The organism is Hyphomicrobium denitrificans ATCC 51888, assembly GCF_000143145.1.
Classification (GTDB): Bacteria; Pseudomonadota; Alphaproteobacteria; order Rhizobiales; family Hyphomicrobiaceae; genus Hyphomicrobium_B; species Hyphomicrobium_B denitrificans.
In genome coordinates this window covers 224,840-454,669 of record NC_014313.1, presented here as the reverse complement: position 1 = coordinate 454,669, position 229,830 = coordinate 224,840, and the positions used below count along the sequence as shown (strand labels likewise).

Annotated in this window: 208 protein-coding genes, 3 tRNA genes, 2 other RNA genes, 2 pseudogenes and 1 riboswitch (1 of these 216 running past the window's edge); of the genes and pseudogenes, 115 read left to right on the top strand and 100 right to left on the bottom strand. The window is 60.7% G+C overall.

Translation table 11 applies throughout. From position 1 onward, the window contains the following. Nucleotides 1–453 precede the first annotated feature (453 nt). The 11 genes from HDEN_RS02135 (at nt 454) to HDEN_RS02085 (ending at nt 14,875) form a co-directional block, all read left to right on the top strand. Nucleotides 454–1,755, top strand: a complete 1,302-nt coding sequence (locus tag HDEN_RS02135; RefSeq protein WP_013214476.1) for an efflux RND transporter periplasmic adaptor subunit — start codon at nt 454–456, stop codon at nt 1,753–1,755. 10 nt (nt 1,756–1,765) lie between these two features. After that, complete coding sequence (locus tag HDEN_RS02130; RefSeq protein WP_013214475.1) at nt 1,766–5,014, top strand: efflux RND transporter permease subunit; 3,249 nt, start codon at nt 1,766–1,768, stop codon at nt 5,012–5,014. Beyond that, nucleotides 5,011–5,481 carry a hypothetical protein gene (locus HDEN_RS02125; RefSeq protein ID WP_013214474.1) on the top strand — a complete coding sequence of 157 codons (471 nt, stop codon included), beginning with the start codon at nt 5,011–5,013 and terminating at the stop codon, nt 5,479–5,481. The genes HDEN_RS02130 and HDEN_RS02125 overlap by 4 nt, the downstream gene beginning before the upstream one ends. A 136-nt stretch (nt 5,482–5,617) precedes the next feature. After that, the gene (locus HDEN_RS02120; protein WP_013214473.1) at nt 5,618–5,800 is read left to right on the top strand and encodes a hypothetical protein; all 183 of its coding nucleotides are present in this window, start codon (nt 5,618–5,620) and stop codon (nt 5,798–5,800) included. A 78-nt stretch (nt 5,801–5,878) separates the two neighbouring features. Next, nucleotides 5,879–7,144, top strand: coding sequence for an IS256-like element IS1354 family transposase (locus HDEN_RS02115; protein ID WP_013214472.1), 1,266 nt, complete (start codon nt 5,879–5,881; stop codon nt 7,142–7,144). Nucleotides 7,145–7,470: 326 nt separating this feature from the next. Then, nucleotides 7,471–7,818: an XRE family transcriptional regulator gene (locus HDEN_RS02110; RefSeq protein ID WP_013214471.1), complete on the top strand. Its 348-nt coding sequence runs from the start codon at nt 7,471–7,473 to the stop codon at nt 7,816–7,818. Nucleotides 7,819–8,230: 412 nt separating this feature from the next. Continuing rightward, nucleotides 8,231–9,418, top strand: coding sequence for a succinylglutamate desuccinylase/aspartoacylase family protein (locus HDEN_RS02105; RefSeq protein WP_013214470.1), 1,188 nt, complete (start codon nt 8,231–8,233; stop codon nt 9,416–9,418). 397 nt (nt 9,419–9,815) lie between these two features. Then, a complete protein-coding gene (locus tag HDEN_RS02100) occupies nt 9,816–10,349 on the top strand; it encodes a hypothetical protein (protein WP_013214469.1) in 534 nt (177 codons plus the stop codon). Between the two features lie 52 nt (nt 10,350–10,401). After that, complete coding sequence (locus HDEN_RS02095; protein WP_013214468.1) at nt 10,402–11,139, top strand: fimbrial biogenesis chaperone; 738 nt, start codon at nt 10,402–10,404, stop codon at nt 11,137–11,139. 197 nt (nt 11,140–11,336) lie between these two features. Continuing rightward, on the top strand, nt 11,337–13,874 hold the full coding sequence (locus tag HDEN_RS02090) for a fimbria/pilus outer membrane usher protein (RefSeq protein WP_210160336.1): 2,538 nt from the start codon (nt 11,337–11,339) through the stop codon (nt 13,872–13,874). Continuing rightward, the gene (locus HDEN_RS02085; protein WP_013214466.1) at nt 13,871–14,875 is read left to right on the top strand and encodes a hypothetical protein; all 1,005 of its coding nucleotides are present in this window, start codon (nt 13,871–13,873) and stop codon (nt 14,873–14,875) included. The genes HDEN_RS02090 and HDEN_RS02085 overlap by 4 nt, the downstream gene beginning before the upstream one ends. 179 nt (nt 14,876–15,054) lie before the next feature. On the opposite strand, the gene HDEN_RS02080 is transcribed toward HDEN_RS02085, so the two are convergent. Then, nucleotides 15,055–15,144: transfer RNA gene (locus HDEN_RS02080), tRNA-Ser, on the bottom strand. A gap of 151 nt (nt 15,145–15,295) precedes the next feature. Between HDEN_RS02080 and HDEN_RS02075 the strand changes: the two genes are divergently transcribed. Beyond that, nucleotides 15,296–15,793 carry a hypothetical protein gene (locus tag HDEN_RS02075; RefSeq protein WP_013214465.1) on the top strand — a complete coding sequence of 166 codons (498 nt, stop codon included), beginning with the start codon at nt 15,296–15,298 and terminating at the stop codon, nt 15,791–15,793. A gap of 115 nt (nt 15,794–15,908) precedes the next feature. Then, nucleotides 15,909–16,556, top strand: coding sequence for a peptide-methionine (S)-S-oxide reductase MsrA (msrA, locus tag HDEN_RS02070; protein ID WP_013214464.1), 648 nt, complete (start codon nt 15,909–15,911; stop codon nt 16,554–16,556). 41 nt (nt 16,557–16,597) lie between these two features. Here the strand turns inward: msrA and mepA are convergent, their stop codons facing one another. Beyond that, the gene (gene mepA, locus HDEN_RS02065) at nt 16,598–18,073 is read right to left on the bottom strand and encodes a penicillin-insensitive murein endopeptidase (RefSeq protein WP_013214463.1); all 1,476 of its coding nucleotides are present in this window, start codon (nt 18,071–18,073) and stop codon (nt 16,598–16,600) included. A gap of 225 nt (nt 18,074–18,298) precedes the next feature. Between mepA and HDEN_RS02060 the strand changes: the two genes are divergently transcribed. After that, a complete protein-coding gene (locus HDEN_RS02060) occupies nt 18,299–18,949 on the top strand; it encodes an alpha/beta family hydrolase (RefSeq protein ID WP_013214462.1) in 651 nt (216 codons plus the stop codon). Nucleotides 18,950–19,074: 125 nt separating this feature from the next. Beyond that, nucleotides 19,075–20,727 (top strand): lysine--tRNA ligase, encoded by a 1,653-nt coding sequence (locus HDEN_RS02055; protein WP_013214461.1) that lies wholly within the window; start codon nt 19,075–19,077, stop codon nt 20,725–20,727. A 15-nt stretch (nt 20,728–20,742) separates the two neighbouring features. Here the strand turns inward: HDEN_RS02055 and HDEN_RS02050 are convergent, their stop codons facing one another. Further along, the gene (locus HDEN_RS02050; RefSeq protein WP_013214460.1) at nt 20,743–22,548 is read right to left on the bottom strand and encodes a DUF262 domain-containing protein; all 1,806 of its coding nucleotides are present in this window, start codon (nt 22,546–22,548) and stop codon (nt 20,743–20,745) included. Nucleotides 22,549–22,709: 161 nt separating this feature from the next. Here HDEN_RS02050 and HDEN_RS02045 point away from each other — a divergent pair, with 161 nt between their 5' ends. The 4 genes from HDEN_RS02045 to pdeM are packed head-to-tail and all read left to right on the top strand — an operon-like array spanning nt 22,710 to nt 27,447. After that, nucleotides 22,710–23,063 (top strand): DUF952 domain-containing protein, encoded by a 354-nt coding sequence (locus HDEN_RS02045; protein WP_013214459.1) that lies wholly within the window; start codon nt 22,710–22,712, stop codon nt 23,061–23,063. Further along, complete coding sequence (locus HDEN_RS02040; RefSeq protein ID WP_013214458.1) at nt 23,057–24,145, top strand: quinone-dependent dihydroorotate dehydrogenase; 1,089 nt, start codon at nt 23,057–23,059, stop codon at nt 24,143–24,145. The genes HDEN_RS02045 and HDEN_RS02040 overlap by 7 nt, the downstream gene beginning before the upstream one ends. A gap of 31 nt (nt 24,146–24,176) precedes the next feature. Continuing rightward, nucleotides 24,177–26,759, top strand: a complete 2,583-nt coding sequence (locus tag HDEN_RS02035; RefSeq protein WP_013214457.1) for a ligase-associated DNA damage response DEXH box helicase — start codon at nt 24,177–24,179, stop codon at nt 26,757–26,759. Continuing rightward, complete coding sequence (pdeM, locus tag HDEN_RS02030; protein WP_013214456.1) at nt 26,725–27,447, top strand: ligase-associated DNA damage response endonuclease PdeM; 723 nt, start codon at nt 26,725–26,727, stop codon at nt 27,445–27,447. The genes HDEN_RS02035 and pdeM overlap by 35 nt, the downstream gene beginning before the upstream one ends. Before the next feature lie 4 nt (nt 27,448–27,451). Here the strand turns inward: pdeM and HDEN_RS02025 are convergent, their stop codons facing one another. From HDEN_RS02025 to HDEN_RS02015, 3 genes are all read right to left on the bottom strand, one after another. Further along, nucleotides 27,452–28,246 (bottom strand): TIGR02186 family protein, encoded by a 795-nt coding sequence (locus tag HDEN_RS02025; RefSeq protein ID WP_013214455.1) that lies wholly within the window; start codon nt 28,244–28,246, stop codon nt 27,452–27,454. Further along, nucleotides 28,246–29,169: a sulfite exporter TauE/SafE family protein gene (locus HDEN_RS02020; RefSeq protein ID WP_013214454.1), complete on the bottom strand. Its 924-nt coding sequence runs from the start codon at nt 29,167–29,169 to the stop codon at nt 28,246–28,248. The genes HDEN_RS02025 and HDEN_RS02020 overlap by 1 nt, the downstream gene beginning before the upstream one ends. Nucleotides 29,170–29,351: 182 nt before the next feature. Next, the gene (locus tag HDEN_RS02015; RefSeq protein WP_013214453.1) at nt 29,352–31,970 is read right to left on the bottom strand and encodes a tetratricopeptide repeat protein; all 2,619 of its coding nucleotides are present in this window, start codon (nt 31,968–31,970) and stop codon (nt 29,352–29,354) included. A gap of 352 nt (nt 31,971–32,322) precedes the next feature. On the opposite strand from HDEN_RS02015, the gene HDEN_RS02010 reads away from it, so the two are divergent. After that, the gene (locus HDEN_RS02010) at nt 32,323–32,841 is read left to right on the top strand and encodes a hypothetical protein (RefSeq protein ID WP_013214452.1); all 519 of its coding nucleotides are present in this window, start codon (nt 32,323–32,325) and stop codon (nt 32,839–32,841) included. Between the two features lie 11 nt (nt 32,842–32,852). Here HDEN_RS02010 and pip read toward each other — a convergent pair whose 3' ends face one another. The 3 genes from pip to HDEN_RS01995 form a co-directional block, all read right to left on the bottom strand. Beyond that, nucleotides 32,853–33,818: a prolyl aminopeptidase gene (gene pip, locus HDEN_RS02005; RefSeq protein ID WP_013214451.1), complete on the bottom strand. Its 966-nt coding sequence runs from the start codon at nt 33,816–33,818 to the stop codon at nt 32,853–32,855. A gap of 161 nt (nt 33,819–33,979) precedes the next feature. Further along, nucleotides 33,980–35,815: a solute symporter family protein gene (locus tag HDEN_RS02000; RefSeq protein ID WP_013214450.1), complete on the bottom strand. Its 1,836-nt coding sequence runs from the start codon at nt 35,813–35,815 to the stop codon at nt 33,980–33,982. A 9-nt stretch (nt 35,816–35,824) separates the two neighbouring features. Continuing rightward, a complete protein-coding gene (locus tag HDEN_RS01995) occupies nt 35,825–36,085 on the bottom strand; it encodes a DUF4212 domain-containing protein (protein ID WP_041921501.1) in 261 nt (86 codons plus the stop codon). A 281-nt stretch (nt 36,086–36,366) separates the two neighbouring features. Between HDEN_RS01995 and mscL the strand changes: the two genes are divergently transcribed. After that, a complete protein-coding gene (gene mscL, locus HDEN_RS01990; RefSeq protein ID WP_342446782.1) occupies nt 36,367–36,747 on the top strand; it encodes a large-conductance mechanosensitive channel protein MscL in 381 nt (126 codons plus the stop codon). A 67-nt stretch (nt 36,748–36,814) separates the two neighbouring features. Here mscL and HDEN_RS01985 read toward each other — a convergent pair whose 3' ends face one another. Then, nucleotides 36,815–37,096, bottom strand: a complete 282-nt coding sequence (locus tag HDEN_RS01985; RefSeq protein ID WP_013214447.1) for a hypothetical protein — start codon at nt 37,094–37,096, stop codon at nt 36,815–36,817. 197 nt (nt 37,097–37,293) lie between these two features. Here HDEN_RS01985 and HDEN_RS01980 point away from each other — a divergent pair. The 4 genes from HDEN_RS01980 (at nt 37,294) to HDEN_RS01965 (ending at nt 42,506) form a co-directional block, all read left to right on the top strand. After that, nucleotides 37,294–37,367: transfer RNA gene (locus HDEN_RS01980), tRNA-Gly, on the top strand. Nucleotides 37,368–37,771: 404 nt separating this feature from the next. After that, nucleotides 37,772–40,693 carry an autotransporter family protein gene (locus HDEN_RS01975; protein WP_013214446.1) on the top strand — a complete coding sequence of 974 codons (2,922 nt, stop codon included), beginning with the start codon at nt 37,772–37,774 and terminating at the stop codon, nt 40,691–40,693. A gap of 341 nt (nt 40,694–41,034) precedes the next feature. Beyond that, nucleotides 41,035–41,958, top strand: a complete 924-nt coding sequence (locus HDEN_RS01970; RefSeq protein WP_041921499.1) for a glutaminase — start codon at nt 41,035–41,037, stop codon at nt 41,956–41,958. Between the two features lie 140 nt (nt 41,959–42,098). Beyond that, on the top strand, nt 42,099–42,506 hold the full coding sequence (locus HDEN_RS01965) for a DoxX family protein (RefSeq protein WP_013214444.1): 408 nt from the start codon (nt 42,099–42,101) through the stop codon (nt 42,504–42,506). 94 nt (nt 42,507–42,600) lie between these two features. On the opposite strand, the gene HDEN_RS18100 is transcribed toward HDEN_RS01965, so the two are convergent. Beyond that, a complete protein-coding gene (locus HDEN_RS18100) occupies nt 42,601–42,948 on the bottom strand; it encodes a hypothetical protein (protein ID WP_013214443.1) in 348 nt (115 codons plus the stop codon). A 427-nt stretch (nt 42,949–43,375) separates the two neighbouring features. Between HDEN_RS18100 and HDEN_RS01955 the strand changes: the two genes are divergently transcribed. From HDEN_RS01955 to HDEN_RS01925, 7 genes are all read left to right on the top strand, one after another. Then, nucleotides 43,376–44,743, top strand: a complete 1,368-nt coding sequence (locus tag HDEN_RS01955) for a hypothetical protein (RefSeq protein ID WP_013214442.1) — start codon at nt 43,376–43,378, stop codon at nt 44,741–44,743. A 139-nt stretch (nt 44,744–44,882) separates the two neighbouring features. Next, the gene (locus HDEN_RS01950; RefSeq protein ID WP_013214441.1) at nt 44,883–45,500 is read left to right on the top strand and encodes a ribonuclease H-like domain-containing protein; all 618 of its coding nucleotides are present in this window, start codon (nt 44,883–44,885) and stop codon (nt 45,498–45,500) included. A 139-nt stretch (nt 45,501–45,639) separates the two neighbouring features. After that, nucleotides 45,640–47,562, top strand: a complete 1,923-nt coding sequence (lptC, locus tag HDEN_RS01945; protein ID WP_013214440.1) for an LPS export ABC transporter periplasmic protein LptC — start codon at nt 45,640–45,642, stop codon at nt 47,560–47,562. A gap of 58 nt (nt 47,563–47,620) precedes the next feature. Beyond that, complete coding sequence (lptB, locus tag HDEN_RS01940) at nt 47,621–48,487, top strand: LPS export ABC transporter ATP-binding protein (protein WP_013214439.1); 867 nt, start codon at nt 47,621–47,623, stop codon at nt 48,485–48,487. 46 nt (nt 48,488–48,533) lie between these two features. Beyond that, nucleotides 48,534–50,066, top strand: a complete 1,533-nt coding sequence (rpoN, locus tag HDEN_RS01935; RefSeq protein ID WP_013214438.1) for an RNA polymerase factor sigma-54 — start codon at nt 48,534–48,536, stop codon at nt 50,064–50,066. A 219-nt stretch (nt 50,067–50,285) separates the two neighbouring features. Further along, complete coding sequence (gene hpf, locus HDEN_RS01930) at nt 50,286–50,882, top strand: ribosome hibernation-promoting factor, HPF/YfiA family (RefSeq protein WP_013214437.1); 597 nt, start codon at nt 50,286–50,288, stop codon at nt 50,880–50,882. Between the two features lie 95 nt (nt 50,883–50,977). Further along, nucleotides 50,978–51,442 carry a PTS sugar transporter subunit IIA gene (locus HDEN_RS01925; RefSeq protein WP_013214436.1) on the top strand — a complete coding sequence of 155 codons (465 nt, stop codon included), beginning with the start codon at nt 50,978–50,980 and terminating at the stop codon, nt 51,440–51,442. Nucleotides 51,443–51,505: 63 nt separating this feature from the next. Here the strand turns inward: HDEN_RS01925 and HDEN_RS01920 are convergent, their stop codons facing one another. Next, entirely contained in the window at nt 51,506–52,312 is an 807-nt protein-coding gene (locus HDEN_RS01920; protein WP_210160344.1) for an undecaprenyl-diphosphate phosphatase, read from the bottom strand. 131 nt (nt 52,313–52,443) lie between these two features. Here HDEN_RS01920 and HDEN_RS01915 point away from each other — a divergent pair, with 131 nt between their 5' ends. The 4 genes from HDEN_RS01915 (at nt 52,444) to HDEN_RS01900 (ending at nt 56,269) form a co-directional block, all read left to right on the top strand. Then, nucleotides 52,444–53,148 carry a glutathione S-transferase family protein gene (locus HDEN_RS01915; RefSeq protein WP_013214434.1) on the top strand — a complete coding sequence of 235 codons (705 nt, stop codon included), beginning with the start codon at nt 52,444–52,446 and terminating at the stop codon, nt 53,146–53,148. A gap of 66 nt (nt 53,149–53,214) precedes the next feature. Then, nucleotides 53,215–54,327: a tRNA epoxyqueuosine(34) reductase QueG gene (gene queG, locus HDEN_RS01910; protein WP_049775366.1), complete on the top strand. Its 1,113-nt coding sequence runs from the start codon at nt 53,215–53,217 to the stop codon at nt 54,325–54,327. Continuing rightward, the gene (locus tag HDEN_RS01905; RefSeq protein ID WP_013214432.1) at nt 54,324–55,187 is read left to right on the top strand and encodes an SDR family oxidoreductase; all 864 of its coding nucleotides are present in this window, start codon (nt 54,324–54,326) and stop codon (nt 55,185–55,187) included. Before queG ends, HDEN_RS01905 begins: the two co-directional genes overlap by 4 nt. Before the next feature lie 119 nt (nt 55,188–55,306). Continuing rightward, complete coding sequence (locus HDEN_RS01900) at nt 55,307–56,269, top strand: hypothetical protein (protein WP_210160335.1); 963 nt, start codon at nt 55,307–55,309, stop codon at nt 56,267–56,269. 11 nt (nt 56,270–56,280) lie between these two features. Here the strand turns inward: HDEN_RS01900 and HDEN_RS01895 are convergent, their stop codons facing one another. After that, on the bottom strand, nt 56,281–57,084 hold the full coding sequence (locus tag HDEN_RS01895) for an alpha/beta hydrolase (RefSeq protein WP_041921497.1): 804 nt from the start codon (nt 57,082–57,084) through the stop codon (nt 56,281–56,283). Between the two features lie 17 nt (nt 57,085–57,101). Here HDEN_RS01895 and HDEN_RS01890 point away from each other — a divergent pair, with 17 nt between their 5' ends. After that, nucleotides 57,102–58,313 (top strand): glycosyltransferase family 4 protein, encoded by a 1,212-nt coding sequence (locus tag HDEN_RS01890; protein WP_013214429.1) that lies wholly within the window; start codon nt 57,102–57,104, stop codon nt 58,311–58,313. A gap of 196 nt (nt 58,314–58,509) precedes the next feature. Beyond that, on the top strand, nt 58,510–59,322 hold the full coding sequence (locus HDEN_RS01885) for a hypothetical protein (RefSeq protein ID WP_013214428.1): 813 nt from the start codon (nt 58,510–58,512) through the stop codon (nt 59,320–59,322). A gap of 41 nt (nt 59,323–59,363) precedes the next feature. On the opposite strand, the gene HDEN_RS01880 is transcribed toward HDEN_RS01885, so the two are convergent. Further along, nucleotides 59,364–60,443, bottom strand: coding sequence for an ELM1/GtrOC1 family putative glycosyltransferase (locus HDEN_RS01880; protein WP_013214427.1), 1,080 nt, complete (start codon nt 60,441–60,443; stop codon nt 59,364–59,366). A 222-nt stretch (nt 60,444–60,665) separates the two neighbouring features. Between HDEN_RS01880 and infC the strand changes: the two genes are divergently transcribed. Both infC and HDEN_RS01870 read left to right on the top strand, forming a co-directional pair. Continuing rightward, nucleotides 60,666–61,196, top strand: a complete 531-nt coding sequence (gene infC / locus HDEN_RS01875) for a translation initiation factor IF-3 (protein WP_013214426.1) — start codon at nt 60,666–60,668, stop codon at nt 61,194–61,196. Between the two features lie 131 nt (nt 61,197–61,327). Further along, nucleotides 61,328–61,702 carry a cyclic nucleotide-binding domain-containing protein gene (locus tag HDEN_RS01870; RefSeq protein ID WP_013214425.1) on the top strand — a complete coding sequence of 125 codons (375 nt, stop codon included), beginning with the start codon at nt 61,328–61,330 and terminating at the stop codon, nt 61,700–61,702. A gap of 160 nt (nt 61,703–61,862) precedes the next feature. Here the strand turns inward: HDEN_RS01870 and HDEN_RS01865 are convergent, their stop codons facing one another. Both HDEN_RS01865 and HDEN_RS01860 read right to left on the bottom strand, forming a co-directional pair. Continuing rightward, nucleotides 61,863–62,120 (bottom strand): hypothetical protein, encoded by a 258-nt coding sequence (locus tag HDEN_RS01865; protein ID WP_013214424.1) that lies wholly within the window; start codon nt 62,118–62,120, stop codon nt 61,863–61,865. Nucleotides 62,121–62,228: 108 nt separating this feature from the next. Further along, nucleotides 62,229–62,429: a hypothetical protein gene (locus HDEN_RS01860; RefSeq protein ID WP_013214423.1), complete on the bottom strand. Its 201-nt coding sequence runs from the start codon at nt 62,427–62,429 to the stop codon at nt 62,229–62,231. A gap of 256 nt (nt 62,430–62,685) precedes the next feature. Here HDEN_RS01860 and HDEN_RS01855 point away from each other — a divergent pair, with 256 nt between their 5' ends. Further along, the gene (locus tag HDEN_RS01855; protein ID WP_013214422.1) at nt 62,686–63,096 is read left to right on the top strand and encodes a GtrA family protein; all 411 of its coding nucleotides are present in this window, start codon (nt 62,686–62,688) and stop codon (nt 63,094–63,096) included. Between the two features lie 28 nt (nt 63,097–63,124). Here the strand turns inward: HDEN_RS01855 and HDEN_RS01850 are convergent, their stop codons facing one another. After that, on the bottom strand, nt 63,125–63,472 hold the full coding sequence (locus HDEN_RS01850; RefSeq protein ID WP_013214421.1) for a hypothetical protein: 348 nt from the start codon (nt 63,470–63,472) through the stop codon (nt 63,125–63,127). Nucleotides 63,473–63,962: 490 nt separating this feature from the next. Between HDEN_RS01850 and rpmI the strand changes: the two genes are divergently transcribed. From rpmI to HDEN_RS01820, 5 genes are all read left to right on the top strand, one after another. Beyond that, nucleotides 63,963–64,163 carry a 50S ribosomal protein L35 gene (gene rpmI, locus HDEN_RS01840; RefSeq protein ID WP_013214420.1) on the top strand — a complete coding sequence of 67 codons (201 nt, stop codon included), beginning with the start codon at nt 63,963–63,965 and terminating at the stop codon, nt 64,161–64,163. A gap of 101 nt (nt 64,164–64,264) precedes the next feature. Then, nucleotides 64,265–64,666 carry a 50S ribosomal protein L20 gene (rplT, locus tag HDEN_RS01835; RefSeq protein WP_013214419.1) on the top strand — a complete coding sequence of 134 codons (402 nt, stop codon included), beginning with the start codon at nt 64,265–64,267 and terminating at the stop codon, nt 64,664–64,666. A 159-nt stretch (nt 64,667–64,825) separates the two neighbouring features. Further along, nucleotides 64,826–65,893 (top strand): phenylalanine--tRNA ligase subunit alpha, encoded by a 1,068-nt coding sequence (pheS, locus tag HDEN_RS01830; RefSeq protein WP_013214418.1) that lies wholly within the window; start codon nt 64,826–64,828, stop codon nt 65,891–65,893. Between the two features lie 172 nt (nt 65,894–66,065). Further along, nucleotides 66,066–68,498, top strand: a complete 2,433-nt coding sequence (gene pheT / locus HDEN_RS01825) for a phenylalanine--tRNA ligase subunit beta (RefSeq protein WP_013214417.1) — start codon at nt 66,066–66,068, stop codon at nt 68,496–68,498. Nucleotides 68,499–68,531: 33 nt separating this feature from the next. Next, entirely contained in the window at nt 68,532–69,878 is a 1,347-nt protein-coding gene (locus HDEN_RS01820) for an NAD(P)/FAD-dependent oxidoreductase (protein ID WP_013214416.1), read from the top strand. A gap of 66 nt (nt 69,879–69,944) precedes the next feature. Here the strand turns inward: HDEN_RS01820 and HDEN_RS01815 are convergent, their stop codons facing one another. The 3 genes from HDEN_RS01815 to HDEN_RS01805 all read right to left on the bottom strand — a co-directional run bounded on the left by HDEN_RS01815 (nt 69,945) and on the right by HDEN_RS01805 (nt 73,012). Next, on the bottom strand, nt 69,945–71,183 hold the full coding sequence (locus tag HDEN_RS01815; protein WP_013214415.1) for a lytic murein transglycosylase: 1,239 nt from the start codon (nt 71,181–71,183) through the stop codon (nt 69,945–69,947). A gap of 124 nt (nt 71,184–71,307) precedes the next feature. Then, complete coding sequence (gene mbfA, locus HDEN_RS01810) at nt 71,308–72,264, bottom strand: iron exporter MbfA (protein WP_013214414.1); 957 nt, start codon at nt 72,262–72,264, stop codon at nt 71,308–71,310. Between the two features lie 196 nt (nt 72,265–72,460). Continuing rightward, nucleotides 72,461–73,012 carry a hypothetical protein gene (locus HDEN_RS01805; RefSeq protein WP_013214413.1) on the bottom strand — a complete coding sequence of 184 codons (552 nt, stop codon included), beginning with the start codon at nt 73,010–73,012 and terminating at the stop codon, nt 72,461–72,463. A 176-nt stretch (nt 73,013–73,188) separates the two neighbouring features. Here HDEN_RS01805 and lepA point away from each other — a divergent pair, with 176 nt between their 5' ends. Both lepA and HDEN_RS01795 read left to right on the top strand, forming a co-directional pair. Further along, entirely contained in the window at nt 73,189–74,991 is a 1,803-nt protein-coding gene (lepA, locus tag HDEN_RS01800; protein ID WP_013214412.1) for a translation elongation factor 4, read from the top strand. A 525-nt stretch (nt 74,992–75,516) separates the two neighbouring features. Further along, nucleotides 75,517–75,861, top strand: a complete 345-nt coding sequence (locus HDEN_RS01795; protein ID WP_013214410.1) for a hypothetical protein — start codon at nt 75,517–75,519, stop codon at nt 75,859–75,861. A 60-nt stretch (nt 75,862–75,921) separates the two neighbouring features. Here the strand turns inward: HDEN_RS01795 and HDEN_RS01790 are convergent, their stop codons facing one another. From HDEN_RS01790 to HDEN_RS01780, 3 genes are all read right to left on the bottom strand, one after another. After that, nucleotides 75,922–76,194 carry a PepSY domain-containing protein gene (locus HDEN_RS01790; protein WP_013214409.1) on the bottom strand — a complete coding sequence of 91 codons (273 nt, stop codon included), beginning with the start codon at nt 76,192–76,194 and terminating at the stop codon, nt 75,922–75,924. Nucleotides 76,195–76,286: 92 nt separating this feature from the next. Continuing rightward, nucleotides 76,287–76,544, bottom strand: a complete 258-nt coding sequence (locus HDEN_RS01785) for a hypothetical protein (RefSeq protein ID WP_013214408.1) — start codon at nt 76,542–76,544, stop codon at nt 76,287–76,289. Nucleotides 76,545–76,676: 132 nt separating this feature from the next. After that, nucleotides 76,677–77,132: a hypothetical protein gene (locus HDEN_RS01780; protein WP_013214407.1), complete on the bottom strand. Its 456-nt coding sequence runs from the start codon at nt 77,130–77,132 to the stop codon at nt 76,677–76,679. 402 nt (nt 77,133–77,534) lie between these two features. Between HDEN_RS01780 and HDEN_RS01775 the strand changes: the two genes are divergently transcribed. The 3 genes from HDEN_RS01775 (at nt 77,535) to infA (ending at nt 78,889) form a co-directional block, all read left to right on the top strand. Further along, nucleotides 77,535–77,978 (top strand): YcbK family protein, encoded by a 444-nt coding sequence (locus tag HDEN_RS01775; RefSeq protein ID WP_013214406.1) that lies wholly within the window; start codon nt 77,535–77,537, stop codon nt 77,976–77,978. Between the two features lie 294 nt (nt 77,979–78,272). After that, nucleotides 78,273–78,479, top strand: a complete 207-nt coding sequence (locus HDEN_RS01770; protein WP_013214405.1) for a cold-shock protein — start codon at nt 78,273–78,275, stop codon at nt 78,477–78,479. A 113-nt stretch (nt 78,480–78,592) separates the two neighbouring features. After that, nucleotides 78,593–78,889, top strand: a complete 297-nt coding sequence (infA, locus tag HDEN_RS01765) for a translation initiation factor IF-1 (protein WP_013214404.1) — start codon at nt 78,593–78,595, stop codon at nt 78,887–78,889. Nucleotides 78,890–78,915: 26 nt separating this feature from the next. On the opposite strand, the gene HDEN_RS01760 is transcribed toward infA, so the two are convergent. After that, nucleotides 78,916–80,208, bottom strand: coding sequence for an NTP/NDP exchange transporter (locus HDEN_RS01760; RefSeq protein ID WP_013214403.1), 1,293 nt, complete (start codon nt 80,206–80,208; stop codon nt 78,916–78,918). 313 nt (nt 80,209–80,521) lie between these two features. On the opposite strand from HDEN_RS01760, the gene HDEN_RS01755 reads away from it, so the two are divergent. Continuing rightward, complete coding sequence (locus HDEN_RS01755) at nt 80,522–81,904, top strand: polyhydroxyalkanoate depolymerase (RefSeq protein ID WP_013214402.1); 1,383 nt, start codon at nt 80,522–80,524, stop codon at nt 81,902–81,904. Between the two features lie 70 nt (nt 81,905–81,974). On the opposite strand, the gene polA is transcribed toward HDEN_RS01755, so the two are convergent. Then, the gene (gene polA / locus HDEN_RS01750; RefSeq protein ID WP_013214401.1) at nt 81,975–84,962 is read right to left on the bottom strand and encodes a DNA polymerase I; all 2,988 of its coding nucleotides are present in this window, start codon (nt 84,960–84,962) and stop codon (nt 81,975–81,977) included. Nucleotides 84,963–85,211: 249 nt separating this feature from the next. On the opposite strand from polA, the gene HDEN_RS01745 reads away from it, so the two are divergent. The 3 genes and pseudogenes from HDEN_RS01745 to HDEN_RS18435 form a co-directional block, all read left to right on the top strand. Continuing rightward, complete coding sequence (locus tag HDEN_RS01745) at nt 85,212–85,517, top strand: hypothetical protein (protein ID WP_244466107.1); 306 nt, start codon at nt 85,212–85,214, stop codon at nt 85,515–85,517. 125 nt (nt 85,518–85,642) lie between these two features. Further along, nucleotides 85,643–85,719, top strand: a tRNA-Arg gene (locus HDEN_RS01740). A gap of 210 nt (nt 85,720–85,929) precedes the next feature. Then, nucleotides 85,930–86,052, top strand: a pseudogene (locus tag HDEN_RS18435) (electron transfer flavoprotein subunit alpha/FixB family protein); the annotation flags it as partial. 70 nt (nt 86,053–86,122) lie between these two features. Here HDEN_RS18435 and HDEN_RS01735 read toward each other — a convergent pair. After that, nucleotides 86,123–86,551, bottom strand: a pseudogene (locus tag HDEN_RS01735) (recombinase family protein); the annotation flags it as partial. A gap of 280 nt (nt 86,552–86,831) precedes the next feature. Between HDEN_RS01735 and HDEN_RS01730 the strand changes: the two are divergent. The 4 genes from HDEN_RS01730 to HDEN_RS17655 all read left to right on the top strand — a co-directional run bounded on the left by HDEN_RS01730 (nt 86,832) and on the right by HDEN_RS17655 (nt 91,203). Beyond that, the gene (locus tag HDEN_RS01730; RefSeq protein ID WP_013214399.1) at nt 86,832–87,023 is read left to right on the top strand and encodes a hypothetical protein; all 192 of its coding nucleotides are present in this window, start codon (nt 86,832–86,834) and stop codon (nt 87,021–87,023) included. A 63-nt stretch (nt 87,024–87,086) separates the two neighbouring features. Continuing rightward, nucleotides 87,087–89,960: an HsdM family class I SAM-dependent methyltransferase gene (locus HDEN_RS01725; protein ID WP_013214398.1), complete on the top strand. Its 2,874-nt coding sequence runs from the start codon at nt 87,087–87,089 to the stop codon at nt 89,958–89,960. Nucleotides 89,961–89,963: 3 nt separating this feature from the next. Further along, on the top strand, nt 89,964–90,731 hold the full coding sequence (locus tag HDEN_RS01720) for a hypothetical protein (protein WP_013214397.1): 768 nt from the start codon (nt 89,964–89,966) through the stop codon (nt 90,729–90,731). A 73-nt stretch (nt 90,732–90,804) separates the two neighbouring features. Continuing rightward, complete coding sequence (locus HDEN_RS17655; RefSeq protein WP_049775127.1) at nt 90,805–91,203, top strand: hypothetical protein; 399 nt, start codon at nt 90,805–90,807, stop codon at nt 91,201–91,203. A gap of 80 nt (nt 91,204–91,283) precedes the next feature. On the opposite strand, the gene HDEN_RS17650 is transcribed toward HDEN_RS17655, so the two are convergent. Next, complete coding sequence (locus HDEN_RS17650; protein WP_150103170.1) at nt 91,284–91,655, bottom strand: hypothetical protein; 372 nt, start codon at nt 91,653–91,655, stop codon at nt 91,284–91,286. Nucleotides 91,656–92,533: 878 nt separating this feature from the next. On the opposite strand from HDEN_RS17650, the gene HDEN_RS01710 reads away from it, so the two are divergent. After that, the gene (locus HDEN_RS01710) at nt 92,534–94,492 is read left to right on the top strand and encodes a DEAD/DEAH box helicase (RefSeq protein ID WP_013214396.1); all 1,959 of its coding nucleotides are present in this window, start codon (nt 92,534–92,536) and stop codon (nt 94,490–94,492) included. A 150-nt stretch (nt 94,493–94,642) separates the two neighbouring features. On the opposite strand, the gene HDEN_RS01705 is transcribed toward HDEN_RS01710, so the two are convergent. The 3 genes from HDEN_RS01705 to HDEN_RS01695 form a co-directional block, all read right to left on the bottom strand. Then, nucleotides 94,643–95,635, bottom strand: coding sequence for an Lnb N-terminal periplasmic domain-containing protein (locus HDEN_RS01705; RefSeq protein ID WP_245256698.1), 993 nt, complete (start codon nt 95,633–95,635; stop codon nt 94,643–94,645). A gap of 258 nt (nt 95,636–95,893) precedes the next feature. Continuing rightward, a complete protein-coding gene (locus tag HDEN_RS01700; protein WP_245256697.1) occupies nt 95,894–97,306 on the bottom strand; it encodes a sensor histidine kinase in 1,413 nt (470 codons plus the stop codon). Beyond that, the gene (locus HDEN_RS01695) at nt 97,278–97,955 is read right to left on the bottom strand and encodes a response regulator transcription factor (RefSeq protein WP_013214393.1); all 678 of its coding nucleotides are present in this window, start codon (nt 97,953–97,955) and stop codon (nt 97,278–97,280) included. Before HDEN_RS01695 ends, HDEN_RS01700 begins: the two co-directional genes overlap by 29 nt. 359 nt (nt 97,956–98,314) lie before the next feature. Between HDEN_RS01695 and HDEN_RS01690 the strand changes: the two genes are divergently transcribed. Together HDEN_RS01690 and HDEN_RS01685 are read left to right on the top strand one after the other, a co-directional pair. Next, on the top strand, nt 98,315–98,722 hold the full coding sequence (locus HDEN_RS01690; RefSeq protein ID WP_245256696.1) for a hypothetical protein: 408 nt from the start codon (nt 98,315–98,317) through the stop codon (nt 98,720–98,722). Between the two features lie 52 nt (nt 98,723–98,774). Further along, the gene (locus tag HDEN_RS01685; protein WP_169305471.1) at nt 98,775–99,110 is read left to right on the top strand and encodes a tetratricopeptide repeat protein; all 336 of its coding nucleotides are present in this window, start codon (nt 98,775–98,777) and stop codon (nt 99,108–99,110) included. Between the two features lie 26 nt (nt 99,111–99,136). Here the strand turns inward: HDEN_RS01685 and HDEN_RS01680 are convergent, their stop codons facing one another. After that, nucleotides 99,137–99,568 (bottom strand): EamA family transporter, encoded by a 432-nt coding sequence (locus HDEN_RS01680; protein WP_013214391.1) that lies wholly within the window; start codon nt 99,566–99,568, stop codon nt 99,137–99,139. A gap of 93 nt (nt 99,569–99,661) precedes the next feature. Between HDEN_RS01680 and HDEN_RS01675 the strand changes: the two genes are divergently transcribed. From HDEN_RS01675 to HDEN_RS01665, 3 genes are all read left to right on the top strand, one after another. Then, entirely contained in the window at nt 99,662–100,429 is a 768-nt protein-coding gene (locus HDEN_RS01675; RefSeq protein WP_013214390.1) for a COG4705 family protein, read from the top strand. A gap of 161 nt (nt 100,430–100,590) precedes the next feature. Beyond that, nucleotides 100,591–101,799, top strand: a complete 1,209-nt coding sequence (locus HDEN_RS01670) for a putative DNA modification/repair radical SAM protein (protein ID WP_041921493.1) — start codon at nt 100,591–100,593, stop codon at nt 101,797–101,799. 1 nt (nt 101,800) lies between these two features. Continuing rightward, nucleotides 101,801–103,210, top strand: a complete 1,410-nt coding sequence (locus HDEN_RS01665) for a UdgX family uracil-DNA binding protein (protein ID WP_013214388.1) — start codon at nt 101,801–101,803, stop codon at nt 103,208–103,210. 1 nt (nt 103,211) lies between these two features. Here the strand turns inward: HDEN_RS01665 and HDEN_RS01660 are convergent, their stop codons facing one another. The 8 genes from HDEN_RS01660 to pedF all read right to left on the bottom strand — a co-directional run bounded on the left by HDEN_RS01660 (nt 103,212) and on the right by pedF (nt 110,098). Then, a complete protein-coding gene (locus HDEN_RS01660) occupies nt 103,212–103,403 on the bottom strand; it encodes a hypothetical protein (protein WP_013214387.1) in 192 nt (63 codons plus the stop codon). Continuing rightward, entirely contained in the window at nt 103,400–103,900 is a 501-nt protein-coding gene (locus HDEN_RS01655) for a pyridoxamine 5'-phosphate oxidase family protein (RefSeq protein WP_013214386.1), read from the bottom strand. The genes HDEN_RS01660 and HDEN_RS01655 overlap by 4 nt, the downstream gene beginning before the upstream one ends. A gap of 116 nt (nt 103,901–104,016) precedes the next feature. Further along, nucleotides 104,017–104,880 carry a DUF1194 domain-containing protein gene (locus HDEN_RS01650; RefSeq protein ID WP_150103169.1) on the bottom strand — a complete coding sequence of 288 codons (864 nt, stop codon included), beginning with the start codon at nt 104,878–104,880 and terminating at the stop codon, nt 104,017–104,019. Nucleotides 104,881–105,020: 140 nt separating this feature from the next. Next, entirely contained in the window at nt 105,021–106,784 is a 1,764-nt protein-coding gene (locus HDEN_RS01645) for a PQQ-dependent methanol/ethanol family dehydrogenase (RefSeq protein WP_013214384.1), read from the bottom strand. A 170-nt stretch (nt 106,785–106,954) separates the two neighbouring features. Beyond that, nucleotides 106,955–107,923 carry a quinoprotein relay system zinc metallohydrolase 1 gene (locus HDEN_RS01640; RefSeq protein ID WP_013214383.1) on the bottom strand — a complete coding sequence of 323 codons (969 nt, stop codon included), beginning with the start codon at nt 107,921–107,923 and terminating at the stop codon, nt 106,955–106,957. After that, nucleotides 107,920–108,750 (bottom strand): quinoprotein dehydrogenase-associated SoxYZ-like carrier, encoded by an 831-nt coding sequence (locus HDEN_RS01635; RefSeq protein ID WP_041921492.1) that lies wholly within the window; start codon nt 108,748–108,750, stop codon nt 107,920–107,922. Before HDEN_RS01635 ends, HDEN_RS01640 begins: the two co-directional genes overlap by 4 nt. Before the next feature lie 16 nt (nt 108,751–108,766). Next, nucleotides 108,767–109,591 (bottom strand): substrate-binding periplasmic protein, encoded by an 825-nt coding sequence (locus HDEN_RS01630; RefSeq protein ID WP_245256694.1) that lies wholly within the window; start codon nt 109,589–109,591, stop codon nt 108,767–108,769. Nucleotides 109,592–109,666: 75 nt separating this feature from the next. Then, nucleotides 109,667–110,098 (bottom strand): cytochrome c-550 PedF, encoded by a 432-nt coding sequence (gene pedF / locus HDEN_RS01625; RefSeq protein ID WP_013214380.1) that lies wholly within the window; start codon nt 110,096–110,098, stop codon nt 109,667–109,669. 265 nt (nt 110,099–110,363) lie between these two features. Between pedF and HDEN_RS01620 the strand changes: the two genes are divergently transcribed. Then, a complete protein-coding gene (locus HDEN_RS01620; protein ID WP_013214379.1) occupies nt 110,364–111,389 on the top strand; it encodes a PQQ-dependent catabolism-associated beta-propeller protein in 1,026 nt (341 codons plus the stop codon). 4 nt (nt 111,390–111,393) lie between these two features. Further along, nucleotides 111,394–111,984, top strand: a complete 591-nt coding sequence (locus tag HDEN_RS01615) for a rhodanese-like domain-containing protein (RefSeq protein ID WP_041921489.1) — start codon at nt 111,394–111,396, stop codon at nt 111,982–111,984. Nucleotides 111,985–112,034: 50 nt separating this feature from the next. On the opposite strand, the gene HDEN_RS01610 is transcribed toward HDEN_RS01615, so the two are convergent. Both HDEN_RS01610 and HDEN_RS01605 read right to left on the bottom strand, forming a co-directional pair. Continuing rightward, nucleotides 112,035–112,454 carry a DUF6691 family protein gene (locus tag HDEN_RS01610; RefSeq protein ID WP_013214377.1) on the bottom strand — a complete coding sequence of 140 codons (420 nt, stop codon included), beginning with the start codon at nt 112,452–112,454 and terminating at the stop codon, nt 112,035–112,037. Beyond that, on the bottom strand, nt 112,451–112,894 hold the full coding sequence (locus HDEN_RS01605; protein WP_013214376.1) for a YeeE/YedE family protein: 444 nt from the start codon (nt 112,892–112,894) through the stop codon (nt 112,451–112,453). Before HDEN_RS01605 ends, HDEN_RS01610 begins: the two co-directional genes overlap by 4 nt. A gap of 475 nt (nt 112,895–113,369) precedes the next feature. Here HDEN_RS01605 and ada point away from each other — a divergent pair, with 475 nt between their 5' ends. After that, on the top strand, nt 113,370–114,455 hold the full coding sequence (ada, locus tag HDEN_RS01600) for a bifunctional DNA-binding transcriptional regulator/O6-methylguanine-DNA methyltransferase Ada (protein WP_049775364.1): 1,086 nt from the start codon (nt 113,370–113,372) through the stop codon (nt 114,453–114,455). Nucleotides 114,456–114,484: 29 nt separating this feature from the next. On the opposite strand, the gene yghU is transcribed toward ada, so the two are convergent. Further along, entirely contained in the window at nt 114,485–115,354 is an 870-nt protein-coding gene (yghU, locus tag HDEN_RS01595) for a glutathione-dependent disulfide-bond oxidoreductase (protein WP_013214374.1), read from the bottom strand. 120 nt (nt 115,355–115,474) lie between these two features. After that, nucleotides 115,475–116,581 carry an alpha/beta fold hydrolase gene (locus tag HDEN_RS17645; RefSeq protein ID WP_081446209.1) on the bottom strand — a complete coding sequence of 369 codons (1,107 nt, stop codon included), beginning with the start codon at nt 116,579–116,581 and terminating at the stop codon, nt 115,475–115,477. A gap of 127 nt (nt 116,582–116,708) precedes the next feature. Between HDEN_RS17645 and HDEN_RS01585 the strand changes: the two genes are divergently transcribed. After that, nucleotides 116,709–117,173 (top strand): hypothetical protein, encoded by a 465-nt coding sequence (locus HDEN_RS01585; RefSeq protein ID WP_013214372.1) that lies wholly within the window; start codon nt 116,709–116,711, stop codon nt 117,171–117,173. Here the strand turns inward: HDEN_RS01585 and HDEN_RS01580 are convergent. Both HDEN_RS01580 and HDEN_RS01575 read right to left on the bottom strand, forming a co-directional pair. Next, nucleotides 117,170–118,063, bottom strand: coding sequence for a C40 family peptidase (locus HDEN_RS01580; protein WP_013214371.1), 894 nt, complete (start codon nt 118,061–118,063; stop codon nt 117,170–117,172). The two genes, HDEN_RS01585 and HDEN_RS01580, sit on opposite strands and share 4 nt — an antisense overlap. Next, nucleotides 118,060–119,481 (bottom strand): leucyl aminopeptidase family protein, encoded by a 1,422-nt coding sequence (locus tag HDEN_RS01575; RefSeq protein WP_013214370.1) that lies wholly within the window; start codon nt 119,479–119,481, stop codon nt 118,060–118,062. Before HDEN_RS01575 ends, HDEN_RS01580 begins: the two co-directional genes overlap by 4 nt. A 199-nt stretch (nt 119,482–119,680) precedes the next feature. Here HDEN_RS01575 and HDEN_RS01570 point away from each other — a divergent pair, with 199 nt between their 5' ends. Next, nucleotides 119,681–120,664, top strand: coding sequence for a tetratricopeptide repeat protein (locus HDEN_RS01570; RefSeq protein ID WP_013214369.1), 984 nt, complete (start codon nt 119,681–119,683; stop codon nt 120,662–120,664). Nucleotides 120,665–120,793: 129 nt separating this feature from the next. Here HDEN_RS01570 and HDEN_RS01565 read toward each other — a convergent pair whose 3' ends face one another. The 10 genes from HDEN_RS01565 to HDEN_RS01520 all read right to left on the bottom strand — a co-directional run bounded on the left by HDEN_RS01565 (nt 120,794) and on the right by HDEN_RS01520 (nt 130,071). Further along, complete coding sequence (locus HDEN_RS01565) at nt 120,794–121,774, bottom strand: type II secretion system F family protein (protein ID WP_013214368.1); 981 nt, start codon at nt 121,772–121,774, stop codon at nt 120,794–120,796. 39 nt (nt 121,775–121,813) lie between these two features. Beyond that, on the bottom strand, nt 121,814–122,803 hold the full coding sequence (locus HDEN_RS01560; RefSeq protein ID WP_041921487.1) for a type II secretion system F family protein: 990 nt from the start codon (nt 122,801–122,803) through the stop codon (nt 121,814–121,816). Then, nucleotides 122,796–124,280, bottom strand: coding sequence for a TadA family conjugal transfer-associated ATPase (locus HDEN_RS01555; protein ID WP_013214366.1), 1,485 nt, complete (start codon nt 124,278–124,280; stop codon nt 122,796–122,798). The genes HDEN_RS01560 and HDEN_RS01555 overlap by 8 nt, the downstream gene beginning before the upstream one ends. A gap of 9 nt (nt 124,281–124,289) precedes the next feature. Next, nucleotides 124,290–125,594, bottom strand: coding sequence for a CpaE/TadZ family protein (locus tag HDEN_RS01550; RefSeq protein ID WP_013214365.1), 1,305 nt, complete (start codon nt 125,592–125,594; stop codon nt 124,290–124,292). A 12-nt stretch (nt 125,595–125,606) separates the two neighbouring features. Continuing rightward, nucleotides 125,607–126,344 (bottom strand): CpaD family pilus assembly protein, encoded by a 738-nt coding sequence (locus tag HDEN_RS01545; protein ID WP_013214364.1) that lies wholly within the window; start codon nt 126,342–126,344, stop codon nt 125,607–125,609. Nucleotides 126,345–126,363: 19 nt separating this feature from the next. After that, a complete protein-coding gene (locus HDEN_RS01540; protein WP_013214363.1) occupies nt 126,364–128,016 on the bottom strand; it encodes a type II and III secretion system protein family protein in 1,653 nt (550 codons plus the stop codon). A 38-nt stretch (nt 128,017–128,054) separates the two neighbouring features. Further along, complete coding sequence (cpaB, locus tag HDEN_RS01535) at nt 128,055–128,858, bottom strand: Flp pilus assembly protein CpaB (protein WP_013214362.1); 804 nt, start codon at nt 128,856–128,858, stop codon at nt 128,055–128,057. Between the two features lie 160 nt (nt 128,859–129,018). Further along, a complete protein-coding gene (locus tag HDEN_RS01530) occupies nt 129,019–129,528 on the bottom strand; it encodes an A24 family peptidase (protein ID WP_013214361.1) in 510 nt (169 codons plus the stop codon). A 94-nt stretch (nt 129,529–129,622) separates the two neighbouring features. Then, nucleotides 129,623–129,799: a Flp family type IVb pilin gene (locus HDEN_RS01525; RefSeq protein ID WP_013214360.1), complete on the bottom strand. Its 177-nt coding sequence runs from the start codon at nt 129,797–129,799 to the stop codon at nt 129,623–129,625. Nucleotides 129,800–129,891: 92 nt separating this feature from the next. Continuing rightward, nucleotides 129,892–130,071: a Flp family type IVb pilin gene (locus HDEN_RS01520; protein ID WP_013214359.1), complete on the bottom strand. Its 180-nt coding sequence runs from the start codon at nt 130,069–130,071 to the stop codon at nt 129,892–129,894. 552 nt (nt 130,072–130,623) lie between these two features. Between HDEN_RS01520 and HDEN_RS01515 the strand changes: the two genes are divergently transcribed. From HDEN_RS01515 to HDEN_RS01500, 4 genes are all read left to right on the top strand, one after another. Continuing rightward, nucleotides 130,624–131,136 carry a pilus assembly protein N-terminal domain-containing protein gene (locus HDEN_RS01515; protein ID WP_013214358.1) on the top strand — a complete coding sequence of 171 codons (513 nt, stop codon included), beginning with the start codon at nt 130,624–130,626 and terminating at the stop codon, nt 131,134–131,136. A 137-nt stretch (nt 131,137–131,273) separates the two neighbouring features. Then, complete coding sequence (locus HDEN_RS01510) at nt 131,274–131,927, top strand: TadE/TadG family type IV pilus assembly protein (protein WP_150103167.1); 654 nt, start codon at nt 131,274–131,276, stop codon at nt 131,925–131,927. Between the two features lie 4 nt (nt 131,928–131,931). Beyond that, a complete protein-coding gene (locus HDEN_RS01505) occupies nt 131,932–132,564 on the top strand; it encodes a TadE/TadG family type IV pilus assembly protein (protein ID WP_013214356.1) in 633 nt (210 codons plus the stop codon). 241 nt (nt 132,565–132,805) lie between these two features. After that, on the top strand, nt 132,806–133,414 hold the full coding sequence (locus HDEN_RS01500; RefSeq protein ID WP_013214355.1) for a TetR/AcrR family transcriptional regulator: 609 nt from the start codon (nt 132,806–132,808) through the stop codon (nt 133,412–133,414). Here HDEN_RS01500 and HDEN_RS01495 read toward each other — a convergent pair. Then, entirely contained in the window at nt 133,383–134,333 is a 951-nt protein-coding gene (locus HDEN_RS01495) for a metal-dependent hydrolase (RefSeq protein ID WP_013214354.1), read from the bottom strand. The two genes, HDEN_RS01500 and HDEN_RS01495, sit on opposite strands and share 32 nt — an antisense overlap. Nucleotides 134,334–134,489: 156 nt before the next feature. Between HDEN_RS01495 and HDEN_RS01490 the strand changes: the two genes are divergently transcribed. Then, the gene (locus tag HDEN_RS01490) at nt 134,490–135,464 is read left to right on the top strand and encodes a cation diffusion facilitator family transporter (protein ID WP_342446779.1); all 975 of its coding nucleotides are present in this window, start codon (nt 134,490–134,492) and stop codon (nt 135,462–135,464) included. Here HDEN_RS01490 and rimO read toward each other — a convergent pair. From rimO to HDEN_RS01460, 6 genes are all read right to left on the bottom strand, one after another. Beyond that, nucleotides 135,461–136,846 (bottom strand): 30S ribosomal protein S12 methylthiotransferase RimO, encoded by a 1,386-nt coding sequence (rimO, locus tag HDEN_RS01485; RefSeq protein ID WP_013214352.1) that lies wholly within the window; start codon nt 136,844–136,846, stop codon nt 135,461–135,463. The two genes, HDEN_RS01490 and rimO, sit on opposite strands and share 4 nt — an antisense overlap. A gap of 93 nt (nt 136,847–136,939) precedes the next feature. After that, the gene (locus tag HDEN_RS01480) at nt 136,940–138,052 is read right to left on the bottom strand and encodes a DUF1513 domain-containing protein (RefSeq protein WP_013214351.1); all 1,113 of its coding nucleotides are present in this window, start codon (nt 138,050–138,052) and stop codon (nt 136,940–136,942) included. Beyond that, nucleotides 138,033–139,100 carry an imelysin family protein gene (locus HDEN_RS01475; protein ID WP_013214350.1) on the bottom strand — a complete coding sequence of 356 codons (1,068 nt, stop codon included), beginning with the start codon at nt 139,098–139,100 and terminating at the stop codon, nt 138,033–138,035. The genes HDEN_RS01480 and HDEN_RS01475 overlap by 20 nt, the downstream gene beginning before the upstream one ends. After that, nucleotides 139,097–140,278, bottom strand: coding sequence for a di-heme oxidoredictase family protein (locus HDEN_RS01470; protein ID WP_013214349.1), 1,182 nt, complete (start codon nt 140,276–140,278; stop codon nt 139,097–139,099). The genes HDEN_RS01475 and HDEN_RS01470 overlap by 4 nt, the downstream gene beginning before the upstream one ends. Beyond that, nucleotides 140,275–141,702 carry a multicopper oxidase family protein gene (locus tag HDEN_RS01465; RefSeq protein WP_013214348.1) on the bottom strand — a complete coding sequence of 476 codons (1,428 nt, stop codon included), beginning with the start codon at nt 141,700–141,702 and terminating at the stop codon, nt 140,275–140,277. The genes HDEN_RS01470 and HDEN_RS01465 overlap by 4 nt, the downstream gene beginning before the upstream one ends. Nucleotides 141,703–141,784: 82 nt before the next feature. Continuing rightward, entirely contained in the window at nt 141,785–143,068 is a 1,284-nt protein-coding gene (locus HDEN_RS01460; protein ID WP_013214347.1) for an imelysin family protein, read from the bottom strand. A 241-nt stretch (nt 143,069–143,309) separates the two neighbouring features. Here HDEN_RS01460 and HDEN_RS01455 point away from each other — a divergent pair, with 241 nt between their 5' ends. The 8 genes from HDEN_RS01455 (at nt 143,310) to phoB (ending at nt 150,695) form a co-directional block, all read left to right on the top strand. Continuing rightward, entirely contained in the window at nt 143,310–143,807 is a 498-nt protein-coding gene (locus HDEN_RS01455; RefSeq protein WP_013214346.1) for an RrF2 family transcriptional regulator, read from the top strand. Between the two features lie 17 nt (nt 143,808–143,824). Further along, nucleotides 143,825–145,111 (top strand): ATP-binding protein, encoded by a 1,287-nt coding sequence (locus HDEN_RS01450; RefSeq protein ID WP_013214345.1) that lies wholly within the window; start codon nt 143,825–143,827, stop codon nt 145,109–145,111. Nucleotides 145,112–145,457: 346 nt separating this feature from the next. Next, the gene (pstS, locus tag HDEN_RS01445) at nt 145,458–146,501 is read left to right on the top strand and encodes a phosphate ABC transporter substrate-binding protein PstS (protein ID WP_013214344.1); all 1,044 of its coding nucleotides are present in this window, start codon (nt 145,458–145,460) and stop codon (nt 146,499–146,501) included. Between the two features lie 79 nt (nt 146,502–146,580). Beyond that, nucleotides 146,581–147,573 carry a phosphate ABC transporter permease subunit PstC gene (gene pstC, locus HDEN_RS01440; protein WP_013214343.1) on the top strand — a complete coding sequence of 331 codons (993 nt, stop codon included), beginning with the start codon at nt 146,581–146,583 and terminating at the stop codon, nt 147,571–147,573. 1 nt (nt 147,574) lies between these two features. Then, a complete protein-coding gene (gene pstA, locus HDEN_RS01435; RefSeq protein WP_013214342.1) occupies nt 147,575–148,426 on the top strand; it encodes a phosphate ABC transporter permease PstA in 852 nt (283 codons plus the stop codon). Continuing rightward, complete coding sequence (pstB, locus tag HDEN_RS01430) at nt 148,423–149,211, top strand: phosphate ABC transporter ATP-binding protein PstB (RefSeq protein WP_013214341.1); 789 nt, start codon at nt 148,423–148,425, stop codon at nt 149,209–149,211. The genes pstA and pstB overlap by 4 nt, the downstream gene beginning before the upstream one ends. Before the next feature lie 41 nt (nt 149,212–149,252). Then, nucleotides 149,253–149,966, top strand: a complete 714-nt coding sequence (gene phoU, locus HDEN_RS01425; protein WP_013214340.1) for a phosphate signaling complex protein PhoU — start codon at nt 149,253–149,255, stop codon at nt 149,964–149,966. 24 nt (nt 149,967–149,990) lie between these two features. Then, nucleotides 149,991–150,695: a phosphate regulon transcriptional regulator PhoB gene (phoB, locus tag HDEN_RS01420; protein WP_013214339.1), complete on the top strand. Its 705-nt coding sequence runs from the start codon at nt 149,991–149,993 to the stop codon at nt 150,693–150,695. A 65-nt stretch (nt 150,696–150,760) separates the two neighbouring features. Here the strand turns inward: phoB and HDEN_RS01415 are convergent, their stop codons facing one another. After that, the gene (locus tag HDEN_RS01415) at nt 150,761–151,741 is read right to left on the bottom strand and encodes a zinc ABC transporter substrate-binding protein (protein ID WP_049775361.1); all 981 of its coding nucleotides are present in this window, start codon (nt 151,739–151,741) and stop codon (nt 150,761–150,763) included. A gap of 190 nt (nt 151,742–151,931) precedes the next feature. Between HDEN_RS01415 and HDEN_RS01410 the strand changes: the two genes are divergently transcribed. From HDEN_RS01410 to HDEN_RS01400, 3 genes are all read left to right on the top strand, one after another. Beyond that, on the top strand, nt 151,932–152,591 hold the full coding sequence (locus HDEN_RS01410; protein WP_013214337.1) for a DUF1007 family protein: 660 nt from the start codon (nt 151,932–151,934) through the stop codon (nt 152,589–152,591). A 172-nt stretch (nt 152,592–152,763) separates the two neighbouring features. Next, on the top strand, nt 152,764–153,153 hold the full coding sequence (locus HDEN_RS01405) for a thioredoxin fold domain-containing protein (protein ID WP_013214336.1): 390 nt from the start codon (nt 152,764–152,766) through the stop codon (nt 153,151–153,153). A 116-nt stretch (nt 153,154–153,269) separates the two neighbouring features. Next, complete coding sequence (locus tag HDEN_RS01400) at nt 153,270–153,596, top strand: DUF2853 family protein (protein ID WP_013214335.1); 327 nt, start codon at nt 153,270–153,272, stop codon at nt 153,594–153,596. 40 nt (nt 153,597–153,636) lie between these two features. Here the strand turns inward: HDEN_RS01400 and HDEN_RS01395 are convergent, their stop codons facing one another. Next, nucleotides 153,637–154,839: a pyridoxal-phosphate-dependent aminotransferase family protein gene (locus tag HDEN_RS01395; protein ID WP_013214334.1), complete on the bottom strand. Its 1,203-nt coding sequence runs from the start codon at nt 154,837–154,839 to the stop codon at nt 153,637–153,639. Between the two features lie 245 nt (nt 154,840–155,084). Between HDEN_RS01395 and HDEN_RS01390 the strand changes: the two genes are divergently transcribed. Both HDEN_RS01390 and HDEN_RS01385 read left to right on the top strand, forming a co-directional pair. Continuing rightward, nucleotides 155,085–156,425 carry an amidase gene (locus HDEN_RS01390; protein ID WP_013214333.1) on the top strand — a complete coding sequence of 447 codons (1,341 nt, stop codon included), beginning with the start codon at nt 155,085–155,087 and terminating at the stop codon, nt 156,423–156,425. A gap of 44 nt (nt 156,426–156,469) precedes the next feature. Then, nucleotides 156,470–156,760, top strand: a complete 291-nt coding sequence (locus tag HDEN_RS01385) for a GIY-YIG nuclease family protein (protein WP_013214332.1) — start codon at nt 156,470–156,472, stop codon at nt 156,758–156,760. A gap of 366 nt (nt 156,761–157,126) precedes the next feature. On the opposite strand, the gene HDEN_RS01380 is transcribed toward HDEN_RS01385, so the two are convergent. After that, nucleotides 157,127–158,095 carry a 2-hydroxyacid dehydrogenase gene (locus HDEN_RS01380; protein WP_013214330.1) on the bottom strand — a complete coding sequence of 323 codons (969 nt, stop codon included), beginning with the start codon at nt 158,093–158,095 and terminating at the stop codon, nt 157,127–157,129. 195 nt (nt 158,096–158,290) lie between these two features. Between HDEN_RS01380 and HDEN_RS01375 the strand changes: the two genes are divergently transcribed. The 9 genes from HDEN_RS01375 (at nt 158,291) to HDEN_RS01335 (ending at nt 167,828) form a co-directional block, all read left to right on the top strand. Next, nucleotides 158,291–158,665, top strand: coding sequence for a hypothetical protein (locus HDEN_RS01375; protein ID WP_013214329.1), 375 nt, complete (start codon nt 158,291–158,293; stop codon nt 158,663–158,665). Nucleotides 158,666–158,790: 125 nt separating this feature from the next. Next, nucleotides 158,791–160,482 (top strand): tyrosine-protein kinase domain-containing protein, encoded by a 1,692-nt coding sequence (locus HDEN_RS01370; RefSeq protein ID WP_013214328.1) that lies wholly within the window; start codon nt 158,791–158,793, stop codon nt 160,480–160,482. 313 nt (nt 160,483–160,795) lie between these two features. Further along, nucleotides 160,796–161,251: a hypothetical protein gene (locus tag HDEN_RS01365; protein ID WP_041921757.1), complete on the top strand. Its 456-nt coding sequence runs from the start codon at nt 160,796–160,798 to the stop codon at nt 161,249–161,251. A gap of 3 nt (nt 161,252–161,254) precedes the next feature. Next, nucleotides 161,255–161,938: a MotA/TolQ/ExbB proton channel family protein gene (locus tag HDEN_RS01360; RefSeq protein ID WP_013214326.1), complete on the top strand. Its 684-nt coding sequence runs from the start codon at nt 161,255–161,257 to the stop codon at nt 161,936–161,938. After that, entirely contained in the window at nt 161,938–162,390 is a 453-nt protein-coding gene (locus tag HDEN_RS01355; protein ID WP_013214325.1) for an ExbD/TolR family protein, read from the top strand. Before HDEN_RS01360 ends, HDEN_RS01355 begins: the two co-directional genes overlap by 1 nt. Nucleotides 162,391–162,409: 19 nt before the next feature. Further along, entirely contained in the window at nt 162,410–163,132 is a 723-nt protein-coding gene (locus tag HDEN_RS01350; RefSeq protein ID WP_013214324.1) for an energy transducer TonB family protein, read from the top strand. A gap of 238 nt (nt 163,133–163,370) precedes the next feature. Next, nucleotides 163,371–164,213, top strand: coding sequence for a sensor histidine kinase (locus HDEN_RS01345; RefSeq protein WP_245256692.1), 843 nt, complete (start codon nt 163,371–163,373; stop codon nt 164,211–164,213). Between the two features lie 22 nt (nt 164,214–164,235). Next, nucleotides 164,236–166,245, top strand: a complete 2,010-nt coding sequence (locus HDEN_RS01340; protein ID WP_013214322.1) for an ATP-binding protein — start codon at nt 164,236–164,238, stop codon at nt 166,243–166,245. Nucleotides 166,246–166,382: 137 nt separating this feature from the next. After that, a complete protein-coding gene (locus HDEN_RS01335; protein WP_013214321.1) occupies nt 166,383–167,828 on the top strand; it encodes a mannose-1-phosphate guanylyltransferase/mannose-6-phosphate isomerase in 1,446 nt (481 codons plus the stop codon). Nucleotides 167,829–167,834: 6 nt separating this feature from the next. Here the strand turns inward: HDEN_RS01335 and pssA are convergent, their stop codons facing one another. The 7 genes from pssA to HDEN_RS01300 all read right to left on the bottom strand — a co-directional run bounded on the left by pssA (nt 167,835) and on the right by HDEN_RS01300 (nt 174,267). Continuing rightward, nucleotides 167,835–168,782, bottom strand: a complete 948-nt coding sequence (pssA, locus tag HDEN_RS01330) for a CDP-diacylglycerol--serine O-phosphatidyltransferase (protein ID WP_013214320.1) — start codon at nt 168,780–168,782, stop codon at nt 167,835–167,837. A gap of 96 nt (nt 168,783–168,878) precedes the next feature. Then, nucleotides 168,879–169,592, bottom strand: a complete 714-nt coding sequence (locus HDEN_RS01325; protein WP_013214319.1) for a phosphatidylserine decarboxylase — start codon at nt 169,590–169,592, stop codon at nt 168,879–168,881. 43 nt (nt 169,593–169,635) lie between these two features. After that, nucleotides 169,636–171,099: a Do family serine endopeptidase gene (locus HDEN_RS01320; RefSeq protein WP_013214318.1), complete on the bottom strand. Its 1,464-nt coding sequence runs from the start codon at nt 171,097–171,099 to the stop codon at nt 169,636–169,638. A gap of 131 nt (nt 171,100–171,230) precedes the next feature. Continuing rightward, nucleotides 171,231–171,416, bottom strand: coding sequence for a DUF2065 domain-containing protein (locus HDEN_RS01315; protein ID WP_013214317.1), 186 nt, complete (start codon nt 171,414–171,416; stop codon nt 171,231–171,233). Continuing rightward, entirely contained in the window at nt 171,413–172,324 is a 912-nt protein-coding gene (gene hflC / locus HDEN_RS01310) for a protease modulator HflC (RefSeq protein ID WP_013214316.1), read from the bottom strand. Before hflC ends, HDEN_RS01315 begins: the two co-directional genes overlap by 4 nt. A gap of 1 nt (nt 172,325) precedes the next feature. Next, the gene (hflK, locus tag HDEN_RS01305; protein WP_013214315.1) at nt 172,326–173,498 is read right to left on the bottom strand and encodes an FtsH protease activity modulator HflK; all 1,173 of its coding nucleotides are present in this window, start codon (nt 173,496–173,498) and stop codon (nt 172,326–172,328) included. 256 nt (nt 173,499–173,754) lie between these two features. Beyond that, nucleotides 173,755–174,267, bottom strand: coding sequence for a dihydrofolate reductase (locus HDEN_RS01300; RefSeq protein WP_013214314.1), 513 nt, complete (start codon nt 174,265–174,267; stop codon nt 173,755–173,757). 225 nt (nt 174,268–174,492) lie between these two features. Between HDEN_RS01300 and HDEN_RS17890 the strand changes: the two genes are divergently transcribed. Beyond that, nucleotides 174,493–174,876 (top strand): hypothetical protein, encoded by a 384-nt coding sequence (locus HDEN_RS17890; RefSeq protein WP_245256691.1) that lies wholly within the window; start codon nt 174,493–174,495, stop codon nt 174,874–174,876. 49 nt (nt 174,877–174,925) lie between these two features. Here HDEN_RS17890 and HDEN_RS01295 read toward each other — a convergent pair whose 3' ends face one another. Both HDEN_RS01295 and HDEN_RS01290 read right to left on the bottom strand, forming a co-directional pair. After that, the gene (locus tag HDEN_RS01295) at nt 174,926–175,720 is read right to left on the bottom strand and encodes a thymidylate synthase (RefSeq protein ID WP_013214312.1); all 795 of its coding nucleotides are present in this window, start codon (nt 175,718–175,720) and stop codon (nt 174,926–174,928) included. Nucleotides 175,721–175,770: 50 nt separating this feature from the next. Next, nucleotides 175,771–176,556, bottom strand: coding sequence for a CPBP family intramembrane glutamic endopeptidase (locus HDEN_RS01290; protein ID WP_013214311.1), 786 nt, complete (start codon nt 176,554–176,556; stop codon nt 175,771–175,773). 88 nt (nt 176,557–176,644) lie between these two features. Between HDEN_RS01290 and ssrA the strand changes: the two genes are divergently transcribed. Continuing rightward, nucleotides 176,645–177,045: a transfer-messenger RNA gene (ssrA, locus tag HDEN_RS17885) on the top strand. A gap of 89 nt (nt 177,046–177,134) precedes the next feature. Next, nucleotides 177,135–177,794, top strand: coding sequence for an SspB family protein (locus HDEN_RS01285; protein WP_013214310.1), 660 nt, complete (start codon nt 177,135–177,137; stop codon nt 177,792–177,794). Between the two features lie 62 nt (nt 177,795–177,856). On the opposite strand, the gene HDEN_RS01280 is transcribed toward HDEN_RS01285, so the two are convergent. Together HDEN_RS01280 and HDEN_RS01275 are read right to left on the bottom strand one after the other, a co-directional pair. Continuing rightward, on the bottom strand, nt 177,857–178,558 hold the full coding sequence (locus HDEN_RS01280; protein WP_013214309.1) for a class I SAM-dependent methyltransferase: 702 nt from the start codon (nt 178,556–178,558) through the stop codon (nt 177,857–177,859). A 199-nt stretch (nt 178,559–178,757) separates the two neighbouring features. Further along, the gene (locus HDEN_RS01275; RefSeq protein ID WP_013214308.1) at nt 178,758–180,224 is read right to left on the bottom strand and encodes a DUF1254 domain-containing protein; all 1,467 of its coding nucleotides are present in this window, start codon (nt 180,222–180,224) and stop codon (nt 178,758–178,760) included. Nucleotides 180,225–181,158: 934 nt separating this feature from the next. On the opposite strand from HDEN_RS01275, the gene fumC reads away from it, so the two are divergent. The 3 genes from fumC to HDEN_RS01255 all read left to right on the top strand — a co-directional run bounded on the left by fumC (nt 181,159) and on the right by HDEN_RS01255 (nt 183,107). Continuing rightward, nucleotides 181,159–182,550 (top strand): class II fumarate hydratase, encoded by a 1,392-nt coding sequence (gene fumC, locus HDEN_RS01265; protein ID WP_013214306.1) that lies wholly within the window; start codon nt 181,159–181,161, stop codon nt 182,548–182,550. A gap of 111 nt (nt 182,551–182,661) precedes the next feature. Beyond that, nucleotides 182,662–182,877, top strand: a complete 216-nt coding sequence (locus HDEN_RS01260; RefSeq protein ID WP_013214305.1) for a DUF4169 family protein — start codon at nt 182,662–182,664, stop codon at nt 182,875–182,877. Next, nucleotides 182,877–183,107, top strand: a complete 231-nt coding sequence (locus HDEN_RS01255) for a ribbon-helix-helix domain-containing protein (RefSeq protein WP_013214304.1) — start codon at nt 182,877–182,879, stop codon at nt 183,105–183,107. The genes HDEN_RS01260 and HDEN_RS01255 overlap by 1 nt, the downstream gene beginning before the upstream one ends. Nucleotides 183,108–183,121: 14 nt before the next feature. Here HDEN_RS01255 and HDEN_RS01250 read toward each other — a convergent pair whose 3' ends face one another. Then, complete coding sequence (locus HDEN_RS01250; protein WP_013214303.1) at nt 183,122–187,129, bottom strand: AsmA family protein; 4,008 nt, start codon at nt 187,127–187,129, stop codon at nt 183,122–183,124. 237 nt (nt 187,130–187,366) lie between these two features. Between HDEN_RS01250 and HDEN_RS01245 the strand changes: the two genes are divergently transcribed. Further along, nucleotides 187,367–189,823 carry an ATP-dependent helicase gene (locus HDEN_RS01245; protein WP_013214302.1) on the top strand — a complete coding sequence of 819 codons (2,457 nt, stop codon included), beginning with the start codon at nt 187,367–187,369 and terminating at the stop codon, nt 189,821–189,823. A gap of 265 nt (nt 189,824–190,088) precedes the next feature. Further along, nucleotides 190,089–190,286 carry a hypothetical protein gene (locus HDEN_RS01240; RefSeq protein WP_013214301.1) on the top strand — a complete coding sequence of 66 codons (198 nt, stop codon included), beginning with the start codon at nt 190,089–190,091 and terminating at the stop codon, nt 190,284–190,286. A 131-nt stretch (nt 190,287–190,417) separates the two neighbouring features. Here HDEN_RS01240 and HDEN_RS01235 read toward each other — a convergent pair whose 3' ends face one another. Further along, the gene (locus tag HDEN_RS01235; protein ID WP_013214300.1) at nt 190,418–191,686 is read right to left on the bottom strand and encodes a J domain-containing protein; all 1,269 of its coding nucleotides are present in this window, start codon (nt 191,684–191,686) and stop codon (nt 190,418–190,420) included. 310 nt (nt 191,687–191,996) lie between these two features. On the opposite strand from HDEN_RS01235, the gene HDEN_RS01230 reads away from it, so the two are divergent. Genes HDEN_RS01230 through HDEN_RS01220 form a run of 3 tightly spaced genes read left to right on the top strand, consistent with a single transcriptional unit; the run spans nt 191,997 to nt 196,196 of the window. Beyond that, nucleotides 191,997–193,460, top strand: a complete 1,464-nt coding sequence (locus tag HDEN_RS01230; protein ID WP_013214299.1) for a TMEM143 family protein — start codon at nt 191,997–191,999, stop codon at nt 193,458–193,460. Nucleotides 193,461–193,465: 5 nt separating this feature from the next. Next, the gene (locus HDEN_RS01225; protein WP_013214298.1) at nt 193,466–194,341 is read left to right on the top strand and encodes a 50S ribosomal protein L11 methyltransferase; all 876 of its coding nucleotides are present in this window, start codon (nt 193,466–193,468) and stop codon (nt 194,339–194,341) included. Between the two features lie 43 nt (nt 194,342–194,384). Next, complete coding sequence (locus HDEN_RS01220) at nt 194,385–196,196, top strand: aminopeptidase P family protein (RefSeq protein WP_013214297.1); 1,812 nt, start codon at nt 194,385–194,387, stop codon at nt 196,194–196,196. Between the two features lie 26 nt (nt 196,197–196,222). On the opposite strand, the gene ligA is transcribed toward HDEN_RS01220, so the two are convergent. The 19 genes from ligA to mraZ form a co-directional block, all read right to left on the bottom strand. Continuing rightward, nucleotides 196,223–198,361, bottom strand: coding sequence for an NAD-dependent DNA ligase LigA (ligA, locus tag HDEN_RS01215; RefSeq protein ID WP_013214296.1), 2,139 nt, complete (start codon nt 198,359–198,361; stop codon nt 196,223–196,225). Between the two features lie 91 nt (nt 198,362–198,452). Beyond that, nucleotides 198,453–199,304 carry an outer membrane protein assembly factor BamD gene (locus HDEN_RS01210; RefSeq protein WP_041921483.1) on the bottom strand — a complete coding sequence of 284 codons (852 nt, stop codon included), beginning with the start codon at nt 199,302–199,304 and terminating at the stop codon, nt 198,453–198,455. 210 nt (nt 199,305–199,514) lie between these two features. Then, the gene (gene lpxC, locus HDEN_RS01205) at nt 199,515–200,459 is read right to left on the bottom strand and encodes a UDP-3-O-acyl-N-acetylglucosamine deacetylase (RefSeq protein WP_013214294.1); all 945 of its coding nucleotides are present in this window, start codon (nt 200,457–200,459) and stop codon (nt 199,515–199,517) included. A gap of 268 nt (nt 200,460–200,727) precedes the next feature. Then, complete coding sequence (ftsZ, locus tag HDEN_RS01200; RefSeq protein WP_013214293.1) at nt 200,728–202,347, bottom strand: cell division protein FtsZ; 1,620 nt, start codon at nt 202,345–202,347, stop codon at nt 200,728–200,730. Between the two features lie 69 nt (nt 202,348–202,416). Next, nucleotides 202,417–203,673: a cell division protein FtsA gene (gene ftsA, locus HDEN_RS01195; protein WP_013214292.1), complete on the bottom strand. Its 1,257-nt coding sequence runs from the start codon at nt 203,671–203,673 to the stop codon at nt 202,417–202,419. A 10-nt stretch (nt 203,674–203,683) separates the two neighbouring features. Then, entirely contained in the window at nt 203,684–204,688 is a 1,005-nt protein-coding gene (locus HDEN_RS01190) for a cell division protein FtsQ/DivIB (RefSeq protein WP_013214291.1), read from the bottom strand. Then, nucleotides 204,676–205,629: a D-alanine--D-alanine ligase gene (locus tag HDEN_RS01185; RefSeq protein ID WP_013214290.1), complete on the bottom strand. Its 954-nt coding sequence runs from the start codon at nt 205,627–205,629 to the stop codon at nt 204,676–204,678. The genes HDEN_RS01190 and HDEN_RS01185 overlap by 13 nt, the downstream gene beginning before the upstream one ends. A gap of 27 nt (nt 205,630–205,656) precedes the next feature. Further along, nucleotides 205,657–206,637 carry a UDP-N-acetylmuramate dehydrogenase gene (murB, locus tag HDEN_RS01180; protein WP_013214289.1) on the bottom strand — a complete coding sequence of 327 codons (981 nt, stop codon included), beginning with the start codon at nt 206,635–206,637 and terminating at the stop codon, nt 205,657–205,659. Further along, nucleotides 206,637–208,073, bottom strand: coding sequence for a UDP-N-acetylmuramate--L-alanine ligase (gene murC / locus HDEN_RS01175; RefSeq protein ID WP_013214288.1), 1,437 nt, complete (start codon nt 208,071–208,073; stop codon nt 206,637–206,639). The genes murB and murC overlap by 1 nt, the downstream gene beginning before the upstream one ends. 59 nt (nt 208,074–208,132) lie before the next feature. Then, nucleotides 208,133–209,260, bottom strand: coding sequence for an undecaprenyldiphospho-muramoylpentapeptide beta-N-acetylglucosaminyltransferase (gene murG / locus HDEN_RS01170; protein ID WP_013214287.1), 1,128 nt, complete (start codon nt 209,258–209,260; stop codon nt 208,133–208,135). Between the two features lie 10 nt (nt 209,261–209,270). Beyond that, nucleotides 209,271–210,452: an FtsW/RodA/SpoVE family cell cycle protein gene (locus tag HDEN_RS01165; protein WP_013214286.1), complete on the bottom strand. Its 1,182-nt coding sequence runs from the start codon at nt 210,450–210,452 to the stop codon at nt 209,271–209,273. Continuing rightward, the gene (gene murD, locus HDEN_RS01160) at nt 210,449–211,864 is read right to left on the bottom strand and encodes a UDP-N-acetylmuramoyl-L-alanine--D-glutamate ligase (RefSeq protein WP_013214285.1); all 1,416 of its coding nucleotides are present in this window, start codon (nt 211,862–211,864) and stop codon (nt 210,449–210,451) included. The genes HDEN_RS01165 and murD overlap by 4 nt, the downstream gene beginning before the upstream one ends. Nucleotides 211,865–212,005: 141 nt before the next feature. Further along, the gene (gene mraY, locus HDEN_RS01155; RefSeq protein WP_013214284.1) at nt 212,006–213,088 is read right to left on the bottom strand and encodes a phospho-N-acetylmuramoyl-pentapeptide-transferase; all 1,083 of its coding nucleotides are present in this window, start codon (nt 213,086–213,088) and stop codon (nt 212,006–212,008) included. Nucleotides 213,089–213,132: 44 nt separating this feature from the next. Beyond that, entirely contained in the window at nt 213,133–214,536 is a 1,404-nt protein-coding gene (locus tag HDEN_RS01150; RefSeq protein ID WP_013214283.1) for a UDP-N-acetylmuramoylalanyl-D-glutamyl-2,6-diaminopimelate--D-alanyl-D-alanine ligase, read from the bottom strand. 4 nt (nt 214,537–214,540) lie between these two features. Beyond that, the gene (locus HDEN_RS01145) at nt 214,541–215,986 is read right to left on the bottom strand and encodes a UDP-N-acetylmuramoyl-L-alanyl-D-glutamate--2,6-diaminopimelate ligase (protein WP_013214282.1); all 1,446 of its coding nucleotides are present in this window, start codon (nt 215,984–215,986) and stop codon (nt 214,541–214,543) included. Nucleotides 215,987–216,103: 117 nt separating this feature from the next. Continuing rightward, nucleotides 216,104–217,780: a peptidoglycan D,D-transpeptidase FtsI family protein gene (locus tag HDEN_RS01140; protein WP_013214281.1), complete on the bottom strand. Its 1,677-nt coding sequence runs from the start codon at nt 217,778–217,780 to the stop codon at nt 216,104–216,106. Further along, a complete protein-coding gene (gene ftsL, locus HDEN_RS01135; protein ID WP_013214280.1) occupies nt 217,770–218,066 on the bottom strand; it encodes a cell division protein FtsL in 297 nt (98 codons plus the stop codon). The genes HDEN_RS01140 and ftsL overlap by 11 nt, the downstream gene beginning before the upstream one ends. A 40-nt stretch (nt 218,067–218,106) precedes the next feature. Further along, nucleotides 218,107–219,144 carry a 16S rRNA (cytosine(1402)-N(4))-methyltransferase RsmH gene (rsmH, locus tag HDEN_RS01130; protein WP_013214279.1) on the bottom strand — a complete coding sequence of 346 codons (1,038 nt, stop codon included), beginning with the start codon at nt 219,142–219,144 and terminating at the stop codon, nt 218,107–218,109. Continuing rightward, nucleotides 219,141–219,632 (bottom strand): division/cell wall cluster transcriptional repressor MraZ, encoded by a 492-nt coding sequence (gene mraZ, locus HDEN_RS01125; RefSeq protein WP_013214278.1) that lies wholly within the window; start codon nt 219,630–219,632, stop codon nt 219,141–219,143. The genes rsmH and mraZ overlap by 4 nt, the downstream gene beginning before the upstream one ends. 528 nt (nt 219,633–220,160) lie before the next feature. On the opposite strand from mraZ, the gene HDEN_RS01120 reads away from it, so the two are divergent. Then, nucleotides 220,161–221,036, top strand: coding sequence for a DUF2189 domain-containing protein (locus HDEN_RS01120; protein ID WP_013214277.1), 876 nt, complete (start codon nt 220,161–220,163; stop codon nt 221,034–221,036). On the opposite strand, the gene HDEN_RS01115 is transcribed toward HDEN_RS01120, so the two are convergent. Next, nucleotides 221,014–221,961, bottom strand: coding sequence for an alpha/beta hydrolase (locus HDEN_RS01115; RefSeq protein ID WP_013214276.1), 948 nt, complete (start codon nt 221,959–221,961; stop codon nt 221,014–221,016). The two genes, HDEN_RS01120 and HDEN_RS01115, sit on opposite strands and share 23 nt — an antisense overlap. 39 nt (nt 221,962–222,000) lie before the next feature. After that, nucleotides 222,001–222,476: RNase P RNA component class A (rnpB, locus tag HDEN_RS17850), an RNA gene on the bottom strand. A 160-nt stretch (nt 222,477–222,636) separates the two neighbouring features. Here rnpB and HDEN_RS01110 point away from each other — a divergent pair. The 3 genes from HDEN_RS01110 (at nt 222,637) to egtD (ending at nt 225,602) form a co-directional block, all read left to right on the top strand. Continuing rightward, entirely contained in the window at nt 222,637–222,999 is a 363-nt protein-coding gene (locus HDEN_RS01110; RefSeq protein ID WP_013214275.1) for a DUF427 domain-containing protein, read from the top strand. Nucleotides 223,000–223,308: 309 nt separating this feature from the next. Continuing rightward, complete coding sequence (gene egtB / locus HDEN_RS01105) at nt 223,309–224,610, top strand: ergothioneine biosynthesis protein EgtB (protein ID WP_013214274.1); 1,302 nt, start codon at nt 223,309–223,311, stop codon at nt 224,608–224,610. Then, the gene (egtD, locus tag HDEN_RS01100) at nt 224,610–225,602 is read left to right on the top strand and encodes an L-histidine N(alpha)-methyltransferase (RefSeq protein ID WP_013214273.1); all 993 of its coding nucleotides are present in this window, start codon (nt 224,610–224,612) and stop codon (nt 225,600–225,602) included. Before egtB ends, egtD begins: the two co-directional genes overlap by 1 nt. A 2-nt stretch (nt 225,603–225,604) precedes the next feature. On the opposite strand, the gene crcB is transcribed toward egtD, so the two are convergent. Continuing rightward, complete coding sequence (crcB, locus tag HDEN_RS01095; RefSeq protein ID WP_013214272.1) at nt 225,605–226,036, bottom strand: fluoride efflux transporter CrcB; 432 nt, start codon at nt 226,034–226,036, stop codon at nt 225,605–225,607. Nucleotides 226,037–226,069: 33 nt separating this feature from the next. Continuing rightward, nucleotides 226,070–226,131: riboswitch (Fluoride riboswitch) on the bottom strand. Between the two features lie 408 nt (nt 226,132–226,539). On the opposite strand from crcB, the gene HDEN_RS01090 reads away from it, so the two are divergent. The 3 genes in view from HDEN_RS01090 to HDEN_RS01080 are tightly spaced (at most 52 nt apart) and all read left to right on the top strand, a layout consistent with a single transcriptional unit that may run on beyond the window. Continuing rightward, nucleotides 226,540–228,798: a TonB-dependent receptor gene (locus tag HDEN_RS01090; protein WP_013214271.1), complete on the top strand. Its 2,259-nt coding sequence runs from the start codon at nt 226,540–226,542 to the stop codon at nt 228,796–228,798. A gap of 52 nt (nt 228,799–228,850) precedes the next feature. Beyond that, nucleotides 228,851–229,363: a hypothetical protein gene (locus HDEN_RS01085; protein ID WP_245256690.1), complete on the top strand. Its 513-nt coding sequence runs from the start codon at nt 228,851–228,853 to the stop codon at nt 229,361–229,363. Next, on the top strand, nt 229,360–229,830 hold the 5' portion of the coding sequence (locus HDEN_RS01080) for a cytochrome-c peroxidase (protein WP_013214269.1). It continues 723 nt past the right edge of the window; 471 of the gene's 1,194 nt are visible here — the first part of the coding sequence; the start codon lies at nt 229,360–229,362; its stop codon lies beyond the right edge, outside the window. Before HDEN_RS01085 ends, HDEN_RS01080 begins: the two co-directional genes overlap by 4 nt.

The window sequence follows — 229,830 nt, the reverse complement described above, 5'->3', positions numbered from 1 at the left end:
TTGCTGGTCTGCGTTCTCACCCTGGCCCCCTTGCCAGCTGCATCGATGCACGCGACGTCGCATTTTGCCCTAGATCGTCACTCGAACATTGGGACGTCCGCCAACCTGTCTGGCGACGAGACCAATTCCGACGCGGGGGCAGGACTGCTTGGCGGTTTGGAGCATCATGCTTGCAGCTCGCCGTGCCTTTCGACCCCGCACTCACGGTCTTACTACGTTGTCGCGTCGTTCGAGGGAGCGCGCATTCGCTACCCCGTTTATGCGGACGCCGATCGAGCATCATTTAAGCCAGATCCTCTGCAGAAGCCGCCTCGCTTGACCCATAGCGCCTAAGCGCTCGGCTTCGCGCATTGCGCTTTTGCGCGCGCCTTTCTCATCGCCAATTCGTTGATGAACTGAAACTTGAACGTGCGCTTTTCTAAGCGCGGCGTTCCGTACGGATTGTTCCACCTAATGAAGAAACTCGGTCTTGTCGTCGGCTGCCTCCTATTGGGCACGGTCGCAGGCGCGTACTTTTATCATGCAGAGAGTTTTGCTCCAGCGGTCCAGCAGACCATGGTGCCGAAACCTGACGCGCAGTCCTCTCCCGTGTCTGAACATTCCGAGCACACCGGCCCGGAACATGCCGATCCGGACCATCAGCATAAGCCGTCCGAGACGTCTGCTCCGCACGAGGCGGAGCACGACCATGAGAAGGAAGCCGACAAGCTTGCGATGGCCACAGAGCAAATCGCCAAGTCGAATATCGCTGTGCAACGCGTAGAGCCGGGCGTCTTGCACTCGCGGCTGAGTGTGCCGGGGACAGTCATCCCGGACCGCAACCGCGTCGGCCGCGTGCCGTCCAAGGTCGTCGGAACCGTTGCCGAATTGAGAAAACGACTAGGGGATCAGGTCAAATCGGGTGAAGTCATAGCGATGCTCGACAGCCGCGAGGTCGCTGACGCCAAAAGCGAATACATCGCGGCCACCGTCAACCTCGGACTGCAGGAAACTCTTTTTCAACGCGAAAAAACGCTTTGGGACAAGCGCGTCTCATCCGAACAGCGCTTGCTCCGCGCCGAAGCGATATTTCAAGAGGCACAGGTCCGCAGAGACCTCGCGAAACAAAAACTTTCCGCTCTCGGCGTCAGCGACGAGTCCATCGCCAGTCTCAAAAGTGGCGCAGGAGAACTGAAGGGCCTCGAGCGCTACGAGATCAAAGCACCCATCAGCGGACGCATTGTCGAACAGCTCGTGGACATCGGCACGCCCATGGGCGGCGAAGGCCAAGCGCATGAACTCTACGCGATCGCGGATCTTTCCAAGGTGTGGATTGAACTCATCGTCTCGCCCCAGGATCTGCATCTGATCAAGGAAGGTCAGCAGATCTCCCTTGGCGACACGGGGAGCGGCACCATCATTTTTACCAGCCCGGTTCTGAACCAGGACACGCGGTCAGCGCGTGTCATCGCATCAGTAGACAATGAAGACGGTGCCTGGCGTCCCGGGTCATTCGTCACGGCCGATATCGCGGTATCGGAGGAGAAGGCTGATCTCGTCATCCCGAAAACAGCGCTTCAGACGATCGAAGGGCAATCCCGCGTGTTTGTCCGCACCCCGGAAGGTTTTGAAACGCGACAGGTCACCATCGGCAAAGACGATGGAAGCACCGTCGAGGTGCTGTCGGGTCTTGAAGCCGGTGAGCCGATCGCGGTTGCGAACACCTTCTTGCTCAAAGCCGAGCTAGGCAAATCTGAAGCACAGCACGACCATTGAAGGTGCCGATATGATCGCGCGATTGCTTTCCTTTTCCGTTCATCAGCGTTGGCTCGTGATATTGCTCACGCTCGCCGCCGCCTCCTACGGCATTTACGCGCTCGATCGACTGCCGATCGACGCCGTACCCGACATCACGAACAACCAGGTGCAGATCAACACGGTCGCTCCGTCGCTTGCGCCGGTCGACATCGAGAAGCAGGTCACCTTTCCCATAGAAACCGCGCTCGCCGGCATCTCGGGACTGGAATACACGAGATCGTTGTCGCGCAACGGCTTCTCGCAGGTGACTGCAGTCTTCTCCGAGAAGACCGATGTTTATTTTGCCCGGCAGCAGGTCGGCGAACGTCTGCGAGACGCCGAGAAAACCCTGCCAGATGACATAACGCCGAAGCTCGGCCCGATCTCGACAGGCCTGGGCGAGATCTACATGTGGACGGTTCAGTTCGCACCTGCCGGCACCGTTCAAATCGAAGACACAAAACCCGGCCCCCAGAGCGACGGAAGTTACCTGACGCCGGAAGGCCAGCGCCTCACCACCGACGTCGAACGCGCAGCCTACCTCAGGACCGTGCAAGACTGGATTATCCGCCCGCAGATGATCACCGTTCGCGGTGTCGCTGGCATCGACGTCATCGGCGGCTATGAAAAACAGTATGTCGTCCAACCCGACCCGATCCGTCTGGCAGCGCTTCGATTGTCTTTTTCGGACATCGCCCAGGCGCTCGAACAGAACAACGTCAATCGCGGTGCAGGCTACGTCGAAAAGAACGGCGAGAGCTTTGCGGTGCTCAGCACAGGCCGTCTTGCCAATATAGAGCAGATCGCAAACGTCGTGATTGCTGCGCGCGACGGCCTGCCGATCCGCATCAAGGATGTCGCGACAGTTGAAATCGGCCGCGAAATCAGATCGGGCAGCGCCAGCGAAAACGGCCACGAAGTGGTCGTTGGAACGGCGCTCATGCTGATCGGCGGCAACAGCCGCACGGTCGCCGCTGCGGTCGATGCCCGGATGGCGGAAGTTCGTCGAAGCCTGCCGCCGGGTATCGAGGCTCAAACGGTTCTGAACCGCACGCTGCTGGTGGACGCGACGGTAGCAACCGTCAGCAAGAATCTCGCCGAAGGCGCGTTGCTCGTCATCGTCGTCCTCTTTCTCATGCTCGGCAATTTCCGGGCGGCGTTGATCACCGCAATGGTCATTCCGCTGGCGATGTTGCTGACGATGACGGGAATGGTGCAGTCGAAAATCAGCGCCAATCTGATGAGCCTCGGCGCGTTGGACTTCGGTCTGATCGTCGACGGCGCCGTCATCATCGTCGAAAACACGCTTCGTAGGATCGCACAAAGTCAGCATGAACTAGGCCGAAAGCTGGCCCTCGAAGAGCGTCTCGCTACGGTCATCAGTTCCGCCGAGGAAATGATCAAACCATCGGTCTACGGACAGGCAATCATCATCCTCGTCTACGTTCCGCTGCTCACCTTCACGGGCGTCGAGGGGAAAATGTTTCTGCCGATGGCCGAAACGGTCATCATCGCACTGCTCGCTGCATTCGTGCTCTCGTTGACGTTCGTTCCGGCGGCAATCGCCATCGCCTTGTCAAAGCCGGTTGAAGAGAAAGAAAACGTTCTCGTTCGCATCCTCAGAGGGTTTTACGAACCCTTGCTGCGCAAGGCGTTGACAAGACCTTTGATGTGTTTGCTCGGCGCCGCGCTTTTGCTTGTGCTCGCCGGATCGCTGTTCTCGAAGCTCGGCCAGGAATTTATTCCGACGCTCGACGAGAAAAACCTCGCCATGCAGGCGATCCGCATTCCGAGCACCTCGCTTTCGCAATCTCAAAGCATGCAAAGCGAGCTCGAGAAAGTCATCAGCACATTTCCCGAGGTCGCATTCATTTACTCGAAGACGGGCACGGCAGAAGTTGCATCGGATCCCATGCCGCCGAACGCGTCCGACACGTTCATCATGCTGAAACCGACACACGAGTGGCCCAATCCGAAACTCGGAAAAGACGAGCTTGTAGCCAAATTTCAAGCTGCGATCGAAAAACAGCCGGGCAATAACCTCGTTTTCTCGCAACCGATCCAGATGCGATTCAACGAGCTTCTGGCCGGCGTGCGCGGCGATCTCGCAGTCAAGGTCTTCGGCGAACAGTTCGAGCCGATGCTGCAAACCGCCAACCAGATTGCATCCATTCTGCGTGCCACGGAAGGCGCCACTGACATCAGCGTCGAACAGGCGTCCGGCCTTCCTTTTCTCTCGATCACCATCAATCAGGATGAGATTGCACGTCTTGGGCTGAGCGTGATGGCCGTCCAGGACGTCATCGGAAGCGCCATAGGAGGCCGCGATGCGGGCGTCATTTTCGAGGGCGACCGCCGCTATCCGGTCATCGTCCGATTGTCGGACGCCGTGCGCGACGATCTTGAAAAACTCAAGCACCTCCCGGTTCCCTTGCCTCCGGCCGCCAACGGCAAAGCCGCTTCTGTCCTCCTCGAGCAGGTGGCCAGTTTCGCCTTCACCGAAGGTCCAAATCAGATCAGCCGTGAGAATGGAAAGCGGCGCGTCGTCGTCACAGCCAACGTGCGAGGCCGCGATATCGCCTCTGTAGTGAGCGAGGCACAAGCAAAGGTCGCGAGCCAAGTCCCGCTGCCTGCCGGCTACTACGTCGCCTGGGGCGGCCAGTTCGAAAATCTTGCTGCTGCGCAGAGCCGGATGATGGTCGTCGTACCGGCGTGCTTCTTCTTGATCTTCCTGCTTCTGTACTCGGCACTTGGATCGCCGCGCGACGCACTGCTGGTGTTCTCCGCGGTTCCATTGGCGCTCACAGGCGGAATTGTCGCTCTATGGCTGAGAGACATGCCTTTTTCCGTATCGGCGGCCGTCGGCTTTATCGCCCTCTCCGGCGTTGCCGTCTTGAACGGCCTCGTGATGATGACGAGCATCAATCAATTGATCGAGCAAGGCGTCGAACGCCGCGCGGCTGTGTTCGCGGGCGCTGTAACCCGGCTGCGACCGGTCGTGATGACCGCATTGGTCGCGTCGCTCGGATTCGTGCCCATGGCTCTGTCGACCGGCACGGGCGCCGAAGTGCAAAAGCCGCTCGCAACGGTCGTCATCGGCGGCCTGATCAGTGCGACCATACTTACGCTCCTCGTCCTCCCGGCGCTTTGCGCCAAGTTCGGTAGCAAGTCGCCATCAAACGCGAAACCAGAGCCAAAAGTGCCCGCATTCACGACATCGGCGGAGGCATCACAATGATGCTCGAACGCCGGCAGGAATTTTCGCAGAGAAAGGCACGGCTGGCTCGCTTCATCGCCGCCTTGATGCTCATAGTGTTCCTGCCTGCCGGCGTGTTCGCGGGGCCGCTTCGCTATTGTTTGGGAGATAACGGTCACCAAGGGATCGAACTCGCCCACTCCGCGAATTCGCGGCACGGCGCTTTCACCGAAAAGCACCAACTGGCGGATGCTCGCCTCACGCTTCCCGACGCCCAAATCCAGCATTCGAACTGTCGTGATACGCTTCTCATTCCAGTTATTACGAAGTCCGAAAAACGGTTCGGGAAAACGCTCAGCCGAAATCCATCTTCTGCAACGCACGAGAGATTGTCTCTCGCGGCACGCGCAAACACGCATGAACTCGCGAGTGCCCGCATCCCGGCAGCGCCTCTTCGCGCCGTCGATCCTCGGCTGGTGACACTCCGAACGATAGTGCTGCTGAACTAGGCTTCGAAACGCGGCTTCAAGCACTCACTGCGTTAGCCGCTTGCTGTTTTCCAAATTTCGCGAGGCTACCGGAACGAGCGCACACAATGCACCCGGTGCCCAGATTCTATCCATTTTTGTCACGAGGACACCATCAATGGCACCTTCGAAAACCCGCCTGATTTCGAGACTTGGCGTCGGCATGATCGCGTCAATATTGAGCTTGAGCTTTAGCATTCCAGCCGTCGCAGCCGATGACGCAGCATCGGCCATCGGCAACGCGCCGACATACGGTCCGTTGGTTGTCGCCGACGCGCAGGTGCCGTCGCGGAGTTGGTAGGAATTGAGGTTGGCGTAGTCTCCGGGGTGATCAACCTCGAATCATCCGGCGTTGAAGCGTCGGACTGGAGACTACGCCATGAACAAGCCTACCACGAAGCCTGATTCCTCGCAGCCTGCGACCGAGCTGGCTGTTGATCTTTTCGACAACTGGTTTGACCCGATCGAGGCCGAGGTGCGGGCTCGGTCGCGCCAGTTCATCGAAGAACTGATCCGCGGCGAGCTCGACGATGCACTGGCACGGCCGCGCTACGGACGGAGCCAGATGGCCAGCAATGAAGCAAGAGCCGGCGTTACGGGCCATCGTCACGGCAGCCGGACGCGGTCGCTGACCGGCACGTTCGGGCCGATCGAGATAGCAGTGCCGCGTGCCCGGCTGACCACGTCCGAGGGCATGACGACGGAATGGAAGAGCCAGGCACTGCGGGCCTATCAGCGGCGCACGCTTGCCGCCGATGCGCTGATCGCGAGCAGCTATCTGGCCGGCACCAATACGCGACGGGTACGTCGCGCGCTGGCGGCTCTGTTCGGCGGGACGGTCGGTAAAGACACGGTGAGCCGGACCTGGCGCAAGGTCAAAAGCGACTGGGATGCCTGGAACAGCCGCTCGCTGGCCGACGAGCCGATCGTGCGCCTGATCCTCGACGGCACCGTCGTTCGGGTACGGCTCGACCGCAAGGCGACCTCGATCTCGTTGCTTGTTGTGCTTGGCGTGCGCGCAGACGGCCAGAAAGTGCTGCTCGCGATCAAGAGCATGGGCGGCGAGAGCGCCGAGGCCTGGCGCACGGTGCTGGACGATCTCATCAAGCGCGGGCTCAGGCGTCCCGAGTTCCTCATCGTCGACGGCGCGCCGGGGCTCGACAAAGCCATTGCCGTCGTCTGGGACGGCGTGCCGGTGCAGCGCTGCACGGTCCACAAGCACAGAAACCTGATCGCGCATGCTCCGGAGCGCCTGCACGAGGAGATCACCGCGGACTACAATGACATGATCTATGCGACGACGCCTGAGGAGATCGCGGCTCGCCGCAAGGCCTTCATTCGAAAATGGAGGCTCAAGCACCGCGCCGTTGCTGACAGCCTGGAGGAAGCAGGCGACCGCTTGTTCACCTTCGCGCGCATGCCGCCGAGCCAATGGCGTAGCCTACGCACGACAAATGCGATCGAGCGGTTGCACGAGGAGTTCAAGCGGCGGATCAAAACCCAAACCGTGTTGCCGTCGGCCGACACCGCCGCGATGATGTTCTGGGCGCTACTCGCCTCGGGACAGATCAGCATGCGCAAGGTCGATGGTTGGCAAACCCTCGCCACAAAACCCATCGATCAGCCAATTGACCTTGCCGCCTGAAACGATAACTTCATGTTCCCGGAGAATTCGCCAAGCCGAATTCCAACCGCATTCCGGACGGCACCGACGCGCATTCCTATCGCCACTGTCACAACCAGCTCAAGCGGACCTACTGCCACAAAGCGGATCGCTTACCGCACAATTCGCCCCCGAACTCCGACACCCCTCACCGGGCATCATCTGAAACCGGCGCGCAGAGGGATTGCCAGCTCGATCCAGAGCGCTGCGGCAACAATCTCCTCGCCAGGAAACGATGAGCAGGCGATGCCGTTGAGGCGTTTCGTGCGCCTCAGCGGCAATCCGCCAAAGTCACAGGGGTGACTTGAATGAGCAAAGCGCAATTCAGTTCAAACAGGCTTCGGGGCTATGTACGCCGCTCCGCGCCCAACAAGGCATCCGCCGATGAGGTCGAAGTCTTCGAGCAGTGGGCTTCTCGCGTTGATGACGCGAGAAGCGCCGTCGCCGAGCAGATCGTTGCTTCTGTCAAAGAAAAATGGGGTACGGCTGTTGCCCTTGAGGCTGCGACCGGAATCTGCCGGACGGAGATATCGCGCATTCGTCGCGGAAAATTCGACAGGTTTTCCCTAGACCGGCTCGTCTGGCTGCTGGGAGTTGTCGATCCTGACGCCGAAGTTCACCTCAAGGTGGAGGTCGTCACAAAAAACGAGAAATGACCAGCGAAGGCGAAGTTTGAACATCGCGCTTCTCTCAGACATGTCGTGGAACAGGCTGTGCAGAGGTCTGCACATGCCTGCATGTCGGCTGTCAGTTTCATGGCCTCCGGCCGGTTCAAGGCGTACCATAAGCTTTCGGCCGAGCTGTAACGGCGCCGCCACATCAGCTGGCTGCGGGAGTTCAGGCCTCCCCTTGAACATCGTGCGACGCCGATAACGAGCGCGCGAAGGACAAGATTGACGAGACCTCCAAATTGCGTGCCCCCATTTTGATACCCGAATTGTCGCTTTGTGAACCGTCATTCGGATAACGCCCCACGATCTTGGCTTGCATCCTTGCTGCATGCGGACTTCTATGTGCCGGACCATATCGCTGTGCGAACATTGCCGCTGACCGCGGAAGGACCCCGCCATGTGGAACAAAGCCAAAAAAGACGTCGATCGTCGCGACTTCATGATCGCATCCGCTGCCGTCGGTGCGTTCACGATTCTGGCCGATGCGCGCGCTGAAGCCGAAGGCGCGGAAAGCAGCTCCGTCGGCGCGGCGACCGATAAGCCGACAATCTTCACCGGCGACGTCATTCAAGGAAAGAAAGTCGTCAGCGCACTCGACGTCAACGATCTGGAACCGGGAAAAAAGCACTTCCTATACTTTCAGGGCGTGCAGTTGCCGACCGGCCAACACTGCTATGTGTCGGTGACGGTCGCCAAAGGCGCAAAGGCTGGCAAACGCGCCGTCCTTGTCAGTGGCGTCCACGGCGACGAGATGAGTTCGGTGCACACGATCCATGCAATCATGGACAAGCTTGATCCTGCCGAGATGTCGGGAACGGTGACGGCGGTGACCGACATATCTGGACCCGCGTTGAGCGGAATGCAGCGCCGATGGCCGGACTACGGAAGAGGCTCCGGTCTCATCGATATGAATCGGGAATGGCCGGGCAACGAGAACGGCGCCACCGCGGCCAGCCGGCACGCAGCACAAGTGTTCAACCGGCTGCTACGGCCCAATGCCGATTTCGCGATCGACTTCCATACGGGGACGACCGGGTTTGAAGTCACCGCGTTCAACATCGCTGGCATGGACGTGCCGGAAATCAAGGCGATGGTTGACCTATATCCGGTTGGCCAAGTGTTCGACAATCATGTCTATCCTGGCGTCCTGCATAACGCGTTTATTGACGCCGGCATTCCGTCCTTTACGCCGGAGATCGGCGCCGCACGCGTCCTCGATCTTGAAATGATCGCGCTGTTCGTGGAAGGCACGATCAACGTGCTGAAGCATCACGGCATCGTTGCAGGAGCCATGGGGCGGACGGCTAAGGATGTGACGGTTTTTACGGGAAACAGCGCATTTCCGATCCTGGCGACCCAAAGCGGGCTCGTTGAGCATCTGGTCAAGCTCAACGACAAGGTGACGCCCGGACAGAAGGTTGCCATTCAGCGCAACAGCTTCGGCGAGGTCGTTGCCGAATACGCAAGCGCCGTCGATGGTGAGATCACGGGCCAGCGCAGCGATGCCATGGCCGAGCCCGGCAATCCTCTGACGTTCATCCTTTTCAACAAGTCAGCAGCCGGGAATGAAGTCTATCCGGAATAAACCTTACGGTATCAGCCTGTTCAAATTGAACGTGTTTGAAATAACCGCTGCCATCCGACAGGCTTCTCAAAACGCCGATGGCGAGCGCGATCGCACGGCAAAATTGACGTGACCCGCAATGCTCATTTGCGCCTCGTTTAAAAAATTCTCCGGCGCGACCTACGGGATACAAGATTCATTTAGGCCGCCAAAAATCCCGCCATCTATTCGCTGACGCGCATCAGAGGGAAATGATTTATATCGAGGGGAAACCAACACGTAAAATTACTCGCTACGCATTGCGTCAGACTCGTACCATTGCGGGATATTCTTAATGTTTTTTTTAGGCGAAGGAGGAAACTTGAATCGCGTGGATTCCGTGTGCGAGCGTTGTCTCAGCGAATGCGGATTTTAAGCCATGACAAAAACAACGACTGCGATCTTGGGATTGCTGGGCAGCTTTGCCTGCAGCAGCAGCGCGTTCGCGCAAGCGGCGCAACAGGAAATTCAGATATCTGCGACGGTGCCAAAGTCATGCACAATCAACGGCACCTCGAGCGGCGTCGACACGGCGACAATCGGAATTGACGCGGCCGGCGATGTTATCGTCGCTCCCGTCACGCCCACGAACGCCCCTTATCTCAATGTTGTTTGCAATACGCCATCTACGCTGCAACTCCGATCCGACCAGGGTGCCGTAAAAACCGGAGCGACGGCGAGCGGCTTCGCCAGCATCATTGACTATCAGGCTTCGGCAACCTGGAACGGCCAAACCGCAACACTAGATACGGCCACGATCGCCACGGCTACCGGTCAGGAAACCGGCACGGCCGAACCTGTGGCGGCCGGCTCGGGCCAGCTCGATGTTACAATCACGCCGGAAGCCAATGTTCAACCGCTGCTCGGCGGCAACTATTCGGATTCGCTTTTCGTCCTGCTGACACCGCAGTAATCGCGTCCAAGACACATTTTTATTTAATGCATTTTATTCGGTGAGGCACATCATGCCGCTTCTTCGGACGATTTTGCTTGCTCTGCTTTGCGGGATTTTTCTTACACCGCGCGCCGCCTTTGCAATGACGGTGACGCCGACGCAAATCGAGATGACGTCGGCGGGACGGGCCAGTCGCGGAGCAATCACCGTTGTCAATAATAGCATCGCGCCGCTCGCCGTCGAACTCATTACCAAGCTCGCGACGCTCGACGAGAGCGGAGTTCCAAAAGCCGAGGCTGCCGATGACGAATTTCTGATCATGCCGCCGCAGGCGATGATCCCACCTGGAGCCACGCAGAATTTTCGCATTCAGTGGCTCGGTGATCCACTGATCGAGACTAGCAGGACGTTTCTTATTTACGTCAACCAGATCCCCGTGAAGATGACGAAAAAGACCAGCGCGGTGCAGGTCGTCTTTGGCATGGGGGTGATGGTCAACGTCGCCCCGCCTCACGGTCAAGCCGCGCTCGAAGTTGCCAAGACCGATATCACGACGGACGCGCGCGGTCGTCGACACCCCGTTTTGACCGTCTTCAATCCGAGCAACGTTCATGCGCTGTTTCCCCGCGCAACAGTAAGAGTCTCGGACGGCAGCTGGTCGGAGACCATCACAAGCGGCGAACTCGCACAGAGCATCGGCATCGGGCTTGTTCAGCCAGGCCATCGGCGGCGTTTCGTTCTGCCTGTCGTCGTGCCTCCGGACGTCAAGTCCGTGAAAACAAGCATTCAGTTTAATACCAAGCCTTAAGGCGACGTGCTTTGTCTACGATGGCACGGCGCAGAAACGACCATTATCCGTTTCAGTCTCGCGCCGACTTGTTGTCTCCGGACACAGCGAGGCGAACGCCTCAAACGCGTGACACGCTATTTGCACTTCAAGTGCTGCTTGCAGCGTTCGCCGGCCTGCCAAATTGCACTGCTGTCGCCGCTGGCGTCGAGTACCAGGTGCCTGTCTCCTCTAAGCTGAATACCACGGGCAAACCGATCGGCATGGATGTCCCAGTAAAAGATGGAGACCGCGATCTCGGCGACGTTGCAATCCGCATCAATGCCGACGATTCAATTCTGGTCAGCCGTACGGGGATCAGCCGGGTGATAGAAGCGAGCTTGGGCGCTTCAGCTCGCAAGAGCTTGGCGACGATCGATGGCGACGCGACGTTCCTTCCGCTCGCGGATTTTGCGTCTGCCGAAATCGGTCTTCGATTTGACCGGGCATCGCAGGAGCTCATTCTGAACGTTGCGCCCGAGCAGCGGGCGACATCGGACCTTTCGCTTTCCGGCAACCGCCAGGCTCCGCCAAGCTCTGTCTTGGCATCTCCTGCAAAACTGTCCGGATACGTCAATCTTTTTGCCAGCGTCGATCATCAATGGGGAATGCACTCAGCTGGAGAAAGTTTTGCCGAAGAGACGAGCGGACGCCTCGAATTCGACTCCGCGGTCCGAGCTGGAAATTTTGTCTTCGAGAACGCGGGCGTTCTCGCCGGAGACATCGACATCAACGTTTGCCCGACGGCTGCAGTCTGCGCGTACACGCATACTCCGGGCATCAAGCGGTACATGTCTCGCCTCGTCTACGATATGCCGGAGGACCGCATTCGCATCGAAGCTGGCGATGTCGAACCTCTGGGAACGAGCTTTCAGAATACGCCCAGCTTGCTCGGCGTATCGCTTGAAAAATCAGGCCGCAAGCTCAGTCCCGGCGATACGTTCGCGCCGACCGGCGGCGGAACGTTTATCGTCAACAGGCCATCCGACGTCGAAATCCGCATCAATGGCATCACGCAACGACGCGTCCAGCTGCGCCCCGGAACTTACAACATTCGAGACTTGCCGCTGGTCACCGGAGCCAATGACGTGGACATCGTCATCATCGACGATGTTGGGCGCGAGCAGCACGTTTCCTTCTCCTCATTCTTTGATACGAATCTTCTTGCCGCCGGCGCGAGTGAATGGGGCATCACCGCGGGCGTGCCGTCGTATCTGCGCGACGAGTCGCGCGAGTACCTCTCCGATTCCTATATGGCGAGCGCCTTCTATCGTTATGGGTTGCGAGACACCCTGGCAGGCGAGGTCGACATTCAGGCCGACCCGCACGTCGCTATGGCAGGAGCGGGGGTTTTGACAGACTTTGCCTCAGGACTTGTCGGCGTTAGAGGCGCCGCGTCGGTCGGAGAAGCGGGCTCCGGCTTTGCGGCCGGTGTAGATTGGACGGTATTGAATTTTCGCGGCCTGACGCAGGAGAATGCCGAGAGTTTTCATCTTTCAGCCGAATACAGAAGCCGCTGCTTTCACTCCGCGGGCGATATTGATGCGGCACTCACCGGCATCATCTATCCGCAGTGGAACTATTGGCTGAACTTAGGCGCAACGTACTCGGCCCCCATCGGATATCAAACGACGGCATCGGTCTCCGGACGCTATCAGGTCGCCAACGACGAGGACTTCGAAAGCGCATTGTTCGCCTCGGATAATCGCTACGGCCTCGATCTGACGCTTTCGCGCCCACTGAACGCAGAATGGTCCGGAAGCCTGACGCTCGGCGTCTCGAATGAATCCTATCTCTCCGGCATTTCTCCGCGCGCGCCGAGCGGCACCGAATTTCGCGCGGCGGTCCGCTTGTTCGGACGACCCGATGCGGCGACGAACGTCAGCGTCGGCTATGACACATTGAACGAGCAATCGGACGTGTCCGCCTATCGTTCTGCGGGCAACGGGATCGGACGCTGGGACACGAGCGTCAACGTTCAGCAGAACGCCTTCGATGAGCGTGCATCTGTGAATGGCGTGGTCGGCTATTACGGCAATCGCGCGCAGGTTCGCCTTATTCACAACTCCGGCTTCGACGGCGTTTCCATATCGGATTTCCGTGTGCAGCCCGGCCAGCAGCGAACATCGCTGCAAGTGGGAACATCGCTCGCATTTGCCGACGGCCACTTTGCGATCGGTGCTCCGATAACGGGTGATGCCTTTGCACTCGTCTACCCACATGAAAGCATTGCAGACAAAACAGTCGTTGTCGGCACCCCCGACGACGTTCGCGCGATCGCCGATGGATGGGGCCCGGCCATCGTTACGAACTTGCCTGCCTATGCGCCATCGAACATTCCCGTCGATGTCGCCGATATCCCGGTCGGCTACAGCTTAGGCGCGGCAACATTCGATACGTTCGCGCCGATGAAAGGCGGCTACGCGTTGGAAGTCGGATCGTCGTACTCCGTCTCCGCATACGGCACGCTGCAATCTCGCGACGGCGCTCCGATCAGTCTGCTGACAGGCACCGCCTATCAGGTCGATCACCCCGACAAAACCGCCACCGTCTTTACGAATGCGGCCGGACGGTTCGGCGTCGAAGGATTGGCGCCCGGGCGATGGATAATCGAAATGGAGACGGACGGAACTCCGACGCGCTTCGTGCTGAACATTCCGGAGAACGTCGACGGTCTGTTCAAAACCGGCATCCTGCACCCGGTGGACGCGTCATGATGATCAGGCAATACCAGACGGTGCTGTTTCTGATCTTGCTGTTTGGGTGCTCACACGCCCAACCGGCCAATGCCCTTTGCGCAATTCTGACGGCATCCGCTACGCCGCTGACAGCAAATACCGGGACGTTTGCACCTGGATCCACGCCGTCCGCGCAGCCGGTCGTCATCAACGTCAAGGGAACATTCATCGCCGCATTGGGCGATCTCGCCGGCGGATGCGCCGCCGCGATTTCCTTCAACCGCTCGTCGTTGCCCGCATCAATGCTGATCTCCGGAGGCGGTACGGCGACGCTACCTTATCAGCTGAGAGATTCGAGCAGCGGCGGCAAATCTCTGCTTTACACTGGCAGTGGCATTCCAAGTTCGGCAAATGCACTGACGTTCACATTTCCCGCAGCGCTTCTTTCAATCGATAATTTCAACGTCACGGTATGGGCGCAAGCTCAGCCGAACGTCACACAGCAAGCCGGAAGCTACCTCGACAATATTACAATCGACGTTTTCACAAGCACGCTCGCCGGCATCCTGCAGGGGCGAGTTTCAGCTCAGGGTTTCACCGTAACGGGAACGGTTCTGAAGTCCTGTACCGTCGGGGGCGTCCATACGCCGGCAGCGGATACTGCGGTCATCCCCATCACGGCGAGCGGCAACGTCAATACTGCGCCGATCAATCGTTCCTACTCGAACGCGTTCTGCAATTCGCCAGCCAACGTGCAACTGACGTCGGACAATGGCGCGGTGACGACGGGCGGCTCGGGCGGGGGCCTGCAAAGGCTCATCAATTATTCCGCATCGGCGTCGTTCTCCGGCGCGGCCGCGTCTCTCAATACGGCCACCTCGCCGGGAGCGACCGGCGCCGAGTCCGGCCCGGTATCGCCGACGTCAGGCACCTCACCAACGGGAAGTCTCGGAGTAACGATCACGCCGCAGATCAACGCTCAGCCACTTGCCGCCGGAAATTACTCGGACACCCTGCGGATCACGATTACACCGCAATAGAGCGTCTCTGTATCGAGTTCCGACGAATGTGCTCGACGTTGAGCAAGCTCACCCGCAGTGGCTGTTGGTACATGATGATACGACGGGCAAATCGTTGCCTACATGCGGCGCGAATTATGGACCGGCTTGTAGCCCAATTCCGGGATGATTTCAGAAAAACTACTGAAATCATAAACCTATGGCGGAGAGAGTGGGATTCGAACCCACGAGACCCTTACGAGCCTACACGCGTTCCAGGCGTGCGCCTTCAACCACTCGGCCATCTCTCCGCGGCGCACTAGCTAGGCGGCGCGCACTATACGCATCGAGGCTCCCAGCGCAACGTGTGACTGACAGGTTCCTGACATCCCGTGCCTGTGTCTCTTGACCGCGCTCCCGCCGAGCCACAAAAAAGCACGGGTAATTAAGCAAACGGGCTCCATGACCAGTTCGCAGCTCCTCAAAACGCTCGCCGTTTTATCGATTTCATGTGTTGCAGCTGCCGTCTGGCTCTGGCACGCGACCGGCGAACCGCCGAATCACTGGCTGTTCCGGATCGCCGGGCTGGCGTTCTTCGCAGCCTTGATCATCGCGATCGTAAGCCCTGACACGCGACCTAGAATATTGATGCGATTTCTCGCGGCTCTCTTCGCATTGTTCGCCCTGATCTCGTTCGCCTCCGATATTTCACGCCCGGCCGTCGACGGCCAGGGTCCGGGCACGATGTCCCTGTTGCAGCATTTGCAGTCGCTCGCGCCGACGTTCGTCGCCGCGCTCCAGCGCACGATCGAGAATGCGACCGGGGCATTCGTTTGGGACCCGCTGCTCACGTCGTTTCTGTCGCTCCCGGCTTGGCTGCTGTTTCTGCTGTTCGCCGTTGGAGCCGGGTTTCTGGGGCGGCCAAGGCGGCGCGTCCGCATATTCGTCAACGACTACTGATAGGATCGACCTGCCGCACCCCGGCTGACGGCAGAATTGTCCCGCCCCTGCAACGTTCTTGCTCTGAGCGCCGTATACAGGTCGCAACGTTTCAAGAAGAAAAAGGAGCAAATCCATGTTCGCCAAAAGCCGCGCCGCCATGCCGACGCCTGAGACCGCTCTGCGCGGCAGGTCAGCGCCGATCTTGCCCGCCTCCGCTGAGCATTATCTGTTCTCGCGCCCTCTTCATGGGCCCTATCCCGAGGGGCTCGAAGTTGCGATCTTTGGACTCGGATGCTTCTGGGGCGCCGAGAGGCTGTTCTGGCAGCTCGGAGACGGAATCTGGATCACCGCGGTAGGTTATGCCGGAGGCTTCACCGAAAATCCGACCTACGAGGAGGTCTGCTCCGGCCATAGCGGCCACACGGAAGTTGTCGTCGTTGTATACGACCCGAAAGTGCTCCCCTACGAGCGCCTGCTGAAGACGTTCTGGGAAGCGCACGACCCGACGCAGGGTTTTCGCCAGGGCAACGACGTCGGCACCCAATACCGCTCGGCGATCTACACGACGACACCCGGCCAGCTCGAAGCCGCCCGCGCCTCCGAGCAGGCCTATGCAAAAGCCATTGCCGCCAAGGGCTACGGTCCGATCACGACGGAGATCAAAAGCGCTGGTCCCGTGTATCTGGCCGAGGACTATCACCAGCAATATCTGGCGAAGGTCCCGCACGGGTACTGCGGCCTGGCCGGCACCGGCGTCACTTGCCCGTCGCCGAACGCCTGATATTTACCGGAAGGCATCTCGATAACCCGCCGCCGGGACGGTCACTTCGTCTCGGCGGTAGTTGTCTTTTTGACATGCGGCCGGAGCGCCGGATGCGCCGCGGCCGCTGACGCTGGAACAATCGCGAGACCGGCCGACCGTGCGAACGCCGCACGCGCCGCTGCCGCTTTTGCCAGAACCTGATGCACGGCGACCCTCGACATCAGCGCTTCTTTCGGAACTGGCACCGGGTCCGGATCGGCGGCAAGAAGTGCGCGGCACTCCGGCGGCAGATCCGCGAGCATGATCGGAGGCGCCGGCGGACGCACGCTGACACTCTGCGGCGGCTTCGGGATGGGGGGCGACATCGACGGCTTCGCCGGGATCACCTTCGACAGCCACTGATCGACTTCTTTCCCGCAGCCATCGTCGCCTGTCGGAGGCGGCTGCGGCTTGCATCCGGCAAAGTCCGCCGGGCATTTGATGCGCATATGGAAATGATAGTAATGCCCGTAGAACGGCCGCACTTTTCCGAGCCACTGCCGGTCCGTTCCGGCCGCCGTGCACAGCGCCTTCTTGATCGCCGGATGCACGAAGATGCGCTCGACTTCCGGATATGACGCGGCGCGCTTGATCAGCGACACTTGCTTGTCCGTAAACACCTTCGGATCGACGGCGACGCCCGTGTCATCGAGCATCGAGGTCGCATTGAGCGTCTCACGCTCTTTACGCGTCAACCGCCGCTTCGGCATCGGCGTCAGCCAGATGTCGGCATCGAGACCGACCTGATGGCTCGCATGACCCGTGATCATCGGACCGCCGCGCGGCTGAGCGATGTCGCCGACCAGAAGACCCGGCCAGCCGTCCTGCTTCTGCGCGTCGTCGGCAAATGTCTTGATCAGGGAAATGAGCTGCGGATGGCCCCAGTTGCGATTGCGCGACAAGCGCATCTCCTGCCAGGCCGGCCCATCGATCGGCAGAGCTTCCGCGCCGGACAGACAACCGCGTGAATAATAGCCGATCGCGCGCGCAGCCAGCGGCGCCGGTTTTTTCACAACGCCGAACAGCTTTTTCGCGCCGACGAATTCCGGCCATTTTGGCGCCGCGCCACCGGCCTTGAGGCTCGCCGTGATCGACGTGCTGGTTCCCGCGATCGGCTCCGTCGTGAGCGTAATCGTTCGTGCGGTGGAACTTTCGGGCGGAGGCGACCCAGTGGTCACATCCTTCGCAGCCGCGTCGCTGTCGGGCTCCGTTGCGCCGCCGCCCTCTGCATCCGAGGAGCCATCCGCCGCTTGCGTCAGAAAACCGTTGCCGGGTGCGAACGCAGGCAGTTTGTGTTCGCCGCTCGCTGGAGCCGCTTTCGGATCAGGGCTCGGCTTCGCCAGGGCTGGCTGCCCGTCTTTCGCGTTCGATTGCGGATCGGGCTGCGTGGGTTCGGCATAAGCAGGAGCGACCGGCGACAGGCGAGCTGCCCCGGCAAGGAATAATCCAGCCAGACTTAGCGCGAAAAACAGCGCGAATAGCCTCACGGCCCTCATGCCCAATCCCGCTTTTGCGTAAGACCAGTCCCCTTATACTCCATAGTCGGGCAAAAATCCGACCTGCAATCCAGAAACGCCTCAATGCGGCGCGGGCGTGCCCCAAAAACCGGCGTTGGCAAACCAGATCAGCGCATTAAACAGCGCTGACGAGTGAACAACCAGTGTTCAATTTCAGAAGTTCCCTCGCTATGAAGCAGGCCCGATTGAGCGAAAGGATCAACTCTGACATTTTCCATTGAAACCGGCCCCGCCGCAGCCCGCAATCGCCTTATCCTCGCGCACGGCGCGGGAGCTGGCGTCGAGTCGCCATTCTTTGCCAGCATCATGGAGCTTCTGGCGGCGCGCGGCATCGCGACGACCGGCTTCGAATTCGGCTACATGTCGGCACGCCGCACCGGCGGCTCGAAGCGCCCGCCGCCGAAAGCCGAAGCATTGACGGCGCAGTATCGCGACACCGTCCACGTCCTGACGAAAAACTGGAAAAAATCGAAACCCCTCATCGGCGGAAAGTCGTTAGGCGGCAGAGTCGCAAGCCTGATCGCCGACGAGCTTTATGCCGAGGGAAAAATCTCCGGCCTGGTCTGCCTCGGCTATCCGTTTCATCCGCCGCACATGCCCGAAAAGCTGCGCACGGCCCATCTCGAAACGCTGAAATGTCCGGCGCTCATCGTCCAGGGCGAACGCGATCCGTTCGGCAACCGCGCCGAGGTCGAAGCCTTGCCGCTATCGAAAAGCATCAAGCTGGTCTGGATGAACGACGGCGACCACGATTTCGGCCCGCGCGGGCGTTCCGGCTTCACGCGCAAAGGCAATCTCGCGGAAGCGGCGGACGCCGTTGCGGCATTTATCTCGAGCCTGCCGCAGCCGCGTTGACGCAATCACGCGTGCAACCTACGGTGCGCGCCTAGCCAGCCAGCCAGCCCGCCGGAGGCGGCTCCATGTCCTCCGCCCGCTTATATTTCTCAAGCCGTTCAGAAAAATAAAGATAGCCGCCGCAAATGACCTCCCTTGCCTTCACCGCCGAACAAGCCGCCGCCAGCGAAGCCTCGAAGGCATGGCCGTTCGAAGAAGCCCGGCGGCTGATCAAGCGGCTCGAACGGCTTCCGGGCGGCGCCGACAAGACGGTCCTGTTCGAAACCGGCTACGGACCCTCCGGCCTGCCGCACATCGGCACCTTCGGCGAGGTCGCGCGCACGACGATGGTCCGCCGCGCCTTCGAGCTTCTGACCGAAGGCAAGCGCAAGACGCGTCTGCTTTGCTTTTCCGATGACATGGACGGCATGCGCAAGATTCCGGAGACCGTACCGGACAAGAAGGCGCTGGAACCCTACATCCAGATGCCGCTGACCAAGGTGCCCAATCCCTTCGGCGGCGAGTATCCGAGCTTCGGCGACCACAACAACGCGATGCTCCGCCGGTTCCTCGACACCTTCGGCTTCGATTACGAATTCGCGAGCGCGACCGAATACTACAAGGCCGGCCGCTTCGACGAAGTGCTCCTCCGCGCCGTCGAACGCTACGACGACATCATGGCCGTGATGCTGCCGACGCTCGGCGCCGAACGCCAGGCGAGCTACAGCCCGTTTCTTCCGATCTCGCCGACGAGCGGCCACGTGCTTTACGTGCCGATGAAGGAAGTCGACGCCAAGGCCGGCACGATCACCTTCACCGACGAGGACGGCCGCGACGTGACGCTCCCCGTCACCGGCGGCCACGTGAAGCTGCAATGGAAGCCCGACTTCGGTATGCGGTGGGCCGCGCTCGGCGTTGACTTCGAGATGTTCGGCAAGGACCACCAGACGAACGCCCCGATCTACGACCGGATTTGCGAAATCCTCGGCGGCGTCGCGCCTCAGCATTACGTCTACGAACTCTTCCTCGACGAGAACGGCGAGAAGATTTCGAAGTCCAAGGGCAACGGCATCACCATCGACCAGTGGCTGACGTATGCTTCTCCGGAAAGCCTCGCGCTCTTCATGTTCCAGAAGCCGAGAAGCGCCAAGAAGCTCTACTTCGACGTCATCCCGCGCGCCGTCGACGAATACCTGCAGTTCCTTTCCGCCTATCCGAAGCAGGATGGAAAACAGCAGCTCGACAATCCGGTCTGGCACATCCATGCGGCTCAGCCGCCGAAGCCGGAGCTACCGATCACTTTCGGCCTGCTCTTGAATCTGGTGTCGGTCTCGCACGCCCACAGCAAGGACGTGCTCTGGGGCTTCCTTGCGCGCTATGCGCCGGGCGCGACGCCCGAGAATAATCCGATCCTCGATCGCCTCGCAGGCTATGCGATCCGCTACTACGAGGACTTCGTCAAACCGACGAAGAAGTTCCGCGCGCCTGACGAGGTCGAAATCGCGGCGCTGCAAAGCCTCGATTCAACGCTCGCAGCGCTACCGGCGGGCTCGGACGGCGACACCATCCAGAACGCGCTGCTCGATGTTGGCCGCGCTATCCCGCGATACCAGGACCCGACCAAGGTCAGCCCCAGCGGCGGCCCGGGCGTGAAGCTCGACTGGTTCCAGGCCATCTACGAAATTCTGCTCGGACAGGAGCGCGGGCCGCGCCTCGGGACGTTCGTCGCGCTTTATGGAATTCCCGAAACGCGCGCCCTGATCGCCAAAGCACTCAGCGGTTCCCTCGCAACTGCTTGATCGCGTTACGTCGGATCAAGCGGCGGGCGGCATCGGCTTCTTCTGATCTTCGACCGGCGCGAGGTTTCGCGAAGACGGACGTTGCGATTTGAGATCGACCCGCCAGATTTTTTCGATCAGCGCGATCAGCCGCTGCTCGCGCGCCTCGATCTCAGGCCGCCGCCAGTCGCGTTCGCCAAGAACATCGCGTGTGACTGCAAGTAACGGTGCATTGCCCACGGAAATCGTGCCGTAGATTTCCTTCTTCTCCGCCCACGACGCGTTGCGCGCCCGGTCGTTCTCCTGCTGCGTGATGAGAACGAGGTTGCCGAGACAGTCGACGAGCTCGGCGCGCGCTTCGGCGCTCGGAACGCTCTGCCGCCACGCGCTCGACGCCGACGGCCGCTGCGGCAGGACATGCTCGATCGTATAAAGATCGGGATCGGTCATGGTCGCGGCATCGCCCATCTCATCGCTGAGACGCATCAGCAGCAGGCGGCAGATCTTCGGATTGCGCTTATGAAGATCCCTGAGATGGAATGCGATGCTGCGGACTTCATCCCGTGACATTTGCAGAGCGGGATGCGTCTCGTCGATCGGCTCTTCCGAGCGAATGACCTTGATCAGCTCCGCAAAACGGCGCGTTCGTTTGCCTGAGCCCGCGCAAAGCATTCGCGTGAGCATCGCCAAGCGCTCGATTTCGGCGAGCAGGAACGCCGCCCGATCCGGATTGCTCGTCCACTGCTTGAGCGCAAGGATCGCGGCGGGCGCCCAGTCCGCATCCGGCAGACGGTTCAAATACCGGAGCAGCCTCGGCATGTCGCCGGGAAGCACGTTGTCTCCCTCGTTGCGGACCAGAGCGTAGGCCTTGGCGTAGGGAACGAAAACGTCCCTGAAAAATGCTTCCGAACCTCCCGCATCGCGGATCACCCGCCGCACACCGGTAACGATCGGCAGTCGCGCGTACCCAAAAATCGTTCGAAGGTGTCCGAAAAACGCCTCGAAATCCTCGCCCATCGCGAGGCTCAGTTCGTCCCACGTCCGCGCAGCCCACCCGACATCTCCGGTCGTCATCCGGCTCAAGATGTCCGATTTCAGAATGTCGTCGCGTTGCAGTTTTTTGCCGCGCTCATTGAGGACGACGAACATCTGGTGCGAGCGATCGATGTCGGTCCCGACGATGACGACGACATAGCAGCGATCCGCGATGAAATCGGCAAGCGCCTTGCGCGCGGCCCTCGGCATATCCGCCAGCACCGCGCGAAACCGATCGCGGACCTCGATCAGCGTCGCTTCCGCATGCGAGATCGGCAGCACGTCCGGCGGCAGAACCGACTTGCCCAAGCGTAAAATATTGTTCTCGAAGCTCGCGCGCTCGCGTCCCGCCAAGTGCAGCCGGAACCGCTCGGTACGGCGAAATCTCGAGCCTTGCTGCGCCAGAAGCATGCCTTGAACGCGTTTGATCAAGGCCGTCCGCGGTCCGACCTCGAGATCGCGCAGCACCGCCAGCAGCGTCATCAGCGTGACCACACGCTGCTGACCGTCGATGACACCGAATTCGCGCGGCGACATCCGGGGCGACAGCTTGGTCGTCAGAACGCCCGGCTCGTCCATCAACACGACGGCGCCCAAAAAATAGTCGCGATCGGGCACACCTTCGAACCCGATGCCCGCGGCTTCCATCAAATCGTCGAGCAGTTGTTCTGCTTGTTCACGGCCCCAGGAATATGGGCGTTGAAATATCGGAATATTGAGAAGGTAAGGACCGGACAGAAGCTCGGAAATACTGAGAGATGCCGTTGGATACACGGATACTTCGACCTTTTCGTCTGGCGCGCGCACGAGCCGGACCTCGATCCTGCGTGTTCATGTGTCGCGCCATTCGCTAAACCCGGTTGTGCAGATATCCGATCGTGATACCAACGATCGCGAACAACCGCTACTCCCGTTCACGTCACAAAATATGGTTCACGTGACACGCAGCGTCAAAGTCGTTCTTTTGAATGAAACAGATCGTCTACAAAATCGCCACAGTCGTTGACTGGCGACAAGCGGTGACCGACGGATTTTACGCCGGCTCGGCCGACGATGTCCGCGACGGCTTCATCCACCTCTCGTCGAAGTCCCAGCTCTCTGGAACTTTAGAGAAGCATTTCAGCGGAAAAACGGATCTCGTTCTGGTAGCGTTCGAGGAACAAAAACTAGACCCGCACCTTAAATGGGAAGCATCCCGCGGCGGTGCGCTCTTCCCGCATTATTACGGTCGCCTTGCCGTCGCGAGCGCGTCGTGGGAACGCAAACTGGAAATGGGCCCCTCCGGCTCGCACATTATTCAGGACGAATGGTTCGTATGCTGAACACGCTTTATCGGTTCGCTCGGCCCGCCCTGTTCGCGCTCGATCCGGAAGACGCGCACGAAGCAACCATCAAGGCGCTCGAACGCGGCCTGCATCCGCGTTCGCTTGGCGCGGATGACGACGTGCTCCGTCAAAAGGTGTTCGGCTTGGAATTCCCGAACCCGATCGGCGTTGCCGCAGGCTACGACAAGGATGCGCGCGCCGCCGACGCCGTGCTCGCGATGGGCTGCGGGTTCGCCGAGATCGGCACCGTGACGCCGCGACCGCAACCGGGAAATCCGAAGCCACGCGTCTTCCGCCTCGTCGGCGACCGCGCCCTGATCAACAGCCTCGGCTTCAACAATGGCGGACATGCCGCTGCGCTGGCGCGACTTGAAGCGCGCAAGGGCAAGGGCGGCATCGTCGCCGTCAACATCGGAGCCAACAAAGACAGCACCGACCGTCCGGGCGACTATGCGAAAGGCATCGAGACATTCTCGAATGTCGCGAGCTACTTCACGGTAAATATTTCCTCGCCCAACACGCCGGGGCTGCGCGATCTGCAAGCGCCCGCCGCGCTCGACGAACTGCTTTCGCGCGTCATGAACGCCAGAGACCGCGCCGTCTCGCAGGGCGTCCCGCGACGGCCGATCGTCGTGAAAATCGCACCCGATGTCGCGCAAGACGACATCGCCCCGATTTGCGATCGCCTCGTCGCGCACGCCGTCGACGGCATCGCGGTCTCGAACACGACCCTGTCGCGCGACGGACTGACCGACGCTCAATCCACGAAATCCGGAGGTCTCTCCGGACGCCCGCTGTTCCGCCGCTCGACCGTCATGCTCGCCCGCGTCTTCGAACAAACCGGCGGCAGAATTCCACTGATCGGTATCGGCGGCATCGACAGCGGCGAGACGGCGCTCGAAAAAATCGAGGCCGGCGCGACGCTGCTGCAGGTCTATACCGGATTGGTCTATGCCGGACCCGGCCTCATCGGCGAAATCAAATCGCATCTTGCGCGTGACGCGCGCCGCCGCGGCTATTCGGACATCGGCGCATTGCGCGGTACCAAAGCCAAACAATGGGCCGCCTTGTCATTGTAAACTGAGGCGCGCGTTTCCACCTCGGAGCATGATGCTCACGACGCCAAAGAAAGCCGGACGCAAGCGACAGCCACCCGCGCCGAAAAAGCCGGTGCTGCGGCCCGAAATTGCCGCGTGGTTTTCACGCCGTGGCTGGCAGCCGCGCGCACACCAGCTGGCGCTCCTCGATTCCGCGCGGCAGCGGCAATCGACACTCCTGATCGCCCCGACTGGCGCGGGCAAGACGCTTGCCGGATTTCTGCCGAGCCTCGTCGCACTCGGCGGCGAGAAGCGGCCGCGCTCCGGAGCCGGACTGTTCACACTCTACATTTCTCCGCTCAAAGCCCTCGCCACCGACGTCGAACGCAACCTGATCGAGCCCATCGCTGAAATGGGCCTGAATATCCGCACCGAGACGCGCACCGGCGACACCTCGGCTGCGCGCCGCCAGCGCCAGCGCGTCAAACCTCCACAGATCATGCTGACGACTCCGGAGCAGGTCGCGCTCCTTCTCAGCCACCCCGACGCGCCGCATCTGTTTGCTGATCTCGACACGGTCATCCTCGACGAATTGCACGCCCTCGCGCCGTCGAAGCGTGGCGATCTTCTGGCCCTCGATCTCGCGCGGCTTCGAACGCTCGCACCGAACATGCGCACCGTTGGATTGTCCGCCACCGTGGCACGTCCAAGCGAACTTCGCGGCTACCTCGTTCCCCAGACCGCTCCCGACAGCATGACGCTGCTCTCCGAACTGGTCACCGTCGAAGGCGGCGCCAAGCCCGAGATCAGCATCCTCGAGGTCGAGGATGAAATTCCCTGGTCCGGACATACGGCGCGCTACGCGATGCAGGAAGTGTACGATGCGATCCGTGCTCACAAGCTGACGCTCGTCTTCGTTAACGCACGCCTGCAGGCCGAGGTCGCGTTTCAGGAGCTGTGGCGCATCAACGACGACAATCTACCGATCGGACTGCATCACGGATCACTCGAAGCGCCCCAGCGTCGAAAAGTCGAAGCCGCGATGGCGGCAGGAAAACTGCGCGCTGTCGTCGCGACCTCGACGCTCGATCTCGGCATCGACTGGGGCGACGTCGATCTCGTCATTCACCTCGGCGCACCGAAAGGCGCGAGCCGTTTCCTGCAACGCATCGGCCGCTCCAACCACCGCATGGACGAGCCATCGCGCGGCCTTCTGGTTCCCGGCAACCGCTTCGAGGTTCTCGAATGCCGCGCGGCGCAGCAGGCCGCCGAGGAAGGCGCACAGGACGCCATTCTCTCGCGCTCCGGAACTCTCGACGTTCTCGCGCAGCATGTTTTGGGCATGGCCTGCGAAGCGCCGTTCGATCCCGACGTGCTTTTCAACGAGGTCCGATCCGCCCTTCCCTACGCGGACCTCACCCGGCAGCAGTTCGATCGCGCCGTCGAATTCGTCTCGACCGGCGGCTATGCACTGAAATCCTACGAACGCTTCGCGAAGCTACGGCGCGAACCGGACGGCAAGCTCCGCGTCTCCAATCCGCGCGTCGCGCAGCAATATCGCCTGAACGTCGGAACGATTGTCGACTCCCCGATGCTCAAGGTCCGCCTCGTCTCCGCGCGCCGAGCAAAAAGCCGGACGGCGATCGGCGGCCGCGTGCTCGGCGAGGTCGACGAGTATTTCGCCGAGCAGTTGCCGCCGGGCGCAACCTTCGTCTTCGCGGGCGAAGTCCTTCGCTTCGAAGGCATGCGCGACACCGAAGTGTTCGTATCGCGCGCCTCGTCCGAAGACCCGATGGTGCCGAGCTACGGCGGCAACAAGTTCCCGCTCTCGACGCATCTCGCCGCGCGCGTGCGAGCGATGCTCGCCAACCCGAAGGATTGGCCCAGTCTGCCGCCCGCCGTCGGACAATGGCTGACGCTGCAAAGCGAACGCTCCGTGCTCCCCGCAACGGACGAAGTGCTCATCGAAACATTTCCGCGATCCGGCCGCCATTTTCTGGTGGCCTATCCGTTCGAAGGCCGCCTCGCGCATCAAACGCTCGGCATGCTTCTGACGCGGCGGCTCGATCGCGCCGGACTTCATCCGCTCGGCTTCGTCGCCAACGACTACGCGTTGGGTCTCTGGACGCAAGGCGATCTCTCCGCACACATTGCCGACGGCCGTCTGTCGCTCGCCGACCTCTTCGATGAAGACATGCTCGGCGACGACCTCGACGCCTGGCTCGCCGAAAGCAATCTGATGAAGCGAACGTTCCGCCTCGCCGCCGTCATCGCCGGACTGATCGAGCGGCGGCATCCCGGCAAGGTCAAATCCGGGCGTCAGGTCACGATGTCGACCGACCTGATCTATGATGTCCTGCGCCGTCACGATCCCGGCCACCTGCTGCTCGAAGCGGCCTGGGCGGACGCGGCCACGGGGTTGCTGGACATCCGGCGGCTCGGCGACTTTCTTGCCCGCATCAAGAACCGAATCAGGCATCAATCTCTGTCACGAGTGTCGCCGCTGTGTTTTCCGGTGCTGCTCGAGATCGGCCGCGAGGCCGTTGCCGGCCACGCTCGTGACGCATTGCTGCGCGAAGCCGCCGAGGCGCTCGCCGAAGAGGCGATGGGGACATCTGAGAATGGGCATTCTGAAGCCGGAACGCATCGGACTTGACGACTTCGCGGATCAACCCGTTTCGATCTGCGGCAAGTCCTTTCTCGCGCACAAGTCCGGCGCACTCTACTGGCCGGCGGAACGTGCACTGATCGTCGCCGACCTGCACCTCGAAAAAGGTTCGGCATTCGCGGCGCATGGTCAGATGCTGCCGCCCTACGACACGCGCGAGACCTTGATGAAGCTCGCCGCGATGATCGATCACTACAATCCCGAAACGGTCATCGCTCTCGGCGACAGCCTGCACGATCCCGACGGCGCCGCGCGCATGGACCAGAGCGACGTCGAAAGCCTGCACATGCTGCAGGAAGATCGCGACTGGATCTGGATCACCGGCAATCACGATCCCAAGATCGATCGCATGCTTGCGGGTTATGTCCTGCCGGAAATCGTCGTCGAAGGGATCGCGCTTCGCCACGAGCCGCGCCCCGGCACCGTCACGCACGAAATCGCCGGGCACTTCCATCCGGCCGCCCGGCTCGTCATGCGCGGCACCTCGCTCCGCCGCCCCTGCTTCGTCGGCAACGGCCTCAGGCTCGTCATGCCCGCGTTCGGCGCTTACACCGGCGGCCTCAACATTCTCGATCTCGCGTTCGAGCCGCTGTTCGGTCTAGATGGACTTGCCGTTTGGATGCTCGGGCACGAAGGTCTTTATCCCGTCGCCCCGCGCCTCTTGCGCGACGACTGATCCGCTACGCCCCGCGCGGGAAGGCGAACGCGGCTGCAAGCCCGGCGACCGCGGCCATCGCGACCGTCAGCAGCCCGTATGAAAACGGCTTGTTCAGCGCGAACTCGTGAATGAACCGCTCCACGCCTTCGCGCTGAAGCATGACGCGGCTTTTCGTTTGTCCGAGAAGCTTGCCGTCTTTGAACAGATAAACGCTCGTGGTCAGCAGCGCGACCGGCACGTTCGGCGGCAACGCGATGGTTGCACGAAACAAGCTCCGCCCGACGAACGAAACCCCGAAATCCGATTTGACGTAAAGCCGCTCCTCCGATTTGAGATGGATGAGCGCTTTCTTGAAGCTCTCGACCTCCTCGGGATCGAGCTGCGTGTTCCATGACGTATGCGCCGGGACCATGCGGATGTGATCGAACCCGATACCGTTCGCATCGAGGATTTTGGGATTCGCGATCTCATCGACCGGCCGCGTCGAGACGATCGCATAATAGCTCGGAACCGGCATGAACCGTAGCGACGACGTATTGATCCACAGCCCGCCGACACGCGACTTCTTCCGCACGACGGCCGGAGCACCCACGCCCTCGACGACCGCAACGATGTCGTAGGTTCCGGCTTCCGGACTCGGCTGCACGCTGTTTTCGACCGTGCCGAACAACAGAATTTCCGTTCCGGTGAAGCTCGACGTGATCGCAACCTGCCGTGTCGACGCGTCCGCCTCGACGCTCTCCTGAGTGTCGCGCGCATGCCCAACGCTGGCAAAACTCAGAAGTCCAGCAAGGATGACAAAGGCTCGCACGCGCATCACGACCCCTTCAGCGACCCAAGTGAAAAGAGCTCATTCGGCGTTGCGACGAGATCATACGCGATACGCGCCACGACAAAGAGCACGAGCAAGCCGAGAAGAATGCGCATCTGATCGCCCCTCAGCTTCTCGCTCGCGACGGTGCCGAATTGCGCACCGACGACGCCGCCGACGAGCAGAATGGCGGCCAGAACGATGTCGACCGTCTGGTTCTGCCAGGCATGCAACAGCGTCGCGAACGCCGCCACGAATACGATCTGGAATAGCGACGTGCCGACGACGACGCTGGTCGGCATACGCAGGATGTAGATCATCGCCGGAATATAGATGAACCCGCCGCCGATCCCCATGATCGCCGAAATGAAGCCGATGAACGCGCCGATGACGATCGGCGGCACGACGCTGATGTAAAGCTTCGAGCGCTGAAAGCGCATCTTGAAGGGCAGCCGGTCCACCCAACTGTGCTGCCCCGACTTGCGCGGCGAAGCCACGCCCGTCGTCTGCACTTGCCGCCACGAATTGATCCCCTCGATCAACGTCAGCGTTCCGACAACGCCAAGAAATGTGACGTAGGTCAGCGAGACCGTCAGCTCGAACAGGCCAGCCTTGCGCAGCAGGCGGACGACTTCAACGCCGACAGCGGTGCCGGCAAAACCCGCCACCAGCATCACCAGCGCCATTTTGACGTCGACGTTGTTGCGGCGGTAGTGCACGACGGCGCCCGAGACCGACGACGCCACCACATGCGCGTTGCACGTCGCTACCGCCACGGCCGGCGGGACGCCGAGGAATGTCAGCAACGGCGTCATCAGAAATCCGCCGCCGACGCCGAAAAGACCGGAAATGAACCCGACGGCAACTCCGAGCACCAGAAAAACGGCGACGGATACCGACATTTCAGCAATCGGCAGATAAAGGGACATTGATCAGGTCTGAATGGCGAGAGCTAGCGTTCCGAAAGGCTCCGGATTGGCGCGTATAAGGGACACCAAAGCGCCGCGCACCGCAAGCGCTCAAAAGCGACGCACAAAGGTGGCAGCGCATGCTGACATCGTGTCTCGCCGACAGGCAGACTGGCGGCGAGCCCAATCATGCCCGGCTGCCGTCAGCCCGCGATGCTCTTCGTCGGATTTTTCTTCCATTCCTCACCGGCGAGACGGGCATCGTTGACCTTGCGGTCGACCGGAACCGCCCGCCATTCACCGATCATGCGCTCGGCTTCGCTAAGCTCACTGGCCGACAGCTTGCTGCGCAGAATGCCTTGCCGTCGCACGGCGTCGGCATCCTTGTCCTGTGCCGCCAATGAGATCCACATGTAGGCTTGCTTCAGGTCCTTGGTGACGCCAAGGCCGTTTTCATAAAGGATCGCGAGATTGAACTGGCTGTCTGCAAGGCCGCGCTTGGCAGCCTGCTCGAACCATTGTGCCGCGGTGGTATAGTCCGGCGCGTTGTCGCTCTGATTGGCGCTCAGCACCGCGAGATTATGCATCGCCTTGACGTTGCCCTTGGCGGCGGCGCGCTTGTACCACGCTTGCGCCTGCGCACGGTCGGCCTTCATTCCAAGACCGCGCTCATAGAAAGTTCCGAGACGATACTGAGCCGGCGCGAGATCCTGATCGGCCGCGCGGCGATACCATTTCGCCGCTTCCTTGAAATCCTGCGGCGTACCTTTGCCTTCCGCGAGGCGCGCGCCGACTTCAAACTCAGCCGATGCATCGCCGTTGGCTGCGGCAAGACGCAGCGACAGCGGGCCGACCGTCGCCGCCGGCAATTCAAAACGCGTCGATCCGGTTACGTCGCGCGACGGAGTGGCTGCAGCGGGCACGCCCTCGGTTTCGGCTTCCGTCGGAACCATGGAAGCAGGCACGAACGCCGCATTACTATTCTGCGAAGCCGCATCGCCGAGCTTGCCCGACAGCGCCGCCATGGCCTGATGCCGTTGCGCCTGCTGCATGCTGGCTTCAGTCGCCGGACTGTTGAGATCGACGGCAACGCCGAGCATCGACACGTCTGTATTTACAGTACCAGTGCCGCCTGGCATCAGCTGGCCCTGCTGGTCCTTATGCGCTCCGCCATCAGGCGATTGCGCATCATTGCCCTTCTGGTCCGTTGCCTTCGCACCCGATCCCGATTTGCCATCGTCGTTCGCCGCGGCCGGCGAACCCGAAGACGAGGTCTCCGCGACCGGCGCCGGATTATCCGACCCGACAGTGAACCACAGTCCGCCCAACGCCAGAACGGCTGCAACGGCGAGCACGATCAAACGCGGCGACGGTCCCGACGGGCCGGAAGCTTTGGAGCGCGCAGGCGTCGGCCGGATCGGCTTGCTGCCTTGCGAACCGCGCACCGCGTCGGGCGACGACATCGTAAACGTATCGGAATGCATCGGCGACGTGACGACGATGTCATCGTCTCCCGCCGACGACAGGCGCATTTTTGCGCGGCGTGCTTCCGCGACGAAATCCTGCCGCAGCTTCTCGTTCTTGCGAACACCGGGCTCAATGGTGGCTTCCTGCGCGAACGGATCGGCCGCACGCGCGTGTGCTGAAGGCGCCGCCTCGGATGGAATTTGCGGTTCGATTTCATCGCTGAAATCGAGCGGATCGTGGTCGCTCTCGAGCGAATGGAACGAACCCTCAGGAAGCGGCGGCGGTGCCGCGAAATCCTCAAACGACGCCGCCGGAATCGGCGCCGCATTGCGCTGCGCGAGTTCGATTTCATCGACGCGATCCAGAAGTCGAATCATCGCCTGCTGCAGCGTATCGAGCAGCGCCGAAGTGTTTTCTCCGCCGCTGCGATTTTCTTCCATCATCCGCTCGATCAGCGGACGCAGTTCTTCGGCAGCCTCGTGCGAAGCCGGCGCCATCCCCTGCAACCGCAGCGCAGTCTGTTCGGCAGCGGCCCGTGCGATGGCTTCGACGTCAAGGCCGGCTCCCGGCAACGACGTTGCAGCCAGCACGCCGGAGAGCGGCGCATCGGGCCCGCCCGACAACGTCTGCGTGATCGCAGCAAGTTGCTCTTCGATGGCGCTGAGACGCGCCAGCTGATCCTGCGTCTGGACGAGATGATTGACCACCTCGCTCACGTGTTCTTCGATCAGCCGCACGGAATCGAGATCGGCGCGCGTCGCAACGCCTTCGAGCATGCTGCCGAAGCGCTGCTCGAACTGATCGAGCCGTTCGCCGATCTGATGAAATCCGCGATCGGGCTTGATTTCCTCCAGCGATCGCTCGATGTCCTGCGCGATTTCGGCAAACCGCGCTTCGAACCACGCCTGATCGACAGCCGTCTGAGGACGCGACGACGGCGTCGCATAAGCGGCTTGCGCGGTTTCCGCGCTTTTGTGCGCCTGCGCTTCATAGACATGCGTCAGCGCTTCCGCGTTGCGCTGATCCCAGGCGCTGGCGTCCGTCTCCGCGGCATCCGAGTCATTGGCCTTCGCGAGCCGTTTCGCAAGCTCGGCGACGCCTTGCTCGATGTGCTCGAAGGTCGGTGCGTACTGCTCGGGAATATGCTCGCGCAGCACCTCGGCCTCCCGGCCCATGATCGCGATGCGGTCCTGCATTTCGCCCAGCGTTTCGGAATGGCGGCGCGTCGCGTCCGAAAGCTGCGCCGCAATCGCATCGACCAGCGCCTTCAGCTCGCTGTGCTCTTCCTCATGCTCCGAGGACTCGTGCCCAGCGCCGCTGAACGTGTTGGATGGATCGAATTCTGGACTCGGCATGTTCCCCTCGAAGCGGCGCGGCGTTGCCGGTCCGGCACGACCAGGGCGTTCAATCCGCGGGGCACGTTGGAGGTCGTCCGTGCCGCGTAAAAAACGCGATCGTTGGCGGACGCAGCACTGTTCACTTCGACGAGCCTTGCAGGAGGGCAGTAAATAGCCCGTTAAGATGTATGGAAAATCGAGAAAACGTACATATTTTCAGGCACTAAGGGCGGCTCGCCATCCGCTTCCTCGGGCGCATTTTGGCTCGAAAGCGTGATATCCCGAGGTGATTCGTTCCAAGGGCCGCAGCTGGATGTGCCACACTCATCGGGTATCAGATGGCCAGACATGAAGAAGGAGGACGGTTCGGATGCGCAAAACGATAGTCTGGGGCGCAACGCTTGCGGCACTCGCTTTGACGGGTGCGGCCGTCGCCGATACCGCGGACAATGCCGGCCGCTTTACGATGTCGCCGGTCGATGGCGGCTTCCTGCGCCTCGATAAGGAAACCGGCGCAGTCGCGATGTGCGCGCGCTCCGGGACGGCATGGGCGTGCGCGCCGGTCGAAGATCGCACGCCTGCCGCGGCAGCAGCGGACGTCACCAAGCTCGAACGCGAGAACCGCGATCTCAAGGACCGCGTCAAGGCGCTCGAAGAATCTCTGGAAACGAAAGTTCCGCTCGAAGGACCACCAGGCGGAAAGGCGGAGCTGCCGACGGAGCAGGAAATCGATCAGGCGCTCGACTATCTGGAGCGCGTTTACAAAAAGGTCCGCGATCGCGTGAAGGACCTCGACAAGCCTCTACCGCCGCCACCTGCCGACGCGACGCCGCCGCCTCTCGATGCTCCGCCGCACGCCGACGCACCACCGTCGAAAGGATCGCTATAAGCTCGCCGCTTCTAGTAGCCGGATGAAAACTGCCGCGTCGCGCGAATGAGTTCGTGCACAAGTCCGGGCTCCGTCATCGCGTGTCCGGCATCGGTCGCGACGCGCAATTCTGAATCGGCCCACGCTTGATGTAGAAGCACCGCGCTTTTGATCGGCGTCACGACGTCATAGCGGCCGTGCGCGATAATCCCCGGAATACCCTTGAGGCGCGCAGCATTGAACAGCAGCTCGCCATCGCGGCGAAAAAAACCGCCGTTGACGAAATAATGGCTTTCGATCCGCGCGAACGCGACCGCATACGCATCGGCGCTGAACCGCGCGACGCGATCAGGCTCCGGCACGAGCGACAGCGTCGTACCTTCCCAGATGCTCCAGGCGCGCGCCGCCGCCATCACGGTGGCGGGATCGTCGGAATTTAAGCGCCGATGATACGCCGCGATCATGTCGTGACGCTCGTCGTGAGGAATCCGGCGCTGGAATTCCGCGAAGGCCTCGGGGAAAATCCAGCTGCACCCGTCCTGATAAAACCAGCGCAGCTCCGCCTTCGTGCTGAGGAAAATCCCGCGCAGGATCAGCGCGCTCACTCGTTCCGGATAGGTTTCGGCATAGGCGAGCGCGAGCGTCGATCCCCACGACCCGCCGAAAAGCTGCCAGCGATCGATACCGAATTCCTGCCGAATGCGCTCGATGTCTTCGACCAGATCCTGCGTCGTGTTGTTTTCGATCGACGCGTTCGGAGTGGATTGACCGCATCCGCGCTGATCGAACAGCACGATCCTATAGCGATCGGGATTGTGAAACCTGCGCATCGTCGGATTGCTGCCGCCGCCAGGACCACCGTGCACGATGAGCACCGGTTGACCATTCGGATTTCCGCATTCCTCGACGTAGAGGGTATGTCCGCCGCCGACTCCGAGACGATGTTCCCGATATGGAAAGATCGGCGGATAGAGATCGAGCCGGTCCCGAATGGTCATATTCTCGCAGCTTTCAATTTGCGCTGTGCAGCGCGCGTTATCTCCGCCGGCACAGTCGCGGCAGGCTTATTGGGTGTCGCGTTTCTCGTAACGTGCCGATGGCTCGCTCCGAACTCGAAACGCAACGCCTCAACAAGCATTAAGCACTTGCCCGTAGGGCTTCAAGTCCGCGCGTGTTTTCGAAGCTGCAAACGCTGCATCTGACGGTCATAAATGATCTCGCCGCCGGGAACGCGAATGTCGCGCACGATTTCCAGCGCATGACGCGACGCACCCGGACGCAAAATGCTGATGCCGATCGCGGCTGCAAACGAGAGCGGCAAACCTAAAATGCCGGCGATTGGACTTGGCACGCCGAGCGCGCCGACTTCGCTGAGCAGAATAGCGAAGGCCGCCGCGCCAAATCCCGTCACCAGCCCCGCAACGGCAGCATTCGCCGTCAGCCGTTTCCACCACACCGACAAGATCATGACGGGAAACAGGCTGGCCCCTGTGATGGATAGAGCCCAAAGCACCAGCCGCAGCGGATCTGTCGGCGCAATCATCGCCAAGATCGCACCGCACGCAGCGACGACGCCGACAAAACCTCGTGTGATCCACACACGCGCTTGCGGCGCAACAGGCTCCCACGACATGCCTTGAACGACATCCTCGCCGAGGATCGCCGCAAGCGAAACCGTCGTCGAACTCGCCGCGACCAGCACCGCGGCGAGCGCCCCTGCAAGAAGGACGTAGTAAAATGCCTGCGGCAGTCCCGTCGCGATCGGCAGCGCGAACAAGACGCCGTCGCGATCGAACTTCAGTCCGCTGAAGCCAAGCCGCGTCACTGTTTGATCAAAAGAAACGAGATGAACCGCCGCCGCGTCGAACAGCCATTTCGGCAGCGGGCCGAGCCGCTCGCTGACCACCGCCTCCAGCGCGACGTCGCGCATGAATACGGCGACCGACGAGATTGTGAGCAGCGCCAAGCCGGAAAACACCGTCGCCCACCCGAGCGCCTTGCGCGCGTCGTAAACGCTCGGCGACGCAGCAACGCGCGGCAGCAACCAGGGCGCGGTGCTGATCCCGGTCGCAATCGCGAACGTACCGATCGCGAAACCGAAGGTTCCGACAGAGCCGAAAGGTTGCGTATAAGGCTTGACCAGAGCCGCAAATCCTTCGCCCGGAAAATCGAACGCCAGCGGCCAGACCTTGATCAGCTGAAGGCCTTCGTTGATTTCGTTGCGCACGAGCCCGCGCACCATCGGACCATTGGCGAGCTGCGGGATCGGCAGGTTGGTCACGATCACGCTGACCGTCGTCGCAACGCCGAGCAACGCCAGAAACAACGCGATCGATTGTGCGACGCCCGCCCACGTCAACGACCGCTTGCCGCCGGCCGCAGTCGTAATCGCGATGGCGAACGCCAGCACGCACACGATCAGATTTGGATTGAGACCGATCAGACGCGACGCCACTCCGGCGCCGATGTGCAGCTCTGCCGAAAGAACGAGAAGCATCGGCACGGCGACGACGACAGCGGCGACGATCCTGAGTGCGCGGCTTTCGAAACGGCCGCCGAGATAGCTCGGCACCGTGAACGCGCCGAATTTGCGATAGAAGGGCGCGAGCACGATCGCCATCACGACGAAACCGGTCAGTATCCCCATCAGAAGAACGACGGCATCGAAACCAGCGAAAAAGAACGCCCCCGTTCCGGCGACGACCAGCGTGCCGCCGAGCGACGACGCCGCGAGCAGAAGCCCCGTATAGGCCGCGGGCACACGTCGCCCGGCGGCAAAATAGTTCAGCGCATCATTCGATCCGACAGAAAGCCCGATCCCGGCAAAGATGAGGATCGGCACGGCGAAAAACGCGGCTTGCAGCAGCGCTTCGCTAAGTCTGAGCTGCTCGAAAATCAGGACGAGCAGAAACAACGCCGTGAACAGCGCCGCAAAAATGCTGAAGTAAATTCCAAGGCGAGGATTGACCACTCGCGCGCGAGCACCGAACGCCATGCCTGCCCCTCACATCTCTTCGTGGGCGCCGTGCCAGTGATCGATCGCGTTCTGCCGGTTGACGTAGCTCGCCACCGTCACGACGGCGATTGCGAAGAACCCATGCGCCGCGAGGAAGTAGCCGAGCGGGAATCCGAAGAACCGGCTGGCGTTCAGCTGGTCGGCGTACAGCGGCAGCACGATGACGATGGCGAGAAACGGGATCAGGCTCGCCAGAACCTGCCACTTCGTATGCCGCCAGTAAGGCTTGCGCTCTTTGCGTTCAATCATGTTGCTTGTCCCCCGGGCGGCGTCACCACCGCTAATTGAGATTATGCCCGCCAGTATGACCGTTTGTCCAACCGCGACGATCCGGCGCCCAACGAGCATCCCTTTGCGGCTCCAAAGTCATTCCCTAAAATTGGGGCGCGATTCGAGAAGGGAATGTCGAATTCGTTCTAGGCCGTAACTCAAGAGGCTCTTGCGACGACGGGATGGGCCGATCGCATAAGCCTTTGCGGCTGTTTCAGTAAGCCCCCCGGAATGGACCACAAAGGATATCTTGCATGAAAATCGTGGACGAATTCAAAGAATTTGCGATGCGCGGCAACGTCATAGACCTTGCCATCGGCGTGATCATGGGCGCGGCCTTCGCGCCTATCGTCTCGACGCTCGTCGAAAACATCATCATGCCGCCGATCGGATACATGCTCGCCGGTATCGACTTTTCGAGCCTCGCCGTCGGCATCCCGACGCCCACCGATCCGGTTCTGATCAAGTACGGCGTTTTCCTCAACGCGCTGATCAAGTTTCTCATCACGGCGTTCGCGATCTTCCTGCTCGTCAAGGCTATCAACCGAATGCAGAAGCCGAAGAGCGCGACCGCACCGGCGCCGACGCAAACCGAACTCTATCTGAAGGAAATCCGCGACCTTCTCGCCAGCAAGAAATAAACGGACGCCGCGCAGTGTCGCGCATCGCAAATCTGCCGGCGTTCGCCAACCGCGAGCCCGGCAGTTTTCATTTGCGAATGGTCACCTCTTGGCTGACCCATCCACTGACACTGAGACTGATCGGCGATTTTGTTTGCCCGGCCGCCGTACGGTTGGCTTCCAACTGATCGATGCGCGACGAGAGATCGTCGGCGGAGGACTTGTCGCCGCCCGAAGGCGCGGACACGGAACTGGAGGGGATTGAAGTATCGAGCGCACGCGTATGAGCGTCGTCAGCAGCAACCCCGCCGCTGGCGAGAATCGAACCCACGACCATGGCCAAGCCGAAAATGCGCGCTTGCAGCCGCATGCTTCCCCCACGACATTCGACGGCAGCCTTAACCGAGGGCTGAACCGATTCAATCACTGTATCGTAAAGCCAGATTTTGGTGACAAACAGGCCAGTCAGGGAAAAGCGTGGATAGCCACGCGGCGGAATTGACGGCCTTGGTCCAAGGTTTGCGCGTGCCCCTGAAATGTGCCAGAAACCGCGGCGGTCAAGCACCCGCGGGCGTAGTTCAATGGTAGAACGGCAGCTTCCCAAGCTGCATACGAGGGTTCGATTCCCTTCGCCCGCTCCAACGATTTCCAGACATCGGCGAGCCTTCCCCAAAATGCCTGAGCGCCCCCAGCTCAACGGCAACGAATCGCTCCGCCCCGCCTGATCGATTCAATAAAAAAGTCTGAATTCTCAAAAAAATCACAGCCTTAATTGCAACACGTAGCAAAACGGCAACATTCGGATTTAATTGCAGGGCGGATAATCTTCCAGGAACATATCCCATATCCGGCAGGCGGCGCCGCCCGATAGCAATATCGGACTGGACGACTTCTAACGGGGACGGGAATCCTAGGAAGCGACGATAGCAAACGTCGCAACCACAAAATCTCAGCGCCGGTCGAACACCGCCGCCCACGTCACTTCAAGGCAAAACCAACAAGAATGAAGCCAACCGGGCCGTTCCCGGGGGCAGGGGGGGAACTTATGCCAAAACACGTCCAAAAATCGAGCCTGCGCCGCAGACACATCGCACTGGCGACGCTAACCGCGACGCTCACGATGGGCCTTTCCCATCAAGCGATGGCAGCGTGCGTGGCAAGCTCGACGACCGGCACTGTTGTCGACTGCTCCGATACGAGCGAATTGCCGACGAGCGCCTTCCCCACCGTCTCAATCTCGGATTTTGGTTCAACGGTGACCAATCAAGTCGGCGTCCGCTTGACCACGAATGGCACCAACTTTGAAAACGAAACGACGATCGAGTCGAAGATTACGGACGTTGCCGGACCTCCCAACCGCTACTTCTTCAATGTTTATGGGGTCGCGACGACGGACATTGATGACTCCAACTGGACGATCAACAACAAAGGCGAAATTCACGCAGAGAGCGCCGGCCTCGGCAATCTCGCGGGCGTCGCTGTCATCGGCGATGCAGGTGAAGCCAGGGTAACGAACGCAGGCGAGATCAGCATCAAGCGCGGCGACTTCGACATCACCACCAACAGCGCAACGCAGTTGAGAGGCCAGGTCGACGGGCAAGACATTTATTGGTTTGCCGCGTCGAGCCGCAACAATCCTCCCAATCCCGCATCCTCAGGCTATGCGGCCTCCATCTGGATCCAAGAAGAGGAAAACGAGGCCGCTTTCATCGAGAATAAGGACGGAGGCAAAATCCTCGCTGAAGGAAAACTGACGGCCGGTATTTTTTCACGCGGCATTTTTCTCTCAGTTGAGAACGAGGAAGGTGGCCTGATCAGCGTCGACGGCGCTGGCGCGACGGCGATTGCGGCTCATAACGGTTCCGACGCCTCGGGAAATACCGCCATCATCGGCAACACATCGGTCATCAACGAGGGTGAAATCAAAGCCACCGGAGAGGGGTCGGCCGCGATTCAGATTTCGGACGTCAACGGTCTATTTCTCATGGCGTCGCGTATCGATGAAGGCACCGGCGCCGGCTACGACCCGTTAGCCATCACCGGCCAAGCCGGACGCCGCGACAGCACCATCATCAACAGCGGCAGCATCAACGGCGACATGTATCTCGGCGCCGGAAACCACGTCCTCGTCAACACCGGCGACATCGAAGGCAATCTCACCGTCGACCAGCGCCGTAATTTCACTTATGCGACGGGCGCGACCCAAGTCTATCGCGGCGGAGAAGGTCCTGCTGATGAAGACGATGGAGACGGCGATGACGGCGACGAGAGCATCTCGCGCGTCTTCAGTTCCATGTCGGACTTCCTCGCGGCCCTTCCAGACCACTATTTTGAATTCAACAACGCCAAGCCGTTTGACGGTGATGTCACCATCCACACCAATGTGACCACAGGAGACAGCAAGATTGTCCTGATGCCTCACATCACTGGCCCAGGCAGCGACTCGACCAATGACAATCCTTCGAAAAACAGCGGCTACATCGACGGCACTCTTTCAATCGGTAAGGATGGCACAACGCCCAACGGACAGGGCATCACCGTCAGCACGATCGCCACGACGACGACACTGAAGCCTGTGATCGACTCGACCGTGCGCAACAACGAGACATTCTTGGTTGCGAGCCATCTCTACGGCACCGAAGTTCCTACCGACATCGACAACAGTAATTCGGTTCTCGTCAAATGGTCGGCTTATCAGGTTGGAACCGGCATCGATGGTGCCGTTCAGAGCGGAGACGCTCTCGCCGTCAAGGCGTCGGTGAAGGATGCCTCAGAAATCGAAGGCATCTCCAAATCCGGCGCCGCAGCTATTAACGCTCTGATCGCCGCGGGAAGCGACGATAGCGCTGAACTCGGTGAACTCGGCGCCGCCGTCCAAAGTCTGACCGACGAAGACGATGTCGCCAAGGCGGGCAAGCAGCTATCGCCCGAGACGAACTTCGCCACGCAGCAAGCTGCGATCACGCTGAACAATGCCATCGGACAGCACATCGATACGCGTCTGAACTCAGTCGGAGCCACCGGCGCATCCCAGGGCTACACGAATGCGCCTTACGGCCTCGGGATGAAACCGCAGCAAACCGATCCCAATCGCTCGAACCTCGGCGGCAGCCTCAAGGACGATCCGGATTTCATCGCGCCGCGTAGCGCCGCTCTCTGGGGTCAGGCGTTCGGCGCAGGCATGAACCAGAACGAGCGCCAGAACGTCGACGCCTATGATGCTCGCATCTATGGCCTCATGGTCGGTTACGACAACTGGATCTCGCCGGGCGTGCGCGTCGGCATCGCAGGCGGCTACGCCAACACGCGCATCGACGGCGACGGCGACACGACCAAAAATAGCACCGATATCGATAGCTACCTGGTCGAGGCCTATGGCGCGATCAAAGGCTCAGGATGGTACGCGACTGGACGCACCGGCTTTACATGGCACGATTACGACACCGTGCGTGCAATGACGGAACCCCTCGACGATGTCGCCAAGGGAAGCCACAACGGCGATCAATTCAATGCCTCGATCGAAATCGGCGCGCCCATGAGCCACTCCGGAACGATCATTACGCCAGTTGCATCGCTCACCTACTCGCGACTGCATCAGGACGGATATTCAGAGACAAGCGATGGCGCGATGGCTCTTGCAGTTGGCAGCCAGAACAACGACTCGTTCGTGTCCGGATTGGGTGTCAAAGCGCTGGTGCCGATCGCCAACGACACGCTCATCGAAGGTCGCGCGCTCTGGCTGCATGAGTTCGCCGACAACGCTCAGATCGTAACCGCAAGCTTCGCGGCGGGCGGCGGCACGTTTACGGCTGCCGGACCCAACGTCGGCCGCGACAGCGCCGATCTCGGTATCGGAATAATTGCTGATATCGGGTTCAACTCGACGTTCCAGATCAACTACGACGCCAATGTTCGCGAAGACTTCCTCGCGCACGTCGGCTCGGCGCGTGTCGACGTTCACTTCTAGTTAGTCGCCCTCGTTATACTGCCAGCTGACCGGCGCTCCCGTCCGCCGGTCAGCTTTTCTTTTTTTCCGGCGATGAGAGATTTTCTTGTCTCGACGCCTTCCGAGGGCCAACCGCGCGTTAGCGCGAAATATGAGAATTTGAAGCGAAACGCCGCCGGACCCTGATGCTGCGGGGTCCGATGCGATGCACACACACAATTACAAGCGCCATCTGATGGCTTGCCACGCCAGAAACCTCCTTTATCTATTTCAGCTCGATATCTTCGATCCGTTGACCTCAAGCGGCGAAACTGCGATCGCCCTCGCCGAGCGAATAGGAAGCCGCGATTTTGACGATTGAAATGGCCGACCTCAAACGTCTCCTCGATACCGTGCGCGATGAGCTTCAGTCGGTGGACCATCCCGGCAAGGTTGCCGACTACATTCCCGAGCTCGCGAAGATTGATCCAAAAAAATTCGCGATTTCGATCACCAATCTCAAAGGCGAGACGGTCTCGACCGGCGACGATGTCGAACCGTTTTCGATACAAAGCATCTCCAAGGTCTTCGGCCTTGCATTGGCACTCGGCAAGGTTGGTGACGCACTCTGGAAACGCGTCGGGCGCGAGCCATCCGGCAGCGCCTTCAATTCAATCGTTCAGCTCGAACACGAACAGGGAATCCCCCGAAATCCCTTCATCAACTCGGGCGCCATCGTCGTCGCCGACGTCCTGCTCGCGGGCCACCGCCCGCGCGAGGCGATCGCCGAAATCCTGCGCTTTGTCCGGATTGCCGCCAACGACGACACGATCATGATCGACCCGGCCGTCGCACGCTCCGAGCAGGCAACCGGCTTTCGCAATTTCGCGCTGGCAAACTACATGCGCGCATTCGGCAACCTGAATCATCCGAGCGAGCTGACGCTCGGCGTGTATTTCCATCAATGCGCGATCGAGATGACGGCGCGGCAGCTTTCGGAAGCCGGCGTCTTTCTTGCGAACGGCGGCCGCGACCCGCGTAGCGGCTTGACGATCGTGTCGAAGGAGCGCGCCCGCCGCATCAACGCGCTGATGTTGACCTGCGGCCACTACGACGGTTCCGGCGACTTCGCATATCGCGTCGGCTTGCCGGGCAAGAGCGGAGTGGGTGGTGGAATATTGGCAATTGTTCCGGGAGAGGCATCCATCGCCGTCTGGTCGCCCGCACTCAACGCGCAGGGAAACTCATTGCTCGGCACGCGCGCATTGGAACTCATCGTTCGCGAAACCGGATGGTCGGCGTTCTGATCGGCGACGCCCCCGCATCGCGTTGTGCTCCATGCCGATCGCCCCGGGTAGCAGATGCGAGACGCGTGCCCTATAGTCGTTTCACTTTTGAATCACGAAACGAAATTGATTTGGAATAATCAAAATCTCGGAGTTTGCCGATGAATGAACACGCCTTGGAAGCTTGGGCGCCGCGGGTGCTCAGCATCCTCCGGATCGTGGCTGCCGTACTCTTTTTCGAACACGGCACGCAGAAACTGCTCGGATTTCCGGCACGGCCCGATGGCGGGGCGGGACCGGAAATATTCTCGCTCATCGGCGCTTCCGGAGTTCTGGAACTCGTCGGCGGCGCGCTGCTGATCCTCGGACTCTTTACGCGGCCCGTCGCTTTCGTGCTCTCCGGAGAAATGGCGTTCGCATATTGGATGGCACACGCACCCAAAAGCGCCTTCCCGCTTCTCAACGGCGGCGACGCTTCGATCCTTTACTGCTTCGTTTTCTTGTACATCTTCTTCGCCGGTCCTGGCCCCTGGAGCCTTGACGCGAAGCGCGCGGGCTCGACGTTCTGACCTGCGATCGACAGCGCATCCTGAAATGAAAAAGCAAGCGGGCGCTTTGCGCTCCGCTTGCTCTCAAGATCGATAAGTCAATAAGCGTTGGCGACTAGCAACCGCGACGCCAGACGCACCGGCGGTAGTTCGGACCACCCCAGCCCCAGCGCCACGCGCAATTGCGGCGAACGACTCCGCAGCTTCTGCCGACGACCACGCCGCCGCCGTAGAATCCCCAACCGGGACCATACCAGCCGCGACGCCAACGACGGCCGTTCCAGCCTGGACGGTACCAGCCGCGATGTCTCCAACCGCCGCCGCGATGCCATCCGCCGTGGCGGACTTGCGTGACGATGGAGTCGCTGGCGGGCGGCGCTACGGGAGTGATGGGTGCGGCCGTCGCGGCGCCAGACATGAAAATGGCTGAAGCGGCTACGATCGCGAAAGCAAGGCTTCTCATGAATCCTCCGGACCTACCTGATAAGCGTGCCCCTGCGTCGAACCGAGGCGCAGAATTTATGACAGATACGGAGCGAGTGCCATTTGTTTTCCGAGCGAATTGGTTTCAATTCCGTTTTTCGCGCTTCGGAATGATTCAATCGGCGAATTGGGAATAGGCTCCCCATTCGGCCTGATTCGGTCGGCATACGGAGTTCATCAGGCGTCAGGTTGCAAAGACACCCCAAAATATCACCAGCGCGGCAAGAGCGCTACTCGGCACTTGAAATGCCGGCGGGCGGCCGAAAACAGGCTGCATTTCAAGCTGATTTCGCACCTGCACGCGTGTGACAGCCTCGCGCACGCTTATCCAGCTAAGCACGAAACAATGCCTAAGGTCCGCGCACGCGTAGCCCTGGACACCCGCCTGACGATCGCCGGAGATAGATATGCCACCGCTCCATCAAGCCTCCGCACACACTGCGATCGCTCCCGGCGGCCCGGTGATGGACATCGCTAACGACAAAGCCGCCGCGCCCCCTTCCGCGCTCGATCTCCTGAAACTCGGGATTGAGAACGCGAAGATGGGGCAGCTCAATGCCGCCGCCGATGTACTCGCGCAATCCATCCTGAAGGACCCGCAGTCGGCCGAAGCGCACGATGCGCTCGCGACCGTTTTGCTGGCGTTGGACAACATCGAATATGCATGCAAGGCGAAAGCCAAGGCCGTCGGTCTTGGAAACAATTCCGCCGCCGACTGGGAACTGCTGGGCGATATGTTCGTCGCGCTCGGCCAGGCCGACGACGCGGCGAAGGCGTTCAGCACCGCTTTGGCGTTGCAGCCCGGCGGCTCACCCGAACTCGAACGGAAACTTCAGATCGTCGCGGCCGCCTCGAGCTTTGCCGCACCGGAAGTCAACGCCGCAGCGATACCGGCTGACGTTCCCGCCGCTTGGCACAACGTCAACCTCGTCACCATCGAACCGGAAGGCAATCCGCATACGGCCTCGTTCAGCGATCTCGTGTCGAGCTTCGAGAGCGCCCTCCGCGCGCTTGGCATCACGGTTCGCACACGCAAGAATGAAGTCGGCGTAGAAGGCGTCAATCTATTGATCGGCGCACACCTCATCGCATCGCCCGAAAGCGCCGACCGTATCCCAGCCAATACCGTGATCGTGAACCTCGAGCAGCTGCGCGGATTTAACATCGGCGCGCGCCCGGTCTACGCCGGCCTGATGCGCCGTCTGGCGGTGTGGGACTACAGCCCGCGCAACATCGCTCAGATCAAGAGCCTGATGCGCACGCCGTACGTCAGCCGCTTCAAGATCGGCTATACGCCCGAGATGACGCGTTGCCAGCCGCAGACGCCGACGACCGACGTGCTGTTCTACGGCAGTCTCAACGACCGCCGCGCGGCGATCTTGAAAGGTCTCCACGAAGCAGGTCTCAACGTGAAGCATCTCTTCAGCGTCTACGGCGCCGAACGCGATGCCGCGATCGCCGACGCCAAGATCGTGCTCAACATGCATTTCTATGAAGACAGCCTGCACGAAATTGGGCGCACGTCGTACCTGCTTGCAAACAGCAAGGCGATCGTCAGCGAATGCGGTCCCGACACCGAGATCGAGGACGACATCCGCGAGGCCATGATCGCCGTGCCCTACAAGGACATCGTCGCAAGCTGCGTCGCGCTGATCCGCGATGAGCCACGGCGGCTGGCGCTTGAGAAAAAGGCCTTCGAAATCTTCTCGAAGCGCAGCCAGGCCGAAATGCTGCACGATGCAATCGTGGCGACGACGTTTCCGCCCGTAGCCTGAGCTCAGCAAAGCGCCGGAACGATTGCAATCTCTGGGCATCGTTCCCCGAACGCGGCACGCACCGGCTTGACACGAGCCCGAAAGCCTCGCACGTCAGGCCCTCCTGCCTTCGAGCCCGCTGACTTGCCTGGGACGCCACATGACCGCAACGAAAATCAAACTCCATAAAGGCGATCTCCCTACCGGGCTGACGTTCCCGAACGGCATCGCCATCGACACCGAAACCATGGGTTTGAATCCGCACCGCGACCGCCTCTGCCTTGTGCAGCTCTCGGGCGGCGACGGCACGGCCCATCTCGTCAAGTTCGACGGCAAAAGCTATGACGCGCCGAACCTGAAAGCGCTGCTGGCCGATCCGAAGTCGCTGAAAATCTTTCACTTCGCCCGTTTCGACGTCGCCGTGCTCGAGCATTATCTTGGCGTCGTGACGAGCCCCATTTACTGCACCAAGATCGCATCCAAACTCGCGCGCACCTATACCGACCGCCACGGCCTCAAGGATCTCGTAGGCGAAATTCTGGGGATCGAGATTTCCAAGCAGCAGCAGAGCAGCGATTGGGGCGCCGCCGAACTGTCCGACAGCCAGCGGAGCTACGCCGCCAACGACGTGCTGCATCTCCACGCTCTCAAGACCCGTCTCGACGAAATGCTGGCGCGAACCGGCCGCCAGGATCTGGCCAAGGCGGCATTCGGATTTCTCCCGATTCGTGCAAAACTCGACCTTCTGGGCTTCGAGGACGACATTTTCGCCCACTGAAGGTTGCTCGAACCCGGGCAACACACGTCGCGGCCCCGGTTTTAGGGGCCTGAACAGTCCGGATTGCGGATGTCCCAAAGTCTCCCCAATTACGGCAGACATTGGGGCGACTTCTTGGGGGCGAAAATCATGAGCCGCGATGGCTGCCATATCTGACAGCACCGTAACGAGCGGCCGTGGGCGCGCGTCCGGCAGCAAAATTGTGTTCGCTGCCGATCGCACGACGAGCCGCCGCGTCGCGTCTAAACATACCAGGACTGTGCGGCGGTTGAAGGTTGTTCTGCCGCTGATCGCCGCCGGAACGATTGCCGTTTTCCTGATGACGGTTTTGAACGGCGTCGGCATCGGCCCGAAGATCGCCGACATCCAGATCCCGCAAATCGTCGCCGAAAATCTCAAGATGAAGAACCCGCACTACGAAGGGTTCCAGTCCGACGGCGGCCGCTACTGGGTCAAAGCTGAAACGGCGCAGCAGGATCTGAAGACGCTCACCGTCGTGCACCTGGACGGCATCACCGGCGACTTGCTCGACGTCAAGAAGCAGAAGACGCATCTCGTCGCCAAGCGGGGCACCTTCGACAACAAGGCCAATACGCTCGAACTTTACGACTCGATCAATGTTACGGGCGACGGCGGATTGAACGCAACGCTGACCCACGCCCTGGTGAGAACCAAGGAAGGCGTGATCACGTCCGACCAACCCTCGACGATCACGATGGGCGCCGGCCAGATCCTGTCCAATCAGCTGACGATCCGGCAGAAGACGAAGGAATATACCTTCGTCGACAACGTGCGCACGCACATCAAGCCGAAAGAGCAAGCCCCGTCCGCCGATCAGACGGCGCAGCCGACGCTCCCGTTCGGCAAATCCGGTGAACCGATCGACGTCGCATCGAGCCGTCTCGACGTCGACGACAACAAGAAGGTTGCGCTGTTCACCGGTCAGGTGACCGCAACGCAAGGCGGCTCTACCTTGGTCGCTCCGGAAATGGCGGTGACCTACGAAGGTCAAGTGACGCCGGAAGCGGGTGCGGATGAGAGCAAGCAGACACCGGCCGAAGGTGGAACCAAGGTCAAGCAGGTCGTCGCGAAAGAGTCCGTGACGCTGACGCAAGCCTCCGGTGAAACGGCGACGAGCCGAACCGCAACCTTCGACACGGCGGCACAGCTCGCCGTTCTCGAAGGCGATGTCGTGCTGACGCAGGGCGCGGACAAGAAAGCCGTTGGAGATCGCGCCGAATACGACGAGGCCAATCAGAAATTGACCCTCACCGGTCCCGTCGTCGTAACGCAGGGCCAGAACGTGCTCAAAGGCCGTCGCCTTGTCTATCATCGCGCCACCAGCAAGATGCAGCTGACGGCCGAAACCGAAACATCCGCCGGCCGGATCACCGCGCACTTCACCAAGCCAGCCGGCAAGCAGCCCGCGAAAAACGCCGACTCGGACGAAACGGGATCCGCCGAAGGAATTCCGTTCGGCCAAGCCTTCAAGACGGACCCCAACGCCCCTTACGACGTGACGTCCGATCGCCTGGATGTCGACGACAACGCGAAGACCGCTCTCTTCACTGGCAACGTCGTGACCGTGCAAGGCAACTTCACGATTCAATCCGGTGAAATGACCGCCTACTATACGGGCCGCAGCGGCCTCGGCATGTCCGACGACAAAGCCAAGTCCGGCGCATCGCTAACGCACATCCGCGCCAAGAAGGACGTGACCGTCGTCTCCAAGGACGGCCAGAAAGCCTCCGGCGATTGGGCGGAAGTCGACGTCAAGACCAACCTGGCGAAACTCGGCGGCAATGTCGTGCTGACGCAAGGAAAGAACGTCGTGCGAGGTACGAAGCTGCTCATCGACATGACGACGGGACAGGCGACGATCAAGACCGAGCCCACCGCGTCGAGTGAAAGCTCGATGGTCTCTGCGGGCGACGTCAGCAAAAACGGTCAAATCATCAAGGCCGACCGGCCGAGCGCAGTCTTCTATCCCGGTGAGTTCGGCAAAAAGATAAAGGGCGCTGCGGATGCTGTTGATGGCTGGCAAGCCCGTTCGTCACGTTGACCTCGACATCGATTTGAGACCATGTCCCGACAACGCGTGTTGCGTGGAGAGGCGATAAGTGTTCAAGGCCCTACCGATCCGCCTCAAATCGAAAGGCGCCGCTGCCGCGCAAGCCGGAGCGAACGGACACGCGCATACCAACGGCCATGCCCAGCCGAGCGCTCCGAGCGAAGACGATCCGCACGCCATCGGCGCCGAGGGCTGGCTCACCGCCTTCCACGTTAAGAAATCCTATCGCAAGCGAATGGTGGTGAAGGGCGTCAGCCTCGCGGTTGGCCGCGGGGAATCCGTCGGACTTCTGGGACCGAACGGCGCTGGCAAGACGACGGTTTTCTACATGATTACCGGGCTCGTCGCCGCCGACGACGGTCGCATCACGATCGACGGCGAGAACGTCACCAGCCTGCCGATGTACCAGCGCGCCCGTCTCGGCGTCGGCTACCTGCCGCAGGAAGCCTCGATCTTCCGCGGTCTGACGGTCGAGCAGAACATCATGGCCGTGCTGGAACTGATCGAGCCCGATCGCAAAGCCCGGCGCGAGCAACTCGATAGCCTGCTTGAGGAATTTTCAATTACGCGCCTCAGGAAATCGCCGGCGCTGGCGCTCTCCGGCGGCGAACGGCGGCGCTGCGAAATTGCCCGTGCACTCGCCTCCCGACCTTCGTTCATGTTGCTTGACGAACCGTTCGCTGGCATCGATCCGATCGCGGTTGGCGACATCCAGCAGCTCGTCCGCCACTTGACGGAGCGCGGCATCGGGGTGCTGATTACGGATCACAACGTTCGCGAAACCTTAAGTCTTATTGATCGCGCTTATATTATCTACGATGGTCAGGTTCTGACACAAGGCAAACCTTCTGAAATCATATCGAATGAAGACGTGCGGCGAGTCTACCTTGGCGATATGTTCGTTAATACGCGTTGAGTACAGCTGTCCGCAGAGTTTAGCCTACGGAGCAGCGGGTTAGCGCATGGCGCTTTCTGCAAAACTTGAGCTGAGACAGGGCCAGCAGCTGGTGATGACACCACAGCTGCAGCAGGCCATCCGGCTCTTGCAGCTCTCGAACATGGAACTGACCGAATTCGTCGACGCCGAACTGGAAAAAAATCCCTTACTGGAGCGCGAGGAAACGAGCGCTGCAGCGAAAACCTCGGATGATCCCGTATCGCAAGCCGAGGAAAGAACATCCTCGATCGATGAAGAACGCTGGCTGGATCTGAGGCAGCCCGTGCAGGATCATTCCGGCGGCCTCGACACCGATTTCGGCAACGTCTTCCAGGGACCGGGAACAGGCGAACCGCTCGGCGGCCCTTCATCGGGCCTCGGCTGGGCAAACGTTACGCAGCGCATGCATTCCGGTGGCGATGGCGATAGCGATCTCGAGGATTACGTCGCCAATCAGGTATCGCTTCGCGATCATCTCAACGCCCAATTGCCACTGACGATCGTCGATCCGGTCGAGCGCATCATCGGCCAATACCTCGTCGATCTCGTCGACGAAGCAGGCTACATCCCAGCCAACCTCGAGCCTCTGTCGGACCGTCTCGGCGCCCCGCTCGAGCTCGTCGAAAGCGTTCTCGACAAGTTGCAGACATTCGATCCGCCTGGAATTTTCGCGCGGTCGCTCGCCGAATGCCTCGCATTGCAGCTGAAAGATCAGAACCGCTACGATCCGTTGATGGCCGAGTTGCTGGCCAACCTCGACCTCCTCGGCAATCGCAATCTCGCGGCGCTAAAGAAAGCCGTCGGCGTCGATATGGACGAGCTTGCCGACATGATCCGCGAGATCAAGCGGCTCAATCCGAAACCCGGCTTGAAGTTCGGCTCCGTGCAAATGCAGCCGGTCGTGCCCGACGTGATCGTACGCGCCGCGTCCGATGGCGGCTGGCACGTCGAGCTGAACAGCGACACGCTGCCCCGCGTTCTCGTCAACCGCACATATTACACGCGCATCGCCAAGACCGCGACGAACGAGCGTGACAAGGGCTATCTCTTCGACTGCCTGCAAACCGCGAACTGGCTCGTGAAAAGCCTCGATCAGCGCGCGCGCACGATTCTGAAGGTCGCCGAGCAAATCGTGCGCCAGCAGGACAGCTTCTTCATGTACGGCGTGCAGCATCTCAGGCCGTTGAACCTCAGAACCATCGCCGACGCGATCTCGATGCACGAGTCGACCGTCTCGCGCGTCACCTCGAACAAATATATCGCGACACCGCGTGGCATCTTTGAACTGAAATACTTCTTCACCTCGGCCATCGCATCGGCCGCCGACGGCGAAGCTCATTCGTCCGAGTCCGTTCGTCACCGCATCAAGCAGCTGATCGACGCCGAGCACGCCGACGCGGTTCTCTCCGATGATCAGCTTGTCGACCGGTTGAAAGGCGAGGGCATCGACATCGCTCGCCGCACTGTCGCCAAATATCGCGAGGCCATGCGCATTCCGTCATCAGTTCAGCGCCGCCGCGACAAGCGGCTGGTCGAAAGACTAGGCGGGGCCGGTTGATGCAGATCAGAAACAACGCGTTGATTGAACTATATTTTTTAGGTAATTTTATACTCCAAGCGTGATTTGACAGCGATCCGCTCACGGCCTAACGCTTTGGCGAAATAATGGGCTTGTCGCCGACGAACGCACTTGCAATCGTGTATCGGGAACGTCGCCAAATCGCGGCGTGGGAATGCACGTAGAAAACAGCCCAGATTTCAGCGAGTGCAGACATCCATGACAATCCAAATAACCGGAAAGAATCTCGACGCAGGAAACGCATTCCAGGCTTACGCCAGCGATAAGATTCACACGGTGCTGAACAAGTATCTGGACCGCGTGCCCGATGGGCACGTCCGGCTGGAGCGTGAGCGCGGTTTCTTCAAAACGTCATGCTCCGTGCGCTTGACGAGCGGTCTGCTGCTCGAAGCTCACGGCGAAGGCGACGATGCCTACACCAGCGTCGATTCCGCGGCGCACCGTCTCGAGTCCCGCGTCCGGCGCTATAAGAGCCGGATCAAAAATCATTCCTCTCCGGAAGCAGCCGCGCGCCGCAAGATCGACATGGAAGCGCGCGACTATGTCGTGAGCGTAGGGGAAGAGGATCAGCCGGAGCATCACGACGCGAATCCGCTTATCATCGCTGAAGGCCAACGCAACATCGGCCACATGACAGTCAGCGAAGCGGTCATGCAGCTCGATTTGTCTGAAGCGCCTTTCATGATTTTCAAGAATGCGGCCCACGGGGGGCTGAATGTCGTTTACCGGCGTAACGATGGTAACATTGGCTGGATAGACGCAGAAACGGCAGCCGCTGCAAAACCTGTAGACTGAGGACAACCGGATCTTTGATCACCAGCGCCGGCCGCGAGAGTGGGGCGCGTCGCAAGACGCGATTGGCTCGGCGCTGTTTTTTCTATGGAGCCTAGATGAATATCGAGGACATGCTCGCCCCGGACGGAATTGTTCCGCGGCTGAAGGCAGAGGACAAAAAGCAGGCGCTTCAGGCGCTGGCGACCAAAGCCGAGGCCGCAACGGGCGCTCCAGCGCATGAGATCTACACCGCTCTGTTACAGCGCGAGCGGCTAAGCTCCACAAGCCTCGGCCGTGGGATTGCGATACCCCACATCAAGCTCCCTATGGCCAAGGCGATTACCTGCCTGTTCGCACGCCTCGAAAAGCCCATCCCATTCGACAGCCATGACGGCGAGCCTGTCGACCTGCTGTTCTTCCTGCTCGCGCCCGAGCAGGCCGGCGGCGATCATCTGAAAGCGCTCGCACGCATCTCGCGTTTGATCCGCGATCCGGCAACGCTCGAAGGCCTTCGCAATGCCAAGGATGTCAACGAATTGCGTCTCGTGCTGACGAAGCCGCTGACATCGAATGCCGCGTGACCCTGTCGCTCGACAAATGTCTTCAATAAAAAACGCCCCGTTCGCGGGGCGTTTTTTTATGCATCAATGCAGCACCGCCAGCGCGCCGAGCCCGACGCCGCCGACGAGAAGCCGCCACCAGCCGAAGAACGACAATCCGCGGCGCGCAATGAAATCGAGCGCATAGCGCACGACCACGACACCCGCGACGAACGCAGCGACGAAGCCGATTGCGATCATTCCGACATCGTCCGGCGTGAGAATCGACCAGTTCTTGTAAAGATCGTAGGCGAACGCGCCGGTCATCGTGGGCATGGCGAGAAAGAACGAGAATTCCGCAGCCGTGCGCTTGTCCGCGCCGAGAAGCATCGCGCCGACGATCGACGAGCCCGAACGCGACACGCCCGGGATCATCGCGAGACACTGGCAGAACCCGATACCCAGCGCACTGAGCAACGGAAGATCCATCACGTCATGATAACGTGGCTTCAGCGGCAACCGGTCGATGAACAGCAAAACGATGCCGCCGAGCACCAGCGCGATGCAGATGATCAGCGGCGATTCGAACAGATAATTCTTGATGAAGCTGTGCGCGGCTGCGCCGATGACCGCCGCTGGCAGAAAGGCGATGAGCACCGCCAGCACGAAACGCCGCGACCTCGCATCGCTCGGCAGCGCGGAAACGAGATGCCAGAGACGGCCGGAATAAACCGTCAGCAGCGCCAGGATCGCGCCGAGCTGAATGAGCACCTCGAACGTCCGGCCCGTCGATTTGACACCGAGCAATTCCTCCGTCAGCAGAAGGTGCGCGGTCGATGAGACCGGGAGAAACTCGGTCAATCCCTCGATCAGCCCGAGCAGCAAGGCTTCCCAAGAATGCATGAAATCTATTCCCCCTCAGGCACAACCGCGGGAGCGTTAGCAGAATTCGCCTCCGCGCCATAGCTCCGGTTTTGGCACTGATGCCTTCGAATCGGCCTAGGCCGAAGGTATAGTCGCTGCGTCGCAATCGAAGAGGCCCGATGCCCACACGCTTGACACAATACCGGCTTTGCCCGCGTTCCCGCTCGATCCGCCTCGCGCTCGCCGAATACGGCGTCGAGGTGACGCTGCTCGACGAAAATCCGTGGGAATGGCGGAAAGGCTTCCTGGCGAAAAATCCGGCCGGCGAGATGCCCGTTCTCGAATACGACAACGGCCTGACGCTGTGCGGCGCTTATTCGATTTCAGAGTTCATCGGCGACGAGCCCGTGCCAAGCGCCTCGGTCATGGGCCCGAAACCGCCGCCGCTATTTCCCGGCAATCGCGAGGACCGCGCCGAAGTTCGCCGTCTCGTCGACTGGTTTCACGGCAAATTCGACCGCGAGGTCTCGCGTGAACTGCTGAACGAAAAGGTTTACCAGACGATGCAGCCGTCGGGCGGCGCAGCCCCCGATCCCGCCATTCTGCGCGCCGTCCGCGCCAATCTTCGTTACCATCTCGCCTATACGGGTTATCTCGCCGATGCGCGGCGCTGGCTGGCGGGCGACGATTTGAGCTTTGCCGATTTCGCAGCGGCGGCGCATATCTCTATCGTGGACTATCTGGGCGAGATGCCCTGGCACGAGTATCCCGCGGTCAAGGCTTGGTATCAGAAGATCAAGTCGCGGCCGTCGTTCCGCGCGCTCCTTGCTGATCGCGTGCCGGGCTCCTCGCCGCCGCTCGCGTATTCGGACCTCGATTTTTGACCCGTAGTTTGGCCTTGGCCGTTGACCGTGCTCGATAGCGTTACCGCCGCAACTGACCTGAACGTCATGCTCCGCGACGAGGCGCGCAAGCTCGGCCTCGACGCTATCGGCATCGCGCGGCTCGACGCCTCGGGCGAGCTTGCCGAACGGCTCGATTATTTTCTGAAACATGGCCGCCACGGCGACATGGACTGGATGGAAGAGAACGCCGACCGGCGCGGCGATCCCAATCGCCTTTGGCCGGAAGCGAAAAGCGCGATCATGATCGGCCAGTCTTACGCGCCGCCCGACAACCCGCTCGATGCCCTTGCCGAGCGCGACCGCGGTGTCATCTCGGTCTATGCGAAGGGCCGCGACTACCACGACGTCGTGAAGAAAAAAATCAAATCACTGGCGCGCACCTTCGCGGCGAAATCGGGCGCCGACGTCAAGGTCTTCGTCGACACCGCTCCATTGATGGAGAAGCCGCTCGCGATGAGGGCGGGCCTCGGCTGGCAGGGCAAACATACAGTTCTTGTTTCGCGCGAGCATGGCGACTGGCTCTTTCTCGGCGCGATCCTGACGACGGCGGCCCTCGCACCGGATGCCGAAGAAGTCAGCCGCTGCGGCTCCTGCACGCGTTGTCTCGACATCTGCCCGACGAAGGCGTTTCCGGCTCCGTATCAGCTCGATGCACGCCGCTGTCTCGCCTACCTGTCAATCGAGCACAAAGGTCATATCCCGCTGGAATTTCGCGAGCCGATGGGCAATCGCGTATTCGGCTGCGACGACTGCCTCGCCGTCTGCCCGTGGAATAAATTTGCCTCCGCCGCGACCGAGATCCGCTTCGCCGCGCAGCCCGCGACCGACAACCCGCCGCTTACCGATCTGCTGGCGCTCGACGATGCCGCGTTTCGCCAACGCTTTGCGGGAACGCCGGTGAAACGCACGGGACGCAACCGCATCATCCGCAACACGCTTATCGCAGCTGGAAACTCCGGCGATCGATCGTTGCTGCGCTTGATCACACCGCTATTCGAAGACGAGTCTCCGCTTGTTCGCGCCATGGCGATCTGGTCGGCAAAACGTCTGATGCGCGAAGAAGAGTTCGCACCCTTTAAATCCCGCTACGAAGCGCGCGAAGCCGATCCCGATGTCGCGCGCGAATGGGCTCAGCCCCTCGAAGGACATTCCGCATGAACCGACTTTTTTGCTTCGGCCTGGGCTACAGCGCGGGCGTACTCTCGCGCCGCCTCGCCGCAAAAGGCTGGAGCATTTCCGGCACTGCGACGACCGCTGAAAAGGCGGAAGCCTTGAAGCAGCACGGATACGAAGCCTTCGTATTCGACGGACGCGAACGCGATTCCGCCATCGCCGATGCACTCAGCCGATCAACGCACATCCTGCTGTCCATTCCGCCCGGCGAGGACGGCGATCCGGCTTACCGCGTCTACGCATCGGACATCGCTGCGAGCCCCTCGATTGCGTGGATCGGATATTTTTCTTCGATCAGCGTCTACGGCGATTCAAAGGGTGAATGGGTCGACGAAACGACTCCGCCGGGGCCCGTCACGGACCGCGGCAAGCGCCGCCTCGACGCCGAGAACGCCTGGATCGAACTTGGCCGCGCGAGCGGCAAGACGATTGTCGTCCTGCGCCTCCCCGGAATTTACGGTCCGGGCCGCAGCGCCATCGACCAGCTCCGCGCAGGCAAAGCCCGCCGGATTTTCAAACCCGGCCAGGTCACCAATCGCGTCCACGTCGACGACATCGCAACTGCAACCGAAGCCGCCCTCGGGCTTGCCTCCGGCATTCACGTCTTCAACGTCACCGATGATTTGCCCGCCCCGCCTCAGGACGTCATTGCGTACGGCGCGGAAATTTTAGGCGTCCCCTGCCCGCCAGCCACCGATCCGACCGACGCTAGCCTGTCGCCGATGGCGCGCAGCTTCTACGCCGAAAGCAAAAAAGTCTCGAATGCGCGCATGAAAAACGACCTGGGCGTCAAGCTCGCATATCCCACCTACATCGAAGGCCTTAAAGCCATCGCCACTTCATAATTCCGAATTTTTTACGATCGTCACACGTTCTCCGCCATTCCGCCGGAATGAGGCATACATATGCTCTCATCGACGCCGCGCACTTCGAGCGCCGGCGTTTCGAATGCGGGCGAATTATTATGCGGGCTATCGTTGTCATAAGCACCGTGCTGACCATGCTGGCAGCGTCGCCCCTATCATCGCGCCCGGCAGCGGCCGAACCCATCGATCCGGCGCAGGCCATCGCGCAGAAATTCATTGATGCCGATCGAGCGGCACCCGCGCCGCCGCGCGCCAAGCCGAAGCCTGCGCGCATCACAAAATCGGAGCCGACGGCACCCGGCCTCGACTACGAAACGGAGATGCTTGAAAACGCACGGGCCGAGCAAGCCGAGCGCCGCAAAGTAATTGCAGAGCCCGCTCCGCTCGTGATCGCGCAGCCTGCTCCCTCCGCAGCGCCGGAACCCATCGTTAATCCGCCTCCGGCGCCGCCACAAACAACCGAACCCGCCGCGAAACCGGTCGCTCCCGCTCAGCCGGCTATGATCCAGCGGCGTCAAACGGCCGATACGAAAGCAGCAACTGTGCCGGACGCTGTGCCCGCACGTCCTGACACGCGTGCGACCGTGCTGATCGTGCTCGATCCGGACGACACCGAGCAGGCGCACGTGAAATCCGATCCGATCATCTGCTTCGACCAGCAATGCTGGATTTCGAACGGCTTGGATTCGCCCGCCAAACCGATGCCGCGCTCCGAGGCCGTCGCGCTCAAGACGACGGAAACGCCAACCGGCGACTCTTGCAGCGGCAAATCCGCCTGCGCATTTCGCAACGTCGCGTTTCAACCCGAAACCCAGATCCAGGTCGTCGAGGTCGGAGAAAGCCGCGGCGTTTCCGATGGCGCCTATACCGTTGCCGCAGATTCCACATGCCGGAAGCTCAACGGCGATCTGACGTGCGATAATGCGCTTGTAACCCACGCATTCCGCATGTGGGTCGTGCCTGAAATGACCGCACAACAGGTCGGAGCATCGGCGCTCGAGGATGCCGTCGCGGAAGGTCTGCAAGACAGCAACAACGACAATTCCGCCGACGGCAAATAACGGCGTCGCCGCTAGATGAGCTTGCCGATTTCATCGAACAGCAACGCCAGATCCTGCGGCCGCGAGAGACGATGCTCGCCGTCCGCGATCTCGACGAGTTTGACATGACCGCCGGTTAGAAATTCCGTTAGCTCGCGCGTATGCACAGCCGGAACATCCGGATCCTGCAGCCCCTGGAGGATCGCGATCGGCCGTCCCGGATCGAACGGCTCGCGCGCCAGAAGATGCTTGCGACCATCCTCGATCAGCCCGCGCGTGATCGGATACGGCGAACCATAAGCCGACGGCTGCTCATATACGCCGCGTTCGAGAATGGCGCGCCGCGCTTCATCGCCGAAGCGCTTCCACATCAGCTCTTCCGTCATGTCCCACGCGGGCGCGATGAGAACCAGCCCTTTGACGCGCTGAGCATCCGCCGGCTGCTCGCGCACAAGCTTGCGCAGAAGCAGCAGCGCGATATGCCCGCCCATGCTCGACCCGATGATCACCTGCGGGCCCGACGTGACGCGCGTGAACACCGCACAGGCTTCTTCGAGCCAGCGTCCGATTGTCCCGTCCGTAAACGGCCCATCGGAGACGCCGTGCCCCGAGTAATCGAAACGCGTCGAGGAAAGCCCGCGCGCCGCAGCCCATTCCGCAACGGCCACAGCCTTCGTCGAAGCCATGTCGGACATAAAGCCGGAAAGCCAGAACAGCCCCGTCGCGTTTGCGGTGCCGGAGACCGCCGTGCGATAGGCGATGCGGCGCTGTCCCTTGCCGTCTCCAACGATCAGCGTTTGCGGTTCGTCGCCTGGCACCTTAAACAACCTCGTCATTTCGATTGGAGCGATTCATGGGCCGTGAGCTCATGGGCCTGAAGCGCCCTACCATATTGCAGATCATTCCGGAACTCGCCACCGGCGGCGCCGAATTGTCGGCGATCGAGATCGCCGCCGCCGTCGTTCGCGCAGGCGGACGCGCAATCGTTCTGAGCGAGGGCGGACGCATGGCAGATCGCCTTGCCTCAGTCGGCGGCGAGTTGGTGATCTTCCCTGCAGCGACGAAAAATCCGATGAAGCTTCTTGCCAACGCCACCGCGATCGAACGCATCGCGCGCAAGGAGAACGTCGACCTCATTCACGCGCGAAGCCGCGCACCGGCGTGGAGCGCGCTCATCGCAGCGCGGCGCGCGAAACTGCCGTTCGTCACGACGTATCACGGCATTTATAATGAGAAAGGCCGCGCCAAGCGCCTCTATAATAGTGTCATGGCGCGCGGCGATATCGTGATCGCAAATTCTCGCTACACCGCCGACATCGTGAAGAAGCGCTACGCCACTCCGGAGGAGCGCATCCGCGTCATTTATCGCGGCGTCGATCTCGATGCGTTCGATCCCGCAGTCGTTTCGGCGGAGCGCGTTAAAAAATTGCGCGACAAGTGGGGCGTGGCCGACGACCAGCGCATCGTTCTGCACGCCGCGCGCTTGACCAAATGGAAAGGCCAGGGCGACGTCATCGCAGCCGCCGCGCGCATTCGCGACAAGGTCCGTGATTGCGTTTTCATTCTCGCGGGCGACGCCCAAGGCCGCGACGACTATCGCCAGGGACTGTTGGACCAGATCGCGAGCACGGGGCTCGAAGGTATCGTACGCCTCGTCGGCCACGTCGATGATATACCCGCAGCCTTCTCAGCCTCGCATATCGCATTCGTTGCATCGAACGAACCAGAGGCTTTCGGCCGCGCCGCTGCAGAAGCGCAGGCGATGGCGTGTCCCGTGATCTCGACCAACATCGGAGCGCCGCCCGAAACCGTACTCGCACCGCCGCGCGTTGCTGCGAGTGATCGAACAGGATGGCTCGTCGCACCTGGCGATATCGACAATTACGAAAGCGTACTGCTTGAAGCGCTCTCGCTCGGCGACGCGGCACGAGCCGAAATCGGCGCACGCGCCCGCAGACACGTGATGGAAATGTTCTCAACGTTCAAAATGCAGCGCCTGACGCTCGCCGTGTACGATGAGCTGCTGAAAACGTCGATGCAGCTCACTTTTGCCCGTGGCAATTGAGAAACAGTAGCCGCCGACACAACTGCAAGCCCATGAAGCGCAAACGAATTCGCGGCATTGTACGTTAGGGAACAGCGCGCAAGAAATCGCGCACTTTCCGCGCACATTCCATGAAATCGCCCACAAGCAGGTCTGCAAGTTCCACCGTCGCGCCAGCAGGCGCACTGTTGAGAGCTTTCAGGGGAGACAGCTTGTTATGGCAATGCCCGAAACGCAGTTTGCAGAAAGCCATCTCGTAGCGAACACGCGCGCCGATCGAATCTTCGATCACATGATCGCAAAGCTTCACAGCGTTCCGCTCGAAACCGATCCCTACTGCCACTATTACGGCGCCGGTTGGTTTCCCGATGACTTTTATGCGGACATGCTCGCGAACTTCCCTGATCCGAAACTTTATGAGCCGCTGAACATGCGCCTCTACGTTCGCCCGGACGGAGAGAGCAGTCGCGATCAGTTTCATCTGACGGAAGACGCAATCGCCAAGCTGCCGCCAAAGTCGCAGCAAGTCTGGCGCGACCTCGTCGACGTCGTGACGCGCCCAGAATATCGCCGAGCGACATTCGCAAAACTCGCGCCGGATCTCACCAAGCGCTTCGGCATCTCGAAAGACGCCGTCGTGGACAAGGCATGCGCGTATGAAGTTCGTCTGGTGCGCGACACCGAGGATTACAAGATCAAGCCGCACTGCGATGGCTTGAATAAGATCGTCACAACTCAGTTCTATCTCGCGCCAGACATGAGCCAGATGGATCTCGGCACATCGGTCTATCGCCGCCACAAGAAATTATTCGGCAGCTCTTTTGAAGAGTTGAAGCGCTTCGAATTCCGTCCCAACAGCGGCTACGGCTTTGCCGTCTCGGACTCTCGCGACAAACAAAGCTGGCACGGACGCGAGACATTGAGCAACTTCAAGGGCGTTCGCAACACGCTCATGGTGCTGTTCCAGCAGACCTCGCCAAACAGCTACAACGGTTCGCCTCGAACCGACAAAGCAGCCGCGGAATACTGAAACGCAATAAAGAGAACCGCTCGAACTGCGGCCGCAGAAGCTTATGCCTTAACGCGCGAACCATCGGCCACGCGCGTTGGCGTAAGCAGCCCCGGCTGACGCTGACGGAATACGTCTGCCAGGAGATCGAGCCCGTTTTCGACGAGCGGCCTGATCGAACGAAGCTTCGCCAGCACCGCGTTCGGCGCAAGATCGGCGATGCGCATGGTATGCAGCCAACCGTTGCTTTCGAGGAAGCCGCGATATTCGAGTTCGCTCGCGTCGAGACTGAAAACACTCGGCGTGATGGCGATCGTCGGACGGCGCAGCCATACCGACTCCGAGACCATCGAGCTGCTGTCCGCCGTACACAGGATCGCCGACGAAGCCGCATAGAGCGCGCGCAGCGTGCCATTTCCGGACGAGCGCACGTCGATATACTGATGGATCGCGCTATCGCTCTCTTCTGCGAGCCGGACGAGCGCGTCGCTCAACTTCTGCGGCGTTCGCCGCGAGTTGGAGACGTAGAACGTCGTACCCGTCGTCGCATGCATATCGCGCATGAAGCCGACGAGCCGCGCCAGATCGGATTCCGAAAACGTGATGCTGGACGTGTTGCCGCCGATCAGAACGCCGATCAGCGCCGGGGGTTGGCTTTGCGACAGCGCCGGCTGGATCATGGAATCCGGATCGATCGGACTTGGCTTCATTGTCCGCACGTGCCGCGAATGGGTCGCGACCTTGGCGTGAGACGTGAACACGAGGTCGAAATTGTTGACGTCGTAATGCTTGCCCGAGCCGTAGAAATAATTCGGCGCATCGAAGAGGCGTGAAAACGCAACGTTCGCGCCAAGGGTGTCGCCGCCCCCCGACGCGACAAAGTCGGCCCCGCTTACGGCGTCGGGCGTCAGTCCGTATCCGAGCCGCAGCACAACCTCGGGACGAACGCCCCGGTTGCTGAGAAATGCCAGGAAGCGCGTCGGCGTCCATCTACGCTGCGATATTTCGAGCCGCGTAACCTCGACCGGCCGCAGGCGCTCGATTGCCGCGACCAACCCTTCCGCCAGGTGATAATTCCCTGGGCGGCCGTCGGAAATGAGTAGGCCCTTGAGGGGTTCCGCCGAACGGCCGTCCGATTGCATCTGAAAATCCAATAGCTAGTGGGCGGACATAGCCGCCCGATTGTGACGTTTTATGGATTAAGCTTGAACCCCTTTTAAGGAGCGTTGTATTCACCCGATAAGACTTGACTTTACACCGCGCCTTAAGAATCTTGCGCCGGGATGCTCGAATCTGCGTGCTCGGCATGTAGAGTTGCGTCCAATTCGCGAAACAGTAGAGGAGAATGCCCCATCCGTAGACCTATGCGACCCGAGCCCCAGAGCCGGGAAAACCAAGGGCCCCGCATCAACGATCAAATCCGGGCCCGGGAAGTTCGTCTCATCGACGAGAACGGACAGAACGTCGGCGTCATCGCCAAATTCGATGCCCTCGCCCGTGCTGGGGATGTTGGACTTGATCTCGTAGAGATCTCGCCGGATGCCGAGCCGCCGGTATGCAAGATTCTCGATTTCGGAAAATTCAAATTCCAGGAACAGAAGAAGGCCGCCGAGGCGCGTAAGAACCAGAAGATCGTCGAATTGAAAGAAATCAAGATGCGACCCGGCATCGACGATCACGATTACGACGTCAAGCTGCGCGCCATCAAACGTTTCTTCGAAGAAGGCGACAAGGTGAAAATCACCCTTCGCTTCCGCGGCCGCGAGATGGCGCATTCGCAGCTCGGCATGGCCGTGCTTCAGCGCGTCAAGGTCGATACCGAAGCCATCGCCAAAGTCGAAAGCGAGCCACGCTTTGAAGGCCGGCAGATGGTCATGGTTCTCGCTCCGAAATGACCGCCCGCGGCGGGGTGAATGATCCCCGCCCCACGCAGCGGTTCACGGACAATCCAGCGAACGCAATCGAGAGCCTTGCTCGGCCATGAGCAGGGCTCTAGTTTTGTCTGGCCTGCAGTGGAGCGGAAGCTATGAACCAGGACAGCCCGTTTGATTTTTCCATATTGGATCAAATCGGCGCGCCGTACCGCTTCTTCGAGGCCGGCGAGAAAATCTTCCTCGAGGACGATGCTGCTGACGCGATGTACATGGTCCGCTCAGGACGCGTCGACGTCATCACTTACGGCACGGTCCTCGAAAACGTGCGCGCCGGGGGTATTTTCGGCGAATTGGCGCTGATAGACGACGGTCGTCGCAGCGCCGCCGCGATGGCTACCGAGCCGACCGAAGTCGTGCAAATCGACAAGCAAACATTTCTCGCTGTCATCCGAAACGACCCCGAATTCGCTCTTCGGGTCATGAGCCTGCTCGCCAACAGGCTTCGGCGGATGAACAAGGAACATTAAGTGCTTCCGGAAAAATGGAAACCGGTTTTCCGGTGAGAAGCACGATAATGCCACGACAAAGCAAGGACCGAGAGTCGATCCGCTGTTCAACGAAATGCGGAACGGCTCGAGGAACGAGCAGCAGCAGCAGTTGCGCGGCTGCTCGCTCCAAAGCCGGCCGTCAGCAGCCGTTTCTGATCATGCAGCGGCGGAAACGCGGACCGCCCCAGCCCCAGCGATCAGCGCAGATGTTGCGCCATTTCACGCAACGGCCGCCACGCCAGCCCGGACGACGCCAGTACTGAGCCTGCTGAACGAGTGACTGGCTGATGCCCGTCTGCTGAGGGGCCGAAACTGGCGCTGCCTGGGCAGGGGCACCTGCTGCGAGGGAAAGTCCCGCCGCGACGACAACGGCCGCGGAAAGCGTTGCAATGCGCATGAAAAAGCTCCGTTAACTGATGGCGCACAAGGCGTTGAGCGCTCCGGACCTTCGCAGCCGACGCCTGAATGACCCGTGAATAACGATATACAAATTGGTGATATGGCGTCAGTCGAGATCGATGATCCCGAGCGACGCCAGCGTTATGAAGGTCGCAATCATAAACGCGCCGACGATCAGCACCAAAGCCGGATAGAAAGCCGCGAACACAACGCCGGCGCGCCAGCCGCTCGCGGAGCGGACACTGATGAGGAACGTCGGAAACGCCGCCAGGGATAAAATCGTCGCGACAAACGGATCGAGTTTCATCGGACTGTCTCTCGGACCAGGGCGATCAGTCCGTGTATCTTCGCTCCAAGTTGAAACTTGCAACACCCGTTAAGGCGAAATCAGGCGCAACGAGCGGCAAGTATGATGTTGCCGATAGTTGCAAGCTCCTTGAACTCCCGCCCTGCCCGGTCGAAATAGCGCAGACGCGAACGAGCAACCCGGTTTAAGAGATCATGCGTTGATGATTTGAGGGCCAGCCTCCCCGACCGGCGACGTACCGAGCAAAAGCCATCTCATGCGAGCCAAAGCCGAACACCTGCTGCGCTACACGGGCACGAACATCGTTTCGACCGTCGTCGACTACACGCTTCTGCTGACGCTGACGCACCTCTTCGGCATGCCCGTCGTTCAAAGCGTCATCGGCTATTCGGCGGGCGTCATCGTCAATTATCTACTGTCGAAACGATACGTTTTCACCGTCGACACCTCGCACAAAAGCCAGCACCGCTTATTCATGGAATTCGTCGGAACCGGCTTCATCGGCCTGCTGATCACCGCCGTTGTGGTGTGGTTTGGCGTGCACGTGCTGAAACTGTCCGCGGTCGAGAGCAAGACCGCGGCGCTGCTTCTCTGCTTCATCGCGCTGTACTTCGCGAGACGGCACATCGTGTTCACCGCAAATCCGGCGAACTCACCCGCAGGTTGAGCCTCCGTGCCGCTGAACGTGATCGCCTCTAGAGATTCACGTGCTGGATCACGTAGCTGCCGCCAGCCGCGATGAGACCGGCGATCAGCACGTAGGGCAGCACCGAGATCAACACCATCAGCAGATCGACGAACGCTCGGAAAATCTGTTCCGCCGCGCGCCAGAGCTGAAAAAAGCCGCGATAGAGAACATAGACGATCGCGATCACCGCAATCGCGAGCACCGCGATCTTCCAGACCGGCAAGGACTGCCAGTCGGACCGGAAAATCGTCACCATCTGCCCGAACGACCACTGCCAGACGAGTTCGATGAACCTGAAGATCGCGGTGATCCCCTGCTGCAGCAGATTGACAATCTGATCGATGATTTCTCTCACGGTTGCATCTCCCTCGCCCCACGACGCCTTTTTCGGCGTCTGCGCTCCCAACGCGGAAGCGTTTTATCTGGTTCAGCAGGAACGAGCGTGACTTTCCCGTTCCGGCGAGAAAATCATGAGATTGCGTGGCAGAAATCGCATGCCCGCTGAAGATGTTGCGATTTCCGCAGCATTTCCGTATAAACCCTCCCAGAGCCGCCCGGCGAGGCATGCCGTGGCGGTTCTTATGCTTTTGAAAAACAAGCGGAAACCGCAAAAAAGCACCCTTCGCAGGACCGGCAATTTCACGATTGTCGAGAGTGCGGACGCCGCAAGGCATCTGCATTTCGGCTCGCAAGAGCCGTGAGCGCAACCCGAACCGCCGCACTTCGGACCGCAAGGTCCGGGGCCGCAAGGCGGCCCGGCGCGAGCGCCGCCCCCGCGGAGGGCCAGCCGAACGCGTAAGCGATCGGCGACGGGCCCGCGAGCGAACTAAAGGACACAAAGCAAAATGCCTAAGATGAAGACCAAGAGCGGCGCCAAAAAGCGCTTCAAGATGACCGGTACGGGCAAGGTCGTTGCCGCCCAGGCCGGTAAGCGTCACGGCATGATCAAACGCACGGCGAAGTTCATTCAGAAGGCGCGCGGCACGGGTGTGCTGAACGACTCTGACGCGAAGATCGTCAAGAAATACATGCCCTACAGCCGATGATCTTTTCGGCGCTTGCGGCCGGCTCGCGGAACGCGAGTCGCAAGCGCCCAGCAAAGACTCATCCACCCACGCACAAATCTTGAAGAATTAGGAGAAATCCCATGGCCCGCGTCAAACGTGGCGTAACTGCCCACGCCAAGCACAAGAAAGTCATCAAGGCCGCCAAAGGCTATTACGGCCGCCGCAAGAATACGATCCGCGTCGCTAAGCAGGCAGTCGAGAAGGCGCAGCAGTACGCCTATCGTGACCGCAAGCGTCGCAAGCGCAACTTCCGCGCTCTCTGGATTCAGCGCATCAACGCCGCCGTTCGCGAGCATGGCCTGACCTACGGCCGCTTTATCAACGGCCTGACGAACCTCGGCATCGAAGTCGATCGCAAGGTCCTTTCCGACATCGCGATCAACGATCCCGCAGGCTTCAAGGCGCTCGTCGACAAGGCCGCGAAAGCCGCCGCCTCGCCCGTCGCTAAAGCTGACCAGGACAAGGTCAAGAAGGCGGCCTAAATCGCCTTCGCTTTACTGCGCTGACGTCATCCCGGCGAAGGCCGGGATCCATCCAAGCCGGACCGAACTGCGCGAAAGACACTTGGACGGATCCCCGCCTACGCGGGGATGACGTTGGTAATTGGCCAATCCAGCCATCTCACCGACGTCGGACGTGCCATGAGCCAAGACCTGAATAAGCTTGAAGGCGAATTAGTCGCCGAAATCGACGGCGCCAAAGATCTCGCCGCTCTGGATGCCGTCCGCGTTTCGGCACTTGGAAAAAAAGGCCGCGTCTCAGAGCTGATGAGCAAGCTCGGCTCGCTCCCGCCGGAAGAGCGCAAGACCTTCGGCCAGACGGTCAACACCCTCAAAGGCAAGATCTCGACTGCGCTCGACGAACGCAAGGCAACGCTTGAAACCGCGGCGCTCGATGAACGGCTGAAAACCGAGCGCGCCGACGTCACGCTTCCCGTTCGCCCCGGTTCCGTCGCCGATGGCCGAATTCATCCCGTCAGCCAGGTCCTCGACGAAGTCATCGAAATCTTCGCCGATATGGGCTTCAGGGTCGCCGAAGGTCCGGACATCGAAACGGACGAGATGAACTTCGACAAGCTGAACATCCCGGCCGACCATCCGGCGCGGCAGGATCACGACACATTCTATTTCTCGCCGAAGCCCGACGGGTCGCGCCTGCTTCTGCGCACGCACACGAGCCCCGTTCAGATCCGCACGATGGTTTCGCAGAAACCGCCGCTTCGCATCATCGCGCCGGGCCGCGTCTATCGCTGCGACAGCGATCAGACGCACACGCCGATGTTCCATCAGGTCGAAGGCCTCGTCATCGACGAGAAGACCCACATGGGCCACCTGAAATGGGTGCTGCAGGAATTCTGCAAGGCGTTCTTCGAGGTCGACGAAGTAAAGATGCGTTTCCGCGCCTCGCACTTCCCGTTCACCGAACCGTCGATGGAAGTCGACATCGGCGCCGAGGCGATCGGCAAGCCCGGTCAGTGGCTCGAAATTCTTGGCTGCGGCATGGTGCATCCGAACGTGCTGAGGAACTGCGGCCTCGATCCCGAGAAATATCAGGGCTTCGCGTTCGGCGTCGGCCTCGACCGCCTGACGATGCTGAAATACGGCATCCCCGATCTCCGCGCCTTCTTCTCCGGCGACCTGACCTGGCTCAGCCACTACGGCTTCTCCACCCTCGACGTCCCCACCCTCGGCGGCGGACTATCAGCGTGATGATGGCAGCAGATCACATCGTCATTCTCGGCCGAGCGCACACATCGTGTGCGTTGAAGGCCGGGAATCCAGCGCAAAACGCGCCAACGGCACAATATGGCGTCTGCGACAACTCTTATGCTGGATCCCCGAACGTCCTCGCGGGGGCTCAGACGCTCGAGGATGACGAACAATGAAATTCACGTTCTCCTGGCTCAAGGATCATCTCGATACCAACGCCTCGCTCGACGAGATCGAGACGACGTTGTCGGCGATCGGTCTTGAAGTCGAAGCCATCGAAGACCCGGCGAAGGCGCTCGGCGCTTTCGTGATCGCGCGCATCGTCGAAGCCAAGAAGCATCCGAACGCCGACAAGCTGCAGGTCGTGCAGGTCGAGATCGCCAAGGGCCAGCCGCTGATGGAGGTCGTCTGCGGCGCGCCGAACGCACGCGCTGGCCTCGTATCGGTCTTCGCACCGCTCGGAACTTACATTCCCGGTTCGAAGATCACGCTCGAGAAGAAACCCGTCCGCGGCGTCGTCTCGAACGGCATGATGTGCTCGGCCGCCGAACTCGAACTCGCCGACGATAGCGCCGGCATTCTCGATCTGCCCGCCGAATGGGCGAGCAAAGTCGGCGAACGCTACATTGACGCGGCCGGCCTCAACGATCCTGTCATCGAAGTGAAGCTCACGCCGAACCGCCCCGACTGCACGGGCGTGCGCGGCATCGCACGCGATCTCGCCGCCGCCGGTCTCGGATCGTTGAAACCCGAGCCGAAACTCAAAGCCATCAAGGAAGCGTTCGACTGCGCCATTCCGGTGAAGCTCGACTTCTCGGCTGACACGGCCAACGCCTGCCCGGTATTCGCGGCGCGCACGATCCGCAACGTCTCGAACGGCGCATCGCCTGATTGGCTGCAAAACCGTTTGAAGGCCGTCGGCCTGCGCCCGATCAACGCCCTTGTCGACGTCACGAATTACATTTCGCTCGATCGCGGCCGTCCGCTGCACGTCTACGACGCGCACAAGCTCAAAGGCGCAATCCACGCCCGCCTCGGAAAATCCGGCGAGAAATTCCTCGCACTCGACGGCAAGGAATACGCCGTCGACAGCACCATGTGCGTCATCGCCGACGATAGCGGCCCGCTCGGTCTCGGCGGCATCATGGGCGGAGAGTCGACGGGCTGCACGCCCGAGACGACCGCCGTCCTGATCGAAAGCGCCTGGTTCGATCCCGTGCGCACCGCCGCCACCGGCCGCAAAACCGGCCTTCAGAGCGATGCGCGCTACCGCTTCGAACGCGGCGTCGATCCGGCATCCGTTCGCCCCGGGCTCGATCTCGCAACCGACATGATCCTAGAATTCTGCGGCGGCGAGGCATCGAAAGCCAAGGTCGCTGGCAAGGAACCGATCGAAAATCGCGTGATCGCATTCGACTTCGCGCGCGTCGCGAAGCTGACCGGCGTCAAGCTTCCCGAAGCCGAGATCGCGAAAATCCTGACGGCTCTCGGCTTCAGGATCGAAGGCGAACCGAGCGCCGCGAAAGTCACCGTGCCGACTTGGCGTCCCGACGTGCATGGACCGGCCGATCTCGTCGAAGAGATCGTGCGCATCGCCGGTCTCGAGCTCATTCCCGCAACGCCGCTGCCGCGCCTCGACGGCGTCGCGCGGCCCGTGCTGACCGAAAAGCAGAAGCGTGCGCGCCGTGCCCGCCGCCTGCTTGCGTCGCGCGGGTTCGTCGAAGCCGTCACCTGGAGCTTCATCCCGAAGGATCAGGCGAAGCATTTCGGCGGCGGCGCGGAAGCGCTCGACCTCGCCAATCCGATCTCAACGGAACTGTCCTCGATGCGTCCCGGCTTGCTGCCCGGACTGCTGACCGCCGTCACCCGCAATCGCAATCGCGGCGCTTCGGACGTTGCGCTGTTCGAGCTTGGCCAAGCCTATCGCGGCGAAAAACCGGAAGACCAGTATCTGAGCGCCGCGGCCGTGCGCGCCGGAACCGCCCGCATCAGCGGCGCCGGCCGGCAATGGAGCGGCTCGGGCGAACCCGTCGGCGTCTTCGACGTCAAAGCCGATGTCGTTGCAGCCTTGGCATCCCTCGGCATCGACGCCAGCAAAGCCCAGATCACGCGTGACTGCCCACCCTGGTATCATCCGGGACGCTCCGGCACGCTCCGGCTCGGACCCAAAACCGTGCTCGCCTACTTCGGCGAGGTCCACCCGGCGACGCTCAAGGCCCTCGACGTCGAGGCTCCTGTCGCGGCGTTCGAAATCTTCATCGACGCCCTGCCGCCGGAAAAGAAAAAGTCGCGCGCCAAGCCCGCGCTGGCGGCATCCGATCTGTTGCCTGTCAAACGCGACCTGGCGTTCGTCGTGGCGAAGGACGTGGCCGCCGGTGACGTCATCAAGGCCGCGCTCAACGCCGATAAGACATTGATCCGCAACGTCAACATTTTCGACGTCTTCGAAGGCGGCAACCTCGCGGCCGAGGGCAGAAAGTCGGTCGCGATCGAAGTAACTCTGCAGCCCGGAAACGAAACACTTACGGATCAGGCCATAGAGACAATTGTCAAAAAAATAGTGGCGGATGTTAAAAAAGCGACCGGCGCCGAACTTCGGTCCTGAAGGACAGCCCCACACGTAACGCTGGAGATGACCATGACGGCTACTGCACCCACTTCCGACGCGACGACTGGGCTGCATAAGATCGTCATCATCGGTGGCGGCGCGGGCGGCTTGGAACTCGCAACCCAGCTCGGCAACAAGCTCGGCAAAAAGGGCAAAGCCGAGATCACGCTGGTCGACAAATCGCGCACGCATATCTGGAAGCCGCTGCTGCACGAGATCGCCGCCGGCAGCATGGACACCGGCCGCCACGAGCTGGCGTATCAGGCGCAGGGTCACTGGCACGGCTTCCGTTACCGCTACGGCGAAATGATCGGCCTCGACCGCGCCAACAAGCGCGTGCACCTCGCCGCAACTCACGACGAAGATGGCCGCGAGATTACGCCGGATCGCTGGTTTCCGTACGATACGCTCGTCATCGCGGTCGGCAGCATCTCGAACGATTTCGGCACACCTGGCGTGAAGGAACACGCGATCACGCTCGACACGCCCGAGCAGGCGCGGCGTTTCAATCGCCGCCTCTTGAACGCCTGCGTCCGCGCCTACGCGCAGCAGGGCCCCGTGCGGCCCGGCCAGCTCCACGTCGCGATCATCGGCGCCGGCGCAACAGGCTCCGAGCTTTCCGCCGAGCTGCACCATGCAGCGCGCGGCCTCGTTGACTTCGGCCTCGACAAGATCGACCCCGAAAACGACTTCAAGATCACGCTGATCGAAGCCGCTCCGCGCATTCTGCCGGCGCTGCCTGAAAGACTTTCGACGGCGACCACGAATATCTTAAAGAGCATTGGCGTCGACGTACGCACCGGAAGCCCGGTGACGAACGTCTCCGATCAAGGCGTGACCCTCGCCAACGGCGACTTCATTCCTTCCGAGCTTGTCGTCTGGGCCGCAGGTGTCAAAGGACCGGAAGTTCTGTCGAAACTCGACGGCTTGGAAGTCAGCCGCAGCAACACGCTTATCGTGCGCCCGAGCCTGCAAACGACGAAAGACGACAACATCTTCGTCATTGGCGATGCAGCTTACCTCGTGCCGGATGGCGACACCGCGCCCATCCCGCCGCGCGCCCAGGCCGCGCACCAGCAATCGAGCCACCTCGTCCGCCAGATCCAGCGCCGCATGCACGGCGAGACGAAGCTCGCACCGTTCAAGTATCGCGATTTCGGATCGCTCGTGTCACTCGGCAAATATTCGACAGTCGGCAACCTGATGGGCTTCGTCTCCGGCAAGTCGCTACGCATCGAGGGCTGGTTCGCGAAAATTATGTATCGCTCGCTCTACAAGATGCACGAGGTTGCGCTGCATGGGCCGATCAAGGTTGCGCTCGACTCGCTGGCTCGCCTCCTGACCCGGCGCACCGAACCGCAGGTCAAGCTGCACTAGGCGACATTGTCTTCGGCATTGCCGGCCGGCTCGACGAAGGAGGGCCGGCAACGCCAAGCAAAACGATCAGCTCCGCCCGCGCAGCGCCGTCAGCAGTTCCGACGTCGGATAGCTGTCAGCCGGGAAGCCCAGCTTGATCTGCATTTCCTTGACCGCCTTGCGCGTTCCCGCTCCGAGCTTGCCGTCGACCTCGCCGACGTCGAAGCCGCGCCGCTTCAGAAGCGCCTGCAGCTCTTTCGTCTGCTCGTAGCCGAGCGACGGAACATTTCCGCTCGCGCGGCTGAGGTTCGGAGCACCCGTCATGCGCGCCGCCAGATGCGCCGCCGTCGTCGCATAGGTCAGCGACTGGTTCCACTGCGTGTAGACACGGAAATTATTGTACGCGAGGAAAGCCGGGCCGTTACGCCCCATCGGCAGCAGCAGCGACGCCTGGAGATCGTCCGACGGCAACCTGTGGCCAACACCTTCGACACCCCACGCGACCCACTGCGATCGCGGGAGCAAAACGGTGAGATCGGCCTTTTCCCACGGCAGCTCCTTCGTGACCCGAACCTGTTCCAGCCACGGCTCGCCCCGCTTCCAACCCATCGACGCGATGAAGTTCGCCGACGATCCGATGATGTCCGGAATATCGCGGATCAGATCGACGCGACCGTCGCCGTCATAGTCGACGCCGTAGTTGTAGTAGTGCTGCGGCAGGAACTGCGTCTGCCCAAGTTCACCCGCCCACGATCCGATCATCTGGTCCGCCGTGAGATCGCCGCGTTCGATGATCTTCAGCGCGGCTTTCAGTTCGTTGCGGAAGAAGTCGCCGCGACGGCAATCCCAGGCGAGCGTCACCAGCGAGCGCATGACGGACAGATTTCCCATGCCGCCGCCGAAGTCGCTCTCGAGCGCCCAGAAGCCGGTGATGACAGCGCCCGGCACGCCATACTGTTGTTCCGCGCGATCGAAGATCGACTTGTAACGCTGCAGATAGGACTTGCCCATTTTCTCGCGGCCGTTGGTCGCGAGCTTGAAATAGAAGTCGATGAACGTCTGCGAGAAGAATCCTTGCTTGCGGTCGCGCGCGACGACGCTCATGTCGGGCGTCATGCCGCCGATCGCATCATCGATCGTTCCCGCATGGATGCCTTCGGCGATCGCTTCCCGTCTGAAATCGGCGAGCCAGCGCTGAAACGGCACCGTGTTCTGGCAGTTGCGCTTATTGGCCGGAGGCGGTGGCGTGGCTTCCGCGAACGCCGCGCCGGACATTGACGCAAACGCCATCGTTGCGATCGAAAAGATCAAAAAACCTGCGCGCATGGAAAGCCTTCGGAGGGTTGTGTGTCGCCGTCACTGTGTCGGCAGACCGGAATGGGTCAAGACACTATGGCCTGAATGAGGCTAACATCTGCTTGACGCGCATCGAGCCCAAGCAATCGGCACGCTAGGCGCTGCCGATCAGGATTCCGACCGCGAAAACGAGCAGGCCTCCGACCACGACTTCCAGCGCCGCCCTGAAGAATTTCGTGTCCATGAACCGCGCACGGACAAACGCAATAATCCAAAGCTCGATGAACACGACGACGATTGCGACCGACGTCGCGGTCCAGAAATTCGGGATCAGATACGGCAGCGTGTGACCAAGTCCGCCCAGCGCCGTCATCAGCCCCGTGACTCCGCCGCGCACCCACGGACTGCCGCGACCCGAAATGTTGCCGTCATCCGCCAGCGCTTCCGCGAACGCCATCGAGATACCCGCACCGATCGACGCAGCGATGCCGACGAGAAACGTCTGCCAGGTGTTATGCGTGGCAAACGCCGCCGCGAAGATCGGCGCCAGCGTCGAGACCGACCCGTCGATCAGACCCGTCAAACCGGGTTGCACATACTGGAGCACAAACGTGCGACGTGCCGCCTGCTCCTCGACCGACTTCGCCGTCGACGTCAGCTCCACCTCTGAGATGTGCTGCGCGAGGCCGAGATGCCGGTCTTCCGCAACGATGAGATCGCCGATCAGCTTGCGCACTTCGGCATCCGAAATTTGCGCAATGGCCGCACGATAGAAGTTACGCGTTTCGAGTTCGATCTCTTCTGCCTGCCGCCGCACTTTCTCGATGCCGAGCGGCCGCACGAACCAGATCGGATCGTGGCGCACGAAACCCGAGACGTCCTGACGCCGGATCAGCGGAATATGTTCGCCGAACTTCCGCCGGAAGAGATCGATCAGCCAGCGCCGGTGATCGTTCTCCTCCTGCCCCATCTCCGTGAAAATCTTCGCCGACGCCGGATAGTCTTCTCCGAGCCCGGCCGCATAGTCGGCATAGATTCGGCTGTGCTCCTCCTCCAGCGAAATGGCGAGAGCCAGAATTTCACGCGCATCGAGATCGGCGAATTTTCGCATTGGACAGAATTCCAGGCGCAGCCAAGGGCCAACTCTAATTTAGAATAGTTCTAATATATGATGGGGCTATAGATACCGCAAGCAGTGCTGACGCGCGGCGCAGTCGCACCCGACCTAGTGCGCGCAAACACGAAAACGCCGGCCATCTTGCGAGGGCCGGCGAATGAATGACGTAACCGCTTTGGATCGCGAGAGGTTAACGCGAGCTGGATTTTCCGCTACCGCCCGACTTGCCGAAGGTGTTCTGCTGAGCGTCGACCCAGGTCGACATCGCCTGCTGCCAGCCCTTCTGCCACATCTCTGCGGCCTGCATCCAAAACTGGATCGGATTGGCTGCGCCCGCACCGAAATCGGGCATGCCCGGGAAAACGCCACCGGGGAAACCCGACTGACCTGGCGTGACATTTCCAAAACCGGGGAAATTAGGGAAGTTCGGCAGCTGGCTGGTCGAACCGATCGACTTCACCTGCTTCTCCCACACATCCATGACCTGATCGACGGCCTGAAGCTGCAGTTTCGACGCGTTTTGCATCTGTTTGCGGCTGAGTTCGACGAAGTCCGTCGGCCAGCCCAACGACTTGGCCGCTTCCGCCATCTTGTCGAAAACAGCATTGCTGTTCTTCTCGCCGAGTTCCGCCAGCTCAGAGCGCCAGTTCGACATTGCATCGAATGCCTGCGTCACGGCCTTGCGCGTATCATCGCCAAGCTTGGTGAAAGCGGGATTGGCATCGAAAGGTGAGTTCGCCATATCGTCTCTCCGGATTTCGCACGTCTCTTGCGGGCTTTCCCCAGCTTTTTCGCACACTGACAACCAAGTCGCCAGTTATCTTATAGGTCCATGCGGCGAAGGAACCGCCAGCTAAATAGCCTCAACAGCTTAACGGCCCTTTTGCCATCAGGTTCCGGGTGCTATGAGCCCCGCCCATGACCGATATCTCACGTATACGAAATTTCTCTATCATTGCCCACATTGATCACGGCAAATCGACATTGTCGGACCGCTTGATTCAGCTTTGCGGCAATGTAACCAACCGGGAAATGAAGGCCCAGATCCTCGACTCGATGGATATCGAGCGCGAGCGTGGCATCACGATCAAGGCCCAGACCGTCCGCCTGGATTACAAGGCGAAGGACGGCGAAATCTATCAGCTCAATCTGATGGACACGCCAGGCCACGTCGACTTCGCCTACGAGGTTTCGCGCTCGCTCGCAGCCTGCGAAGGCGCGATCCTCGTCGTCGATGCGAGCCAGGGCGTCGAAGCGCAGACGCTCGCGAACGTCTATCAGGCGCTCGACAACAATCTCGAAATCCTGCCCGTTCTGAACAAGATCGATTTGCCCGCGGCCGATGCCGACCGCGTCAAGCAGCAGATCGAGGACGTGATCGGCATCGACGCGTCCGACGCGATCGGCGTTTCCGCGAAGACGGGCCTCAACGTCGAAGCCGTTCTCGAAGCCATCGTCGAACGTCTGCCGCCGCCGAAAGGCGATGGCACGAAGCCGCTCAAAGCCATGCTGATCGACAGCTGGTACGACGCCTACCTCGGCGTCATCGTCCTCGTGCGCGTCATCGACGGCACGTTGAAGAAGGGCCAGCGCGTCAAGCTGATGTCGAGCGGCGCCGACTATCAAATCGAGCGCGTCGGCATCTTCCGGCCGAAACAGGAAATGCTCGAGAAGCTCGGGCCGGGCGAGGTCGGTTTCTTCACCGCCGCGATCAAGGAAGTTGCCGACACCCGCGTCGGCGACACCGTGACGGACGAGAAAAATCCGACCGCCGAAGCGCTGCCCGGCTTCAAGCCGGCGCAGCCCGTCGTCTTCTGCGGGCTGTTCCCCGTCGACGCGGCGGACTTCGAAGACTTGCGCGAAGCGATGGGCAAGCTACGCCTCAACGATGCGAGCTTCTCATTCGAAGCGGAAAGCTCGGCCGCTCTCGGCTTCGGCTTCCGTTGCGGCTTCCTCGGACTGCTTCACCTCGAAATCATCACCGAGCGTCTGGAACGCGAGTTCAACCTCGATCTCATCACCACCGCGCCGAGCGTCATCTACCATCTGCATATGAACGACGGCACGATGATCGAGATGCACAACCCGGCCGACATGCCGGAGGTCGTCAGGATCGATCACATCGAGGAACCCTGGATCGAAGCGACGATCCTCGTGCCCGACGATTATCTCGGCGCCGTTCTGAAGCTCTGCCAGGATCGGCGTGGGCGTCAGAAGCAGCTCACCTACGCCGGTTCGCGCGCCATGGTGATCTACGAACTGCCGCTGAACGAAGTCGTGTTCGACTTCTACGACCGTCTGAAAAGCGTATCGCGCGGCTATGCCTCGTTCGACTATCACATCAAGGATTACGAGGAAGGCGACCTCGTCAAGCTGTCGATCCTCGTCAACAGCGAGCCCGTCGATGCGCTCTCGATCGTCGTGCATCGTTCACGCGCCGAAAGCCGCGGCCGATCGATGTGCGAAAAGCTCAAAGAGCTGATCCCGCCGCATCTGTTCCAGATTCCGATTCAGGCCGCGATCGGCGCCAAGGTCATCGCCCGCGAGACGATCAAGGCGCTACGCAAGGACGTCCTTGCGAAGTGCTACGGCGGCGACATCACGCGAAAGCGCAAGCTGCTCGACAAGCAGAAGGCCGGCAAGAAGAAGATGCGCGAATTCGGCAAGGTCGAAATTCCGCAGGAAGCATTCATCAACGCCCTGAAGATGGACGACAACTAAACAAGGAGCGACCTATGTAGATCGCTCCCCAAGGCTCTCGTTTTACACATATTCGACGAGGCGCCAGTAAACAGCTTTGCCATTGTGTGGAGGGAACTTGTTCCCTTTTGCAATCGGCGCCGAAGTCGAAGGATTATCCTCCGACACCCATTTACCGCTCTCAGGGCACGTCTCGCCCGTATACTTTCTCGTTCCAAGAGGGGTCTTCATCGACCCTTACTCCTCTTTGACGAGCCTTGACCGCCGAGTCTCGAGGGAGGTACCCTACGATTCGTGTGCCGACCATCAAAGCCCAGTTGCTTGATGACCTCGGATGAGGCCGCAGAGGGTTGCACCCCTCTGCGGCCATTTTCATAGTATATTTACCCTTTTGCGTCAAATATATTGTGCGTCAATCGTCAAATTGACACTAGGTGTAGCGTTTGTTTAGTGGTTTGCGTTGTGTCCAAGCAACTGATTGAGCTGGATAATTTGATCCGCGCTAGACAAGCGCGAATGTTAGAACTTCGTCGGGAAATATCTCGAATGGAGGGCGAATTAGATGGGCTTTTGCACGCCCGCAGACTTATCGCCGACAAAGATGATTTGAGCCCCCCCACACTGCTATCAGGAGCGGACCTCAATCCAAGCAAGCGCGAACGCGAAATTTCTCCGCAGTGGAAAGCAATTCTCGTCAACGTATTTTTGCGTCAATCACCAAACCCGGTGTCGATAGATGAAGCTATGTCCTACATCCACATGATGGGATGGGGCATCAATCGCAATGCCGTCCGCTCCCAACTTCACCTTTACGCGCAGCGCGGGATGCTTAAACGGATAGGAGAGGGCCTTTACCGCGCGACGGACGCAATCAAACCTTTTTGCGAATAGCACCAAGCAAAAAACGGCGATCCAAGGGATCGCCGTTTCGATTTTAGGCTGTGATCAAACTCAGTCGTTGTCGATTTTTTGCTTGATCACCGACATGTCGGTAGCGCTCAAGTCGACATCATACTTTTTGCCATCGGCGCCGATGGCATCGTCGACTTCCCACTTTCCGTCTTCGAACTCGACTTTACCCCATTTCGAAAAACCGGCCTTGGTCAGTGCCGCCGTGACAGCGGTCGTTTCCTCAGCGGTCGGCGGACGGCCGTCGGCGAATGCAGCGCCAGCGAACAGCGCCGTGGATGCAAAAATCGCGGAAGCGGTGATGCTACGGATCATGACTGAAACTCTCCTTGCAAGTGTGACACCCGGCAACGCCCGAGAACCTGTTTTCGTTCAGAACCAGCCGCAGGTGAGAGTGGATCTCGGCATCACCGGCCGCCATTCCAGCCCTGCCGCCGCATGGCGCGCTGACGTTCGCGGAATTCGATATCGGCGGGCCGGGACGAGCCGGTGTCGCACCACGGATTTCCGTAGTAGCCATAAAAGCCATTGATCGGCGTGCAGTCGCGCGTCGCGTACGGCGGAGGCCTGTTCTTCTGCCTCTGGCTGTCCTTGCCTCGCGGCGCGGCAGACGCTGCGAACGACGTCGCGACGAGGATGAGCACTGCCGATATCAGCATCCGCATTTACGCAATCCTCCCAGATCGCCATGAGGCATGTTTCCGGCCGAGCACCACGATGCCTCGCCCTACAAATATGAAGGCCCCGGCGTCTCCACCAGGGCCCTGCGGTCTTCCTGCTTAATCGCTGCTGAAGGATCAGGGCAGGCGGCCGAAGCTGAACAAGCCATAAAGCCACGCCGCCACGGCCCCGAACCCGGCCGAAATGCAAAGGATCGGCACGATGAGTTCGACGTTGCCCTCGACGAGCGGCGACGTCTGATGTGAGAGGTACGGCACGATCGTGAACGCGCTGATGAGGCCTGGCCCGAACAGCCCGAGGATCGCGCCGCGGATCGTCATCATGCCCTCAGGCCGCCAGCCGAGGATCAGCCCGAACAACGCACCCCAGAGCCCACCCGTCACGGCCGTTCCGACCAGCCACGGCACCTCGATATCCGGAGCGATCAGGCTGCGCGTCGGCTCCATGCTCCAGGGCTCGACGTTCCATCCCGTCCAGTAGTGCACAAAAAGCCAGCTGATGAACTCTTGCACCGTCACGGCTGCGATCGCCCCTGCGATGAAGCCGACGATAATACTCTTCAAGGCATTCATGTCCGTTCCCCTTCTTCTGTCCCCGTCCGTCACGGCCCTTGCTACCCTGCTGCGACCAAATATGCCACGGTCCAGGGACTTATTATAGATTTCAAGCCACTCCTGTTGGCGCACGAGCACGCTCATGCGGCATCTTAACAGGCTGCCTTATTCTCGCCCACTGCTTCGCGTTTTCAGCTTCCGCCGCGTACCGGTTCATCGGCAACGCGTTCGTCACGGGGGGCCAGCCTGACACGCTGAGGCCCGGACTCGGCACCAAGGCAGCTGGCGCTCGCGGCTTCCTTTTCCAAACATCCAGAGATGCCCACCGCGCGAGATGCGGTCGCGGTTTCCACCCCTCAGAGAGGCGTGGCCTGGCGTCGATTGGACATTCAGACATCACAACCAACACAAGGACTTCCCATGAGTAAGGGATCTTTTGCTCTGCTTTCTGTTGTGCTTGCGACTGCCGTACCGGCGACCGTCAATGCTGCACAGTTCGATGCCAATCTGAAGAACCGCGCGATGACCAGCCGCCACCTCGCCGCCGCATCCGGGTCGTCAGTCACCTGTCTGACGTGGGAGGCACGTGCCCTCCTCAACCGCATCCGCGCTCGCTTCGGCAACGTCGAGATCGTGTCGACCTGCCGCCCCGGCGCCAAAATTGCCGGCACCGGTCACCCGTCCCGCCATGCTTCGGGTCAAGCCATCGACTTCCGCGTTCCCGGGAAAAAGGGACAGGTTGTCAGCTGGCTCATTTCCAACCACCACAACGGTGGGGTCATGACATATCGCGACATGGATCACATCCACGTCGACATCGGACCGCATTTCGTCGCCTTGAACCGCCCGAGCGGCCGGACTTGATCTAACGGGGGGTGGGCGAAAGACGCCCGCCCCGACCCCTCCGGGCCATTCGTAAACGCGTCGTCCGAAACCCGAAACAGCCCGGATTTAAAGCCCCTTTAAGCCATTCGGCAGAGCCTCCGGAAGGCTCCCCCGCCTTGCCTTTCTTGCCTGTTCAAGGCATATAGTCGCCATCGAACACGCCTTGGCTTACTCTTCGACAGCGCTACCGCCTGCTTTAAGACGTCTCCATCGCGCGATTTGATGGCCTCCGTCATTCCGCCGGAGGACGCACGTTTGCTTTGGAGGCAATTAATGTCGAATGGGACTGTGAAGTGGTTTAATGGTCAGAAGGGCTACGGATTTATTCAGCCGGAAGAAGGTGGCAACGACGTATTCGTGCACATCTCGGCGGTTGAACGCGCCGGCCTTCAGTCGCTCCGCGAAGGCCAGAAGATCTACTTCGAAACCGAACGTGGACGTAACGGCAAGATCGCTGCCGTGAACCTTCGTCCGCTCTAACGATTTCGAGAAGACCACTTTACTCGCGCGGGGAGCAGCTCGTCTGCTCCCCGCTTTTCTTGTCAGACCACAGTCGGACAATCAGACCCTAGAACAGGACGTTCGGAGATCGAATGGCAAAAGAAGAGATGCTCGAGTTCGAGGGGGTGGTGGACGAGGTCCTGCCCGACGCGCGTTGCCGCGTGAAGCTCGATAACGGGCATGAGGTTATCGCGTACACCTCGGGCCGTATGAAGAAGAACCGCATCCGCATTCTCGCGGGCGACCGTGTCACCGTCGAGATGACGCCGTACGACCTCACCAAAGGGCGCATCAACTTCCGTCACAAGGACAGCCGTCCTGGACAGGGCGGTGGTGAATTCTCTGGCGGCGCTCGTCCTGGTGGACCGCCTCGTCGCGGCGGACGCTGAACGCACGTCACAAGGGGCGAATGCCCCTAAACTGTTTCTTCCGCACGCTGATGATGATCGGCGCCCAGGCGTCGCGCGATCCAGATCCACATGAGGACCAAGGGCATGGCGACGGCGCCCATCGCGCCGGCGGCGAAGCCCAAACCGCCTCCAAGGCCCGCATAAACCCATCCCGACGCCGCGTCGCCGCCACGGAACACGACCGTATCAATGAAGTTCTGGACTTTGTATTTTTCGTCCGGCGACGCCAGCGTGTAGATGACCTTGATCGCCGGATTTGCGAGCGAGAACGCCACGATGCGTTCCGCCACCATCACGGCAGCAACCACCCATAGCGCAGCATCGAAACTCAACAGCAGCGTCCCGACGGTAGCCGTCACCGGGAGCGCCAGCAGCGCCACCGTCACACCGAAGCGCTGCAGAATGCGCGCCGTGCCGAACACTTCGATGAGAAACGTCACGATGCTCACGACGAGATCGCGGCCCGAGAAAAACGCGACCCGCTGCGCACTGTCCGGAATGGTCAGCGCCACAAGCCTGGCCTGCTCGAGATAGAAAAACGTTCCGACGACATTCGCGAGAAAGATGAAAATCGCGATGCGCGCGAACATCGGCGTCGTGAACACCTTGATCGCACCATCGAGGATGCCGCCGCCGGTCGCGTCCATCTCTGGCCCCGCGGCGCCGGTCTTGAGCCGCCTGACCGCCAGCCCCGCGATCATCGCCGCAGTGAGCAGCGCCGCCGACACCAGCAGCAGATTGACGGGTTCGACGAAACGTACGAGCCCTTGCGTCAGCAGCGGTCCCGCGAGCGCGCCGGCCGTGCCGCCCGCTGAGATGAAGCCATAAAGCCGTTTCGCTTCCGTGTGGCTCCAGAGCTCGGCCATCAGGCTCCAGAACAGCGACACGACGAACAGATTGAAGACGCTGCCCCAGACGAAAAACGTTCCCGCGACCCAGACGTTCTTGTCGCCCGTCTTCATCGCCAGCCAGAAGCCGATCAGGTTGAGCACGAAGAAGATGTAGATCGACGGCAGCACGAGCCGCCGCGGAAAGCGCGCCGCGACGAACCCGAACAACGGCACCAGCGCGACCATGACAAAGAAGACGACGGTGAACAGCTGGTGTAGCGCGTCCTTGCCGAGGCTGACGCCGATCTCATCCCGAACCGGGCGCACGATGTAGTAGGCGGACAGAAGCGCGAAAAACATCGCGAACGACGCGAGAAGCGCCGCGACCTCACCCGGCTCGACGTTGACGAAGCGTTTGAGCCACGAAGCCGGCTGCTCCGCCGAAGGCAGGGGCGTTTCGTCCGTCATGGATCTCCGGGAAGGCTGGCGGCCAGGGAATACCGTTCAGAAATCTGTTTACTCCGAACTGAATCGCCGTCTCAACCGTTCAAAAATGGCTCAACCCTTGGTGCACTGCAGCGGAGAATCGCTCCATGAATGGTCGTCTGCGGCACTGTACCTTTCTTGCATTGGTGTGCTTTAGCATTAGGGAAGCTAACGTTTTCAGGATTGTCGCAATTTTCAATAGTTCTATACTTATGCAATGCAGCAACAACATGCTGCTCTGCGATTTGGAGATAACTGCCGAAAAACGGCGTTAAATCAAAGGATTCGGAGCGATATGAACTACTATGCCTATGAAATGGCCCACGCGTTCATGTCTCCCGTCCGATTCGGTGTTCAGGCTCTCCGGAACACCCTCGACTGGCCCTTGAACCCCATGGCCTATACCGCGGCTGGCAAAAACATGGTTGCCGCCTGCGAAGTCTTCGAAAGCATCACACGCCGCTACGGCAAACCGGAGTTCGGCATCAAGGACGTATCAGTGAACGGTATCGACGTTCCCGTTCACGAAGAGATCGCGCTGGCGCTCCCGTTCTGCAATCTGATCCATTTTGTTCGCGACGAGACGAAGTCCGGCAAGCGCAACGACCCTAAGGTGCTCATAATTGCGCCGATGTCAGGGCACTACGCGACCCTGCTGCGCGGCACGGTCGAAGCGATGCTGCCTGAGCACGAAGTCTACATCACCGATTGGACCGACGCCCGGAACGTTCCCATCGCCGCCGGACGCTTCGATTTCGACGACTTCGTCGAATATCTCACACACTTTGTCCGCTTCATCGGCGAAGACACGCACGTTCTCGCCGTCTGCCAGCCCGCCGTCCCCGCGCTCGTCGCGACCGCTGTCATGGCGGCGCGCCATGAAGACATACAGCCCGCCTCCTTGATCCTGATGGGCGGCCCGATCGATACCCGGCGCAACCCGACCAAGGTCAACGAGCTCGCCGCACAGAAATCGATCGCCTGGTTCGAGCAGAACGTCGTCATGACGGTGCCGTTTCCGCACGCTGGTTTCATGCGCCCGGTCTATCCCGGTTTCATGCAGCTCACCGGCTTCATGACGATGAACCTCGAGCGCCACATGAACGCGCACGTCGAGTTGTTCAACAACCTCGTCAAGGGCGACTGCGACAGCGTCCGTCAGCACCAGACCTTCTATGAAGAATACCTCTCGGTCATGGACCTGACCGCTGAGTTCTACCTGCAGACCGTCCAGACGGTCTTCCAGGAGCATCTGCTGCCCGACCGCAGGCTGATGCACCGTGGCGAACTCGTCGACTGTTCGGCCATCACCAAGACAGCCCTGATGACGATCGAAGGCGAGCGCGACGACATCTGCGGCCTCGGCCAGACGGAAGCTGCGCACGATCTCTGCACGTCCGTCCCGAGCGACGAAAAAGTCCATTACGTGCAGGCCGGCGTCGGCCACTACGGCGTCTTCAACGGAACGCGCTGGCGCACCGAAATCCAGCCACGCATCCGCGAGTTCATTCGCGACGTCAATTACAAGCACCGGTCGAACGAACAGGCGGCGCGTGCGTCGCGGCCGCAACGCGTTCTGCAAGACGCGCTCGATGTCGCTCCCGAATGGCGAAAGAAGGGCTCAGGGCTGAACAGCGCCAACGGCAGTCACGCCCCAGAGACCACGCTCGCGAAATAAGCAGACTTCTTTGTAACCGACACCCGTCCCAGCGCGCTGACCTCAGCGCGCCGGAGCCGATTGCTTGGCGTCAGTGCGCCTCGTCCCAGTTGTTCGCAGCCTTCGCATCGACATGGATCGGAACGGCAAGCTTGAGCGCGGGTTCAGCTGCCGTCTCCATCACCCGGCGCGCTGTCGTGATGAGCGCCGAAGCCTCGTTATCGGCAACTTCGAACACAAGTTCGTCGTGGACCTGAAGCAGCATCCGCGCAGATGAAAGCTTCGCATCCACAAGCGCCGCCGGCATCCGGATCATCGCACGGCGAATGATATCGGCCGCCGAACCCTGGATCGGCGCATTGATCGCCGCCCGCTCCAGGAATCCGCGCATCGACGGATTCTTCGTGTTGATCTCCGGATAATGGATGCGCCGCCCGAAAATCGTCTCGACGTGCCCGTGCGCATGCACCTGCTTCTTCGTCGCGTCCATATAGTCGCGAATGCCGGGAAAGCGCTGGAAGTAGGTCTTGATGTAATCGCTCGCCTCTTCCCTGCTGATGCTGAGCTGATTGGCGAGCCCGAACGCCGAGATCCCGTAGATGATACCGAAATTGATTGCCTTGGCGCGGCGGCGAACCTCGGACGGCATGTCCTTCACGGGAACGCCGAACATTTCCGACGCCGTCATCGCGTGAATGTCGAGGCCTTCCGCGAACGCCTTCTTCAACTGCGGAATATCGGCGACATGCGCGAGCACGCGCAGCTCGATCTGCGAATAGTCCGCCGAGATGAGTTGCATCCCCTTGTCCGCGATAAACGCGGTGCGGATTTCGCGACCTTCCTTCGTGCGGATCGGAATGTTCTGCAGATTGGGATCGGACGACGCGAGCCGGCCCGTCGTCGTCGCACCCAGCGCGTAGCTCGTATGGATGCGGCCCGTCTCTGCGTTGATGTACGCCGGCAGCGCATCCGTGTACGTCGACTTCAGCTTCGTCATCTGCCGCCATTCGAGCATCGTATTGATCAGACGGCGCGCGTCGCCATCGATCTCCTCGTTGGCGGCAAGATCATCGAGAAGATTGGCGCGCGTCTCCCATTGACCGCTTTTCGTTTTTTTGCCGCCCGGCAGCTTCAGCCGGTCGAACAGCAATTCCCCGAGTTGCTTCGGCGATCCGAGATTGAACTTGTGCCCAACCAGCCCGTTGATCTCTTCTTCGAGCCGCACCGTGCGCTGCGCGAACGCATGCGACAGCCGCGAGAGAATATCCCGGTCGACCTTGATGCCCGCATGCTCCATGCCGACGATCACCGGCACCAGCGGCCGTTCGAGCGTCTCGTAGACGGTCGCCATGCGTTCGGCCGCGAGGCGCGGCTTCAACGCCATCCAGAGCCGCATGGTCACGTCGGCATCTTCCGCCGCATACTCCGTCGCCTTGTCGAGCGGCATCGCGGCGAACGTCTTGTCGGATTTCTTCGCGCCCGGCGCATGCCCCATCGCCTGCGCGAACGTCATGCACATATGGCCGAGATGACGCTCGGCGAGCGCATCCATGCCGTGCTGACCTCTGCCACCATCGAGCGCATAGGATAGAAGCATGGTATCGTCGAACGACACGATCTCGATGCCGCGCCGCTTCATCACCAACGCATCGTACTTGATGTTCTGCCCGATCTTCAGAACGCTCGGGTCTTCAAGCAGCGGACCGATCAGTGCCAACGCTTCGTTCGCAGCAAGCTGTTGCGGACGATTGTCATCGCCGCCGAACAGATCGCCGCTCGGCCCCGTATGACCGAGAGGGATATAGCAGGCTTCCCCCGGCGCAACCGCGAGAGATATTCCGACAAGCTCGGCATCGAGCGCGCTGAGATCGGTCGTCTCGGTGTCGAAGGCGACGCGTCCGGCTTCCCGCGCGCGTCGAACCCACTCTTCGAGCCGCGCTCGCGTCGTAACCGTCTCGTACTTGCTGCGATCGATCGCCTGTGCTCGCGCAATCGCGGCGCCCGCAGCAACCGCCGCGGCGGGAGACGCATCCTGCGGAGCGCCTGCCTCGATGACGTCGAGGTTCACTTGCTGCGGCGAAACCCTGACGCTGGCTCCAACCGACACCGCGAGCGGCGGCGGCGCCTCGGCGCCTAGTCCCTCCGCGATGCGCTTCGTCAGCGTGTTGAATTCCATCATGCGCAGAAATCCGAGCAACGCATCCACCTGCGGATCGCGAACGCCCAGCGCATCGATCGCCGTTTCGAGCACGACGTCGTCTTTAAGCAGCACGAGACTGCGCGATATGCGCGCCTGCTCCGCAAACTCGATGAGCTTTTCGCGCCGCTTCGGTTGCTTGATCTCGCCCGCGCGAGCAAGAAGCGTATCGAGATCGCCGTAAGCAGCGATGAGCTCAGCCGCCGTCTTGATGCCGATCCCCGGCACGCCCGGAACGTTGTCGACGGAATCGCCCGCGAGCGACTGAACGTCGACGACCTTCTCCGGCGGCACGCCGAATTTCTCGATCACCTCGTCGCGGCCGATGCGCTTCGACTTCATGCCGTCGAACATCGTGACGCCGGGGCGCACGAGTTGCATCAAATCCTTATCCGACGAGACGACCGTCACATCGCCGCCGACGTCGACCGCTCTCCGAGAATACGTCGCGATAAGATCGTCCGCCTCGTAGCCGTCGAGTTCGACGCACGCGACATTGAACGCTCTGACCGCGTCGCGAATGAGCGGAAACTGCGGAATGAGTTCTTCCGGCGGCGGCGGCCGCTGCGCCTTGTATTGCGGATAGATCTGGTTGCGAAACGTCTCCCGCCCCGCATCGAAAATCACGCCCATATGCGTCGGGGCTTCCGACGCTTTCGTTTCGCGCAACAGCTTCCACAGCATCTGGCAAAAGCCATGCACCGCGCCGACCGGAAGTCCGTCCGAGGGACGCGTCAGCGGCGGCAATGCGTGAAACGCCCGAAAAATGTAGCCCGAGCCGTCGATCAGATAGACATGGCTGCCTTTGCCAACCGGAACGTTCTCCGATAGCGCCGCGGAAGCCTGTTCAATGGCATGGTCTTGTTTGGATTTTGTCGTCATGGGCCGCACTATAGGGACATCGCGCGGCCCGACCAACGCTCATGCGCGAGAATTCCGCCAGCCCGCAATCTGAGGTGTCGAAAAGTGCGGGCGCAAATCGCACACTACCGGATCATTCCGCTCGCTGCGCGTCGCCTCCGTTGACAGCATGGGAAGCGCATGGCTGATCTCCCCCCGCGTCGGCAACGAGCTGCCTGCCAAGCGGGCAGCGCAATGCGACGCCATCAGAAGGGAGTTACGCTTATGCGCATGACCAGGAAACTTACGGTTGCATTTCTGGCCACGGTTGCAGCCGGATTGGGGACTGTCGAAGCCAGCGCTCTGCCGCGCTGCCGGGCCCCCGTCGAAGGCTTCGCGACCGCGACCGGCATCTTGGGCGCCGGATCGGAAAAAGCCCGCATCGAAGCACGGCACAATTGGCGAGCGACCGTCGCGCGCCTCTATGGCCCGCGTTATTCGGATTTCCGCAACGCTCAGGGCCGCCAGTGGGACTGCAAGAAGGGCGCGATCCTTCTCGCGAAATGCGTCGTCGTTGCTCGCCCCTGCCGCTACTAGGCGATCGCGGAACCCGCCCAAACGGTGAGGCGACGAGCCTCACCCCTTTCCTTATCCGCGCCCATTCGCGCGGCGTGAGCATTTGCGGCCCGGCGGCGAATGCGGTATCAGTCTCGCTCTCTTAGGCACCCGTAGCTCAGCTGGATAGAGTGCTGCCCTCCGAAGGCAGAGGTCGTAGGTTCGAATCCTACCGGGTGCGCCATTTCAGTACAGAACTATGAACGCCGAACGCCGCCGATTTCCCTCCCGAAGCGGCGGCGACGAGCGTTCGCAGCAATTCCGACTTCGATCCCATGATGCGAGCCTCAGCGTCGTCAACTTCGACACGCTGTGCAGGCGAGCGCAGATGGTCACGGCGATAGCCGCCATCTTCCAGCCGTATCCGCTCTCGCGCCTTGCGGGCGAAGGAGAAGTCACGGCGCTGATCGTATCGATCGCTGGAAATTATTCGGCGATCGTCGCGGCGGCGACGGCTTATGGCAAAAACATTCTGCCGCGCGTCGCAGCCAAGCTCGACGTGATGCAGATTTCCGACAGCGGCCCTCGATGTGATCGACGACAAGATGGTCAAGCCTGTCCATCTGGATCGTGCGACCCTCGCAGCCAGTCTTGCCCTGCCGCGCCTTGGTCGAGCAAGTGTAATACCGATAGGTGCCGCCCGCGCTGCCCCGGCCAGTGCGCAGCGTCATAGCGCCCCCGCACTTGGCGCAGAAGCAAATGCCGGTCAGCAGCGTCGGGCCGCTCGAAACGCGCGCCGGCGTCACCATCGGCTGACGGGATTTGAGACGGGCTTGCGCCGCGTCGAAAAGCTCCCGCTCAATCAAGGGCGGTACCGCCATGATGGCGACCTCGCTCTCGGGCTTCTTCTGGCGGTCCTTGTGCGAGCGCGTATTGAACCTGTGCTCGCCGATATAGGTGGTGCGGGTCAGGATGGCATGGACTTGCGCCAAGCCCCATCGGCCGCCGTCGCGGGTGAAGATGCGGCGCTCGTTGAGGTAGGTCGCAATAGCCTTGACGCCCAGCGCGCCGGACATGCCATCACCTTCAAGGAACAGGCGATAGATCAGCCGCACGGTGTCGGCGTGCAGCGGGTCGATCTCCAGCTTCTTCTTGGTCTTCGATCCGCGCTGCTCGGCTGCGACGATACAATAGCCGATAGGCGGACGGAAATGCACCAACGCCCCCATAAATCCAGAAAACCATATTTCTGGCTTTCCAGATTATTGGCTTTCAGTCTTGCAAGAAAGGCAGATTTCGTTATGATTCTTAGAATCAAAGCTCCATCCGGTCGAGGACCGATACAGGTTGACCGTCATGGCTGAGAATCCTGCCCGCGCAAGCAAGAAGGACGCTCCTGAAGAGAGCGACAAGGGCAGTTCGCTCAACTTCAAAGTCACCCCAGAATTCAAGAAGGAGTTCAAAGGCTACGCGGTGAGCCAAGGGATCTCGATGGTCGACCTTCTGAAAGAAGGCTTCGCCCTTTCGAAGAAGCGACGCAGCCAGTGACTGCCTCGCGGATGTCCCAGCCACAGCCCAGAATCAAGGCACGCAGCGCAACAAGGCGTCACGATGACGCTTGACCTCTTCAGCGACGCTGCCGAGCCGAACCGCTGGTTCGTTCAACTCGACCAAGCAAATGCGGCGCAACAGATCGACGGCTTGGTCATTGTCGACGGTTATGATCGGAACGGACGTCCTCCCGAGGAAGTCGCGACCATAGAGAAGGCGCGCTTCTATAAGGCGCACTCTGTTTTCTTCGAAGTGGGACGCAATGGACGCGCGCCCGTTCCCCAGGCGTTTGTCTTCGTTTCAAGGGACGGAGGCGACGACGAAGAATTCGCCGATTTGCACAAGCGTCTTTGGAGTTGGGGCGGCGTGCCGCTCCTCTATCGGAGGACTCCTGGACAGATTCAGCTGTTCCGCTGCGCACACGATCCAGATTTCATTTCTCCGACCGGAGAACAGATTTGCAAGCCTTTCAGATTCCTTGACATCGGTTCCCGTATCGCCGCGACGGAAGCATGGTGGGACGCCGAACGCATTCGCAATGGCACCCTCTGGGATGACCCCAACGCCTGCCGTCTGATGCTCTCGGCCCAGAAAGCCGCACACCGAAAGCTGGTGGAGGCTGTCCGAGACCTCAATGACGAACTCAGTAACAAGCGTCTGCTTACCGCTGGCCTGCGTCGACGGCTGCTGATCCTCTCCTTGCTTATCGCCTACCTCGAAGAGCGAGGCGTTTTGGGGCCGGACTTCTTTGGGCGCTTCCTAAAGGATGCGAGCCGCTTCTTCGAAGTGTTGCGCGACGGGGCTGCGCTTGTCGAAATGCTGAAAGCCCTAGAGGACCGTTTCAACGGGCACGTCTTTGCTTTGAAGGATGATGAAGCAGGCGCATTAAAATCCAGCAGGCAACTGGCGCGATTTGCCAGTCTCGTGGAAGGATATGAGGACGCCGGTGGCCAACTTAGCTTCTGGCGCCTTTATTCGTTTAAAGATCTCCCCGTCGAGCTAATCAGTCATATCTACCAGCTGTTCGTCACCGATACCGACAGCTCGGTCTACACTCCCCCGACGCTGGTGCGTCTAATGCTCGACGAAGCACTGAGCTGGGACCGTATCGACCGCTTGATGGCGAGCCGAGAAATCGTTCTTGATCCTGCGTGTGGCTCGGGGGTTTTCCTCGTTGAGGCCTACAAGCGCCTGGTGCTTCATTGGCGCAGCCGCAACGACTGGGCAAAGCCGGGCGTGGATGAACTGCGGACTCTTCTGGATCGTGTCCATGGCATCGATCTGGAAGCTGGCGCAGTCGAACTTGCTGCCTTCAGCCTTTGCCTGGCACTTTGCGACGCACTCGAACCGGAAGAAATTCGCGCGAGCGTGAAGCTCTTTCCGAAGCTTGCTGACGCCTCCCTTCACAAGCGCTGCTTCTTCGAAGCCAAGGAAGAGGCCCTCATAAAAGCTCCAGTTGGTGTTCTGGTTGGCAATCCGCCCTTCGAGTCCAGCCTTACGACGCCTGCGGCAAAGCGTGCCTACGCTGCCTATGTCAAACAGCATGGGAAACTCGCCGACCAGCAAGTCGCTTATCTCTTCCTGCATGAAGCCATGGGGATGACTGCGGAAGGCGGCGTCCTCAGCATGATTCAACCATCAGGCTTCCTCTACAATCAACATGCAGGCGAATTCCGCGAGAGCTTCTTCAAGCGCTGGAATGTTCGCGAGATTCTCGATTTTGTGTCCGTCCGCGGCCTCTTCAAAAAGGGGGAAGCCGATCCCAAAGTTGTCATTGTCGTGGCGTTGTCGGAGCCGGCAAACCCAGCTTCGAAGCTGCTGCACGCTGTCTTTCGCCGGAACGGTCGAGCCAATGCGGAACAGGGTTTTGAGATCGACTACTACGATCTTCATCGCGTGCCGCATGCCGCACTGTCGAGCAACAGCGATCTCTGGCGGGCCAACCTACTCGGCGGTGATCGACTTTTGAGTTTCGTTCAGCGGTTGCGCAAATATCGCACTCTTGGTGAGTACGCGACCGAACGTGGCTGGAACAGCGGTGAAGGCTACATCGCTGGCCAGAAGGGGATTTCCCGGCCAGCAGAGCACATTGTCGGACAGCGATTGCTGCCTACTAAGGCGCTCTCCTCGAAAGGCCTTGACGCGTCCGCCATCACCAAAGTGCCAAAGGCACCGATCAAGGATCCTAAGTCGGAGGCGCGCTTCACTCCTCCGATCCTGCTCATGAAGGAGCACCAAGATCTCTATCATGCGATGTGGGAGGAGAGCTATCTCACCTACAAGCACGAAATCGTCGGTTTTGCCGCCCCCAAAGGCGACCTTAAGCGTTTACGCCTGGTACGCGACTGGATCGCGACCAACGCCCCTGCTCTTCAGGCCTATGTTGCCGGAACAAGTATTCGGTTATTCACACAGCGAGCAACATCGATCGCTAGCGCCGACATCATGGCGCTTCCATATCCCGAAGACGGCTCGCTCGATCTGAGTATGAACGAGCGGATTCTAATCGATGACGTCGTGCGATACGGACGAGATTTTGTCCGCAAGGGCAGCGACTCCGACGTTATGAAGCTCGATGGCGGACAAGCGTTGCCGGCTTTCGCCGAAAGCTTTACGTCCCAGATCAGTACGGTCTATGCGAACAAACCTTTGCGCGCACTTGAAGCGCAACGCTGGCCCGGCATCATCTGTCAGCCTTTCGTATTTGGCGTCGGCAAGGTCGACTGGACCGGAGTCGGTGAATTGCGGGGCAGATTGGATAGCCTTCTTCGTGAGAAGCGCGGCTCAAGCATCGCCGTAACCCGGATCGCTCGGATTTACGATCGCAATTTTGTCTTCTTGTTAAAACCCGACCGCCTTCGCTATTGGCTCCGCTCCACGGCATTACGGGATGCTGATGACGTGCTCGCCGATCTCCGTGCACAGGGGTTCTGAGCCTTGCTGGCGGATCAAGAAGAACCAAAAATCCAATCAGGCGCCCTGGACCAGAACCTTCATCTTCCGGCCGCATGGCGTCTGACCCTTCTAGAGTTCATCGCTAGCGAGCTTCCCAAATGGCGTGATGATCCCAAGCGCCCGATTGAAACCGCCGAGACATCGCTGACGTCACGACTCTGCGCCCACATGAATAGCGCAACAAGGAAGTCTGGAGGATGGGATTTTCTCCAGTTCCGTGTCGAGGAGCCGGACGAAATCGTCGGCGGGCGAAAGGTTGACTTGGTGCCAGCCCCCAGCGCAGCGACAATCTGGATCGAAGGCCGCGAGTACACGCAATATTCGCCTCTCGTTCCCATCGAGTGCAAGCGTCTGCCCATCCCAGCTAGCGCGACGCGCGACGAGCGCGAGTACCTCTACAGCGCTCATTCCTCGACTGGTGGCGTTCAACGTTTTAAAGCCGGGCACCATGGTGCCGCTCACTCGATCGGTGCCATGATCGGATACATCCAGTCTCGTGATATTGATTTCTGGGATGGCCAGATACGCGCTTGGCTTGAGGGGTTGATCGCAAGTCCGGTCGATGGATGGACCCTTCACGATGGGCTCCGCATCACGAAGCGGGATACGACGGCAAGGTCAGCGCTGTTGGAATCTGTTCATCGCCGAAGCGAAGGCCTGCCAGATATACAACTTCACCATCTCTGGATTGACATGGCTAACTCATCAGAGCAGGCGGCGCATTCGGCACAGCCTATCCTCCAACGTTAGCCGCATGACATTGCTTTCCCTGTACGAGCGTTACCAACTTAACTTTGCGTCTCGACCCGCCTCGGGGCGAAGCATGCCCTACGACTGGGATACACTACCAAAGAGCCTTGATGCTCGGTGGTTGGCCTATTCCCAAATGTTGTCAGAGTTCTCCCGCGAACTCGCCAATGTGATAAATGACCTTACGAGCTATGTACCGAGGCTTGAAGCCTGGTCCGACGTCGTGCGTTCACTCTCGAACGATGAGAAGCTTGCAGCCTGCCGAGAGTTCATTGATCCAGTCGCGACTGTCGCTGTGAGCCTGCCCTATGCCATCAAAGCGCGTTTCGTTTTCGCGATTGCTCACCTTTGCCATCAGGCCAACAGGGCGCGTCAAGGCAAGGATTGGCAAGACAACCTGACGTGGGATAGCGATATCAAGATGGACGTCGCCGAAACGTTGGGAGGCGATTGGTCGCCTTTAAGCGTCTGAAGGCTCGACTGGATACTGTAAACGGAAAGGCATTCAGAGAGGCAACGCACGATTTTCGCAATGCTTACTATCACAGGCTATCACCGCGTTTCGTCATCGGTATGACGCAGATAGTCACACGCCACGTTGATCCGAAAACCAAAAGCGTATCTTACGGGTTCGGAGGGATGGAGGCTCTTGATCTTGCCGAGGTGAGTGCTCTTCTCGCCGCGCAGCGCGACAACTGCTACGGCGTTTTCGAGGCCTTTCAGATGCTTGTCCAAGAGCAAGTAACTGTCATTACCTCCAACAGCACGGTGGCGAACTGAAGAGATTTTCAGGAGAGGTCCGGCTTGATCACTGACGCATTTGAAGGGTTTGCACATGCGCTCCGCATCTTGCCGGAAGTGGTCTACCGCGCATATGAACTTGTACGTATCGATGCTCATGAGGCGACCGGAAATATCGAGCACGCCCTGACGTCGGTTCTGAACGCTTTTCACAGCGTATACGACAGCGCGCGGGAAGATAGTCGGATTTCATTCGACTGGTACGGTGTACCTGAAACAGCTGCCATCCTCGCTGTCCGGAACGCACGGATCATAATCTTGCGGGCCGGGTGCGCGGACTGTCTACGTATCATCTTCAGACGCCACAGCCTGAAAGACCGCGTTCCTACCTCATGGTTGATTGCACGCCGGCAGCGGATAGCGGAACCACAATGGAGGTTCCGATTTCGTGGCACGACGTCCGTTCAATGCTGATGATGCCCGCTACCGAGAGCAGACTCCGCGCGAGCGCAAGCAAGGCAATTTTTGATTATCTCTCCGGAGATTTGCTCGACGGGTACGCAAAGCAATAAGGTGCCAGCCGAAGCAGTTTTCATCAATGCCACGCCATTGCTCGTCAATGCAGCCCGTCGCGCCGTACCGATTTTGAAGCCGCATATTAAGGCGCGGTCGGTAGAGGCGGAAACATATCTAGACCACTTTCAGACGGTGTCGCCCGCTGATACTCATTCCCACATCCTGCGCCACGTCACGCTCGGCTTCCTGCATAGTCGCAACCCAGCATGTCGGGCGTGGCATCGGCTAATACTTCTGGGACGGGTCTCCTCGATCTGCGCCGAGGAGGGCCTTAGAGGCCTATGGCGTAGACAAAGTTGTCATCTTCACCCAGTGCGGTGCGCCATTCCTGGACAAAAGAGAGAACTCCGGGCGCGCCAACCTGCCTGCTGGCGGTTGCGCCGAATACCGGCTAGGCACGCTGAATAACGACATTCTTGACGAAGTGCGCCTGCCACTCGAATAGAGCCCGGCGGGCTTCCTCCATTCGAAAAGTCTTCACAATCATGACCTTCCCGTCGGTTCATCCCGCGCTCGGGCGCGCTCTTTCTGCGCGCGGCTACTCTGCGCCGACCGCCGTGCAACTCGCGGTTCTTGAAGCCAACACGGTAGGGCGCGATTTGCTGGTCTCGGCGCAAACCGGCTCCGGGAAAACGGTCGCCTTCGGACTTGCGATGGCGTCGACGCTGCTTGGAGAAGCGGAACGTCTCTCCCAAGCCGCTGAGCCGCTGGCGCTGATCATCGCACCCACGCGTGAGCTTGCGATGCAAGTGCAGCGCGAACTCGATTGGCTCTATGCAGACACTGGGGCGCGTGTTGTGACCTGCGTCGGGGGCATGGACGCGCGCGCGGAAGCTCGCCAACTCGGCTTCGGCGCCCATATCGTGGTCGGCACGCCCGGACGGCTGCGGGACCATTTAGAACGGCGGCGGCTTGACCTGACAAAACTCGCAGCCGTTGTGCTCGACGAGGCCGACGAGATGCTCGATCTCGGATTTCGCGAGGATCTGGAATTCATTCTCGACGCAACCCCTGAAGGCCGCCAGACACTCCTGTTCTCGGCCACCATGCCGCGCGAGATCGAAGCACTGGCGCGACGCTATCAGCGCGACGCTGTTCGCATCGAAACGGTAAAGCGTAACGAGCAGCATGCCGACATCGACTATCGCGCCATTCGTATTGCACCGGCCGACACTGAAAACGCCATCGTCAACGTACTGCGGTTTCACGAGGCCGATGCCGCGCTGGTGTTCTGCTCGACGCGGGAAGCCGTAAAGCGGACGCACGCGCGCCTGTTGGAACGCGGTTTTGCTGCCGTGGCGCTATCCGGAGAGTTGACGCAGAACGAGCGTACCCATGCGCTGCAAGCGCTCCGTGATAGCCGCGCGCGAGTTCTCGTTGCAACGGACGTAGCGGCGCGCGGGCTCGATCTGCCTGCGCTCGCTCTCGTCATTCACGCCGATCTTCCGAACAATGCCGAAACGCTTCTTCACCGTTCGGGCCGCACGGGCCGGGCCGGCAACAAGGGCCTGTCGGTTCTGATTGTACCGTTTAACCGGCGGCGCAAGGCCGATGCACTCCTGGCCGCCGCCAAGCTCAAGGTCACGTGGGGCTCGGCGCCGACCTCCGAGGAAATCCGCGCGCGAGATCAGGAACGGTTTCTGGCCAGTTCCATCTTCACCGATCCCGCGACCAACGACGATTTGAATCTTTCCCAATCCCTTCAGGCCAACCGTAGCGCAGACGAGATTGCTCTCGCGCTGGTTCGCATGCATCGCGCCCAGCTTCCAGCGCCCGAAGACCTGAGCGATGATCCCGGCCCTCCGCAGCGGCGCGACGACCGTGCACGAGCGCCGCGCGAGCGGGATGAACGCGCAGGCCTGCGCCCGAAAGATCATCGCTCAACGCGTCCCGTGCGGGATCATGGCCGCGAGATGGTGTGGTTCCGGATCGATATCGGCCGCGAGCGTAATGCCGAGCCCCGCTGGCTGCTGCCGCTTCTCTGCCGCGCCGGCAATGTGACGAAAGCCGAGATCGGTTCCATCAAGATCTTCGATCGCGACACGCGCTTCCAGATCGCCGCCGAATTTGCAGACACGTTCGCGGATGCCGCGCGCGCGATGAAGCCGAACGAGGGGCGGATCTCGCGCATCGGCGCCTCCATGGGTGACGACGCTGGCACGCCCGGCAATCCGACGTTCGCTGCCCGGCAGCAGAATGACGACGAGGGCAAAGCCGCAACCTTGTCCGATCCTCAAACGGGTCGGCACGCGAAGACGCCATGGCGGGATCGAAACAAAGAGAAATCTGGCGCGCATTTTCATCGAAAGCGTGACGCACAGAAAACTCATGCCAAGGGCGCCGGGCCTCACCCAGGCCCATCAAAATCAAACGGCGAATATAAGCCTGTGTCGAAATACGCTCATAAGAAGAAGCACCAGAAGAAGCATCGCCCGGCCCCGTAGCCTAAGCAAAGGCGAGCGACTTCCGCGTTTGGCACTGATCGTTGACATCGGCGAGCCGCCGACGCCTTCTGGGCCAGAGTCGAGGTCATCCGTTAGCGGAAATTATGTCGGCTGTCGGCTCTGAGACCGCGTAGTAGTTTGTGCTTGGGGTCATCGAGTGATTGTTGGTAGCGACGCGCGAATGCGGTCGGAGAAATCTGGCGCCCCATCGGCCGCTTGAGCGGCCGCATTGATCAGAGATCGTCGCCGCAATTCGTCAAACGGCAGCGTCGTGTCGATCCTGCCCGAGTGGTAGAGATAGCTATCGATCAGTCCATTTAGGAGATGGCGGATGTCGAACCGTCCTTTCCGGCCCGCAGCATTCGCGTAGCGTATGATGTTAATCGTGCAACTATTGCTCAACAGGTGATAGAACTCCGGCCGATCGGCCAGCTCGTTGATGCGCTTCAAGTATATCATCAGCAGCCGCCGCGCATCGTCAGCGCTGGTGTTAAGGCGGTAGAGATAGACCGTCTCCTGACGGTGATTGACGCGCAGGCCAACGAGATCATGCTCGTCGGCGACCACATAAATCAATTCGAATTGCTTGAAGAGAGAGGCAATCGGGTCAAAGCCCTCGCCCACCTCCGGGCGCGTTTCAATGGAGATGCTCAACGGTGGCGCGTTGTCGAAGATGAAGCTCAGGAAGGTGTGTCCGACCCACCCTTCGGCCCAATAGGATACGTAGAAATCGATGCCAGTGAGGTGCGATAGAAGCACCTCGCGCTCCTCATAGCGCACCGTGAAATCGTCCCGGCTGCGGTAGTCGAAGTTTCGCACTCCAGTGATGCGCACGCGATCGCCGTCGATGGTCGCTCGCGGCATCACCGCGACTTCCGGTCGCCAATTGCGATCGTGTGACGGAGAAATAGAAATCCACCACGCAACCACACCGAGGAAAAGAGCTGCGAAAAGGATCGTGTGCCTCGGACGCGACAGCCAGAGAGCCCAAATCGCAAACGCCGCAAAGGCTATCGCCAGCGCCGAGCGCAGCCACGCCGTGGGCAGGTTGGAAAAGTGGATGGCCAGAGCGGCCCACAAGGACAGCAGAGCCAGGCACAGGTGCCGGAGGCCAGCGATCACGCGGCCGAGGGTTGAGGACATCACTCCGAGAAGGGCGCGCAATTGTTCCTCACTGGCTCAACGTGTTCTTGCAGATGCGGCCGTTTTGATGATGATTTTGAAGTTGTTGGTGGGATTAGCAAGCAGGTTGATATTGTCCAATAGCAACAATATTAATGCGGTAGTTCTCCCAGCGAAAGTAAGAACCATTCGCTGAACTGCCCGAAAGGCAGCCACGAAGGCGCGGCAACGTTTTCGATTTCGTTTCAGAACCGCAGCATAACCAAAAGCGTCTGGAAGCTAAGCTGCGTTAGACGCGTGCTGCTTTGGAAATGTGATTACAACGATCAATCCTGGATTGTTGTCGGCGAGCAGAATTTTAGCCCCGTGCAAATCCGCAATGGATGCCACGAGGCTGAGGCCCAGACCGTTTCCTTTTGTCGAACGACTTTTCTCCAAACGATAGAGACGCCTGAAAACTTTTTCGCGCTCTGCAGCCGGGATTCCAGGCCCGGTGTCTTTGACCGTCACTTTTGGTCGTCCGTCTTCCTCGCTCAGCTCGACGCCAATTCCCGATCCCGACGGGCAATGAACGATCGCGTTTTCGATCAGGTTGATAAAGAGCTGATTGAGAAGTTTCCGGTCGCCGTGGACGAACATGCGCGGCGAATCGCCGATCGATCCGGAAAGTTCGTGGCTCCGTTCCTCGGCGACGGCTTCGAGCGCATCGAGGATGTTGGCAAGCAAAGCATTGAGTTCGACGTTGACGAAACTTGTCTTTCGCGCTCCGGATTCGATTTCCGAAATCCTCAGCAAGGCGTCGAACGTTTCCGAAATCTCGTCGATCTCCTGAACCGCCGCACCCACGACTTCTTGATATCCCGCGAGATCGTGCGGACTCCATTGTGCGATTTCGAGCTTTTGGCGCATGCGCGCGATGGGCGTGCGCAGGTCATGGGCGATGTCCATCGACACTTGTTTCAGGTTGTCGATGAGAGCCTGCAATCTGTTCAGTGTCGCGTTGACCAACGCTGAAACTTGGTCGAGATCGTCTCCGGCGCGGCCGATGGGAATGCGCTCTTTCAGGTGACCCGAGGCGACGGCGTTCAGCACGGCATCCATCTTTGCAATACGCCGTTGAGCGCTCATGCCAGAGACGTAGCCGCCGATCATGGCCGCGAAGACCGACAGCCCAATACCCCACAAGAGGCCTGTCAAAAGTACACGTTGCGCGTCCTTGATGTCTCCATTTCCATCGCCGACGAACAACGCACCATTTTTTACTGGCGTCCATCGCCCGAGAACTGCCGTGCTTGTACGCGGCGTCGTCCATGCTCCGATCAATGGCAGCTCATCCCAGGGAATCGTCTTCCAGCCAGAGAAGCGAGGAATGACCCGGATGTTGCCGGCAACGTACTCGGCCTTGCCATCGACTAAGAGGTAAATGTCTTCATTTGACTGTGCGACCGCAGCATGACGATTGACCATTGCGGCGACCCCATCGAAGCCGCCGTTGACCTCCAGGTCCGATAACGTTCTTTGCACCTCGTCGACGTGAGCTTTGAGGTTATCGACAAGCTGCGCACTGATCACAAAGTACAGGACTGAAAAGATCGCGAGATTTGTCAGCGAAACGATTGCCGCGACCAATGCCGCCAATCGAATAGCCGCGCGTTGCGTCAGTCTAGTCTTTGTCATCGATGCGATAGCCAAGACCTCTTACGGTGCGGATCAACGGAATGTCGCCGGGCCGATCGATTTTTAATCGCAAGCGGCTGACATTCGTTTGCACGATAGAAGTTTTGGGATCGAGTTCCAAATCCCAAACTTGTTCGAGCAGCATCGAGCGTGTGACGACGCGCCCACGGTTGCGCACCAGAATTTCCAGCATGCGGAACTCACGGGGCTGCAGACGGATGATCTCTCCGCCGCGCTTGATCTCGCGCTTGATCAAATCGACTTCGAGATCGGCAATCCTATAATAGAAATCTTCATGCGCTATCGGAGGCCGCCGGCCGAGCGCCGCGACCCTCGCGACGAGTTCGCCGAGCGCAAATGGTTTCACAAGATAATCGTCGGCTCCGCTTTCAAAGCCTTCTATTCGGTCTTCGATGCCGCCAACGGCAGTCAAAAACAGGATCGGCGAACTCACGCGGGCCGCGCGAAGACGTTGAACGATGGATAGTCCGTCCAATCCGGGCAGCATCCGGTCGATGACCAAGACGTCGAACCCGCCCACAACGGCATGCTTAAAACCGTTCTGGCCGTCGTTCGAGACATCAACATCGTAGCCATGTTTGACGAGACTTTGTTTGACGAGTTTTGCCGTCTGGTCGTCGTCTTCGATGAGAAGAATTCGCATCAGGGATCATCGTTTGAGAACATAGTGTCGGGATCGCCGCGATCGTCGCGTTGGGGAAGAATGAGTTCCCGGCGTTATTCATCTAAGATCATATGGAGCGAGGTTGCTCAAGTGTTGTGGGTGGGAGGCGCCGAACCGACCATCGTGACCTCGGAACGCAACGTGATCGGATTGAGGCGGAAACCTCAGAAATCTGTATGGTTCCCGGAAATCACCGTCTGAAGGCAGGCAATCATACAAGTCGGCGATACTGCTGCCTCATTGACGGCCGACATCGCTTGGAATTTCGACGCCGGACGGGGGGCGACCAGATGTTTCATCCGGCAGGACATGTTTGCCGCAACAGCAGAACTGCGCTCGTGGCCGCATCGCTGCTTGTGAATTCGCAAGCGGGCGCCGGAACGGCTTGCGTAACCTGCACCCAGCCAAGTTTGAGTGTTCGCTGTGAAATTCGAAAGTCGGAAGCAATCGAAGGGTTGCCGTTCGGCGAGGAACTTCTGGGCAAAGCGTGCGCGAAGGTCGTCAAGTGGTCCTATGGCGCCGACCGATGTCGTGCGTTGAAAGACACGACGTGTCTCGATTGGCCGCAAAAAAGCTTTTCACTCAAGGAAGCCAAGCACGCGCTTCTTGGAGAAGCTCCGCCCTTACCGGTATCGGAGCCGCAAAATCCGGCATCGCAATTGCCGCCGGATGGTTCCGTGCAGGCGCCCCAAAATGCCTTCACGACCGCCTGGCACAAGTTCATCGCCTTTTTCACGTGGCATTAGCTGAATGACGGCCTGTGCGATCCGAAACACGCTTGGAATTAGACGCCTGACCTTGCTGATCATCATCGGCATTCTTTGCGGTGTGGCAGGTTGCGATAAGCCGGACTCTTCCGACAGCGAGGGGATAGATCGGCAAACTTGCCTCGGGTCGGAGCTTGGGCCGGTCGAGGCACTTGCGGCGTGTTCGCGTTTCATTGCTGTAGCGAACAGCCGAACGCTTAGCCGCTCAGATGCTTATTACAATCGTGGCGTTGCATTTGCGGATTTGGGTGAATGGCATCACGCCAAGCTTGATCTTGAAGATGCGCTTAAGCTCGATCCGAAAAACCGCTGGGCCAGCCAACGGCTCGAAAATGTAATCCAAGCTCTGTCGAAAGCGGGAGGCTGAATGTGAATCGCCTCATCTGGGATTCCTCACCGCCATGCCACGAGGACGGCTCCGGAAGCCATCATTGCTATGCCGATCCAATTGATGAGCGAAAGAGACTCTCCGAGAATCGTGACGCCGAATATCGCGACCAGAACGACGCCAAGCTTATCAATCGGTGCAACGAGGGCAGCGTCGCCGATCTGCAAAGCCCGGAAGTAGCAGAGCCATGAGGCTCCCGTGGCCAAGCCTGAGAGCGCGAGAAACAGATACGTATGAGCCGAGATATCGTTCACTTGTTGGAAAAGGCCGCGCGCAAGAAGAATGACGCCCAATGCCACCATAACCACCACCGTGCGGATGAACGTCGCGAGATCCGAGTTGATGTTGGCGACGCCAATTTTTGCGAAAATCGCCGTCAATGCCGCGAAGGTCGCCGATAGAAGAGCCCATGCGAGCCAGCCGAATTTTAATTCCACTGTATCAGCTCCTGTGTGTGCGGACTTTGACAATTAGATTTTTACGACATCTCCCCGGCGGCGCATACTGCCAACGACGAAGGACATGCAATCATGACTGAGGAAGAGAGCGTACATCCGGCGACCGTATCGAAGGTCGCTGAAATTACGCTTGCATTCTGGATTCTGAAAATCCTTGCCACGACTCTCGGAGAGACCGCCGGCGATTATCTCTCGATGTCGCTGGAGCTTGGATATTACGTAGGACTTGCGATTACGTTTGCCGTCCTCATTGCCGTTCTCGCGGCCCAGATCAAGTCGCGGGCCTTTCATCCGCTGCTGTTCTGGCTCGCGATTATCGCCACGACGACGGCTGGAACCGAAGTTTCGGATTTTATGGATCGCTCCCTTGGATTGGGCTATGCGCTCGGTTCCGCGCTTTTGGTTGCCGGTCTGCTTCTGACGCTTGCATGCTGGTACATGCGCGTTGGCGATCTGACCGTGTATCCGCTGTACCGGAAGGACAGCGAAATCTACTTTTGGCTCGCGGTGCTATTCTCAAACAGCCTTGGCACAGCCTTTGGAGATTTCCTCACTGACAATGTCGGTCTCTCGTTCCTGCAGGGCGCGGCGGTGACGGCAGCGATTATTCTGATCGTCGGCGCTCTGCACTATTCAAAATCTCTGTCCGATGTTCTGCTATTTTGGATCGCCTTCGTATTTACACGTCCTTTTGGAGCGACGTTCGGCGACTTCCTTACCAAACCGGCGGAGGCCGGCGGTTTGAACTTGCCCCGCGATTACGCGTCGTTGACGACGTTGGTTCTGCTTCTCGCAATCCTCTACATTTCCAATCGAAGGCCGGCGAAGAGCTTCGAATAGCGAAGAGTCGTAAGCTAAGCCGTCGAACGCGCGGCGCAGGCGTTGAGAGCTTGCGCTAGACCCGCCAGAGCTTTCGGTTTCCGCCCATAATCGGCGCACATTCTGCGCTCCTCGCCCCCTTTGCACTTGCACTTCGACAAAAGAACATTTAGTGAACATGTATGGCTATGACGCTCTTCGAAAAGCTTCCGATTTTAGCCGACGCCGCCAAATACGACGCGTCGTGCGCGTCCTCGGGCGGGCCGAAGCACAAGGCGAAACAAGGTGGGCTTGGATCGACCACCGGAGCCGGGATCTGTCACTCCTACACGCCTGACGGCCGCTGCGTGTCGCTACTCAAAATCCTGCTCACCAACTACTGTCTGTACGACTGCGCCTACTGCATCAATCGACGCTCCTCGAACGTCCGCCGCGCGCGTTTCTCGGTCGACGAGGTCGTGACGCTGACGACCGAATTTTATAAGCGCAATTATATCGAAGGACTTTTCCTGTCCTCCGGCATCATCCGCTCCGCCGACTACACGATGGAACAGATGATGCTCGTCGCCAAGAAGCTGCGGCGCGAGCACGGCTTTGCCGGCTACATCCATTTGAAGACGATTCCGGAAGCAAGCCCCTGGTTGATCGAGCAGGCCGGCTTATGGGCCGATCGCCTGTCCATCAATTTGGAACTTTCGCGAGAGACAAGCCTCCGCAAGCTGGCTCCTGAGAAAAACGCCGAAACGATCCAGTTTGCGATGAGGCAGACGGGAGAGCGCATCGCGGAAGCCAAGAAGGAGAAGCGCCGCTTTTCGCCCGCCGGCCAAAGCACGCAAATCATCGTCGGCGCGGACGATGCATCGGACCTCGACGTGCTCCGATCAAGCTCGCGCATGTACGAGAAATATAAGCTCAAGCGCGTATATTATTCCGGCTTCAGCCCGATCCCCGACGCGAGCAAGGCGTTGCCCGTCAAAGCGCCTCCGCTGGTTCGGGAGCACCGGCTTTATCAAGCCGATTGGCTGTTGCGATACTATGAGTTCTCGATCGAGGATCTCGCATCCGCCTCTGACGACGGAATGCTCGACCTCGGCATCGACCCGAAGTTCGCCTGGGCGCTGAAGCATCGCGAGGCCTTTCCCGTCGACGTGAACACCGCCGCACGCGAGATGTTGTTGCGCGTCCCGGGATTGGGCAAACGTGCCGTCGATCAGATTATCTCTTCGCGGCGGCATCATCGTCTGCGAGCCGAAGACATCCGCCGCCTGTCGCCGGGATTCAAACGTGCGCTGCCGTTTCTGATCGCGGCCGATCACCATTCGACAGCGCTTCTCGACCGGCTCGACCTGCGCAGCCGCATCGCACCCTCTCAGCAGCTGGAGTTGTTCTGAGATGGTCGAGATCCAATTGAAATCTGGTGCGGATTTCGAGGGGTTTCGGCAGGCTGTCCGATCGCTTCTGGAAAACGGCACGACGCCGGAAAACGTGGCGTGGGGCAACAGCGACGCTCGTGAAAGATTCAATGTCGCGCCCGAAAACTCGGCTACGCGAATCTCGCTTCCAGCCGATGTCGTGTCGTTGGCGAAGCTCGTCGTTTGCCACACCGATCCCGAACGCTACGGATTGCTTTACGATCTGATCTGGCGCGTGAAACACGGCGAGCGGCATCTTCTGGACGTCGCATGCGATCCGACCGTCCATCGGCTCGAGAGGATGCGAAAAGCGATCGCGCGCGATATCCATAAAATGCACGCGTTTGTGCGCTTTCAAAGCACGCCGAGCGACGATGGCGAACGTTTCGTCGCCTGGTTCGAGCCGCAGTTTTTCATCCTGCACGAAGCCTCATCGTTTTTTGTCTCCCGGTTTCCAAGCTTCGCGTGGTCGATCTTGACGCCGCTCGGCTCGCTGCATTGGAACCGACACCAACTGACCGCTGGCGGCCCAGCTTCAAAGTCCGACTTGAAAGCGCCGGAGGATGAGTTCGAGAAGGGATGGATCGAATATTATCGAAGCACGTTCAACCCGGCGCGCCTGAACACCAAGCTTATGCGCGCAGAAATGCCGAAGCGTTATTGGCAGAACTTGCCCGAAGCATCGGCAATGGGTGACATGATCCGCGCGGCCGCTCGCCGGGTCGACGACATGCTGGAGGCGCCGCCTTCGATATCGATAAAACGCTCCCCGGAACGCGCGTTGCTTCGCTCGACGGGCTCTCCTCCGCTTTCGCTAGAAGCCTTGAACGAGATCATCACCGCTTCCGACGCATTCGTTCCGGGCGGAACCAGAGCGGTCCTGGGCGAAGGTCCGCTGCGTCCGGATTTGGCGTTCATCGGCGAGCAGCCGGGCGATCAGGAAGACATTCAAGGCCGGCCGTTCGTCGGTCCGGCGGGCGCAATTTTTGACCGCGCGCTCGCAGCGTCAGGAATCTCGCGCGCCGAATGCTACATCACCAATGCCGTCAAGCATTTCAAATACGAGCAGCGCGGCAAACGCCGAATTCACCAGACGCCGACGCATGGCGAGATCAAGCATTATCGCTGGTGGCTGCAAGAAGAGCTGAAGATCGTGCAGCCGAAGCTTGTCGTCGCACTCGGTGCCAGTGCAGCCTTCGCGCTCGCGGGCCGCCCGGTGAAGGTTTCTGAATCGCGAGGCCTGACGAAGTTTGACACCGTGCCTGCCGTGCTCACCATCCACCCGTCGTATATTTTAAGGCTGCAAGATAAGGCTCAAGCAGAAACCGAATTTGCGAAGTTCGTCGCCGACCTCAATCTGGCGCGAGCATGTCTCGCCGAAGCCGCATGACTTATGTTCGCGGCACCTTCTTCGCCTCCGACAAGCGGGCGGCGCGAATATTATCGACGAGATTGGGATATTTCCGCCCGGCCTTCGCTGCACGTTGCTTCGCGGCAGCCTTTTGCGACGATGTGAGGCGTCGCGACTGTCCGGACTTCGCTTTCGGATTTTTCGTCTTCCAAACTGGAGCACGCCCACTCATTTGAGCGACACCTTGGCGACGTTTTCCTTGTAGTCCTCCTTCGGATCGGACCCGAGAAGGATTTTGATACCTGCTAGAAGGCTCGATGCATTGAGCCATATCTCAGCGTTGTCCGCGTCAAGTCGCAACAGCGCCAGTTTCGGATCGTCCTTGCCGCCTTCATACCAGGCCGCGATGAAGCTATTCCATAACGCGTCGATCACGCGGCGATCGTTGTCGACCCGCAATTGGCCGTGAACGGTGGCGAAAAGGTCATGCCCCTTCGATGCGAACGTCGCGACGGCCGCATTCGAGCGGCTCAGTTCGCGGACCAGCGTCGTTTCCGTCGATGAGAAAAACCAGATCGGCCCGCGATAGCCGTCTGCATGATCTCGCTCGGTCTGCGCGGTCAGCGGCCGCATGTGACTGTCGTCCTCGCCGACAAGACCGACCATCATCGTCATGTCTGACTTGAGGGCTTTCCAAAACTGCGCTTCGAGTTCTTTAGGGGTCGCCATCTATCGGTCCTCCATCGACGATGAAGAACGTGACCGTCCTGCTTAAGTTCCTTGCAGTGTCAGAGCGCCAGCGACAGCATCAGCATCCTCGCGAGCCAGAGCACGGGCCGATCAAATCAATTCGCCGGACGCGATAGCGCGGAATCCGCGAGATGATTTGGAGCAATTGCGAAGCGGTCACGATCGAAACCAACGCTGCTGATCTCGTTCAGGAATTTCTGCCGGAACGCGCGGCTGATCTCCTCATAACCCTGCGATGGCTGAACGAACGCGCCCTGCCCACCGATGACATGATCTTGAAACCAGCGGTCGAGCGTCGTTTCGATGCCAGGTCCGCGCGCCAACGGCCGCAAGCCGAAGCCCGGCGCGCGATACGCGCCCGCGCCGACCACATCGTTTTCTCCGTGCACGATGATCGGCAGACCATTGATCGTAACGCCACGCCGCAGCAGACGATCGCGCGCGTCCTCGATCGCTGTCGGATCGGCGCAGTTGTCGATGCCGTCGCCGGAAATATCCAAAATCGTGCGCGTCGCTTTGAATGGCAAATCGTCGAGCATGTCTTGTTCGATGGTGCGCATCATGCGCGCCATGCACGTATATTCGCCTTTGCGCTGCGTCTGCTGGCGGATGCGGCCTGCGAACGCCGCGGCGGTCTCGCTGCTGGAGATGATCTGCCAAGGGATCGTCGTTTCGACGCCGTCAGCCCAGACGACGAACTGAACGGCGATGCGCCCGTAAGGCCCGGAGGCAATCGTATCCGCAATGGCTTTGCTTTCGAGCGCTTCGGCCATTCCTTCGCTTTGCAGACGATACCGGTTTTCATCCACAGACTGCGAGACATCGACGGCAAGGATCAGCGCCGCATCGACCGGAATGAGTTCGCCGCTTGGAACGCCCTGCCCGCTGGCGCCCAGGCAAGCGAGCATCACGGCCGCGGCTCGGAGAGCCTTCGGCGCGAACGAGCGTGCCCGTTTCACAATATCTCTCGCAGGCATCGCGGTTCGCTGTCCATCTGAGCAATAAAATGGATTGAACGCATCATCGCTTGTCCAACCCGCATGCGAAAAAGGCAAGTCCGAAGACTTGCCTTCTGAGTGCATGCGTGGCTTTGGAGAGTTTAGTTCGATGCTGTCTTCTTCGGCAGCTTGAAGGTCCAGACCATTCCGCCCTGGTTCAAGTGCTGAATGGTTTTGGCAACTTCGCCGCCCCAGAGCGGAACCGCGCCGCCCCAACCCGAGATGACCGAGATCATCTGCTCGCCGTCCTGTTCCCAGGTGATCGGCGGTGCAACGATGCCCGAGCCCGTGTTGAAGTGCCAAAGCTCCTTGCCGGTCTTGTCGTCGACAATCTTCAGATCGCCTTCCGGCGTTCCATAGACGACGAGACCGCCGCCGGTTGTCAGAACGCCGCCCCACAGAGGAGCATTGTTGTTGATCTGCCAGACGATCTTGCCCGAAGCCGGATCGACGGCCTTCAACGAGCCGATATGATCTTCGAAGATCCGTTTGATCGTGAAGCCGGCACCGAGATACGCGGCGCCCTTCTTGTACGTCACCGGCTCGTTGTGAATGTCCATGCCCCACTCGTTGGCGGGAACATAGAACAGCTTCGTGTCCGGGCTGTACGCCATCGGCTGCTGGTTCTTGCCGCCGAGGAAGCTCGGCACGGCGAAGACCGACTTGCCCTGCTTGCCGTCCTTGGCATCCTTGGGATCGCCCGGACGGTTGTCCGCAACGAACTTCGGACGGCCGTTTTCATCGAGACCGCTCGCCCACGTGATCTTCTCGACGAACGGGAAGCCACGGATGAATTTGCCGTTCTCGCGGTTGAGCACATAGAAGAAGCCGTTGCGGTCCGCCGTCGCGACCGCCTTCGTGCCATCGAGATCGAACGACACGACTTCGTTCACGCCGTCGAAGTCCCAGCCGTCGTTCGGCGTCGTCTGGAAGCCCCATTTGATATTGCCGGTCTCGGGATCGATCGCAAGCCGCGAGCACGACCAGCGATTGTCGCCGGGGCGCATGTGGCTGTTCCACGGCGCAGGGTTGCCCGAACCGATGAAGATCGTGTTCGTCTCGGAGTCATAGGTTCCGCCGAGCCACGTCGCGCCGCCGCCCGTCTTCCAGAGATCGCCCTTCCAGGTTTCGTTCTTGTTGCCCGTCATGGTCGACTCGGCGCCGTTGAGCGTGCCCATGTGGCCTTCGATCGTCGGACGCGTCCAGACGAGTTCGCCGTTGTCCGCCTTGCGCGCATCGATGCGGCCGACGATGCCGAATTCACCGCCAGATACGCCCGTGACGACCAGAGGTCCGAACGCCTTCGAAGGAACGATCAACGGCGGCGCCGTATAGGAATAGCCGCCCTTGAAGTCGTCGATCTCTTTCGTCCAGACGACCTTGCCGGTCTTCTGGTTGAGCGCGACCAGCTTGGCGTCCAGCGTGCCGAAAATCACCTTGTCGCCGATGAGCGCAGCACCGCGATTGACGACGTCGCAGCATGGAAGAATTCCTTCCGGAAGCCGCGCATTGTATTCCCAGATTTCGTGACCGGTTTTGATATCGATCGCCCAGATGCGGCTGTACGAACCGGTAACGTACATGACGCCGTCTTTGACCAGCGGCTGCGATTCCTGACCGCGCATTTTTTCGCCGCCGAGCGACATCGCCCAGGCGGGAACCAGGTTCGAGACGTTGTCTTTATTGATTTGATTGAGCGGGCTGTAGCGTTGGCCCTGTCCGCCGAGACCGGAAGTCACGACGTCTTGTGTGGTCTTCGCATCGTTGACGATATCTTCGATCGAAACATCGGCGCGAGCGACTGTCGATATGCCCAACGACAGCGCGAAGGCGCTCGTCGTCGCCAACCATCTCCAGGTTTTCATTGCAGGTCCCTTTTGGGTTTGCGTTTCCAGGCCTTCTTCCCTGTACGGATTATTATTCCGCTTCAAATTCTGGGAAATTTGGGAAGAAAGCGGGGGCAAACTACCTCGGAGACGTGCGCTGATTAATTGGTAATTGGTCTATTCGCCTAAAGTGGCACCTTTGACAAATGTCATCCGCGTTCGTCGATTCTCGGCCAGCGCGCGGCCTCGAATTGCGGATAGAGATGCATCACCGAACGCTCGTACTCGTAGCGTGCGAGCGCGATGCTCTTGGTCCAATCGGGAAGCGGAAGAGTGATCGCTTCCGAGATATCGAGCCCGCGTTCGAACGCGTCGCCGATCATGTGCGATATCGTTTCAAGCCAGCGCGACGTTTGCTCGACTCCCCGCACACTGCTTTCGACCGGCCCATGCCCCGGCACGATCATTGCGCTCGGGATCGCCGAAAGGTTTGCCAGGCTCATCCGCCAGCGTTCGATATCGGCGTGCGGCGTCGTTGGAGCGCGATCCAGAAACACAAGATCGCCAGCGAACAAGATCCCTGTCTTTTCGTCGAAAAGAGCAAGATCCGACGGTGTGTGGCCGCGCATCAGCAGCGGCCGCAAGCGGCGGTTGCCGATGTCTTCCGGCGCGCCTTCGACGACCGCTTGCGGCAAAACAAGTTCCGTGCCGCGCATCCAGTCGCCGGCCGCGCGATACATGGAATCGGAAAATGCATTTCCGTATTCCTTCATGCCGTCGATCGTGCCCTTGGTCGCCGCGAGCTTCGCCGGATCGAAGGCCTGATTCCCGAACATATGATCGGGATGAAAATGCGTGAGATAAACGCGGGCGATGGGCTTGCCGGTCAGCTCCTTGGCGAGCGTCATCAGGGCTTCGCCAAACCGGCGCGACGGGCCGGTATCGATCAGGATCGCGCCTTCTGATGAGTCGAGAATTGCGACGTTGGCGATGGCGCCGCCGTTCCGCTCATTGATCGCTTCGTCAGAGCCGCGCGTGACCCACACGCCGTCGGTCAATTTCTTTGGCGTGAGTTCATAGCGATGAGGCTCTGCCCGGCCAGGCGGACAACAGCAGAACAGCGACAAGGCACTGCCACCGAGCAAAAGCGATTGACGACGAGTCAGCAGCGGCTTCATGGGGCGTTCAATGCCCCTTCGCGTTGGTCGCTTTGGCTTTGGCGCCAGGGCGCAAGCAAGCTGGCGCGGTAAATCTTACCGTTGTTGTCACGGCTATCGATATCGACACCCTTTCCGTCGCGGCCGAGATCGACCACGAGCGTGATCGTCGGGTTTTGGCTGACGGGCTCGTACATCGAGAGCCGCGCCAGCGTGACGCCCGCAGTCCCTTTCGCTTCGACCTTTTCGATATAATACGCGGGCGTGTTGTCCTGCCCGAGCCCCGTATCCATCGGATGACTGATCCGGAAACGCGCACGCACGCTGCCGTCTTTCTCCTGCCACAGACGCCCCTGCGTTTCGCCCAGCGTGTCGTACCAGGAAACGCCGCCATTCGCCTTCGGCGGCGCCGTGCAGCCTCCGCCCGCTGCATCCAGAAACATTCCGCCGACGTGCCAGACACCGTCCTCGGTCAACGCCGCCGCACGAACCGGCGTCGCCTGTTCGATCTTCATGCGGAACGCGACAAACGCTTTCGCCTGGATCGGCTCGAGTTCCAACGCAAGCTGGATCGGATTGAGATCGGCGAACACGATGAGCTTCTTGACGCCGTCGAGCATGCGCGCGTCCGCCGTGACTGGCACCTGCGCCTGGTTCTCGACGATAGGCGGCACGCCGACCTTTACGCGATCATCGAATACGACCTTGTCCTGCCCGAAGTACCGTTCGGACAGCGTCTCCCACATCGGAGAATTGAAGACATCTTTGGGAGGCTCGGCCCGCGCCGGCGATGCGGTCAGCAGCATCAACGATGCCAGCCGAATGATATGACGGGACGAAGTCCTCATATGTGAGCGTCGCTATTCAGTTCTGCTGGTTGGACACGCCGTCGTCGATCGGCGGCTCAATATACGTGACGCCGTAGGATCTGAAAATCTCGGCAAGCTTGCCGTTTGCCTTCAGCTTGTCGAGCGCGGCTTGCACCGCATATCCCAGATCGCGGCTGTTTTCCTTCCAGGCCATGCCGACGACCCATTGGTCGCGCACGATGCCATCCATCTTGGGCTCGGCGATACGCGGCTTGACGCCGATGTCGTGCAGCAAAGCCTCGATGCGCGCGCGCTGTCCCATGAGAGCAGCGATGTCCTTGCTCTTGAATTCCTTGGCTCCGTCTTCCGCGCGCACGTGATGGACGATGTTGTCGATCAACGCCCCATCGTCGTAGCGCATCAGGAAATAATCGGAGACGGTTCCGAGCTGCACGCCGATCTTGATTTTCTTGAAGATATCGAACGACGGATCGGAGCCGGTGCGATCACTGTCGATGGCGAGCGCGATACGCTCTTGAAAGTAGGGATTTCCGAGCACCGCTTCGGGGTTACGGGCGGCAAACTCGCGATCGATCGGCACGTGCATCATCAGATCGCCGACGCCGCCGCCGGTCAGAGGTCCCTTCCACACGTTGACCCGGAGATCATCGTCGCCCTTCTCGCCTGGCATGCGGAGAACGACTTCGGGCTTCACGCCGAGTTCACCCGCGACGGCTCCGGCAATATCGACATCGATACCCCGCGGCGTCCCGTTGTCGTCCCAGGAAAACGGTGCATTGTCGAGATACGCGATGACCCGGAGAATGCCGCTGCCGACGACCTCATCCAGAGGTCGTGCGGCAGCTCCTCCCGTCAGCATTCCGATCGCGAGTCCCAAAGCGCACGCCAATCGAATGGCTGACCGAAATGTGGAATTGGCAGGCATATGGCACTCTTACTCTTCGTGCTTGGACTCGAGAAAAGCGCGGATCGCCCACATGGCTTCCTGCGAAAACACGCCTTCGAACGCAGGCATGATTGTCGTGCCTTCGGAATTTTTCTTGCCGTGACGAATGCGCTCGAGGAACCATTCGTCGCCGGTCTTGCCTAACTCGAGGTAGCGCAAATCCGGCGCGATACCGCCGGAAATCGCCTCGAGTCCGTGGCAGCGGGCGCAGTTCTGGTTGTATCCGGAAGCCCCGATGGCGATGGCTTTCGGATCTCCGCGATACGGGTTCTCGCTGAGCCATTCTTTGCCGAGTTGCTTCAGCTCGGAGGCATCGATCGGTTGCGGCGTGACGTCGCCGTGAGCAAACGCGGTTTTGTCGGCGAGTGTCGCACCAGCCAATACGATGGCCGCAGCCATCGCTATACGTGATAGCGGCATGTTTGAGCTCCCAGGCTTTCCTACCAACATTTTTTGATTTTTTCTGCTTGATATACGTGGCGCAGGGGCCTCGACGAATTGCTCTTTAGTTCAGTGTGCTGAGCTTAGCTCTACGTTCTGGCGGTTTCGTCGGGGCAGCCAGTACGAACGTCGTATTGCAGGCGGGCGCGCATCCGAGATGGTGTGCGCACCCCGTTTCAGGAGAGGCTTGCGATTGACTTGCGTCTTCGGCGGCTGAGCAGGTACCGGCGACGAGAGGTCTAAGATGGGACGACGAGCCTTGCTGGCGTGCTGGTTCCTGAGCATGTCGATGCCCGTTGCGATCGCCGATGAGATCTACGTCACCAACGAGAAGGACAATTCGGTTTCCATCATCGATTCGCGGACGCTCAACGTCGTCCGCACGCTGAGCGTTGGCAAGCGGCCGCGAGGAATCACGTTTTCTCGCGATTTCAAGAAATTCTTCGTGTGCGCCAGCGATAGCAACTCGGTCCAGGTCTACGATGCGGCGACCGACACGATGCTTCACGATCTGCCGTCGGGCGCCGACCCTGAGCAGTTCGCGCTCTCGCACGACGGCCGGCTTCTTTATGTCGCGAATGAAGATAATGCCGTCACGACCGTCGTCGACGTCGGAACGCGGCAGGTTGTGAAACAGATTGACGTCGGCGTCGAGCCCGAAGGCATGGCCGTTTCGCCCGACGACAAAATCGCCGTCACGACCTCAGAGACGACCAACATGGTCCACCTGATCGACACGTCGAGCTTCGAGGTGGTCTCGAATATCCTGGTGGATCAGCGCCCGCGATACGCTCAGTTCACGCCGGACGGCGCCAAGCTCTGGGTATCATCGGAAGTCGGTGGCAGCATATCGATCATCGACGTCGCCAAGCGGGAGGTCGAAAAGAAGATCACGTTCGCCATTCCCGGCGTGGCGCGCGATACCATCCAGCCCGTTGGCATTCGCATGACACGCGATGCGAAGACCGCGTTCATAGCCCTCGGTCCGGCAAACCGCGTCGCAGTCGTCGACGTCGAAACGGCGAAGGTGAAATCCTATGTGCTCGTCGGCCAGCGCGTCTGGCACCTCGAGCTGTCGCCGAAAGAAGATATGCTGTACACGACGAACGGCGTCTCGAACGACGTCACCGTCGTCGATACGGCAAGCTTGCGCCCAATCAAGTCCATCAAGGTCGGCCGCTATCCCTGGGGCATCGCGATCCGCGCCATGCCCGAGCACACCGCCGGCAGCGTCCCGCTCGAAGGCAAGACGCAGACAGAAACGCGCTGAAACAATGCGGAAGTTCGTGGCCTTCGTGCTCGCATGGTCCATGGCGAGCGTCTCGATGTGCTTTGCCGATGAAGCGGTGTTCGACACCGAAACAGGTTATCGCATCGCACGCTATCGCACGCCGACACCGGAAAGCGTGCCCGGTGGCACGCGCATCATGGCCGCCGATGTCGCCGGACTCATCAAAGCCAATGCAATTCTCATCGATGTCATGCCATCGGAAGGCGGCCGAGCGAATCCAAAAACCGGGCAATGGTATCTGCCGAAATCCCACCGCAATATCGCCGGCTCTACCTGGCTCGCCGACGTCGGCCAAGGTGTTCTGACCTCCGACCAATCGAAGTACTTTTCAGACAATCTCGCGAGGCTGACGCAAGGCGACCGGTCTCGCGCCATCATTTTTTACTGCAAGGCCGATTGCTGGATGTCGTGGAACGCCGTTCGTCGCGCTGCGGCCTTGGGCTACCAGAATATTTACTGGCTGAGCGAAGGCACAGACGGTTGGACCGACTGGGGCGGCACTCTCATCGACGCCAAGCCTGAACCTTTTCACCCGCTGCCCGCGGCATCATCCGATGCGAGTGCGAAGCACTAGAGCGCCAAACCCTTCGGCGACAGCCTGATTGCCTCGCATCTCACGCGATGTCAGCTGCCCAGCCGCTTACGGATCACCGCCGCAGCCGCAATACCGATCAGCATCATCGGCACAAACACCAGCGTACTGGTGGCAGCAAGCCCGAGCGATGTAATCGCAGGACCTGGACAGAAGCCGAAAAGTCCCCAGCCCAATCCGAAGATTGCCGACCCGATGACAAGCGGCCCATCGATCGAACTCTGGCCCGGCAACTGAAAGCTCTGCTCGAGAAGCGGCTTCGGCCGACGCAGTACGAGCCGAAAGCCCATCGCCGTTACCGCGATCGCGCCGAGCATCACGAAGGCCAGGCTCGGATCCCAGCTCCCTGTGACATCGAGAAAATTCAAAACCTTCGCGGGATTTGCCATCCCCGAAATCACGAGTCCAAGACCGAAGATGAGCCCCGCAGCAAGGTTGAGGAGGATGCTCATGCGCCACCTCCGACGATATGGCGGCTGACGAACACCGTCAGCGCCGCGACGGCCATGAATACGATCGTCGCCACCAGCGAGCGCTTCGAGAGACGCGACAGTCCGCAAACGCCGTGACCACTCGTGCAGCCGCCGCCGAAAGCCGCGCCGAACCCGACCAGAAGCCCGGCAACGGCCGCGAGCGGAAGATTCTCGGACACCGACTGTACGACAGCGCTTCCCGTGGCGGCGGTCCAAACAAACGGAGCGGCGATAAGACCGACGATAAACGCCAGGGCAAGCTCCGGCTTGCTGTCGCTCGACGGCACGATCAGCCGCCGTATGATGCCGCTGACGCCTGCGATGCGCCCACTGGAATACAGCAGCAGAACCGCCGACACGCCGATCAGCGCGCCACCCACAGCCGATGCCAAAGGCGTAAATTCAGTTTCGATCGCCAACTTCGATGTCCCTCGCGCTCTTTCAAATCACAACCCCCGCGAGGAATATCAGGGAAGTGGTGAGCGCTCCATGCGACGCATCAAAACCACCGCGCAGCCAGGCACGCCCTGATACGTTGGCCGGCGCCGCACACGTATATCTACGTAACACTTCACGTGGATTCCCGGCGTCGCTCCTGAGCATGCATGGGCGCCACGTCGGCGCGCGCATCGTGGTCCGCATCCGTATCGCCGTGACCTAGCTAGATGGACGCAAAGCCAGGCCTCGATGCCAAACGAGGATAAAACAATATATTTCAATAATATATGCCGAAAAGATGCGAGCGGACCGGAGCATTGTTTTCCCCAATTTCCACCGCAAGGCCGAACATCCGAATTCGACGGCAAGGAACGGAGTGCGTACGCACGTCATCGGCTCTTATTTTGTATAGTCCGAACCACACTGAAAGCGGCAATGATGCTGATCGCTCCGCCAATGCAAAAGACCAGAGCAAATCCCATCAACAATGGCCCGGCACAACTCACCGACGCTGCCCGCTGGTCGGCCGTGAAAGCGCGCGATGCGTCCTTCGACGGTAAGTTCTACTATTCCGTGCTCACAACGGGCGTCTATTGCCGGCCCTCGTGTTCCGCCCGGCTTGCAAGACGAGAGAACGTGGCGTTCCACGCATCATGCGCCGAAGCTGAGCGCGCGGGGTTTCGTCCCTGCAAGCGCTGCAAACCGAACGAGTCATCTCTTCGCGACCAGTATGCCGCGAAAATTCTCGACGCATGCCGCCGGATCGAACAATCCGATGAACCACCGAAGCTGGATGAACTCGCGCAAGCGACCGGCCTCAGCACGTATCATTTCCATCGCGTATTCAAAGCCATCGTCGGCCTTACGCCAAAAGCCTACGCGGTCGCCCACCGGCAAAAACGCGTGCGCGAAAACCTTGCAAGGAGTAGTTCCGTGACGGATGCCATCTATGCGTCAGGCTTCAACTCGAGCGGACGCTTCTACGAAAATTCAGCGGACTTCCTGGGCATGACGCCGACAGACTTCCGCGTTGGAGGAAGCAACGCGGAAATGCGCTTTGCCGTCGGCGAATGCTCTCTGGGTTCAATCCTCGTCGCCGCCAGCAGCAAGGGCGTCACAGCGATCTTTCTCGGCGATGATCCCGATACGCTCGTCCGAAATCTGCAGGATCGCTTTCCCAAAGCAAACCTGATCGGCGGCGACAGCAGCTTCGAGGCCATCGTCGCAGCGGCCGTCAGCGCCGTCGAAACCCCGGATCAAGGCTTCAATCTGCCCCTCGACGTTCGCGGGACGGCTTTCCAGCATCGCGTCTGGCAGGCGCTGCGTGAAGTTCCGTCTGGAACGACCACCACCTACACCGAGATCGCCGAACGCCTCGGCATGCCGAAAGCTGTGCGCGCCGTGGCCAACGCCTGCGGCGCGAACAAGATCGCCGTGGTGATCCCGTGTCACCGCGTCGTGCGCAACGATGGCTCGTTGTCCGGCTATCGATGGGGCGTAGAACGCAAACGCGCGCTGCTCAAGCGCGAGTCAAAGTCATAAAAAGCGCAGAGCGGCGGATCAGCACTTGCTCAAGTCTCGAGCCTGTCCTCAGTACGCAGATCAAAATCGCTGGCGTCGTGACGCTCACGAAGCTGGCCTGCAGGATCTCCGAACGTGCGGTTGACCATCTTGCCGCGTTTCACCGCCGGACGGTCGGCGATCGCATTCGCCCAGCGCATGAGGTGAACATAGGACGGCCCGTCGAGGAATTCAGCGACGCCATAAACCTCGTTGAGCACGATGCCGCCATACCAAGGCCAGATCGCCATATCGGCAATCGAATACTCATCGCCTGCCATGAATTCATGCAACGCAAGATGACGATCGAGCACGTCCAGTTGCCGCTTCGCCTCCATCGCGAATCTATTGATCGCGTATTCGATTTTAACAGGCGCGTAGGCGTAGAAATGACCGAAGCCGCCGCCGAGAAAAGGTGCGCTTCCCATCTGCCAGAATAGCCAGTTCAGCGCTTGCGTGCGTTTGTCCGGATCGCTCGGCAGGAATGCGCCGAACTTCTCCGCCAGATAAAGCAGAATGGACCCGGATTCGAAAACACGTCTCGGTGGGCTGACGCTGTGATCGACGAGCGCCGGTATCTTCGAATTGGGATTGATCTCGACGAAGCCGCTTCCGAACTGATCCCCGCCGGTAATGCGGATCAGCCATGCATCGTACTCGGCACCGGTAAAACCGCGCGCGAGTAGTTCCTCGAGCATCACCGTCACTTTGATGCCGTTCGGCGTCGCCAAGGAGTAAAGCTGCAACGGATGCTTTCCAACCGGCAGCGCCTTCTCGTGCGTCGCCCCGGCGACCGGCCGATTGATGCTGGCGAACGTCCCGCCGCTCGCTTCCTCCCATCGCCAGACCTTGGGCGGCGAATAGCTCGATGAATCGCTCATTTCGATGCCTTTTGCTCGTCTATCGGCCGCGCGTTTCGCCCGCCGCACGCGAGTGATTCAATCACAATCGCAAACCGCGCAATAGTTGCTGACGTACGGGACGGGTCGACGCATCGGCCGCTAGCGCGCCGCAGAACCCGATAGCAGAAACGCCCTAATTGACGCTGCCAGCACGTCCGGCGCAATCACGCCAATCGACATATGGGATCGATCTGGAAGTTCAAGGACCTGAACGTCGCGAAGCTCGCGCTGGATTCGCTCGATACTCGCACGCCGAAAGGGCGTGGCCGCACTTTGCTCGAAATCACGCACCTTGCGCGCGAGATCCGTGCCGCTCGCATCCTCTGGAAAGAATGACGAGCCGTAAATTGCGAGCGCCGGTGCTCGGACCTTCGCATAGTCCCGCTGCCACGTCCCAAGCGTCTGATGAAGCGCCGCGAATACCTCGATCGTCGGAACCGGGTCCACGCGCCCATCCGCATCGATGCGCACGGCATCGCGGAGAAACGCTTCGAGAGCCGGAGTCCATTGCACATCACGGCCGATCCAGGCGGCGCGATACCAGGCCTTCAGCGCGTCGAACGAAGCGAGCGTCTCTGGCTTCGGACTATTCACCGCGAGCATTTCGGTGAAGGCCTTGAAGAACGCCGGATCGGACCAGTCATAGCCGCCTTCGAGATAGACGATCTTCTCGACTCGGTCCGGATAACGGCCCGCGAATTCCGTCACCTCGTTGCCGCCCATCGACCAACCGAGAAAGTTGGCTCGCTCGATTTTCAGGTTGTCAAGCAGATGCACCAGATCCCCGACGAGGGCGTTGGAATCATATGGCCCGACGGGCGCTTCGGATTGCCCGTGCCCGCGCCGCGCGTAGGCGACGACATGAAACCGGTCGCGCAACAGCGGCGCAAGCTCATCGAAAATATGCGGACTATTGGCGATGCCGTGGATCAAAATCAGCGGCGGACCATCGCTGCCCCAATCCAGATAGTTCAGCCGCACGCCATCGCCCTCAACGAACCCCGAGCGATGCGGCGATGCATCCGCATCCTGAGCTTGTGCCTGTTCGTGCGTGGCGCCGCCTTGAGCCTTGCCGTCCATATTTCCAATCCCGAACAGAACAACAGCGATGAGACCGCCGAACAGAAGCTTAAACTTTGAAATAAAGCCCATCATGCTCCGCAGCCGAAGTCGCGCTCCCGAAAGTATCGCTCGTCCGACGATCATCAGATGGCAACCCTGAACGAATGCTCAACACTCGGTTCTGCGACCGTTTTTGTTTGCGATCGGACAATTTTCTCGCCTCCGGATGAGCTATGTTGCACATCCGATTCCACCGCATGAGAATGAGCCTATGCTTTCTGACGATGTTTACCGCGACCGCCTGGAAAAGACGCTCGTCGAGCTTGAATCCTGGGCAAACGAAACGCGCGCCAGTGCCGATATCGCCATCATCGCTTCGGACAAATATTGGCGGATGGCCGTCTTGCCGTTCCTGCCCAGCGCCTGCCCGTTCGAGCTCCTGATCAAAGCCGATCAGACGTTCGATCTCGTGCTCAATGGCGAAGTTTATGAAAGCCGTCCGGTCGAACGCTTCGACTTGTTTCCCAAACTCGCGGCGGCCATCGCGGCTGGTCACGTTGAGCGCATCGAGACGCGAAATTCGCAGACCGGAATCCTGATCGACGTTGCAACGCGCGTCGAACTCTCCTCCGGCTGGGACTGGACCGGAAGCCGCAGAGTGCTGCAACGCTTCGTCCGTCCGCTCGAAGCGCACGAGGAACGCGAGACCCATCGCTTCCTGTCTTACAAGCGCTAGGCAGCCGTCAGCCGGCCGAGCCGCTTCACCGCAACGATGTCTCCCGACGCTTTCTTGGTGCGTTGCGCCGCTTCATGAAGCGGTTCCATTGCGACCTGCATATGGTGCGCGTTGGCGTGAACCATCAGCACGCTGTCGATCATGATGCCGACGTGGCCCTTCCAAAAAACAAGATCGCCTCGCGTCAGCCCGTCGAGATCGTCATCGACCGGAACGCTTTCGCCGAGTTCCGCTTGCTGCATGTCGGTATCGCGCGGCGCGACGATGCCCGCTGCAAGCAACGACGTTTGAACGAGGCCCGAGCAATCGAGCCCGATGTGCGTCCGTCCACCCCAGAGATAAGGCGTACCGACATACCGTTCCGCGATCTCGACGAAATCACGAGCATTCCGGTCGAGAGACACCGCGTGCCGCGCGTAGACGTAAGCGCCGCCTTCGAGTTCCAGAAACCGCTCGTCCCCGGCGCTGACCGTCAGCAATGCGTTCATTGCGAGATAAAGCAGCGGCGGCGATTTGATGTCCGGCGCGCCATAGACGAACGTCCCGAGACTATGAATCTTATGCGTCGCGCGCGCCGTGCCTCGCCGCAATGCATCCGCCGGCACATACCCGACGTATCCATCACGAACGAGCTGCACCCACGCCCATCCGCTTGCCTCGTCGAAAATCGTAAGCTGCTCGCCGAACAGCGCCTCGGTCTCGAATCCATGAGCGGGGTCTGGCAGCTTCCTGAGAGGCACGGAGCTTCGCGCGACAACAGCCGGTTCGCCCGCAACATAGCGATCGGCTTTGACGGCGCCCTCCAACGCTTTCGCCGCGAGATCGCTGCGAAAAGCGTTCCGTCTCGGATCGAGAGCGCCGGACGCGAGCTTCGAGACCTTGGCCGTCACGACGCCAACTCCCGCTTGAGATACTCCATCACCGCGCGCGCCGTTTGCGGCTCTCCGCCTTTGGGTCCGAGCGGCCGCGCCGCCGGTCGCCAGCCGTAGAGATCGAAATGGGCGAAACGGCGAGCCTTGCCGACAAAGCGCTTGAGAAACAGCGCCGCCGTAATGGCTCCGGCAAACGGCGACTCCCAGACGTTGTTCATGTCGGCGATGTCGCTGTCGAGGTGGCGGCGATAACCGCTCCAGAGCGGCATCCGCCACAGCGGATCGCCGATCGATGCCGCAAGCGGCGGCAGAGCATGTCCTAGTTGTTCGTCATCGGTGAAGAACGCCGGGAGATCTGGTCCGAGCGCACTGCGCGCCGCGCCGGTCAGCGTCGCGAACACGAAAATGCTGTCCGGCTCGTCGCTGTCGGCGAGCGCCAAAGCATCGGCAAGAACGAGACGGCCTTCCGCATCCGTATTGCCGATCTCGACGCTCAGACCCGCGCGGCTCTTCAGGATATCGCCGGGACGGAACGCATCTCCGCTGATCGAATTCTCAGCCGTCGGAATAAGCACGCGCAGCCGGCACTTCAGCCCCTGGCCCATGATCATGTGCGCAAGTGCGAGCGCCGTCGCCGCGCCGCCCATGTCCTTTTTCATCAGCAGCATCGCGCTTGCGGGCTTGATGTCGAGACCGCCGGTGTCGAACGTGATGCCTTTACCGACGAGCGTGATCTTCGGCGCGTTTGCCGGTCCCCAGGTCAGATCGATCAGGCGCGGCGAACGCGGACTAGCCCGGCCCACGGCATGAATCATGGGGAAATTCTGCGCCAGCAAATCGTCGCCGGTCACGACCGAAACGACCGCGCCGTGACGGGCTGCAAGCTCACGCGCCGCCGCTTCGATGTCGGCAGGCCCCATGTCGGAAGCCGGTGTATTGATGAGATCGCGCCCGAACCAAACCGCCTCGGCGGTGTTGATCACCGGCACCGAACTGGAACCGGCAACGCGCAGCTTCGCACGCTCGCTCGCTTTGTCTTTCTTCCGGTAGCGCGAAAACGAATATCCCCCGAGCGCCCACGCCAGTTCGGCAAGACCGCTTGTCCCGCCGTCAGAGGCCAGACGATACGTCCCGGCGGGAAGATTGGCCGCCAGCAATCCGGTGAGCAATTCGGAAGGTCCGCTCGGCTCGCCCTGCTGCCCATCTCCAAGACCGAGGACAACAGAACCGATGCCCCCACCGGCGTCGGGCAACAGCAGATGCCGTTTCGCCGCGCCCGAAAATTTCTGCGCCGCAAGCCACGCCTTTTGCTGATCGCTGAAACCGCCAACCGGGCCGGGCTCGGCCGACGACGCGAAATAGATCGGTATGTCGGTGGCCTCAGCTGCACCCGTTGCGAAAACCTCTTTTGCCGACCAGGCTGTTGTCTCGACCATCATTCCTCTCGCAAGCACGTCACGTTCATAAGCATCCACCAGAGTCCGCTCGCTGCCGCAAGCCAGCCCGACCCAGAGTTGCATCAGCTATAACTTACAGAGAGTGAAACTTAAGCGTTTATTGACGCCTGACCCAGAAACTAACCGTCATGCAGATTCGCCGGAATTGGACCGCGAACACCGGCAGACGGAGACAGAAATGACGCGCACCGAGCGCCCCCGCCCCACCTCAGTCGAAGCATCCGCCTGCAAACGCATTGGCGTGGTCGCCGCTCTGTCCGCATCGCTGCTACTCGGCGCCTGCTCCGCTTCACCGAGCCTGCTGCAAGACGTCGCTCTCAAGTCGGATAAGACGGAAAGCACGGACGGCCCTGCGGCAGCTCCCCAGACGGAGCTTCAGAAAGCGACCGTCTATTGGGGCAAAGAGTTCGCGAAAAAGCCGACGGAGCTGCAGCCCGCGATCAATTACGCGAAAAACCTGAAGGCGCTCGGCGAAAAGCAAAAAGCGCTTGCCGTGCTTCAGCAGGCGAGCGTGTTCCATGCCAACGATCCGCAACTGACGGGCGAGTACGGCCGCCTGGCGCTGGAACTCAACCAGATCAACATGGCGGGCCAGCTGCTCGCCGCAGCAGACGATCCGACGAAGCCGGACTGGCGCGTCGTCTCGGCGCGCGGAACGGTTCTGGCCAAGCAGGGCAAATACGCCGAAGCGATTCCCTTCTACGAACGCGCACTCGCCCTTTCGCCCGACAATCCCGGCGTCATGAACAACCTGGCGATGGCCAACGCGATGATGGGCAATCCCAAGAAAGCCGAGCAGATCCTGCGCCAGGCAGCCGCCGCTCCGACCGCGGCACCGAAGGTCCGCGAGAACCTCGCACTCGTCCTCGGCCTTCAGGGCCGCTACGACGAATCCAAATCGGTTGCATCGAGTGTGATCGATTCCGACGCAGCCACGTCCAACGCCAATTATCTGAAGCAGCTCGTCAAGCTCGAGCCGAAGACCGAAATGCCCGATGCATCGAGCTTCATGGCGCAAACCTCCGTCGAGCCGGTGACGGTGCCTCAGGCAAGCCGCCCGACGAGCATCGCAGCCAACACGGCACCGATGTCGGAAGCTCAGAGCAACTGGCAGCCGGCAAGCGCAACGACGACGTCATCGCTTCGCGGCATGACCCACTGACATCCGTCCAAGGCCACGCCGCAAAGCGCCGCCTTAGCTTTTCATCGATAGAACTGGTTCAGAAACAATAACGCCCCGGTCTTTGCCGACCGGGGCGTTCTATTTTATCCAAACCGTTAGCCGCAGAGCTTATTTCGGCATCTGCATGTAGCCGATGCCCGCCGGGCCAAGAATGACGATAAACAGAACTGGCAGGAAGAACACGATCATCGGCACCGTCAACTTCGGCGGCAGCGCGGACGCTTTACGTTCTGCTTCCGACTGACGGATTTCGCGATTCTCCTTGGCCATCGTGCGCAACGCCTGTCCGACGGGCGTACCATAGCGTTCGGCTTGCACCAGCGCCGTCGCCACGCCTTTGACACCCGGAAGACCCGTGCGCTTGGCAAGATTTTCATACGCCTGCCTGCGGTCTTGCAGATACGAAAGCTCCGCCGTCGTCAGCGCCATTTCTTCGGCAAGCTCGATCGACTGATTGGCGATCTCCTTGCCGACCTTTGCGAACGCCGCCTCGACCGACATGCCCGACTGCACGCAAATCAGCAGCATGTCGAGCGCATCGGGAAACGCCTGCTTGATCGACGTCTGCCGCTTTTGCACGCGATTGGAGATGAAAACGTTCGGAAGATAGAAGCCGAGAAAACCCGCGCCGAGCGCGATGCCGACATTCACGATCGGTGCATGGCCCGTGTCATAGAGAACGAAAACGTAAAACAGTGCCAGAAAGAAAATGATGATCGGAGCCGCAACCCGGAAAAACAGGAACGTCACGATGTTCGCTTGCCCGCGAAGCCCGGCGCGCTTCAGATTTTCACGGATTTCGTCGTTATCGAAGCGCTCGCGCAACTTCAGTTCATCGACGATGCGCTGCATGAACCCCTTGGCCGTCGGACGCAGTTTGTTCGACGGACGATCCTTGGAACTCATTTCCGCAAGGCGTGCCGAGCGCATCTTGCCGCGCTCCACCGCCATCTCCTTCATGCGGCGGTTCATCTGATCCCGTTGCAGCATCGGCAGTGCGATCGACAGCACGGTCGCAAAAACGCAAACCGCGGCGAGCATCGTCGCCACGAAATGCGGGTTCATCATCGTCTCGATGAAAGCTGTCATTGAATCACCGCCGGCCCACGCGCCGAATGAAGGTTCAGCCTAGAATTTGAAGTTGATCATCTTCTTCATGACGAGCACGCCGATCGTCATCCAGGTCGCGCCGAGCGCCATCATGAAACGGCCCGGCGTCGTCGTGAAAAGGGGCATCATGTAGCCGGGCGACGACATGTAGACCATGAACATCACGCCCGGCGGCAATGAAGCGAGCACCATCGCTGAGGCTTTCGCTTCCGCCGACAAAGCCTTCACCTTCAGCGCCAGCATTTGCCGGTCTCGCAACACGCCCGAAAGATTGCTGAGCGCTTCCGAGAGGTTGCCGCCCGCCTGCTGCTGGATCGCGATGACGATCGTCAAAAAGCGCACTTCCGCCAGCGGCATCCGGTCGTACATGCGGTCCAGCGCATCGGCGAGCGGAACACCCAGCCGCTGCTGTTCCATGACGCTGCGGAATTCGCCGGCAAGTGGCTCCGGGCTTTCGCGCGCGATCACCTGCAAGCATTCATTCAGCGGAAGCCCCGATTTCACGCCGCGCACGACGACGTCGATGGCATTCGCGAGATGAGATGTAAACTTGGCCTGCCGGCGCTTCGTCAACTTGGCGACCACCCACCTCGGAATTCCGAACGCGCCGACGAACAGCGCGACGACAGTCGCCGCAATCGGCAGGTTCAGAAAATTGAAGCACAATCCGCCGAGCACGATGCCGGCGATCGCACTGCCGATATAGAAGTCGCGCGGCGTCCATTTTACCCCGGCGCGCTCCAGGCGCAGGCCCATGGTGATTTTCTTCTTGGCGTTCTGCCGGTCTTCCATTTCCTTCAAAGTATCCGCAACGGACTTCTTGCGGCTGCTTTGAATTTCGGAAAGAGCCCCGCCGACCTTGCGGCTGCGGCCCACCACGCTCTCCAGACGTTTATCCTTCTCCCGATCGCCGGAGAAATACGGATATGCCAGCGCGTAAATGCCGCCGGCGAACGCCAGCGCCGCGAGCAAAGGAACAATAACCCTCAACAGCTCATGACTATCCATGGCGATCACCCGAACCTCCGAGATCGTCGTCGACTTCGGCGGCGGCCAGCGCCAGCGCCAGCCGTTCCGTCTCGCCGTAGTATTCGGCACGGTCCCAGAAACGCGGGCGCGCGATGCCGGTCGAGCGATGTCGACCAGTGAGCTTTCCGTGCGCGTCCTCGCCGGTGATCTCGTACACGAGCAGGTTCTGCAGCGTGATCGTCTCTTCTTCCATGCCGAGAACTTCGGTGATGTGCGTGATCTTGCGCGAACCGTCACGCAGACGCGACGCCTGCACGATCACGTCGATCGATCCGCAGATCATTTCGCGAATGGTTTTGATCGGCAGCGCATAGCCGCCCTGCATGATCATGGATTCGAGACGGCTCAACGCTTCGCGCGGACTGTTGGCATGCAGCGTTCCCATCGATCCGTCGTGGCCCGTATTCATCGCCTGAAGAAGATCGAACGCTTCAGGTCCACGAACTTCGCCGACGATGATCCGCTCCGGACGCATACGCAGACAGTTCTTGATCAGATCGCGCATCCGGATTTCGCCCTCGCCTTCGATGTTCGGCGGGCGCGTCTCGAGACGCACGACATGCGGCTGCTGCAGCTGAAGTTCAGCCGAGTCTTCGCACGTAATGATACGCTCGTCGTTGTCGATCGAGCCGGTCAGACAATTGAGCAGCGTCGTCTTACCGGAACCCGTGCCGCCCGAGATGACGACGTTGCAGCGGACTCGTCCGATGACCTCGAGGATCGTCTTTGCTTCCGGCGTGATCGAGCCGAACTTCACCAGCTGCTCGAGCTTGAGCCGGTCCTTCTTGAACTTTCGGATTGTGAGCGCCGGCCCATCGATCGCAAGCGGCGGCGCGATGACGTTGACGCGAGAGCCGTCGGGAAGTCGCGCGTCGCAGATCGGGCTCGACTCGTCCACCCGGCGGCCGACCTGGCTGACGATGCGCTGGCAGATATTCATCAGCTGCTGGTTATCGGCGAAGCGAACGCTGGTCTTCTGCACCTTGCCCGCGACTTCGATGAACGTCGTCGAAGCGCCGTTGACCATGATGTCGGCGATGTCGTCGCGCGCTAGCAGCGGCTCCAGCGGTCCGTAGCCCAGGACGTCGTTGCAGATGTCTTCGAGGAGCTCTTCCTGCTCCGCGATCGACATGACGACGTTTTTGACCTGAATGATCTCGCTGACAATGTCGCGAATTTCTTCGCGCGCCGCGACCGCATCGAGCTTGGCAAGCTGCGTCAGATCGATGGTATCGATCAGTGCGTTGAAGACGGTCGTTTTGACGTCGTAGTATTCTTCCGAATGCCTACGGTGCACTTCGGCGGGCGGCTCCGGACGCGGCTGCGCTGCCGGCGCCGGCTGACGCGCTTGCGGCGGCGCCTTGATCTCGGGCGGGGCAACAGGTTGCGCCACCGGCACGACCTGCGGATCGCTCCTTTTCGTGGACGCCGGATCGTTTGAACGCCTACCGAACATAGCGAATCCTTAGCGCTTCAACTTGAGCTTCTCGATGAGGGGGCCAAGCGCCGCCAACGCCGGATTTCGCTTATCGGCTTTGGCTTCCTTGCGTCCCGTGATCTTCATCGCGATGTCGTGAAATTTCTCCACGGCCTTCGCTTTGGGGCTGAATTCCTCCAGCATCTGACCGTTGTTCGATGCCTGGCTGAACGATTCAGGATCGTAGTCGATGACGGCCATCACCTTGCTGTCGAGCGCCTGCTCGAACTCCTTGATCGTGATTTCCTGCCGCTTCGGCGTGTTGGCCATGTTGAGGATCAGAAGCGGCTGATTGTCGTTCTTGCGCGACGTCCGCAGTAGATCGACGATGTTCTTCGCGTTCCTGAGATTTGCGAGATCGGGCACCGCCGTGATCACGACCTGATCCGCCTGCAGCAGCACGCGCTTCGACCACGGCGACCAGCCGTGCGGCAAGTCGACGGCAACCAGCGGCACGTTCTGGCGCACAATATCGAGAACGGTATCGCAGGCTTCCGGCGAAATTTCGTAATCGCGATCGATGACGACCGGCGCCGCGAAGATCGACAGATGCTCGGAGCATTTGGTCATCAACCGGTCGAGCAGCTGATCGTCGAGACGTTCCGGCGCCGCAAGCGCTTCCGCGATGCCCTGCACAGGGTCCTGATTGAAGTCGAGCCCTGTCGTACCGAACGCGAGATCGAGATCGGCGATCGCAACGTCGGTCTTCAAGATCTCCGACATCGTCCAGCCGACGTTATGGCAGACCGTCGAGGAGCCGACGCCGCCCTTGGCGCCGACGAAAGCAAACACGTGCCCGACCGGATCGGTTTCCGGATTGTTGTAGAGATTGGAAATGCTCTCCATCACCGCAAGCGGATCGACCGGCGCAACGAGATATTCGCCGACGCCGCGCTTCAGAAGCTCGCGATAAAGCATCACGTCGTTCTGGCGTCCGATGACGACGACTTTGGTGCCGGGATCGCAGCTCTCCGCCAGCCGATCGAGCTCGGCCAGAAGTGAACCGCTGTCGAGCGCGCAATCCAGGATGATGAGATTGGGCGTCGGACTGTCGACATAATGCGAGATGGCGGCAGCGATACCGCCCATGTGCACGCTGACGTGCGCCTTTGAAAGCCGACGGTCCTCGGCCGCAAACTGGATAGTATTCGCAACGCCCACGTCGTCACAGAATGCCTGGATCGAGATCCGAGGCACGGGCCGTGCACGTTCGCTCGAATATGTGTCCTGCCGTTCTCCGTTGTCGGAAAACCCTGGATCGAATTCAGGCGCAGCTTGCGTATGCTGGGACATCTCGGCTCCAGTTTATTGGCTGATAGGCTTCACGAACGTTACTTTTTCGTCCGACGCACCGAGCGTCTCGCCCTTCACGTACTTCTCGTACATCTTGAAGCGGCGATTGGCGTCGCTCGGCGTCATCGTGCGCGGTCCGAGCAGGTCGGCGGGATTGGAAACCATCGCCGCCAGATTACGCTGCGACGAGCAGCCGAAATTGGGATAGGGCGTGTTTTGATACGCGCGCGCCAGGTTCTCGGACCAGTCGCGGCCGCACTCGGGACCTTCCGCAACGTAGCGCAGATACGAAATGCGCAACGGCGCATCGCGCCCGCTCGCATGATAGGCTTCGTTGGCGATCGAAGAGTCCGCGTATCCGCCGCCGAGAATCAGCCGTCGCGTATCGCTGGCCGCATCCATCGCCGCCGCCTCGTTCGACGACCCGGCAGGCGCCGAGATGACAAACCGACTGTTGCCGGCATCGCTCGCTCTATGGCGATCGATGAAGTCGATGACACGGCTGCGCTGCGATGGCGTCAGGCCTTCGGAACCCGCGGCGACATGCAGATTGAGGACGGCGGGTTGCTGCGAGACCAGGATCGGATGGCGCTGCTCGGGATCGATCAGCTGCCAACCCGCCACCTGCGGGCCAACACGATCATGTTCGCAGCCTGCCAACGCAATCGGCAGACACGCAATGATCAGCATTCTCGCAAGCCCGCGTCGTGCCTTGGCCGGTCCGCGGAGTATCGTCTTTTGCATCTGCATGATGTTTCTCCGGAACCGGTTATTCGACGATGAATCCGTAGTCGCCCTTCAGGCCGCCCGACGGTTGAACTTCGCTCTTTCCGTAGATGCGGTTGAGGTGGCCCAGGAAATCGGCCTTGAGATCCGTCGCCGGGTACAATCCGTCCGTCGGCGCCGAAAGCTGCTGGCGCGCCACCGGCTGCACGAGATACGGCGTGACGATGACCACCAGCTCCGATTCATCATTCTGAAAATCGCGGCTGCGGAAGAGCGTCCCGAGGATCGGGATATCCTTCGCTCCAGGTAGTCCGTCGATGTTCTGCTGCGTCTTGGTCGAGATCAGGCCCGCCAGCGCCAGCGAACCGCCGGAAGGAAGTTCGACGACGGTCTTCGCCTGCCGCGTGTCGAAGACGGGATTGCCAGCGACGTACTGCGAGATATCGCTGACGCTCGTATCGATCTTGAGGCTGATGCGCCCTTCCGTCAGCACGACCGGAGTGAAGGCAAGCTGCACACCGAACTTCTTGAACGCAACGGCGGAGACACCGGTCTGCGTGTCGACACCGGTGACGTAAGGAACTTCGCCGCCCGCAAGGAATTCCGCCGGTTCGCCCGAGATCGCCGTCAGGTTCGGCTCCGCCAATGTCTTGATCAGACCATCGCGCTCAAGCGCGCGAACCGCCGACTGGATGTTGTTGCGGCTGTTACCCCAGCCGGACACGAGACCGCTGTTGCCGAATGCACCCGTTGCCGGGCCAGGATTGAACGCGCAGATCTGACCGACAGCACACGCCGCGCTCGCGGCGGTGCCGACGCCGAACGTCGGCAGCGATCCGAGACCCTGCGCGGTCGAGATCGGAAACGCATTTTCGGTGAGAAGCGTCGTCGAGAAGCTGCCGGACGACAGCACGCCACCGAGGTTGATGCCGAGCTGCTTCAAGAGCGTCCGTTTGACTTCGGCGACGGTGACCTTGAGCATCACCTGCTCTTCCGCCTCGACAGTCAGCAGATTGATGACGGATTTGACGTCGTCGGCGTCTTTGACTTCGCCAGCCTTGTTTTGCTGGCCGGAACCGCTGCTTGTGAGACTGACGTTCGACGCCCAGTTCGCGATCATCTGACTCATGAACTGCGCTGCGATCCGCGATGCGCGCGCGGAATCCGACGGGCTCTTCACCCGCCCGGTGAGGATCGCGGTTTGATTGAGCGTTTCGACCTTGATCTCGGAACCCGGAATCACGCGCCGCAACAGCATTTCGAGCCCATCGCCTTCCTGGTCGACGTTGAGTTCGATGAGCGCGAGTTGCTCGCCCTTATTCGAGAAGAAGAAGGCGTTCGATTGCCCTGGAGCTTTGCCGAGCAAAAACACCCGGTTCGAGCTGAGAACCACCGCATCGACGACGGCCGGATTCGATGCCATCACGTCGCGCACGCCGTTCGGGAACTCGATGAGAACGGATTTTCCCAGCCCGATCTTGATGCTCTTGCGAACCGGCAGGCCTTCCGACTCTGAAATTCTGACGATCGACTGCGTGTTCTTGCTGAACTCGGGATCGCCCCTGTCCGCGCGCACCGATAGGCGGTCAGCCGCTCGCGACTGCGCCGACGTCGGCGCAGCCGATGTCAACACAGCGGCAAAAACCATGATCGCGCGTGCGGCCGCGCGCCATGGAAATCCAATTTCAGATCGCATGAGCTTCCCGCCTTTATGACGACTACTGACTGACCAACTCAGTTCACGCCATACACACGCGACTTGGCACCGTAACGAACAATACGCACCGAATTGTTTTGCGGTTTGTTGAGATCGAGATTGCCCGCCCGCTCGGGGTCGGAACTCAAATCTGCAACGCTACGCAAGGAGAGAGTGATCTCTCCCATCGAATTCGCGAGCGCCATCATTTCCGCCTGCTTGGGCATCAACTCCAGCGTCGCTGTCGAGGCGGAAATGTCCGCCGATTTCTTGCCGTCCTTGGTTTCGATCTGCTGGCCGATCGCCATCACACGCACGTTGCGGAACAGAGTGTCCGCAACGGTCTCCTCCTGGCCGCTGCGGCTGCGAACATGACGGATGAGGATCACGTCGACATGATCGTTCGGAAGAATGAGGCTGCCGGCCGCCGTCTCGGCTTTGATCTTGGTGGAGATGGCGCGCATGCCCTGCGGCAGGATCGCGGCAAGCACCCCGCCTTGGCCGGCCTTGATCAGCTTCTGCGTCGTGACGGGCTCACCGGAAAGAATCGCCGAGCGAGCAACCGCACCGGTAAACTCGTGCGCTTTCCCGGGACCGCTGTTCGCCTTCGTCACATAGTCAGCCGTAACCGCGCTCTTCGGCCAGGTCGCCCAATGAAAATTACCTTCATTGACGATCTGCCCGACGGAGATATCGGTGGCGGCCACGAGGACTTCCGTGCTGTCGACTTGCTTTTCGACCGTCACGGTCTTGGGGGGCGTCATAAATGCGCTTGCGATGTAATAAGCGAGCGCCGCCGCAGCAAACGCTACGGAGAAACCGACAAGTTGTGCCCGCTTCATTGCGCCGTAAATCCTTCAGCTCAGGGTTCTCGCTCCTGCGCCGATACTGTCGGACAAACGTCAATGCGAGGTTAACCGCCGTTTCAGAAAGACGTGCGTGGGCAACGGTTGCAGCTCCAATCAGAGCCCGCTAAACAGCCGCGATAACAAGAGCCTACGCTCAAGCCTGCAGCATTCGGAACAATTCGGTGGTGGGGAATACCATCAGCCCTGATGCCGCAATCGCGATGCCATAAGGAACCGGCCCACCGGCAGTGTGCAGACGCTGGGCCCAGCCAGGGAGCGGCAAAAGATCAGCCGGCACCATCCGGCGATAGCTCAGAATAAGAAGGCAAAGGACCCCGCCGAACATCGTCGTAAATGCGATAAACGGGAGAATCTGCGCTGAGCCCATCCAAAGCGCCCCGGCCGCCATGAGTTTGGCGTCGCCGCCGCCGAGCAGATTGAAGGCAAACAGCGCGAACGTGAGAAGCAGCACCCCGAGCGCACAGACGACGTGCATCCCGAAAGTCTCGAGCGGCATTCGCGTCAGAACCGCGAGCGCGACAAAGCCACCGATCAGCGCAAGCGAGATAACGTTTGGAATTCTCATCGTGAAAAGGTCGTTCGCCGCAGCAAACGCCATAGCAATCGGGAAGATCGCCACGAGAAGAAAAGTCAGCACCGACATTATTTACACCTGCACCAGAAGCACGACCGCTGACGGAGTATGACGAAACTCGGTAAAGGCCGGCCTAACGCAGTTTTGGTGCGCCGGCGCTCGATTATTTGATGGAGCTGAACCCTGCTACGACGGATTCGAAGACGCTGACTAGAGATCCCTTGACCCCCATTAGCGCACCGACGATTGCGATGCTGACGATGCTTGCGATCAGTGCATATTCGATCGAGGTTGCCCCATTCTCGTCGGCTGCAAATTCACGGACGCTGGAAGGCAGCATTGCATACCCCTGATAAAAAAGCGCGCTCGAAGAACTCGTCTCCGAGCGCGCTCAATGCACTTTGATAATAGGCTAACGCAAATAAGTGCCGATCAGTTGGCGGCAGGCGTACCTTTCAGTGCGTCATCGACTTTCGTGAACGTACCGCTGAGGCTGGTACCGACCTGGCCAAGGATCGTAACGAGGGCGACGCCGATAAGAGCAGCGATCAAGCCGTATTCGATGGCCGTTGCACCCGACTCATCGTTCATGAAACGCGAAAAGATGTTCATTGGTTTGTTCCGATCTACGCTAATACTTTTATCGATCCCGTTCCTCGGAAGAGGTTTGTCCTCGCCGCTGAACTAACGGGGACTGTAGATTGGAAAAATTAAAGTCAGGTAAAACGCGCCAGGCCGCGCTTCACCGACAAATAAACAAAAATTATCCAATGCCTTTCTTCAAAAAAACAAAGTTTAAAAGGTCGCACGCGGCCTGCTTTTACATTGATCAAACCTGAAAGAAGAAAATAATACGTGGAAATATGAGTTAATACTGTACTTATAAAAGTATTTCATCAAATATTGCCAAGTATACTTCAACGCCCTTGCAGACAGACCGCTTCGAACAGACATCGGAATATCTCCTCCGATCTTCCAATTTTTGCTGCGGCGCGCTCTCGCGAACAGACTATCTCACCCGCCGAATTAACCACCGACGTTATCCGCGCGATGCCGGTTCGAACGCGGCAGGTCCGCAATGCTGCGGATCGGAACGCCCGTTTGCAGTTCCTTCACCATTTGATGAGCTTATGGCAGCCGGGAGCTTTGAAAGGACCGCGCCGGATGCATCGTGGAGCAAAAAAAATTGCGGCATCTCACGCCGGCAGCATTTTACGCACGGGCATCGTCGCAGCGATCGTGGCTCTTTCAGCCGCTGGCGCATCGGCTGGCGATTTGATTGTACGCTACGACCAATCGCAACTTCTGCATCTTCCCCGCCCCGCCAGCGAGGTCATCGTCGGAAACCCGTCGATCGCCGACGTGACGCTACAGGATGGAAATTTGCTCGTCGTCACTGGCAAGACGTTCGGCATCACCAACGTCATCGCTCTCGATGCCGCTCATAATGTCATTCAAGATCAGCGCGTGATGGTCGAACGCGACGATACCAGGACCGTCAATCTGCACAAAGGCAGCACGCGCTTTACATACGCATGCACGCCAAACTGCGAGCCGACGCTCACGATCGGCGACGACAAGGACTTCTTTAGCGCCGTCCAAACGGCCAATAATCAGAAGACGAAGTTCTCTGAAGGCTCGTCGGATTCCTCGAGCAGCGCGAACAGCCAGCAATAAAAGAGCCCGTCAACAAGCTCTACCACAACGCCAGGATTGCGCCTCCTCGGCGTATACGGACGCTTTCACGATTGCTCAACCATTAGAGACGAAATCCCGTCCGATAAATACCACCTTAATCCGCGCTAATTTATTTAGTGGCCGTTATCATCAACGGTCGCGAGAATTCTATGCCCACAGCGCGCAGAATGGGTTTTCTTCCCCGCTCGTTACGTTTCAATCGTCTGCTGCGGCGTTGGACATCAGACGACCGCGGCTCGACGGCCTTGGAATTCTCCAGCGTCGCCATTCCATTCCTGATGTTCATATTAGGCTTCATTGGCTGCGCGATTTACTTCTTTGTCTCGAACTCGCTTGAAAAAGGCATGGATCAGACAAGCCGGCTGATCCGCACGGGCGAAGCTGTCTCCAAGAAGATGACTGTCAACCAGTTCAAGCAGAGCATCTGCGATGGCGCGGGCTCTTGGATCGACTGCAATAAATTGCAGATCGACACAGTTCATTGCGACAGCTGGAGCGCCTTGTCCGACGGCGGAGGCGGCACCTGCACGCCGTACAAACCGAAGCCCTGCATCGACAGCAGCGGCGTACCCTTGACGAACTCCGCGCCCGGAACCGATTTGATTGCGATCTACTCAGGGACCGCAAGCGACGTGGTCATCGTGACTGCGTGCTACCAGTGGGATTTCACCTCGAAGCTGCCGATTATCAAACTGGGCAATATGTCCAACGGCTCGATGATGCTTCAATCAGCAACAGCGTTCCGCAGCGAACCCTATCCCGAGAGCTGAAACAATGCCGTCGACATTTTCACTTGCCGCGCGGATCAGACTTTACTTCCGTACCTTCGCATCCGACACGAGCGCCGTGGCGGCCGTCGAGTTCGCCCTTATCGCTCCGCTGCTGATGCTGATGACATTCGGCACGTTCGAAGTGTCGCGCGCGTTGGTCGCACACAAAAGATTTCAGCGCGCGACCGCCATGGTCGGCGACCTCGTATCTCGCGAAAAGCAGATCGGATCTTCGCTGAGCACGGCGAATACAGCGCTCGACGGCATGCTCGTTTCCGCTCAGCACGCTATGGAGCCGTTTAGCGCCACGCCTTTGCAAATTGCGATCACGCAGCTTCGAGCGTCGGCCACCGACGCGAGCGCGACAAAGGTGGAATGGTCCTGGTCCTATCACAGCGCACCGATCAAAAGCTGTGGCGATACGAAATCGATGCCCGATGAGAACATGATCTCGAAAGGCGATGCCGCGGTCGTCATCGAAGCGCAGTACACCTACGAGCCGCTTCTGGCGAACATTCTGCCTGGGATCACGCAGACGATGGTGTGGTCCGACACAATGTCCTTCGCACCGCGTTGGGGCGCCGTTTACTATGCCCAGGACAAACTGAATACGAAATGCCCGCCAGGAAGCGGTTGAGCCAAAATCATTTGGTACGCAGCCAAAAAATAGAAAATCATTCTCGCTCCAGCCGGGACGGCGGGAACCCCGGCTAGTTCGCCTTCGTACGATGGCAGAACGTAGACGGCGCTATCGTCAGTTGATAAATATACTTCCGTTCAGAATAGATATCCTGCCGCATTTCGATATCGAATTATACCGCGCAATCCGCGACGACAGACTTCATAGAAAATAAACAGAACACAGGCGAGGACTCGCAGTGGGACGGAGAGCGGTTCATTCCCCGGAGGAGCTCCGCCAGCTCATCCTGGACGCGTCCCGCACGATCGTTGAAACCAACGGCATTTCTGGTTTGTCCGCGCGGGAAATCGCGCGTGTGATCGGATACTCACCCGGGACGCTGTACAATATCTTCGAAAACCTCGACGACATCCTGCTCACGCTGCAGGTGCAGCTTCTTGGCCGCATCGTCGATCATCTAAAAGGTGTGCCGCTGGGAACGAACGGCGAAATGAACGTCGATGCCTTGACGCATGCCTACATCGAATTCGCGCTCGAGAATAAGCGCATGTGGAATCTTCTCTTCGCGCACAGCGTGACTGGACCCAATCGGGTACCGCCTCCGTTTCACGAGCATCTCGATGATCTTGCCTGCACCGTCCGTAAGGCGCTGGCACCGCTAGCTCCCAATGCGACGCAAGAGGAACTCGACACGACCGCACGTGCTTTGTTCGCTGGCGTACATGGAATATCTGCGGTCGCCGCGAGCGAGAAGGGCGCGCATCTGACGCCCGCCACCGCTCAGATCTATGCCAAGGAACTGACGTCCAACTTCGTCAGGGGCTTGCGGTCTCGCTCGGAGCACTAGCGGCTGGATGATCCGCCTCGCTCGGCGCTGCCTCGATTGCCGGAGCAGACGCTGTATCCGGTGACGCCGCTTCGGGAGCCGTCTCCTTCAACTCCGCCGGAGATGCTGCAACCGGTGCCGCCGCGGCTGGGATTTTACTAACCGACCCGGTCTCGACGTCAGCGCCTTTGCCATCCTCGTGCCGGCGCGCAAAGCGTGGCGTCTCAACGAGACCGAACCATTTATGCGGCGGCAGCAGCCGCTGCTCGAGCCCGGTCCACAGACTGCGCGAGGCAAGGCCATCGACGAACGTGGACGTCGAGGGCGAAATCATGATCGCGCCGAACGTGGCCGCCGCCATCGCCAGCGACGAATAGAAGTAACGCCGGTCTATGAATTTCAACGCCGTGCCGAACGACGACTTCAGGCGCGTATCCATGACGTCGACGGAATAGATCTCGTCGAGCGTCAGATGCGTGAGATATCCAAGGAACATGAATGCGCCGCCGAGCCACGCAACGCCCTCAGGCTTGTTCAGCAGGTTCTTGAATACGATTGCCGTTAAGACCGCGCAAAAAGCCGCGGCGAGGATCGAATGCCAGATGCCGCGGTGAACGGAAAGGCGGTGAAAGACGGTGTGCAGCCCATAGCGCACCAGCAGCAGCGTCCCGAGCCAAAGGATCCAAAGCTCTGCGATTGAGAATTTCGTCGCCGCGTTGAACAGCACCGCAAACGAAAAGAAAATCGCGAGCCCCGCGAACATAGCCCGGCTCGGACGGGAATCCTTGAGATCGATGTCAGGGAGAACGGAACCCAGAACGCCGGCCATTGTCACCGCAACGAGGTTTTCCGGCGCAACGACATTGGCCGCGAGCGTCAGCGTCGCAAGAGCCCCGGAAACGACCGTCCCTACCGCGATGTGCGTCGTAAAATTGGCCATGACGTCCCCCAAACTCTGAGCGCCGGCTCAGGCGGACCGGCAAATTTTAACCCCGCTATTGTCAGCAACAGATTCGGCCGCTATCTGCGAGGCGCCGCCCCATGAGCCATGTGGATAAGACGGGCATTTGCGCCCCTCTTCCCCATTTTGATGGCAATGGCGGCACATCCGGCAGGCAAGCCGGATGCGATGGGGAAAAAACGGATCGACATGTCGGCGGTGCTAGACTCACTCACGGTGAAGCGGCTTGCGGCGGTAAATATCGCCGTTGCGCTTGTCGTCATCGTGATAAAATACGTCGCCTATCTCGTGTCGGGGTCCGTTGCGCTCTACTCCGACGCGCTCGAAAGCGTCGTCAACGTCATGACGGCGGTGACGACCTTCGCGGCGATCCGCCTGAGCGCAAAGCCACCTGACTCCGGCCATCCGTTCGGACACCACAAGGCGGAATTCCTCGCCGCGATGTTTGAAGGCGCGATGATCGCCGTCGCGGCCGTACTCATTCTTCTCAAGGCGAGATCCGCGCTGATTGAGGGCGTCAAGCTCGAGCATTCCACGCTCGGCATCGTCTTCAATATCGTCGCGTCGATCCTCAATGGCGCCTGGGCTTGGCTGCTCATCAATCGCGGCCGATCGTGGCGCTCTCCAGCGCTCGTCGCCGACGGGAAACACCTTTACACGGACGTCATCACCTCGGTCGGTGTCGTCATCGGACTCGCGTTCGCGGTTCTGACGGGCTGGCACATCCTCGACCCGTTGATCGCGGCCATCGTGGCCCTGAACATTTTATGGATGGGCTACAGGCTCGCCGTCCAATCGATGTCGCATCTCCTGGATGAAGCGGCGAGCCCCGAGATCGAGAGCAATATCCGTAAGGTGATCGAAGCCAACGGCAGCGGCGCGCTCGAAGCGCACGACATCCGCACGAGGCAGGCCGGACGCGCGCTTTTCATCGAGTTTCATCTGATCGTTCCCGGCTCGATGACGGTGGATGACGCGCACGCCATTTGCGATCGCCTCGAGAACGCTATCGAAACCGAGATCGAAGGATCGGAAGTCGTTATTCACGTCGAGCCGGAAAACAAGGCGAAGCCCGAAGCGTCTGGCGCGCTCCCGCTGGAAGGCAACTAACCGTTCGCCGAAACGCGTTCGGCCCAGAGATCGTAGTCTCCGGCCTCAACGACTTTGGCACGCACGATGTCGCCCGCGTTCACGTCGCGCTCGCCGTTCAGGAACACGTTGCCATCGATCTCGGGCGCATCCCACTTCGAGCGCCCGATCGCGCCGTCCTCGTCGACTTCGTCGATCAGAACGTCGATCGTCTGCCCGAGTTTGCGCTCCAGCTGCGCGCTGCTGACATCCTTCTGCACGGCCATGAAGCGATGCCAGCGTTCCTCTTTCACTTCATCAGGCACCGCGCCATCGATCGCGTTCGCCTTCGCGCCCTCGACAGGCTCGTACTTGAAGCATCCGGCGCGATTGATGCCCGCTTCCTTCAGCCAGTCGAGCAGAAACGCGAAATCCTCTTCCGTCTCGCCGGGAAAACCGACGATGAACGTCGAGCGGATCGCAAGATCGGGACAGACCTCGCGCCAGCGACGGATGCGCTCCGCGGTTTTCTCCTGCGCCGCCGGCCGCCGCATAGCTTTCAACACCGCGGGCGACGCATGCTGGAACGGGATGTCGAGGTACGGCAGGATTTTGCCGTCCGCCATCAGCGGAATGACGTCATCGACGTGCGGATACGGGTAGACGTAATGCATCCGCACCCAGACGCCGAGATCGCCCAGCGCCCGCGACAGATCGAGAAACCGCGCTTTCAGCGGCGCGCCCTTCCAGGCGCTCTCGGCGTATTTGATATCGAGGCCGTAAGCGCTCGTATCCTGGCTGATGACGAGCAGTTCCTTGACGCCAGCATTCACCAGACGCTCCGCCTCGCCCATCACATGGTTCGACGGCCTGCTGGCGAGATCGCCGCGCAGCGCCGGAATGATGCAGAACGAGCAGCGGTTGTTGCAGCCTTCCGAAATCTTCAGATACGCATAATGGCGCGGCGTCAGCCGCAGCCCTTCCGGGGGCACCAGATCGACGAACGGATCGTGCAGCGGCGGTACGGCGTCGTGCACCGCCTCGACCACCTGCTCATACTGATGCGGACCTGTGACCGCGAGCACGCCCGGATGCGCGTCGCGAATGCGGTTCTCCTCGACACCGAAGCATCCGGTGACGATCACGCGGCCATTCGCGTTCATGGCCTCGCCGATCGCGTCCAGGCTTTCCTTCTTCGCGGAATCGAGAAAACCGCACGTGTTGACGACGACGACGTCCGCGCCCTCATAGTCGCTCGCGATCATGTAGCCTTCAGCGCGGAGCTTGGTGATGATCCGTTCGCTGTCGACCAGCGCCTTCGGGCAGCCAAGCGACACGAAGCCGACCTTTGGCGCGGCTGCCGTGTCGGAGCCGTGCGCAGCACGCCGCGCTTTCGCGTTTACTTTGACCGAGGGGTTCGCCATTTCGCGCTTCTAGCCTCGACGCCCCGAAAGCGCAATCGCGACAGAGTAGCAACCGGCGGTAGGCGCCGCCGGACCGTGCGGCCGCCTGAAAATTCAGGCAATCCGCCGCAAATGGTTGTCGAAGGCAATGTTCTGAAGCGTATGCTCGGAAACGACCCGCGCTTGCGCCGTCTCGTAGCGGATGACGCCGAACCCCGACGACGCGGCGAAGTTATGATCGCCCTCCGACGACAAGCCGCAAACGTCCTTGAGATCGCTTTTGCCTACGACCGCGCTGGTTTCGGAATCGACGTAGAGAACGTGCCCCGCCTTCGGCGCGCTCGCGGCGATAAAGCGGCCGTCGTTGCTGACCGCCATCGCGCCGATGTACCCGCGCAGACCCTTGCCGCCGCCCGGCGCGTCGACCAGCTTCAGCTCACGATCGAGCCCGGCGCTGCCGACGATCTGCGGCGTCACGCTCGGGCTTCCTTCCCATTGTCCGCCGAACCAGATGAGCCCAGTCTTGTCCTGCGTCACATGCCGGATCGACAATGACTTGAGATCGCCCGTCATCGCGTGCTTGGCGACGAGCTTGCCGCTTTCCGCGTCGACGAAAGCCAGCGACGGCTCCATCGTATCGACATTCAGATTTTCGCGTCCGGCATCGGGCACCGTATCGAGGCCGCCATTCCCGACCGCGATCGTCTTGCCGTCCGCCAGCAGCATGATTTCGTGCGGCCCGATGCCGTAGCTCTGATGCTCGCCGATTTTTTTGTAGCCGCGCGCCACGTCGTAAATGCCGATGAGACCGATCTCGCTCTCGACGTCCGCTTCCGATGTGTAAAGCAGCCGCCCGTCCTGCGAAAATCCGCCGTGCCCGTAGTAGTGACGATCCTTGCCCGGCGTGAAGACGTGCGGCGGCGTCGCCTTGTCGATATCGAAGGCCACGCCAAACACACCCGGCCGCCGCGCGAACACCGCGACCCGCCCCGACGGACGATGATAGGCGATGTCATGCCCCCGCGCCGTCAGCGGAACTTCGCGCACGATCGAGCCGTCGGCACGAAGCAGAAGAACGCAATAATTCTTCATGCCCTTCCGCGCCGTGGCGACATACGCGATGTCGCGATCGGCCGCCGAAGCCAACGCCTTGCTCTGGTACGCCGCACCGACGAACGCCAGCGTGCCGAGCAGCAACGATCTGCGATCAATCACCGTCAAGCTCATTAAATCCCACCGTCAATCCCGCTGCTGTCGCTAAGCGATTGGCTACGATGTTGCGCAATCCGTTCATGCGGTCGAAAACCTCTCGCGAAGTCGGCGTATCCTTGCGCTGCGCATGCGACGAGCGGCCTCCCGCGCCATCGATAGCCTCGATCGTCCGCCACGTTCCCTGCGACCAGCCTTTCATCCAGGCCATGTCGGGCTTCAGATACGCTTCGAGATGCATCGCATCGTAGAGCTGTCGCAGCGACGCGATGCTCGCCGCGTAAACCTGCTTTTGCAGCCCGGATTTATTGTAGGGCGGCGACAGCCTGATCTTCGTATCGACCTGCGGCTTTAGTTGCAGATCCGCCGTCAACGAGATGCCGATCAGAAACGCTTTCACGATCTCAACCGCCGACTCGTTCTCATTCCGATAGGTGTCGTTGTCGGGTCCGGGGCTCAGCATCTTGTCTTTCCAGCCACCCGGCTTTTCCCAGCCATCGGAAACTTCGCCCACCACCCGCACGATGTTGTGCGCAATCGCCTGCGCCATGACGCACCGGAACTGCGCCGGCTCCGTCGGCCCGAGAGGAACCTCGCTGTCGCGCATCAGGAATTCGAGCGCCGGAAGCCCCTGCACGGCCGCACTCTGCTTCGCAAGCGCGCCGGGTTCGGCGAGCTTGGCGTCTTTGTTCAGGAGGATCATGCGCAACTGCCGCGCAACGAAACCGCGCGGATCGGGCCAGAAGGAAATCTGTTCGCGTCGTCCATTTTCAAGCATCGGCCCGAAGCGCAGGAAATCGATCCCTGCATAAGCCGTGACGGCCGCGGCGAATTTCTCGTCCAGCGTGCGCCGCGCCTCTTCCGAACCTGTTTTGCAGACGGCCTCGACGGCCGGAGGCAGCGCATCTGCGGAACTCTTCAGAGCGTCGATGTGCGGAATGATATGCGTGTCGATCGCCGTCCGCGTCAGCTCCAAATGGCTCGGAGGCGCGTTGGCGGACATCGCCGCCGTCGTCAGTGTCAGCGTAATCAAAAAGGAAAGCAGCACTTTCATCGTCGCATTCATAATCCGCTCACGTAATCGACCAGTCGTTGTCTGTCTTCCGGCTTCAGCGCGTTGAAGAGATCCCGGCTCCGCGCGCCTTCGCCGCCGTGTTTCGCCACCGCTTCCGCCACGTTTGCCGCCGAGCCGTCGTGAAGGAAGCGGCGTTCCTTCTCGCGCACATGCCCGTCGATCAACGGCGCCGTCCGCCATTCCTGCGGCTTGACGCCCGGTTCTCCGACGCCATCGTCGAGCGCCGATCCCATATCGTGAAGCAGCAGATCGGTAAATGCGGTGACGGTGCCGCCGTCGCGGGTCGCCAGAGACGGCACGTGGCACGTGGCGCAGCCGGCTTTGGCAAAGAGAGCTACGGCTTCCGGATCGGTGGCCCTGTGCCGCGCCCGCAACGTCCCGAGATACACCGAGACGACTCTCAGAATATCGTCCGACAGCTCGCGGCCCTTGAACAAGACGCTCTCACCGTTGGGCGCAGCAAGACACGCGGTTTCCAGAATTGTGCAATCGCCGTAGGGCCGCGGCTGCTTCGGGCTCGACAGACCCATGTCGAACGCAAACGCGTGCGCGACTTGCTCTTCGAGCGTCACCTGCGCCGCTTTCCAGCCATACCGGCCGATGCGCCCCGCAATGACGTTCGCGCGACCCCTGACGCCGTCGCCATCGCGATCGTCCGCATCAACGCGCTTCAGGATTTCGGCGTCCGTGACGTTATCGAACGCCGCGCGGCCGAACAGCGACGGCGCTTGGCGCACGCCAGCCTTGATGCCGTCCGCCAGCGCCCGGTCGTTCAGCTTGAGATCGAGCTTCGGAAGATAGCGCACGGTTCCCTCTGGCATCAGCCCCGGAACGGCGTTGGTCTGCAGCTCAAGCCCATAGAAAGGATCGGTCGCCCCCTGAGCATCGCCGAAGCGCACGACGGCGCCCGCGAGATCCTGCGAGCCATCTTCGCGCGTCACGACGTGCGAACCCTCGCCGCGTCCATGACATCCCGTGCACGAGCGCGAAACGAACAGCGGCCCGAGGCCGTCGGACGCATCCGTCGACGCGGGCGCCGGCACCCACATGCGGTCGAACAGCGCCTTGCCCATCGCGGCATCGAGCGGATCGGCATCGGCCACACGCGGCCAAAGCGTCGCAAAGGCGAGCAGCGCGATCTTGATCCAGAGTCTGAAGCCGGAGGTCATGCGACCTCGATGTAGCCCATCATGCCAGTTTCCTGGTGATCGATGATGTGGCAATGGAACATCCACTTCCCCGGTTGTCCCCCGACGATTCCCGCCTGCACGCGCTCGTTCGGACGCAGCAGAATGGTATCGGCACGATGCGGCTGCACATGCCGCATGCTCGAGCTCATGACCTCGAACGTATGCCCGTGGATATGAATGGGATGCGAATGCGGCGTCGTGTTCTGCAGATCGAAGATATAGCTCTGCCCCGACTTGAGCACCGCGAGAGGCGGCCCGAGATCTCTGTGATCCATGCTGGACCACGCCTGCTTGTTGATCGCCCAGAACGTGCGTTTCGTCAGACAAAGCGAGCCGATTTCGACATCGGACTTCGCAAACTCGGAAAGCGCCTCGCCCGTTGCCGTCGCCGAGAAAATGAACGGGATGATCTGCGCGTTGCCGACGTCCACGTTCGGAAACGGCATGACCTTCAACGGCGTCGGCACAAAGGCGCCGCTACGCTTCGCTGGTCCTTCGGAGACGAACTCCGCCAGCACGACCGGCTCCTTCGCGAAAAAGTCCACGAGGCGAACCTTGCCGCCCTCGGGCGCCGTGCGCAGCAGGATGTCGATGCGCATCGCCGGCCCCATGCGCCACGACACGAGCGGCAGCGGATCGAGACCGTTACCGTCAATCGCGATGATCGCCGCTTCTCCATCCTCGAAGCCGATTTCGGAAATCCGCGTCGGATCGACGTTGTAAAATCGAATGCGCACGTTAGCCGATGACGGCACCTTGAAGACTGCCGTTTTCTCGCCGTTGACCGAACGCACGGTGCCCGACGTGCCCGCCTTCGCCGCGCCTGCGTCCGTCGAAAACGGCAGGAACGTCCCCTCGGGCGAAAGACGCCAGTCCTTCATCATCAGGACGTACTCGGCGTCCGACGGTTCGATCTCGTCGCCTTCGACGATCAGCGCCCCGACGAGACCGCGCCCGAAATGTTCGTCCGTATTGCAGTGCGTGTGAAAGAAAAAGCTGCCCGTGTCCGGCGGCACGAACGAGTACGTGCCTGAACTGCCCGGCTCGACCGGCTTCTGCGTCATGAACGGCACGCCGTCCTGATCGTTCGGAATTCTCAATCCGTGCCAATGCAGCGATACGTATTCACCGGCCCGCGGCAGATGGTTTGCGTACTGCGTATCCAGCCGCTCACCGAGCTTCATGCGCACGATCGGATAGAGCGACCCCTCTTCGAAGGTCCAGAGCGGCAGCGTCTTGCCGTCGAAACACGGCAGCGCGGCCGGACGCTCTGCGAGATCGAGCACCAGCTTCTTGGTGTCGTTTGCAATCGGCTGCGCAATGACCGGCGCTCGCGCGACCGCCTTGCCGCCTCCAAATACAAAAGTCGCCGCGGCACTCCCTGAGAATGCCGCGGCGCCCATCAAAAGTTCTCGACGTGTTAGCATAGGGCTCGTCCACCACCCGTTATCGATCGCAACGGTCTCGTTTAGGAGCCTCTGCCAATCACTTCTTGGTCGCAACCTGATCCGGATGATCGAGGCTGTCGGAACCTTCAATCTTGATCTTGAGGTTCAGCGCCGCAACAACCGCCTCGACGGCACGGGCCTGCGCCACGAGCGCGTCTACACCATCGAGAATGAGCTTGTTACCGGCGTCGTTTCCGGCTGCCAGCATCTGATTATAGCCCATTTCGCCGGAATCCGCTTTGACCTTGATGGCATTGAGCTTCGCTTTCGTGTTCTCCATGGCTTCGTCGACACGCTTCGCAGCGTCGGGGGCCTTGGCACGCGCAAGCTCGGCGATGCTCGCACCCGAAACAGCGGTCGCGCCGTCGTACTTGCCGTTCCAGATTTCGATCATGCCCACCTGGTCATAATAGTGGCTGTTATGCGTGTTGTTGGAGAAGCAGTCGTGCGCCTCTTCCGGGTCATGCAGCAGCACGCCGAGCTTCATGCGCTCGCCCGCCAGTTCGCCGTATGACAGCGATCCGATGCCGGTGAGTATCGTCGACAGCTGAGCGTTCGCGTCCTGTTTCGAAAGCGCCTCGCGTGCCGCGCCGCCGGCCTTCCAGTTGCCGGCCATCTCGCTGAGATCGTCGATCAGAAGCGAGCTTGCGGCCTTGAGGTAATCGCGGCGGCGATCGCAGTTGTCATGCGTGCAGTTCTTGAGATCGAAATCGCTTGCCGGACGTTCGCCCGCACCAGCGCTCGTGCCGTGCAGGTTCTGACCCCACAGCAGGAATTCGATGGCGTGGTAGCCGGTGCCGACGTTGGATTCGACTTCAAGCGCGCTGTTGAGCTGCGCGATCACCGTCTTGTCGATCTTGCTGGCGTCGAGAACTTTCGGCCCGAGGCGGACGGACTTGTTCGCGATGATGTTTGCCGTATAGAGCGGGTTCTCTTCCTTCGCATCGCCGTAGCTCGCCTTGTCGACGTAATCGATCAGGCCTTCATCGAGCGGCCACGAGTTGACGTTGCCTTCCCAGTCGTCGACGATCTTGTTGCCGAAGCGAAAACCTTCGGTCTGCATATAGGGGATACGCGCCGCCTTCCAGGCATCCTGCGCCGCCTTCTGGGTCGTCGCATCGGGAGCGGCAAGAAATGCATCGATGGCCTTGTCGAGGTCTTTTGCCTTGGCCAGCGAGTCGGAGTACATCGCTTCGGCGAGGTCGCCGTACGTCTTGGTGATGTCTTTGACCGCCGGCGCGTCAGCGAAAGCCGGACGAGCAACCGCCCCTGCGAGCGCCAGCCCCGTCGCGCAGGCTATCGCAATCGCCAATTTTGACATCGTGCGTTCTCCATCATGTTTCTGGGTTTGGCGATAGAATACGCTAAGCTGCGGATCGCCCAAAATTATTTACCGTGTTAGTATACATTAGCACCCTTGAACGGTGTCAAGTGAACTCCGCCTCACTTTGGCGCGTTGTCAGCGGCGCACCGCCGCGCGGTACTTGCCATAGAGTCGGGAATTTGAAAGAACGGTCGTCAGACTCTAGAGCTGCGGCCGCGCGGCCACCGGGTAAACAAATATGCGCTTGACGAAGCAAACCGGCCACGCAATCCGCATCCTGATTGATTGCACCTTGGCAAACGACGAGCTTGTGAAGGTCGCGGACGTGTCCGATCGGCTTGGCGTTACAAAGCAGAACGTCTTTAAAATTGTCCATATTCTCTCTCACGCGGGCTTTCTGTCGGCCGTGAGGGGCCCGAATGGCGGCGTCCGGCTCGCGAAGCCGGCAACGTCGATCAAGATCGGCGACGTGGTAAGGGCGATCGAGGTCACGCGCGTCCAGGTCGAAGGCGGACGCGGGCGGAAGACCGTCGACAACGATCCGGCCTCCATCAACGCCATGTTCGACGACGCCCTGAGCGCTTTCATCTCCGTCCTGGACCAGCACACCCTGGCCGAGCTCGCGAGCCAGAAATCGCCTCTCGGGGTATCGAATGCCGATCGCGACGGCGAAGACAGCCGCGGTACGAAAACGCGCGCCAAGAAGCCCGCAGCGCGTGCCGCGCGACGGAGCTGATTGCCGCCGGAGAGGCAATGTCGCTCATTAAAAATTGGCTGCCGCCCGCACCCTCGACGAATGCGTCTGCAGGCTTTGCAGCATTGAGCGCAGTCGCTTTGCTGGCGTTGATCCCGATGTGGCTGTACGCGGGGGAACAATGGCGCCTGAGCCTTGGCGTCCTATGCGGGTTGCTCGCAGGCATCAGCGCGGCGCTGGCATGGAACAGTCGCCCCAAGCCTGAAAAAATGGCCGAAGCCATTGCAAATTCTGGGGCAACGGAGAAGCCGTTTTCCTGGCCGGATCTCGTGGCTGCGATCCCCGATCCGACCATCGTTCTCAACCGTTCGTCGGTCGTGCTGAATTACAACGCCGCGGCGCTCGCCATTTTCGAAAGGCTGACGCAAGGCCGGCCGCTCGAGCACGTCAGCCGCGACCCGGAACTCATCGCCGCCGTTACCGGAGCTTTCGAAACCGCCCAGAAACGCAAGGCAATGCTGCTGCCACGCGGCGGCGGCGGCCAGCGCTTCATCGCGACGGTTGCGCCGTTCGGAGGCGAAGCCGGACAGCCTGCCGTCGCCGCCTTGATCACGATCCATGACGAATCGGAACAGCATCGCGCCCTTGAGATGCGGACCGATTTCGTCGCCAATGCCAGTCACGAATTGCGTACGCCGCTCGCGTCCGTCCGCGGCTTCATCGAAACGCTGCAGGGCCCGGCGCGCAACGACGAAGTCGCACACGACCGCTTTCTCAAAATCATGGCCGAGCAGGCCGAACGCATGACGCGCCTCATCGACGACCTGCTTTTGCTCAGCCGCGTCGAAGAGAAGGCCAACCTCAATCCGACCGGGCAGGTCAGGCTGAGCGAATTGCTCAACGAGGTGGTGCGCGCGCTGACGCCTGTATCGGAAGAGCGGCAGATTACGATCACCGTCGAGCCGGAATCATCGCCACTCGTCGCAAAGGGCGAGCGCGACGAACTTTTCCAGGTCTTTCACAATCTGATCGAAAACGCCGTCAAATACGGCCGCGTCGGCGGCTCGGTGAAAGTCCATCTCCGGGAAAGCGAACGCGATCCGAGCAAAAAACGTGTGGCCGTTACTGTCACCGACGACGGCCCCGGCATCGCACCCGAGCACCTCCCGCGCCTCACGGAACGCTTTTACCGCGTCAGCACCGAGCATAGCCGCCGGATCGGCGGTACCGGCCTGGGCCTCGCCATCGCCAAACATATCCTGACCCGCCATCAGGGCGAGCTGTCCGTCGACTCGGTCGTCGGGCGCGGAACGACCTTCAAGGTATCTCTTCCAAAATATAAATAAATCAACGACCTGAACTGTCACAAATACATAGCATCAAACGCCTACAAAGGCCCCGTCGCTGAATGACAGCCTTGTGACACAGCCCTCTTCAAGAGCTTGGCCGTCGCAACTGATCATTTCGCTGTCAGTCCTCATTCAAGAAGGACGGGTACTGAACAGAACCAAGGGGATAGCCGGAACAGAGGTCACGCGTTCAACACCTCCGCCTGGCTAGGAATCGTTCAAAAACAAGGCGTTAACGTTTCATAAACTCTTGAACTAAGTGGACTACAGAGTGCGCGCCGGGCCTGGGGGTCCGGCAAATGGGGGGACAAGGCTTCGAGCCCCCGCTAAGAGGAGATTTAGAGTGAGACAGTCTTTTGTTGCGCTTTTTGCGGCGCTGGCGGCCACTGCCGCAGCGACTGCGCCCGTCAAAGCCGACATCTCAGGCGCGGGCGCTACGTTCCCTTATCCCGTGTACGCAAAGTGGGCTGACACCTACAAAAAGGAAACCAACGTCGGTCTGAACTATCAGTCGATCGGTTCCGGCGGCGGCATCAAGCAGATCATCGCCAACACGGTCACCTTCGGCGCGTCCGACAAGCCCCTCTCCGGCGAAGAGCTCGAGAAGAACGGCCTCGTCCAGTTCCCGACCGTCATGGGCGGCATCGTTCCGGTCGTGAACATCGACGGCATCAAGCCGGGCGATCTCGTTCTCGACGGCCCGACCATCGCCAAGATCTATCTCGGCGACATCAAGACCTGGGACGACCCGGCGATCAAGAAGCTGAACCCCGACGCGAAGCTTCCCTCTGACGCCATCGCCGTCGTCTTCCGTTCGGACGGATCGGGCACGACGTTCGTCTGGACGAACTACCTTTCGAAGGTCAGCGAAGAGTTCAAGTCGAAGATCGGCTCGAACACGTCGGTTCAGTTCCCGGCCGGCATCGGCGCCAAGGGTAACGAAGGCGTTGCCAACAACGTGATGCAGACCAAGGGCTCGATCGGCTACGTCGAATACGCTTACGCCAAGCAGAACAAGCTCTCGCACACGAAGCTGATCAACAAGGACGGCAAGACGGTTGCGCCGGTCAAGGAAGCCTTCCAGGCCGCTGCCGCCAACGCCGATTGGGCATCTGCTCCTGGCATGGGCGTCATCCTGACGGACGAGCCGGGTGCCGAATCCTGGCCGGTCACCAACCCGACCTTCATTCTGATCCACAAGAAGCCGAAGGACATTGCCGCCGCGAAGGACGCACTCAAGTTCTTCGATTGGGCTTACACCAATGGCTCGGCTGAGGCTGAAGCGCTCGACTACGTCCCGCTGCCCGCCGGCGTCGTCGCTCAGATCAAGAAGAGCTGGGCTGACATCGTCGGCGAAGACAACAAGCCGGTCTTCGCAACGAACTAAGACGACTGCAATACTGGAGGCGCTTTCATCGGCGCCTCCTTCACCTTGCCCATTTACGGTTGGACCTGGAGCATAGATTTTGAGTTTCCTGACCGATCTTCAAGTTCAGCCGTCAGCCTCTCCGGCAGAACGGCGGAGCGTTCTCGGAACCTTGCAAAGGTCCGACGTCTTCTTCCGGTATCTGACGCAGTCGTCCGCCTACTTCGTCCTGGCGCTGCTGACCGCGATTTTCGGATCTCTGATCGCCGGCGGCTACCTCGCCTTCTCGACCTTCGGCTTCAGCTTTCTGACAACCGAATCCTGGAACCCGGTCACTGAAAAATTCGGCGCCGTCGCGCCAATCTACGGAACGATCGTCACCTCCGCGATCGCCATGCTCATCGCCGTGCCGATCAGCATCGGTATCGCGGTATTCCTCACCGAACTCTGCCCGATGGTGCTTCGCCGGCCGATCGGTATCGCGATCGAACTGCTCGCCGGCATTCCGAGCATCATCTACGGCATCTGGGGCCTCTTCTTCTTCGCCCCCTTTCTGCAGCGCAACGTGCAGCCCGAGCTGATTGCCTTGTTCAAGGACGTCCCCGTCCTGAATAGCCTTTTCGCCGGACCGCCTTACGGCATCGGCATCCTGACCTCCGCGCTCATCCTCGCGATGATGGTGCTGCCGTTCGTGACCGCCGTTTGCCGTGACGTGTTCGACACCGTCCCGCCGGTACTTAAGGAAGCGGCCTACGGCATGGGATGGACGACGCGCGAAGTCGTGAGAAACGTCGTCATTCCCTATACCCGCGTCGGCATCATCGGCGGCGTCATGCTCGGCCTCGGCCGCGCCCTCGGCGAAACGATGGCCGTGACCTTCGTCATCGGCAACGCACACCGCGTTTCAGCTTCCATCCTGGCGCCTGGCACGACGATCTCCGCGACCATCGCCAACGAGTTCACCGAGGCTGTCGGCGACCTCTATACCTCATCGCTGATCGCCCTCGGCCTCATCCTGTTCTTCATCACCTTCGTCGTTCTCGCGCTTGCACGGCTCATGCTGATGCGCATCGAGAAGAAAGCGGGAGCGTAACATGGCACTCGATCGTGGCCGGTATCAGCGCCGGCGCATCAGAAGCAGGATTACCGTCTGGCTGTGCTGGGCGGCGGCAGGCGTGGGCCTCGCAATCCTCGGCATCATCCTTGCGACGCTGCTCTACAAAGGCTTCGCCGGGCTCGGCATCAACGTCTTCACCGAGATGACCCCGCCGCCAGGCAGCGACGGCGGCCTGCTGAACGCCATCGTCGGCAGCCTCATCATGACGGTCATCGGCGTGCTGATCGGAACTCCGATCGGCATTCTCGCCGGCACCTACATGGCCGAGTACGGGCGCTACAGCAAAATCACGTCGTTCGTGCGCTTCATCAACGACATCCTGCTGAGCGCGCCGTCGATCGTGACGGGCCTCTTCGTCTACGAATTGCTCGTACGGCCGATGGGACACTTCTCGGCGATCGCCGGCTCTGCCGCCCTCGCCGCGCTCGTCATCCCGACGGTCGTCCGCACCACCGAGAACATGCTGCTGCTGGTGCCGAACACGCTGCGCGAAGCATCGTCCGCTCTCGGTCTCCCGCAGTCGCTGGTCATCCGGAAAGTTGCCTATAAGGCGGCGCGCGCCGGCATGATCACGGGCGTGCTGCTCGCGATCGCCCGCATCAGCGGCGAAACCGCACCGCTGTTGTTCACGTCTTTGAACAACCAGTTCTGGTCCACCAACCTCAATGCTCCGATCGCGAGCTTGCCGGTGGTCATCTTCCAATACGCTCTGAGCCCCTACGAAGATTGGCAGCGTCTCGCCTGGACAGGCGCGCTTCTGATCACAGTCGCGGTTCTGACAATGAGTATTCTCGCACGTTGGCTAGGTTCTTCGAGGTCCCCACAATGAATGTCATGTCCAAGGATGTGGACTCCGCGCTTACGGAAAAGATTTCCGTCCGCGATCTGAAGTTCTTCTACGGGTCGTCCCTGGCCCTGAAATCGATCTCCATGCCGCTCTATGAGCGTCAGGTGACGTCGTTCATCGGACCGTCCGGTTGCGGCAAGTCCACACTGCTGCGCGTTCTCAATCGGATGTACGATCTCTATCCGAACCAGCGCGCCGAAGGCGAAGTCCTGTTCGACGGCGAGAACATTCTCAATCCGCGCCAGGACCTGAACCTTCTTCGCTCGCGCATCGGCATGGTGTTCCAGAAGCCGACGCCGTTCCCGATGTCGATCTATGAAAACATCGCCTTCGGCGTCCGCCTTTATGAGCGCCTGCCGAAATCCGACATCGACGCCCGCGTCGAAAGCGCGCTCGAAAAAGCTGCTCTCTGGAAAGAAGTGAAGGACAAGCTGCACAGCAGCGGCCTGAGCCTTTCCGGCGGCCAGCAGCAGCGCCTTTGCATCGCGCGCACCGTCGCGATCCGTCCTGAAGTCATTCTGTTCGACGAACCGTGCTCGGCGCTCGATCCGATCTCCACGGCACGCATCGAAGAATTGATCGATGAGTTGAAGAACGAGTTCACGATCGCGATCGTTACGCACAACATGCAGCAGGCGGCCCGCGTCTCGCAGAAGACCGCCTTCATGTACCTCGGCGAACTGGTCGAGTTCGGCGATACGAAAAAGCTGTTCACCAATCCCACGGACACCCGGACGCAGGACTACATCACCGGCCGCTTCGGCTAGTGACCGCTTCCAGAGGCCCACGAATTTTAGGACCGACTTAGATGAACGAACACACCGTCAAGTCATACGAAGACGAACTGAAGCTCCTTGACCGCCGCATCGCCCAGATGGGCGGCTACGCGGAAAAGCTTCTCGTCCAGGCGATGGACGCCCTTGAACGCCGCGACCCGAATCTCGCCGAAACGGCTGTTTCGAGTGACGCGATGCTCGACCAGCTCGAGCGCGAGGTGCAGGACCAGGTCATTCTGATGATCGCCCGCCGCCAGCCGCTCGCGAACGATCTTCGCCACATCATGACGGTCCTCAAGGTTGCGGGCGACCTCGAGCGCATCGGCGACCTTGCCAAGAATATCGCCAAGCGCGCACTGGCGGTGGCTTCCGAAACCTACCCGAAGCCGTTGATGACCGGCATGCGCCACATGACGGAAATGGTGCAGGCTCAGCTGCGCGACGTTCTCGACGCGCTCGCCACCCTCGATGCCGATAAGGCGATGAAGGTCTGGCTGAGCGATGAGCAGGTCGACGCGATGTACAATTCGCTGTTCCGCGAGCTTCTGACCTACATGATGGAAGACCCGCGCAACATCGGCCTGTGCACGCATTTCCTGTTCGGCGCCAAGAACATCGAGCGCATCGGCGATCACACCACCAACATTGCCGAGAATATTCATTACCTCGTCCACGGCGTTCCGATCGCCGACGACCGTCCGAAGGGCGACCGCACGTCGTCGACCCTGATCACGCCTCGCGAATAATCGAAGGACCCAAGGCGTAATATCATGGCCGCCAAGATCATCGTCGTCGAAGACGAAGCACCGCTCGTTGAGCTTCTGAAGTACAATCTCCAGTCCGAAGGCTACGACGTCGTGCACGCGGCCGACGGCGAGGAAGCCGAACTGCTCTTGGCGGAACAGAGCTACGACCTTGCGATTCTCGATTGGATGATTCCGAAAATCTCCGGCATCGAGTTATGCCGGAGACTTCGCAATCGCACCGAGACGCAGAACCTGCCGATCATCCTGCTGACGGCGCGCGGCGAGGAAGCCGATCGCGTGCGCGGACTGACGACCGGCGCCGACGACTATGTCACCAAGCCTTTCTCCGTTCAGGAGCTGATGGCACGGATCAAGGCGCTCCTGCGCCGTGCCGCTCCCGAGCGCATGAGCGACATCCTCGTCTCCGGCGAAATCGTCATGGATCGCGGCGCCCACAAGGTCACGCGCGGCGCACGCGAAGTTCGCCTCGGACCCACCGAATACCGGATGCTCGAAGTTTTCATGGAGAGCCCGCGCCGTGTGCTCTCGCGAAATCAGCTTCTCGACCGCGTCTGGGGTCAGTCGTCCGAAGTCGATGAGCGCACGGTCGACGTCCACATCGGACGTTTGAGAAAATCGCTGATCCGCGGCAACGAAAGTGATCCGATCCGCACGGTTCGCGGCGCGGGTTACGTGTTCGACGGCCGCGAGGCCGACGCTCCCGTCTAAATTCTAGCGCGACGCTGCGATCGATCGCCTTCACGAGCGGCATCGCGTCACGACGCCAGGACCCTTCAGCTTTCCGCATCGAGACAGCGCGCGATATTGCGCGCCAGCCCGTGCATCAGATCGAAATAGAGATCCGGTCCAGGCGTCAGCGTCAGCCCTTCGGCGTCGAGCGTTCCCGAACGGGCCTTCGTTGCTTCAGTAACGGCGCTGATGAGCTTCGGCTGGAAGTCCGGCTCGCTGAACACGCAGACGGCGCCGAGCGAGACGATCTTGCGCCGAACTTCCGTCAGACGCCGCGCGCTCGGCGGAATGTCCGGGCTGACTGTGATCGATCCGACGGCGTTCAGTCCGTAGCGATGCTCGAAGTACTGCGTCGCATCATGAAACACGATGAAGGGTTTATCCCGAACTCGACTAAGCTCCGTCGCGATGTCCTGGTTCAACGCATCGAGACGCCGATCGAGCGCCGCTGCATTGGCGGTGAGCGTGCTGGCATGCTCCGGATAGCGCGCCGAAAGCGCCTGCGTCACGCTCGCCACGATCGCCTTGGCGTTGCGCGGGTCGAGCCAGATATGCCCGTCCTTGCCGCCCTCCTCGTCATCGTGACCGTCATGCGCTTTGATGTCCGCATGCTCTTCGTCGATCGCGTGCACATGGACGTGCGGCTCGAACGTTCCGCCGCGCCGTTGGTCGAGCAGCGCAATGCCGGGCGCGTCCGCGAGCGTCACCACGTTGACGCTCGGAGGCAGGGTTTGCACGATCTTGTGCGTAAAGGGCTCCAGCGCATCCGACGTGCGGATGAAGATATCGGCATCGTTGATCGCGCGCGCCGTCGAGGGTCTGAGCGTAAACGTGTGCGGCGACGCCGCGCCGTCAACGAGCAGCACCGGCACGCCGACGCCCGCCATGACCTCGCTGACGAGCGCATGGATCGGTTTGATGGTCACGACGACCTTCGGCGTCTCCGCGGCCGCTCCGGCGCCGGAAAAGATGGCGGCCAGCAGCATGATGCCGGCACCAACGCGCGCCGGACTGAATTTTGCCATCGAAACCCTGTCGAATGCTATAAACATCGTATAATATAACAAGACGAACGAAACGCTCACAAGCTCAAACCGCGTCAGCACCATAGGCTGCGGATTGATCCTGGTGTCGCATTGTCGCCACGTTCGCAATGCGACGGTAAAGGGCGACACCGAAGCGTCGTCGCGTTGGGGCAAGGATAGAGGTCGACGAGTGATTTTAAGCAATAAACGGATCGGCGTGCTCTTCGCTCTCGCAGCCTGGCTGATACTGCCGGCGGCGGCGTGGTCCCATCCGCATATGTGGATCACTTACGAGATGACCATCAACTACGATAAGGGCATGGTCACCGGCGTCGACCATATCTGGTCGTTCGACGACGCTTACTCGGTCATGGCGCTCGAAGGTCTCGATACCAACAACGACGGCAAATACGATCAGGCCGAGCTTGAGCCGCTGTTGAAGGTCAACATGGATGGCCTCAAGGACTTCAACTACTTCACCGTCGCAAAGCTCGGCAGCGAGACGCTGCAGTTTTCACCACCCGAGAATGCGCGGCTCGAATACACGAACAAGGTTTTGAAGCTTCATTTCCACCTGTCGCTCGTGAAGCCCGTGTTCTCCGATGCGCAGGGTCTGACGATCGCCGTGTTCGATCCGTCCTATTTCATCGCCTTCGAGCCGGAAGCGACCGATGCGGTGAAGCTCGCGGCCGCTCCGGCAGGATGCAGCGCGACGATGATCGACCCCGAGGCCGAAAAGGTCGATGCACAATCGCAAAAGCTCGGCGACGCGATCGCACAGCAGTTCGGCGGAGCCGCAATCGGATTTGGCTCCTACAAAACCGTGGCGCTCAGCTGCAAGAAATCATAGTTGCTGAGGAAACCAGCGTGCCAGAACGCGCTTATTCCTCTATGGCTGGACCGCGAAAATCGCTGCCGTTTCATTTTGAGACAGCGATTAACTAGCTCTTTAATTTTCGCCGCCGCCCGGCCCGATTAGATTTAAATTTGAAGCATCGCGGTTCGTACAATCGGATTACGCCATGCGCAGATTACTCGTTGGCTTTTTCTTTGCGCTCCTGATGAGTTTGCCCCTCGGAGCATCGCGCGCCGACCTCGACATCACCAGCACGCCCTCGAACGTCGATTTCGAATTGGTCGTCGTCGAAGCCGATGGCTGCATTTACTGCAGGCTCTTCAGACGCGACGTGCTCCCGGCCTACGAAGCCTCCAAGCAAGGCAAGGACGCGCCGGTACGCTTCCTCGATGTCAACGACATCGAAACCGCTCGCCTCGATCTGAAATCGACCGTCGATGTCGTCCCGACATTCGTGATTGTGAAGTCGCAGCATGAAGTCGGCCGGATCTCAGGATACATGGGGCCTGAGAACTTCTTTCATTCGATCAAGTATCTGATCGCCTCTGCGCCTTGAGCTTGCACCGGCTGCGCATCCCGCCATTCGCTGCGATGCGCTTGAGATCGCACGATCTTTCCTCTATTTGACTGAACTGTCGCACCCCTGGTGGAACAGTCAGAAGGAAGGTCGATATGAGCGTCAATTATGCCGATGACATCAAGCGCTATCAGCCGAACGTCGACGACAAAGTCGTTGCGGCGATCGTCAAGCACCTTGGCATCGCCCTGAGAAGCGCGGATGCATCACTCGTCTCGTGCTCGAGCAAGGACGAACTCGCAACAGTGCGCGAAAGCTGGCTGAAGAAGAAGCTCGGCCTGACGGACGACGACGCCAAGCTCGACAAGGTCATCGCCGACGTTTGCACGACGATGAAAGCCGAGACGCGCAAGAGCCGCGTCACGTTCTATTATCTGATCGCCGAAAAGACCGGAAAACTCGCCAGCCTCGCTGGGGCGTAATCACGTCCCCAGCGCACCGGCACAATGTAGAAGAGCAGTGTCAGGCCGCGACGGCCTTGGCCTGCTCGGCCGTCTCCGCGATGTAGCTCATCGCCGCCTGAACGCCGCCCTTCTTGTAGGGCACGCCCGCCAGCTCGAAGCCCATTTCGACGCCCGTCAACGCGCCGAGAACCGTCAGCTCGTTGGTGTCGCCGAGATGACCGATGCGGAACGCTTTGCCCGCGAGCCTGTTGAGCCCGGTGCCGAGCGACATGTTGAAATTGTCGAGCACGATCTTGCGGTAGGCGTCGGCATTATGCCCGTCCGGCATGATCACGGTGGTCACCGCAGGCGAATAATACTTGGCCTCGCGGCACTGCGTTTCGAAGCCCCAGGCGGCAACCGCCCGGCGCGTCGCTTCCGCAAGACGCTCGTGCCGTACGAACACGTTCTCGAGGCCTTCCTCGTGGATCATGTCGATCGCTTCGGCGAGGCCATAGAGCAGGCCGGTCGCCGGAGTGTACGGGAAGAAGCCGTTCGAATTGTTCGCCAGCATATCGCTCCACGAGAAATACGAGGTGCGAAGCCCGGCCTTTTTCGACGCCTCGAGCGCCTTGGCGCTGATGGCGGTGAACGACAGGCCCGGCGGCAGCATCATGCCCTTCTGCGAACCCGAAACCGTAACGTCGATGCCCCATTCGTCGTGCCGCAGATCGGCGCACACGAGACCGGAGATGCTGTCCGTCATCAGCAGCGCGGGATGCTGCAGGGCGTCGAGCGCCTTGCGCACTTCATCGACCCGCGTCAGACAGCCCGTCGACGTTTCGTTATGCACGACGCAGACGGCCTTGATCTTGTGACCCTTGTCGGCCTTGAGCGCCTTTTCGATCAGGTTCGCGTCGGCGCCGATGCGCCAGTCGGTAGGAATGACTTCCGTTTCGAGTCCGAGCCGCGCAGCCATCGCTGCCCACAGCACGGCGAACTGACCCGTCTCGCACATCAACACCTTGTCGCCGGGCGACAGCGTATTGGTCAGCGCGGCTTCCCACGCGCCGGTGCCGGACGACGGATAGATGATGACGTGGCTCTGCGTCTTGAAAAGGCTTTTGATGCCCGAGAGCACACGGCGGCCGAGCTGCTGAAACTCGAGACCGCGATGATCGAGCATCTGACGCGACATGGCCGCCAAAACCCGTTCCGGAACAGGCGTCGGCCCTGGAATCTGCAAGAAATGTCTGCCGGGGCTGCGAGGCTCTCTCGTCATTGTCGTCCTCAAAAAGTGGGAATGCGCTGCTGGGTGTCCTAGTACGCCCGTCCGCCGGATACAATTGGCAGAAATGCCCAACTGGCCCCTGGCACGGCGCGTTTTGTCTCGGCTGGCTATAACCCGAGAAAAATCGCTTCCTCCCACGCACAAGGCAGGAAGCCGGCCGCTACCTTGCAACTTTTCGAGCCCTGGCGCATCAAACGGCGACCTGGCGTCGACCGGTTTGTGGGGAAGCGGTGCACATGAACCATACACTTTTTGCAGCCCGTACGGCGAGCGAAGCGAAACGGCTGCTCGATTCAGGTCAGCTGACCTCCGAAGCGCTTGTTTCGTCTTGCCTTGCGCGAATATCGGACCGCGACGCGGCGGTCGGCGCATGGACGACGGTCAATGCTCAGCGGGCGCTCGAAGCCGCGCGAGCGAGCGACAAGCTGCGCGCCACTGGTGCATCTCTGCCGCCGTTGTCCGGCATTCCCGTCGGCATCAAGGATGTCATCGACACCAAGGACTTTCCGACCGAGTACGGCTCCGAAGTCTTTGCCGGACGTCAGCCCGATACGGATGCTGTCCTCGTGATGCAGCTGAAAGCGGCGGGCGCAATCATTCTCGGCAAAACGGTCACGACCGAGCTTGCCTTCTTCGGGCCGGGCAAAACACGTAACCCACACGATCCGGAACGAACCCCCGGCGGATCGTCATCGGGATCCGCTGCTGCCGTCGCCGATGGCCAAGTGCCGCTCGCGCTCGGAACGCAGACCGCTGGCTCGACGATCCGCCCGGCATCCTATTGCGGTGTGATCGGCTTCAAACCGACGTTCGGATACACCTCGCGCACGGGCGTGCTCGCGCAATCGGCGCCACTCGATACGATCGGCGGCTACGCACGCTCGATCGAAGACATCGCGCTTCTGTTCGACGCCATGAGCGCGTTCGATGCGGCCGACACCGACATGCAGGCCGGCGAGAAACCGTCGCTCGTTGCCGCCCTCGCCGAACCCGGCCCGCGCGTTCCGAGATTCGCCTTCATCAAAACGCCCGCATGGCCACAGGCCGAGCCCGCAACGCGCGCCGCGTTCGAAGACTTTGCCGGCAGCTTCGGAGCGCGCGCCGAGATCGTCGAAACGATTCTGCCGCCAGAGTTCGAAGGCATTCTTCGCCTGCCGCAGATCGTGCAGTTCTACGACATCGCGCGCAACTACGGCCCGATCGCCGACGCCAATCCGGATCGGATGTCCGGCAAACTGAAAGAAATCATCGCCGAGGGCCGCACGTTCTCGTCCGCCGATTACGCCGCCGCCCGCGCCGACCAGGACAGCCTGTACGAAATCCTGAAGCCGGTGATCGCCGATTACGATGCGATCCTGACACCCGCCGCAACCGGTCCCGCGCTCGTCGGCTTGAGCGGCACCGGCAGCCCGATGTTCAATGCCCTATGGACGTACCTGGGCATGCCGTGCATCTCGCTGCCGCTGCTCGAAATCGACGGCCTACCCGTCGGCGTTCAACTCGTCGGCGCTCGCGGCAACGACGCCCATCTCCTCCGCGTCGCCGACTGGATGATGCGTCAGCAGCGTACGGCCTAGCGATCCAGAATTTGCTTCGCGCAGTTGCCAAGGACAGTAAGTAGATGGAGCGACGGTTCTACATCTACATCATGGCGAACAAGCGCAACGGAACGATCTACATCGGCGTAACGAACGATCTGGCCCGCAGGGTATACGAGCATCGGGAGGGTCTCGTTAAAGGCTTTACATCGAGATACGGCTTGAAATCGATTGTGTACTACGAAGCCTTCGACTCCGTTTCTCTAGCCATTCAACGAGAAACGAGCCTCAAGCGCTGGCCGCGCCGATGGAAGCTGGCATTGATCGAGAAAGCCAATCCGCAATGGAAAGACCTCGTGGACGAAATTGTCTGAAAATTTCGATCCCTCAACTGACAGCGACTCCCTCTCCTGGATGGCCGGGTCAAGCCCGGCCAAGGAGTTGGGGGGTGTGCTGTCATTGAAGTACCCTAATAATCTACCCCCACGTCATGGCCGCCCGCGAGGCGGCCATCCAGGGCAGCAAGGCGACCCTCTCAAAACCTAAAACGACAATGGCCGGGACATGCCCGGCCAGGGAGTTGGGGGGTGTGCTGTCATTGAAGTACCCTAATAATCTACCCCCACGTCATGGCCGCCCCACGAGGCGGCCATCCAGGGCGGCAAGGCGACCCTCTCAAAGCCTAAAACGACAATGGCCGGGACATGCCCGGCCATTGCAGAAGCTCGAATGCGAAACGATCAGGCCAGCTTGAACGGCATGTCCTTGCCCGCGAAAAACGCGTCGATGTTGTCGAGCGCTTCGAAGCCCATCTGATTGCGCGCTTCAATCGCGGCCGATCCCAAATGCGGGAACAGGAACGTGTTCGGCAGATCGTAATAGCCTTCGTTGATCTTCGGCTCGCCCGCGAAAACGTCGAGACCGGCATATCCGAGGCGGCCCGACTTCAGCGCCGCGATCATGTCGTCGTCCTTCACGAGATCGCCACGCGCCGTGTTCACGACGATCGCGCCCTGCGGCAGCTTTTCGATCGTTTCCTTGTTGAAGAAGTAACGCGTTTCGGGCGTCGACGGCGCGTTGATCGAGAAGAACTGCGAAACCTTCAGCAGGCTGTCCAAGCTGTCGTGATACGTCGCGTTATACTTCGCTTCGACCTCGGGCTTCGCGCGGTAGATATCGAAGTAATGAATGTTCATGTCGAAGCCGCGCGCACGCTGCGCCAGGGCTTGTCCGATCTTGCCGAAGCCGTAGATGCCGAGCGTCTTGCCGTCGAGACGCTGACCGACGAGCTGCAGCGGCTGCCAGCCCGGCCACGACCGCGTGCGGATCATTTTCTCGCCTTCGGACGCGCGACGCGCCGAGCCGAGCAGAAGCAGCATCGCGATTTCAGCCGTTGCGACCGTGACGCCGTGCGGGGCGTTGCCGACCTTGATGCCGCGCGCCTTGCACGCTTCGAGATCAATATGATCGAAGCCGATCGAATACGTCGAGATGCACTTGATGTTGTCCGGGATCCTGTCGATGACGTCCTTGCGGCACTTCTCGTTCAGCGTGATCAGCAGCGCGTCGACCGACTTCGCCGTCTCCAATAGTTCGTCGATGGTGATCTGCGGTTTGTCGCCGTGCGCGATGACGTCGTAAGTGGCGCGCGCGCGCTCCATGGCTGCTTCGGGAAGAGGCCAGGTAATCAGGATTTTCTTTTTGGACATCTGGGGAAGGGTCTCCGGCATTCGAACTTTAGTCGCATGATCCCGCTTGTGCCCGACCGGAGCGGGCCTGACAAGTCCGTCGGACGCTCGGAGTGCGCCGCGAACGCTCGCTACGCAACCATTTCTTCATCACGTTTGCCGCAATCTATCCGGCTAAAGAGCCCCTAGAGGCCTACGTTTCAGCCCGGTTCGATCATGCGCTTTGTTGTCATCATTCTGGTGCTGCTAGCCAGCCTGAAAGTCTGGACGCAGGATCGCATGTATCGCTCGGTCGTCGGCGAAGCCCTCGTCGAGGCCTACCGCGATCGCGCCATCGAGGTTTGCCGCAAGCAGACGGCGAAGACGGTCCCCGTCGCGTCGCAACGCACGGTCGCGGGCCTTTGGAGCGTCGCCTCGGCGGCCGAGATCACCCTCGGCGCATCCGACGTCAACGTCGCTCTCTGGGATACCGAGAACCCGCTCTGGCAGCAGCGCTTCCGCAACCCGCACCTCGTCCTGACTGGCACCGGCGACTCGAGCGCCCACTGCGCCTACGACCTCCAGGCCGGCGTCGCGACGCTATCGCCCTGATGCGTGCGAGCGCGCACCGCCCTAGCGAACGAATTCGTTAACGGCGCGTTAATCATCACAAACGCCCTGTTCACTTTTGCCCGCGACAATCAGAGCGCGAATCACAGAGGCGTGTCGCTCGGGCTATGAGCCAGCGCCTTTCGAATGGCGCGATCGCGCCGGATCGGCGCTGCAAACTTATGGATCAACAGCACCGGCAAATCGAACGGCACAACGGCGACGAGTCGATCGCCGCGTTGATGCGCGTCGCTGTCTACAAGCGCGCGAAAGCCGTCGCAGCCTTTCCCATCGTCGTCGCACTCTGCGCTGCCGCCATCGCGATGTCGCTGCCGGCGCGTTACGACGCGACGGCCGTCATCCAGATCGATCCGCGACAGAAATCAAAACCGGCGACGCCGGACACAACCGGCCACGAACTGAAACAGGAAACCATCGACGCCGAGGTCAGCGCAGTCACGTCCGCGCCGGTTCTCCGCACCGCAATCGATGCACTCAATCTCGACCACGATCCCGAGTTCACTTCGCGCGGGCCCATGTCCTGGCTGTCCCGAACGCTCGGCACCTCGCCCACCCAGAATATCGAGGCCGCCCTCGCGAGCCGCCTGTCCATCTCGCGAATGCGCAATACGCTGCTTGTCGGCATCCGCATGTCATCGAGCGATCCCGCCAAGTCCGCCCGCATCGCCAACGCGGTCGCGGCTTCGTATCTGAAAGAATGGTCGGCGACGAAATCATCCGCCGAAACCGCCGCCACGATGCTGGGCCAAAGACTGAAAGACGACTTGGACGGAGACGGCATCGTCAGCCAGTCCGAGCGCGTTTTCGCGTCTTTTCTCGCGCAATACGCCCAGAATTCCGAAGTTCCGGGCCCGAGCATCGTGACCGCCGCCGTGCCTCCGCGCGAGGCAACGGCAGCGCGGCCTGCACGCACCGCCGCGATCGCGTTTGCGTTCGCGACCCTCGCCGCTGCCGGCCTTGCACTGTTGCTGGAAATCAGAACATCGACGCGAGCGTCGCGCGTCAGATCCGCGTTCGCCTGCCCCCGGATGACAGCGCTGCCCATGATCGAAGCTCGCGACGCCACGTCGTCACGCGCCTGCCGTTTCGTCCTCGCCGAACCAGAGGGGGCCTATGCCGAAGCCGTGCGCGAAACCTGCCGCGAACTCGAAAAGCGGCGCAGCGGCTCGCCATCGCGCTTGACGCTCGTCGTCTCGGCGCTTCCCGGAGAGGGCGCCGAATGCCTCGCCTCCAACATCGCCCATCAGTATGCCGTTGCCGGACATACCCCGCTGCTGATCGACGCCGACTTTCGCGCCGCGGCTTTGACCCAGCAGCTTGCCGGTAACAGCGCGTCAGGGTTTCTGGACCGGATAGCAGGCCGCAAGCCGGTCGCAAACGCCATACTCCGCGATTGCGCGACCGGGCTGCATTTTCTCCCGGCCTGCGGACCCTCGCTGATCCCGATCCCCGTGCGCGACATATTAGGGTCGAAGGCGTTCGCGGATGCGATCGCCGCACTACGCAAGGACTTCGTCACCATCGTGATGGCGGCGCCGCCGCTGCTGAAAGCGGACGACGCCCGTATCCTCGCCGATCTGGCCGACGACATCGTGTTCGTGACCGCCTGGCAGAAGACGCCCAAGCGTGTCGCCAGGCGGGCCTTAAGCAAGATCGCCGCCTGTCAGCCGAAGATCGTAGGCGCCGCCTTGACCGATATAGCCGCACGGGAAGACACAGCGATCATGAGCCTTTTCGAGGTTCTCGCAGAGATGAAGGCGGTTGCGCCGCACCGCATCTTCAAGGCGCATGCCGCCTGACGCCGATACGCGAGCGGGAGAAAATCGCGCAAAATCCGTTCGAATTCTAAGTTGCAGATGAGGCACATGTGGCGCAGCCCGCTAGAAAACTGGACTTATCGCGTCGGGAATTTTTCTCGATGCGGTGCGGCAGCGTGCGGCGCTGATGGGGCAATCGCCGCCTTTCTAAAAATCGTTCTAAAACAAGCAGTATCAAGCCTCTGATTGCGACATCACAGAGCGAATAGTTATGCAAATGATACTGGCAACCGACCGCCAAAATCGCTACACGCTTTTGGCAACCATGCTCATTTTCGGAACAGAAAGTTTGACCGTGATCAGAAATCTGAAGCGTGTCCTATTACCATGCGCAATCCTGGCATCGACGGCAGCCGGCGCATCGTTTGCCGTCGCTGAACCGCAAGCGACCGAGCCCGCTGCAGAATCTGTAAAGATCGAATTGAACAAGCTCGATCCCGTCGAAAAAGGCTGCCGCGCCTATCTCGTCGTCAAGAATGAGACGCCCACGTCGTATCAGTCATTCAAGGTCGATCTGGTGCTGTTCCAGGCCGACGGCGTCATCGGCAAACGGTTCTCGCTGGAGCTTGGACCGCTCCGCACGAAGAAGAAGTCGGTCAAGCTGTTCGATATCGACGCGATCGCCTGCGACAAGATCGGATCGCTGCTGATCAATGACGTTATGGAATGCAAATCCGAGTCAGGACCGGTCGAACACTGCCTTCAGAATCTGACCACGTCGACACTCACAAAAGTTGAACTTTCAAAGTAAGCGGTGACCGTCTTGTACTTATTGGCAGAAGAAATTGCCGGCCGTGATCTGACGATACTCGGACTGTTCCAGCATGCCGACGTCGTCGTTAAATGCATCATCGTCGGTCTCCTTTCGGCGTCCGTGGTGTGCTGGGCAATGACGTTCGAAAAGCTGATCCGCGTCTGGCTCGTCAATCGCGAGATCAAGCAACTGGAAAAAAGCAGTCAGACGGGAACGCTTCCCGCCGCGAAATCGTCGGGCCTGATCCGCGCCATCATCGATGCCGCTCGCACCGAATGGACGGAAGGCGCGCACGACGGCTCGACGGGCGAAGTCCGCGATCGTCTTGAAATCGCGATGCGCAGCGCCACGAAGCGCCAGCTGAAAGGCATCGAACAGGGCTTGCCGTTTCTTGCGACCCTCGGTTCGGCGGCGCCGTTCATCGGATTGTTCGGCACCGTCTGGGGCATCATGAATTCGTTTACGGCAATCGCGCAGTCGAAAGACACCAGTCTTGCGGTCGTCGCACCGGGCATCGCCGAAGCGCTGTTTGCAACGGCCGTCGGCCTCGCCGCCGCAATTCCGGCCGTCATCTTTTATAACCAGATCACGGTTGCGCTCGGTCGTGCAGCCGATCGCGCCGCACCCGCCATCGTCGGTCTGGCGCGCTCGCTGTCGCGCAGCGGCGTAGAGGGTACGAACTGATGGGAATGGCAGTCGGAAGCGGTTCGTCCGGCGACGACGACAACGGCTACAAGCCGCTTGCCGAAATCAACGTCACGCCGTTCGTCGACGTCATGCTGGTGCTGCTGATCATCTTCATGGTCGCGGCCCCTCTGATGGTGCAGGGCGTACCGCTCGAGCTGCCGAAGACGTCGGCCACGAAGCTCGGCGCGATCAAGAAGCCGATGGTCGTTTCCCTGTCGACCGACGGCAAGCTCTACATCCGCGACGAAGAGGTCACCGCGCAGACGCTAGTGTCGCGGCTGATGGACATCAAAGCCAGCGAGGGCGACGGGGTTGTCTATGTTCGCGCTGACAGGAAAATTGCATATGGGGAGGTCATGGAGCTGCTGGGCAAGGTCGGGGAATCGGGTTTCTCCCGGGTCTCGCTCCTGTCGCAGCCCTCGCCTTCGGCGAAATCGGAAATGAACTAAAAAACTACGAGCCGCCAAAATGCCTTGGCTACGATTGATCGCGATTGTGGTGTCCGTGATAATTCATGGATCAATCGGCTACGCCATGCTTCCAGCGTATCTCGAAACGAATTCTGAAGCCCTCGACATGGGCAGCGGCACTGACATCGTGCTCGTCCAGCAGGGCATCGCCGAAGAAGGCATTTCCAAGCTCGGCGACGCGATGGAGACGATCGAAACCGCCGAAATCGTGCCGGTGCAAGCGGCGCCTCCACCGCCGCCGGAGCAAGTCAAACCCGACGAGCTTCGCGACGTCATCGCCTCCGAGGAAAGCTCGGTCGTGACGGAGGTCGTCAAAACCGAAGAGCCGCCGCCGATCGAAGAACCGCCCCCGCCGGAGGCCATTCAGGCGCAGTCGCAGCCGGAGCAGGTCGCTGTCGTCACGCAGCAAAGCTCGGGCGAAGCGCAGTCGGGTGGTAACGCCAAGATGCTCGGCCTCTACCTCGGCCAGATCAACGACCACGTTCAGCGCGCCAAGGTGAACCCCAGGTCTTCGATCGCAGGCACTGTCATCATGCGCTACACGATCGATGTCGATGGCAAGCTGCTGTCGAAGGAAATCGCCAAGAGCTCAGGTTCGAAGGTCCTCGACGACGCAGCGACCGCGGCGCTCGACCGGGCCGCGCCGTTCCCGCCGATCCCTCCGCAGGTCAGCGTCAAGCCGCTGGCGTTTACGCAGCCGTTCAAATTCGTCATGCGCTGACCGCGCCGCGCAAACATTTACAAAGTATTGCTCCTAATAAACCCTTTATTCACTTCGATTGCCGTTTGCCCGCGCTGGCGTGAAACGTCACCGCTCAAGAGCCGTTCTAATGGTGCCACCGCGCCGCGCCTTAACCTTGGATTAGGCACCCGACCATAGATTGAATGCTGTTATCAGCACCGCGTCAGGCTGCACCATGCATTTCGGCTCCGCAGGAAACCCGAAAACAAACTCGCTAATGTCCGAGTATGCGTCGCTGTTGAGCGACGCCGTTCTGCGCCATCGCGCCCGCGTCGCCGAGCATTCCGCGCGCATCGAGACCGAACTTGCGAGCAAGGTGAAGTCCGAATTCATCGCCAACATGAGCCACGAGCTGAAAACGCCGCTCAATACGGTGATCGGCTTTTCGAAATTGTTGACGCAGCATCAGGAGCGCCGGCTCCCCGATAAAGAGATCGTTGAGTACGCGACGCTGATCAATGACGCGGCCGGCCATCTGCTGTCCGTCATCAACGACATTCTCGACATCTCGAAGCTGCAAAGCGGCAAGTACGCGATCGACAGCCGCGAGATCAATCTGCGCGATATCCTCGCCGACAGCATCGATGCGTTCCACCACCAGTCGCGCGTCGGCGACATCGATGTCGACGTGGCGATCGCCGCCGACCTCCCGTTGATCCGCGGCGACGCCGTGAAACTGAAGCAGATCTTCACCAACGTCCTCTCGAACGCGATCAAGTTCACGCCCGCCGACGGCACCGTTGCGGTTAAAGCCCAGCGCACCGCCGACCACGGCGCCATCGTCGCCATACGCGACAGCGGCGTCGGCATGAGCCCCGATGAAATCGACGTCGCGATGGCGCCGTTCGGCCAGGTCGACGGCGGCCGATCGCGCTGGCGCGAGGGCGCGGGTCTCGGACTTCCGATCGCGAAAGCACTCGTCGAGTTGCACGGCGGAGCGCTCTACATCGCTTCCCAACAGAATGAAGGCACGGAAGTCGTCATCACGTTTCCCGGGCGAGATACCGTCGCCGCTTCGAGCGCGGCAATGATGCACGACGCTAGAAACTCGGCTGCCTGAACGAGAAAAAGCAAAACAGCTCATGAACAGCCACAACGACGACCAGCGGCGAACCGCGGACACCTCCATCGGCCGCATCGTATCCGTCAATGGATCGAAAGCCATCGTCCTGCTCGACGGCTCCTCCGACGCGCGCGCGCGCAGCCTCAAAGACGGCCCCGACATGGGCACGCTGATCGCCATCGAAACGTCGAGCGCGCTCGTTCTCGCGATCGTCTCCGCACTGAGCGTTCCCGTTCCCTCGCAACGCGAAGGCGACGGCGAAGTCTGGATCGCCGAAATCGGCCTCGTCGGCGAGCTTGTCAAAGGTCTGGACGGCAAGCCGCTCAAATTCAATCGCGGCGTCACGAACTACCCTGCCCTTGGCGATCGCGCTCGCGTCGCGTCGAAATCAGAGCTGCAATGCGCGTTCTGCGGTGAAGCCGGTGAAACGGTCCGCGTCGGCTGCATCCGCCAGGATAGCTCCATTCCGGCGATGGTTCGCGTCGATGAGTTGCTCGGCAAGCATTTTGCGATCCTTGGAACCACGGGCACCGGCAAATCCTGCACCACGGCCCTGATCCTGCGGTCGATCCTCGAAAAGCATCCCGCAGCCCACATCGTTCTGCTCGATCCGCACAACGAATACGCGACCGCATTCACCGAATGGGCCGAGGTCGTCTCGCCGCGGAACATGCACCTGCCCTATTGGCTCCTGACGTTCGAGGAAATCGTTGAGGTGCTCGTCGGCGACGGCGAACGCAAGACCGAAACGGACGTGCTCCAGGATCTCATCCCGGTCGCGAAAGCCCGCTACGCCAACAGCCGCTCCGGAGAAGGTGCAAAGCCCCGCCGCGCCGACCACAGCCGCTATACCGTCGACACGCCCGTTCCCTATCGCATCTCCGAGCTTGTCGCGCTGATCGACGAGCGTATGGGCCGCCTCGAAAACAAACGGGATCTGACGCCCTATCGCAATCTGAAGCACCGCATCGAAACGGTCTCGAAGGACATCCGCTACTCCTTCATGTTCGGCTCGCTGACCGTCTACGACAGCATGACTCAGATCCTGAGCCGCATCTTCCGCGTGCCGGTCAACAACAAGCCGATCACGATCCTTGAGCTGACCGGCATTCCGTCGGAGATCGTCAACGTCGTCGTCTCCGTACTCTGCCGGCTGACGTTCGACTTCGCGCTCTGGAGCGAAGGCCAGGTCCCCGTAACGCTCGTCTGCGAAGAAGCGCATCGTTACGTTCCGGCGAACAGCGCCCTCGGCTTCGAGCCCTGCAAACGCGCTATCGCCAAGATCGCCAAGGAAGGCCGCAAATACGGCGCCTCGCTGTGCATCGTCACCCAGCGCCCCGCCGAAATCGATCCGACCATCCTGTCCCAGTGCAACACCGTGTTCGCGCTCCGCATGTCGAACGATCGCGACCAGGAGATCGTGACCTCCGCCGTTGCCGACACCGGCGCCGGCCTGCTCGAATTCCTTCCCTCGCTCGGCCAGCGCGAAGCGATCGCATTCGGCGACGGCATGGCGCTGCCCGTGCGCATCAAGTTCGACGAATTGCCCCCGCACGCACTGCCGCGCTCCTCGACCGCTCGCTTCTCCGAGCGATGGCAGAAATCTCTGGGCGACGATGGCTTCCTCGAACAGATCGTCGAGCGCTGGCGCCTGTCCGGAACCGCGACCGGCGACAATTCCCACAACATGGCTTTGATGGCGGACGCGCTGAGCATCAACTCTGCCGCCGATACGAACGCCAGCCCGGCCCCGGCACCGCAAGGCGAACCGCGCCGCGAAACGCCGCCGGCGCGCGGCAGCGCCGGGACGCCGGTTCCCGGAAACGGCCACCCCACGTCGCGCAAGGACGCGATGCCGCCCACGCATACTCCGCCCGCAGGTCATTCGGCCCGAAGCGCATCCGCGGCGTCGATGATGGGTGACCGCGTTAACGCGCCGGGCATGTCCTCGGCGCCCTCGCGGGCACCTTCCGAGCCGCCAAGTTCGCTGCGCACGCTGCGGGAAAGACTAACTCGCCCACACGGTTAACCGTTATCACTCTTCTCAATCAGTCCTTGCCGCGCGCCTGGGTCGACCCCAGAACTGTTCATTATTCTATCAGTAGCGGTGTCGTAGAACGGGCGCATGACTTTGGCTCGTTCCGTTAAATGGGGTTGGGGAAGTCGATGAGCGACATCTTTCCGGTAATTCTATCGGGCGGCTCCGGCACGCGCCTGTGGCCGCTGTCGCGGTCCATGTATCCGAAACAATTCATCCGGTTCTTCAACAGCCAGAACGGCAGCTTTCTCTCGGCCGCCCTCGGACGCTTGCAGCAGTCGTCGGGCTTCAAGGCTCCGATCCTTCTTTGCAATAACGATCATCGCTTTCTCATTCGCGAGGAAGTCGAGCGCTTGGGGATTGATCCGCTCGCGATCATCCTCGAACCCGTCGCGCGTAACACGGCTCCCGCCATCGCCGTCGCGGCGCTCGTCGCGCTCGAAGCAAGCCCTAAGGCGACGCTCGCCGTCATGCCGTCCGATCACGTCGTAAAGGACGATGCGGTGTTCGCAGCCGCCGTCAAACGCGCCGCCGAAGTCGCGGCGACCGGCAAGCTTGTCCTCTTCGGGATCAAGCCGAACGAGCCGCACACCGGCTACGGCTACATCAAGCAGGGCAGCGCGCTTGAAGGTTTCGAAGGCCAGGCGTTCGCCGTCGACTCCTTTGCCGAGAAGCCCGATCGCGCCACCGCGGAAACATATCTCGCGGCTGGCGATCGCTTCTGGAACAGCGGCATCTTCGTGCTCAACGCCCGGACATTCCTGAACGAAATCGAACGCCTGCAACCCGATATCTTGCAGGCCGCGCGCGCCGCGCTCGCAGGCGCCAAGGAAGACCTTGGATTTTTGCGCCTCGACAAGGCCGCCTTCGCGACGGCGCCGAATATTTCCGTCGACTACGCCGTGATGGAAAAAACCGGCGCAGCTGCCGTTCTGCCGCTCAATGTCGGCTGGAACGATGTCGGCTCATGGGCCTCGCTCTGGGACATTGCTCCGCGCGACGCCGCAGGCAACTTCGTCAAGGGCGACGCCATCCTCGAAGACACGTCGGACTGCTTTATTCATTCCGAGAAGGCGATCGTCTCGACCATCGGCGTCAAAGACCTCGTCATCGTCGATACGCCCGATGCCCTGCTGGTCGCGGATAAGAACCGGACGCAGGACGTCTCCAAGATCGTGCAGCGCCTGCGCTCCTCGAACCGCAAGGAGCAGGAGCAGCACCTCCGAAACTACCGCCCGTGGGGCTACTTCGAGACGTTGAACATCGGCCCGCGCTTCCAGGTGAAGCTTCTGCATGTGAAGCCCGGCGGCGTGCTGTCCATGCAAATGCACCATCATCGCTCCGAGCATTGGATCGTGGTGCAAGGAACCGCGCGCGTCGTCATCGGCGAGCGCGAGCAGCTCGTGCGCGAGAATGAGAGCGTCTACATCGTCGCGACGCAATGGCATCGCCTCGAAAACCCCGGCAAGGTGCCGGTCGAGATCATCGAGGTCCAGATCGGATCGTATCTCGGCGAGGACGACATCCTGCGCACGGACGACATCTATCACCGTGCGCCGGAAGAAACGAAATAAGCGCGGCTACTTTGGCTGATCCGGCGTGCGGAGCGTAAAGATGCGCCCCGTCGTCTTCGGCGGCTCGTCGCCAGGATCGGACTGAGCCGGGCCACCGCTCGCCACCGGTTCAGGCGCAACGGGCTCCGAAACCGCAGCTGGTTCCGCAGCCTCGCCCTGCGCAATCTTCTCCTGGAAATTCCGCCAGCTCACCGGAATGAACGCCAGATAGATAAGCGTAATCGCCGTCAGCGTCTGGTACGGGTACGTGAACAGCATCGCGACGACCGCGACCGCAATGACGAAGATCGGCAGAACCCACTCGCGGCCGACGCGTTCGCCGAGCAGCTTGCCCGAGTACGTCGGGATCGTTGAAACCATCATGAAGGCGATGAAAAGCGTGTAGACGAGCACGACCATCAGCGCCCAATGCGCTTTGATTTCCTCGAAGCCCAATTGATAGATGTAAACCGGCAGCAGCACCGCGATAGCCGCGGCGGGCGTCGGCATCCCGACGAAGTAATTCGATTGCCACTTCGGCTTGTCGTCATCGATCGCCGAATTGAAGCGCGCAAGTCTGAGCGCCGAGGTCAGCGCGAAAATCATCACGCAGATCCAGCCCGCGCTTTTGAGATCGCCAAGCCCCCAGTTGAAAATGAGAAACGCTGGAGCGACGCCGAAGTTGACGAAATCCGCGAGGCTGTCGAGTTCGGCCCCGAAACGCGATGATGCTTTGAGAAGGCGCGCGATCCGCCCGTCGATGCCGTCGAGGCACCCCGCGAACACGATCGCAGCGAGAGCCAGATCGTAACGGCCCTCGATCCCCATGCGGATCGACGTCAGACCCGCGCAGAGGCCGAGCAGCGTGAAGAAGTTCGGCACCAACATCCGCACCGGCACCTGCCGATGCCGGAACAGCGATCGCCTGCGGCGGCGTCGCGTTTCCGTTTCGATCCGTGGTTCTTCCATGTCCATGGCAGGCCTCCTCCAGGCGCATGCGCGGCCGTCGAACCCTCTTGCCCGAGACGGCCTCGGGCTTCAAAGCCGAGTGGTCCCTCTGGCTCAGGCGGCCTAAGCGAGACGCGCCTCACGCTCGGGCTCGACCGATTGAAGATCGGCGAAAACCGTTTCGCCCGCAACCGCTCGTTGGCCGACGCTCACAAGAGCGACCTTACCGGGTGGCAGATAAACATCCACACGCGAACCGAAGCGGATCAATCCGAATCGCTGTCCGGCCCCGATCACGTCGCCGATCTGCGAGAACGTCACGATCCGGCGCGCGACAAGCCCCGCAATCTGCACGACGCCGATTTCGCCCTCGGTCGGCGTCTCGATCACCAGAATACGCCGTTCATTGTCTTCACTCGCCTTATCGAGCGCCGCATTGAGAAATGCGCCCGGCACATAAAGCGAGCGCACGATGCGGCCCGCCACCGGCGAACGGTTGATGTGCACGTCGAAGACCGAAAGGAACGTCGAAATGCGCACGCGTTCTTCCGGACCCATCCCGAGTTCGGCGGGCGGCGTCACTTTCTCGATCGACGAAATCTTGCCGTCCGCCGCCGAGACGACGAGACCCGGCCGCAACGGCGTGACGCGCGCCGGATCGCGGAAGAAATAAACGACCCACGCTGTAATCGCGGCCGCGATCCATCCGAGCGGCGGATAGATCAGGAAGAAGATCAAAGTAACCACCGCGCCGATGGCGATGAACTTGTGCCCGTCCGGATGCACCGGCGCGAACGATTCAAAGATGGTATCGAGAAGTCCGTGGTTTCCAGACACGTTTGCCTCCTGGCGCGCGATGAACTGCGAAAATCGCGCGGGATTACGAGATTGGCACGGCAACGAAGCGAAGATCGCCCTTGCCGTCTTCGACGCGGAATAGCACGGCCTTGCGTCCGGCCTTCCTGACCTTATCGACGCTCGCCGCGACGTCGCCCGGATCGCTCACCGCTTCCTGCGCCGCCTCGACGATCACATCGCCGGCTTTGATGCCCTTTTTCGCTGCCGCGCTTTGCGGATCGATGCTTTCGACGACCACGCCTTTGATCTTGTCATCGAGTCCGTACTTGCGCCGGAGTTCCGACGTCAGCGCCGAAAGCTTGAGCCCGATGATCGACGATCCCGGCGCCGGGCTCTCGCTGCCCTGCTCTTTCAGATCGCTGTCGGTGTCGTCGCCGTCATCAAGGCGCCCGACCGTCACTTGCAGCGTCTTGCGCTCGCCTTTGCGCAGAAGCTCGACATCCGCGGCTTTGCCGATCGGCGCCTGCGCCACGATCCTCGGCAGGCCGCGCATCGAAGTCACGTCCTTGTTGTCGAACTTCAGAATGACGTCGCCGGCTTCGAGGCCTGCTTTCGCCGCCGGGCTCTCGGGCGTCACGGCCGCGATCAACGCGCCGCTGTTTTCCGGCACGCCGAGCGTCTCGGCGATGTCGTCCGTCACCGTCTGAATCTTCACACCAAGCCAGCCGCGCCGGACTTCACCGAATTGCTTCAGCTGATCGACGACGTTCGCGACCGTGTCCGAAGGCACGGCAAAGCCGATGCCGATCGAGCCGCCGGTCGGCGATATGATGGCCGTATTCACGCCGATCACTTCGCCGTCCATGTTGAACAGCGGCCCGCCCGAGTTGCCCTTGTTGATCGCAGCATCGGTCTGCAGATAATCGTCGTAAGGCCCGGAATTGATGTCGCGGCTCTTCGCCGAGATGATGCCCAGCGAAACCGAGCCCCCGAGCCCGAACGGATTGCCGATCGCCATCACCCAGTCGCCGACTTCGAGCGTGGCCGACGGCCCGAACTTGACGTCCTTGAGCGGCTTCTTCGGCGTGACCTTGAGCAGCGCGAGATCGGCCTTCGTATCGCGGCCGAGCACCTTGTCGACCTTCAGCTTCGAGCCATCGTGAAAATTGATCTCGATCTCTTCGGCGCCTTCGATCACGTGGTTATTGGTGACGATCAGGCCTTCGTTGCCGTCGATCACGAAGCCGGAGCCGAGCGACGAAATCTTGCGATCCGAATTGGGAACGCCGCCGCGCTTGTTGAAGAAGTCGTCGAAGAAGTCCTCGAACGGCGCGCCCTTCGGCACCTTCGGCAGCGGCACGCCGCTCGGTCCCTTGACGGTCTGCGAGGTGGAGATGTTGACGACGGCGTCGACGAGCTTCTTCGCGACCGGCGCAACCGACGCCGGGCCGTTCTGGAACGCCTGCGCCGGACACGAAAACAGCGCCATCGTCATGATCGCGCTGAGCAGCAGCCGAGGCATAAGCACGGATATTTTTCCGGTCATCGCAGAACTCCAGTGTCCGACCCCACGCGACGCTCGGCGGGACCTATGGGGCTTCAGTGGCGCAAGATCGCAGCATCAAAGTGACGATCGTAGCATATAGCCGGGATGGGGGGACAAGTCGGCTTCCGACCTTATCCTCGGACGAGCCAGACGAGAAAAACTCCAAACGCGACGGCCACGAGAGCTCCGGCCTGAATCGGGCCGTTTCCCCGGCTGGCGATGTCCGTGACGACACGCCGCGCAGCATCCGGGGCGACCGCCCAGAGTAGCCCTTCAAGAACAAGGGCTACTCCGAGGCCGGTCAGAAGATCGTTCATCGCTCAGGCGTGACCGTGACGGAAGGCGCCGGAGCCCGTTTCACGCCACCGTTCGGATCTTCGAAGTAGCGGAAGAAGTCGCTGCTCGGCGACAGAAGCAAACGCGTGTCGCTCGGCTTGATCGCCGTCGTGTACGCCTGCATCGAACGGTAGAACTGGAAGAAGTCCGGGTCCTTTCCGAACGCGTCCGCGAAGATGCGGCTGCGCTGAGCTTCGCCGTCACCGCGAATTTCGTCCGACTTCTGCGTCGCCGTCGCCTTGATGATCGTCACCGCCTTGTCGGCGTTGGCGCGAATGCGGTTGCTCTCGGCTTCACCCTGCGCCCGAAGCTCCGTTGCCTCACGAACGCGGTCGGCGCGCATGCGATCGTAGACCTTGACGAGGTTCACCTTCGGCAGATCGGCGCGCTTGAGACGCACGTCGACGACTTCAAGTCCGTAATCGCGGCCTTCTTTGTTCACCTGCGCCGCGATCTCCTTCATCAGCGACTCGCGCTTGTCCTTGACGATCTCCTGCAGCGTCGCAGAACCGAGCACGCGCCGGATTTCAGATTCGATCAGCGGTCCGACGACTTCACGCACGCGCTCTTCGTTGCGCACGTTCTGATAGAACTTGAGCGGGTCCGTGATGCGGTAACGCGCATAGGCGTCGACGATCAAGCGCTGCTGATCCGCCGCCGTGACTTCCTGCTCCGTCGTATCGAGATCGAGAATACGCTTGTCGAATTTCTCGACCGTATCGATGAACGGAACTTTCCACTTCAGTCCGGGCGTCTCGATGATCTGCTGCGTTTTACCGAAGCGCAGCACCATCGCCTGCTCGTTCTGATGCACGATGAATGCCGAGGCATAGAGACCCGCAGCCGCGAGGCCCAATACCGTAAGAATGAAAGCGAAGAATGCGCGCATATTATTTCGATCCTTCGGACGTTTCACGCTTCTGCAGCTGATCTAGCGGCAGGTAAGGCACGACGCCCTGGCCACTCTTCTGGTCGATGATGATCTTGTCGGCGCCCTCGAGCACGCGCTCCTGCATTTCGAGATACAAGCGCTGCCGCGTGACGTCCGGCGCCTTCTTGTATTCGTCGTAGACCTTGAGGAAGCGCGCCGCCTGACCGGTTGCCTCGGCGACGGTCTGGTCGCGATAGCCTTCGGCCGCGGCTACGATGCGATCGGCATCGCCTCGCGCTCTCGGCGTAACCTGGTCGGCGTAGGTTTGCGCCTGCTTGACCAGCGTTTCTCTCTCTTGCGCGGCCGCCGCAACCTCGCGGAACGAGCCGATGACTTCTTCCGGCGGATCGACTTCCTTGAGCTGGATCTGGTCGATCTTGATGCCCGCCCGATAATAATCGAGCGTCTTCTGCATCAGCTTTTGCACGTCTTCCTGAATTTGCTGCCGCCCACCTGTCAGAAGCGGCTGCAATGCCGACTGGCCGACCACTTCACGCATCGCGCTTTCGGCAACCTCACGCACCGTCGTCTCCGGCTGCGCGATATTGAATAGGAACTGCTGGACGCCGGTATCGCCATTTTCGCTCTTGTCCGGGCTGATGCGCCAGAACACGACGAAGCGGACATCGACGACGCTGCCGTCGCCGGTCAGCATCAGGCCGCTGTCGCGCGCTCCGAGGGTACTACGGGCGCTGCCGACTTCGATCGTCCGCTGCTGCGTGACTTTCGGCAGCCGCACTTCTTCGATTGGATACGGCAAACGCCAATGTAGACCTGGCGTATCCCAACGGTTGTATTCGCCAAAGCGCAGAACGATGCCCTGCTCGTCGGGATTCACGCGATAGAAGAAGCCGTAGAACGTTGCGCCGGCGAGAAGCAGAAGCCCGACGAGGAAAATAAACGTCTTCGGAACGCCGCCGCCGATGCCGCCCGAGCCATTGCCTCCGGCGCCGCCACCGCCGCCGCGCATGACACGGCGCATGCGGTCCTGGCCACGACGCAAAATCTCATCGAGATCCGGCGGCTCCTTGCCGCCGCCACCGCCAGAGCCCCAAGGCCCTTGCCCCCACGGACCGCCGCCGCCGCCGCCACCACCGCTGCCTTTTCCGCCGCCTTGATTACTCCAGGGCATAAATCAGGGCCTCTCTCGCATCTGAGCTGAAATTGAAGTGACGCATCCGCCTTCCGGCTCCTCGGTGCGGCGTCGGTCGGAAGACGACATTGAGACGTGCACGGTGAAAGCCTCGGGGACGCAAAAGAAAACAAGGTTCGGGGGAGCTTATAAGGTACGGTTCCCTCGATCGCAAATTCCCAACCCCTTGGATTATCGGAATTTGGGGCGTCGCGGCGGCGCTTCAAGGGTTTGAGACGCCGGCTCGCGCACTCTTTTACCTGCGTTCGTAAACGCTGAGCGTCGACGCAAACTCGTCGCGCGGCCCTTGCGGCAAGGCTTCTTTCGCCACTTCCTGCCAAACGGCGTCGTCAAGCGGCGGAAAATACCTGTCGCCTTCCACGCTCACATGAACGCGCGTCAGATAGATGCGATCTGCAACCGGCAGCGTGGCATCGAACACCGCGACGCCGCCGATAACCATGATCTCATCGGCCCCGCGCGTGGTCGCCAGGATGCGCGCCAGCGTCAGCGCTTCGGTGACGTTTTCGCAGGTCGAAACGTCGGCCGCATCGAACGCCGGATCGCGCGTCACGACGATGTTGTCACGGCCGTCGAGCGCCTTGCCGATCGACTGGAACGTCCGCCGCCCCATGATCATGGGCTTGCCCATCGTCAGCTTGCGGAACAGCTTGAGATCGGACGAGAGCCGCCACGGCAGCGCGCCGTCACGGCCGATGACGCCGTTTTCCGAAACGGCGACGACCAGGGAAATAGGTAAGTCATTCATCCCCGACCGATAGCAACGGCAGACACGAGAATCAAATCCTACGTCGTAGCCTGCCAATGCGCCGAATCGGTTCATCAACACCGACTAGCAAGCCATTAAACGGCGCAATTCCCGATTCAACTGTTTGCCGAATGTGGGAAACCCTACGGCTATTTCAGCAGCAACATTGCGACAGACCGAGAATCGCTCATCAATGTGCTCAAATCATAAAGATTGGGGGAATTCGTGAAATCCACGCCATTGGGCATCGCAATTTTCGCTTTGTTCGTTTCCGCCTGCGCAAAATCGCCGGATAGCATTGCACCGGCATACATAAGCGAAGTCGGCTATCAGAATTGGAGCTGCCCTCAGCTGGCGGAAGAAAGCAACCGCCTTTCTGCAGCGCTATCTAGCGCATCGATTCAACAGGAAAACGCCCGCACAAACGATACCGTTGGTGTCATATTGATTGGCCTGCCCGTTTCTAGTCTCTCCGGCGACAATATCGCACCTGAAATTGCGCGCCTCAAAGGAGAAACGGAAGCCGTTCGGAAAGCATCAATGTCTAAGGGGTGCGGCACACCATCTGCAATCAAGCCACCCTCAGTCGTGACATCCAGCATACGATAACCAATATTTCGCCAGTATTACTTCGCGTGCAAATTAATAGAGTGACAATTTAAACCGCCACCGGCGCCTTGATGTGCGGCCAGGGATCGTAGCCCTCGAGGCTGAAATCCTCGTACTTGAAATCGAAGATCGACGTCACCGCCGGATTGATCTTCATCCTCGGCAGCGCACGCGGGGTGCGCGAAAGCTGCAAGTCCGCCTGCTCCAGGTGATTCAAATAAAGATGCGCATCGCCGAACGTGTGCACGAACTCGCCCGGCTCCAATCCCGTGACCTGCGCCATCATCATCGTCAGCAGCGCGTAACTCGCAATGTTGAACGGCACACCGAGAAAAATATCTGCCGACCGCTGATAAAGCTGACACGAGAGCTTGCCGTCCGCGACGTAGAACTGCACGAGGCAGTGACACGGCGCCAGCGCCATGCGCGGAATATCGGCCGGATTCCACGCCGAAACGATAATGCGCCGGCTGTCCGGATTTGTTTTCAGCGTCTCGACGACCTCTTTGATCTGGTCGATCGTTTCGCCGTCCGGCGCGCTCCACGCGCGCCACTGCTTGCCGTAGACGGGACCGAGTTCGCCCTCGGGGTCGGCCCACTCATCCCAGATCGAAACGTCGTTCGCCTTGAGATACTCGATGTTGGTCGCCCCGGAGAGAAACCACAACAGCTCGACGATGATCGACTTGACGTGCAGCTTCTTCGTCGTGACCAGCGGAAAACCTTCGCTGAGATCGAAGCGCATCTGATGCCCGAACACGCTGAGCGTGCCGGTGCCCGTGCGGTCCGTTTTCTTCACGCCTTCGGTGCGCACGCGGCGCAATAAATCGAGATATTGCTGCATCGGAAAGGCTCTAGCGCGATTCTGGCTACGCTTCAGCTCCGGCCCCACGGCTATCCCGTTACGGCTGAGCTGTTCGGCGCAAACGCCAGGATGAGAACGATCAACGAGTTGTAAACACCATGACAGACGATCGGCGTCAAAAGGGTGCCGGTCTTCTCGCGGACCAGGGCCAGATAAATGCCGATCAGCGTGATCGCCGCGATGCCGTAAACGGAATAATGCGCGTGCAGTAGTGCCCACATGATCGCCGACGCTGCCGCTGCTCCGCCAATTCCAAGCGATGACCGTCGCAACGCCCCGTAAACCAACCCGCGAAACAGGCATTCTTCCGCGATCGGCGCTCCAATTCCGGCGGCGATCAAAACCAGCCACCACGTCTGCGCCTTCATCAGATCAGCGAACGGACTGATGTCCTGACGGAACGCATCCCGGTCTAGCGCGAAGACCACGGCGCCATAGAGAAACGCCAGCGTAATCAGTCCCAGCGTCGCCAAGACGAATGTTTTGAGACCGCCCCTAGGCGCCGCGAAACGGACAAAAGACTCGCCCCTTCGCGTGAACAGCGCGTTCGCCAGAAGCACCAGCGCCACCGTCGCGAGCTGAAATCCGAACAAAGAAACGGCGACCCGCGCCGTCTGCAGCGCTTCCGGCTCGCCTGCGGCAAATGCGCGAGGCTCTTCGGCCCGCGCCCAGACATCGAAAAGCGCCGTCGCTCCGAACCCTGCCAGCATCCCGGACACGATGATCGCCGCCGTCGCCGCCAGCACGAGCACCACCGATTTCCACGATAAAGTCGCGTCGGGCGCGGAAGCCTGGTCTTCGACTGAAACGGCCACGTGCACCCTTTCTGCTTGGCGTTTGCAACGCTCAAACGCGGCCATCCGGTAACAGCTTTTTCACGGGCTTGCGAATGCGGTCTTCGAAACGCTTTCGTTCTGGCTCGCCAGTGATTATATCTGAAGGGCTGGCTTGCCAGCTATGGTGATAAACGCGGTCGTAATAAGCCGATCGGACCCGGGGGCGGTACCCGGCGCCTCCACCACTTTCTCCTTACCGCGCTTCGCGGCCGGCTCCCCGGAGGGGAGTCGCGAAGCGCAAACAGGGAGTCTATGGGGGCGAAATAGGATCGACGAAGGTCTAAAGGACTTAGCTTTTGCCCGGCATGATACCACCGTTATCGGGTCACACAGAATAGTTGCCAATGACAACTATGCTGAGGCCGCTCTCGCTGCGTAATGCAGTGCGAATAGCCTGAACTTGAAGCCCTTATCCTTAGCCGGATAAGGCGCGGTTCGGAGGGCACCGGGCAACAGAAGCCCTCCACTTCTCGCGGCTAGTAGGTAAACGGGCTTGACTGAGCGGCAAATCTGATTTCAGAGGTCGGTCAGAGCACGGCATTCTTGAAGGCGGAAGCATGGCAACGGGGCCATCGATCGATTACGCAAAACTGCAGCAGGAGGCGATGCGCGGCGTTGTGCGCGCGGTTCTCCAGCAGATCGTGAAATCCGGTCTCCCGGGCGAGCATCATTTTTATATCTCGTTTCTGACCCAGGCCCCGGGCGCCATCGTCTCGAAGCGGCTCAAAGAAAAATACCCGAGCGAGATGACGATTGTGCTTCAGCACCGCTTCTGGGACTTGATCGTCTCGGACGATCGCTTCGAAGTGAAGCTGACGTTCGACGGCATCCCCGAACGCCTCGTCGTGCCGTTCTCCGCGATCAAGGTCTTCATCGATCCGAGCGTCCGCTACGGCCTTCAGTTCGACGACGACGTCAGCGACAACGAACCGATGCACGAGCCGCGTCACGCTATGACGGCCGACGCGACCTACGATCAGATCGGTGAAGCAGGAACCGAAGTTCCGCGCACGACACCGAAGAAGCCGCGCGCACCGAGAAAGCCCCGCGTCGCGGATAAGGATGCAGCAGCCCGCGATCCGGCCGCCACTGTTCCGCCCTCGCCCGAGCCCGCCACGCGCGCTGGCGAAGTCGACGCGAAAGACGACGACGATGCGACGGCACCTCCGTCCGAAGGCGCCAAGATCCTGAGCCTCGACCAGTTCCGCAAGAAGTAAGCGAGCGCGTTTAAACGCATCGCTTGCGCGCTGCCACCCGCCCCGCACTGCGGCGCGAAGTGCTACGCATATCCGACCCATCCCCGCCACGTGAACGCCGCGTAGAACAGCGCCACGTCGCGAAAGCCAGCCTCTTCCAAAATCGCCTGGTCCTGTTCCGGCGTGATCGCCCGCAACTTGGCATCGACGTTCGCGCGAGCGCTTTCCGCCAAACTCGGATCGACACCCGACGCCACGGCGAACGCCGCATAGCGCGACAGCCATAGTGCGCGAGCGCCATCCGCCTGCGGAAAGCTCGAATGCGCGGCGACGAACGGCGCGCCTGGCTTCAATCGCCGCCGGATTTCTCGCTCCGTCCTACGGCGCTCATCGGCATCGAGGAAATGCAGCGTGAGCAGGCAAACGGCAGCATCGAAAGCCGTCTCGGAAACATCATCGATATAACCCTGCTGAAGTGTGACGCGTGCGTTGAGAGGCCCAAGCATTCTCTCCGCGAGCGTCAGCATCTCCGCCGCCGGGTCGACGCCGACAAACGTCCATCCCGCGTGAGCTTCCGCCAGCGCTTTGAGCTCGAGCCCGCCGCCCGCGCCGAGAACCAGAACACGCGCATTTTCCGGAACGCGCTCTGCGAGAAGTAAGCCCGTCATGCGATGCAGGTCGCTCAAGCCCGGAACGAAACGGCGCGGACCATCCGCGTAGTTCGCGACTGCATCCGGATCGGAATACGCCTTGAGCAACCACGCATCGTCCTTCTCAGGCTTCATCGATATCGCCCCCCGTTCGCCAATTAGAATGTTATAATATTATAAATAACACGCGCACGCACCGCGACAACCATCCCGAGCGGCATTGCTCAGTCCGGTGTCGCAAGAGACACAGCACGGCGCTCACGCCTGGAAAAACCAACGGGCGCTTTCCAATGGCGGAACGCCCGGCGAACGAACGCCGGGCGTCATTGTGACTTTACTGTGCAGTCAGGGAGGAGATACCCGAACGTCGCACGACCGCCGGCGGATTCCATTTGCCCGTCAGCGCATCAGATCTCGGGGCGTAGAGGCGCATGGTCAGATTGAATGACCCTTTTGGTGCTGGAAGCCAGTTCGTTTCGTGTTCGGCGCCAGGACTTTCGTTCTGAAAATAAAGATCGAGCGAACCATCGGAATTATACTTGAAAGGCATCCAACTACTCACCGCAAAGCGATTGAGGCTGTTGGCAACCTGGAAACCCTCGTCGTCATAGAGCGTGATGGACCAGAAGGCATTCACCGGCGGAAGCGCGGCCTTGTCGAAATGAATTGTATAGTTGTTGGCGCCGTCGAGAGGCTTTCCCGTTTCGTCGGCAAGGTTCGCCGGATAAATCGCGTCCTCCGGCAGGTTCGCGCCGAGACCATATTGCGTAATGAGGGCGCGCTTCAGATAGTAATTACCATAGACCCCCATCGTATCCGTGTTCATCGACCAGCCGTTGGCCACACGCGCAAGCGTGGGGAGCTTCCATTTTAGGAGCTGCTGCGCTTCCTGCGGGACCGTTTCAAGCGTCTTCTGAATAGCAGGATCCAATGTCGTGATATCGAAGCTCTTGCCAGGCTCGATGCCAATCTGGCGCATCTGCGCGATGATCGGTTGATCGGTGATGTGCGGAGGATGCAGCTTTAGGAGTTCGGCTGCATACGCAAAGAATTTTCCGGCGGGCATTGCGTCGACGACGGTCTTTGGCGGCGTTGTGACATCGACGCTTGGATCAATTTTAGCTTCAATAGGCGTCGGCGTTTTGCCCCATTCGGACAGCCGCGTGACCTTATAACCTGCCTGGATCTGGTGAACCGCATCGTAATCGTCCGGACCATCCGTTTTCGTGCGGCCGATAATCCAGACATACGGCGTTGGCGCATCGATACGCTGAGCATCGTGAGGAAGTTCGCCGTTCGAACCGGGCTTCCAACCAGGCGGCACGATCACAAAGTTATGAGCTTGTGTTCCCGTCGTGCGCCAGCCAGGAGAGGCAAAGACGTCCGTCCACATGTCGAGCATTGGCAACAGATAGTATCGCCCGTGCGTATCGGGCACCGAGACCACCATCGGCTCTTTCGTCAAGTCGAGCCACGCGCTCGAATAAAGCGTATCGAAATTTGGCCGGACGACATCCCGCATATCGGCGGCAGGATAGGCCCCTATATTGGCGAAGGTATTCGCCGGACCACCAATCGATCCTTTACCCGGCGCAGTGTTCGTCAGCTGCTTACGGGTCAAGTCCATCGTTACGGGAGAATAGAAATACAGGTACGCATTGACGGCGATGTCGTGCGCTTCCTGCGGATTGATGGCCTGGGCGTTGACCGCCGTAGAGGAACCGACCGCTACGGCAAACGACCAACCTAAAATGATCGCGCTAACGACTGTGCCTTTTCTTGGGGATGGTTTTTCTGGCATCGTGCAGGCTCCTGCCCTCGCAATACCCCGCGCCAAAAACGCAGATTACGGAATTCCTACGATCGCGCCAGACCATATTGCGCAAAGAAATCGTCAATTAATTCGATTTTCAGCCCTCAGCCGGTACAAATCTCTCCCGCTAACCATGCTCGCTCTTTCCGCGAGCAACTTATCCCCGCTCTTTCCCGCGCTCGCATACTCCGCTCGTCTCATCACGCTGACAAAGGGCATGAGCTCGTGCCGCGAGACCTGAGTGGTGAGAACATGTGGGGCCGCGCGGAGAAATCGGTATGCCGCGGGTTTTCTGCCTGCCGCGCGCGGGCCTCTGAGGAGGCAGCGCGGTGAAACGCCGCTCGAAAAGGTGATGCGGCGGCGGATGGCGGGTTCGACGGCTCAGGGATCGCGATCAATGTGATCCGCACTCATACGAGAGGCGCCGGACGCAAGGGCCGGAGCCGAGGCGGAGAGTTGACATGCACGGGGCGGCACGGTCCGCATCCTTAATCCAAATGCAAAGAGCGAGGCCACGCCGTCCCGTCCCTTTGTTAATCGGCGCAACCGACTCCACTCCGTGGAGCCGGGCGGTTGCGCCGGACGCGTTTCCCTTCGTCATCCTCGGCCGAGCGCGGCAGCGCCGCGTCGAAGGCCGGGGATCCAGCACAAAACTCGTCGAAGACACACCATTGGGATTGCCGCCCGGCTCGACGAACGAGATTGGGCAATGCCAAAACAAAATCGTCACGGCAGCGAAGGCAGCCGTCTACGACAAAAGACCAACAGCTCGCCGTCTCAGGCTTTGATGGCCGCCTCCGCGGCGACGACGCAGGTTGCTTTGCCCGACGTCTGCATCTGAAGGAAAAACCTCGACAAACCGCCCCCCATGCGCGACGAAGCAGCGAAAATTCCTTCTCGACCATCACCGGAACCCGAGCAGATGACCAAGACGCGCACCGAGACCGACACCTTTGGCCCGATTGAAGTTGCAGCCGACCGCTACTGGGGCGCGCAAGCCCAGCGCAGCCTCGGCAATTTCAAGATCGGCTGGGAAAGGCAGCCGGCCGCCATCGTCCGCGCGCTCGGCGTTGTCAAGCGCGCCGCCGCCGAAACCAACATGGCGCTCAACCGGCTCGATCCCAAGATCGGCGATGCTGTCGTGAAAGCCGCGCAAGAGGTGATGGACGGCAAGCTCGACGATCACTTCCCGCTCGTCGTTTGGCAGACCGGCTCCGGCACGCAATCGAACATGAACGCCAACGAAGTCATCTCGAACCGCGCCATCGAAATGCTCGGCGGCGAGATGGGCTCGAAGAAGCCGGTGCATCCCAACGATCACGTCAACATGAGCCAGTCGTCGAACGACACCTACCCGACGGCGATGCACATCGCGTGCTCGGAGGAAGTCGTCCACCGCCTGGTTCCGGCGCTGCGCAAGCTGCATAAAGCGCTGCACGACAAGGCCGAGGCGTGGTCGCACATCATCAAGATCGGCCGCACGCATACGCAGGACGCGACGCCCCTGACGCTCGGTCAGGAATTTTCAGGCTACGCGCAGCAGGTCGAGAACGGCATCGCGCGTATTGAATCGACGCTGCCCGCGCTGATGCAGCTCGCGCAGGGCGGAACCGCCGTCGGCACCGGATTGAACGCGCCGAAGGGCTTCGCCGAAAAAGTCGCCGAACGCGTCGCGGCCATCACCAAGCTGCCGTTCACCTCGGCGCCGAACAAGTTCGAGGCTCTCGCGGCCCACGACGCGATGGTCTTCTCGCACGGAGCCATCAATACTGTTGCCGTCTCGCTGTTCAAGATCGCCAACGACGTCCGCTTGCTGGGCTCCGGTCCGCGCTCAGGCCTTGGCGAACTGGCGCTTCCAGAAAACGAGCCCGGCTCCTCGATCATGCCCGGCAAGGTCAACCCGACACAGTGCGAAGCGCTGACCCAGGTCTGCGTCCAGGTGTTCGGCAACCAGGCGGCGCTGTCGTTCGCCGGAAGCCAGGGCCATTTTGAACTCAACGTCTACAATCCCGTCATGGCCTACAACTTCCTGCAGTCCGTGCGCCTGATCGCCGACGCAGCGGTCTCCTTTACCGACAACTGCGTCGTCGGCATCGAGCCGCGCGAGGACAACATCAAGGCCGGACTCGAACGCTCGTTAATGCTTGTGACGGCGCTGGCTCCGAAAATCGGCTACGATAACGCCGCCAAGATCGCGAAGACCGCGCACAAGAAGGGCACCACGTTGCGCGACGAGGCCGTCGGCGGCGGCTACGTCACCGACAAGGAGTTCGACGAGATCGTGCGGCCCGAGAAGATGATCAGCCCCGACTGACATCGAACGGAGCATACGGATGAAAGCGAGCGTTTGACGCCTTCGCATTCCTGAACATAAAATGCATGAAGTTCAGAGTGCCGCTTTGGCACTCGAGGCGGAGTGCATTTTATGACCGCAGAGATTGTCAATCTCAACAAGGTCCGCAAAGCTCGCGAACGCGCCAACCGCGAACGCGACGCTCAGGAGAACCGGATCAAGTACGGACAGACGAAACCCGAGCGCAATCTGTTCGAGGCGCGCACGCGCAAATGGCAGGGCGATCTCGACGCATCTCGGCGCCAATCCGATGACGACGATGATACCGGGCCTAGCAACGCTTCCTGATGCGGCCTGAGAAACGTTCGTTTTCGATTCAGGGCCATCGCACGTCGATTTCGCTCGAAGCTGCGTTCTGGTCCGCCCTGAAGACCGCGGCCGCCGAGGATGGCCTGACGCTCGCGGGCCTGATCAACGCGATCGACAAAGACCGTGGTGGCGCTGGACTATCGAGCGCGGTCCGCGTCTGGATTTTGAAGCGCCTCGAAACGCGCGCCGCATCAAAATCCGCGGAATAGCGCCGCGCAGGTGCTTACGGGAAGCCGCCGAGCTGCTTCATCACTTCGTCGGACGACGTGCGCCGCTTCTCGCGCGGCCGCTGCGCCGGGCGCGTCGACGTTGTCGAGCGAACCGCCCCGGCGCCCTTGTTCGCAATCGGAAGTCCGGTCTCGGGATCGATCTGCCCCGCCGAGCTTTGCGCTGCGATGCCATCCGCTTCAGAGTCGGGAATGGGTTCGACCGTAATCGTCTGACCCTGCATGAATGTCGAAGACGTCGGCGCTGCGGAATTCGAGCTGCTCTGCGGGCCGGTTTGCGGCACGATGACAGGCGGACTGGACGTTGCGTCCGGTTGCGCGGAATTGCCACCGGACGGTCCGTTATCCCCGGTACCTGCGGACTGCGGTATGATGGGCGGCATCTCAGGAGGCTTCTTGGCCGCCTGCGCGCGCTGCGCTTCCAGCGCCTTGCGGCGCTCCTTTTCGAGCCGCGCACGTTCCTCGTCGAGGCGGCGCGAAAGCTCCAGTTCCTCGACGTTGCGTTCGACGAGCCGAACCGACAATTCGCGCTGGAGATCGCCGACATCGACGCTCGATTTGATGACCGCGAGATTGTCGAGCGGACCATCGTAAAGAACGATCGCGGGAGGCAACGGCCCCTTGGACTGCGCAGGCTTCCATCCTGGCAAAGCAATATCGGGCCGAGCCAGTGGCTTGAGCACCGGCGTCACTTGCAGCGCGGCGCTGACCTTGAGCGTCGTGAGATCGGTGGAAACCGTCGCCTCGAGTTTTCCATCCTTCGAGTCGAGCGCCAGCGTTTCGAACTTCAACGACCCATCTTCCAGCGCCATCGCAACCTCGCGGTTTCCAAGCGCCACATCCGAAGTCGTGAGCGAAGTCAGGAAGGCCGTTGAAACAGGCCGCACGTCGTTCTGCATCTTGCCGCGAAGAACCGTATCGACGATCTCCGAAAGCGCAGCCGGCGCCGGACCGTGTACCGTCGCATCCTCGGTCGTTGCGCGGCCCTTGCCCGACAACACCGCGATCAAGCCGGCGGGACTTTGCGCCGTCGCCGCGCCCGTGAGTTCGAATGTCGCCATCCCCCGCCCCGTCGGGCTGAAAGACGAAAGCTTTGCCCGATCGAGCTTCAGATCGCTGACGAGCTTCACACCGTTCGAAGCCTTGTCGAGACTGAGCTGGCCGGTGAGCTTACCGCCGGCCGCCGCCGCTGAAAGATTACTGACACTGATTTTGCCGGGCGAGATCGAAAGTTTCATCTCGCCGTCACGCGTCGCGAGATCGCCGCCGAGAGACAGCGAACCGAAGCTCACGAGAATATCGGCATCGCTGCCTTTCAAGGCACCGAAATTGAAGACGCCGCTCGGCCAGACGGAATGCCATTCCGATATGGCCGCCTCGTTCGCCGTCGCATCCGTGTCACCGCTTTCCGGTGGCAGCGAGGCTTTGTCGGTCAGCGCGGCGACCAGAGCTTCGATGCCGACACGATCCGCACCGATTTTGCCTTCGATATGTCGGCGCCCATCGTCTCCGGCTTTCAGGTTGAGAAATGCCGTCACCGTCGACGTACCGAGCATGAACTCACGCGCCGCGATCGACCACGTGTTCTGGCCGCGCGCGATATCCAGCGTGCCATGCGTCGCGACCGTTGCCGATCCTGCTGGCAGCGAAAGTCCGGCAATTGCGAGCACATCGGTAAGGTCGTCGGCCTTGACGTCCGCCGCGCCGTTGAGCGCCAAGCTCGAGTTCTCCTGCCAGGCTGCGTTACCCGAGAACGCAAAATCGAGCCCTTTGCCTCGCACCTCGAACTGCGCTTTCGCGCCGCTAGCGAGCGTTCCGACGGAGATGAGCGACGCTTCCGCCGCCTCACTGTTCTCGGCCTCCGCCGTGCGCCGGTCCTGGGCGAGCATCGTCAGCAAAGCCTCCAGCGACGGAGCCGCCACAGTCGCCTGCACCCGGCTCGGCGCAGTACGCCACGCACCGAAACCGCCATCGAAATTCGCCGATCCGGCAAATCGCGATCCGTTCAGCGTGCCATCGAACGTGACATCGCTCGCTTCAGCCGCGCGACGCCCGAGAGTCACGAGACCAGCGAGCTTCGCATTCTGCAGCCCTTTGAATCGCTCGTCGCCGAACTGCAATGCCAAGCCGGTCCTGCGAACGAGATCGCTCATCGCATCCGGTGTCGGCGCGACGACATCATAAGCCAGCGTTCCCACCGGACCGCCGTCGGTCTTTTTCGCTCGCCCTTCGAGCGAAATCTGAAGGCCGCTCTCGGTGGTCATTTTGGCTGACGGCAGACGAATGTCCTTGCCTTCCGTTTCGACCGTCACGTCCACGTCACGATATTTGCTCCCGTGATCGGTCAGGCGACCCGCGATGAGGCGCAATCGCACGTCCTGAGACTCGTCGCCCAGCGCGTCTTCCTTGTCCGACGCCCGCGTCGAGAGCCCAAGCGTTTTACGCAGCGCTGCTTCGAGCGCGCTCGTCGTTTCTGGAAAAATCTCTTTGGTATCGAGTTCCGCCGCCTGCAGCGTCAGATCCGTACGCGTGCGCACGCCGTTGGAAATGGCGAGATCGCCGGAAAACGCACGCCCCGAAAGATCGCCGGACGCATCCGCGATGGCGAAGCGCATCGCGTCGATATCGACTTTGCCGCTGACCGAATACGGCCCATCCGAGATGATATCGATCGGCACGCCCGATTTCCCGGCCCAGGCTTTGAGACGCGCGAGGCTCGAACCTCCGACGAAGAGATCGCCTGAAAAACTGTGCTTGCCGTCCGCGCCCGTCTTGAGATCGCCCGCGAGATCGAGCCGCGATCCGCCCGGCAGACTGATATTGAAATTCTTGACGCGCGTGACGTTGCCCGCGCGGTCGGCGTCGATATCGAGGCCCCCTGCCGTCTCGCCGCCGATCTTCACCTGCTCGAGATTGATCTTCGTGCTCGCCGTGCTGTCGCCCGCAACGGACTGCATCAGGCCGATGCCGAGTTCTTTCAACTTCGCGAACGACGCGCTGCCTTGCCCGGCTCCGGCCAGCCGGTCAATGTCCAACCACTTGGACGCGAGCTTCAGATCGAGCCGCGCCGGCGACGCCCATGTCGCGACAGCCGAGCCTGTAATCATCTGCGGCTCGGCGCCCGCGTTGAGCGACAGTGTGATGTTGTCGAATTGAGCGGCCGACAAGTCACCGGACACCTCGGCCTTGAGATCGAGAAGTGTTGCATCGTCCTTGCTCGCATCGGCGCGAGCGGATGCTTCGTAGACCGGCATCGTGACAGTTCCGGTCCACTCGCCTTTGAACGACGGATTATTGGCGAGATCGGAAACGTGACCGTTGAGAAGGTAGACGTCGGGAGAACCCGTCGAGCGTGCGGAAATCTTGAGCCCGATCGAACCGTCGCGAGCCGGCGCTTCCGTCGCGAATGCAACGCCGTGCGCGGCGCCGAGCCACGACGCATTGCCCTTGAAGCGGAACGGTCCGGTCAAACCTTCCGCCGAGAGTTCGCCGTTGATGTCTTCGACATGCGCGACACGCTCGGCCGTCGCGTTGTAGAGCGAAACAGTCCCTTCGCTTAGTCTGACCGATTTGAGCGCCAGTTCGCGCGGCACGAACGGAAGATCGGCTGATCGCAGCGTGATATTCGACCAGTTGCCGCCGCCCGCTTTGTCGGCGACGAGCGTCAGCACCGGCTTGGAGAGTTCAATTTCGCTGGCTTCTAGAACACCGCGCAGCAATGCCGAAGCGGACAGCCACATCTTGAAGCTGTCGGCCCGGACGAACGGCTCACCGGTCTGGCCAGTGACGTTCGCGATGCGCACCTTGTCGAACTGAACGTAAGGCGCAGGCAGAAAACGCAGGTTGACTGCGCCGCCGACGCGCACATCCCGGCCGAGAACTTTGGAAGCTTCTTCCTCGAACACGCCGCGATAACCGTTCCAGTCGACGAACGACGGCACCGCGAAAAGCGCGGAAAGCACAAGGACGAGAAGCCCGGCGAAAAATAGAAGTCCGTTGTTCATGAACGTCTCTTGGCGCCCTCGCGGGACGAATGCTGGGCACCCCTGGCGATCCGATTGAAATACACGACGCCGTGCGCATCTATATGGCACGGAGCAGCGTTACTCTGAACTCGAAATTTGGCTTCATTCCAGGCGTTTGAGCAATTTGTGATCGATTCGCCGTTTGCTGTGACCGCAGCGCGCGTCACCGGGACGCGCCGGTTGTAGGATCAGCCTCGGTGGTTTAGGTCAGTCCGCATGACTTCGACTCGCAAGCCGAACGCCGGCGACGGCCCGGACTTTCCGGCTGATGACGATCCGCCGTTCGATCTGCCGCAAGCGCCTGCGTCCGCCAACGCTCCAGCCCGACCGGACAATCGCACCGAGGAAATCCAATCGATTTCGGCGCGCGCGATCCGGGCTGCGCGCGGCGCACCGACGTATCTCGACGGCCTCAATCCTGAGCAGCGCGAAGCTGTTGAGACGACGGAAGGTCCGTTGCTCGTGCTGGCCGGTGCGGGCACGGGAAAAACACGCGTGCTAACGACACGCATCGCGCACATCCTGGCGACCGGAAAAGCTTATCCGTCACAGATCCTGGCCGTCACGTTCACGAACAAAGCCGCCCGCGAAATGCGCGACCGCATCGGCGGTCTGATCGGCGGCACGCTCGAAGGCATGTCGTGGCTCGGCACATTCCATTCGATTGGCGTCAAGATCTTGCGCCGCCACGCAGAACTCGTCGGCCTGAAATCCGGCTTCACAATTCTCGATGACGACGATCAGGTCCGGTTGCTGAAGCAGGTTATCGAGGCGGCGCGTCTCGATAAGGATCGCTGGCCCGCCCGCCAGTTGGCCGGTCTGATCGACAGCTGGAAAAACCGCGGCCTGACGCCCGACAAAGTCCCGGACGGAGAATCGTTCTCGTTCGCAGCAGGCAAGGGCGCCGCCCTCTATGCTGCCTACCAAGCGCGTCTCAAGGACCTCAACGCCTGCGACTTTGGCGATCTGCTGCTCGAATGCATCAGGCTCTTCCGCGAGCATCCGGACGTGCTCGCCGACTACCATCGCCGCTTCCGCTACATCCTCGTCGACGAGTATCAGGACACCAACGTCGCGCAGTACCTGTGGCTGCGGCTCCTGGCGCAAGGCTGCCCGAATGTCTGCTGCGTCGGCGACGACGATCAGTCGATCTACGGCTGGCGCGGCGCCGAGGTCGACAACATCCTGCGCTTTGAAAAGGACTTCCCCGGCGCGAAAGTCATCCGCCTCGAACGCAACTATCGCTCGACGGCGAACATCCTCGCCGCCGCCTCGGGCCTGATCGCCAAGAATGCCGGCCGTCTCGGCAAAACGCTTTTCACTGACGGTTCGGCCGGTTCAAAAATCGGCGTCGCGAACTTCTGGGACGATGAAGCCGAGGCGCGCGCCATCGGCGAAGACATCGAACAGTTCCAGCGCGCCCAGGAAAAGCTGAACGACATCGCGGTTCTGGTGCGGGCGTCATCTCAGATGCGCGCCATCGAAGACCGTTTCATTACGCTCGGCCTGCCATATCGCGTCATCGGCGGCCCGCGATTCTACGAACGGCAGGAAATCAAGGACGCAATCGCCTACTTCGACGTGATCGCCAACTCGTCCAACGATTTGAAGTTCGAACGCATCGTCAACGTGCCGAAACGCGGGCTTGGCGACACGAGCATCAAGCGCATCCATGAACTCGCACGCGTCCAAGGCGTGCCGCTTTATCAAGCCGCCCGCGAAATCGTCGAAACCGATGAGCTTTCGAACAAGGCCCGAAAGTCGCTCGGCGACCTGATGCAGGCGTTCGAACGCTGGCGCGGCAACCTCGATCGCATACGCCACACCGATCTTGCCGAGCTTGTCCTCGACGAGTCCGGCTACACCGCGATGTGGCAGGCCGACAAAAGCCCGCAAGCTCAAACGCGCCTGGAAAACCTCAAGGAACTCGTGCGCTTCATGCACGACTTCGAAACACTGCAAGGCTTCCTCGAGCACGTCTCTCTGGTCATGGACGCGGATCAGGGCAGCGACGGCGATCGCGTTTCGCTGATGACGCTGCACGCAGCCAAGGGTCTCGAATTCGGTATCGTCTTCCTGCCCGGTTGGGAGGAGGGACTTTTCCCGCATCAGCGGTCGCTCGACGAAAGCGGTAAAGCCGGCCTCGAGGAAGAGCGCCGCTTGGCCTACGTCGGGCTGACCCGCGCGCGCCGTCGCGCCAAGATCTCGTTCGCGCAGAACCGTCGCACGCACGGCCTCTACCAATCCGCACTACCGTCGCGATTTGTCGACGAGCTTCCCGAGGCAACCGTCGACGTGATCGAAAGCGAGATGCCCTACGGCGGCCGGGCGACCTACGGCTACGGCAATCCCTTCGGTCCGAGCCGTTTCGACCGCGCGAGCGGCTCCGAACCCTTCGGCTCCAATTATAAGACACCGGGCTGGCAACGGGCTCAGCAGTCCTGGAGCAGCGGCCGCGATACGAAAAAACGGGCGCGCACGCCGATCACGCTCGAAGGCGAACTGGTTGCGGCCTCGACGGCCAACGCCCCGAATTTTCGCAACGGAAGCCGCGTTCGCCACGAGAAATTCGGCGACGGCACGGTGACACTCGTCGACGGCAACAAGCTGACCATCAACTTTGATGACGGCTCGACCAAGCGGGTCGTCGCCAGTTTCGTTGACCTTATATAACTGAATTATAACAGCAAAATACTCAAACCCGACCTAATTTTCGCCGCAGGTTTCTTTTTCTTGCCGTATTCTTGTGCCACAGTATAACAGCTCGTTGAGCTGTGGGGGTTCATCAGCAATTGACCGTTGTTTTGGCGCCGCACTCTGCCTGCGGCGGTCAAAGGTTAGTTTGTCTGCGTACAATCCACGAGGTGAAGCGCGCGGGCGTGCAACCTACATGGGGAATCTTTGTTTGGGAGGGTAGAGTCCTTGAGAGGAGCTATCCATGAGCACTTACCGCTTTCCGTTGAGAGGTAAGATCGGCGTCATCCGCGGACTTAGCGAACAACTCGCCCTGCGCCTTGGCGTATTGAAGCGGGGGCAAGCCAAGCCCGAGGTCGCGACGATGGCTGTGCATGACATAGTCCCGCTAACCGATGAGCAGATTAGAAATCTGCCGGTTGCGCATCGCTGCTCGGCTTAAGGCGTCGTCCCGCGCCTTTGCCAACGTTCTGCGTTGAAGCAAAAATCCAGGCCATTCAAACGGCGCCGCTCTGATGGCGCCGTTTTCGTATCCCGGATGTCGATCCTGCGTAGCGGACCTATCTGGCGAACTCAGGCCGCCTCGACCCTCACGCCTTTCAGCAAATCCCAAGCCGCATTGATCTGCTTGATTCGCTCCTCGCGATGCCGCCGGTCAGGCTCGCTCCGCGCATGATCGGGGTGCCACGACATGCGAAGCGCGTCGACGACCTTCTTCACCGCGACGGGAGGAGCTTCGGGATTGAGCCCAAGGATGCGGTAGGCTTCGAAAATCGTCGAAGGAACATCGGCAACACGCGACGTCGCGGCTTCGTCTTTCCGTGTCGTCCCCTGCACGATCCGTGTGATCCGATCGAGATCCTTCAGCATGGCGCGCAACACCGAGCTTGCGCGCTTTTCGCCCATTTGATCGGCCCGCCGTGAAACGTCGGCGACACGGCTCCGCAGAGCATCGAGTTCGGTCTGCAGAACATCGCGCAAAAGCAGATCGGCGGGCAGCGACGCAATGAGAAGTTCCGTTTCGACGACGCGCGCGTGAACGGCATCCAGAAGCCTGGCGACCCCATCCGTTCCGCTGCTCCTCGACGCATCGGCCGCCGATCGCTCGAAAACACCGGCGAAGCTTCGCTGAAACGCACTGGTCATGCCGGCGAACTTCCGGCCAGCCGAGCGCCATAGCGGCTCGGGCGATGCCTCTGAAAATTGCGCCGCCCGCGCAAAATCATAGGAGAGCGGCATCCGGCGGCGCGCCATGAACAGACATGCCGCCATCAGCGAAATGAGCAGCGTCGAGATCACGCCCGCGACCTTGAATGCGCCGCCGCTTGCAGACGCCTGCATCACCGGATCGATCACCGTCACCCAGCGCGGTTCGTCGGCGTCGTGAGCGATGGAACTCGTCTCCGCCACGCTGTCCGCCGAGAGCGCCTGCGTCTCGACCTTCGGAAGGCGCGTCGTCCGGCCAAATCCCGGCAGAACGAAGCGTCCCTTGAACCGGCTGACCGGAGCGAAGCCCGGCGGTAAACGCGCCGGAAGATCGACGCCCGCAGCGCGTCCTGCGGCAGCGACCTTACTCCAGGCGATCTTCTGTCCCCCGCAGTCGATGGTGAATTTATGGACCATCATCGTTTCGCAGCTTCCCGCAGCCGCCGACCGGCAAGCCGAAAAGGGCATGTCTTCGCGAGAACCGATAATCTCATAGGTTGTAGGCTCGGCAGCCGTGAGACGCGGCGTGCCCCTGTCGATGGCACATGCGTAGGGCATGACGAGGTCGTCAGCGCCCGCGGGCAACACGACTGCAACAGTCGCGATAACCAGAAGTAGTACTCGTAACGCCCCCATACACGGCCCCCAAGAAGCACCCCTCGATACGTCCCGCTTAGCCATGATCCTAGCGTAACGTAGGCGCCACTGTGGCGATTGCGAAAGTTATGAACCGTTTTCCTACATCGGGAGCTTGTGCTCTAGTCGTGATCAAGGCAGGCGGGAGTCGATGGCGCTGCAAAAAAGCCGCTTCGAAGCGGGATCGGTCATCTTTGCGCGCGGATGATTTGCGACTTCTCGACAAGCATTGCCGTATCGCTAAGAGGTAAGGGGCCGGGCGAGGGGTGAATTCGTCCGATAACGGGAATACGACGGGAGTTGCGTTGAGATGTCGGCAGAGATGACGAATGGCCGTCTGTACCAAAAGCAGGGGCTGTTCCAGCGCCTTCATGATCTGACAGACCTCGACGCCAGACCCGCGCCGGTCAGCGAAGGACAAGAGTCCAAGCCGGCCCATGACGTTCTCGAAGCCGACGACAAGCGCAAACGCGAACGCTTCATTCCCGTAACAAGATTTGCGCTGCTGGATCGCCTGACGTTGCCGTATCTATGGCCCGCGGGCCAGGCCGCCGATGCGCGCCGCTTTTTCCGCTACCTCGACTACTGGCGCCAGCAGCAATATTTCGCGCTGCTCCTCGATCTCGAACAGACTTACGAAACGTTCTCGCCCGATAGCGACCTGCTGATGACGCGCAACTTTTCCGATGACGATCGCGACGTTCTCAAGCACCGCGTGTTCGAGGGCGTGGAAAGCCTTCTGCAGCGCGCCAACTACGAGCGCATCGATCCGACCGACGTCGAGATGATCCTGACGCGCGACAGCCACTACGGCCTCGACCTAAACGTCGACATGAAGGCTTTCGAGCGCATCGTGATCTACTATCGCGGCGCATCCAACCAGAAATACGAACGCCGCAGCATTCGGAAATTCCTGCGCAAGGAAGAATTCGACGTTCCGATCTTCCAACGCCTCTTCATCATGTTCAAGCTGAAGCCGTTTGAAACGCGCGTAGAAGAAGTGATGCGCGAAAAAAAATGCAACCGTGCCAGCGCCGAAAAGACGGTACAGCGCGCACGCAACCACATGCCGCCCGGCATCTCCGAAAAGAACATCTATCTCAAACTCTTCAAGAACATCCCTCGCACCGACGTCGAGATGATTTTTCCGAATACGGAAGTGCGCTTCCGCTCGTTGGATAAGCTGCGACTCGGCGTGACGGCTAGCGGCGGTCTCGGCATGGGCGCGTTCGGAGCGGCTGGAAAAATCGCGCTTCTCGCGAGCAATCCAATTGCAGCTGCCGGAGCGCTCGCGGGCCTGGGCGGCATCGCGGCCAGACAGGCGATGGGCTTCTTCAATCAGAAGCAGCGCTATATGGTCGTGATGGCGCAGAACCTTTACTTCCACACGATGGCCGACAACCGCGGCGTCATCCTCAAGATCGCCGCGCGCGGCGCCGAGGAAGACTTGAAGGAAGAAATGCTTCTCTACAGCGTGTTGGCGAAGGAAAAGGCGACGCGCGCCGACCTTCCGTCCATCGATCTGGCGATCGAATCTTATTTAACGCGGACGTTCGGCATCAAAGTTGATTTTGAAATCGACGACGCGCTGGACCGCCTGATCCGCGACGGCATCGTCGTCGAAAATGCCGACGGAACATTTGTCACATTGCCGCCGGCCCAGGCCGCGAAACACATCGACGAGAAATGGGACCAGTTCCTCGACTATCTTCCAGATCCAATTCCTTCCGAGGGTTATGAGTTCGAAGGAAGGAATCCACCCTCGGCGGCTTGAAATCCATGACGTTCAGAAAATTCGCGGCCGACTTCACCGATCGCGCGCAAGCCAATGCGACCGGCAACGCCATGCAGGATTTTCTCGAGCCCCCGCCCGACGCGCTGACCATATTCGAGCACGGACCGGAGCGCTGGCGCGTCGAAGCCTATTTCGACACGGCGCAAGGCCCGCGAGATATCGCAAGCGAGTTGGCCGGGTTCATCCCCGAACCATTGCCGGCGTTCACCACCGAAGACGTCCCCGATTTGAACTGGGTCGCGATCTCGCAAGCAGCACTCCCGCCCGTCCGGGCAGGACGCTTCACGATCCACGGCAGTCACGATCGCGACCGCGTCGCGCGCGGACCCAACACGATTTTGATCGACGCGGGCGAAGCGTTCGGCACGGCCCACCATGCAACGACGCTCGGCTGCCTGCTGGCCATCGACCGCTTGGTGCGATCGCACACATTTGGCCCCGTTCTCGACCTTGGCTGCGGATCGGGCGTGCTCGCGATCGCCGTCGCCAAGTCGCTCCCGCACGCCCGCATCGTCGCTGCCGACATGGATGCGCAATCGGTCAAGGTTGCAGCCGAAAACGTCCGCATCAATGGCGTCGCCCGCCAGATCAAGGTCACCGAGGCGAGCGCCACGACGCATCCTGACATCCGCAGCCGCGCGCCGTTCGATCTCCTGATTGCGAACATCCTCGCCGGACCTCTGATCCAACTGGCGCCGAGTTTTTCTCGCGCCGTCGCGCAACGCGGAACGCTCGTGCTGTCCGGAATTCTCATTCCGCAGGCGCCGGAAGTAATCGCCAGCTATCTGACGCAGGGCTTCACGCTGCAGCGCCACGACCGCATCACCGGCTGGTCGACGCTGACGTTCGCCCGCCGTTAAATCGCCGTTGCCCGCGCCACGACAGCCGCCTAGAACCGTCGTCATGTTTCAGACATTCCAAACCCAGTCCGGACCCGATCACGTCGCGGAACGCACCAAAGCGCTTCGCGCGCTGATGACCAAGGCAAAGCTCGACGCCGTGCTTGTGCCGCGCGCCGATTGCCATCAGGGCGAATACGTTCCCGCCTGCGCCGAGCGCTTGCAATGGCTGACGGGATTTTCCGGCTCCGCCGGCCTTGCGGTCGTGACGAAGAAGTCCGCACTGCTGTTGATCGACGGCCGTTACACCGTGCAGGCGAAAGCTGAAACCGACACGGACGTATTCGAAGTCTCGCTTCTGCCGCGCGCGCGAGTGTCGGAATGGCTTCTCGGCGCCCTCAGCAAGAACCAGACGATCGGCTTCGATCCCTGGAACCATACGGCAGGCGAGATCGCACGCCTTAAGGCAGCCCTGGCGCCTAAGAAGATCAAGCTCAAACCGCTTCCCAAAAATCCGATCGACACGTTATGGGGAAAAGCGCGGCCGAAAGCTCCCGCCAACCCGGTCATCGCGCAGCCGTTGACGCTCGCGGGCCGCGCGGCGTCGGATAAACTCGCGGACATTCAGGCGCGCCTGAAGACGGACGGCCAGCACGCTGCAATTCTCACGTTGCCGGATTCGATCTGCTGGCTGTTCAACATTCGTGGCAGCGACGTCGCGCACAATCCGGTCGTCCTCGCATTCGCCGTCGTGCCCGCAACCGGCAAGGCCGAACTCTATATCGATCCGCAGCGACTGGATGCCGAGACCCGCGCGCATGTCGCGCCGGTCGCGAAACTGCTACCGCCGAAGGCGATGGCCGAGCGCATCGCCGCGCTCAAGGCGCAAGGAAAGAAAGTCCGCCTCGATCCGGAGACCGCAAGCTTCTGGTTCGAAATGAAGCTCGGCGCCGCCGCGATCTCGCGCGGCCAGGACCCCTGCATCTTGCCCAAGGCGATCAAGTCGGAAGCCGAAATCGCCGGAACGCGCGCTGCTCATATCCGCGACGGCTATGCGATGGCGCGCTTCCTCGCCTGGCTCGACGACAATGCAACGAGCGGCACGCTCGACGAGATCACCGCCGTCCGCCAGCTCGAAGCGTTTCGCCGCGAGACGAATATGCTGCGCGAAATCAGCTTCCCGACGATCTCGGGCTCCGGACCGAATGGCGCGATCGTGCACTACCGCGTCACCGACGCAACCAATCGCAAGGTCGAGCCGAACGAGCTGTTCCTGATCGACAGCGGGGCGCAATATCAGGACGGAACCACCGACATCACGCGCACGGTTGCCATCGGCGTACCGACCGACGACATGAAGCGCCACTTCACCGCCGTTCTTAAAGGCAACATCGCGATCTCGACGGCGCGCTTTCCGAAAGGCACGCGCGGCATCGACCTCGATCCCTTCGCACGCCGCGCGCTGTGGGCAATCGGCGAAGACTTCGACCACGGCACCGGCCACGGCATCGGAAGCTATCTCTCCGTCCATGAAGGCCCGCAGTCGATTTCACGCGCTGGCATGGTCGCGTTGCAGCCGGGCATGCTGATTTCAAACGAGCCCGGCTTCTACAAAGTCGGCGCCTACGGCATCCGCATCGAAAACGTCGTGCTCGTCACTCAGCCGGAACAGATCGGCGAAGGTGAGCGGCCGATGATGGGGCTGGAAACAATCACGCTTGCTCCGATCGACCGCCGCCTGATCGACGTCGATATGCTGGATAAGAACGAACGCGACTGGATCAATGCCTATCACCGGCGCGTCTTCGAGACGTTAGCTAACGGGCTCGACCGCGCGACGCGCGACTGGCTTGAACAAGCGACGCTTCCGATCTGATCTTCTCGCAAACCACGTTCGAGCCTTTAGGCTTTCCCGATCAGCTCAAGCCATCCGTCCTCGTCGAGGACGATGACGCCGAGCGCACGCGCGTTGTCGAGTTTCGACCCGGCTTCCGCGCCAGCAACGACGTAGTCTGTTTTCTTCGAGACGGAACCCGACACCTTCGCGCCCAAACGCTCGGCCTGCGCCTTCGCCTCGTTGCGCGTCAGTTTGGTCAGCGTGCCGGTGAAAACCACCGTCTTGCCCGTCACCGGCGACGAGACCTGCACGCGCTTGAACGCCGTGACGTTCACTTCCTTCAGCAGCGCATCGAGCTGCTCCTGGTTGTGCTGCTCGCTGAAAAAGTCGATCAACGCATCGACGACCGTCTCACCGATGCCTTCGATGTTGTCGATATCCTGATAGGCTTCGCTGCCCTTGCCGCCTTGGATGGCGGCATCGACCGCTGCACGCAACGCTTCGAACGTCCCGTATGCCTTGGCGAGATCCTTCGCCGTCGTCTCGCCGATGTGACGGATGCCGAGCGCGAACAGAAAGCGGTCGAGCGGCACGGTCCGCCGCGCGTTGATGGCCGCGAACAGCTTGTTGACCGAGGTCTCCTTGAAGCCGCGAACCTTCGTCAGCGGCTCATCGGATTTTTGATCGCGCTTCTCGAGCGTGAAAATGTCAGCCGCCGATTTGATGCGTCCGGTCTCAAAGAAAAACTCGATCTTCTCGCCGCCAAGTCCTTCGATGTCGAAAGCGTTGCGCGAAACGAAATGCTTCAGGCGCTCTTTCAGCTGCGCGCCGCACACGAGGCCGCCGGTGCAGCGGCGAACGACGTCCGCTGCGTTTCCCTCTTCATCGGACTCGCGCACCGCGTGGCTGCCGCATATCGGACAGACCGCAGGAAATTTATAAGGCGCGGCGTGCTGCGGCCGCTTGTCGAGCACGACCTCGACGATCTGCGGAATGACGTCGCCGGCGCGCTGTACGACGACCGTGTCGCCTTCGCGAATGTCCTTGCGCGAAATCTCGTCTTCGTTATGCAGCGTCGCGTTCGAGACGACGACGCCGCCGACGGTCACCGGCTCCAGTTTCGCGACCGGCGTCAGCGCACCCGTGCGGCCGACTTGGATATCGATCTTGTTCAGAACCGTCGTCGCCCGTTCGGCCGCAAATTTATGCGCGATCGCCCAGCGCGGCGAGCGCGACACGAACCCGAGCCGCTCTTGATAGTCGAGGCGGTTGACCTTGTAGACAACACCGTCGATGTCGTAGTCGAGCTTGGCGCGCTTGCTCTCGATCCCGCGATAATAATCGAGAAGCTCATCCGGGCTTCGCGTGATCTCCATCAGCGGGTTGACCGGCAGCCCCCAAGACTTGAACGCTGCGACGACGCCGCGCTGCGTATCTGACGGAAGCTTCGAAGCCGCGCCCCACGCATACGCGAAGAACTGCAACGGCCGCTGTGCCGTGATCGACGAATCCAATTGCCGCAAAGATCCCGCAGCCGCGTTTCGCGGGTTGGCGAAAACCTTGCCGCCACTCGCAGCCTGCGCCGCGTTGAGCTTTTCAAAATCCTTGTGCCCGAGATAAATCTCGCCGCGGATATCGATGACGTCCGGAACATCCTTGCCGACGAGAAGGTGCGGGATGTCCTTGATCGTCTTGACGTTGGCCGTGACGTTCTCACCCTCGGCGCCATCTCCGCGCGTCGCAGCCTGCACGAGCCGACCGCCTTCGTAGCGGATCGAAATCGAAAGCCCGTCGATCTTCGGCTCGGCCGTGATTTCGAGCTCATCGCTCTCGCCGAGATTTAGAAAGCGGCGAACGCGCTGCACGAAATCGACGACGTCCTGATCGTCGAAGGCATTGCCGAGCGACAGCATCGGCACGTCGTGCGCGATCTTGCCGAACGCCGCGACCGGCGCGGAACCGACTTTCTCACTCGGACTTCCGGCACGCTTCAGCTCGGGATGAGCGTCTTCCAGCTGGGTGAGACGGCGGCGCAACGCATCGTAGTCGGCATCCGAAATTTCGGGTGCATCGTTACGGTAGTAGAGCTCATCGTGGCGTTCGATTTCCGCCGACAGCCGGGCGATTTCGTCTTCAACGCTTGTCGCGCCCGGAGAAGCCGGACGCACCGATCCAGAAGAGCGCTTTTGCGTTTTCTTAGCCATCGCCGCCAGGGAATATACTGCGGAAAATAGAAAACGCGGCAAAAACCGCCGCGTTGTCAAACTTCAAAGAAATATCAGCAATCGCGCGTCGTCAGCCGCTACCCAAACCGAACTTCGGCACCGACTTCCAGGCCTTGGAGAGCCACGAACCCGAATCGTCACGCGGACCGACGCCGCCCGACTGCAGGAGGGCGTAGGAATCCTTGTACCACTTGCTGTCGGGATAGTTGTGCCCGAGGATTGCCGCCGCGTTCTGCGCCTCGGTGACGACTCCGAGCGCCATATAGGACTCGACCAGACGCGCCAGCGCTTCCTCGACATGCGCCGTCGTCTGATAATCGCTCACGACGGTTTTGAAGCGATTGATCGCGGCGACGTAATTGTGCTGGTTGAGGTAGTAGCGCCCGACCTCCATCTCCTGCGCTGCAAGGTTATCCATGCAGATACGGATCTTGTTGTCGGCGTCGCGCGAATATTCGCTCTCCGGGAAACGCGTACGCAGGATCTTGAATTGCTCAAGCGCCTTGCGAGCGGCCGTCTGATCCCGGTTCGCCGTCTTCAGATCGTCGAAGTAGGACATGGCGATGATGTGATGCGCCATCGGCGCTTCTTTCGTGCCCGGATGCAGCGCGACGTAACGCTCAGCCGATGCGATCGCCTCGGGCGTCTTGCCTGCGCGATAGTAGGCGTAAGCCGCCATGACGATCGATTTGCGCGCTTCCGGCGAATACGGGTGCTCGCGGTCGACAGCCTCGAACTGCTTCGCAGCATCATCGAAACTGCCGCTCGACATCTTCGCGTCGGCATTGGCGAACATTTTCGACGGTGGATCGGGATTGAGCGCTGACGTATCGAGCTTGTTCGAGGCGCAGCCTGCGCCAGCCAGCGCGGCAACGACGGCAACGGCGCTCAAAGTTCTTCTGAGGTTCCCCACGAATGTCATGCGCCGCGTACTTCCCACCCTGATCGCACTTTCCCACTCATCGCCAACGGGCTGACGAGTGAGCATCCCGGATAACATTTCTCCGGGCGCTCTGAAAGACTAGAGCAAGTCCGTCGAGTGCCCGTAACCCCAGGTTATTTTATCGGTGGAATGTGGTGCATTCCAGGCCGATACCGGCGTGAAGCGCCGGTATCGCAACGACCTTCAGGCCTATTCGGCAGCAGCGAGAGCTGCCGGAGCCGTGATCTGGACCGGCGCGCGGGTTGCGCGGGTCTTGGGGGCCTGCACGACCGCCCAGTTCGATGCGTCGGAGAAGAGCGCCTGCAGCACCATCGAGTTGAGGCGATGACCGCCACGGTACGAGCGATAAGCGCCGAGCAGCGGCATACCGGCGAGCGCGAGATCACCCACGGCATCCAGCATTTTGTGACGGACGAACTCCTGGGGATAACGCAGCCCCTCGCGGTTCATCACTTTGCCGTCGCCGATCGCGACGGTGTTGGAGAGGTCGGCGCCGAGCGCCAGACCGGCTTTCCACAGCTTCTCCACGTCGCTCATGAAGCCGAACGTGCGAGCGCGAGAAATTTCGTGACGAAAAATGCCCGGGCTCATCTCGTACTGGAGCCGCTGGCGGCCGATGACGGGCGAGGTGAAGTCGATTTCGACGTCCATGCGGAAGCCGGAGTAAGGCTCAAGCGAGCCCCAGCAGCCGCCTTCTTCGACACGAACCGATTTCAGAACTTTGATGTATTTGCGGGGCTCGGAAAGCTCCCGGATGCCGACCCGGTCGATCGCCTCGACGAATTCCGCCGAGCTGCCGTCCATGATCGGAACTTCTTTGCTGTCGATCTCGATATAGAGATTATCAATCGAGAGACCACGCAAAGCGGCGAGAAGATGCTCGACGGTTCCGACCGTCGTACCTGCTTCATCACCAATAACGGTGCAGAGCGTCAGATTTTTGACATTGGCAACGTGCGCCGCGATTTCCGAAATGACTCTTCCTCGTTTCGTAACGAGAAAGCGGAGCCCAGTATCAGCTTCTGCTGGATGCAGTGTAAGTGATACCGGAGCTCCGCTGTGCACCCCCGTGCCTGTCAACTGGATTTCGCGGGCAAGCGTGGTTTGCCGCGCACCGATGAATCGATTCGACATACAGCGCCGTCCCTCATTTATTGGTGGGCCGCTGCTCCCCAGCATTAATGCGGCCGACCACCCCCTGACCTGTGCGCTGTGCCTTCTTATTTTTGCCAGCCCGCCGACCTTGTTTGGCCGTGTCAGTACTGTCTAAAGGTTCAGCACAAGAAGTCGATGCACAAAAGCTAACTGCTTCGCTTAACACCGACAAATCACGCTTTCTTACACTCTGTTACGTCTTAGCAACTCGACTTGACGCTCTTTGCGACTTGATGCAGGCGCCGATTTAGCGCCGCTCTCTGCTGCCGACAATCTGCTTCGCACCCGCATCCATGTCATCATCGGACGACCGCGAGCCGTCCCTATGCTGACCGGACTTCACGCTGCGGCTGAGATTTGCCAAACGTCCAAAAAGGCCAGATTTTGTTGACGATTCTGCACGTCCCCCGGCGGCGGCGCCGTGATGCGCATTCCATTCCTTCTGCGCCTGCGGAGGAAAATCTTCGATCGCAGGGAGGCGACGCGACGTACGCTGAAATTCAGCCGGCGCTTGCGGTTCGAAAGAATGAGTCGCGGACGATCCAACGCCTGCTGACGGCAACGGCGGCGTCCGCAACAATGCATTTCCCGTGAGCGGCGGAAAATTCTCGAGCCCGTCTTCGATCATCACGTTGCCGGGAGCGATCCAGCTGTCGCGTTGAGTCGGGCGTGATTCGCTTTCGCTCGGATTAGAATAATTCTGGATAGTTGGCGCCGCCGGCTGCAACGCCTCCGCAAGTCGACGCTGTAGATCTCCTGGCGGTGCAGGTACGGTTGCGGGATTCTGCGGCGCGAAAGATTCTGTGGGCTGAGCCGGATGAGCGGGCCGTGCGGCCGGAGCCGGCGCTTGATTGGGAACAAATCCCGGCTGCGGCGCACGCGGCGCTGCGATCTGCTCGTTCGGGCGATTCATGCCGGACGCGACGATCGAAACCCGGATTCGGTCGCCCAGCTGCTCGTCGAACGTAGCGCCGACGATGATATTGGCCTCGGGATCGACTTCCTGGCGAATTCGGCTCGCCGCCTCGTCGACCTCGTAAAGGGTCATGTCGCGCCCGCCCGAAATCGACAGCAGCAGACCGCGCGCGCCGCGCAAGGTCACGTCGTCGAGCAGCGGATTGGCGATGGCTTCCTCGGCGGCGAGAACGGCGCGGCGTTCGCCCGTCGCCTCGCCGGTTCCCATCATGGCTGCGCCCATATTGCTCATGATGGTGCGAACGTCGGCGAAATCGAGGTTGATCAAGCCTTCCTTGAGCACCAGCTCGACGATGCAGGCGACGCCGGAATAGAGGACCTGGTCGGCCAGCACGAACGCTTCCGCGAACGTCGTCCGCTCGTTGGCGATCCGGAACAGGTTCTGGTTCGGGATGACGATCAGCGTATCGACGTGCTGGCGCAGCGACTGCACCCCGGCTTCGGCGATGCGCATCCGCCGCGCGCCTTCGAACGCGAACGGCTTGCAGACCACGCCGACTGTCAGAGCCCCGACCTCGCGCGCTGCCCGCGCGATGACCGTCGCGGCCCCCGTTCCCGTTCCGCCGCCCATTCCAGCGGCGATGAAAACCATATGCGATCCGGCGATATGCGAACGAAGTTCGGCGATGGCTTCCTCCGCCGCCGCTTCTCCGATTTCCGGCCGCGACCCGGCGCCGAGCCCCTCGGTCAGGTTGGCTCCGAGCTGAACCCGGTATTCGGCGCTCGATGCCGCGAGCGATTGCGCATCCGTGTTGGCAACGACGAACTCGACGCCCTGCAGTCCGGCCGCGATCATGTTGTTGACCGCGTTGCAGCCCGCGCCTCCGACCCCGATGACGGTCAACCTCGGCTTCATATCGACCAGCGTCGGCAGTTGCAGCTTGATGCTCATGGCACCCTCAAATTTGATAATCGTCGAAGTCGCTCCGGAACGGCTCCGGCACCTTAGTCAGTCCAAAAATCAGAATGCGTGCTTCAGCCACGTTCCGACACGGCCGAGATATCCTTGCTTCGAACCCTTGCGCTGAGATGGCGTACTCAATTCGTTGCTTCCCCGGGCGCTGAGAACCGCGAGCCCGGAAAGCGTCGCGAGTTGCGGTCCCCCGAGGCTGGCGTTCAGCCCGACGAGGTCCTGAGGCCGACCGACACGCACGTGCCTGCCGAATTCGTTGGCGACGAATTCCGAAAGTCCGAGGAGTTGGCTGGCTCCGCCCGTCAGAACGATCTTGTCTCCCGCGAATCGGCCCGCCGCATTGAGCGCCAAGCGCTCGCGCACGAGTCCCAAGAGCTGTTGCACGCGCGGCCGGATGATCGCCGTCAGCCGCGCCTTGGTGGTTTCGAAGCTTCCCTCGTCTTCCTCTCCGGCCACCGGATAGGAAATCGATTCGTGCTCGTCGGACTGGGCATTGAGCAGTGTGCCATAAAGCGTTTTGATTCGCTCGGCTTCTGCGAGTGGCGTCTGCAACGCCCTGGCGATGTCGTACGTCAGATGCTGGCCGCCGACCGGGATCGCCTCGACGCCGGCGAAAACACCATCGGCAAAGAGCGCGAGGGTGGTCGTTCCCGCGCCGAAATCGATGCATGTCACACCGAATTGCCGTTCCTCTTCCGTCGTGACCGCCAGCGCGCTCGCATAAGGCGACGCGACGAGACCGTCGCATTCGGCGTAGCAGCGATCGATGAGGACGAGGAGATTGCGCAGCGGTCCTTCGTCCGCCGTTACGGCATGGAGGCCGGCCGCCATGCGCCGCGCCGAAAACCCGATCGGATCGCGCACGCCGCCGACGCCGTCGAGCTCATAGCCGAGGCGATTGAGATGCAGGAGCGTACGGCCGTCGCGCTCGGCATAGCTTTCGCCCGCCGCCATGAGCCGTTGCAGATCGTCATGCGTAACGCGGCCCGTCTCGACGTCGATACGCGCCGTGCAGTGCGCCGAGGCGAGCCGCCCCGCCGCAACTGAAACCGTGTAATTGCCGACCGAAACGCCGGCCGCACGCTCGGCCTGCGCGAGAACCGCGCGAACGACGGACTCGGCCTCGTCGAGATCGGTCAGCACACCGGCTTTCACGCCGCGCGACCGCTGCAGACCGAGGCCCGCAAGCCGAAGCGATGGCTCCGACAGCGACGGGCCCTGCTCAGCCACCATCACGGCGGCAACCGTTTTGCTGGTGCCGATGTCCAGAAGCCCGAACGTCCGGTACGTGCGCCTATCAGCCATTGGCATCCTACTATCGTGAGCTGATGGTTAGAGGCGGCCTGGCGGACGCATCGAGGGCTGCTGTCTGCGCCGGCTTGCCATCGGCCGCGCGCAACGCGATCCGCCCTGGCGTGCGCACATCGATGATCATCGGCTTGCCCTTGAGCGCCGGCACCGCGGCGGACGCATTCGCGATTTCCTGCAAACCTTCGATCTCGCGATCCGCGCCGAGATCGATCATCGTTCCGCTCTTGAGAACGATGCGCCAGCGCCGCTCCGCAATGCGCTCGCCATAGGCGTATTGCTTTTCAATTTCAGGATACTGCCGAAGCGCGGCCAGCATCGGCGTCGCGTCATCGGTCGCGCCCTCGCCGACGACACGCGGCAGCGCCCAATTGCTCGCAACCGGCGTCGGCCCAAGAACACGGCCCGTCGCATCGACGAGGTACGTCTCGTTGCCTCGCGTCCAGACGATCGAAGGCGTGCGTTCGCGAACGACAATGTCGAGCGTGCCGGGATAGACGCGCGTGATCTGAGCTTTATCGATCCACGGAATACGCTCGATGCGTTTCAGCGCCGCTTCCGAATCGAACGCCGCGAACGTCCGCACATTCGTGAGATCGATCGCATCGTAGATGTCGCTATCGGACGCAAAATGCTGCCCGGTGACATTCACCTGATTGATGCCGAACCCGGCCGCAATCGTCAGCGCCGTCACCTGCTCAGCAACAGCATGCGAAATCTTGGAGAAGGTCGCGCGATTGAGCGGCAGCATGATCGCTGCTGCCCCGGACACTGCCAGCAGCGCGCCCATTGCGAAAGAATACTTCATCCACCGCCGCGTCGCGCGCCGGGACCGCCTGACGCGCCGCTCGCCACGCGGGATTTTCAGCGTCATCTCGGGACGCCGCGATGAGGAACGTGAAACCGTGCTGATTGTCTGGGGAACGTCGAAGGTCTGGACAGCTTTCGGCTCCGGCGTTGGCGCTTCCTGCGCCCGCCACCAGAACCGTTGCTTGCCCGCTACCTGTTGCAACTCGCGTCCTCGACCATCCATCGGACGAGGTCACCGAACGACCAGCCCGCATGACCCGCCAATTCAGGCACGAGGGACGTTCCCGTCATGCCCGGTTGGGTGTTCACTTCGAGACAGATCAGCTCGCCGGTTCCACCAGCCGTATCGTCGAAACGGAAATCCGCCCGCGACACGCCTCGGCAGCCCAGCGCCTGATGCGCCCTTAACGTTAAGGAACGGACTGACTGGTAAACATCCGGTAAAAGTTGTGCCGGCAGCTCGTGCTTCGAGCCGCCCGCACCGTATTTCGATTCATAATCGTAGAAAGCGAGCCCTCGGAGCGGCACGATTTCGATGACGTCGGTCACGAAATCTCCGATCACAGCACAAGTTAGCTCACGTCCCGGCACGTAGCGCTCGACCATCACGATCTGGTCGGGAGAGCCCCCGGATGCGATCGAACTCGGGGGCCGATCGGCGCCGGGCGGGACGATCACGACCCCGACGCTCGAACCCTCGGTCGGCGGCTTCACCACGTAGGGCGGCGGCAGGACATGGGCCTCCGCAGCCTCACGCCGTGTGACGAGCTTCGCTTCGGCGACGGCAACGCCCGCGAGCTTCATGATGTCCTTGGCGCGCTCCTTGTGCATCGCGAGCGCCGAGGCCAGAACTCCGGAATGCGTGTACGGGATCGCCAGCATTTCGAGGACGCCTTGGACGCACCCGTCCTCGCCGAACTTGCCGTGCAGCGCGTTGAAACAGACGTCCGGATTGATCGCTTCGAGCTGCGCCGCAAGGTTTCGATCGACGTCGATCTCGGTGACGCGATAGCCTTCCTCGCGCAGCGCTTCTCCGACAGCCGCGCCCGAGTTGAGACTGACGTCGCGCTCGGCGGAAAGCCCGCCCTTGAGAACGGCCACGTGATCGCGCGTGCGCTTCGGCAACGCGCCGAGTTTTGTCATGGCTCGCTTCCCATCATTTCCTGAAGCCTACGATTGGGCTTGATCGACCGTGTTGTCCAAAATAGCCAGCGCCTCGCCGACCGCAGCACCCGGCCGCGGACTGCCAAGCCGGATAATCTCCCAGTTGAGCGTGACGCCGGATTTCGCCTTGACGCGCGCCCTGACTGTTTCGCCGAGCCGTTCGACGTCTTCGCCCGAGGCCTGCCGGTCGTTGATCAGAAAGTTGCAGTGCATTTCGGACACCTTCGCACCGCCGACGCGCAGGCCACGGCATCCCGCGTCATCGACGAGCTTCCAGGCGCTATGTCCCGGCGGATTTTTGAACGTCGAGCCGCCCGTGCGCTCTTTGATCGGCTGGTTCTGCTCACGATATTCTGCGACGGCATCCATCTCTTTCAGGATTTCCGCCGGATCGCCAGGAGCACCCTGGTACGTCGCCTCGGTGAAAATCCAGGTCTCCGGAATGGCCGAATGCCGATACGTGAACCCCATGTCGGCAAGCGAGAGCACATGCACGTTGCCCTCGGGATCGACGGCGCGCGCCCCGATCAGACAATCTTTCGTCTCGCGACCGTGCGCGCCCGCGTTCATGCGCAGCGCGCCACCGATCGAGCCGGGAATGCCGCGATAGAACGCCAGTCCGCTAATGCCGGCTTCGGCCGCCGCCCGCGCAACCTTGACGTCAGGAACGGCCGTTCCGGCTCTCAGCCGTCCGCCCTCTTCGATCTTGATCTCACCGAACCCGCGTCCGAGCCGGATCACCACGCCCGCGACGCCACCGTCGCGCACGAGCAGGTTCGACCCGAGACCCATGACGAAAACCGGCAGATCGCGCGGCTTGCGCTTCAGAAAGTACGCAAGATCCGCTTCATCGGCCGGAGTGAAAAGAACCTGCGCCGGGCCGCCGACGCGAAACCAAGTGATATCCGCGAGCGAGGCATTGGCGATGAGACGTCCCCGGAGTTCCGGCATCAGCGCGCGCAACTCGCTCGTGATGTCGTCGAACATCAGGCCGCGCTCCCAGCCCGCTGCGCCGTTCCCGCGAGCCAGTCAGGCAAAGCGTGCGCCCAGTCGGTCGAATTGCCCGCGCCGAGACAGACGACGATATCGCCCGGACCAGCGACGCGCTTGATTGCCGCCGCGATCGCGCCCGGCTCGTCGACCGCTTCCGCCGAACGCCGTCCGGCCGTCGCGATCCGCGCCGCCAGCGTCTGATTATCGATGCCCGTGATCGGCGGTTCGCCTGCCGTGTAAAGCGGCGCGACGATGACGTGATCGGCGTCTTTGAAGCAGCGCGCGAAATCCTCGAACAGATCGCGCACGCGCGTGTAACGATGCGGCTCGACGACCGCGATCACTTTGCCCTTGGTGCCGCCGCGAGCAGCCGCAAGCACGGCTGAAATTTCCGCCGGATGATGACCGTAGTCGTCGTAGATGCCGACGCCGTTCCACTCGCCCGTGAACTGGAAGCGGCGTTTGACGCCCGAGAACCCGGCCATCGCGGCTTTGATCTTCGCATCTTCGAGCCCTGCCTGCGTCGCGACCGCAATCGCGGCCAGCGCATTCAGCGCATTGTGCGCGCCGGGGATCGGCACCGACCAGTCGGTGAGCTTGCGTGCGCCGCCCTTGACCGACGCCGTCAGTGTCGCGTCGAAATACGTCGTATTGCCTTCAATACGGATCGACTGCAGCACAAGGTCGGCGTCCTGGCTCTGCCCATATGTCAGCAGCCTGCGCCCATCGGCACGAAGGTTCAGCCGTTCGATCATATCCCGCACGACCGGATGATCTATGCACGCAACGGCAAGCCCGAAGAACGGAATGTTTTTCAGGAACGCTTCGTATTCGTGATGCATCGCCTCGACCGAGCCGAAATAGTCGAGATGCTCGGGATCGATGTTCGTCACGATGCCAATCTCGGTCGGCAGCCGCGTGAACGTACCGTCGCTCTCGTCGGCCTCGACGATCATCCACTTGCCCTGACCGAGCCGCGCGTTCGAGCCCCAGGAATTGATGATGCCGCCCGTGATGACCGTCGGTTCTTCGCCTGCTTCCGTAAAAATGTGCGAGAGCAGCGACGTGGTCGTCGTCTTGCCGTGTGTGCCGGTGACGGAAATCGTCGAATAGAGCCGCATCAGTTCGGCGAGCATCTCGGCGCGCCGGATGATCGTCAGACCCTTCTGGCGCGCAGCGATCAGTTCCGGATTGAACGGCTTCACCGCCGTCGAGATCACGACATAGCGCGCCCCGATCAGGTTGACCGGATCGTGCCCGACGAAAACCCGGATGCCCTTCGACCTCAAGCGCCTGACATTCGCGCTTTCCTTCTGGTCCGAGCCCTGCACCGTATAGCCCTTGGCGACCAGAATCTCGGCGATGGCGCTCATGCCGATCCCGCCGATGCCGATGATGTGGAATGGGCCAATGTCGCGCGGCATTTGCATGAAAAGAGGTATCCTCGTGAAGCCGGAGCCGCGCTCCGAAAAGTCTCGCGTAATGATACTCACGATGTGCGATTTCCCCCCGGACGACGACCCTCCGCAAGAGCCAATGCGAAATCGGCTAAATTACGAACGGCGTCCGGACGCCCTGCGTTTTTAGCCGCCTTGGCCGTTGCCGCAAGGGTATCGGGGGATTTTAGAAGCCTTTCGAGTTCATCGGCGAGGCGCTCGGGCGACAGGTTGCGCTGCTCGATGCACCAGGCCCCGCCGGCTTCTTCGAGCCGCCGGGCGTTGTTCAACTGGTCGTTGTCCAGCGCGTGCGGCAACGGCACCAGGATCGACGGGCGACCGATTGCGGTCACTTCCGCGACCGTCGAAGCTCCCGCGCGTCCGATCACGAGATGAGCATCCGCCATCCGCGCCGGCAGATCGCTGAAGAACGGCGCGACGTCGGCATCGATCCCGGATTCGCGATAGGCTGTTTGAACGCGCTCGATGTCTTCTTCCCGCGCCTGCTGCACGACGCGCAGGCGCTTGCGCAAGCCGTCCGGCAACGCGAACAGTGCCAGCGGCACGATATCGGAAAAGAACCGCGCGCCTTGGCTACCGCCGAAAATCAGGATGCGAATGGGGCTGTCCGGCAGCGGCGGCAGAAACCCGATCGCCGCCGCATCGAGCACCGCCTTCCGCACCGGATTGCCCGTCAAAACCGCTTTCGCAGCCAGCGCGCCGTCGAGAAACTTCGTACGCTCGAACGATGTCGCGATGGCATTGACGCGCTTCGCAAGCATCTTGTTGGCGCGTCCGAGCACCGCGTTCTGCTCGTGGATCGCGGTTGGAATCCCGCGCAGCCGCGCCGCGACCAGCGGCGGATAGGTCGGATAACCGCCGAAGCCGATCACCGCGTGAGGCTTTGCTTGGCCCAGCAGCCGCAGAGCGGCGCTTGTCCCGCGCGCGAGCGTCAAAACCGTCTTGGCGACATCGCGCGGCGCCCGCGACGCCAACGTCGCCGACGGCACCTGATAGATCTTTCGTGCGGGAAATCCGCCGCCGTAGCGATCGCCGCGCATGTCCGTGATCAAATCGATGGCGACACCGCGCCGCCCGAGTTCTTCAGCTAGCGCGAATGCCGGAAACAGATGGCCGCCCGTTCCCCCGGCAGCCAGCATGATCGATTGAATGCCGCTCATTTTCCCCCGCTCAAACAGACGGAGTATGACTTGTGAAATGTGCCTCGTCGATGGTCGGCACACGGCGCGGCTTTTTTAGCCGCATCGGATCGGGCCGCCAGCGCGTCAGCGCGAGCAGCATCCCGGCCGTAATCGCCAGTGCCAGCATCGACGATCCGCCCGCCGAAATGAACGGCAACGTCATGCCTTTGGGCGGCAGCAGCCCGATGTTGACGCCCATGTTGATCAGCGCCTGAAGCCCGAGAAGCAGCGAAAGTCCCTGCACCGCCAAGCGATCGGCTGCGGTCGGCTCATCGCTGGCGCGCTGCATTGCCCGGATCACGATGTAGGCGAAAACCGCGAGCAGCGCGACGCAGGCGATGACGCCATATTCTTCCCCGATGACCGCAAAAATATAGTCGGTGTGCGCATCAGGCAGCACGGACTTGATCGTGCCTTCGCCCGGCCCGCGTCCAAAAAAACCGCCTTCGGAAAACGACTGCATCGCGCGCCCGACCTGATAATTTTCGAACGGCGCCGCGCTGAAAAACTTTTCAAGCCGCGACTGCACGTGTCCGAAATTCATGTACGCGAGCCAAAAGCCGCCGCTGCCGATCAGCACGAGGATGGCCGCACCGATCGGTGGCAATCCGGCCAGAAGATAAAGAAGTCCCGCAGTCACGCTGATCAGCACGGTTTGTCCGACGTCCGGCTGCGCGACGAGCAATCCCGCCATGACGCTCCAAAGCAGAAGCGCCAGCGGCAGCGCGGGCATGTCCGAGCGCCTGGCTGCTTCGCCATAGAGCCAGGCAATCACGACGACGAATGCCGGCTTCGCGAATTCCGAAGGCTGCAGCGAATAGCTGCCGAGCATCAGCCAGCGCTGTGCGCCGTTGAGCGCCGTGCCTTTGAACAACACGACGATCATCGCCGCCACAGACGCGAGCAGCAGCACGGCGGCGAGCCGGCGCACACCCGCTGGCGAAAACAGCGAAATGATGAGCATCAGCGCCGCGCCGATAGCGGCGAACGTCACATGCCGTTCGACAAAGTAGTATGTCGGCAAACCCTTCTTTATCGCGACTGCCGGCGAGGCCGCGAACGACAGCACCACGCCGAGCGCCAACAGCGCCAACAGCGCCGTCAGCAGCCCGCGATCGATCGTGAACGACCAGTCGGCTAGAAGGCTGCGATCGGCGCGCGAGAGTTTCATTTCGCTCCCCGCATCGCGACGCCTGGGACTGCTTCGACGAGTTTGCGGAAAGCATCCCCGCGAACCTCGAAGTTCCGGAACTGATCGTAGCTCGCGCACGCAGGCGACAGCAGGACGACGGGCTCGGCACCTGTGCTCGCTTTCGCATCGCGCGCCGCGGCCGCAACGGCAGCGTCGAGCGTGCCGCTGCGTTCAAACGTAACTTTCCCTTCGAGCGTCTGCGCGAAATCTTCGCTCGACTCCCCGATGAGATAAACTTTCGCGACCCCGCCGAAGTATTTTTCGAGCGCCGAGATCCCGCCCGCTTTCGGCTTGCCGCCGGCGATCCAGAACACATCGCGCGGAAACGACAGCAGCGCCTTCTCGGTCGAATCCGCGTTCGTCGCCTTGCTGTCGTTGACGAACAGCACGTTTCCGATCCGCCCGATTTCTTCCATCCGGTGCGGCAGTCCTGGGAACGACGCAAGCGCGCCCTGCCAATCGAGGTCGGAAGATTGCCCGATCCAGTTCAGGCACTCGCGCACGGCAGCGACGGCTGCGAGCGCATTCTGCGCGTTGTGCTTGCCCCTGAGCGTCGCGATGCCACCGAGCGACGCGAGCTTGACGGCCAGCGCTTCGCGATTGCTGCAGATGATCGTATCGTCGAGCAGACTGTAACCCGGAGCGATGGATTTTTCGGCGCTGAAGGCAATCGCCGGAGCCTTCTGAATGCGCCGCTGGAGCATCGCCAATCCGAATTCGTCGTCGAGGCCGACCGCCGCAACTTCGGCGCCATCGACGAGGCGCTCTTTGACCGCCGCATAATTTTCGATCGTCCCGTGCCTGTCGAGATGATCCGGCGTGACGTTCAGCATCACGCCGACGGTCGGCTTCAGCGTCGGCGTCAGATCGATTTGAAACGACGACAATTCGATCACGTGACAACGCTCTGGCGCAGGGTCTTCCAGCGTCAGCACGGCGCGCCCGATATTGCCGCCGAGTTGTACGTCGCGGCCCGCGTGACGGAGAATATGCGCGATCAGCGCCGTCGTCGTCGACTTGCCGTTGGTGCCGGTGATGCCGATGAATGGCGCATCCGGCGCCTGCGCGGCACGTTCCCGCGCGAAAATCTCGATGTCGCCGATGATCTCAACGCCGCTGTCCTGCGCCTTGCGCACGGTCCAGTGCGGCTCGGGATGCGTCAGCGGCACGCCCGGAGCGAGAACTAGCGCAGAAAATTGCGACCAGTCAGCCTCGGCGAGGTCGACGAGCGGCACACCCTCGCGGGCCGCCGCGCTTCGGCCCGCCTCGCCGTCATCCCAAGCGGCAACGGTCGCGCCGCCGGCCAGAAGTGAACGGGCGGATGCGATTCCGGAACCCCCGAGGCCGAACACGGCGACGGTCTTGCCGTTGAAGGACGTGGCGCGAATCATCGGCTGAAATCTACCGCATCTGAGGTCGCTTGGCTGAGGTCCTCGAGTGCTTCCGGAAAAGTGGGAGCCGGTTTTCCGGCAAGAAGCACGACAAAACAAAAAGCTACAGCCATTCCGCGTCCCATCAAAATCGGCAAGGCTCTAGCGCAGCTTCAGCGTCGAAAGGCCGATCAGAGCCAGAATGACCGAAATGATCCAGAAGCGGATCACAACCGTCGATTCCTTCCAGCCCTTCTGCTCATAGTGGTGGTGTAGCGGCGCCATCTTGAACACGCGCTTGCCCGTCCATTTGAACGACATCACCTGGATGACGACCGAGAGCGTCTCGAGAACGAACAGCCCGCCGACGACAGCCAGCACGATCTCATGTTTGATCGCGACCGCGATGGCGCCGAGGATGCCACCCAAAGCCAATGAACCTGTGTCGCCCATGAAGATCATCGCAGGCGGAGCGTTGAACCAGAGAAACCCGAGCCCCGCACCGATCAGCGCGCCGCAGATCACCGCCAGTTCACCCGTTCCCGGAATGTGATGAATCTGCAGATACCCTGCGAACTTCGCGTTGCCCGACAGATAGGCGATGACGCCAAACGTCGCCGCCGCGATCATCACCGGCACGATCGCCAGACCGTCGAGTCCGTCCGTCAGGTTGACGGCGTTGCCCGCTCCCGCGATGACCAGAACCGCCATGAGAATGAAAAACGGCCCGAGATCGATAACGAGATCCTTGAAGAATGGGAATGTCAGATCGGTATCGAGCCCCTTCGGGCCGAGCTTCATCAGGATGTAGCCCGCGACTGCCGCCACCAGCACTTCAAGCAGAAACCGCGACTTTCCGGAAAACCCGGCTGTCGAGCGCTTTGTCACTTTCAGGAAATCGTCATAGAAGCCGATCGCGCCGTAACAGATCGCGACGCCCAGAACCACCCAGATGTAGCCGTTCGAAAGCTGCGCCCAGAGCAGCGTCGAAACGGTTACGCCCGCGAGGATCATGAGCCCGCCCATCGTCGGCGTGCCGCGCTTGAGCAGATGGCTCTGCGGACCGTCATCGCGGATCGGCTGACCCTTCCCCTGCTTGACGCGCAAGAGATCGATGATCGCTGGACCAAACATCATCACGAACAGCAGCGCCGTGAAGATCGCCCCGCCGGAACGGAAGGTGATGTAGCGGAAAACGTTCAGCGCGCTGATCTGATCGCTGAAATTGACGAGCTCATAGAGCATGCGCGCCGAATTCTCCCCCTCTTACCGATCCGCTGGTGCCGGACCTAATTCCCGTACTTGGACTTCAACGCTTCCACGACCGCGCCAAGCCGCGTCCCGTTCGACGCCTTGACCATGACCGCGTCGCCGCCTCTGAGTTCGGACAGAACCGCAGGCTGCAGCAAGGACGACGTCTGAGCGTAGCCGCCCCTTTTGGACTTCGGTAGGGCATCATAAAGGCCCTTCATATGCGGACCGCAGGCAAATATGACGTCGATCCCCGCGTCCTCCACAGCGTCTTTGAGGCCCGCATGAAGCCCAGGCGCGTCCGCGCCGAGCTCCAGCATATCGCCCAAAACCGCGATCCTGCGCGGAAATCTCTGCCGCGGCAGCGACGCAAGCGTCGCCAGCGCGGCCCGCATCGACGCCGGGTTCGCGTTGTAGCTCTCATCGATCAAGAGCGCTTCGCCGCCGTCGAGACGCAGCACGCTCCGTGCTCCCCGACCGCCGGGCGGCTGCAATCCGGCAAGCACGGACAACGCCGTTTCGATATCCGCACCGATCGCGTCGATGGCGGCCGCAACCGCCAGAGCGTTCTCGGCGATGTGCCGTCCTGGCATCGCAATTCTGAGAGGAATGCGCCGATCGCCTAACCGGACAGACAGTGTGCTGCCGTCATGATCGAGCACCAGATCGTCTCCGCAAACGTCGGCGCCCGCACTGAAGCCGAACGTCACCGCCTTCGCGCCCAAACGCTCCGCGATCGCCTTGAGCCTCGCCGCATGCGGATTGTCGAATTTGATGATCGCCGTGCCGCCGGGCAGAAGCCCCTCGAATATCTCGCCCTTCGCATCGGCGATCGCTTCGACCGATGGAAAGTGCTCGAGATGCACCGCCTCGACCGTCGTAATGATCGCGGCATGCGGGCGAACCATTTTCGTCAGCGGCCGGATTTCACCCGCGTGATTCATGCCGATCTCGAACACGCCGAAGCGTGTCTCGCGCGGCATCCGCGCCAGCGTCAGCGGCACGCCCCAATGATTGTTGTAGGATTTCTCCGAAGCATGCGTCACGCCGAGATGCGAAAGACATGCGCGCAGCATCTCTTTCGTTCCGGTCTTGCCCGCGCTGCCGGTCACCGCAATGACACGCGCATCCGGACTGAGCCGGTCTCTCGCCGCACGGCCCAGCGCTTCGAGCGCCTTCAGCGTATCGGACACGCGAAACAGCGCGCCGTCTTCCGCGCGCCGCACGTAACCTTCGGAAACGAGTGCCGCCGCGGCCCCGGCCTTGAACGCTGGTGAAACGAAGTCATGCCCGTCCCGCTGGTCCTTCAGCGCCACGAAAAGATCGCCGGCCTGCAGCGTGCGCGTGTCGATCGAAATGCCTGTAACCGGCTGGTCCGTCCCGCCCTCGGGCGCGACGCCGAACACGGCGCTCAATTCGGAAAACGTCCACAACGGTTGCATACTGTCAGCTCTCGAGCGCCTTGCGGACTTCATCGTGATCCGAAAATGGCAGGATGCGATCTCCGACAATCTGGCCCGTTTCATGGCCTTTGCCGGCAATCAGCGCAACGTCGCCCGGCTGCATCATGCTGACGGCCGTCGCGATCGCTTCCGCCCGGTTGCCGATCTCGCGAGCCCCCGCCGCCCCGGCCAGAATTTCGGCGCGGATCGAGGCGGCGTCCTCGCTGCGCGGATTATCATCCGTCACAATCGTCACGTCAGCTTTCTCGACCGAAATGCGACCCATGATCGGCCGTTTACCCTTGTCGCGATCGCCGCCGCAGCCGAAGACGGAAATCAGACGGCCCGTCACGAACGGCCGGCACGCATCGAGCGCTGCGGCCAACGCTTCCGGCTTATGCGCGTAATCGACGACGGCAAGACCGCCATTCCGTTCCCCGATAATTTCCAATCGCCCCGGCACGCCCTTGAGACTTTCGAGTGCTGCGAGAACCGCATCAGCCTTTTCGCCCGTTGCAATCGCCAGGCCCGCCGCGACGAGCGCATTCTCCACCTGATAAGCGCCGACGAGCGGCAACCGCACGTCAAAGCTCCGGCCATCGAACAGAATTCCGATGCGCTGCTGAAACCCGTCGCGTGTCAGTGAAGTCCGTTTCAGCGTATCGCCCGACTGCCCGACCGTCATGACGCGAAGACCGCGCGCTTTCGCTGCCGCCGCAACGTCGGCAGATCGCGCCCCGTCCGTGTTGATCACGGCCGGTTGCCCCGGTTGCAGAAGTTCCATGAACAGCCGGAGCTTGGCGGCGAGATAAGCTTCTTCCGTCGGATGATAATCCATGTGATCGCGGCCGAGATTCGTGAATGCAGCCGCGCTCAATTCAACGCCATCCAGACGGTTCTGATCGAGCCCGTGCGACGACGCCTCGAATGCGAGATGCGTCACGCCTTCATCGGCGAGTGAGGCAAGCGTCGTGTGCAGCGTCACCGGGTCGGGCGTCGTCAGCGATCCGTAGACGGCCCCATCAGGCTTCACGATCCCAATCGTCCCGACCGACGCCGCCTTGCGCCCGAGCGACGTAAAGATCTGCCGCGTAAAATCGGCGACTGAAGTCTTGCCGCTCGTTCCCGTCACCGCGACCGCGCAGCGCGGCTGGCGACCGGCAAATTTCGCGGCAATCTTCGCGAGTGCCGCGCGCGGATTGTCGACCTCGATCAGCGCAACGCCGGCAGGAACCGTGACGCCTTTTCCCTTACCGATAACAATGGCGCTGGCGCCGCGCTGGAGCGCGTCCGGAACATACGACGCGCCGTCGACCTTCGATCCCGGTAGCGCCGCGAAAATGGCGCCCTTGCCGACCGCCGCGCTTGCCGCCGTTATTCCTGTCACTTCAACGGAGCCTGCGCCAGGAGGCGGCTCGATGCCGGCCGGCAGCACATCGCTAAGCCGCATACTTCCCCTCGCCCGTGTCGTCTCGGCCGCATCAAATCGCGCGGATGAATTCGCGGAAGTTAGATACGTGGCAGACCCCTCGGTCGTCAAATCGCCACCGGGTTTGCTCCGGTCCGCCTATTGGCTTGCCGCCACGTCCGTCGGTGCCACGCCGAGTTGCCCCGCAATCCGCGAGATCAAGCGGCTTGTGACCGGCGCCGCGGTGTAACCCGCCGTATGCTGGCCCTTCGTCTCCGCCGTTCCCTTCGGATCGAACAGGATGACGAATGTCACATACTGCGGATCATCCATCGGGAACGCTCCGAGAAACGACGAGATCACGGACTTCGACGAATACCCTCCGCGACCCGGCATGTCGGCCGTACCGGTCTTCCCGCCGACGCGATAACCCGGAACGTCGGCCTCCTTGCCGGTCCCATCCGGCGCGGTCACGTTGAGCCGCATCAGGCGCGCCATATCGCGGGACGTCGTGCGCGTGACGAGCGATTTCTCGGCAGCCTGATCGCCGCCGTAGCGCTTGAGAAAGGTCGGATGAACCGGCTTGCCGTCATTCAGAACCGACGCCGTCGCCGCCGCGAATTGCAACGGTGCAACGGCCAGACCGTGCCCGTAGGATATCGTGATCGTCGACGCTTTCCCCCATTTCGGCGGCAGCTGTGGCGCGGCCACGGGGCCTTCTTCCGTCTTGAGCGGCGACAACATTCCGAATTTGCGCAGGAACGCCTCGAATTTGTCCGGCCCGGCCTGCAGCGCCAGCATGCCCGCGCCGATGTTGGACGAATGCGTGAAAACTTCTGTCACGCTCAAAGGCCGGTTCGCGGGATGGAAGTCGGTCACCGTGAAACGTCCGACCTCCAACGGCTTGCGCACGTCGATGATCGTATCCGGCTTGGCGAGACCTTCATCCAGCGCCATCGCGATCGTCAGCGTCTTGAAGACGGAGCCGAGCTCGTACGTTCCGGCGGTCATCTTGTCGAGATATTTGTCGTCATGCGCCTGTGACGGCCACGCCGGATTGATCCGCGGCGTCGATGCACTGGCGAGCACTTCTCCCGTTTTGACGTTGAGGACAATGCCCGCAGAACCGGCCGCCCGGTATTTCTGTTCCGCATCGTCGAGTTCGTCTTCGAGCGCATGCTGAACACCGATGTCGAGGGAAAGCCGCACAGGCATCCGCGTCGAGAGCGACGCCGCATGAACCGGATCGGTGCCGACGCTGTCGTCGATGTATTTCTCGATGCCAGTCAGTCCGCGATTGTCGACGTTGACCGTACCGAGCACGTGGCCTGCGAGCAGTCCCGCCGGATACGCTCGCTTCAACTCATAGCGGAAGGAAAGCCCGGGAAGTCCGAGATCATGCACGCGCTGCGCGATTTTCGGCGACACGCCCCGGCGCACCCAGACGAAACGGCGCGAGCGGTCCGAAAGCGCCCGCAGAAGCTCTTTCTGATCGATATCCGGCAAAACCGTCGCGAGCTTTTCAACGAGTTCGTCCCGGTCGAGCACGACGCCCGGATCGGCATAGATCGACGGCGCTTCCAAATCCGTCGCCAGAAGCCGGCCATTGCGATCGACGATATCGGGACGGCTGAAGCTCGTCGCGACCGGCTCCGAAACCGCGAGCGTCACGGCCGCCTGATGACCAGCCGCCAGCGTGAGCAGATGAATCGCGACTTCCGCGAACGCGAAAAAGAGAAAGCCATAGACGACCGTTTCCGTCGCGCTGCGCGTGCGCCGCTTACGAACGTCGTCAGGCGCCGGGCGGCCGATCGCCAGAGTGCCGTCAGCGGCCATTGCCACGATCCTGCTCGCCGAGATCGGACACTTCGCGCCCATTGGCGAATTGATCGACACGCGGAGGCGCAAGACCGATCTGCCGCGCCAGTCCGTCGATGCGGTCCGGACGAGCCAGCGTTCCGCGTTCCGCCTTGAGCACCGCGATGTCGTCGCGAGCGCGCTCCGCAGCGCGTTCTTTCGACTGCACTTCCGCTTCGAGACGCCGGGTGTCGTAATTCAGTCCGTAAAGGAGCAGTGCGCTCGTGATGGCGAAGAAAAACGCGGCAATGTTCAGGAGACGCATGGCGGGCTCTCTCCGTTTACTCTGGACTCAACCCTAGATACTAATCCTCGAACGCAGGAAAACCTAACGTTTCGCGATTGAGCGGCCAAGGATCCGAGTCTGTACGAAATGCTGCTCTGAGACGTGCCGACCGAGCACGCGGGTTCACATCCAATTCACCTTTAGAAGGTGTTAACGGCCGCGAGTTAACAATTCGGAAACTTGGAGGCGTGCTTTTTATCGTTTCTGTTGGCAAATGGCGTGAAACGGACTGGGTTTTGCCGCTGCGCTCGGCGATGAATTTTTTAACGATCCGGTCTTCCAGGCTGTGAAACGAGACAACGACAAGACGCCCGCCGGGCCTCAGCACGCGCTCAGCAGCCGATAGCGCCGAAGCCAGTTCGCCAAGCTCGTCGTTGATGAAAATCCGCAACGCCTGAAACGTCCGCGTCGCCGGGTGCCGGCCGTCGACTTTGCGTCCGTGAAAAACGCGAGACACCGTGTCGGCGAGTTCCCGCGTACGTGCATACGGCGTCTCCGCGCGACGCCTGACGATCGCGCGCGCAATCGCCCGCGACTTGTGTTCCTCTCCGAACGCGTAAATGACGTTGGCGATTATCTCTTCCGCTGCCGAATTGACGAAATCGGCGACCGTCTGCCCGTTGCTCGACATGCGCATGTCGAGCGGGCCGTCGTGTTGAAAGGAAAAGCCGCGCTCCGCATCGTCGAGCTGCATCGACGAGACGCCGATGTCGAGCACGACGCCGTCCACCTGCGCCCCGCCGAGCGCGTCCTGAGCGACTTCCTCAAGCCGGCTGAAAGGCGATTCGACGAGCGTCAGCCGCGGAGCGAACTCGGCCAGCAACGGCGCTGCGCCTCGGATGGCATTGGGGTCGCGATCCAGCGCCAGCACTCGGCAGTCGGCAGCTTCAAGAATTGCGCGCGTATATCCGCCTGCGCCGAACGTACCATCGATGTAGGTTTCGCCGGCCTTCGGCGCGAGCGTCTCGAGGACCTCGGAACGAAGCACGGGAATATGGCGCGGAGGCTTTTCAGCCGGCCCCAGCGAGGCTCCCTCTGCCCCGCCACCGCGCGTCATTCCCGTGCTCCCGCGTCACCGTCGTCGTTCGACGTGCGACTACCCGCTGCGAAAAGCTTGCGCGTCACCTGGACTTTGCTGCGCGCTTCGGCCCGGCGTTTTTCGAAACGTCCGGGTTCCCAGATTTGAAACTTGTCACCGAGGCCAACAAACGTGACGGCGGCGCCCAGGCCGGCGTGCGCGCGAAGGCTTTCAGGAAGGACGATGCGGCCGTCGCCATCGATCGTGAGAACCTGGACGTCGCCATAGAGTGCGACAGACAGCTCGTCGCGCTCGTCCGAATAGTCCGGCAGGCCCGCGAGAAGCCCGTCGATTTTCTTTGCAAGTCTTTCGCCGCCTGCATCGAGCGCAGGAGCATCGAGCGAGGGGTAGCAGTAGAGGCCGCCCGCGTATCCATCGCGCTCCAAGACGGCGCGAAACGAGGCCGGAATTGAGACGCGGCCTTTGGCGTCGATCTTGTTTGTGAATGTCGAGACAAAGCGGTCCATCTCCCAGCTAACGAAAACTCGTCCTCCTCACTCGCTACTGGTCGCTACGCTTTGAATTGGCCCTGGCGACTCCCCTTCGGGGAGCCGGCCGCCAGGGCCGGAAAACCTGTCTCTGGTGGCCGGCTTCGCGAAGCGAAGTCGCCAGAGACAATTAGGAAAGAGGCCGTGGCGGTCGCTCAGATTTGGGCCCTCAACCAAACCGGCGCCCTACCACGGTATCCGCCCGGTGCGGACGGGCACATATGGGATCGCATGGGATAACGCGGTCGTCAACGGTTTCTTAAGGATATTTCTGCCCAGACGCGGTTTTGCACCAGTGCTTTGCTCGCATCGAGCCAACAAGCCCGGTTCCGGGAACTGAAGCGCGCGCTTGGTTAGGGCGTTTGACTGGACCCGAGCACGGTCACGGCTTCCTGAGTTGACCGTGGAAGCGGACGGCCCATGTTAAGATGATCAGGCGAGGCGGGCGGGCATGAGAGTACCGACGCCCACGCATGGGCTCGGCACGGCAACCTATGGGGTGTCAACATGAGCAGCCCTAGATCACAGTCAGCAATCCTTCATCCCATCCTCAATCCAGGAACTGAACTTCGCTGGCCCGCATCCGGTCTCTGGCGGGACGGCGAGCCGGAAGTCCGCAAGATCACCGTTGCCGATGTGCGGGATGCGCTCGCCCAAGGCATTGAGGACTTTCGCGAGTTTCCGACACACGCCTTTTTCGCCTGCATCATTTATCCGGTCGTCGGACTCCTGCTGGCGCGGCTGTTCTTCGGCTACGACGTTTTGCCGTTGATCTATCCGATGGCCGCCGGCTTCGCGTTGCTCGGCCCCTTCGTCGCGATAGGCCTGTACGAATTGAGCCGCCGCCGGGAACTCGGTCTCGACAATACGCCCGCCCGAGCGTTCGACGTTCTGAAGAGACCCGGCATCGGCGCAATCCTGCTCCTCGGCTTGGCGCTTACCGGCATTTTTGTCGGATGGCTCTATACCGCCAACCTCATCCACACCCAGCTCTTTGGCGGTGAAGCATCGACACCGCAGCAATTCTGGGATCAGCTCACGACAACCGCGAAAGGCACGCACCTCATCGTCGTCGGCAACGTCGTCGGCTTCGTCTTCGCGCTCGTCGTGTTGGTAACCAGCGTCGTCTCGTTCCCAATGCTCGTGGACCGTGACGTCAGCGCAGGCACGGCGGTCAGAACGTCGATCCGCGCCGCCCTTGAAAATCCCGTGCCTGTGGCGGTGTGGGGATTGATCGTTGTGATCGGACTGGTGCTGGGCGCGATACCGTTCCTGTTGGGCCTCGCCTTCGTGCTGCCAATCCTCGGACACGCGACCTGGCATTTGTATCGGAAGCTTGTCGTGCCCGAGAAAATCGAAGCTAGCGAGCGTGCGCTTCAATGAATGACGCAATCGCCGGAACGAGTTCCGGCGCCAGCGGCTGGTCGAACGCGCCGTAGATCGCAAGATTCGCGGCGCGTTCCTTGGGCGCTTCTCGCAAGACGTGGTTCATCGCTTCAATCGAAACGAGCTTGGAATTCGGCTGCCCCGCCGCCAGACGCTGCGCATCCTCGACCCTGATCTGCAAATCATGCGTGCCTTGCACGATGAGAGCCGGAGCCTTGACGCGCGCAAGCTCTGTGGCGGGATCGAGCTGCAGCCACGACATGAGATAAGGCTGCACGCTGGCGCGATAGAGCGCCGTGAGTTCCAACGGCACGTCCGCAACCGCAACGCCGCGCGCCAAGCTTTGTGAAATTCTTTTCGACTCTGTCTGAAGGTGTTCGGGAACGCCAGCATCTGAAAGCTGCCGTCCAATGAGCGCTGCGGCAGGTTCGCCTGCTCCCGCGACAAGAATGACGCCGGCAACATCCACCCGCTGCGCCGCGAGCGTCGCGATCAAAGCACCCTCGCTGTGGCCGAGAATGAAAATCGGACCGGTGTCTTGACGCGCACGAAGCAACGCCATCCAGCCGATTGCGTCATCGACATACGTTTGAATACGCAGGTCCTCCTCGCGCATCGCGGCGGTTCGGCTTTGGCCGATACCGCGTTTATCGATACGGAGAGAAGCGATGCCACGTTCTGCGAGCCCGCGAGCGAGAAGCTTCAGGCCGTCGTTGCGCAAACCGGGCAAATTCCCATCTCGATCGACCGGACCCGATCCAGCGAGGATCAAAACGGTTGCAGATCGCGCGCCACGATACGGCACAATCAGCGAGCCATGCAGACCATCGCGTGTCACATCTTCGTCCGACCATGACATCGCTGGTCCTGCAAACATTGCGGCGATGAAAAAGGACACGAGTAACGCAGACAGCGATCGCATGCGGTCTTCCGAAACGCGCAAGCAAGCACTGCGCAAGAAATTACCAGCCGGCCTGTAAGCCGGGTTCTGTCTGGAGAAAGCCCAACACCGGCATGCCGGGTGTTGGCCTAAATGCTCCGCGACGGCCATTCATCTGGGACGCCTGTTGCCAGACGCCTCGTGCAATCAACCCGGATGAGTAGCGCGATGACACGCCCCGCGTCTGCGGTTTCCCGCTCCGCGCGCCCATCCCTATTCGATCTTGCTCCCGGTGGGGTTTGCCCTGCCGCCTCTGTTACCAGAAGCGCGGTGCGCTCTTACCGCACCTTTTCACCCTTACCGCGCCGAAGCTGCAAAGCAGCGAAGGCGGGCGGTATGTTCTCTGTGGCACTTTCCCTGGGGTCGCCCCCGGCGGCCGTTAGCCGCCACCGTGTCATCAAGGAGCCCGGACTTTCCTCCACCGGATGTCTTGCTTGCGCGCCTTTAGAGCGCGTTTCGCCACAACGAAGTCCGGCAGCGGCCGCCCGGCCGGCTGGTCCCGCGACATAAGCGACGTGACCGCGCAAACGTCAAGACCCGACCTGCGAAACGGTGAAGGCGCGGTTCGCAATAAACATCAAACGCCGTGATCGCCGGTTGCGATTGGCGCTGCGGCTCCCATATCGCACCAGATCAATCAGTAACGCGGAGTATCGGATGCAGCCCAAAACTGATCGCGTGATCCGCATCCTTCCGCATCCGGCGCGCCTGCGCGTTTGCTGGCGCGGCCACGTCATCGCCGACACCACAGGCGCATTGATACTGCACGAAGGCTCATATCCCGCCGTGCACTATATTCCGCGCGCCGACATCGACATGACGATGTTAAAGAAGACTGCGACCGTAACGAGCTGCCCCTTCAAGGGCGAAGCCGTTTACTTTTCTTTGCATTCGGACGATGCGACCGCCCCGGACGTGGCCTGGAGCTACGAGAAGCCATTCCCGAACGTCGGCCAAATCAGCGGGCACTTGGCATTCGACGCAAAGGTCGTCGAATTCATCGAAAACAACACGCCCTGACGCCAACGCTGATGACCTCAGTTGAAGGCTTGGAACAATATATCGGACTTCGCGTTGCGATCTTGTCGTGCCGCGGGCGACGGATATCGAAGCGGATGAGTTCTCTTGAGCAGCGTGTTCTGTGCATTGTCGGGTGAGCTTCGGCAGAACGCCGCTGCTCACCATTTTTCGCACGTCACGCCTGACCAGGCAGCATTAGAACGCGAAGCGTTGCTACCCAATTGCTCGCGCTCGGCAGCGCAATATTTCACATCTCAAATCTTAGACCTATGATCGTCGCGCGATAGGAGCCGGCCGAGGAGAATGATCATGCATCCCACATTGCTCACCGCTGCGAGCGCCGCGCCTCTCACAAAAACTACTGCCACGACGATCGCCGAAAGATTATTCGCTACGCGGCGTCATTCGATTGCGCTTGCCGCACCGCTCACGTCCGAGGACATGGTCGTGCAAGCGATGGAAGACGCGAGCCCCACCAAATGGCATCTCGCGCACGTCACGTGGTTTTTCGAGAATTTCGTTCTGAAGCCGCATCTCGATGGCTACCAAACGTTCGACGAAAACTTCAATTATTGCTTTAACTCTTATTATGAAGCGCTCGGACCACGCCATCCGCGTCCGAGACGAGGACTGCTGACACGTCCCTCCGCCGAACGCATCTTTGCCTACCGCGCCCACGTCGATGAGGCGCTCGAAATGCTTCTCGCATCTGAACAGGGCCAGAGCGAAGATCTCGCGCGCCTCATTGAAATCGGCATCAATCACGAGCAGCAGCATCAGGAACTGCTCCTGACGGACATTCTCGCTCTGTTTGCCGCGAGCCCGCTCAAGCCCGCCTATCAGGCGTCGCCTTCAAATGTCGACGTATCGCAGCCCGAACCCCTGCGCTGGATTGAATATGAAGGTGGAATTCATCGCATCGGGCATGCGTCGAATGACTATTGCTGGGACAATGAACGGCCCCAGCATGACGCGCTCGTGCATCCGTTTAAGCTCGCAGACCGTCTTGTCACCAACGCCGAGTGGCTCGAATTCATTGCCGACGGCGGCTACGCCACAGCATCGCTTTGGCTCGCAGACGGCTGGACGACGGTCAACCGCGAGGATTGGCAGGCTCCGCTCTATTGGGAAAAAAGCGACGCCGGCTGGTTCCAAATGTCGTTGCACGGACTTCTGCCGGTCGTACCCGCGGAGCCAGTCGCGCACGTGTCCTACTTCGAAGCCGATGCGTTCGCTCGCTGGGCTGGAAAACGCCTGCCGACTGAATTCGAATGGGAAATGGCAGCGCTTGAAGCAAGCGCGCGACACGACCAGCCAGCAAATCATTTCAGGCCTCAACGCGCGAAAGACGCGAATCTCCAAACGCCGCGACAGCTCTTCGGCGACGTGTGGCAATGGACGTCGAGCGCTTATCTGCCCTATCCCGGCTATCGTCCCCCGGCAGGCGCAATCGGGGAATACAACGGCAAATTCATGATCAGCCAGCAGGTCCTTCGCGGGGCATCGTGCGTGACACCAGCGGGCCATTCGCGGCCGACCTATCGCAACTTCTTCTACCCACATCAACGCTGGCAATTCGTCGGTCTCAGGCTGGCATCGGAGGCTCGCTAATGTCTCGCGCTCAAACGCTTCCCAAAGCTCCCGCTCATGTCGACACGCCCGAGAATGAGTTCGCTCGCGCCGTGATCGCGGGCTTGTCGAAAGAGAAAAAAACGCTGCCGTGCCGCTATTTCTATGATGCACGCGGCAGCGAGCTGTTCGAAGATATCACGCGCCTGCCGGAATATTACCCGACGCGGACCGAAACTCAGATCTTGCGCGATCATGCCGCCGACATCGTCGGTGAAATCGGCGACGGCGAATTGCTTGTCGAGTTCGGTTCGGGATCGAGCTTGAAAACCGAAATCCTCCTCGACCGTATCGCATCGTCGATTGCATACGTGCCGATCGACGTCTCGCAAACCGCACTTGCCGACGCAAAACGCAGGCTCACGAAGCGCTATCCAGAACTTGACGTTCGGCCGATCGAAGCCGACTTCTCGCGCGCGATTGCATTGCCTGCCGATCTCGCATCGCGCCGCAAGACCGGCTTCTTTCCCGGCTCGACCATCGGCAATCTCGCGCCATCTGACGCTCAGTCTCTTCTGTCGATTTTCGGCCGCGCGCTTGGCGAAGGCAGCCGCCTCATTATCGGCGTCGACCTGAAAAAAGATCCGCGCGTCCTCATCGAGGCCTATGACGATGCCGAAGGGGTGACAGCGGCATTCAATCTCAACCTGCTTCACCGCATCAATCGCGAACTTGGCGGCGACTTCGATGAGCAAGGGTTTCGGCATCGCGCGCTTTATGATCCGGCCAAGGGCCGTGTCGAAATGCATCTCGTCAGCGCGCGCAATCAGCGCGTCGCAATCTGTGGCCGTTCGTTCCGGTTCAGAGAGAACGAAACCATCCACACCGAGAATTCATATAAGTACACGCTCGATCAGTTTCGTGACGTCGCACGCGCGTCGGGCTGGAACGCGAAGCGCGTCTGGACCGACGCCAACAAACAGTTCAGCGTTCACGAACTCATCTGGCCGAAAACCGGCCGCGACATTGGCTGAACTCAAGCGTCTTCTTCGATCGCCGACTGCGCGATTTCGGTCGCTCCGCCGTTGAAGTGCGCGCCAATGAGATGGCCGACGGCAACGGCGCCGATGCAGAGCGCCACCGATAAGATGATGTTCAGGGCGGCGCGGCCAAGAGCGCCGTCTCTCAACAGATCGAGCGTCTGCAGGCTGAAGGATGAAAACGTCGTATAGCCGCCGCAGATGCCGATCATCACGAACAGCCGGAATTCATCCGACACCGGAAAGCGTCCATGCGCCAAGGTGAGCGTTCCGAAAAGTCCGATAATGAACGATCCGGTGATATTGACGATGATCGTGCCCCAGGGCAGCTGGCTGCTGATCGGCAGCGCGAACAGCGACACCAGATAGCGCATCAGCGTTCCCAGCGCGCCGCCGAACATGACGATCAGGCATGTCGTGAAATTCATATGGCTCTCCTTACCTCATTCCGAACGAATGCGGCCTCGCCAGGAGTCATCAGCCATAGCGGCGGTTATCGGGGAACCCCATCCCCATCGACGGCTACTCATACACGAAAATCTGGGGAAACTAAAAGGTCTCAAGCAGTAAAAAAGGCGGCCACCCGCCGGGCGGATGAGAAACAGCCAAGGCCGAGTCCCGCGGCCGGACCTAACGCGCAACCTTTCCTACCCCTGCCGCCGAGCCATGATCGCCAGCCCATAATGCTCCGCACGCGCTGGATAAACGAACACCGACAGACACGCGCCGTTTGAGATGAAGTTCGCCGATATCGATTTCGCCATAGGCCATATCTATCGCGATGCGATGCCGTGGAGCAAAAATACAACGCTCAAACATTTACGAAAACAATTCCAAAATGTCGCCTTGGAGCCTTTCAGAAATTCGATATAGCCAATAGGCTATCAAATCATAGCCATTAGGCTATATTGCGGTCTCTGGGGGGAGTCCTATGCGTTCGAAAAACGTCTGTGCGTCCGCGTGCATTGCGCTGGCGATGACATCTGCCGGCGGCCTGCATGCGCAGGAAGCTGGTGTCACCAATCAAGGCGCGTCGGAAGTCACACTCCCGCCCGTCGTGGTGGCGGCGCCGAAGCAACGCATCGCGCAGAAGCCCAAAACTAAGCCCAAAGGGACGGATACGACGCAGTCAGGCTCCACAAGCGGCCAAGCCGAAGACGTCGATACTGATGGCGTGGGCACCGACGGAGGCTTGAGCGGCAACGGCCTGCCCGGAACTGCAGGCGTCTTCACGCTCGGTCAGATCGACATGGTCGGCGGCAGCGCCATCACCAATGACGCCATGTGGACCTTCTCGAAGTCCACACTCGATCAAGCGTTAGCACTGGCGCCGGGCGTCGCGGCGTCGAATTCCGGCGGCAGCCGTAATGAGCAGCTGATTTTCGTACGCGGATTTGATCGCTGGCAGGTTCCGCTCTCAATCGATGGCATCACCATCTATCGACCCGCCGACAACCGCATCGACTTTGCCAGCTTTTTGACCGCCGACATCTCGGAAGTTCAAATCGCCAAAGGCTACACGTCCGTATTGAACGGCCCCGGCGGCATGGGCGGCGCAATCAACCTCGTGACCAAGAAGCCGACCAAGGCCGTCGAAGGCGAAGTCCAGGGCGGCATGATGTTCGGGACCGATGGACAATACGAAGGCTACAAGACCTACGCCTCCCTCGGAACGCGTCAGCGCGGATACTACGCCCAGGTCAGCGGCGCGCTGTTGGACACCGACGGCTGGTTCATGTCCAACGACTTCAAGCCGACCCCGGTCGAAAACGGCGGCGAACGCGATCATTCCTACAAGGACAACTGGCAGATCAGCGCCAAGCTCGGCTTAACCCCGAACGCAACGGACGATTACTCCATCAACTTCGTCCGTATGAACAATGCCAAAGGCGCGCCGTACCACGTCACGGACCCTGTCGCCCAGCAGCGCTATTGGGATTGGCCGGATACCACTCAACAGAACTTGTACTGGCTCTCGCACACCAAGCTCGGCTCAGCTTCCTTCGTCGAAACGAAAGCGTATTACACGACGTTCCAGGACAAGCTCGTGAGCTACGATGATCCGGCGCAGACGACCCAAAGTCTGCCGAAAGCGTTCATCAGCAATTATGATGACTGGGCTGGCGGCGGCAGCATCCTGTTTGGAACCGACATCACGCCGTGGGACACGTTCAAGGCGACCTTCCTCTATCGCCGCGATCAGCACGATGAAACCCAGGCGTACAACATCAGAGGCAGATCCTGCGGATCGACAAAGCCCTGCTTTCAGGAACCCACCCAGACCGACTTGGAAGACACCTATTCAATCGCCTTCGAGAACACGATTCACGCGACCAACCGGCTCGATATCGTGACTGGCGCAAGCTACGACTGGCGTAAACTATACACGGCCGAGGAATTCACGACCGACCTCGGCATGTTCGAATACAACAAGAAGAATTCGGACGCTTTCAATTGGCAAGGCGCCATCGTGTACCGATCCGACGACTTCAACACATGGCATGCCAGCGTTTCGGATCGCACGCGCTTCCCGACGATCTTCGAGCGTTTCAGTTCACGCTTCGGCGGCGCGACATCCAACCCGGATCTCGAACCTGAGCGATCCATCAACTACGAAGTGGGCTGGACGGGCGCCTTCGCACGCAACAGCCAGATGTCCGCGGCGATCTTCTACAGCGACGTCAGCAATCTCATTCAGTCGGTGCCGTATATCTGCCAGGATCCTGCTTGCCAGGGACAGGCCGTCAGCCAGAGCCAGAACGTCGGCGACGGAAACTTTTACGGCGTAGAGTATTCGATCGACTACGCAGTGAGCGACAAGCTGCTCGTCGGCGGCAACATCACGTGGCTGCAGCGTGACATTCACAACCCGTCGAACCCGGCCTACGAATTGACGGGGATGCCGAGAGTAAAGGGCATCAGCTACCTGACCTACAAAATCACCGATGCGTGGAGCATCACGCCGAACGTCGAGTTCGCATCGGATCGCTGGACGGTCAATTCAGCCGGCACGCTCTATTATAAAACAGGCGCATTCGCTCTGGCGAACTTCCAGACCGAATACGATCTGACCGACAAGACGAGCCTAATGTTCACGGCACGCAACATCCTCGACGAGAACTATGTCCTGACCGATGGCTATCCTGAGATGGGACGTAGCTTCTACGCCAACATGCGCACGCAATTCTAACCGGATTAGGTTCTTCGCTATGAAACGTTCAATCTCCCGTTTGCACGTATCATTGCGGCTCCTGCCCGTTGCCGTTTTCGCGGCAACGGGTTTTCAAGGCGCCGCCTCGGCAGAAACGTGTGCTGCGTTCAAGTGGCCCGTTGCCGCCGACTTGACCCTGATGGCGGCGCCGGAAGCGGTGACGGTCGCTTCAGGCGGCGCGATCGCGTCCGTTCCGAGCAAGGCAATCCAGCTGCAGCTTGAACCGTCACCTGGCATCAAATTCCCGGCAGCATCCGGCATCAAAAAGCAGGCGATCCCCCAGAACAACTTTTCTGGATGGTTCAAGATCGACGCCATCGCCAAGCCTGGTCTTTACCAGATCACGATACCTGACCACTCTTGGATCGATGTCGTGCAGAACGATGAACTGGTGCAGTCCACGGCTTTTTCCGGCGACCCGGAATGCAAGACGCTGCGAAAGAGCGTGCAGTTTGAACTCGGCTCAGGGCCTGTAATCGTGCAGATCGGCGGCTCTGCGGAAAAGTCGATGAAGCTGACGGTCCGCGAGGCCGATAAGAAATGATGGTTCGGGTCGAAAGACTCGCGATTGCGCGCTGGCTTCGCCGAAGCATCGCTTGTCTTTACTGCTGCGCGGCCATTACGGCCGCGGCAGCTTCCTGCGTTACGCTTCAATCTGCGCAGGCTGAAAATTTAAAGACGCGGGAAAAACTCGGAGAGGCGCTGTTTTCCGACAGAAATCTGTCCTTCAGTCGCAAGCAGAACTGCGTGAGCTGCCACTCTCCCGAGCTGGCGTTCACCGACCCGAGAGTTCTAGGCGAAATCCAAGGCGCCGTGTCACGCGGTGGCGACGGCCGCTCGCTGGGTGACCGCAATTCTCCGACGCTTGTCTACATCCGCACGACGCCGGCGTTTCATATATCGCCGGCACGCGAGGCTGTCGGCGGAATGTTTTGGGACGGACGCGCAAGAACACTCGAGGATCAAGTCCGCGACCCAATTCTCAATCCGGTGGAAATGGCCATGCCGGAC

Coding starts and splice junctions, on each gene's coding strand:
- HDEN_RS02135 (WP_013214476.1), top strand. CDS start 454: ATGAAGAAACTCGGTCTTGTCGTCGGCTGCCTCCTATTGGGCACGGTC.
- HDEN_RS02130 (WP_013214475.1), top strand. CDS start 1,766: ATGATCGCGCGATTGCTTTCCTTTTCCGTTCATCAGCGTTGGCTCGTG.
- HDEN_RS02125 (WP_013214474.1), top strand. CDS start 5,011: ATGATGCTCGAACGCCGGCAGGAATTTTCGCAGAGAAAGGCACGGCTG.
- HDEN_RS02120 (WP_013214473.1), top strand. CDS start 5,618: ATGGCACCTTCGAAAACCCGCCTGATTTCGAGACTTGGCGTCGGCATG.
- HDEN_RS02115 (WP_013214472.1), top strand. CDS start 5,879: ATGAACAAGCCTACCACGAAGCCTGATTCCTCGCAGCCTGCGACCGAG.
- HDEN_RS02110 (WP_013214471.1), top strand. CDS start 7,471: ATGAGCAAAGCGCAATTCAGTTCAAACAGGCTTCGGGGCTATGTACGC.
- HDEN_RS02105 (WP_013214470.1), top strand. CDS start 8,231: ATGTGGAACAAAGCCAAAAAAGACGTCGATCGTCGCGACTTCATGATC.
- HDEN_RS02100 (WP_013214469.1), top strand. CDS start 9,816: ATGACAAAAACAACGACTGCGATCTTGGGATTGCTGGGCAGCTTTGCC.
- HDEN_RS02095 (WP_013214468.1), top strand. CDS start 10,402: ATGCCGCTTCTTCGGACGATTTTGCTTGCTCTGCTTTGCGGGATTTTT.
- HDEN_RS02085 (WP_013214466.1), top strand. CDS start 13,871: ATGATGATCAGGCAATACCAGACGGTGCTGTTTCTGATCTTGCTGTTT.
- HDEN_RS02075 (WP_013214465.1), top strand. CDS start 15,296: ATGACCAGTTCGCAGCTCCTCAAAACGCTCGCCGTTTTATCGATTTCA.
- msrA (WP_013214464.1), top strand. CDS start 15,909: ATGTTCGCCAAAAGCCGCGCCGCCATGCCGACGCCTGAGACCGCTCTG.
- mepA (WP_013214463.1), bottom strand. CDS start 18,073: ATGAGGGCCGTGAGGCTATTCGCGCTGTTTTTCGCGCTAAGTCTGGCT.
- HDEN_RS02055 (WP_013214461.1), top strand. CDS start 19,075: ATGACCTCCCTTGCCTTCACCGCCGAACAAGCCGCCGCCAGCGAAGCC.
- HDEN_RS02045 (WP_013214459.1), top strand. CDS start 22,710: ATGAAACAGATCGTCTACAAAATCGCCACAGTCGTTGACTGGCGACAA.
- HDEN_RS02040 (WP_013214458.1), top strand. CDS start 23,057: ATGCTGAACACGCTTTATCGGTTCGCTCGGCCCGCCCTGTTCGCGCTC.
- HDEN_RS02035 (WP_013214457.1), top strand. CDS start 24,177: ATGCTCACGACGCCAAAGAAAGCCGGACGCAAGCGACAGCCACCCGCG.
- pdeM (WP_013214456.1), top strand. CDS start 26,725: ATGGGCATTCTGAAGCCGGAACGCATCGGACTTGACGACTTCGCGGAT.
- HDEN_RS02025 (WP_013214455.1), bottom strand. CDS start 28,246: ATGCGCGTGCGAGCCTTTGTCATCCTTGCTGGACTTCTGAGTTTTGCC.
- HDEN_RS02020 (WP_013214454.1), bottom strand. CDS start 29,169: ATGTCCCTTTATCTGCCGATTGCTGAAATGTCGGTATCCGTCGCCGTT.
- HDEN_RS02015 (WP_013214453.1), bottom strand. CDS start 31,970: ATGCCGAGTCCAGAATTCGATCCATCCAACACGTTCAGCGGCGCTGGG.
- HDEN_RS02010 (WP_013214452.1), top strand. CDS start 32,323: ATGCGCAAAACGATAGTCTGGGGCGCAACGCTTGCGGCACTCGCTTTG.
- pip (WP_013214451.1), bottom strand. CDS start 33,818: ATGACCATTCGGGACCGGCTCGATCTCTATCCGCCGATCTTTCCATAT.
- HDEN_RS02000 (WP_013214450.1), bottom strand. CDS start 35,815: ATGGCGTTCGGTGCTCGCGCGCGAGTGGTCAATCCTCGCCTTGGAATT.
- HDEN_RS01995 (WP_041921501.1), bottom strand. CDS start 36,085: ATGATTGAACGCAAAGAGCGCAAGCCTTACTGGCGGCATACGAAGTGG.
- HDEN_RS01985 (WP_013214447.1), bottom strand. CDS start 37,096: ATGCGGCTGCAAGCGCGCATTTTCGGCTTGGCCATGGTCGTGGGTTCG.
- HDEN_RS01975 (WP_013214446.1), top strand. CDS start 37,772: ATGCCAAAACACGTCCAAAAATCGAGCCTGCGCCGCAGACACATCGCA.
- HDEN_RS01970 (WP_041921499.1), top strand. CDS start 41,035: ATGGCCGACCTCAAACGTCTCCTCGATACCGTGCGCGATGAGCTTCAG.
- HDEN_RS01965 (WP_013214444.1), top strand. CDS start 42,099: ATGAATGAACACGCCTTGGAAGCTTGGGCGCCGCGGGTGCTCAGCATC.
- HDEN_RS18100 (WP_013214443.1), bottom strand. CDS start 42,948: ATGAGAAGCCTTGCTTTCGCGATCGTAGCCGCTTCAGCCATTTTCATG.
- HDEN_RS01955 (WP_013214442.1), top strand. CDS start 43,376: ATGCCACCGCTCCATCAAGCCTCCGCACACACTGCGATCGCTCCCGGC.
- HDEN_RS01950 (WP_013214441.1), top strand. CDS start 44,883: ATGACCGCAACGAAAATCAAACTCCATAAAGGCGATCTCCCTACCGGG.
- lptC (WP_013214440.1), top strand. CDS start 45,640: ATGGCTGCCATATCTGACAGCACCGTAACGAGCGGCCGTGGGCGCGCG.
- rpoN (WP_013214438.1), top strand. CDS start 48,534: ATGGCGCTTTCTGCAAAACTTGAGCTGAGACAGGGCCAGCAGCTGGTG.
- hpf (WP_013214437.1), top strand. CDS start 50,286: ATGACAATCCAAATAACCGGAAAGAATCTCGACGCAGGAAACGCATTC.
- HDEN_RS01925 (WP_013214436.1), top strand. CDS start 50,978: ATGAATATCGAGGACATGCTCGCCCCGGACGGAATTGTTCCGCGGCTG.
- HDEN_RS01915 (WP_013214434.1), top strand. CDS start 52,444: ATGCCCACACGCTTGACACAATACCGGCTTTGCCCGCGTTCCCGCTCG.
- queG (WP_049775366.1), top strand. CDS start 53,215: ATGCTCCGCGACGAGGCGCGCAAGCTCGGCCTCGACGCTATCGGCATC.
- HDEN_RS01905 (WP_013214432.1), top strand. CDS start 54,324: ATGAACCGACTTTTTTGCTTCGGCCTGGGCTACAGCGCGGGCGTACTC.
- HDEN_RS01900 (WP_210160335.1), top strand. CDS start 55,307: ATGCGGGCTATCGTTGTCATAAGCACCGTGCTGACCATGCTGGCAGCG.
- HDEN_RS01895 (WP_041921497.1), bottom strand. CDS start 57,084: ATGACGAGGTTGTTTAAGGTGCCAGGCGACGAACCGCAAACGCTGATC.
- HDEN_RS01890 (WP_013214429.1), top strand. CDS start 57,102: ATGGGCCGTGAGCTCATGGGCCTGAAGCGCCCTACCATATTGCAGATC.
- HDEN_RS01885 (WP_013214428.1), top strand. CDS start 58,510: ATGGCAATGCCCGAAACGCAGTTTGCAGAAAGCCATCTCGTAGCGAAC.
- HDEN_RS01880 (WP_013214427.1), bottom strand. CDS start 60,443: ATGCAATCGGACGGCCGTTCGGCGGAACCCCTCAAGGGCCTACTCATT.
- infC (WP_013214426.1), top strand. CDS start 60,666: ATGCGACCCGAGCCCCAGAGCCGGGAAAACCAAGGGCCCCGCATCAAC.
- HDEN_RS01870 (WP_013214425.1), top strand. CDS start 61,328: ATGAACCAGGACAGCCCGTTTGATTTTTCCATATTGGATCAAATCGGC.
- HDEN_RS01865 (WP_013214424.1), bottom strand. CDS start 62,120: ATGCGCATTGCAACGCTTTCCGCGGCCGTTGTCGTCGCGGCGGGACTT.
- HDEN_RS01860 (WP_013214423.1), bottom strand. CDS start 62,429: ATGAAACTCGATCCGTTTGTCGCGACGATTTTATCCCTGGCGGCGTTT.
- HDEN_RS01855 (WP_013214422.1), top strand. CDS start 62,686: ATGCGAGCCAAAGCCGAACACCTGCTGCGCTACACGGGCACGAACATC.
- rpmI (WP_013214420.1), top strand. CDS start 63,963: ATGCCTAAGATGAAGACCAAGAGCGGCGCCAAAAAGCGCTTCAAGATG.
- rplT (WP_013214419.1), top strand. CDS start 64,265: ATGGCCCGCGTCAAACGTGGCGTAACTGCCCACGCCAAGCACAAGAAA.
- pheS (WP_013214418.1), top strand. CDS start 64,826: ATGAGCCAAGACCTGAATAAGCTTGAAGGCGAATTAGTCGCCGAAATC.
- pheT (WP_013214417.1), top strand. CDS start 66,066: ATGAAATTCACGTTCTCCTGGCTCAAGGATCATCTCGATACCAACGCC.
- HDEN_RS01820 (WP_013214416.1), top strand. CDS start 68,532: ATGACGGCTACTGCACCCACTTCCGACGCGACGACTGGGCTGCATAAG.
- HDEN_RS01815 (WP_013214415.1), bottom strand. CDS start 71,183: ATGCGCGCAGGTTTTTTGATCTTTTCGATCGCAACGATGGCGTTTGCG.
- mbfA (WP_013214414.1), bottom strand. CDS start 72,264: ATGCGAAAATTCGCCGATCTCGATGCGCGTGAAATTCTGGCTCTCGCC.
- HDEN_RS01805 (WP_013214413.1), bottom strand. CDS start 73,012: ATGGCGAACTCACCTTTCGATGCCAATCCCGCTTTCACCAAGCTTGGC.
- lepA (WP_013214412.1), top strand. CDS start 73,189: ATGACCGATATCTCACGTATACGAAATTTCTCTATCATTGCCCACATT.
- HDEN_RS01795 (WP_013214410.1), top strand. CDS start 75,517: ATGGAGGGCGAATTAGATGGGCTTTTGCACGCCCGCAGACTTATCGCC.
- HDEN_RS01790 (WP_013214409.1), bottom strand. CDS start 76,194: ATGATCCGTAGCATCACCGCTTCCGCGATTTTTGCATCCACGGCGCTG.
- HDEN_RS01785 (WP_013214408.1), bottom strand. CDS start 76,544: ATGCGGATGCTGATATCGGCAGTGCTCATCCTCGTCGCGACGTCGTTC.
- HDEN_RS01780 (WP_013214407.1), bottom strand. CDS start 77,132: ATGAATGCCTTGAAGAGTATTATCGTCGGCTTCATCGCAGGGGCGATC.
- HDEN_RS01775 (WP_013214406.1), top strand. CDS start 77,535: ATGAGTAAGGGATCTTTTGCTCTGCTTTCTGTTGTGCTTGCGACTGCC.
- HDEN_RS01770 (WP_013214405.1), top strand. CDS start 78,273: ATGTCGAATGGGACTGTGAAGTGGTTTAATGGTCAGAAGGGCTACGGA.
- infA (WP_013214404.1), top strand. CDS start 78,593: ATGGCAAAAGAAGAGATGCTCGAGTTCGAGGGGGTGGTGGACGAGGTC.
- HDEN_RS01760 (WP_013214403.1), bottom strand. CDS start 80,208: ATGACGGACGAAACGCCCCTGCCTTCGGCGGAGCAGCCGGCTTCGTGG.
- HDEN_RS01755 (WP_013214402.1), top strand. CDS start 80,522: ATGAACTACTATGCCTATGAAATGGCCCACGCGTTCATGTCTCCCGTC.
- polA (WP_013214401.1), bottom strand. CDS start 84,962: ATGACGACAAAATCCAAACAAGACCATGCCATTGAACAGGCTTCCGCG.
- HDEN_RS01745 (WP_244466107.1), top strand. CDS start 85,212: ATGACCAGGAAACTTACGGTTGCATTTCTGGCCACGGTTGCAGCCGGA.
- HDEN_RS01730 (WP_013214399.1), top strand. CDS start 86,832: ATGGCTGAGAATCCTGCCCGCGCAAGCAAGAAGGACGCTCCTGAAGAG.
- HDEN_RS01725 (WP_013214398.1), top strand. CDS start 87,087: ATGACGCTTGACCTCTTCAGCGACGCTGCCGAGCCGAACCGCTGGTTC.
- HDEN_RS17655 (WP_049775127.1), top strand. CDS start 90,805: ATGCCCTACGACTGGGATACACTACCAAAGAGCCTTGATGCTCGGTGG.
- HDEN_RS01710 (WP_013214396.1), top strand. CDS start 92,534: ATGACCTTCCCGTCGGTTCATCCCGCGCTCGGGCGCGCTCTTTCTGCG.
- HDEN_RS01705 (WP_245256698.1), bottom strand. CDS start 95,635: ATGTCCTCAACCCTCGGCCGCGTGATCGCTGGCCTCCGGCACCTGTGC.
- HDEN_RS01695 (WP_013214393.1), bottom strand. CDS start 97,955: ATGCGAATTCTTCTCATCGAAGACGACGACCAGACGGCAAAACTCGTC.
- HDEN_RS01675 (WP_013214390.1), top strand. CDS start 99,662: ATGACTGAGGAAGAGAGCGTACATCCGGCGACCGTATCGAAGGTCGCT.
- HDEN_RS01670 (WP_041921493.1), top strand. CDS start 100,591: ATGGCTATGACGCTCTTCGAAAAGCTTCCGATTTTAGCCGACGCCGCC.
- HDEN_RS01665 (WP_013214388.1), top strand. CDS start 101,801: ATGGTCGAGATCCAATTGAAATCTGGTGCGGATTTCGAGGGGTTTCGG.
- HDEN_RS01660 (WP_013214387.1), bottom strand. CDS start 103,403: ATGAGTGGGCGTGCTCCAGTTTGGAAGACGAAAAATCCGAAAGCGAAG.
- HDEN_RS01655 (WP_013214386.1), bottom strand. CDS start 103,900: ATGGCGACCCCTAAAGAACTCGAAGCGCAGTTTTGGAAAGCCCTCAAG.
- HDEN_RS01645 (WP_013214384.1), bottom strand. CDS start 106,784: ATGAAAACCTGGAGATGGTTGGCGACGACGAGCGCCTTCGCGCTGTCG.
- HDEN_RS01640 (WP_013214383.1), bottom strand. CDS start 107,923: ATGAAGCCGCTGCTGACTCGTCGTCAATCGCTTTTGCTCGGTGGCAGT.
- HDEN_RS01635 (WP_041921492.1), bottom strand. CDS start 108,750: ATGAGGACTTCGTCCCGTCATATCATTCGGCTGGCATCGTTGATGCTG.
- HDEN_RS01630 (WP_245256694.1), bottom strand. CDS start 109,591: ATGCTGACGGGAGGAGCTGCCGCACGACCTCTGGATGAGGTCGTCGGC.
- pedF (WP_013214380.1), bottom strand. CDS start 110,098: ATGCCGCTATCACGTATAGCGATGGCTGCGGCCATCGTATTGGCTGGT.
- HDEN_RS01620 (WP_013214379.1), top strand. CDS start 110,364: ATGGGACGACGAGCCTTGCTGGCGTGCTGGTTCCTGAGCATGTCGATG.
- HDEN_RS01615 (WP_041921489.1), top strand. CDS start 111,394: ATGCGGAAGTTCGTGGCCTTCGTGCTCGCATGGTCCATGGCGAGCGTC.
- HDEN_RS01610 (WP_013214377.1), bottom strand. CDS start 112,454: ATGAGCATCCTCCTCAACCTTGCTGCGGGGCTCATCTTCGGTCTTGGA.
- ada (WP_049775364.1), top strand. CDS start 113,370: ATGCAAAAGACCAGAGCAAATCCCATCAACAATGGCCCGGCACAACTC.
- yghU (WP_013214374.1), bottom strand. CDS start 115,354: ATGAGCGATTCATCGAGCTATTCGCCGCCCAAGGTCTGGCGATGGGAG.
- HDEN_RS17645 (WP_081446209.1), bottom strand. CDS start 116,581: ATGATCGTCGGACGAGCGATACTTTCGGGAGCGCGACTTCGGCTGCGG.
- HDEN_RS01585 (WP_013214372.1), top strand. CDS start 116,709: ATGCTTTCTGACGATGTTTACCGCGACCGCCTGGAAAAGACGCTCGTC.
- HDEN_RS01575 (WP_013214370.1), bottom strand. CDS start 119,481: ATGGTCGAGACAACAGCCTGGTCGGCAAAAGAGGTTTTCGCAACGGGT.
- HDEN_RS01570 (WP_013214369.1), top strand. CDS start 119,681: ATGACGCGCACCGAGCGCCCCCGCCCCACCTCAGTCGAAGCATCCGCC.
- HDEN_RS01565 (WP_013214368.1), bottom strand. CDS start 121,774: ATGACAGCTTTCATCGAGACGATGATGAACCCGCATTTCGTGGCGACG.
- HDEN_RS01560 (WP_041921487.1), bottom strand. CDS start 122,803: ATGGATAGTCATGAGCTGTTGAGGGTTATTGTTCCTTTGCTCGCGGCG.
- HDEN_RS01555 (WP_013214366.1), bottom strand. CDS start 124,280: ATGTTCGGTAGGCGTTCAAACGATCCGGCGTCCACGAAAAGGAGCGAT.
- HDEN_RS01550 (WP_013214365.1), bottom strand. CDS start 125,594: ATGTCCCAGCATACGCAAGCTGCGCCTGAATTCGATCCAGGGTTTTCC.
- HDEN_RS01545 (WP_013214364.1), bottom strand. CDS start 126,344: ATGCAGATGCAAAAGACGATACTCCGCGGACCGGCCAAGGCACGACGC.
- HDEN_RS01540 (WP_013214363.1), bottom strand. CDS start 128,016: ATGCGATCTGAAATTGGATTTCCATGGCGCGCGGCCGCACGCGCGATC.
- cpaB (WP_013214362.1), bottom strand. CDS start 128,858: ATGAAGCGGGCACAACTTGTCGGTTTCTCCGTAGCGTTTGCTGCGGCG.
- HDEN_RS01530 (WP_013214361.1), bottom strand. CDS start 129,528: ATGTCGGTGCTGACTTTTCTTCTCGTGGCGATCTTCCCGATTGCTATG.
- HDEN_RS01525 (WP_013214360.1), bottom strand. CDS start 129,799: ATGCTGCCTTCCAGCGTCCGTGAATTTGCAGCCGACGAGAATGGGGCA.
- HDEN_RS01520 (WP_013214359.1), bottom strand. CDS start 130,071: ATGAACATCTTTTCGCGTTTCATGAACGATGAGTCGGGTGCAACGGCC.
- HDEN_RS01515 (WP_013214358.1), top strand. CDS start 130,624: ATGCATCGTGGAGCAAAAAAAATTGCGGCATCTCACGCCGGCAGCATT.
- HDEN_RS01505 (WP_013214356.1), top strand. CDS start 131,932: ATGCCGTCGACATTTTCACTTGCCGCGCGGATCAGACTTTACTTCCGT.
- HDEN_RS01495 (WP_013214354.1), bottom strand. CDS start 134,333: ATGGCCAATTTTACGACGCACATCGCGGTAGGGACGGTCGTTTCCGGG.
- HDEN_RS01490 (WP_342446779.1), top strand. CDS start 134,490: ATGGCGGCACATCCGGCAGGCAAGCCGGATGCGATGGGGAAAAAACGG.
- rimO (WP_013214352.1), bottom strand. CDS start 136,846: ATGGCGAACCCCTCGGTCAAAGTAAACGCGAAAGCGCGGCGTGCTGCG.
- HDEN_RS01480 (WP_013214351.1), bottom strand. CDS start 138,052: ATGAGCTTGACGGTGATTGATCGCAGATCGTTGCTGCTCGGCACGCTG.
- HDEN_RS01475 (WP_013214350.1), bottom strand. CDS start 139,100: ATGAATGCGACGATGAAAGTGCTGCTTTCCTTTTTGATTACGCTGACA.
- HDEN_RS01470 (WP_013214349.1), bottom strand. CDS start 140,278: ATGACCTCCGGCTTCAGACTCTGGATCAAGATCGCGCTGCTCGCCTTT.
- HDEN_RS01465 (WP_013214348.1), bottom strand. CDS start 141,702: ATGGGCGCCGCGGCATTCTCAGGGAGTGCCGCGGCGACTTTTGTATTT.
- HDEN_RS01460 (WP_013214347.1), bottom strand. CDS start 143,068: ATGTCAAAATTGGCGATTGCGATAGCCTGCGCGACGGGGCTGGCGCTC.
- HDEN_RS01455 (WP_013214346.1), top strand. CDS start 143,310: ATGCGCTTGACGAAGCAAACCGGCCACGCAATCCGCATCCTGATTGAT.
- HDEN_RS01450 (WP_013214345.1), top strand. CDS start 143,825: ATGTCGCTCATTAAAAATTGGCTGCCGCCCGCACCCTCGACGAATGCG.
- pstA (WP_013214342.1), top strand. CDS start 147,575: ATGGCACTCGATCGTGGCCGGTATCAGCGCCGGCGCATCAGAAGCAGG.
- pstB (WP_013214341.1), top strand. CDS start 148,423: ATGAATGTCATGTCCAAGGATGTGGACTCCGCGCTTACGGAAAAGATT.
- phoU (WP_013214340.1), top strand. CDS start 149,253: ATGAACGAACACACCGTCAAGTCATACGAAGACGAACTGAAGCTCCTT.
- phoB (WP_013214339.1), top strand. CDS start 149,991: ATGGCCGCCAAGATCATCGTCGTCGAAGACGAAGCACCGCTCGTTGAG.
- HDEN_RS01415 (WP_049775361.1), bottom strand. CDS start 151,741: ATGGCAAAATTCAGTCCGGCGCGCGTTGGTGCCGGCATCATGCTGCTG.
- HDEN_RS01405 (WP_013214336.1), top strand. CDS start 152,764: ATGCGCAGATTACTCGTTGGCTTTTTCTTTGCGCTCCTGATGAGTTTG.
- HDEN_RS01400 (WP_013214335.1), top strand. CDS start 153,270: ATGAGCGTCAATTATGCCGATGACATCAAGCGCTATCAGCCGAACGTC.
- HDEN_RS01395 (WP_013214334.1), bottom strand. CDS start 154,839: ATGACGAGAGAGCCTCGCAGCCCCGGCAGACATTTCTTGCAGATTCCA.
- HDEN_RS01390 (WP_013214333.1), top strand. CDS start 155,085: ATGAACCATACACTTTTTGCAGCCCGTACGGCGAGCGAAGCGAAACGG.
- HDEN_RS01385 (WP_013214332.1), top strand. CDS start 156,470: ATGGAGCGACGGTTCTACATCTACATCATGGCGAACAAGCGCAACGGA.
- HDEN_RS01380 (WP_013214330.1), bottom strand. CDS start 158,095: ATGTCCAAAAAGAAAATCCTGATTACCTGGCCTCTTCCCGAAGCAGCC.
- HDEN_RS01375 (WP_013214329.1), top strand. CDS start 158,291: ATGCGCTTTGTTGTCATCATTCTGGTGCTGCTAGCCAGCCTGAAAGTC.
- HDEN_RS01370 (WP_013214328.1), top strand. CDS start 158,791: ATGAGCCAGCGCCTTTCGAATGGCGCGATCGCGCCGGATCGGCGCTGC.
- HDEN_RS01355 (WP_013214325.1), top strand. CDS start 161,938: ATGGGAATGGCAGTCGGAAGCGGTTCGTCCGGCGACGACGACAACGGC.
- HDEN_RS01350 (WP_013214324.1), top strand. CDS start 162,410: ATGCCTTGGCTACGATTGATCGCGATTGTGGTGTCCGTGATAATTCAT.
- HDEN_RS01345 (WP_245256692.1), top strand. CDS start 163,371: ATGTCCGAGTATGCGTCGCTGTTGAGCGACGCCGTTCTGCGCCATCGC.
- HDEN_RS01340 (WP_013214322.1), top strand. CDS start 164,236: ATGAACAGCCACAACGACGACCAGCGGCGAACCGCGGACACCTCCATC.
- HDEN_RS01335 (WP_013214321.1), top strand. CDS start 166,383: ATGAGCGACATCTTTCCGGTAATTCTATCGGGCGGCTCCGGCACGCGC.
- pssA (WP_013214320.1), bottom strand. CDS start 168,782: ATGGACATGGAAGAACCACGGATCGAAACGGAAACGCGACGCCGCCGC.
- HDEN_RS01320 (WP_013214318.1), bottom strand. CDS start 171,099: ATGACCGGAAAAATATCCGTGCTTATGCCTCGGCTGCTGCTCAGCGCG.
- HDEN_RS01315 (WP_013214317.1), bottom strand. CDS start 171,416: ATGAACGATCTTCTGACCGGCCTCGGAGTAGCCCTTGTTCTTGAAGGG.
- hflC (WP_013214316.1), bottom strand. CDS start 172,324: ATGCGCGCATTCTTCGCTTTCATTCTTACGGTATTGGGCCTCGCGGCT.
- hflK (WP_013214315.1), bottom strand. CDS start 173,498: ATGCCCTGGAGTAATCAAGGCGGCGGAAAAGGCAGCGGTGGTGGCGGC.
- HDEN_RS01300 (WP_013214314.1), bottom strand. CDS start 174,267: ATGAATGACTTACCTATTTCCCTGGTCGTCGCCGTTTCGGAAAACGGC.
- HDEN_RS01295 (WP_013214312.1), bottom strand. CDS start 175,720: ATGCAGCAATATCTCGATTTATTGCGCCGCGTGCGCACCGAAGGCGTG.
- HDEN_RS01285 (WP_013214310.1), top strand. CDS start 177,135: ATGGCAACGGGGCCATCGATCGATTACGCAAAACTGCAGCAGGAGGCG.
- HDEN_RS01280 (WP_013214309.1), bottom strand. CDS start 178,558: ATGAAGCCTGAGAAGGACGATGCGTGGTTGCTCAAGGCGTATTCCGAT.
- HDEN_RS01275 (WP_013214308.1), bottom strand. CDS start 180,224: ATGCCAGAAAAACCATCCCCAAGAAAAGGCACAGTCGTTAGCGCGATC.
- fumC (WP_013214306.1), top strand. CDS start 181,159: ATGACCAAGACGCGCACCGAGACCGACACCTTTGGCCCGATTGAAGTT.
- HDEN_RS01260 (WP_013214305.1), top strand. CDS start 182,662: ATGACCGCAGAGATTGTCAATCTCAACAAGGTCCGCAAAGCTCGCGAA.
- HDEN_RS01255 (WP_013214304.1), top strand. CDS start 182,877: ATGCGGCCTGAGAAACGTTCGTTTTCGATTCAGGGCCATCGCACGTCG.
- HDEN_RS01250 (WP_013214303.1), bottom strand. CDS start 187,129: ATGAACAACGGACTTCTATTTTTCGCCGGGCTTCTCGTCCTTGTGCTT.
- HDEN_RS01245 (WP_013214302.1), top strand. CDS start 187,367: ATGACTTCGACTCGCAAGCCGAACGCCGGCGACGGCCCGGACTTTCCG.
- HDEN_RS01240 (WP_013214301.1), top strand. CDS start 190,089: ATGAGCACTTACCGCTTTCCGTTGAGAGGTAAGATCGGCGTCATCCGC.
- HDEN_RS01235 (WP_013214300.1), bottom strand. CDS start 191,686: ATGGGGGCGTTACGAGTACTACTTCTGGTTATCGCGACTGTTGCAGTC.
- HDEN_RS01230 (WP_013214299.1), top strand. CDS start 191,997: ATGTCGGCAGAGATGACGAATGGCCGTCTGTACCAAAAGCAGGGGCTG.
- HDEN_RS01225 (WP_013214298.1), top strand. CDS start 193,466: ATGACGTTCAGAAAATTCGCGGCCGACTTCACCGATCGCGCGCAAGCC.
- HDEN_RS01220 (WP_013214297.1), top strand. CDS start 194,385: ATGTTTCAGACATTCCAAACCCAGTCCGGACCCGATCACGTCGCGGAA.
- ligA (WP_013214296.1), bottom strand. CDS start 198,361: ATGGCTAAGAAAACGCAAAAGCGCTCTTCTGGATCGGTGCGTCCGGCT.
- HDEN_RS01210 (WP_041921483.1), bottom strand. CDS start 199,304: ATGACATTCGTGGGGAACCTCAGAAGAACTTTGAGCGCCGTTGCCGTC.
- lpxC (WP_013214294.1), bottom strand. CDS start 200,459: ATGTCGAATCGATTCATCGGTGCGCGGCAAACCACGCTTGCCCGCGAA.
- ftsZ (WP_013214293.1), bottom strand. CDS start 202,347: ATGAGCATCAAGCTGCAACTGCCGACGCTGGTCGATATGAAGCCGAGG.
- ftsA (WP_013214292.1), bottom strand. CDS start 203,673: ATGGCTGATAGGCGCACGTACCGGACGTTCGGGCTTCTGGACATCGGC.
- HDEN_RS01185 (WP_013214290.1), bottom strand. CDS start 205,629: ATGACAAAACTCGGCGCGTTGCCGAAGCGCACGCGCGATCACGTGGCC.
- murB (WP_013214289.1), bottom strand. CDS start 206,637: ATGTTCGACGACATCACGAGCGAGTTGCGCGCGCTGATGCCGGAACTC.
- murC (WP_013214288.1), bottom strand. CDS start 208,073: ATGCAAATGCCGCGCGACATTGGCCCATTCCACATCATCGGCATCGGC.
- murG (WP_013214287.1), bottom strand. CDS start 209,260: ATGAGCGGCATTCAATCGATCATGCTGGCTGCCGGGGGAACGGGCGGC.
- HDEN_RS01165 (WP_013214286.1), bottom strand. CDS start 210,452: ATGAAACTCTCGCGCGCCGATCGCAGCCTTCTAGCCGACTGGTCGTTC.
- murD (WP_013214285.1), bottom strand. CDS start 211,864: ATGATTCGCGCCACGTCCTTCAACGGCAAGACCGTCGCCGTGTTCGGC.
- mraY (WP_013214284.1), bottom strand. CDS start 213,088: ATGCTCTATGAGCTCGTCAATTTCAGCGATCAGATCAGCGCGCTGAAC.
- HDEN_RS01150 (WP_013214283.1), bottom strand. CDS start 214,536: ATGCAACCGTTGTGGACGTTTTCCGAATTGAGCGCCGTGTTCGGCGTC.
- HDEN_RS01145 (WP_013214282.1), bottom strand. CDS start 215,986: ATGCGGCTTAGCGATGTGCTGCCGGCCGGCATCGAGCCGCCTCCTGGC.
- HDEN_RS01140 (WP_013214281.1), bottom strand. CDS start 217,780: ATGGCCGCTGACGGCACTCTGGCGATCGGCCGCCCGGCGCCTGACGAC.
- ftsL (WP_013214280.1), bottom strand. CDS start 218,066: ATGCGTCTCCTGAACATTGCCGCGTTTTTCTTCGCCATCACGAGCGCA.
- rsmH (WP_013214279.1), bottom strand. CDS start 219,144: ATGACGCGCGGTGGCGGGGCAGAGGGAGCCTCGCTGGGGCCGGCTGAA.
- mraZ (WP_013214278.1), bottom strand. CDS start 219,632: ATGGACCGCTTTGTCTCGACATTCACAAACAAGATCGACGCCAAAGGC.
- HDEN_RS01120 (WP_013214277.1), top strand. CDS start 220,161: ATGAGCAGCCCTAGATCACAGTCAGCAATCCTTCATCCCATCCTCAAT.
- HDEN_RS01115 (WP_013214276.1), bottom strand. CDS start 221,961: ATGCGATCGCTGTCTGCGTTACTCGTGTCCTTTTTCATCGCCGCAATG.
- HDEN_RS01110 (WP_013214275.1), top strand. CDS start 222,637: ATGCAGCCCAAAACTGATCGCGTGATCCGCATCCTTCCGCATCCGGCG.
- egtB (WP_013214274.1), top strand. CDS start 223,309: ATGCATCCCACATTGCTCACCGCTGCGAGCGCCGCGCCTCTCACAAAA.
- egtD (WP_013214273.1), top strand. CDS start 224,610: ATGTCTCGCGCTCAAACGCTTCCCAAAGCTCCCGCTCATGTCGACACG.
- crcB (WP_013214272.1), bottom strand. CDS start 226,036: ATGAATTTCACGACATGCCTGATCGTCATGTTCGGCGGCGCGCTGGGA.
- HDEN_RS01090 (WP_013214271.1), top strand. CDS start 226,540: ATGCGTTCGAAAAACGTCTGTGCGTCCGCGTGCATTGCGCTGGCGATG.